The sequence below is a fragment of the Streptomyces sp. NPDC026377 genome, assembly GCF_055567715.1.
The window spans coordinates 1-228,946 of the sequence record NZ_JBVHPV010000008.1 but is presented as its reverse complement, the minus strand read 5'-3'; the positions used below and the strand labels follow the sequence as shown (position 1 = coordinate 228,946).

Here is a 228,946-nt window from a genome sequence, read left to right as displayed (position 1 = left end):
ATGAAGGTGAGGTGGGCGGCGCCGGGGACGGTGAGCCGGTAGCTGGTCGAGGTGCTGAGCTTGAGGACTGTGGTGAGGCGGGGGAGGTAGCGAGGGTCGGTCTCCTTGCCGATGGCTTGGGTGAGCGCGAGTACCGGCTGGTGGAAGGGGAGCGGGTCGGGGTCGCGGGGGTAGCCGTCCAGATCGATGACAGCGGCGAACCGGCGGTCCTGGCGTGCTGCTTGCAGGGCGGCGGCGCCGCCCAAGGAGTGGCCGGTCACCGCGGCCCGGCCGGTGTCGAGATGTCCGGTCAGCGGGCTGTCGATCTCACCTCGGTCCAGGCGGATCAGCTGAGTGAGGACGAAGCTGAGGTCCGCGGCTCGGATCCTCGACGTGTCGACGGCCCGCCGGTCGTCTTCGTCGTCGTCCCCCGTGGATGCGATCTTGGTGTTGACCGTTCGCCCGTCGGCGAGGACGACGGCGGCGGAGTCGTACGGGTGGTCGAGGGCCGCGACCACATAGCCGTTGCTTGCCAACTCCTCGGCCCAGGCGGTGTTCTGTGTACGTACGCCCCCCAGCCCTGGAGAGAACACCACGAGCGGAAACCGAGCCCCATCGCGAGCGACCGGGGCGTTGAACACCGCATGCGTGTGGGCACGCGGGACACCGTCGACCAGGAATCCGGGCAGGCCCGTATAGCGTGCGAGGGCGTCGGAGACGGTGCGTGCCTCCTGTTCCGTGCGGCCGAGGTACTGGGCTCGCCGTGCGCCCGAGGGGCTCTTCTGCGCGGGGTACCAGAGCTGGACCACGACCGTGCGCCGGTCGTCGGTGTCGGTAGTGGCGGTCTCGGGGCGGTGCTGGTCGGTCCACTGCATCACGCGGGTGCCGACAGCGAAACGGCCGGTCGGCTCGGGGAACACGGGGACGGGGAAGGCCCAGGCGGCCACGGGGCCCGTGGCGATGAGGACGAGGCAGGCCACCGAGCCCGGGAGCGCCAGCCACCATCGGGCCCGCCGCATCGGCCGACCGGTACGCCGTCGAATCAACGGAGATACGGCGAACGGCAACGCAAGGGCAGCGCCTGCCAGGACCGGCAGCATCTGCCAGCGCAGCCCCACCACACTGAGTGCGACGGCGGACAGTACGGCACCCGCTCCCGCCGCGATCGTGACAGGTGGCCGGGCGGCGGGGGGAAGCCAGCGGGCCACCACCAGCGCGACGGCGCCCAGCAGGGCAAGGATTTCGAGGGGGGACATGTGCGGTCCCGTGAGGATTTCGGTCACCCGGTCATCCTCGGCGCGGGGGACACGCTGTCACATCGCTCCCGGGTCGCCGTCCTGTGCCACCGGGGTCGCAGTCCCGGCACGTCCCGGGGGCGATCACGGTCGCATCCGGCACCATCGCCTGTGCGACCGGAGTCGCAAGGGAACGTGCCAGTTCAGCGGCGGCTTTGCGACCCCAGGAGGTAGCCGGGCTCATCCTGTGGTCGTACCTCGGCCCGGCGCTGTCAGACACTGGGCTCATGCGCTCGGCCCGGACCGCGGCCTACGGTGACAGCGCTGCGGTATGTGCCGGGCAGCGCCGCGGGCCCCACCCTCCCTGTGCCCGGCCCGGCTCCGGTTGTCGCGGTGGCGGCTCCGGACCGGGGCCGCTGTCACGTTGAGTCGACAGGAACATGTGATGACCGATGCGGCTGCGGAATCCGGCGGTGCCCGCCTCGCGGGCCCCCGGGCCCGGGTGTTGCGGGCGTGGAGGGCCACGCAGCTGACGCGGTATGCCGACCTGGCCGCCGCGCGGGTTGTGCGGCCGATCGGCGCGGCCCGGCGCCGGTGCTCCCGGGTGCCGCCCATGGTGGGGGATTCGGTACTGCCGGCGCTGCTCCTGCTCAACATCATGACCACACTCGTGCCGCCGGAATGGCCAGTGCCGTTGGCCCTCACCGCCGCCCTCGCGCTGCCCCTGGTGTGGCGACGCCGGGCCCCGCTCATGGTGTTCGGTGCCGTGGCGGCCGCGGCCTTCGTCCAGTGGCTGATGGACGTCCAACTGCTGGCAGACGTGACCCTGTTGGTGGCCCTCTACACGGTGGCCGCGAACTCGGGGCGGCGGGGCACGCTTGTCGCCGGCGCCGTGGTGGAGGCAGGAGTCCTGCTGGCCTGCCTGCGCTGGGTGGCGGACGGCGCGTTCCTGACCCCCTTCGTGGCGGTGACCGCGATGGTCGTCGCCGCCTCCGTCCTGGGGGTGAACGTGCGGACCAGGGGCGACTGCCTCGCGGCCGTGGAGGAACGGGCCGCACGCCTGGAACAGGAGCGGGACCAGCAGGCACGGCTCGCCGTCGCCGAGGAGAGGACACGTATCACCCGGGAGATGCACGACATCGTCACCCACAACCTGTCCGTCATGGTCGCGCTCACCGACGCCGCCCTCTACGCGCAGCACCGGTCACCCGACAGGGCCACCACCGCGATGGTCCAGATCTCCGAGACGGGCCGCCAGGCCCTGACCGACATGCGACGCTCCCTGGGGGTCCTGCGGGCCGACGAACCGGACGCGGAGCGCCACCCGCTGCCCGGCATCGCACAACTGACGCTCCTCACGCACCAGATGGACGCCGCCGGACTGCCGACCCGCCTCGAAGTCCACGGAGACCACACCGGCATTCCCGCGAGCGCTCAACTGACCGTCTACCGCCTGGTACAGGAAGCTCTGACCAACACCCTCAAGCACACACCGCCGGGCACTCATGCGAAGGTCCGGGTGCGGTGCTCAGCCGAGACCGTCACCGTCGACGTCACCGACAACGGGCCCTCGCCCCCACGGCCCGGCGCAGCACCGTCCGCCGGCCACGGCATCGCGGGTATGCGCGAGCGCGTGGCCGCGTACGGGGCGCGGTTGCACGCCGGACCGCTGCCGGGAGGCGGCTGGGGAGTGCACACCCGTCTCGGCCTCGGCGCCGGAGAAGAGGCGTCCCCATGACGATTCGCATCCTCGTCGTCGACGACGAAGCGCTGCTCCGTATGGCCTTCGGTACGGTCCTGGAGGCGCAGCCGGACATGGCGCCCGTCGGCGAAGCCGCGGACGGCACCGAGGCCGTACGTCTCGCCCGGGAACTGCGGCCCGACGTCGTCCTCATGGACGTCCGCATGCCCGGGACCGACGGCATCGAAGCGACGCGACAGGTGGTCCGGGCCTCCCCGCAGAGCCGGGTGCTGATCCTCACCACCTTCGACCTCGACACCTACGCCTTCGCAGGGCTCGACGCCGGGGCCTCCGGCTTCCTGCTGAAGAACACCAGGCCCGAAGAGCTGCTCACCGCGATACGCAACGTGGCCGCGGGCGACGCGGTGGTCTCCCCACGGATCACCCGCCTCCTGCTCGACAACCTCGGCCCGCACATCCCCGACGGCGGCCACGTCGTCCCCGACGAGCGGCTGCAACGGCTCAGCCCCCGTGAGCGCGAGGTGCTCGTCCAGGTGGGCCGAGGCCTGTCCAACAGCGAAATCGCGACCACCCTGCACCTCGCGGAGGCCACCGTGAAGTCCCACCTGGGGCGCATCCTGCACAAGCTCGAACTCCGCGACCGGATACAAGCCGTGATCTTCACCTACGAAAGCCGTCTCATCCACCCGGCCTGACGTCGCTGTCCGGGGTTGGGGTCGTCGGGCGGGCAGCCGTGCTCGACGTGCGCGGGATGCGTACCGCTCGTCCCCTCGGTGGAAGGATTACTTCTTGCCCTTCAGCGCGGCCACGTCCTTGGCCAGCCCTGCCACCTGAGTGGTGAGCACTCCGATCTGCTTGGTCAAAACTGCCAGAGCGTCCGTACCGTCAGTGCCGCCGGCGCGGCCGTTCCTGTGGGACGCCCGGCCACGCACTCGGACGGCACCGGAGGGGACCCCGCTGATCTGGATGCCCACCTCGTGCCACGCTGCCAGCACGGCCAACTGTTCGCTGCTGTCGGCGCCGTACAGCTCTGCGGCCTTGTGGTAGGTGGTGTTCGCGAATTCCTGGAACTGGGTCTCGGCGCTGGAAGCCTTGAGGGATTCGTACCAGATGGCTCCGGCCGCCTCCCACGCGAATCCTCCGATACCCGCGGCGGTCAGGTAGAACGCCTTGTTGGGGATGCCGGAGTTGATGTGCACCCCGCCGTTGTCGCCTCTCTCGGAGTTCGGCAGGTGGACGTACCTGCTCATGTGGTCGGGCTGGGGGTCCTTGCCGAACAGGGCGTTGTCGTACGCCTGGCCCGGGGCCTTCATCGACCGCAGGGCGTCGGCTTCGATCCCGGGGGTGAACACGTCGGGACCGATCAGCCAGTCCGCCTCTTCCACCGACTGCTTGAGCGACCACTGTTTCACCAGCGACCCGAAGACGTCCGAGGCGGATTCGTTCAGGGCCCCCGGCTGGTCGTGGTAGGCCAGTCCCGCGGTGTTCTCGGTGACTCCGTGCGTCAGCTCGTGGGCGATGACATCGAGTGATCCGGTGAAGTCGGTGAAGACCTTTCCGTCTCCGTCGCCGAAGACCATCTCCTGCCCGTCCCAGAAAGCGTTGTTGTACTCCACGCTGAAGTGGACGTATCCGTCCAGGCGCATCCCTCGGTCGTCGATCGAATCGCGGTTGAACACCTCGTGGTAGAAGTCGTGCGTCGTGCCGAGGCCGGTGAATGCTCGATCGACCGCGTCGTCCGTCGATGCCGATCCGTCTTCCGTGCGCGCCACGATGGCCGAGGGAAGCAGTTGGCCGTGCCGGCAGTCGAAGACGGTCCGCCGTCCGTTGCCCGGGGTGGTGACGCCGACGAGTCCCGCCCGGATCGATCGCTCACCACGCAGTCCGGCCGTGGTCAGCAAGGTGTCCAACGCTGATCGGTGGACTTCGCTGTCGTCGCTGCGCAGGAGCTTTTCCAGAAGATGCGGAGGGACGATGCAGTTGATGCGGCAGGTCCTGGTCATGGGTGCCTCGTGCGAAGAGGAGCGGACACGGGGGCCGCTCACCGGGTGTTTTTGTTGTGGTTGTTCCGCGTGTTCCAGAGCAACCCGGCCTGCCCGACTGGGGCGGCGGCGGAGATGGTGTGCGGAGCGGTGACAGCCTGCGGTGGGGCGTGCTCCGCCTCGGGCGTCCCACAACCGGGGCGCTGATCCCGGGCGGGACTGCCGGTGATGCCGCGTTCGGACCGTCGCGTCCGGCGCCTGTTTCGAGGGAGGGCGGCGGATGCCTTGCGGCCCGTGGGCTGTGCCACACCGACGGCCCTCGCCTCCGCTGTGTGCATGACCGCAGGGGTGAAGGAGTATCTCCTTCGAGTATCCATTCGTGCGCTGCGACGTGCACTCCGAGCGGGGTGCGTTCTCGAGCGGTTCGCCCCGAACGAGGCAGGCGGCGGCCGCCGCGGAGCGGCAACCTGCCGCTCATCAGCGCCCGGTGCGTCGGCGCCGCCTGCGATCCCCCGGCTTTCGTGCCTGCTAGGCGACCCCGGCGGCTCCGTACCGCAGGCCGTCGAGAAGCAGATCGAGGAGACGGCCCGCCCGTTCACGCTGGTCGGGAGCGCTGGTGATCAGCGCGACGCCGGCCAGGCTGAAGCCGACATCGAGGGGGTCGATGTCGGCGCGCACGAGACCGGCATCCGCGCCGGCGTGCAGGAGGGTGGTGAGCGCCGTGCCGAGCTTGTCGAGGGTCTCGGCGAAGGGATCCGCGCCGGATGCGACGGCGGCCCGCAGGGCGTCCGCCATGCCCTGCTTGGCAGCCACGTAGTCGATGAAGCGGTCCATCCACAGGCGGAGCGCCCGGTCCGGCGCATGTTCGGCGAGCAGCGTCGTGGCGCTGTCGCAGACGCGCGCCAGTTCGTTGCGGTAGGCCGCCTCGACCAGTGCCTCGCGGGTGGGGAAGTGGCGGTAGAGCGTGGCCGAGCCCACCCCGGCGGCCTTGGCGATCGTGTCGATCGCCACGTCGGGGCCCTTCTCGGAGAAGGCGCGCACGGCTGCTTCGAGGATCCGCTCGCGGTTGCGGCGGGCATCGGCGCGCAACACGCCCGGCTTGGTGCTCAAGGTTGTTCCCTTCGTCGGGGTACCAGTCTAACTGGACAACCGGGGAGTCCCCCGTTTACCGTGAGGGCGTAACCGGGGAACTCCCCGGTTACGGGTATCCGCCCGTCGCGTTCCCCGTCGCGTTCCCCCACAAGGAAGACCCTCATGACCTCCTCCCCGAAGACGGTTCTGATCACCGGTACGTCCTCCGGCATCGGCCTGGCCGCCGCCGTCGGCGCTGCCCGGGCGGGCTGGACGGTGATCGCCACCATGCGCGACACCGGCAAGGCCGAGGCCCTGCTCAAGGCCGCCGCCGAGGCGCGTGTGGCGGACCGGATCCAGGTGACGCGCCTCGATGTGACCGACTCCGCCGGTATCACCACCTGCCTGGAGGAGGCCGCGGCCGAGCACGGCCACCTGGACGCTTTGGTCAACAACGCCGGAGCCGCCCAGGTCGGCACCATCGAGCAGAGCAGCCTCGAAGACGTCCGCGCTGCCATGGAGGTCAACTTCTTCGGCGTGGTGGCGGCGACCAGGGCGGCTCTGCCGCACCTGAGGGCGTCCAAGGGCCGGGTGATCACCGTCACCAGCGTCGGCGGCGTCGTGGGCCAGCCCTTCAACGAGGCGTACTGCGCGGCCAAGTTCGCCGTCGAGGGCTTCATGCAGTCCCTCGCGCCGGTCGCCGCCACCGTGGGCGTCGATGTCACCGTGGTCGAGCCCGGCGCGGTGGCCAGCGAGTTCGTCGCCAATCTCGGCCTGGACATCCCGGAGCAACTCGCCGCGGCAGGGCCCTACGGCACGGCGCTGGAGGCCTATCTCAACCGTACCCGCCAGGCGTTCGCCGGTGCCCAGACCCCGGCCGAGGCAGCCGCTCCGATCGTCGAGGCGCTGACCGCTGCCCGCCCGCCCTACCGTGTCCAGACCTCGCCGTGGGCTCGTGACTTCGTCGCCACCACCCTCGCCGACCTCGACGGCTCGGCCGTCCAGAACCTCACCGGTGCCTGGGTGCGCTGAGCGACCCGCCGAAGCGACCCACAGGGCCGGCGGGCGCACCGGCAAGGCTGTACACGGCAGCCGTGCACCCCCCTGCCCACCGCGCAACACCCCCCGACCGCGACCAGCCGACGACGCCCCACCGAGGCGCAGCCCGCGCCGCACCCCCCGTACGGCCCTCCCCTCACACACCGCGGGAAGACCCGCACCAGCAAGGAAGATCATCATGGAACTCCGCACCCTCGGAAGCCAGGGCCTGACCGTCTCCGTCGAAGGACTCGGCTGCATGGGCATGAGTGCCTTCTACGGCCACACCGACGAGGCCGAGTCGCTCGCCACCATCGACCGCGCTCTGGAACTGGGCGTGATCCTGCTGGACACCGCCGAGAGCTACGGCCCGTTCCTCAACGAGCGGCTTCTCGGGAAGGCCCTCGCGGGCCGCCGCGACCAGGCCGTCCTCGCCACCAAGACCGGGATCGAGTTCACCGACGACGGGACGCTCCACGGCCAGAACGGAAACCCTGCCTACATCCGGCACTCCCTGGACCGCTCCTTGCGCCACCTGGGCACCGATCACGTCGACCTCTACTACCTGCACCGCGTCGACCCGCAGGTGCCGATCGAAGAGACCGTCGGAGCCATGGGCGAGCTGGTGGACGCCGGCAAGGTCCGCCACATCGGCCTGTGCGAGGTCGCCCCGCAGACCATTCGCCGTGCCCACGCCGTCCACCCGATCACGGCGGTGCAGACCGAGTACTCACTCTTCGAGCGCGGCATCGAGGACGACGGGGTGATGGCCACCCTGAACGAGCTCGGTATCGGCCTGGTCGCCTACTCGCCGCTCGGACGCGGGTTCCTCTCCGGCGCGATCACCAGCCCGGACGACTTCGCGGCCGACGACTTCCGCCGCACCGACCCGCGTTTCCAGGGGGAGAACTTCGCCCGCAACCTGGCCGTGGTCGAGCAGGTCCGCCGTATCGCCGCCGCCAAGCAGGTCTCGCCGTCCCAGCTGGCCCTTGCCTGGGTGCTGCGCCAGGGCGCGGTCGCCATCCCCGGCACCAAGCGCCGCCGCTACCTGGAGGAGAACGTAGCCGCCACCACCGTGACGATCACCGACGAGGAACTGTCCGCCCTCGACGCGGTCGCCCCGCGCGGCATCGTCTCGGGTGACCGTTACGCCCCCGAGCTGATGCGGAGCCTCAACGGTTAGCCGTGCCGGGGCAGTTGTCGGTGCATCATCCACCGGCTCGCCTCTGGCTCGGCCCCTACCGCGCCCCCTGCTGAACGGGGTCCCGGGATTCCGGCTGGTCCGGGTCCTCGGCCCGGGCGGCGGCACGCAGCGCTGCCTCCACCCGGCGGTTGCTGGTCATGGTCGTCGTGACGGCGGTCATCGCGAGGAGGAGACCGGCGGCGGTGTAGAGCGGGGTGCGCACGTCGTAGGTGGTGGCCAGCCAGCCGCCGAGGAAGGCGCCGAACGGGGCCGCGCACATGGCGAGCATCCGGGAGGTGGAGGCGACCCGGCCCATCAGGTGGGCGGGGACGATCGCCTGTCGCAGGGAGGGGCCGAGCACCATCGTGGCACCCATGCCCGCTCCGCAGACGGCGAGCGCGAGACCGGCGACGTACGCGTTCGGCGCCGCGGCGAGACCCAGGATGGCGAGTCCCTCCACTGCGGCCGTGCAGCTCAGCGCGGTACCGGTGCCGAGCCGTCGCCCGAGGAAGGAGGCGATGGCCGCCCCGAGGAGACCGCCGGTGGCCTCCGCCGTGAGAAGCAGACCGAAACCGAAGGCGCCGACGCCGAGACGGTCGTGCGCGAAGAGGGCGAGCACGGTCTCCACGGCGAGGAAGGCGATGTTCCCGACCGCCGGGCGCAGCGCGAGGCCGAGCAGCAGCTGGTCCCGGAACACGTACGAGGCGCCGGCCCGGGCCTGGCGCAAAAGCGACCCACGAGCCTGCGGCACGGGCGGGGGAGGGGCGGGCAGCGACCGTACGAGCACGGCGGAGAGCGCGAACGACACCGCGTCGGCGAGCAGGGGAACCGGCCGGCCGAGCGCGAGCAGAGCACTGCCCGCAGGTGGCCCCGCGAATCCGGACGCGGCCGTCTGGGCGCCGCGCAGACGGGAGTTGGCGCGCTCCAAGAGGCCGGGATCACGGCCGAGCAGGTCCGGCAGATAGGCCGTGGCGGCCGTGTCGAAGAAGAGTCCACCGAGGCCGAGCAGGAAGGCGACGGCCGCGAGCAGGGCGATACTCAGTACGTCGAGCGCTGCCGCTGCCGCCGGTATCGTGAGCAGCACCGCACGCGCCGCGTCCGTGACCCACATCGTGCGCCGACGGTCCCAGCGATCCACCAGCGCACCGCCGAGCACCCCGAAGAGCAGCCACGGCAGCGTTCCGGCGGCCGTGACCACGGCCAGCGCCATGGGATCGCGTGTCAACGTCAGAGCGAGCAGCGGCAGCGCGGCGTGCGACACCCCGTCCCCGAGCGAGGACACCGTCTGCGCGGTCCACAGCCGACCGAACCCGGCGGGCAACATCCGTTGGGCAGACGTCACTTGGCGCCCCCTTCGGCCTGGGTGCGCTGGGCCGGGTGGAACAGGGCGAAGACGAGTGACGCGTCCGGCAGCGAAGGGTCGGACAGCTCGCGGTACTCGTCCGCCAGTGCCTGCAACCGCGCCCCCAGCTCCGCGAACTGCTCATCGCTGAGCCGCAGATGAGCCATCCGTACGTGCCGCTCGCTCTCCACCGGCGCTGCTTCCAGGTCCGCCACCGCATGCCGCATCAGTACATCCGGTCCTCCTTCACCCGGATCCGGCAGCACGATCGACCGTGCGGCCATGGCGTAGTACCGCTCGGTGACCCCGCGGACCTTCCGCGTTCGTACCACCTTCACCAGGCCGGCGCGCTCCAGCAGCCGTACGTGGTAGCTGGAACTCCCCTTCGCCAGGCCCACTCGTTCGGCGATCTGCGTGATCGTCGCGGGTTCGAAGCGGAGTACGGCCATGATGCGGTGACGGGTGAGATTGGAGACGGCGCGTAGCTGCTCGTCAGTGGTGACGTGGAACGTCTCGGGAAGATCATCGGCAGGCATGGGTCAATGGTCAACGGTTCTTGACCATTGGGCAAGGGAATTTCGCGGAGTCGTTCGCCACTGGTCCGGGAGGCAAGGACGCGCTCGACCGGGTGGCCCCCGGCCGGCGTACGGGCGCCGGGGCTTTGGACGTGCGGATCGGCAGACAGCGCGGCGCACCGGCCCCGCAGAGGCAACGGTGGAACGCTGCGCCTCCAATGCTGCGGGGCCGGTGCGCCCCCTTCCTATGGGCGTTGAGCAGGGGTTAGAAGAAGGTCGGGAAGTGGGTGGAGTCGCTGCGCAGGGGCAGGGGGTGGGCCGCCGCGAAGGGGACCGTGGTGCTGTTGAGGCCGGTGTAATGGGCGGAGCCCGACGCGCCGATGGCGTAGATGTCGGCCACGCCCTTGCTGTTCTTGCCCGCCGGGATGATGTGGGTGTACTTCTGCCAGCCGCCGCCGACCTCGCGACGGGCGGTGAAGGTGCCGTCGCCCTTGCCCAGGTAGAGCCAGAGGACACCGTCCTTGTCGCGGGCGAGGAGGTCGCCGCCGGAGGCGCCGGCGATGTTGCCCGGCGCGGTGAGGAGGTTGTAGTCGCCCCAGCCGCCGCCGACCTTCTGACGGGCCTTGAAGGGGGCCGCGGCGTCGCCGGTGGCGGCGTAGAACCACAGCACGCCGGCCTGGTCGGTGGCGAGGAGATCGCCCCGGCCGTCGCCGTTCAGGTCGGACCCGCCGGTGATGTGGGTGTAGATGTTCCAGCCGCCGCCTATCTTCGTGCGGGGCAGGAGTCCTTGCTTGTCGCTCTGGTGCAGCCACAGCACACCGTCACGGTCCCGGCCGACGATGTCGTCCGCGGCCGAACCCGCCAGGTTCCCCGGGGAGGCCATCAGTGTGTACGTGTTCCATCCGGTGCCCAGCACGTCCGGCTTCGGGTCGCGGACGACCGGCGGGCAGCCCTCGTCATTGCACCCGGGGTCATTGCCCATGGCGCTGAGCTGGCTGAGGTCGTACGCGCCGAGGTTGCCCGAGCTGTCGCGCACGAGGGCGTCCGCCTGGGCGTTGTCGTTGAAGTCGCGCGGCGCGGTGCCTCGGTCGACGGTGGTGGTGCCGGTCTTCACGGCGGCGGGGCCGACGCCGGACGCCGGGTTGGCGGTCATCTTCCATGTGTACTCGCCGTTGTAGGCACCGACCACCCGGTCGAGGTATCCGTTCCAGCGGATGAAGGTGTCGTAGTAACTCCACAGCCGCACCGTGCGTCCGGTGGCCACGTGGGTCAGCTCCAGTGAGACGCCCAGGTCCGGCTGGTTGGCCTCCCAGGTGACGTGCTTGTCGCTGCCGTCGAAGTGGTACACGCTGGGAACGTTCGCCTGCTTCAAGACCATTTCCAGGGAGTTCTGTCCGTCCCCGATCATGGTGGCCGCCGGTGTGCCGCTCGCGTCGAGCGAAATACGGAAGAGACCCTGGCCCTGAGCGAAGGTGCCGCCGGACACCAGGAGGGTGCCGTCGCCGACCGGGGCCACACCGCTTGCGAGGTCGAGGAGCGGGACCTTCCGGCCGTCCTTCAGCGACTTGAGGACGATCGGCTTGTTCGGGTAGGTGACGCCGTCGACGACGACCTTGTCACCGCCCGTTATCGCCAGCCAGTCGCCGCCCAGGGCGATCTGCGCCCGGTAGGGAAGGTTCTCGGCCTGCTTGGTCTTGCGGTCCACCATTCTGGTCTGGCCGTATGCCGGCTCCCAGAGCACGCGGTCGGGCGTGACCTGCGTGAAGCCGCTGTACCGGTCGAGATCGTACGTCTCGACGGTGGCGGCCGAGGCCACGTCGACCAGGGCGAGAATGAAGGCGCCGTCCGGTGCCGAGGTCTGGACGGCGACGGTACCGGGGGCGGAGCCGTTGAACGCCCAGGGCACTCCGGCCGGCATTCCCGTCACCTTGCGGTCGACGACCTCGCCGCCGGGCGCGCGGCTCACGAGGTGGAGCTCATGGGTGGCCGCGTCGACCATCACGAGCGTCGACCCGTTGACCTCGCGCAACTGGTAGGGGACGTCGATGACCACAGGGACGCCGCCCGTGGCCATGTCGTGGACGGTGTGGCGGGTTCCTTCGCTCGCCACGACGATGTCGGCTCCGGCGGCACCTCGGTAGGTGACCGCGGAGCTCTTGGGGAACGTGGTGACGGAGCCGTCCGCGTACCGCGTCCAGGCGACGTCGTCCGTCCGCACGGCGAGGAACCCGTGGGGCCCAGCTGTCGCGAGGACGCTGTTGACGAACGGGAAGACCGCGTCCCCGGCGCTCTGTCGCGCGACCGCGGCCGCACGGGTGGGGGACGGTGTCGCGGCGGTGGCCGGGCTGTTGAGTGTGCCGGCGGCGGTGGCGGCCAGGGCGACGGTCACGGCGGCGGTCAGCCGGAACCGAGGGGTGCGAAAGCGGGCAGGTGACATGGGGTGGGCCTCCTCGAAGGGAACGTGCGGGGCGGGCGGAGAACGCGATACCCAACAAGACCTATGAGGAGACTGGACGGTTGTACGGCTTTTCCGACCAATTATTCCGGAACGGGGGTTTCTGGCGGGGAGTTGAGGCGCCGCTCGAACGCAGCGGGCGTACGCGCTCCCCCGCGCACCCCACCTCTTCCGCTTCCACGCCTGATGCGGGCGCACGGTTGCACTGCAGGCGACTTTCGTGGTTCTCGTGGCGGGGAGAGGTCACGGGACCGCGCGTGTGCGCGGCGCGGCGCGCCCACGAAGGGATCAACCGGGCGGTCTGGCTGTTGCGTGCTGTTCCTCTTACGGCAGGAGGCAATGATCATATGATCAATCGAGAAGGCTGTAACAGATCCCGTGCCAGGCTGCTCAGAGGATTGCTGCGCGGCGCCACAGTGCTGGCGGTGGCAGTCGGCACGGCGTTGCCTTCGGCACAGTGGAGCCAAGCGTCACCCCGCACCCCCGGCCACGTCACGAACCCATCGCCACGTGAAGCCGGGCAAGAAGTCCTCGTCGACGGTGACCGCATCTCGACGGACACCATCCGTCGCGTCCTCGCGGGTGACGACCTGACCTTCACCCTGCCCGCGAGAACTTCCCAGAACCTCACCCGAGCCCGCAAGGGAGCCTTGGCGTACCTCGGCGATGGCAAACACCGGGTTTACGGCTGGAATCAGGCACTGGGCCCGTTGCACCACGCCGCCCTGGACCCGGGGCAGCAGGCCGCGTTCCAGAAGAACGTTCTGCGCTCCCACGCGTCCGGAGTGGGCAGGCCCGTCCCGGAACGGGTGACCCGGCTTGCTCTGCTGCTGAGGGCGAACACCATGGCCCGCGCGCACATGGGGGTACGCCCCGAGTTGGTCCAGCGAATCCTGGGTTTCCTCAATGCGGGGGTCACCCCTGTGATTCCCCGTACCGGCCCGCTGGGCACCGGGGACCTGCAACCCATGGCGGAAGCCGGACTCGTCCTGACCGGGGATCGCACCACCCGGCAGACCCGTGCCTGGCACAACGGGAGGATGATGCTCGCGGGCCGGGCGGTACGGGAAGCGGGCCTGGACCCGGAATTCGCTCTGGAATCGGGTGAAGCCCTGCCGTTGGTCAGCGGGAACAGCGTACTCACCGCCCGCTATGCCCATGACGTCGAGCGTGCCACGGGACTGCTGGACCACACGGAGAAGGCGTTCGCCCTGTTCATGGAAGCGACCCGGGCAGAGGCCGACTCCCTGGACGCCCGTACCCATGCGGAGCGCAGGTTTCCCGAACAGGTCGCCGTGGCCGGGCGCATCAGAGAACTCGTCCGCGGCAGCAGGTGGATGACCGAGGAAGGCCGTCAGGCCTACGAAGCCCACCCCGAGACGCTCGGCAGCCATACGCCGCGGGTCCAGGACGCGGTGTCGGTGCGCGCCGCTCCCCACATCATCGCCACCGCACGGCGGACCGTCAGCGAGGCCTGGGCCATCATCAGGAGCGAGGCCAACGCGTCGACTTCCAACCCCCTGCTCTTCTGCCACGGCTCCTGCGAGTTCGTCATGGGCGGCAACTGGGACGGCACACGTATCGGCCACGCCGTCGACACGCTCAATGCCCAGATCACGGATGTGGCGCTGCTGCTCCACGCGTTGGGGGAGCGGCTGATGGGCAGGGAGTGGAGCTACGGCCTCACCCCCAACCTGGTGGGAGTGTGGAGCGAGGAGGACAAGGCGGGGCTGAACTCCGGGATGGTGCAGGTCGAGACCGTGGCCGCGGCCATCGTTCCGGAGATGCAGACCCGTGCCGCCCCATCGGGGGTGCTCAGCCGTCCCGTGAAGGTCGGGCAGGAGGACCACAACCCCATGTCGGTGGCATCCGTACAGAACCTCGATGACAACCTCGACCGTTTCGAGAAGGTTCTCGCCGTCACCTGGATGATGACCGCGCAAGGCGTCGACATCGTCCGGCACATGAACCCCGCGAAGGGCGGCGATCCGTATATGAAGGGGCTGCCGATGGGGCAGAGGACGGCAGCCATCCAGCGAGAGATCCGTCAGGTGGTACCCCGTGTGACCAAGGACGAGTGGCTGGCCCCGCACCTTGAGAACATGATCGGCTGGGTGCATTCCCATACCGATCCGACGGCTACCGAGGCCGGTTGAATCACCGCAGGCGTCCGCGACCAGTTGCCGGCACGGAGCGCCGAGGAGCACAGCGTCGACGACGTCCCAGACCCCGGCGGATCGCGATCTCCACGGGTGAGTACGCGCCATCGGCCCGCTCCAGTTCGTACGGTGCGGCCGGCAGCAGCGGCGGCTGGGCCATGAAGCGCGGACGTACCCCGTGGTGGGGCTGTGCCGCGTGCACCAGGAACGGATGGCACAGGAAGACGTCGCCCGGGGAACCCGTGGCAAGGGCGAGCGGCCGGTGAGCGGATGCCGCTGCGAGCTCCGGCGCGAGGGCCAGGACGCTCGCGCCCTTCTCCCCGTACGGCTCCAGCACCTTCGGCACGTCCAGGTGAGAGCCGACCCGGATCCGGGTAGGAGCGTCCTCTTCCCCCACTTCGCTGAAGAGAAAGAGCATCAGCAGGGCTCGGCCGTGTGAGCGGAGATTGGTATAGGGCCACGTCTCGCCCTCCACCGCATAGCTGCCCTCGATGTGCCAGCCCGCGTCGTCGGGCTCCTCCTCGTGCGGGAAACGCAGCGGGAACGTGCCGAGCGAGTAACGGGGCTCCCAGCGCCCGGCACCGACCAGCAGGTCGTAAGCCCGGTGCATAGCAGGGGAGTTGGGCGCGGCGGCGAATGGTCCCTGGGCCATCCCGCCGACCCAGTGCACGGGCTGCTTCCACGTCTGCGGGTCGTCCGGATCGCAGCCCGTCTCCCGCCACAGCAGCCGTGCGCAGCTCGCGGCAACCCGGGGCGCGACGGCGCCCTCCAGCTTGACGAAGCCGTCGCGGAGGAAGCGGGATACCAAGGTCGTGTCGTTCATGCCTCCATCGTGCGGCGCCGCCCGACGCGGCCACCCGACACCTTCCGCACCGCTTTTGTCGGATGCGGTGTGCAGGGCCGCGTCTGATTGAATCGATGGCCGGGATCTTGGAGGCGAACGTGTTGGAGCGGCTCAATCAGGCCATGGAAGACATCGAGCGGCAGCTCGACGGCTCCATCGACGTGGGCGAGCTGGCACGGGTCGCGGCCACCTCGGAGTACCACCTGCGGCGGATGTTCTCGGCGCTGGCGGGGATGCCGCTGTCGGAGTACATCAGGCGCCGGCGGCTGACCGTCGCGGGCGCGGAGGTCCTCGCCGGTGAGCGGACGCTGCTGGAGATCGCGGTGCGGTACGGATACGGCTCGGGCGAGGCGTTCGCGCGGGCGTTCCGCGCGGTGCACGGCGTCGGTCCCGGCGAGGCGCGGCGCACCGGCGCGGCGCTCAGCTCCCAGTCACGGATGGCCTTCCGTCTCATCATCGACGGCAGTAGCAACATGCGTTACCGCCTCGTGCACAAGCCGTCGTTCCATCGGGCCCGCGCCGCAGGCGATCCAGGCGCTGTGGCGGGATGTGTTCACCGAGTGGTTCCCGTCGAACCCGTACCGCAGTCGTCCCGGGCCGGAAATGCTTCGTATGCGGATGTCGGCGGACGGCGGTGAGGCGGAGGGTGAGCTGTGGCTGCCGGTGGAACGGGAGACGGACTGAGTCCGGTCCCCCCTGGCCGTGGCGTGGGCAGCTCCGTAGCTGTAGCCGCAGCCCGGCTGGAGGCGCCACAGGCGGGCCGCGGCGCCTCCTGAATCCACGTCAGCCGTACATCGCCACGCGGAAGAGGGCCGCCAGCGCGTCGTCGATGGGGTGGGGCTGCGGCCTGCCGGAGGAGTCGAGCCTGTTCCACCTCTGCATGTTGACCGCGATCGCCATCTGCCGCCCGCCGTCGGCCCGGGTCATGGCCAGTGTTCCGCCACCCCAGACCGTACCGCCGTGGCCCCAGAAGGTGTCCTGGCCGGCGGCCTCCGTCGGGTGCAGGCCGAGGCCGTAGTCGATGGTTTTTCCCTCTTGGGAGACGATCCGGACAGTGCGCTGCATCTGCTCCAGCGAGGACGGGCTCACGATGTCCCCGGCCAGCAGTCTGCCGTAGAAGCGGTTGAGGTCCGAGACGGTCGATATCAGCGAGGCCGACGGCCCCACCCACGACATGTCGTAGACGCTGTAGTCCCGGGGTGGATCGATCATGCCGAACCACGCTTCGTAGAGCAGCGAGTGCGGCCCTTCGACGTACGGCCGGGTGGGGAACCCGGTGTCCCGGAGTCCGGCGCGCTCGATGACGTTCTCGGTGATGTACTGCTCGGCCGGGGTGCCGGTCGCTTGTTCCAGAAGTTGGACGAGGAGCAGGTAGTTGGTGTTGGAGTACACCCCCAGTGTGCCCCCTGGGGTGCCGACGGCAGGTGCGGTGACACCCATCTCGATCAGTTCGGTGGGTTCGAACCGTGTGAGCCGATGGTCGTCCAGGCTCTCGGGCCCGGTGTCGGCGAGGGCGGGGTAGGCCTTGAGGGAGGAGTACGCGTACGGGAGGTATTCGGCCAGGCCGCTGGTGTGGTTGATCAGCATCCGGACCGTGATCGCCTCACCGCGTTCTCCGGGAACCAGCTTCGGAAGGTACTGGCCGATCGGTGTGTCGAGCCCGATCCGCCCGGCCTCGGCCTGCTGGAGCACCGCGGCGGCCGTGAAGGTCTTGGTGACGCTGCCGACACGGTGGCGCATGTCGGCGGTGACCGGGCGGCCGGTGACCACATCGGCGACCCCGGCAGCGCCTCGCCAGACCTGTTCGCCGTCCCGCACCTCGGCGAACAGGCCCGGTATCCCGGCGCGGTGGACGGCTTCCATGGCCGCGTCCAGCGCCGCGCGGTCCAGGTTGTTCCTCATGTCATGCGTCCTTTCGTCTTCCGCGGGCGGGCTCCGCGTCGGTCGCCCGCCTCCGGATATCGGGGCACGAATCGGCACGCCACCTCAGCTGTCGGGCTGCTCGGCATGCTCTTGTCCTCATTATGCACGCGGTGCGTGCAACACCAAGTGCATGGGTTAGGGTGGCATCCGGAGAGAGGAGCACCATGGCAGGCCGCAGGCGTTGGTCGACCGAAGAGATCCTGGACGCGGCGGCGGAGTTGCTGCGCACGAGCGACACGGACTCGTTCAGCGTGCGCAAGCTGGCCGCGACCCTCGGGACGGATTCCTCCAGCCTCTACCGCCACTTCCGCAGCAAGACCGAACTGCTGCGCGCCGTCGCCGACCGGATCCTTCTCGCCGCCGTGGACGGCCATCGCGCCGAGGGCGACTGGAAGCAGCGCATCACCGCCCTGGCGCTGCGCGTCAGGGATGCCTTCGGCCGGCAGCCCCAGCTCGCCGCGGTCTGGGGACGTTACGCGTCGGGCGGCGCCGGTTCCCGGCTCGTCATGGAAGAGGTGCTGCAGGCGCTGCGCGCCTCGGGGCTGAGCGACGAGGAGATCCCGGTGTGCTACCACCGGATCGCGGTCCTCATCGCCGCCCTGGTCACCTCCGAGGCCGGGATGGGCGCGGTCACCCCGGAGGAGCACGAGCAGGGCATGGAGCACTTCCGTGTCGCGGTGCTGGGCGCCGACCCCGAACGCTTCCCCGCTCTGGCGCACTTCGCCCGTGACGTCCGCCCTCTCGGGGCGGACCGCCGCGCCGCCTTCGAGGAGATCCTCGCCGCCCAACTCGCCCAGATCGAGGCCGCGATCAGCCTGCGGTAGGGGTTTTCTCCCGCACCACCGGGAGTGCCGGGCCGGAAGAGATCGCCGCCGAGGGCGCCGGTGACGAGGCGCTGCTCAGGGCGGTGAGCGCCGCGCTGAGCCTTCTGGCGCGCCCGCGGCTCGCTGCGAGGGGCCGCGCTGTCCGTGTCCCGGCCGGTCGGGGATCCGGCGCCCCCGTCAGGACTGGCGGGACGCCGGCGTAGAGGGCTCGGGTTCGTCGTGAATGGTCAGTGTTCCGGCGAGGTCGAGTTCGGCGTTGGTGCCGTGGGCCCCGGCGCGGACGAGCAGCACGGCGCCGAGCGCGGTGCTCCAGAACGTCCTGGCCTCCACGTTGAGCGGTCGGCGGGCTTGCCAGCCGCGCTCGTCGATGAACCGGCTCACGAAGCGCTCGGATTGCCGGAACAGCAGCTGGAGGTGCCGGTCGATCACGGGCGCGAGTTCGGGCTTGGAGATCCCGGTCGCGAGTGCCCGGGCGACCGAGGGGAGCGAGGGCAGAGACAGCACGGCCCGGGCGATGTTACGTCGAAACGCCGCCGCGTCGGAGGCCTGGCGGCCGATGCGCTCAATGCGCCGGGTGTCGTGCAGCAGGCCGAGGAAGGCGGCGTGCACGAGCAGTGAGTCCTTGGAGCCGAAGTGGTAGGTGACCTGGTTGGGGAAGACACCGGCCGCCTTCGCGATCTCCGCGACGCTCACCTCGGCACCGGGCCGCTCCTCGCAGAGCCGGGCAGTGACCTCGATCAGCCGACGCTTCGTCGCGCGACCGCGTTCGAGCGCCCGGGCCGGCGTTGCCTGTGCTCTGGATGACTGCTTCTCCACCCCCGGATTGTATGTGATACAACAAGACCTCGCCCACTTGTATGGCATACAAGAAAGGTTGGAGCGTATGCGAGGGACTGAAGTCGTCGTGACCGGACTCGGCGCGATCACGCCGCTCGGGGGAGACGTGAGGTCCACCTGGGAGGCCCTGCTCGCCGGTGAGTCCGGCATCCGCGGCGATGCCCTGCGCGGCCACGACGACGTCGGCCTCCCCGAAGTCGTCGCCGGGACGATGGCGGTCGATCCCGCCACGTTGCTGGCGCCGGTGCGGGCCAGGCGGCTCGACCGCTCGCAGCAGGCGGCCTTCGCCGCGGCGGCCGAAGCCTGGGCCGACGCGGGCTCCCCGGAAGTGGACCCGGACCGGCTCGCGTCGGCGATCGGCACAGGCATCGGCGGCGTACAGACGCTGTTGAAGGAGGACGACGTACTGGAGGCGAACGGGACTCGGCGCGTCTCGCCCCGCACGGTCCCCATGCTCATGCCCAATGCGGCGGCGGCGCTGATCAGTATCGAATACGGTGCGCGGGCCGGGTCCTACACCCCTGTCTCGGCGTGCTCTTCCGGTGCCGAGGCGATCGCCCTGGCAGCCAGGCTCATCCGTGCGGGCGAGGCGGACGTGGTCATCGCGGGCGGAACGGAGGCCGCGATCACTCCGATCACCGTCGCGGGCTTCGTCCAGGCGCAGGCGCTGTCACGGCACACCGAGGAACCCGCTTCGGCGTCACGGCCGTTCGCCGAGGACCGCTGCGGATTTGTTCTCAGCGAAGGCGCCGCCGTCATGGTGCTCGAAAGCGCCGAGCATGCCCGTGCCCGCAACGCGCGCGTCCACGCGGTACTCGCGGGCGCCGGCATCGCCGCCGACGCGCACCACATCACGGCACCGGCCCCCGACGGCTCCGGACAGGTCTCCGCCATGCGCAAGGCTCTCGCACAAGCCGGTCTGGCTCCCGAGCGGATCAGTCACGTCAACGCCCACGCCACGGGAACCCCGGTCGGCGACGTGGCCGAGGCGAACGCGATCAGGGGGGTCCTGGGGCGCGTGGCCGTGACCGCCCCCAAGGCGTCGCTCGGCCACCTCTTCGGCGCTGCCGGCGCGATCGAAGCGCTCATCGCCGTCCTCAGCGTGGAGCACGGCGTCATACCGCCGACCCGCAACCTCACCGCGGCCGGCGTCGACCCCGACATCGATCTCGATGTCGTCGCGGAGCGACGGGACACCCCCCAAGAGGCCGTGCTCAGCAACTCGTTCGGCTTCGGAGGACAGAACGTCTCCCTCATCTTCACCAGCGCCGACACCGGCACCGACACCGGTCATACGGGGTGAGACCGGCGGACCGTGGCGTGATTGCGGCGGTCGGCTGCCGCTCTGGTCTATGTTCGGTTGTTTCGACATGATCGCCGCGCAGCGGCCGAACAGATGGAGCTGATTGTGGAACCGTCACTGCCCGCCCACGCACCCGACCGGACGGGCAGCACCATAGGTCTCTTCTGGGTCAACGGGGAAAGGGTGTATGTGGGTACGCCTCCCGCAGCGGGGGGACCGGGTGTGCTGCTCTCGCCGGTGGGAGTGCGGATCACCGGCCCCGCTCCGCATGCCTGGCGCTGGTCGGCGGTGCTGGATGTCCAGGTGACAGAAGTACCGATCCGCTCCACGCTCGTGCGATGGGCGGCCCGCGGACTGTCCGTGGCCGCCGCGGCTCTCGACGCCTGGGTGCCCGGCAGCCCGGCCGAGATGACGGTCGCCGTCACCACGACGGAAGGCGAGCGCATCGAGTCGCCGGTGTACTCCGGCGCTGCGATCGCGTACACCCAGCGAGAAGTCGATCTCTCCCTGGGGCTGCTCGCCCGCTTCACGCGCGGTGAGTCCTCGCCCGCAGAGCTGACAACCTGGTGGAATGAAGTCCGGCCCGTGGAAGTCCTGCGCTCCCGGGAGCGCGAGGCCGTGTTGGAGGGCTGGATGAGCATGGCCTGACCCCTACGCGCACGCGCTCCCGCGTACGGCTTTCTGCGGGAGTGCTGTCAGGTGCCGTCGGGGGCCGGCCCAGAGGGAGGGGCTGGTGAGCCGGGACCGGGCGCGTTCGGTGGTCCCGGCGCCGGCCCGCCCCGAGACCCGGCTCCGGCGGCGCGAGGATCATCAGCCACCCGGCATGTTTGCTTCCTGAGCATCGATCAGCTCGTCCCAGTGGTCCCGCGTCCACTCACAGGCCGCGTCCAGCGGGCCCAACAGGCCCAGGCCGAGCGGTGTCAAGGCGTACTCGACACGGCGCTCGGCACCCTCGTACTCCTTCCGTTCGACGAAACCGTCCCGTTCCAGTCTGCGGAGGGACTGCGTCAACGACTTGGCCGTGATGCCCCGCAGCGGCACTCTGAGCTCCGAGAATCGGCGCGGACCGTCCTGCAGGCACCGCAGGATGAGCGGGGCCCACTTGTCGCCCACGCGGAACGGCACCAGCGGGGACGGACAGACAGGGTCGAACATCTCCGGATCCAGCGGCCTCCGGTCGGCCTGCGGCTTTGTCATGATCCACACCGTAGGGCGGTATCCGATCGGAAACCAGCCCCCGGCCTACGCTCCGGCCCATGGAAACGCAGAGCAGCAACATCTTCCTTGGGGTGTGCAGCGGGATCGGCCGGGGGGCCGCAGCGCGGGCCGGACGGCGGGGCCACAAGGCCGTGAACCTTGTCGGCGCACCGCTGGACGACGTCGGGGTCATGGCACCGCGGCGGACACGCGCGGAGGTGGCCGCGGTATGACCGAGATGATCCACGACAACCCGACTCCTTGGATCGCCGACCACATCCGCCGCTTCGAGGAGACCGGCGGCCGCCCCCGCCCCGGGGTCGCCGACCTGCTCCTGACAACCCGTGGCCGCAAGTCCGGCCTATTGCGCCGCACGGCGCTGGCCTACGTCCGGGACGAGGACGCCTATGTCCTGACGGCGTCCAACGCGGGTGCGGACCACCACCCGGCCTGGTACCTGAACCTGTTGGCCACCCCGGAAGTCACCCTTCAGGTCGGCTCGGACGCCTTCCCGGCGACAGCGCGACCGGCCACGGCCGCGGAGTCCGCCCGTTTGTGGCCGGCGGTGATTGCCGCGATGCCTTCGTACGCGGCCTACCGCTCCGGGACGGCTCGGGAGATCCCGCTGGTCCTCGTCACCCGACGGACGCGGGGAATGTGTGTTCGCCGGGCCTCACCGCCTGATCGGGGATGGTGTGGGGCAAGCCGGGCCGGATGCGGCCCGGTCGCCCCACACCCTGCGGGGGAGAGGTCACCTGCCTGGTTTCGGCAGTGAGCAGGTGGCCTGGGCCGTCTTGGCCGGGTCGCTCTCCGAGCGGGCGGTCAGGACGATGGTGCCCTTGCGTTCGGCATCCGGCTTCGCGGTGACGGCGACGTCGACGGGAACGGACGTGGCGGCGGCCGTGGCCGTGAGGCGGGTCGGGAGCCAGGCCGACCAGCCGTGTGCCGAGGTGGTGGCGGTCAGACGGTAGATGTCGGAGGACAGGTGGGGCTGGTTGTCGGGGGCGGGCTGCCCGGTGTTGGTGAGGCGGAAGGTGCACACCGCCCGGCCCGTGGCGGGTTTGTTCTTGACGGAGCCCTTGGTGAGGGCGACCGCTCGGGCCTGCGGGCCGGCTCCGTCCAAGGACTTGATACCGATGTCGTAGGAGAGCACGCCGGTGGCGTCGCGTCGCACGTCGAGGACGTAGAAGTGCAGCCGGTTGGCCTCGTCGATGTACTCGTACGAGCTGCCGGAGTCTGCCCCGGCGTGGAAGAGCGCGTCGCTGAGCTGCCGGTAGTCACCCATCGTGATCTTCTGTGGTGTGCCGTCGGGGCGAATGAAGTCCACCAGGCCGATGTCTTCGGGGTGGGCGTCGACCACCCAGGCGAACGGCGCCCGGTCGGCGTTCTTGGTCTTGCTGAGGAGAACACCGCTGTCGGGGGTGAAGGAGTCCATGCCCATGCGGTCGACGACCTCGACGGTGTAGTTGTCGTAGCCGCCGCCGTCGCACAGCGGGTCGGTCGTCCGGTCGCAGGCCGGTGACAGGTCGCGGGCCATGGTGATGTTGAGGCCGGTCAGCCCTTTGTCTCCGGGCGGGGCGGAGCGGGCGGTGACGCGGGCGACGACGAGGCCGGAGTCCTTCAGGGCGTCGCGGTCCAGGCGCAGGACGTTCTTCTCGTCGACCATGCCGAGTTTGAGCTTGTCGCGCAGGACGTGCTGGGCACCCATGGAACCCCCGGCGGTGGCGGGTATCTGCCACCGGGTGTGCGGGCCGCCGGGTCCGTTGAACGAACCGCGCGAGAGCATGCCCCAGATGCCGGTGTAGGAACGGCTGAGCGGTGTTCCGTAGGGGTTGTTGTAGTTGTCGCCGATGCCCAGGATGTGGCTCAGTTCATGGGCGAAGGTGGCCATGCCGGAGCTCTCGGCCTGCGTGGAGGAGCCGTTCGCCGCGTTGGGCCAGATACGGGCGGCGGCCTGCCACGACGTCCACGGCACATAGCGGGTCCGCGCCGCGTTCTGCCCTGAGGCGATGGGGGAGGGAGGCCCCCACGCGGCCGGTACGTCCTGGGCGGAGGCGAACTTCATCGGCCCGAACTCCTGCCAGGCGGAGGACTCGTCCACTCCCGCGGTGAGGTAGAAGACGAAGTCGAACTCGCCGGCCCTGCCGGCGCCCACGTCGGCGACCCAGGCCCGTTTGCCGTCGGCGCGGATGTCCTTCCCGCAGGTCGCGCCCACGGGGCAGGCGTCCGGATTCATGCCGGGCTCGATACCGTACTGGTAGGACTTGCCCGGCATGCGGTAGGCGCCGAAGGCGGTCAGCCCGACGCCGAAACGGCCGCCGGAATCCTCCATCCAGTACTCGTTGATGGTGTGGCCGTGGTTGAGGGCGCCGGGCTTGTTGAGGAAGTCCTCGTAGAACTTGGGGAGCTGGGAGCGGGGGATGCCGGAGGCGCTGGGCAGCGGATTGCCGAACTTGGCGGCGCCGGCGGCTTTGGTGACCGAGAACTCCTCGTCGGCGTAGTCGAGCAGGACCAGAGCGCCTTTGAACTTGCGGGTGGTGGGACGGCGGTTGGGGTCGGCCCAGTCCGTGCCGGGGACGGAGCGGTATTCGGCCCAGGTCATGTCGTCGGGGTTGCGCCAGTGCTGAGGGTCGACCGGCCGTACCAGGGGCGAGCTCCCCGGTGCGGCATCCGGCGTCGCCCGGGCGGGCCCGGCTGCGACGGCGGCGATGATGCCGAGGAGCAGGAAGACGACACTGAGTTGGCGGGGTCTGCGTGGCCGGTGTGGCCGGCGCAGACCTCTGCGATGTGCGGACATGGCTCACCTCTTGCCTGGAGTCATCAGGTCACGGTGTGCGGGGAATGGCTGGACCGGATATGACCGGGCCATGACAATAACGGTGCGCTGTGGCGGGGTGCGGCCTCCGTGTCACGGTAGAGCCGTGGGCAGCGCGACGCCAGGGTGCCGGGCGCGGCTCCGGCCGCAGGCGCCCCCTTGTGGCCGGAACACCACTTACCGGCCAGGACGCCGGATCGTCGACTCCTGGGGATCGGGCAACCACCAGGGCCCGGCTTCTGACGAGGTGAGTGCCGTAAGCCGTGGCGCACCGCTCTTGGCCGGAACTGTGCGGTGTGGAACTGACGGGTGGTCATCGCGGCTGACCGCCAAGGGTTGGCTGCGTGGCCGGGCGCACGCCTGTGTTCCGTTCCCCGGTGTCTTTCACCTGGCTTCCCGGACGCGGTGTCACTCATATGGCTTTGGACGACAGGGTGACCTGTGGGGGAGTGGTGCGTTGAGGTGGGTGTCCTTGCTGTCCGGCAGGGGCGTGGTTGGTCTTCTTGCGCCCAGGAGTATGCACTGTGTCTTCATTCAAGAAGCTGTCCGCCGCCGTTCTGGCTGCGGGCGCGATGGTTGCTGGTGGTGCCTCTTGGGCTTTCGCCGACGCGGGCGCCCAGGGTGCGGCCCTGAAGTCGCCCGGTGTGATCTCGGGGAACACGATTCAGGTTCCCGTGCACGTGCCCGTCAACGCGTGCGGCAACACCGTCAATGTGATCGGGCTGTTCAACCCCGCCTTCGCGAACACCTGCGTCAACGACTGACCGATCCGGGTGGGAGGGCCTGTCTCAGGAGCTGAGCTCCCGTTCGGGCGTGGACGGGCCGCCATCTGCCGCGCCGGAACGGAGCTCGCGGCGGAGCGGGACCGCGCCTGCCCGCAGGTCGGCCGCCAGCAGAAGGAACCAGAGGCCGACGCACAGTAGATGCAGGCGCTGGGTGACGCCGTGGCCCCCCGGGTGGCCGAACAGGGGGCCGACGGTGGCCAGGGCGGCCGCCATCGAGAAGAGCAGGAGCCATGGGCCCCACTGCCGTATGGGGCCCTGGCTGCCCCCGTGGTGGCGTCGCGTGTCCGCGACGAACAACGCCATCGAGGCGAAGAGCGCGAAATGAACCAACCCGCTGGTCGTGGTGTGCCAGGGGTTGACCGGTTCGCAGCCGCCTCCGAGGGATGGCGCACACCGTATCGGCACCATCACATCCAGGCCTGAGAACCCACCGAACGCCCCGACCGCCACCCACCCTGCCCGGGGGAGCGTCCGCACACTGCGCGGATACATGCAGAGCGCTGCCGAGACCAGCAACGCGGCACAGCTGAGTTCGATGACGCTGAAGAGAGCGCGGTGTGGCTGGTCGGCGGCGAATGCCTCACTGACGTACGAGTTGGCGGGGTCCAGCCCGGTGGGCACCCAGAGCTCCAGGAGCCAGCCGTTGTACGCCACCGAGGCGACGGCCAGGAGGGTGAAGGCGGCCCGCCGCCGTCCAGCGGCGGGACCGGCTGCTGTGTCGGCACCAACGGCCGCAGGCCGACGGGGTCTCCCACGCGGCTGGTCGGACGGTGGCTCACACGTCATGCAAGTGCACTTCCCGCGGCCGGACGTGCCGACACGCTCATCAGCCGAATGGCCAGCTCATACAGCGGGCATGCTCGTGGACCCGAGCTGCGGACCCGTCGTCGGCCAGGACCGGTTCCGCGCGGCGCGCGGTGAGTCCGTTCCAGCGGCGGGAAGTGCCGCCCTCATGCCGCCAGGCGGGTGCCGCGGCACCAGACCGCCTCCACCAGGTACGCCACCGTTTCGCCGCCGAACAGCGAAAGGCGTTCCAGATCCAGTTCGCACAGCTCTTGGCCCGCTACGGGGCTGGCTGATCACCGAACACCCGCAGGGTCCGGTCATCACCGCGGCACCGCTCGTTCAGTCGCGGCCTGCGGCCTGTTTCCTGGACCACGCGGTGGCGTCGGGGCGGCTTCACAGCGTGTGTGACCCAGACCTTGGACTCGACGTAGATGGCCTGGTCGCGTGCGATGTCACAGCGCACCGGGACGAGGGGGCCCGGTACGTCGCTTGGATGGTGTCCTGCAGATGGTGGATGCGTTCGGCCAGGTCGGCTCAGCCGCTGACGAGGGTGATGTCCTGCTGCTGGACGGCGTGGAGGCGGGGAATCGGCAGCATGCCGCTGCTCAGTTCCATCACGGTCGCCTCGACACGGGCCTTACCCGGAACGAAGGTCTTCGGGCGGGTATCGGAGTTGACCCAGCGGTGTTCGGCGCCGTCGCAGAGCGCGGGGGCGCCACCGATGCCGTGGTGCACCCGGGGATCGGCTTGTGACAGGGACGAGGACACGAACACGATTCCTGCGGCCTGGCGGCAGCGGTAGGTACCGGAGAGGGTGACGGCCCCGTCGGGCTTGAGCGTGCCGGTGGAATCGACAGTCACCTGCTCGTCGGACACGGCCGGGATGAGGCCTGGCGGCAGGGCGACTGCGGGCAACGCGCCGAGCAGCAGTGCGGCAGCAGTGGCCGTGCCGGTGATCAACTGGCGCACAGTCATGGGGGTGCCTCCTGGGAAGAGGCTTTCATCATGCAGGGCGCACGCTCTGAGGATGATGACCGACACCACTCGGGCAGAGCGGTTCCGCCTTCCATCGGGCCGTCCACACCGCCTGCGGGCCGTCGGGCGGGGCCATTGAGGGGTGCGGGGTCGGCCGTCGGGTCACCGGGGTCGCTGTGGCTGGGCGGGCGTTCGTGCGACGAGCAGGGCGATGTCGTCGGCGTGGTCGGTGGCCATACCGGCGAGGAGTTCGTCGCAGAAGGTGTCGAGGTCTTCGCGGGCGAGGGCAGCGGCGTGCTGCCGTAGACGGGTGAGCCCGTGGGTGAGGTCCTCGCCGCGGCGTTCGATGAGCCCGTCGGTGTACATGAGCACGATCGAGCGGGCGGGGAGGGTTTCGGTGGCGTCGTGGCGCGGGAGCGTGGGATCGACGCCGAGGAGCAGGCCGCGGCCTCCCTTGAGGTAGCGGGTGTCGCCCTCATGGGTGATCAGCAGGGGCGGGGGGTGCCCGGCGCTGGAGTAGGTGATCGTCCAGCCTTGCTGAGCTTTCTGGTTGAGCAGGGCGTACAGGCAGGTGGCCGTGGCCTGCGGGTAGAGCGATTGGTGAGCCAGGTCGAGGCGGCGCAGGATGTGCCCAGGGGGTTCCTGGCGGTCGCAGCCGATCCCGCGGAGCATGTTGCGCAGCTGGCTCATGGTGATCGCGGCGCGCAGATCGTGACCCGTGACGTCGCCCATGATCATGGTGATGCTGCCGCTGGGCAGCGGGAAACTGTCGTACCAGTCGCCGCCGACTTCGGCGGTGGTTGCGGCGGGCGCGTAGCGGGCGGCCATCTGCAGCGGGCCATTTCGGGGGAGGGTGGGAAGGAGGGAGCGCTGGAGGCGTTCGGCGATGTGCTGGGTCTCGCGGTGCAGCCGGGCGTTGTCGACGCCGAGGGCGATGCGGTGGGTCAGGTCCTCCACCATGTCGAGGTCGTCGTAGGTGAGCGGGGCGCGGTCGGCGGAGCGGCCGATGGTCAGAGCGCCGAGGACTTGGCGGCGGGCACGTACGGGGGCGACGACGGCCGTATCGGTGCCGAGCTGGTCGAACAGTTCGAGCTGACGGGCATGGAGCGGGCCGGTGGCCTGGTCGGGGCTGGGGATGTCGGCTGCGGTCAGCAGCAGGGGACCGGCGCCGTTGAGCACGCGGGCGAGCGGACCGACGGGCTCTTCCGGGACGTCGGGCAGGAGGCCGGTCAGTCCGCCGACCGGCAGTATGGCGGGATCGCGGTGGACGACGCTGACCCTGCGAGGGCGCCCGTCGTCGTTGAGCAGGTCGACCGCGCACCAGTCGGCCAACTGGGGCACAAGGATGCGGCACACCCGGCGGACTGCGGCGTAGGAGTCGAGCGTGCTGGTCATGGCGGTGGTGGTCTCGGCCAGCAGCGTCAGGCGGTCCAGGGCCCGCTGGACCACCTGGTCCACCTCGAAGTCGTTCATTCCCATCCCTTCCGGCCAATCCCACGCCCAACGAGCAGGACCGGGTAGGGCTATGCCTTCCCCGTAAAGTGCCTGACACCTCCCTTCGCGGCCGGCGCTGCGACAACCGGTGGTGCGCCGTGGTGCGGCGCGGTGTCACGTGCGCTCCGGTCGTGTCACGCGGGAGGGCGACCACCGCAGATTCCGAGGGCTCTCACCGTGATGGTGCCTGGTGCTGTTGCTGAGGCCCGGTATTGCCTCTACCGGGACTCCGTAAAACCCGGCGCCCGACACCATCGGCGAGTCGCGAGTGCGCTCCCCAACCGTTCGGAGCCACCGCGATTACTGTGCCGGATGGAAGGCGGTGACGTACGGATTGAGTCCCGAGCACCCACGCGGTGGGCCACCGCGAACAGGCAAGGAGACAGTCGGCAGGACTCTGGTGACCGACCTGGACGGCACCCTGCTCGGCGGCCCGGACACCGATCGCCGCAGGCTCCTGGAAACGCTGGCCGGCCACCCGGAGATCGTGGTGGTGTTCGCCACCGGCCGCAGCGTGGCTTCCGTCGATGAGCTTCTGCGCTGCGACCCTCTCGTTCCCCCACCTCGGTGGATCATCGCCGACGTGGGCGCGAGCGTCGTGGACGGCACTGACCTGAGCCCCTTGCACGACATTCAGGACCAGCTGCGTACCGGCTGGCCCGGGCACGAACACGTACGCGCGTCGCTTCGGCCGTACCACCACCTCCTCTACCAGGAGGGGGTCGTACAGAACGGCCGGTGCTCCTACTTCCTGCACCCCGACCACCTCAGCGACGAGATCATCCGAGCGGTGCAGGCGCTGGGTTGCACCTGGCAGTACTCAGACGACCGCTACTTCGACGTGCTGCCCGCCGCGGTGAGCAAGGGCAGCGCCCTGAGGCTCCTGGCGGGCAAACTGCACTGGTCCCCGGAGCGGACCCTTGTGGCTGGGAACTCCCTCAACGATCTCTCGCTCTTCCAGGAGGACACGCTTGCCGTCCTGATGCCCGACAGTGAGCCGGCCCTTGCCCGGCATGTGGCGCCGGGGCCCCATGTTCACCGACCAGACGTACCGGGGGCGGGTGCCGTCCTCTCGGCGCTGGAGCACTTCGGATGGGTCGGGCGGCAAACCTATGGAACAGTGATCGCCTACCACCGGCCGCCGCTGGAGTGGAAAGGGGGAAGGTGGCAGCCTCCGGTCAGCCCCAACGGGATCCTGCCCACGCTGCAAACGGTCCTCCGCGACCGCACCGTCCTCCCGGACACCGTCTGGGCCACCGCTGTCGTCGACGTTGAACACCCGTGCGCAGCCGAGGACTTGGCGGACGTGACCGGACTGCCGTTGGCCGTCCTGCCCCTCACGCCAACGCGCTGGGCCGGCTACTTCCACCGAGCCTGCAAGGAAGGGCTGTGGCCGGCTCTCGTCTCCCACCCCGAGCACCTCCGCTCCGACGATCCCACAGCGTGGGCGGACTACACGCATGTCAACGCCGCCTTCGCCGAGCACATCAGTGACCACGCCGCCCAAGGCGCCACGGTCTGGCTGCACGACTACAACCTCTGGCTCGTACCGGGCATACTCCGCGCGTCTCGGCCGGACCTGCGCACCGGGCTCTTCCACCACACGCCCTTCCCCGCCGCCCCCGTCTTCGACCTTCTGCCGCGCGCTGCACAGCTCCGGCGTTCCCTGTCGTGCCTGGACTGGGCCGGATTCCACACCGACGACTTCGCCAGGAACTTCCGCGATGCACTTGCGGGCACCGACCGCATACCGCGCACCGGAGTACACCCCCTCGGTATCGACCGTCACGCCGTCGAAGCCCTGGCCCGCGCCCGCGCGCACCCAGCGCGGGACCCGGGCGAAACCGTCGTGCTGTCGGTGGAGCGTCTGGACTATGCCAAGGCACCCGTCCAGAAGGTGCAGGCCCTTGCCGCACTGCTCGCCAAGCGCCCCGCCCTGCGCGGACGGCTTCGCTTCCGCCTGGTCTGCCCGCCGCCCCAGCCGGGCATCCGTACGTACGACGCCACGCGCACCTGCTTGGAGCGTGCCATCGACGCCCTCAACAGCAGGTGGGGCGACACCACCTGGCAGCCGGTGGACTACATCCCCCGGACTCTGCCTTTCGACCAGGTGATTGACCACTACGTCCGGGCCGACGTCTTCTGGGTCACCTCCCTGGCGGACGGCATAAACCTCACGGCCAAGGAATTCATCGCCGCGAAGAGCGCCACCGGCGGCGAGGGGGTGCTGATCCTCTCGCGTTTCGCGGGTGCGGCCGACCAGCTCGGCTCCGCGGCGGTACTGACCGACCCTTCTTCCCTGCCCGATCTGGCTGCCGCTCTTGAGCGTGCCCTCGCGATGACGCCGACACAACGCCGCTCTCACATGGCCGACCTCGCCCGGCTCCTGGGGCGCGAGGACCCCACAGCCTGGGCCCAGGCCATCCTCGCGGAGATCGGCTCAGGACGAACGCGGAGCGACGCCTGAACGCTCGCCCGTCGCCCGTCGCCCGTCAGCCGGTGCGCCGCCCTCACCAAGCCGGGCCGTGCGTGACGGGATCGATGACCAGGGTGCCGCCATCGTTACGGCCCTGCCACCTTGGTCTTCCGACAGCCGCGCGGCATCCCCAGGCGGCTGTCGCGGGCCGCTCAGGTGACATCAGGCTGTGCAGGGAAGCCAGCCACGCTCAGTATCGGCCGACGAAGCTGTGGTCCGCGAAGTGTGGCGAGACGGTCCGTCTTGACGGTGGAGTTCGGGCGAGGCATAGTAAGCGTCAAGCGAGACGGAACGTATCGTCTCGATTTCGGGGAGGAGCACCATCTGTGCGTACGTCAGTCGATAGGTCAGACCGCGTCTGGTTCATCACCGGAGCCAGTCGTGGCCTCGGCCGCGCCTTCGCCGAGGCGGCGCTGGCCGCGGGGGACCGGGTTGCGGCCGCAGCACGCAGCGCCGGGCCCCTGGAGGAGTTGGCGGCCGCGCACCCCGGACAGGTGCTGCCCCTCACGCTGGACGTGACCGATCGGGAGGCCGTGTTCACCGCCGTCGCCGAGGCCGCCGCGTACTTCGGCAGGCTCGACATCGTCGTCAACAACGCGGGGACGCTGTCGATGGGGATGATCGAAGAGTTCACCGAAGCCGAGGCCCGCGCCCAGATGGACACCAACTTCTTCGGCGCGCTGTGGGTGAGCCAGGCGGTGCTGCCCACCTTGCGCGGGCAGGGCTCGGGGCACATCGTCCAGGTCTCCAGCATCGGCTCGCTGGCCGGTTTCCCCAGCACGGGGCTCTACGCCGCCAGCAAGTTCGCACTGGAGGGGATGAGCGAAGCGCTCGCCATGGAAGGGGCAGGTTTTGGTGTGAAGGTGAGCATCGTGCAGCCGGGCGGTTACTGGACCGGTCTCTACAGCGCTATGCACACCACGGACAGCAAGGAGGAGTACGGCCCACTGCGCGCGGAACTGGAGAAGCAGTTCGCCGAGGGGTCCATCGACAGTGACCCGAAACTGGCGGCCGAAGCGTTGCTCAAGCTCGTCGACAGTGACGAGCCGCCGTTGCGGCTGCTGCTGGGAAGCATGGTCTACGACCTCGCCTTCGACATCTCACGCAGGCGCATGGACACCTGGGCAGCATGGGAAGACGTCAGCCGGGCGGCCGAACATGCGATACCCGCGGGCGGTGACGCGGGTCGGTGATCTCGCGCTGGGGCGAGCGCTGCGTTCCCTCCCACTGCCCATGGACCTGCCGTTCGCCGAATGATGGCACACAGCCCTCGGGTACCGGTCGGCCGGTGACGAAAGAGGCGACCAGGGAAGCGACGGTAGCGGGACACTCCATCAGCATCATGTGATCGCAGTCAGGAACCGTCATGAACCGGCTGTCGTCAATGGTTGACGCGAAGGCCTGTTGCCAGGGCGGGGCGTTGACGGTGTCGTGTTCGCCGGCGAACACCAAAGTGGGGACACCCGTCAGGCCGCCGGTGAGGGCGGTGCGGGAGCCGAAGACACGGTCGAGGAGCGCCTGGGCCTGCTGGCGGTGGGCGATTTTCAGCAGCGTCCGCCGGAAGTAGCGCAGGGCCAGTTCGCGGCGATGCACGTACCGGGTCTCGTCCAGACAGAACATCTCCGCGGCGATCTGGTCGACGAACCCCTCGGTGTCGCCGGCCGTCAGTAGTCTGCTGGCTTCTTTGTACCGCGCGAGCTGGTCATCGGTGATGTGGGCGAGGACGCCTCCGAGCAGGAGGCGGGCGCAGCGCTCGGGATGACGCTGGGCGTAGCGGAAGGTGAGGACGGAACCGTAGGAGTAGCCGAAGAGGTTGATGCGTGGTGCGTTCAGGTCCTCGATGACAGCGGCGAGTGCCGCGTCGAGGGTGTCGATGGTGTGCTCGGGTCGCGGCCAGTCCGAGGTGCCCGCGCCGGGCAGGTCGACGGTGACCAGACTCGCGGCATCGGTGAGCGCGTCCTCCAGCTGGGGCCAGTCGTACAGGGACTGGAACGCGCCGCCCAGCACGAGGAGGGGCTCGGCCCGTGGCGCGGCCGCCTGCAACAGCCGGTAGGTGTACGACAGTCCGTCCACGGTCAGGGTGCGGACAGATTCCCGGAGCATGGTTCCCCCCATGTCAGGCCCGGGTGAGGACGAGTACGGCATTGTGTCCGCCGAAGCCGAGTGACGATGTGACCGCCGCTTCCAGCCGTGCGGGGCGGGCGGTCCCGGCCACCACTTCGACCGGCACGCCCGGGTCCTGCACGTCCAGGTTCACCGTCGGGGGCACCAGCTGATCCTCAAGGGCGAGGGCGGTCAGAGCGGCCTCGATGCCGCCGGCGGCGCCCAGGGCGTGGCCGGTCATGGCTTTGGTGGAGGTGACCAGCGGACGGTCGCCGAAGACGCGGTACAGAGCGGCGCTTTCGACGAGGTCGTTCATGACGGTCGAGGTGCCGTGGGCGTTGACATGGCCAATGTCTTGGGCAGCGGTGCCGGCGTCGGCCAGCGCGGCGCGCAGCGCGGCCTCGATGCCTTGGCCCTTCTCGTCAGGAGCGACCGGAGACCGGGCGTCGTTGGACGACCCGTATCCGGCCAGGCACGCTCGGATGGTGGCGCCTCGGGCCTGGGCATGGTCCAGGCGTTCCAGCACCAGCAGCCCCGCCCCTTCGCCGACGACGAAGCCGTCCCGGTCGACGTCGAACGGCCGGCAGGCGGCGGCCGGAGCATGCACGCGGGTGGACAGTGCCCTCATCTGACAGGTACTCGCGAACATCAGCCGGGATCGCAGAGCCTCGGCCCCACCGGCGACAGCGATGTCGCACCGCCCTGCACGCAGCCAGTCCAGAGCGGTGCCGATCGCATCGGTGCCGGAAGCGCAGGCCGTACTCACCGCCATACTCGGCCCACGTGCGCCGAGGATGCGGCAGATGCTGCCGGCGGCGTTGTTGTTCACGCTCAATGGTGCGACCTTCGGCGCGACCCTGCGGGCACCGCGTTCCGCCAGGACGGTCTGCTGTTCGTCGTAGTAATGCAGCCCGCCATGGGCCGTGCCGACGACGACGCCGACGCGCGCGCCGTCCCAGGTGTCGGGGTCGAGGTTGGCGTCGGCCACGGCTTCGCGGGCCGCGATCGCCGCAAACTGGGCGAAGCGGTCCATGAGCAAGGTTTCCCGTCCGAGTTCCGTCTCGATGTCGAGCCCCTCGACCGTGTACATGAAGTCACAGGGCAACCCCTGCAGCACTTCCAGGCTGCGCACTCCTCTGGGGCTCCCGGCAGAAGTGACCTCGCTCCAGGTCCTCTTGGCGTTGTGACCCGCCGCAGTCACCAGGCCGATCCCTGTCACCGCCACCGCGCCGCCTGTCGTGCCCGCAGCCGTCACGCCATCACTACCTTCTCGCACACGGCGTCCACCAGCCGCCCGACCGTGCTGCGGGATGTCAGGTTCACATCCTCCAGATCGATCTGCAGCTCGTCCTCGAGGACCAGACGCAGCTCCTCCAGCGCCAGGGAGTCGATGTGCAGCCGGTGCAGCGGCACTTCGGCCGACACGGACTCCGGCGACAGCCGGAACATCCTTGTCAGCAAGGCGGTTACGTGGTCGGCGGTATCAATCAACTGCTGCTCCCTGCTTGTTCGGCGCGAGCCGAAGGCTTCTCATAGGGCAACGTCCGCCTGCCCGCAAGGTGGCGCGCGCGCGGCAGGGAGAACCCATTCGGAGTAATGACCGACAAGCATTGACACCGGCCGCCCCCGGTCGGAGGGCGGCCGTCAGCACAGCTCCCGCTCGGCACCGGTCACCGGACACCGGCGGGGCCGGGCCCCTTCGGTGGCCAACGCGACCGTCGCGAAAGGGCTTTGACGGGGCAGGGCCGATGGTTTGCGTGATGGGTCACGGCCTGCACTGATGTCATTCCGAGGCTTGAGCGACTCGCGTAAAGGCGTTCTCGACCTGGTCCGTCACTCTTCGAAGGGCGCGGCAAACAGCAGATCCTCCACGGTCGGTACCCGGAAGTCCGCCAGGTGACGGCGACCGACCTCGGCGAAGGGGTGCATGAGTACCGACATCGGCTTGGTCCGGCACAGCGAGAGGATGCTGTCGAGCGCGTTCTGTTTGAACCCGGCCCTGGGGAAGGCGGCAAGAATTTCGGTGAGGGCGTCAGACGGGATCCGCTGGAGGCCGTTCCCCGTGAAGTCGAGCCCCGAACCGACTGCCACAATCCCGATCTCCGGCCTCTTCCGGTTTGCGATCCCTGTGTTGGTGTGCAGGGCGATGGCATCCCAGACGACTTCCACCCGCCCGACCGCCATCCCCTGTTCCCGCAGGAACGTCCGGGCGGCGTCGGCGCCGTCGACCTCGAAGCGCTCGTTGGGGGTCTGATAGGCCTTCACCAGCCCGAGATCGTGCAGGACCGCTGCTACGAAGGCGAGTTCACGGTCGTAGCGGATGCCGCGCCGGTCGAACTGCAGCGAGCCGTAGAGGTATGTCCGCACGACATGGTTGAAGAGGGGCTCGGAGGAGACCCTTCGTGCGAATGCCGTGGCGGCCCGGGCCAGTTCACTGTCCGGGATGCGCACCCCGGCCACGACAGTCGGCAGGGTGGTGCCACCAGGACTCGAGGAGGTGTCCCGCGTCCGCGCGCCCACGGCGGCGGCAGGCGGACTCGACAGCGCGGCGGCGGCGAGTGCGGAGGCTGCGCCGACGGCGGCAATACCGGCACCACGCTCCAGCGCCCTGCGCCGAGTGATGGTGTTCGCCTCATCGACCTTTTCAGACACGGGGTCCGCCCTTCTGCCGGGGTTGGGTGCCAGAAGCGTAGGAACGGTGCTGCCCTTCCCGGCAGTAGCTCGATTGCCGAGAACCTACGGGTTCCTGCCAGGGCCGGGGTCTTCGCGGCAGGCGGTGGGCGGCCGCGCTCGCCCGCCTGCCCGCCGCCCGGAAGGACCGGGGTCCGCTGCTCGCCCGATGGAGAGCGCGGCCCGTCTGCTGGACCGTCTCCCTGCATGATCACCCTCTCGGCCGCCGGGCAGGGTGCCCCTCGACGCACGCGCCGTCCCTCCAGGGCTCACGGTCGTCGGATGAGGGCAATCGTCCCTCTCCATCGCCTTGGCCCGAATTGGCCGCTATGGAGAGGTGAGGGTGCGAGGAGCGTGGGAACTTGGATCACATGAGCGTCGGCCGCGTCCGCATGGACGGTCCGGCGCCCGGCCCGGGGACGGGCCGGTGTGAACGAGTCCTTCAGGGGGCTCCGCGATGACCGTGAACGAATGAAGGCAGGACAGATGAGCGAGAGCACCCCGTCCCAGGCGGAGGGCGAGCGTGACGCGACCGGTGAGGAAGGAAACGGTCCGGCCCGGGACGAGCAGGCCGAGCCGCCCCGCACCACTCCGTCACAGGCCGAGGGGGACGACGACCAGTCCGCGGAGGGCACGGATGACACGGACGGCTGAGCCGGGCCGGGCCGACACGGCGAGTACAGCCCGGCCGCTCCACCAGCCGTCCGGATGACACCCCGTACGCCTGCGCAGCGATACGCAGCCGATACCCATCCAAGCCGAACGCGCGCGTTCGGGCCGAAGGAGTCGACGCAGTGACCGATGTATCGATCAAGGGTCCCGCCCCGGACGACGACCGGGAAACGCTCACCAACCGGCAGGGCCATCCCGTCTACGACAACCAGAACCAGCGCACCATCGGCGCCCGTGGGCCCGCGACGCTGGAGAACTACCAGTTCCTCGAGAAGATCAGCCACTTCGACCGCGAGCGCATCCCCGAGCGTGTCGTCCACGCCCGCGGAGTGACCGCGTACGGCTACTTCGAGGCGTACGGCACCTTCGGCGACGAACCCATCGCCCGTTTCACCCGCGCCAAGCTCTTCCAGGAGCGGGGCAAGCGCACCGACGTCGCCGTGCGTTTCTCCACCGTCATCGGCGGCCGCGACTCCTCCGAGGCCGCCCGCGACCCCCGCGGTTTCGCGGTGAAGTTCTACACCGAGGACGGCAACTGGGATCTGGTCGGCAACAACCTGGGTGTCTTCTTCATCCGCGACGCGATCAAGTTCCCCGACGTCATCCACGCGCTCAAGCCCGACCCCGTGACGTTCGAACAGCAGCCGCGGCGCATCTTCGACTTCATGTCGCAGACACCCGAGTCCATGCACATGCTGGTCAACCTCTTCAGCCCGCGCGGCATCCCCGCCGACTACCGCCACATGCAGGGCTTCGGCGTCAACACCTACAGGTGGGTCAACGAACAGGGCGAGTCCCTGCTGGTCAAGTACCACTGGATGCCCCGGCAGGGCGTACGCAGTATGACCGAGGAGGACGCGGCCAACGTCCAGGCCGACGGCCTCGGGCACGCCACCAAGGATCTGTACGAGGCGGTCGCGCGCGGGGACCACCCCGAGTGGGAACTGCTCGTGCAGGTCATGGAGGACCACGACCACCCCGAGCTGGACTTCGATCCGCTGGACGACACCAAGACCTGGCCCGAACAGGACTTTCCGCCCAAGCCGGTGGGCCGGATGGTGCTGGACCGGATGCCTACGGACTTCTTCGCCGAGAACGAGCAGATCTCCTTCGGCACCGGCGTCCTCGTCGACGGCCTCGACTTCTCCGACGACAAGATGCTGGTAGGCCGCACCTTCTCCTACAGCGACACCCAGCGCTACCGCGTCGGCCCCAATTATCTGCAGCTCCCGGTCAACCAGGCCAAGAACGCGAACGTCCGCACCAACCAGCGTGACGGTCAGATGGCCTACCACGTCGACCGAGGCGGCGAGAACCCCCTCGTCAACTACGAGCCGTCGATCACCGGCGGTCTGCGCGAGGCCCAGTACCCCACCCATGACGAGACGGGCCCGGAGATCCGGGGCCGGCTGACGCGCAAGCGCATCCCGCGCACCAACGACTACCTTCAGGCCGGGCAGCGCTACCTCCTGATGGAGCAGTGGGAGCGCGAGGACCTCGTACGGAATCTGACCGGCATGCTGTCCCAGTGCGACCGGCCGGTCCAGGAGCGGATGGTCTGGCACTTCCTGCTCGTCGAGAACGAACTCGGTCTCAAGATCGGCGAGGGACTCGGCATCGGACCACGGGATGTCGCCCACCTTCAGCCGCTGGCGGGCCAGGACCTGACCGATGAGGACCGCAAACGCCTGGCGAACCTGGGCGAGAACCCGCCGCGCGACGTCGAGGGCCTGACCATGACCCACTGCGTCCCCGACGAGCGGCACGTCGTCACGCGCTGAGAACCGGTTCCGAGCACGAGAGGAATGCGGCGATGGCGTCGGTAGCGGGAACCGGTGACGCGGACCATGGCTCCGCGTAGGAGCTATACGGTGGCGGCCTCCGGGCAGTGGGTGGACGAGGAGGAGGGGCGCCGACGCCTACCGGCAGGTGAGGTGCATGCCTGGGAGCCGGGCCGCAACGAGACCGTATGCGGGCTCTCCCTCAGCCGGTCCCGGCTCACCCGCTTCCCACACGTCACGTGGGCGGACGCCATCCCCGAGTCCGGCGGCGCGGCGGACCGCGTACAGCGGCTCTGTCCGAGGTGCGCTTCCGTCGCCGGGCGCGGGCGGGCGGGAGCCCGGCCGCCTTGGCGGCGCACGAACCCCCGCCCGTGACCGCAGGTCGCGATATCTCAGGTGCGCGGGGCCGGTGGGGTGTCGTACCGTGGACGGGTTCCCGCGCCCGACACATCGGCGCCAGTGTTCGGAATCCCTTTCCGCGATCTTGAGGTGAACTTGTATCCCCAGGCCATGTAGCCGTCCGCGTTTCCCCGCGTTCTGAGTTCTTCGAACGTGTCCGGGGGCGGACGTCGCGCCGGCCTGAGTTGCGTCACCCACCCCCGCGTTTCCCTGCCATTTTCCGGGTGCGGCTCTGCCGACTGCCCCGGGATGCGTGTTCATCGACCCCAGCGCGGCTGACGGCGAGCTCCCCGGTTCCTCGAACTTCCCTGAACCAGGAGCCCCACCGTGGTTTCCCCCGTGCTCGACAACGAGCCCAAGCGCCCGGCCGATCCCTCGGCCGATGCCCCATCGGGTCGGTCGTCAGCGATGCCCCGGACCGCCCGGATCGCCCTCGTGGTCGTTCTGGTCGCCGAGCTCATGGACATCCTCGATCAGTCGGTCGTCCTCACGGCCCTGCCCGCCATCCAGGAGTCGACCGGCGCCGGACCGGCCGCGGTGCAGTGGCTGACCGCCGGATACTCGCTGGCCGTCGCCGTCGGACTGATCATCGGCGGACGGCTCGGTGACATCCATGGCCGGCGCAAGATGCTCCTCCTCGGTACCACCGTGTTCACCCTCGCCTCGCTGCTGTGCGGCCTCGCCACCGGCCCCGGTGTGCTGATCGCCGCCCGCGTACTCCAGGGGGCCGGCGTCGCCGTCATGATCCCGCAGGTCCTGGCCACCCTCCACGTCACCTTCGACGGTGAGAACCGCAGCCGGGCCTTCGGTCTGTACGGGGCCGTCCTGTCGCTGGCCTCCGTACTGGGACCGGTTCTGGGCGGCGTGCTCACCGAGCTGGACCTGTTCGGACTGTCCTGGCGGCCGATCTTCCTGATCAACGTGCCCGTCGGCCTCACCGTGATCATCCTCGGACGGAGGTTCGTCTCCGAGTCGACCGCAGACGATGCCGGCCGCGTGGACCTCGCAGGGATGCTGCTGTCCGCACTGGCCGTGTTCCTGATCATCTTCCCGCTGACCGAGGGCCATGCCCACCACTGGCCGCTGTGGTGCTTCGCCATGCTCGCCGGGGGGCTGCTCGTACTCGGAGTCTTTCTGAGCCATCAGCGTCGCAGGAAGGATGACGCACCGCTCGTGGTGCTGTCCCTCTTCCGGGACAAGCAGTTCTCCGGGGGCCTCTCCGCGCAGCTGGTGCTCGGCCTGGTGTGCGGCCTGTTCTTCACGACCTGGACGTTGTACTTGCAGCGCGGCCTGACCATGAGCGCCCTCCAGGCAGCCGCGGCCTTCGTCCTGCTCGCTCTCGGCGAGCTGGCCGGTGCGATGGTCGCGATGAAGAGCGCCGGCCGGTTCGGGCGGCGTCTGCCCCAGGCCGGAGTCCTGATCGCGGTGGCCTCGATGGCCGCATACGGGCTCCAGGTCAGCAGCCGACAGGCCGATCCGACCCTTCTGGTGATGACGGCCCCTGTCATGCTGCTCGGCTTCGGCCTGGGCATGGTCGGCGGGCCCATCGCCGACATGGCGCTCGCCCGCGTCCCCGATGAGACAGCCGGTTCCGCCTCAGGCCTGTTCAACACCGCCATCCATCTGGGCATAGCCCTCGGCACCGCGTTGACCGCTCTCGTGTTCTTCTCCGTCACCGGTGACTCACACGACAGCGCCGTCAACCGGGAGGCGTTCGCCGGAGTGTTCTGGTGGGTCTGCGGTGCCTTCGCGGTGATGGGAGCGCTGATGTTCTGCCTGCCCAAGCGGGCGGACGGCCAGGCCGACTGAGCCGCCCCGGCCCCCGGCCCCCGGCCCCGCGCCCACGCTTCCGCAACCCGCAACACCGCCGGGGGACGGAAGCCTCGGACACAGGACCCAGCGAGACTCGCGAGCTGTGGATCGTTCGGGAACCGTTCGCGACCGTTCGCAGCGGATGGGTAGGCCGGGGGGCTCGGGCTGCTCAGACAACGGCTACCGTCGCTGCTCCCAATCGGCCCGGAGCAGTTCGTACTCGACCTCGCCATGCTCGGATCCCGGGATCTTCTCGGGCCAGTCCCCGGTGAAGCTCCGGAGGAATGACAGGCCCGCCTTCTCCATCACGCGCCGGGAGCCGGTGTTCACGGCCATCGTGTTCGCGGTGACCCGCTCCACCCCGAGGTCGGTGAAACCTTTGTCGATCAGGGCGCGTGATCCCTGCGTGGCATACCCCTTGCCCCAGGCGGCCTTGTTCAGCCGGTAGCCGAGCTCGACGACAGCGGGGCTGCGGTCGTCGAGGGGGCGGAACTCGAACCAGCCCAGGAAGGTGCCGGTGCTCTTCTCGTCAGCGGCCCAGAATCCACGGTTGGCCATGCATGGATAGTCGTGCAGAAGCCTCGGCAGGGTGTGCGTCCGGATCGCCTCGCGGCTCACCGGCCGGCCGCCGTTGATGAAGCGCATGACGTCAGGGTCGTTGTCCAGGGCGAAAAGGCGGTCGGCGTCGGCGTCGGTGTCGGCGAACGGGCGCAGCACCAGGTGTTCGGTTTCCAGGAAGACAGGCATGCCGCGATCATCACCAACGGTGGCTGTGCTCGCCACCGGATATTGCGGGCAAGCCGACGCTGGGGGAGGCGTTCCACGGGGAACGGCGCCATTCGAAGTCCAGGCCGCAATCACGAGCACCCCGGCCCGACCCGATCCGTCATCGTTCTCCTGCCGTCAGGGCGATGGGTGACGCATGACGTTCGGACGGTCGTCAGGCACAGGCAGCGTGGCAACGATTTCGTCACCGGAGACAGCTGCCGTCGGCTGGAAACCGACGGAGGCGTACAGCCGTGCGGCCACGGTGTTGTCCGGGTGGTACGACAGCCGGAATTCACGGCAGTCCTCCCGTTGCGCCAGCCAGTCCATGAGGGTGCGCACCGCCGCTCTGCCGAGGCCTTTGCCCTGCTCGGTGCCGTCGATCACCATGCCCCCGAGCCAGTACGAGCCGTCTTCGTCACGGCCCCACATGATGTGCCCCACCACGGTGTCGTCGGCGCAGACCGCCAGCGAATGCCAGACACCTTCCCGGGAAGACAGGAGCAGGTAGCGAGCCGCCAACGCGGGCACGTATCGGCGCTGGTCGTCCAGGGGAGCGATGTCCGCGACAGCGCGCCAGTTCTCGTCGTTCACATCGTGCAGGGCGACACGGCGTCCCGCTCGGTCAGACAGCCCAAAGGTGATCATGGAGGCCAGGCTACGAACCACACCGATGATCCGCGAACCATTTGGTGCCGGTGCACATCATGGCTCGTCCTCCTTGTCGGAGGGGGCGACAAGGAGGACGATGGTAAACGGAGGCGGAACGTCCGCATGGATCGGACGTGACTGCCGTACAGCTGTCGGAGCCGTAGGCAACACGACTCTCCTGGCCCAGCACGCCTTTGCGCGGCTGCGGGGCTCCGGTACCTGGACAGTCCGGCCGGACTTGGAGGGCTGCGGACCCGGAGGGCTGTAGTACGCCGGGCCGGTCAACGAGCGGAGGACTCGATGTCCGTCACTGTCGTCATCATCATCGTCGCCGTCGTGCTGGTGCTCATCGCGTGCGCGGTGGCAGCGCGCATGGTCACGGCGCGTCGCCGCAGGCTGCAAGAGCGTTTCGGCCCGGAGTACGAGCGCACCGTAGAGGCGCAGGACAGCCGTAGGGCCGGTGAGCAGGAGCTGCGTGAGCGCGAGGAGCGTCACGACGCGCTGAACATCAAGCCGCTGCCGGCGCCTGCCCGCGAACGCTACTCCCAGGACTGGGCTCGTGTGCAGGAGCAGTTCGTCGACCAGCCCGACGGCGCCGTCCACGACGCCGACCGGCTCGTGACGTCGCTCATGGCCGAGCGCGGTTACCCGACTGAAGGGTATGAGCAGCAGCTCAAGGACCTGTCGGTCGAGCACGGGGAGACCCTGGAGCACTACCGCGCCGCCCATGAAGTCAACGAACGCAGTAGCCGCCATCAGGCCACCACGGAGGAGCTGCGCGGCGCGATGGTGCACTATCGCGCGCTGTTCGAGGAACTGCTTTACAACGGAGACCAGCCAGGCAGGGGCGCGGCATGAGCTCGCGCACGGTGCCAGGTGGGCGCCGGGTTTCGACCCGGACCGGGTTTCGGCCCGGCGGACACCGGTGAGGACGCGGGACCGACGGCGGGACCGCGAGACATACGGATGGACGTGCAGAGATGAGCAACACGGAGATACCCCGACCCGATGACGGTGGCGCTCTGTCCACGGAGGACCTGGCCGGTACCGGACGGCAGGGGAGCGAGAGCGAGGCGACAGGGTCCGCTGACAACCCACCGGCGTACCCCGGAGAGGCCACGGCCGACCGGGACGACCGCCGGGATGATGCCGGGCAGCCATCCGACGTCGGACGCGGGGACTCGGAGCTGTCCGGGGAGGACGAACCACTGCTGGGCGCGGACCAGGAGGAGTTCCGTGCCAGGTGGCAGCAGATCCAGAGCCAGTTCGTCGACGACCCCAAGGATTCCGTCAACGCGGCCGACCAGTTGGTCGCCGAGACGATGCAGGCACTCGCCACCACCTTCTCGGCACACAAGCGCGACCTGGAAAACCAGTGGCACAGCGGTGAGGAGGTGCCAACCGAGGATCTCCGCGTCGCACTTCAGCAGTACCGGTCGTTCTTCAACCGTCTGCTGAGCACGTGACCGCAGCGCGTGCCGGGCGTCAGGAGGATCGCCCACCCGTCTGCCTTGTCCCACAGTCCTCACGCCTGTGGTGAGGGCGAACGCGGCGCCATTTCGGGTGTGCCTCCCGCGCCCGGCGCGGATGCCCCGATGCTGCTGAGTCGCGTGGCGATGGAGCCCGTTCCGCTGGGGCGGGGTGTCGCTGTTTCACCCATTCGGTCTGCCTCTTGACGCGTGTGCACGGCAGGGCTCCTAGCGTCGAAGCGACCCTCTCGGGGATCGTGAGGAGGCTCGTATGGATCGTCGTGCTGCCGCAGCCTGCATAGTGCTGGCTTTCGCTTCCTGTGCCCCATTGTGCGGGACCGCCTACGCGCAGAGAGATCTCGACTGCATTGACTTCCACTTCCAGGAGGAAGCGCAAGCTGTCTTCGACAGGGACCGCAGCGATCCCAACCGGCTGGACGAGGACCAGGGCCCCGACGACGGAATCGCCTGTGAAGCACTGCCCAGGAGGGGCACTGCCGTGACCACGCCTACGCCTGTGAGCCCGAGCGCGATACCTCAGCGCGGCGTCCAGGGCGGGATGGGGAGTACGTCAGGGACCGGCCCCGAGAAGCTTGAGATCGGCGCAGGCGTGGCCTTGGTGACTGCGGCCGCCGGTATCGGTTACACCGTTGTCAGGCGACGGCGCCATGTCTGAGTGAGCCTTGTCGGCGGCGTGTGCCGGGGGGGTACGGGATGGCGAGCCACGCAGTCCTGCCGACGCGCTTCTGCCGTCCTCAGCCGGACGGTGCAATGACCTCGTCGGCTGCCTGAACCCGTCAACGGCTCTGCTTTCGCCGTGACAGTGCGTCGGTTGCCGGGACGGCCCGCACCACGTGCTCGGCTCTCACCGTTGCGAACCGATCCTTCGGATCGGTGACGCCTGCGGTGGGTGAGCGGAAGCTCGTGGCCGGGCGCGTCGCAAGAGGGTGCCCGGCTGAGGGTCAGCGGCCGAAGGTGAGGCGTGGTGCCGCGTTGCGAGCCAGCGTGTGGACCTGGTCGGGCCACCAGGTGCCCGCGGGCGGGTCGACGACGCCGTACTCGGGGTCGATCGTGCCGCCGGTGTTCCGTGTGCAGCTGCCGTCGGACTCGCCGGGGATCTTGATCCACAGGTAGGCGTCGACGAGGGGGACGCCGGTGTTGGCGGTGGGGCGCGGGCCGAGCCCACGGCCGGGGGCGTTGCACCAGGGCTCCGGGTCTCCGCTGTACTTGCCCGGCTCCGGGGCCCAGGCGCCCAGGCCGTTGCGGCCGGTGTCGATGACGAAGTGGCGCAGCTTGTCGGCGGGCGGGGTGCCCACGTTCTGGTCGAACCAGGCGTCGGTCCACCGCCAGGTGGTGGGGTCGGTGGAGGAGACGGAGTTGCCGGGGACGCCGTCGTTGGGGGCGGCGGAGGAGTAGTACTGGCCGGCGCACCAGTCGGTGTGGCCGCGTGCCTGCTCGGGTCCCTCGGTGGCGAACCACATGCACTTCGCCGTCCAGGCGCCGTACCGGGCGTTGTGGTCGGTGGGGTGGTAGTTGGAGACGTTCAGCGCGAAGCCGTCACCGTCGCGGACCCCGGCGTCCAGCAGCCGCTGCGCCATCTCGCCGACAGAACGCCACTGGACGTTCCCCGCGTCCAGGTAGACCGCGGTGCGCGGCTTGGCCTTCAGGGTCCTGACGGCGTATCGGAGGTCGGCGATCCGGGCGGCCGTGCGTTCACCGGTCGGGTCCACGGTGGGCCCGCATTCCCGGGGGAGGAGGGCCGTGCCGTCGGGTTCCACGACGACCACCGCTTTGCTGTCACCGAGGGCGGCGGCGAAGGCGTCGATCCACTGCCGGTAGGCGGCCGAGGATGCGGCGCCGCCGCTGGAGTACTGTGCGCAGTCCCGGCCCGGGATGTTGTAGGCGACCAGGACGGGGGTCCGGTTGACCGCCCGGGCGCGGCGAACGAGCCCGCTCACCTTCGAGCGCACCTCGGCGGGTGTGCCCTCGGTGAACCACTGGGCCTGCGGCCAGCCGGCGAGCTTGGCCATGTTCAGGGCGTTCTCGGTGTCGCCGTTGCGGAAGTCCACGAAGGCCTGCTTCGCGGCCTTGCTGTGCGGGTCCACGTAGAACTTCGTGGCCGGGGTGATCACCTCCCGCGTGGGCGTGGCCTGCGCGTGTGTCGCGGTGAGAGCGGCGCAGACGGTGAGGGCCGCGGCGAGGGCGGCCGCGCGGCGCCGTGGGCTGCGTGGAGTCATGGCTGCTTCCTGGTCGGTGAGCGGGGCGGGGAGCGCCTGGTGTCCCGGCGGACTGCCGATCCGCCCGGGCGGGTGGCGGGAGTCCGGGTCAGTAGCCGTAGATCATCTTGTAGGCGACCTCGGGGAGGTACTGTCCGGCCGTGGAGCCGGCTCCGACGCCGCAGTTGCCGTCCGACTCGCCGGGGGTTTTGATCCACAGCAGCATTTCGGCGCCTCCGCCCGTCCGGGTGGGTGTGCCGATGCGGCGGCCCGAGGGGTTGCACCACTGTCCGTTGGAGCCGTTGCCGTTGCGGCTGGTGTCCACGACGAACGGCTTGGTGTAGCCGTAGCGGGCGCTGAGTTCGCTGTTGACGGCGTTGCCGTAGGCGGTGTTCTCGGCGGTGGTGAAGTAGTTGGAGACGTTGAGCGAGAAGCCGTGGGCCTGACGCAGTCCGGCTTCGTGGAGGCGCCGGGCCATGGTCGCCGCGTCTATCCAGTGCGCGTTGCCGGCGTCCAGATAGACCCAGGTGTTGGGGGCCTGGCGGTGGAACTCGGCGAGGGCGCCGGTGATCATGCCTTCGCGTTCGTCGACCTGCGCCTGTGTCAGGCAGCCGTAGTCCGCGAGGGAGTCCGGTTCGAGGACGACGACGGCCGGACGGGCTGCGATGCCGCCGGCGAACTGGGCGATCCAGGTGGCGTAGGCGGACGGCGAGGAGGCTCCGCCGGCGGAGTGCCCACCGCAGGAGTCGCGGTTGTAGATGTTGTAGGCGACGAGGACGGGCAGCTTGTCCCGGGAGTCCGCCGCTCCGACGTAGGCACCCGTGGCGGTGCCGATGGAGCCGCTCCAGGAGCCGAACCAGCGGGCCATCGGCGTGTTGGCGATGGAGGCGCTGATCGCGGCGGCCCGGCCGTCGCCGGGGTTGGCGGCCACCCATCTCTTCGGGCTGGAGTCGGGGTCCACGTAGAACCCGCTGGTCATGGTGGTCGGGTCGGCCGCGTGGGCGGACGGTGCGGCGGCGAATGCCAGCGGCAGAGCTGAGAGAGCCACGGCCATGGCGCGGAGTCTGCGCATGAGCGAACCTCGTTCTCCTGACGGGGATGCGGCACGCTCGCGTCCCGAGCATGCGGCCTGGGGGAGTGCGGTGACACGGTCATTGGGAGCGCTCCCACTGGGAGCGCTCCCAACAGTGCGGGAAAACCGTTGGGGTTGTGGTCGGTATGGTGTGACGAGGTAGTTGAGCTGTCAAGGGTCAACACGCAGACGCGTGCCTCGACTTGTGCGTATGCTCGGGCGAGCAGCCAACTGGAAGCGCTCCCAAACCGGCCGGCTCTCGCGGGTCGTTGCTGGTCCCCCGCCCGTCCACCCATGGGTGGCAGTGGCGTGGGCCGGGCTGAGAGGCTGCCCATCCGGGTCGAGGGGGGAAGGGCTCGTCGTTCATGGCAGAAAGCACCCCCCGCCGGCAGCCGACGCTCGACGAGGTGGCCGAGCGCGCCGGAGTCTCCCGCTCGGTGGCCTCCCGGGCCCTCAACCGCGCTCCGCACGTCAGCCGCGCCAAGCGGGAGGCGGTCGAACGGGCCGTACGACAGCTCGGATATGTCCCCAATCCGACCGCCCGCGCTCTGGCCACGCGACAGACCGGAGCCGCCGCCCTGGTGATCTCGGGAGAGGATCCGTCGATCTTCGCCGACCCGTTCTTCGCCCAGGTGATCGTGGGGGCGTCGGCCGCCCTGGAGGAGGCCGACCTGCATCTGATGCTGTGTCTGGCCGCTTCCGACCGGGGCCGCAAGCGGGTCGAGGAGCTCCTTCGGTCCAAGGGCGCGGACGGGGTCATGCTCATGGCGCTGCGCGAGGACGATCCGCTCTCCCGTATCGCCGACGAGGCGCAGATGCCCGTCGTGTTCGGTGGACGCCCGGTCGGCCCGGCTCCCCGGTGGTACGTGGACGTCGACAACGTCGGCGGAGCGCGCGAGGCGACCGAGTACCTGCTCGCGCGCGGCCGCAGACGCGTGGCCGCGATCTGCGGGCGTCTGGACACCGAGGCCGGGCGTGCCCGGTACTGCGGCTACCGGGACGCCATGCTGGGTGCCGGCCTCGAACCGCTGCCTCCGTGGGAGGGTGACTTCACCGAGTCCAGCGGAGCCGCAGCCATGGCTGGCCTGCTGGTCTGCCGTCCCGGTGTGGACGGGGTGTTCGCCGCCAACGACAACATGGCGGCGGGCGTGCTGCGCACGTTGCGGGAGGCCGGCCGAAGGGTCCCCGCGGACGTCGCCGTGGTGGGCTTCGACGATCTGGCGATCGCCCGGATCACCGATCCGCCGCTCACCACCGTCCATCAGCCCATAGAGGCCTTGGGGCGGGAGACGGCGCGCATGCTCGTCGCGCTCGTCAACAGGCAGGACCCCACGCCGCTCATCCTTCCGACCCGCTTGGTTGTACGCTCCAGCGCCTGACGGCTCGATCGGGCCTCATGGCCACCGATTCGGCGCTGTGTCAGTGGGTGTGCCGTGCAGAGGCACGTTCGAGATTTGGGTCTCCCTTTCGGAGCGCTGTATTTCTCCGTGATGCGGGGGAGGGGCCGGTCAAATCCCTCCCCGTGCGTGCCCGGGAGAGAAAAAAAGCCTCATTCGCTGTCTGACGTGCACCTCGGTCATCGAAACATTTCGGAGCTACACCCGAATCATGCGAGACGTATTGACGGGAGCCCTCCGCCTCGTATGATCCAGGGTGCTCGATGAGTCGACCGATGTTCGTCATACCGAACGTCGCGGATGTCAATCCACCGGCCCAGGCGCGCCGCGCCCTCGCAGTGAGGTCGACAGATGGTCATGTCATGCGCCGATCAACCGGCGGCCCGTGTGACCACCGCAATGTTCGACGGGCTGGTCCTGCGGACAGCGACGGTCGCCGGCGACATGTCTCGGCGGCGCGGTCCGCGTCCTGCGGTTCGAGCTGTCGACGCCCTGATCCCGTCCCTCCGGCCGTACCGAACAACCCCCCGCACAACCGCAGAGGAGAGCCATGAACAACCCACTGAAACGGCTCGGCCGTCGCCGAGCCTCGGTCTTATCCCTGCTGGCCGTCGCCGCCCTGGTGACGCCCGGGGCCGCGACGGCCGCACCCAACGCCGTCCAGGCCTCCACACTCGGAGCGCAAGCCGCCCAGTCAGGGCGCTACTTCGGAGCGGCGGTAGCGGCCGGAAGGCTCGGCGACGGCACGTACACCTCCATCCTGGACCGCGAGTTCACCTCGGTCACCCCTGAGAACGAGATAAAGTGGGACACCACCGAGCGGTCCCGTGGCTCGTTCAACTTCGGCCCCGGCGACCAGATCGTCAACCGCGCGGCGGCCCACGGCCAGCGCGTGCGCGGCCACACCCTGGTGTGGCACTCCCAGCTGCCCGGCTGGGTCAGCTCCATCACGGACGCGAATACCCTGCGCAGCGTGATGAACAACCACATCACCACCGTGGCGAACCACTACAAGGGCCGTATCCACTCCTGGGACGTGGTCAACGAGGCGTTCGCGGACGGCGGCAGTGGCCAGCACCGCTCCTCGGTGTTCCAGAACCTGCTGGGCAACGGCTTCATCGAGCAGGCCTTCCGCACCGCGCGCTCGGCGGACCCCGCGGCCAAGCTCTGCTACAACGACTACAACATCGAGGACTGGAACGCCGCCAAGACCCAGGGCGTCTACCGCATGGTCCGCGACTTCAAGGCGCGGGGTGTGCCCATCGACTGCGTCGGCTTCCAGTCCCACTTCGGCACCGGCGGCCCGCCGTCGACCTTCCAGACCACGCTGGCCAGCTTCGCCGCCCTCGGCGTCGACGTCCAGCTCACCGAACTGGACATCGCGCAGGCCGCACCGACGGCTTACGCGAACACGGTGCGGTCCTGCATGAACGTCGCGCGCTGCACCGGTATCACCGTCTGGGGGATCCGTGACAGCGACTCCTGGCGCGCGGGTGAGAACCCGCTGCTCTTCGACCGCAACGGCAACAAGAAGCCGGCCTACCCGGCCGTACTGACCGCTCTGGGCGGCAGGGCGGCGGCACCCGTCACCGCACCGGCGCCCGTCACCGCACCGGCGCCGCGATCCGCCGCCGCGCTCCCCTCGTCCTTCCGCTGGAGTTCGACCGGACCGCTGATCACCCCCAAGCCGGACGCCACCCACAACATCGCCGGGATCAAGGACCCGTCGGTCGTCCACTACAACGGCAAGTACCACGTCTTCGCCAGTACGGCGAGCGCCGCCGGGTACAACCTGGTGTACCTGAGCTTCTCCGACTGGTCGCAGGCCGGCTCGGCCACCCACCACTACCTGGACCGCACCGCCATCGGCACCGGGTACCGGGCCGCACCCCAGGTCTTCTACAACGCGCCGCAACGTCTGTGGTATCTCGTCTACCAGACCGGCAACGCGTCGTACTCCACCAACCCCGACATCAGCAACCCCAACGGGTGGAGCGCACCCCGCAACTTCTACTCGTCGATGCCGGACATCATCCGTAGGAACATCGGCAACGGTTACTGGGTCGACATGTGGGTGATCTGCGACAGCGCCAACTGCTACCTGTTCTCCTCCGACGACAACGGGCACCTGTACCGTTCGCAGACCACCGTCGGCCAGTTCCCGAACGGCTTCACGAACACCGTCATCGCCGCCCAGGACTCCAGGAACGCGCTGTTCGAAGCGAGCAACGTGTACAAGGTGCAGGGCACCAACCAGTATCTGCTCCTCGTCGAGGCCATCGGATCCGACGGGCGGCGCTACTTCCGCTCCTGGACCGCCGGTAACCTCGCCGGCTCCTGGACGCCGCTCGCCGCGTCCGAGAGCAACCCCTTCGCCCGGGCGAACAACGTCACCTTCCCCGCGGGCGCCTGGAGCCGGGACATCAGTCACGGCGAGATGATCCGCGCGGGCTACGACCAGACGCTGACGATCCCCTCCTGCCGGCTTCAGTACCTGTACCAGGGACTGAACCCCAATGCGGGCGGCGACTACAACAGCCTGCCGTGGCGGCTGGGCCTGCTCACCCAGACCAACTCGACCTGCTGACCAACCGACTACATGGGCCCCGCCGTTCGTGCGGGGCCCACCCCCTCGGCCCCGGGGAACGAAGCCGGGCGTTGTTTCCCGCGTGCGCCTTCCAGCCACAAGATCCACGCGCTACGTTCCCGGCTCCCCCCCACGGAAGGAGCCGTGCTGTGGCCCCGACAAGACGCGTCATCAGCATCTCTGTACTCGCCCTGTCCCTGGTGGTACCCGTGGCATCCGGTACGGCGCAGGCATCCCCGGCTGCGAGCCACGCCCACCCCGCCTCCAGTACAGTCACCAGCGGGCGGGTGCTGGTGGTGCCGGGCACGGTCAATGCTCGGGACCTCGGTGGCTACCGCACGTACGACGGAAAGACCACTCGCCGGGGCGTGCTGTACCGCGCGGAGACCCTGTCGAAGCTGCCGCCCGAGGGCGTGGGCGCGCTCGCTCGCCTGCGGCTGGGCAGCGTGATCGACTTGCGTACCGGACCCGAAGTGCAGGCCGATGGAGCCGACCGGCTGCCGGCCGACGTGACCCCCATCGCCCAGCCGGTCGACGACACGTCGCTGTTCGCGTTCATCGGCATGGTGGTGCGCAGCAAGGACCCCGACTACCAGCACCAGCAGCTCGGGGGAGGAAAGGCCGAGGCGCGGATGGAAGCGCTGTACCGCGCCTTCGTCACCAACCCGGCCAACCGGGCTGCGCTCGGGGCAGCGATCCGTACGGTGGCGAACGCGAACCAACCTGTGATGTTCCACTGCTCGGCCGGGAAGGACCGCACGGGAGTCCTCGCGGACACGATTCTGCGTGCGGTCGGTGTGCCGGCCTCTGTGTCCGAGGGTGACTACCTCCTGAGCAACGAACTCCGTGCGGCATCGGACGCTGCGCTGAAGAGTCAGATCAAGGCCGCGGGCCTCATGCGGGACCCGGCCCTGCTCGATCCACTGCTTCAGGTGCGCAGCAGCTACCTGGGAGCATTCAGAGCGCAGGCGGTGGCCGACTACGGAAGCTTCGGTGACTTCCTCACCCAAGGGCTCGGTCTCGACACGCTCACCTTGTTCAAGCTGCGCCTCCGCATCGTCGGCTGACCCGTGCAGGACGGCTCCAGCCGGAGTGGCTCGGGGGCACCCCGGCTGGATCCGCCGTCATTACCGAACGACGGTGTCCCTAGACCCCGGGAATCTGCCGGGCCTTGAACGCCGCGCGTACCGCATCCGCCGCGCTCGTCCCGTACATGCGCTGCGCGGTCGCGATCGTCGTCAGGGCCGCGTCCTGGAAGCTCGTGTCCGCGCGGAAGCCGAACTGCGCGTTCACGACGACCCGGTCCGCGGTCCGGGCACCGAGGGCCTTGCGGATGTCGAACAGCGCCCGGGACCAGATCTCACCGTCCGCGTGCACCTCCCCGACCCGGTCGGCGTACACCTTCTGCCCGTCGATGCGGCGCAGGCAGTGCGGAGCCGCGCTGTAGGCGACCGAGTCCCAGTCGGCGACGCAGGCCAGGTCGGTCTTGAGCGGCCAGTTGTACTTGGCGTCGGCGTACGCGCCGACGGTGACGGCCAGATAGTCGCCGAACGCCTCACCGACCGCACCGGCCTCCGGTGACGTGCCGAAGCCGGGGACCTGCGCGTTGTGCACCGCGTGCCCGTACTCGTGGACGATGACCTCGGCGTCCTCGGCGTCGTCCACCCCGCCCTTGCCGAAGCGGATCTCGGCCTTCTTGTCCGTGAAGAAGGAGTTGTCCGCACCCCACTGGTTGATCCGGACGGGCTGCGCGCGGTCGTTGGCGCCGGGCAGTTCACTGCCGAAGCCCAGGCTCTGCAGGTACTCCTGGGCCTCGTTGACCCAGAAGTACGCCATGACCTGTTCGAACTGGTCGTCATTGCGGCTGTACGCCCCCACGTCCGCGAGCCGCGCCGAGGCCCCGGTGTCCGAACGTACGGTCACCCACCTGCCCGAGAGTGAGCCACTGCCGTCCAGGTTGCGCAGCGCGGCCACGGCGTACGCGGAAGCGGGCACGGCGGCGTTGCCGTCCTTGCCGTCGGTGAGCGATTGGTCACCGGAGGACTGGACGGGGTTGACCATGAACAGGCGGGCTTGCGGCAGCGCGCTGCCGACAGGGGTGCTGGTCCCCGCGGGCAGGGCGGAGACCGGGGCGGCCAGGGTGAGGAGCGCCACGGTGGCAGCGGCCGCGGCGACGAGGCCACGGGATGTGCGGCGAGCCATACGGATCCTCCTGTGAGGCAGGGGCGGGGAGGTGGCATGCGGGGTGCGGCGGCGATCCTCGCGTACGCGGCCCCCCTTTGACCAGGCCCAGGACGAGATTGCCGGGGAGGCCCCCGAAGGGACGCTGCCGGAAAGACCGGCCGTTGAACCTGGCCCGTCGGTGTGTGCCCGGCCGGGCCCAGGGCCTCCCGGTGGCGTGATCACTCGTTGTTTCAGCCCGGTTGGCCCTGCCCGTCCGCCTCAAGGTTGGCGCGGAGCGTGGCCAGGGTGGCGGCGAGGCGTTTCAGGTCGGCAGCGGGAACCGTGGCGGTCAGTGAGGCGAGTGCGTTCTCCACCAGCGGCCGGGAGGTCGCCAGCACCTTCTCGCCCTCGGGCGTGAGGCGCAGCACGGAGGAGCGGCGGTCCTGCGGGTGCGCGACACGCGCGCACCACCCCGCGGCCACCAGTCGGTCGACCGCCTTGCTGACCGCCCCCACGGTGATGGCCAGCTCGCCCACGATGTCGAGTACGCGGCACCCATCCACTCGTTCGATGATCTGCGGGAACTCGAACTGGCCCAGCGCCAGGCCGCATTGGGCGCGCGACCGGGCGCCGACCGCGTTGTACAGCCGGGTCTCCACGCGGACGAGATCGAGGAAGACCGGGGTGACGTGACTGAGCGGCAGACCGGGGACGGCTGCTGTACCTCCACGGAGGCGGCTATGCCATCGGCTCACCGGACACCCACACCGGCCCGGCCGGTGAACTCGCCGCCCGCGCCGGACTTCGGGCCACCTCGGTGGACTACCGGCTGGCTCCCGAGCACCCCTTCCCCGCAGCGGTCGACGACGGGCTCGCCGCCTACCGTGAACTCCTGACGACCGGGACCGACCCCCGGGACCTCGTCGTCGCCGGTGACTCGGCCGGCGGGGGCCCTTCCGCACCCGGTCCACTCGCCCACCGCTCCGTAGATCGCCTCGCGCAGCAGGTCGGCGTGGCCGTTGTGACGCGCGTACTCCTCGGTCATGTGGGTGAGCACCTAGCGGAGGGAGATGGTGCGCGGAAGTCGACCATGTCGTCGAGGGAAGAGAAAGGCGAAGCCACGATGCGGGCGGGGGCGCACTCCTCGCGCCATAGTCCGAACGCACGCCTCGCGACGATTGGCCCGGTGGCGCCCGCGTCCCGGCCGTGGCCCGAGGCGGTGCACCATGAAAGCGCGGATCTGCTCCGAGGCGGCCGGTCAACTGCCGCTGCCCGCCCGGTATGTGACCTATCCCGACCCTGAGGAACACTGCAGCCTGTACGTCCGTGACAGCAACCTCGTGGTCCGTGTGGCCCTCGGCGGCGACAAACACCCCGCGTCGACCTGCAAGGCGGAGGCCAAGAAGATCGCCCGCGCCGCGATCGCGGCCATGCCTCGCTGAGGTGGGTGACGGCAGGGGGGGTCCGCGCGAAGCGCATGAGACGCCGTAGCGGGGGCAGCGTGCATGGCGCGCGTGCCCCGAGAGCCGCCGAAGAAACTCATAGTTTATGTGCTTGTAGGAGCGATGTAAGGGCATCCGGTGGCCAGGAGGTTGATAACAATGGTTCCCCTGCTTCTGGTTCTTCTGCTGGCTCTGGTTCTCTTCGGTGCGGGTTTCGCGCTGAAGGCGCTGTGGTGGATCGCGGTGATCGTGCTGGCCGTTTGGCTGCTGGGCTTTGTCGTCCGGGCCGCGGACAGCAGCGGCCGTCGGGGTCGCTGGTACCGCTGGTAGGCGGGTGTTCCTCGGTGTGAGGAGCACTGCTGGTGACGTAGGTTGACGTGGGGCCCGGCCGGGAACGGCCGGGCCCCACGTCGTGCGAGCGGCCGCATTCCGCTCCGACCGGTGGGGACGGATGGGGCGTGTCGGATCTGATGCAGGGTACGTGTACAGCGCACCGGCCCCGCGGAGACCGCAGTGGGACCTGCGCCTCCAGCTCTGCGGGGCCGGTGCGCCGACGACTCGTCAGAACGGCGCCCCTCAGCGCCGGGAGTCGGCGCGGAATTCGCTGGAGGACATTCCGGTGGCCGTGCGGAAGGCGCGGGAGAAGGCGTCGGGCTGCGGATAGCCCCAGCGGGCGGCGAGGGTGTCGATCGTGAGGTGCCGCAGGGCCGGGTCGGCGAAGTCTTGGCGGCAGCGGTCCATAGAGCCGGGTGAACCAGGGCGCGGATCCCCCAGCACGCCCCGCATGGGGTTTGTGCCGCCGCCCTCGGCGAAGTCACCGCCGAGGTCCACGGTGAGACCACGCTGGACCTGAAGCCGGAGATGGGCAACAAACTGACCGTGTCCGTACCCGCGCGCCAGTACGGGTGGGTCACGCTCTCGGAGCTGGCGACCAAGGCCACCGGCACCTGGACGTTCGACACCCAGGGCTTCCCGTGGGACGCCGAGGACACCATCACCGTACCGTTGAAGTACGACCCCAACGGCGGCGCGAGCATCTACAGCGCACGCACCAGGACGACGTTCACCAGCTGCGCGGGAACCGCGTAGCATCCGGCGGCTCGACGGCAGCGACACCCGGCAGCGCTCTGGATGCCGGTGTCGCTGCTGTCGGGCGTCTCCCGGACGACGGCGCAGCGTTCACCGCACCCGCCTGCCGTCCGCTGAGCGGCAGGGCATGCTCATGTAGAGCGCCTGCTCGCCCTCGAAGGCGGTGCCGTCGTAGAGCGAGGTGTCCAGACCGCAAAAAGTGAAGCCCATCTTCCGGTAGGCGCGGATCGCGGGGGCGTTGACGCTGGTGACCTCCAGCCAGATGTGTCCGGCGTCCCGCTCGCGGGCGTACTCCACCGCCATCCCCATCAGCGCCCGGCCGACGCCCCGGCCCCGGTGCGCCGGAGCCACCTCGATGTCCTCGATGACGAGCCGACGATTCCAGGGCGCGTACGAGACGCTGACGAACCCGGCCAGGGCGCCGGCGGTCGCGAGAGCGACAAAAGTGCGGGAGTCCTGGTCGTCCTCGCCGTCCTCCTCACCGCCGTCCGGCTCGTCCTCGGGGAACACTTTGGTCAGGGGCGGGTCCACCGGCACCTCGCGCAGGGTGAAGCCGTCTTCGGTGAGGCTTACCCGGAAGACCGTGTCGGTGGTGAAGGAGCCGTCCAGGGCAGAGATGGCTTCGCTGTCCTCGGGGACGGCGGCGCGGAAGTGGTACACCATGGCGTCAACTGTGGTCATGGCACGACGTTACGTCGATCCGGGGCGACTGTGCCGGTGTGATGTCTCCGGGGCCGTCCGGGCTCTCGGCGGCGGCGGACGGCGGCCGCCCCGTCGAGCGCCCGGCCCGGCGTCCGCTCTCTGCCCGGCGTGCGCTTGCGGTCCGGCGCTCAGCCCCGCAGTGCCCTGGACAGTCGCACCGAAGTCAGCGTCGTCTTGATGCCGCTGTCCACCAGTCGGCCGTGCGCGTCGAAGGCCTCGGGGCCGTCCGTCATGCCGAAGTCGTTGTCGTTGATGAGTGCGAGGGTGTCCGGGCCGGTCAGGGCGATGCCCTCGATCTTGCCGGGGACGCCCGGGACCTTGCCGAAGTCGGCCACCAGCGTCTTGCGCAGAAACGGCGTTCCGGTCGGAGTGGAGTCGTCCAGTTGCTCGTACGAGGGGGAGGTCGCCGGGTTGTCCCAGGTGCTGTCGAGGATGCCGGGGCCGTGCGGGAGCCGCACGCGGTGGACACGGGAAGTCTTGTCCGTGCGCTCCTGCACCAGAAGCGTGTCGCGGCCGATGGCCACGAGGGAGGAGACCTTCAGCTCGGAGGTGTCGTGCTGGCCGGGGTCGACGACGTCCACCGGGTCGAAGCGGTAGGCGTACTCCGCTGTCACCGCGCGCTGCCTCGGGGAGAACCGCAGCAGGCGTATGTTGCGGGAGGCGTTGCCCGTGCCCGCGTCCGGTAGGGACAGGGGACTCTGCATGGCCAGGACCAGGTCGCCGCCGGGGAGTTGGGCCAGGCCCTCGAAGCCCCGGTTGGTCTTGCGCTTGAGGAGGATGGCGGGCAGTGACTCCACGACGGGGTAGTCGGCGCCCTTGAGCCCGAGGCCCTTGGGGACGTACCGCGTGAGGATTCTTCCGCATGCCGACATGTGTACGAGTGAGGGCCCGTACTCGTCGACGAGCCAGAAGGTGCCGTCGGCCGCGCGCACGATCCCCTCGGTGTCCAGGCCGTTCGGGTCGTAACCGAGCGGGGTTCTCGCGTCGTACGTGTACGGCGCCTCGTCCCGCGAGGCCTGGTTGGGGAGTCCGGTGACGGGCTTGCCGGAGCGGGTGGTGAGCGGGATCGCCTGGAGTACCCGGACGTGGGAGCCGGACACGCGGATGCGGACGATCGCGGGGTCGAAGCCGGGGACCGGGAAGGTGCGGCGCTTGGTGCCGGCCACCTTGATCTGACCGTTGGGCCCGCGGTCGGTCACCGTCCAGAACTCCCCTCTGCGACCGGCGGGGTAGATGTCGCTGCCGATGCCGCCGAGGTCGATGCCGCGGTCGTCCGCGACCGAGCCGGGCAGCAGGCGGTTGCTGAACGAGCCGAGCGGAATGTTCCCGAGGGTGGCGGTTGTCACGACGCGCGCACCCCCGGGCGCGCGGCCGTCCGCCGGAGCGGACGCGCCCGTGGCGGTCCCGGCCACGGTGACGGTCGCGAGCAGGGCGAGCGGTACGCCCGCGGCGAGTGAGCGGCGTGCGGTGCGCTGGGTGCGCGCGAGGGATGACATCGGGCCTCCTGGCCGGCGGGGCATGTGACTGCGGCCAAGCTGGTCGTTCGTGGCGAACGCGATGAGTCCGTGGGGTGAATGCCGTCCGACGCACGTCCGACGCCCTGCCGACCCCCTGGGTGGGTCTCGCGTCGGGGGAGGGGGCTCGGACCGTGGCGCCCGAGCCGCGTAAGGGCATGCTGTCCGTATATTCCTTGACACGAATATTTGTAATCAGGAATACTCGTAGCCATGGACGTACTCCTCGCCGCACTGGCCGATCCGGCTCGTTGGCGGCTCGTCAACCTGCTGGCCGAGCGGCCCCGTTCGGTCGGCGTGCTCGCCCAGCTGGCCGAGGCGCGCCAGCCACAGACGACCAAGCACCTGCAGACCCTTGAGCGTGCCGGAATCGTGACCTCCCAGCGCATCGGCCAGCGCCGCGTCTACGCGCTCCGGCCCGGCCCCTTGCGTGAACTGGCGGTCGCGCTCCGCCGTATCGCCGACACCGCGGAGCAGGCCGACGGCCCGCACGCGACGTACGACCGCTACGAGCGGGGCCTCCACGCGGAACGGTTCGCCGCGCAGGAGCCGGGGTGGGCCGACGACCGCTCGTTCACGTTCCACCGTTCGCTCGCGGGGCGCCCTCAGTCGCTCTGGCGCCACCTGACTGAGGCCGCCCTGCTCGCACACTGGTGGACTCCCGATGACCTCCGCGTCTCCGAGCTCGTCTTCGAGGCACAGCCCGGCGGAAGGATCGTCCAGGAGTACCGCGACGCCGAAGACGCCGACGGCTCTGACTCGGTGGTCGGCCGCGCGGAGGGAGTCGTCGACGAGGTACGCCCCGGTGAGCGCCTCGCCTACCGGCTCTCCCCCCTCCTTCCAGACGGCCGCCGCGCCTTCACCGCTCACGTGGACATGAGCCTGGCGCCCACCGAAACCGGCTCGGATCTCGACGTCCGCTGGCGCATCACCGACAGCACGATCGACTCCGCGGACTTCGTCGCCGGCATCGAGATCGGCTTCGGCCAGAGCCTCGACAAGCTCGCGACGATGCTCGCCGCGGGTTCGCACGACACCGATTGCACCGACACGGGAGCATGAAAATGACCGAGCACACCGGCGGCCGCAGAGTCGTCACCAACCTGGCCCTCTCCCTCGACGGCCACTACGCCGCGCCGGACAACCCGTTGGACATGAGCTGGGTGATGCCGTACGCAGTCTCAGACGTCGCCCGGGACCACCTGACAAGCCTGTGGGAGCCGGCCACGACGGCCCTGCTCGGGCGGGTCAACGCCGAGGGGTTCCTCGGCTTCTGGCCCACCGTCATCGATAGCGAGGGCGCCGACCCGCGCGACGTGGGCTTCGCGCGGTGGCTCGTCGAGACCGACAAGGTGGTTCTTTCCTCGACCCTCGACGAGGCGCCGTGGGAACGGACCACGATCGTCGACGGGTCGGCCGCGAAGCTCGTCGGGGAGCTGAAAGCAACCGAAGGCGGCGACATTCTCGTGCTCTCCAGCGCGAGCGTCATCAAGGCGCTGCTGGCGGCCGACAGGGTCGACCGGCTGGCACTTACGATCTTCCCCGTCTTCCTCGGCGGCGGGCCCCGCCTCTTCGACGACGGTCTGCCCGCAGCGCAGTGGACACTCGTCAGCCAGGCTGCGGGCGAGCACGGCACTCTGGCCCTCGTCTACGACCGGGTCCGCTGAACAACGGACCACGTCTGCCGGCGAGAATCCCGCTCGGAAGCCAGAGATCCGCTACGCGATCCGTTCATTCACAGAGCGGGGTCGGGGTTGCGTGGTGGGGGCTGGGGACTGGGGTTGGAGCCTGGGGCGTGTTGCCGTCGAGGAGAAAAGCGCGGTTCGACCGGAGCCAGGTGCGCTCGGCCCTCATCTCGGCAACATCGCCCCGGGTGAGGAACGTCGCCCACGGTTCCTGCCCCAGGCTGCCCAGCCGTTGAATGCGTGCCGTCTCGCGGGCCTGGAGGGCGTCCAGCGCGTCCAGGACGACCTCCGGGGGTGCCCCGTAGGCGGCGCACAGGGCGTCGAGACGGCTGCGCAGCGTATCGTCCCCGGTGATCCTTTCCCTTTGCTGATGTGCAACGGGGCGCAGGGGTACGGCGTACCAGGCGAGTTGAGCGAGGTCGTCGAGGGCGTGACCGGGGGCGGCGAAGTCCCAGTCGATGAAGCCGACCAGGCGGTCACCGTTCCAGATGGAGTTCCACGGACCGAGGTCGCCGTGCCGGATGATCATGCCGGGCCGCCACGCCTCCTCCTGCCCGCGCCAGCGCGCGTCGGCGGGGGGACGGAAGTCGCGGACCGCTGCGTGGTACTCGCGCAGCCAGCGTCCCAGTTCCTGGATGCCTTCGGTCGACCGCAGAGCGGCGGGCCACGGGCTGAACGCCGGTTCGCCGTGCAGCAGTGATACGACCTCGTCGGCACCCTCGGTGCCCAGGGCCCGCGGGGCCCGGCTGAAGCCCGCCGCCTCCAGGTGGGCCAACAGGGCGTGGACGGCCGGTGTCCACTCGCCGGCGGGCCGCCGGATCGTCTCGCCGACGCGCCGCACGGTCGTCACACTGCCCCGGTCGGTGGCGCCGTCCTCGATCATCGGGTCAGCTTAAATGCCCACGATAGGAGGTGCGGCCCGGACCAGCGGTTGTCGACCGTCGTCGACGCCAGTCATGGGTCCGGGCGGGGCGGGACCGACTTACGAGGTGGTCGGCCGGCCGTGGGTACGGGAGCCGAACGGTCCCTGGTACGGGCTCGCCGCCGTGACCCTCACCGCTCCGTGGCCCTCACCGGCCGGCAGGCCCGGCAGGTACGTATCGTCCGCAAACGCGGCTGCCGAAGGCCTTCCCCCGGGCACCGAGTGCGGCGACTCCACTTCCTCGTCATCCCGGGAGCGTTACGCTGTGCGAGGCCAGGGGGAGGACGACGGTGGAGAGCGGCGAAGTGCTCAATGGTCGCTACGAGTTGGTACGGCGTCTTGACAGCCGCGGCCTCGAAGTCTGGGCAGGACGCGACCTGAGCCGTGGGCAGGACGTAGCCATCAAACTGCTGCGCCGCCGCCGGGGGAGCCGAGCGCGCACCGATCTGGCCGCCCGGTTCAAGGACGAGGCCGCTCGGCTGGCGGCCGTGGACGAGTCCCACATTGCCCCGCTGTACGACTACGGGCACGACACCACGAGTGACGGGCCTGTCGAGTACGTGGTGTCGGACCTCGTGCACGGGCGAACCCTGGCCGAGGAGACCAAGGACGCGCTGCCGACCCTGCCGCAGGCGCTGTCGTTCACTGTGCAGATCCTTCTTGCGCTCCGTGCCGCGCACAGCAGAAATGTTGTCCACCGCGACCTCAATCCGGCCAACATCATGATCGAGGATTCCGGCAACGTGAAGGTGCTGGACTTCGGAGTCGCCCTGCTCGATGACGCCCGGGCCGAGGCAGACGTTGATGCTGATGTTCCCCTCTCCGCGGCCCTTGAGCGGGAGGCTTCGCATGCCCACGACCGCAGTGTCGACGTGTATGCGCTCGGCTGTGTGATGTACGAGATGCTGACAGGCGCGGCGCCGTTCGGTCAGGAGGGCGAGCGGGGCGGGCGCTCGCGGAGCGCGATACACGACGAGCCCGCACCGCCCAGCAAGTTCCGGCCCACGGTTCCGGCCGAAGTGGACAAGCTGGTGCTGCGCCTGCTGGCCAAGGACCCCAAGGACCGGCCGGGGAGTGCTGAGGCGGTCCTCGACCTGCTTCGCAGGTTCACGCCGAAAACTCTCCCCGGCCCGGGGTTCAGTCCCGGTGTGGTGGAAGGGGGGCCCGACTTCGCCGTCCTCAAGAACGCGTTGAGGCAAGCCGCCTCGGACGCATACCAGTCGGCGCGCGCCGAGATGCTCCACACGGCGAAGAACCGCGAGGCCGATCCAGTGTCGGGCACCGGGGTCACGCTTGTGCAGGCGAAGCACAGCATGGCGCCCCCGCCTCCACCCCCTGGACCTTATGACGCGGACGAGGACGCGGCCCCGGCCGCCGCGACCCTCGACGAAGCTCTCGCCCGTCTGTTTCTACGGCTGGGGCCGCCGCCTGAGACGGCTGAGAGGGAGATTCAACCAGTGGGGTCCGACGGCGGAGGGGCGCAGGGATGACAACGGGACCGGCCGGCAGCCTCCCGGCGCCCCAGGAAGACCCCCTCATCACCGCGGGGCTGGGGATCGCAGCCAAGTGGGGCGAGGTCCTTGGCGCGGAGAAGCTCGACATCGCGCTGAAGGCCATGGAGCCCCAGCTGAAGCGTGAACACCAGCTGCGAATAAAGCAGTTGGACAATCAGCGGTATCGCGCCGAGCAGGAGGCGGCAAGCCTCGAAGCCGAACGCGAACGAGCAGCTGCTCTGGTGAAGGCAGAGGGGGAGCGGGCCGCGCGGGAAGCGGAGAAGCGCCGCAACCATGTGTTCCGCATGAGCGGCCTGATCACTGGGGCGGTGCTTGCGCTGTCACTCCTGGGCGCCGGAGTGGCGGTGGCGCCGTCCCAGCCCTGGCTTGCCGCGGGCCTGTGTGGTCCGAGCCTCCTGGCCGTCCTCAAGATCGTGGTACTGCGCCGCAGCGATACGGGTGATGTGAAGGCGGCGGAACGAATGGTCCGGCAGGCGGCCGCGTCTCCCACGCCACCTCTGGGTCCCTAGCGCGTCCCTTGTAGGGCGACACGCCGGGCCTGACGGCCGCACTGGCCAGCACCTCGACCCCCTCGACCCCCTCGACAAGAGAGGCAGAGGTGCGGTCGGCCGTTCGCGTTCGGCGGGGCTGCGCGTTGGCTCATGGGGCCGGGCGCCGGCCGAGGCGTCATGGCAGTGCCGCACCGGTTCGGCGACCGGTGCGGCACTGCGTCGTTCACGGGTCAGGCCTTGACGTTGACCCCGGCCCAGGCGGCGTCCACGGCCTTGGCCTCGGCGCTGTTCGCGCCATAGAGGTCGGTGGCCGCCTTCAAGGTGCCCTGACGAGCGCCGTGGTAGTCGGTGGTGGAGGTGAAGTACGTGGTCAGAGCCTTGTACCAGATCTGTACCGCCTTGTCGCGGCCGATGCCCGTGACCGTGGAGCCGTCCACGGTCGGGCTGTCGTAGTGCACGCCGTTGATGTCCTTCGCGCCGCTGCCCTCGGAGAGCAGGTAGAAGAAGTGGTTGGCGACGCCGGAGGAGTGGTGAACGTCGAGATCGCCGACGTTCGAGCTCCAGTAGTCGGCAGAACCGCGGCCGTCCTTGCTCGGCTTGTCCTGGTAGCGCAGCGGCTTGCCGTTGCCGAAGATGTCGATCTTCTCGCCGAGCAGGTAGTCACCCTTGTCCTGGGCGTTGTTCGCGTTCCACTCCACCGCGGTGCCGAAGATGTCCGAGGTGGCCTCGTTCAGGCCGCCGGACTCACCGGAGTACTGCAGGTTCGCGGTGGCGGAGGTGACGCCGTGGCTGAACTCGTGCCCGGCCACGTCGAGCTGGGTCAGCGGGTGCTGGTTGCTCGCGCCGTCGCCGTAGGTGATGGTGAAGGAGTCGTCGTCCCAGAAGGCGTTCTGGTAGGCGCTGCCGTAGTGGACGCGGGAGACGGGGGCCCGCCCGTCGTTCTTGATGCCGTTGCGGTGCAGGACGTTCTTGTAGAAGTCCCAGGTCTGGGCGGCGCCGTAGGCGGCGTCCACGGCGGCTGTCTGGTTGTTGGCGGGGCTGCCGGTGCCCCACTTGTTGTCCGCGTCGGTGAAGACGCTGCCCTTGCCGCTCGTACGGTGCTTGAGGTCGACGGTGCTGGAACCGCCGCGCACGCTGTCGACGAGTGAGTAACCCGTGGACGACTTGGTGGTGTTCAGGTTGACGGTGCCGCTGTACTGGCTGGCGCCGGTGCCGACGGCGCCGACCTGCGAGCCGCCCGGCGTGGCCGCCCGGACGCCGCCCTTGGCGGTGATGCCGCCGGATATGTCGTGGATCAGCTGGATCTCGTACAGCTTCTTGCCGGTGTCGGCGTCGGTGATGACACGCAGGCTGCTCGGCGTTACACCGTCGTGCTGAGTGCCGGTGACTACGGTCTCATAGGCGAGAACGGGCTTGCCGCCGACGGCCCAGACGACCTTGCGGGGGGAATCACCGCCGGTGGCGCCCGTGGTCTTCGCGGCCTTGGCCGCCTTGATCGCGGCGGACGTGGCGGCAGTCGGGGTCAGCTTCGGTGTGAGCGAGGCGAGCTTGATGGGGGCCTTGACGGCCTTGGTGACGTCCTTGACCGCGCCGTCCGCGGCGCGGTGGACGATGAGGTCGCCGCCGAGGACCGGAAGTCCCGCGTAGGTGCGCTCGTAGCGGGTGTGGACCGTGCCGTCGGCATCCTTGATGACGTCCTTGACGACCAACCCCTCCTGGGCTCCTAGGCCGAGCTCCTGGGCGGTGGCCGCGACCGAGGTGGCGCCGGAGTGTTCCGCCGCCGCACCCGCTGATGCGGTGGTGGCACCGGCCGCGAGCAGGGCGCCGGTGAGGACGGCGGCGCCGGAGGTGAGGGCGAGACGGCGCGCCCGGCTGCTGGTGGGGGAGGAAGACATGTGTTTTCTCCAGAGAGTCATGGGGAGTGGGGCGGTTTTGCCGCCCACCCGTCCACCAAGGGGGACTGGGACTGCCTTGATGGGGAGGGACACTCTCAGCCCGTCGCGCATATGTCACGGGCCATAAAAGGGGGTTCGGCAGCTCATGCCGGATTTGCGGCCTGCCGCTTCATGGGAAGGACAAGGCCCTGATACGCGCCGACACGGGGAGCACAGGAGACCGCAACATGCTGGAAAGGTGTCCTGCGCTGGGTACGGGGCCCCTGCGCCACTCAGCTCCTTCGACGGCATACCGTGGCAACCGCCCGTGTCTGTGCACGGACGGTGAGAGTGGCGGTGCCTCTGCGTGCGGCCCTGGGTTCCGTGCTGACGGCGACGTCGACGGGGGACGTGGAATGGGTCGGAGATGTCAGGGGTGTCGGTGGCTCAGGCGGTCACGTCACCGGAACCGGCCGGCCACGGTGTGGAAGGAGCGTTTGGGCTCCCACTGCCCAGTTTCCGCGTAGCCCCGCCGTGTCCCGGCGGGGAAGGTCTTGGCCAGCGCGAAGCTGGCGATGTCCAGGTCGTGGCGGCGCTGAGGGGAATGGGGCGAGTCGGGGGCGATGAAGTTGTAGACGAACGCACCGTGCAGACGCTCGGCCGAGTAGAGGTCCAGCAGTTCCCCGATCTCGTCGGCCTGTTCCTGTTCGTCGCGTACATAGCCGTCCCTGACCAGGGGAGGCTGCCGCTCCCAGTCCACCACGTCGAAGCCCGAACCGCCCCGTTCCCTGGCCCCGGTGAAGGTGCAGCAGCCGAACTCGGTGATGACGACGGGCCTACCGTGCCGTTGCAGGGCTTTCAGCTTCTGGCGGTAGGTGGACCTGTTGTCCGCGTCGCGGTAGAGATTGACTCCCACGACGTCGAAACCGCGCCAGTCGACCTCCTCCCACTCGCCTGAGCTGTAGGTGACCCGCCCCTTGAACAGGGGACGTACCGTTTTGAGCGCCTGGTCCAAAAAGGCGTTCAGGCGCTCCTGGTAGCCGGCCGACTCGGGGCGCCCCAGCGCCTGGGCACGCTCGTTGTAGTCGTTGCCAGGCACCAGACCGGACATGAAGATGGTCAGCTCGGTGCCGACCGAGATACCCACGCCGGCATGGCGGGTGCGCAGCCGCTCGGCAGCGCGTGCCACCGAGCCGAGGAAGGCGAGGGTCTGCTCGGCGTCCTTGTCGAACTGGCGCGGTTCGAACCAGACGAACAGGCCGTGTGCTGCCGCGATCGCGGCAGCCTCGGTGAGCCGGTCAAGGTCGTGGCCGAGCAGCAGGACCGCGTTGCAGTGCAACTGCTGCCTGATGGCCGCGATTTCCCGTCGTACGTACTCCGGCCGCCAGATTTCGCGGTCCGTATCGAAGTTGACGCCCTTGTAGGTGAGCGGGGCAGCCGTCCGTGACGAGGCTGATGGATCGGCGGGCGTGGTACGGGCGTGAGCGTTGCCGGCGATGCAGGTGGTGGACAGTGCCGCAGTGCTCGCGAGCAGGGTCCGGCGGGCGATCGGTGCTGAGGTCATGTTCCCAGCCTGCGCGGAGCTCGGGGGTCGGCACGTCGGCCGAAAGGCTCGTCCCCCGTGACCAAAGTCGCTACCGGGCTCGACCCCGGTGGGCGGGACTGGACCTTCTGTCAGACCTGCCTGCGATGCTCTGAGGATGGAGATGACAATGCAGCTGACGATCGACTGCGCCGATCCGCAGAGAATGGTGGCCTTCTGGGCGGAGGCCCTGGGCTACGTGCCTGAGCCGCCGCCGGGCGGCCATGCCACCTGGCGTGCCTACTGGGCGGCCATGGGGGTGCCCGGGGCAGAGTTGCCGACCGGTGCCGGGGACATCCCGGAATCGATCATCGATCCCGCAGGGCGTGGACCGAGGGTGTGGTTCCAGCAGGTTCCGGAGTCGAAGGGCTCCAAGAACCGGTGGCACTTCGACCTGAAGGTCGGCGGGGGGCGTGACGTACCCCTGGACGTCCGCGTACAGCGGGTCGATGCTGCGGTGGAACGGCTGGTCAAAGCTGGTGCCACCGTGCTGCGGATCAGGGACGAACCGGATATGGGGATGTACGCCGCCGCCATGCAGGACCCCGAGGGCAATGAATTCGACGTGGTCTGATTGACGTGGTCTGAGGGCGGTTGCGGCGGTGTTGGCCACAGACGCTCGTTTCTCCGGCATCGCGAACTGGCCACCGAGGAGCGTGAATCGGCCGGGACGGGTCGCCATCCCTAGTATTCCTATCGAATTACTAGGGAAGTGTTGACGGTGGTCGAGGGGGAGAGTGAGGATGAGGAGGCCGACGCGTCATCGCGGACCGTTGCCCCCCCCACGCCGCCTCGCCGGGCACAGCGTCGTCTTCGGCCCCTTGGAGGAAAACGCCATGAGCCCAGCACCGAGCTGTAGCTGCCGCCCTCGTCGAAGCCGCGGGCACGGTCGTCCCCTGGGAGTGCGGGCATGACGGTGACAGCGGGCGAGGTGATGGACGCCGAAGCCGGACCGGCCGACTGGCTGCACATCGCCCGTGAGATGGCGGACGATCTGGCCACGGACGCGGCCGAGCGCGAACAGGGCGGCAAAGCGCCCTTCGAGGAGGTCGCCCGGCTGCGCGAGTCGGGGCTGCTGACCCTGTTGGCGCCGGCCGAGCACGGGGGAGGGGGCGCGGACTGGCGTACGGCGTACGCGGCCATCAGAACCGTCGCCGCGGCCGACGGGGCCATCGGCCACCTGCTGGGCAGTCACTACTTTCTCTCCTTCAGCGCCCGGTTCTTCGCCGATCCCGGCCATGCCGCCCGTATCGAGCGGGAGGCGACGGAGGGGCGGTGGTGCTGGGGAGGGGGTATGGCCACCCACGAGCCGCCGCTCATCCTGACCCCCAGGGGAGACGGGTATCTGCTGGACGGTTATCAGAGGTTCGCCACGGGTGTCGGGGTCGCCGACAGGCTGGTGGTCCGAGCCGCCAAGTACGGCACCGGCGAGCCGTTGGCCGTCCTCGTCGATCCCACGCGCCCCGGTGTCGTCAGCGGCAGCAGCGGGGACACCTTCGGCCAGCGGCTGGCCGCCGGTGGCGTCGTGGAGTGTGACGCGGTGCTGATCGCGGCGGACGACGTGCTCGGCGCGCTCTCGCCGGACGAGGCCCTCCTGTCACCCTTCGCCTCCCTGGCCGTGCCGACCGCGCGCCTGGTGTCCGTCCAGTACTGTCTCGGCGTCGCCGAGGGACTGCTGGCCGAAGTCCACGAGCACGGAAGGGCCGTGCGCTCACCCTGGCAACCCTTGTCACCCCATCCTTGGCCGGGCGTCCCCCCACAGGACCCGTACGCGTTGACCGTCTACGGCGAACTCGCCGTCGTCGCGCGTGGAGCATCCGCGCTCGCGGGCCAGGCGGTGGATGCTCTGCTCCACGGCCTGGCGCGGGGCGATGAACTCGACGGCGAGGAGTGTGCGGAGATCGCCGTCCTGGCGAGCGTGGCGGAGGCCGCCGCCTCCCGGGCGGTACAGGAGATCACCACCCGGGCCCTGGACGTCATCGGTGCCGACGCCGCCTCCGCGCGCCACGGGTTCGACCGCTTCTGGCGCAACGCCCGTACGCACACCCTCCGCGAGCCGGTCGCCCACAGGCTGCGTGAGATCGGGGACTACTTCCTCAACGGCGCGCACCCGTCCTTCACCTTCCCCGCCTGACGGCGCAGCCGGCGGCGGTTGGCGAAGGCGATGAGGGATAATCGCGGCATGCGGATCTCGGCGCGGGCGGACTATGCGGTGCGGGCGGCGCTGGAACTGGCCGCGGCAGGGGACGGGGTCTCCCTCAAGGCCGAGGCGATCGCGACGGCGCAGGGCATCCCGCACAAATTCCTCGAGGGTATCCTCGGCGACCTGCGCCGGGGCGGCCTCGTCGTCAGCCAGCGGGGTGGCAACGGAGGCTACCGACTGGCCCGTCCGGCGGACGCGATCGCCATCGCGGATGTCATCCGGGTGGCGGACGGCCCCTTGGTGTCGGTACGGGGCGTGCGCCCGCCCGAACTCTCCTACGGCGGGCCGGCGGAGTCCCTGCTGCCGCTGTGGATCGCCGTACGCGCCAACGTCCGCAAGATCCTCGGTGAAGTCACTCTGGCCCATGTGGCCGCGGCCAAACTGCCGGACGAGGTCGTGAGCCTCGCGGAGGACCCTGAAGCGTGGACCAATCCCTGAGCGGCCTCCGATCACGTCGAGCCGCTGCGTCCACGCTGCCCGGCCGACCCGCCTTCAGCCAGGAGGACACGCTCGATCCACGTGGTGCACAGGACGGCCGTGGCTGGCGCGGCCTCGGTACCGGCTGCGGCAGCCACCTCCCGGGGTTGTTCGCGTCCTCGGAGCCGACTGCCGTCACTCGGCGCCGAGTGCGGCGTCCTCGACCCCGTTCCTGCCCTTGGCCTTGAGGACCTTGTTGAGGAGGGTGAGGTCGTAGATGCCCTTGAGGGCGGGCTCACCGAGCCGCGCAACACCGCCTCGACGACGTCGGGGTGCGCCTTGAGGAACTTCTGCGACACGATGATGTTCGTGATCACGAACTCCTTGTCGGCCCACAGGTCGGTGTAGCCACGGGCTACGGGCAAGTGGCTCGGAGTACTGCGCAACCTCAGGTCCGTGGTCCGTGGTCTGGACCGGGCCCGTGCGGTCCACCCCGGCCTGCCCAGTGTTCTGCGCTCCCCTGCCGCTCGTTGTCGAGGGCCCTCTCCCGGACTCGAACCGGAACGGTGGGAAGCGGGCGGGCTCAGGGGGTCGTGGTGTTGAAATGGTTGCCGAGGGCGTTGTCGAGGAGGGTGCGGAGGTAGTCGGCCTCGGGGAGCAGGGCGGCCTCGATCTGGTCGTCGGTGTGGCCCGCCAGGGTGAGTTCCTGGATGCGCCGGAACAGCAGCCGGTCCGCTGCGGCGATGAGGGCGGCGCCGGCCCGGGGAGAGATGGCCGGGGCGGTGTCCGGGAGAGCGGCCGCCAGGGCGTTGGCGAGTGTCTCTTCGCGCTGGTCGTGCAGTTCGCGGAGCCTGGCGGTGAGAGTGGGGCTGTCGGCGACCATACGCGCGAAGGCGGGGCCGGTGAAGCCGACGACGGGGCTGTGTTCCAGCAGGGCGGCGCGGAAGGCCCGTCCCAGGGCGGCGAGCGGTGTGGCGTCGGGGCCGCGCTCGGCGACGATCCGGGCGAGGCCGCCGGTGAACGCCTCGTGGTGGTCCAGGGCCAGGTCTTCCTTGCGCGGGAAGTAGTTGGTCACGGTCTTCTTGGCCACCCGGGCGGCGGCGGCGATCTCGGCAATGGTGGTCTGCTCGAAGCCGTGCTCGATGAAGAGCCTGGTGGCGCAGTCGGAGATCAGCTGCCGGGTCTCCTGCTTCTTGGACTCGCGGAGCCCCATGTCAGTACTCATGGGGGAATCTTACCCTGGTAGTAAAAATACGCTTGACGAACCAAGGGTGTCACCCTAAAGTTACGTCCGTTGCAAAATTACCCCGAGAGAACGGTTCTGGCTTTGCGCAAGCTCACCTACTTCGTCGGTGCCACCATCGACGGCTACATCGCCGCCCCCGACGGCGACTTCGACTTCTTCCTCCCGCACGTCACAGAGGACTTCCTGCCCTTCCTGACCGGCGAGTTCCCCGACACCCTCCCCACGCCCGCCCGCGCCCAACTCGGCATCGCGGACACGCCTGCCGCCCGCTTCGACACGGTGGTGATGGGCCGCGGAACGTACCAGCCGGGCCTGGTCCTGGGGCTCACCAGTCCGTACAGCCATCTGCGGCAGATCGTCCTGTCCCGCTCACTCACCACCAGCCCGGACCCGGCCGTCGAGGTCACCGATGAGGATCCGCTGGCCCTGGTGCGCAAGCTGAAGCAGGAGGACGGGCTCGGAATCTGGCTCTGCGGCGGCGCCGACCTGGCCGGCCAGCTCCTGCCGGAGATCGACGAGTTGGTCGTCAAGCAGTACCCCATCGTGGCCGGCAGCGGCATCCCGCTCTTCCGCGCCGACTTCTCCCCCTGCACCTTCCAGCTCACTGACAGCCGCATCTTCGAACGCGGCAACGTCGTCCTCACCTACACCAGAACGACCCGCTAGAGCACGCGCCGCCCCGCGCCCCGCAGAGCGCCAAATCAGCCGATCCGGCTCGGCCCGGCGCGCCCTTCACCATCCCGACCAGCCAGGAGCTGCCCTGAACGTCACCGCCTCCACCCTCTCCCTCACCGTCGCCGACACCGACGCGTCGCGTGAGTTCTTCTGCACCCACCTCGGCTACCAGGTCGCCATGGCCGCAGACGGCTTCGCCTCCCTCACCCACGCCGACACCAGTGCCGTCGACATCGTGCTGCTGCGCCGCGGCAGCCAGGTGCTCCCGCCCGAACAGCGCGACCAGCAGGCGACCGGCCTCATCTTCGCGCTCACCGTCACCGACATCGAGGCCGAGGAGCAGCGTCTGCGCGACGCCGGTGCCCCGATCACCATGCCGCTGCGCGAAGAGCCCTGGGGCGAGCGCCTGTTCCAGCTGACCGACCCCAACGGCATCGTCATCCAATTCGTGCAATGGGCCCGCCCCGAAGAGTCCGCGCGGGCCGGAGAGGAAGAGGAGCCCGCCCTCCATGTCATCACCCCGGCCGCCGACAACGTCACCCAGTCACCGAACGCCCGCATGACGGGCCTGGCAGCTCCCAGCCGTGGCAGCACGGAACTCAGCACCTGGACAGTTGTCATGGAGACCGGCCAGGCCGGCCCCGAACACGTCATCAGCCGCGAACAGGTCTGGACGGTGACCAGCGGCCGCCTCGACTTCACCTGCCGGGGCCGTACCGAGAAGATCTCCGCCGGACAGACGGTTGTTCTCCCACCCGGCGTGCTCCGCCAAGTCCACGCTCCGCAGGCGGCCGAGGCCCATGTCTCCATGCGTGCCGACGGTGTGGCCTCCGTACCGGGCACCGAGGGCACTCGGCTCTTGCCCTGGGCTCAGTAAGGCGTGGGCTGGCGGGCTTACGGACGGGCGGGCTTGCTGTCCTTCCCCGGACCGGGGAAGGCGCATGCCCCGTCTCGACGCCGCATCTTTGCCGAGGAGCGGCAACCCCCGCCCCCGCCGCACGTCGTACAGGGAAAGGGGCACGCACACCAGCCCCGACCGCACCCCTTGGCGGTGCCCTGGTCAGGCGGGCTCCGCCTCCCGGGCACGCGCAGTACCGAGCCGAGAGAAAGGCAATGATGACAGCCATACGCCGGATCTTCCCGCCCAGGATCACCGCTGCGGGAGTTGTCCTGCTGAGTGCGGCCACGGCCGCCCTGCTGGTGCCGACCGTGGCAGTCGCTGCGGAACCGGAGACCGTCACGACGCATTCCGGGGCCACCACGGAACAACAGCGCCGCCAGATCGACGCCTACTGGACTCCCGACCGCATGAAGTTGGCGGGTGCCCTGATCCCCGAGATCACCCCCGTGCCCGAGGATGACAACACCCCCGACGATTCGCTGCCCCTGCCCGTGAACACCCCTGATTCGGGCGCCACTTGGACGCACGCGGGCGCTGTGGGCCAGAGCGTGGGACGGCTCTTCTTCACCTTTTCCGACGGGTACGACGGCAGCTGCACCGCAACAGTCGTCAACAGCGCGAATCGCAGTGCCGTCATCACAGCGGCTCACTGTCTGAGGAGTGTCGGTGCTCCAGGTGCGGACGGTACCTGGAACCACAACCTCTATTTCGTGCCCGGCTATCGCAACGGTACGAAACCGCTGGGCGGCTTCAGCATCAAGAGCATGGCCACTTCCTCCCGTTGGAACGCCGACCCGTCCAAGACGACCTCCGAGGACGTCGCTGTCGCGGGATACGACACGGGCGTACTCGTCGCCAACCGTTCGGCTGCGGGTCGCCGGATCGCGGACGTCACGGGAAGCCAGAAGATCGCGTTCACCAAGCCCGTCACGGACGAGTTCATCCACACCTTCGGGTACCCGAAGGGCCGCCTCAATGACCCTGCCGACAGGTACGCCGGGTCACGCATGATCCACTGTGCCGGGACCGCCCGACCGGGTCCCAAGGCGCCTCTCTTGTGGGGGGAGTCCTGCGACATGTCGAGCGGAGCGAGCGGCGGGCCCCACTTCGCCCGGTTCGATCCCCAGACCGGCACCGGTACCGTCGTCGGCGTCACGACCACCTCCGATGATCTCGCGGGCGGTCCCGAGCCCACCCTCTACGCCACCCGCCTGGGCGACAGCGCACACCGCCTCTACGACTGGGCGCAGACCCGAGCGATCTGACGCCGGGACGGGTCGTCGCTCATCACGGTCGCTCTCGGTGCCCCAGGACGGGGCACCGAGACTGCTGAGGCCGCCGCGGTGAACGTCCGATGCCGTACGGGATGAGGGGGCCGGTGAGCGGACGACGCACGGGGGTACAAGCGCACTGCGTTGTAGCGTCGTTTCCCGGGGTTGAGGCCCCCGCCGTACGCTCGTAGCGGTGGTGGAGGCGACGGCTGCCGGGCGGCCAGGACATCGTCCTTTCGATCACCCAACGGTGGTGGACGACCAGGTGACGGGCAGGTCGACGGGACCCCGGATCAGGACGTCGGTCTGCCAGTTCATGTCTTGCGAGGGGACCGCGAGCTGCATCGAGGGGAACCTGCCGATCAGGGTGGAGAGCAGGACCTCCGCTTCCATCCGGGCCAGCAGGGGGCCCACACAGGAATGGGGGCCGAACCCGAATGCCAGGTGGGGCGGGCCCTGACGCTCGAAGTGGATGCTCCCCGGGTCGGGGTAGACGGCTTCATCCCAGTTGGCCGCTACGTAGGAGACGTAGACGATCTCTCCTTCGCGGATCAGCACGCCGCCCACTTCCACGTCTTCGGTGGCGATGCGTGGCTGCCCCACGCCGTGCTTGTGGGGGATCCAGCGCAGGAGTTCGCTCACCGCCGGCCCGATCAGATCGCGGGGTTCCCTACGGAGCCGTTCCATCAGGTGCCGCTGGCTCAGCAGCACGTACATCATGTTCGCGGTGTTGTTGCACACCGCGTGCCAGCCGTTCAGCCCCATGAGCGTGGCCAGGGCGAGCAGCTCCTCCTCGTCGATACGCCCTGCGTCGACGGCGGCCACCATGGTGCTCATCACGTCCTCGCCGGGCTGGGCGCGACGCCGGGCCGCCAGTCGGCGGAAGTAGGAGCGGGCCGCTTGCTTGGCTTCTTCGGCCCGCAGCGCTTGGGCGTCGTCGCCGGCCCGTGTCAGGAGGGTCTGCGCCCAGGCCCGGATGAGGGGCCGGTCTTCGGTGGGAATGCCGATCACCTCGCCGATCATGGCCAGGGCGAAGGGTGAGATGACACGGCTGATGAGGTCGGCGGGTGGGCCTGCGGCTTCCAGTTCCAGGCAGAGCTGTTCCATGAGGTGCTGGGCGTGGCGGCGGTGCTGGTCGATGCCGAGTTTCGTGAAGTGAGGGGCGATGACGGAGCGTACCCGGGCGTGGTCGGGCGGGTCGACGAAGCTGACGGCGCGGTCGAGGGGGACGAAGTGTTTGGTCATCTTGGGTACGGAGCGGCTCAGGATGTCCCGGCTGAAGCGCGGGTCGGAGGTGACGAGGCGGACATCCGCGTGCCGGGTGACCAGCCAGCACTCTCCCGTGCCATGGGGGAGGCGGATCCGGGAGACCGGCGCGTTGGACAGGGACTCCCACAGGAAGGGGTCGAAGTCCAAGGCGGGGAGGTCGTGAACGTCGTAGATGCGGGCATCGTCGGTTTCGGACACGTGGGCCTTCCCGAAATGGCGCGTGATGCGAGACCCCTCAAAGACCTTGCGTCGCACGACACAGCAAACGAACGAATTGCCAGTGTCACCCACATACGTCTTTGCGCGCTCTGATATCACTCGGTCGAGTGACAGGCCGGGTTTCTTTCGCTGTCTGCCTGGGGATCTGCGGGAGGCGGTGATGCGCCGGTCGACGACACATTCCGCAGGAACGTCAGGAATGGTGGGCGTCCGGGGCCGCGCGCAGGACCGGGTCGACCATGGCCGGCTGGGCCCCAACCAGCAGATCCGGGTCAGGAAGCGGCCCCGTTCCCTTGTCCTGCTCTGCAAAGCAGTCCTGGCCCAGGCGCCGCAGGAAGTGTCCAGGACGCCGGCTCGGGGTGCCGCTTGCGGCCCCTCGTTGTCACGAGGGGCCGCAAGCGGCCGGGCCGGTGATGCGGGCGCCGCGGGCCCCTGATTCGGGCCGTCAGGCGACGGTGTTGAACTTGGTGCCCTCGCCCGCGTACAGGGTGGTCGTCTGCCGGGCGAACGGGGCCGCCGCCGAGCCGGTGGACTGGTAGACGTATGTGCCGTTGGAACCGTACGCGACCATGTCAGGGCGGCCGTCGCCGGTGACGTCCCCCGCGCCGACGAGGTGGGAGAAGGCGTTCCAGCCGCCGCCGATTCGCACCCGGGAGGCGAAGTTGCCGGTGCCGTCGCCCTGGTAGAGCCACAGCACGCCGGAGGCGTCCCGGGCGACGAGGTCGCCCGCAGCGCCGCCGGCGATGTTGCCGACCGCGGTGATCTGGTTGTAGATCTGCCAGCCTCCGCCGAGCTTGGCGCGGGTGGCGAACGGGGCGGACGCGCTGCCGGTGCCCTTGTAGAGCCACAGCACACCGGAGGTGTCGGTGGCCAGCAGGTCGGGGCGGCCGTCGCCCGTGAGGTCGCTGCCGCCGGTGATCTTGTTGTAGACCTGCCAGCCGGCGCCCACCTGGATACGGGTCGCGAAGTTGCCGTCGCCCTTGCCCAGGTAGAGCCACAGGACACCCGAGGCGTCACGGGCGACGAGGTCGCCGGTCGCAGCTCCCGCGAGGTTTCCAGCCGCCTCGATCTGGTTGTAGACCTGCCACCCCCCGCCGATCTCCGTCCGCTTGGCGGTGGTGACCCGGCCGCCCGACGGCCAGTCGAAGAGATCGTCCCGCCACAGCACACCCGAGGCGTCCCGCGCCAGGACGTCCGTCGAGCCGTTGTCGTTGTAGTCGTGCGGGTTGGCCTGGCGCGAGACCTCGAAGCCCCCCGAGGCGGTCGCCGCGCCGCCGATCCCGTCGGTCGGGGTCGCCGTGATCCGCCAGCTGTAGGCGCCGTTGGGGGCGCTGATGCCGTCCACGACTCCGTCCCAGTCGAAGACGAAGCGGCTGTCGGCGGCCGGCTGCGACAGTCGCTTGGTGAGCTTCATGCCGGTAGCCGTGTGGGTGAGGGTGAGGTCGACGGTGGCGTTCGGACGGGACAGCGTCCACTCCATCGGGACTGTGCCCGCCTGTTCCAGGTTCACGGCGGCGGGTACCTTCGACACGCTCACCGTGATGCCGCGCGAGCGGCCGGTGTCCGCCACGAGCGTGACGGTGGGCTGCCCGCTGCCCCCGTCAGTGATGCGGAACAGCCCGTCCGTCTCGGCCGTGGAGCCGCGCACGAGCAGGCTGCCGTCCGGGGCGTGGGCGACACTGGAGAAGTGCTCCAGGAGCTTGTAGGGGGCGGCGTCGGCGTTGGTGATACTGCGGGCGTAAAGGGGGCTCATGGCCTCGTCGGCGGCCTTCCCCGGGACCCCGTAGAGCAGCTTGTCTCCGGCGACCCCGGCGATGACGGCACTGCTCAGGGAACTGTCCAGGGTGAATATCTTGCGCTGGCCCGTCCCGGCCACGACGAGCTTGGTGCCCGTGGCCGGGTACTCGGTCCACGCCTTGTAAGCGGCGGTGTAGGCACCCGTGGAGTCCTGGCTCCAGGGGCCGACTGCCTCCGCGCCCTCCCAGTCGACAATCGATTGATAGTTGACGTTCGTGAGAGCCTTCCAGTACTCGGTCCGGTAGGTCGAGCCCGAGAACACGCGGCGACTGCCCAGGATGAGCAGATCGTGACCGGTGGAGGCGACGACCTTGTAGTCCACGCCGTAGGAATTGGACGTGAGCTTCGTCTTCTGGTTGACCCCGTTGACCTTGGCGAGCTGCCACAGCTCGTGGTAGTCCCCGGTCGTCGGCACGCTCACGAAGAGGGTCTCGCCCACCACGCCGACGAGCATGGACCCGGGCTTGAACACGGACCCGAGCTCGAAGAAGGTGGACCAGCTGCCCCCGTCCTTCATGCTCCGCAGGAAAACCATGCCGCCGTCGCTGGTGACGACGGTGTCGGAATTGCTGTCATGGGCCATGGTGCCCGTGGTGACAGGTGTTACCGAGCCGTCGGCGTACTTGTGCCACTCGAAGACCGTGGTGTCGGCCTCGTCCTTGCGGGACGTGAGATAGCCGGTGTCGCCCGTGCTGACGATCTCGGCGCCGACAGGCAGCTTCGCCTCATCGGCGGCGGAAGCGTGCACGCCCCCGGCCGCGGCGGCGGGAGCGGCCATGGCCCCGGGCGAGGCCAGGGCACCGGCCCCGACCGTCACGGCGAGAACGGTGGCGGCGCAGGCGCCGAGACGGCGTCGGGTGGTGCGTACGGAAGCCAAGGGAGTCCCTCCTGATGAACCGAGCGGCACGCACATGGGCGCGTGCCGCTCGATCAGACTTGCGAGAAGGGACGGAGGTTGTACGAGTTACTCGTGTTCTTGCTGGGGGAACGGGCGAAAGGCGTCATGCCCCGACGCCCCCCCCAAGCGGGGCCGTCGCGGGCGCAGCCGGAAAGCGTGCCGGCCACGGCGCCCGCACATATCGCGCTGCCTCACCCTTTCGTGTCGGTCCGTCAGCTCCGACTGGTGTCGATGACGCAGAAGCGGTTGCCCTCGGGATCGGCGAGTACGACGAAGTCGGGGTTGTCCGGATAGAGGTCCCAGTCGACGCGTTCCGCGCCCAGGGAAATCAGCCGTTCGACTTCGGCTTCTTGATCGGCGGCGTCGCCGGCAAAGAGGTCGAGGTGGATTCTCGGGTGATCCTGTACGGGTGTCGTGCTGAGGTCGATGGCCAGTGCGGTACCGGAGCCGTCGGCCGGTACCAGGACCACCCAGTCGTCCTTCACCTCGCCATCGCGAGGGACATAACCCAGTGCCCGACTCCAGAACTCCGCGGCCCGCTGCACATCAGCGGCTCCCATCACAACGGTTCCGATGCTCAACATCCGCCGATTCTGGCACGCTCGCGACGCGAGCCGCGTCTCCCATGACGTCCTTCCAGCCGTAGCCGATGTCCGTACAGCAGGTGTTGTGGGACTTGCGCGTGTGGCACCTCAGGTGGCGGGCACCCGTGACGGCATAGCTGGACGAACAGCCCGTAACGAAACAGGGAGGATCGGGATGGGAAAGCGCCGGAGCGCTGCCGCCGTACTGCACAGGGCCGGACCGCGCCCTCGACAGCTCAGGCCGTTGGGTGGAGTTCTCGGTCACCTGATGGGTGGTGATGGACGGTGAGTGGGCACCTGCCGTTGCACAGGACGGAACCCGAGATCAAGCCGGGGTGGCAGGCGGCGGCAGCCTGTGCCGAGTTGGATCCCGAACTGTTCTTCCCTATCGGCGAGCAGGGGCCCGCCCGCAAGGACGCGCAGGCGGCGAAACGCGTCTGCGCTCGCTGCCCCGTGTCGCGTGTCTGCCTCGCCTATGCCCTCCGCTCGGGACAGACGTCAGGGATATGGGGTGGCATGACTGAGCGGGAGAGGGCGGCATTGAAGCGCCGGTAGGGGCGGAGGGCCCCCCGGCCCTGAAAGGGCCAGTCGGCACCGCCGCCGTCAGCGGTGGCTGCAACGCCAGGCATTCACTCGTAACGCAGGCGCAGCGAATCCCTTTCGGCCTCCTCGATCTGGTCGAGGGTCAGGCCCGGCAGGTTGAGCTGGGCCAGCGTCACTTCGGCGCTGGTGGGCTGGGCGTCGGCGGGTATCCACTGCTGCGGTTGCCAGGCGTTGGCGCGCAACAGGGACTTGGGACAGTGCGGATAGGCCTGTTCCACCTGGACGACGAGTGCCGAGACCGGGGGTTTACCGACGGGCGTGAGTTGGGCGAGCAGCTCCGGGCGAGCCGAGATGCAGGCGCGGCCATTGACGCGGAGCGTGGTCGGGCGGCCGGGGACGAGGAAGAGCAGGCCGACGCGTCCGGTCTCCAGCACGTTGTGCATGGTGTCGAGCCGCTTGTTTCCGGTCGCGTCCGGAATCACCAAGGTCCGCTCGTCCAGCACCGAGACGAACCCGGGCGGGCCGCCGCGTGGGGTCACGTCTGCCCGGCCCTCGGCGTCCGCACTGCCGATGAACACCAGTGAGGAGCAGCCGATCAGCGCGCGGGTCTCCTCGGTCAGGTGGCCGATCTCCTTGCGGAGCGCGTGCGGGCTCGGCTGCGGGTAGAGCTCGCGCAGCTGGTCCGGGCTGGTGAGGGCGTCCCCCTGGAGGGAGTCGAAGAGCAAGGGGGTGGTCCCCGTGTCGATCATCACGTGGATGACCTTAGAAGACGACTGGGGCAGACGGGTATGGGCCGGGCCCCTGATGTGGGCCCGATGGCGGCCTCATCGTCGGGTACGGCCCTGGCTGGCTCCGGTGCTGACTATGCTGTCGATCATGACCAGCCGCGTGACTGCAGAGCCTGCCATCCTTGACGCGATGGAGTTGACGTCCGATCCGCAACTGGCGGGCGAGTTCGCGGAGTCGGCGCATCGCATTCTGGTGGATCTGGTCAGTGGGGGTGCCGCGCTGGGCTGGGTCGAATCACCCTCGCGGGCTGAAGTGACGGGACTCGTCCGTAACGTCATCGCTGCGGCGCAGGCCGGGGATGCGGCTCTGCGTGCCGCTTACGTCAACCGTCAGCTGGTCGGGTTGGGCTATTGGCTGCGCTACGCCCGGCCGACCCATCGGCCGCACGCCGATCTGGAGAAGGTCGCAGTAGCTGGTGCTGCCCATGGCCGTGGGATCGGTCGGGCGCTGACGGCTGCCTTGATCGCTGATGCCCGAGAGGCGGGGATCGAGGTTCTTACCCTGGACGCCCGTGGCGACAACGCCCATGCCTTGAACCTCTACCGCTCGCTGGGTTTCACCGAATACGGCCGACTGCCCGGCTTCGTCGCCGTCGGCGAACGCCGCTATGACAAGGTCTTCTACATGCTGGACTTCCGCCGGCAAACCTGATGTCCGTCCCCCATGCAGGCCGGACGACTTGCCGCCGCTGAGCGATGTTCCCCCGCCTGCGGCTCCCCGGGGGTCCGCGCGGGCACGGGGTGGGCGCTGCGGCTTGCTTTTCAGCAGGCAGCGGAGCGGTGGTCGACGAGGACGGGCGCGGCCGTGTTCTTGATGATGTCTTCGACAGAGGCTTGCGGAGCGGTCTCCACCAGCGCCAGGCCGTTCTCCGTCACGTCGAGGACGCCGAGGTTGGTGATGATCCGGTGGACGCACCGCTCGCCGGTGAGGGGAAGCTCGCACGTTTCGAGGATCTTCGGGCTGCCGTCCTTGGCGGTGTGGTCCATGAGGACGATGACGCGGCGGGCGCCGTGGACGAGGTCCATGGCGCCTCCCATGCCTTTGACCATCTTGCCGGGGATCATCCAGTTGGCGAGGTCGCCGCGAGCCGAGACCTGCATCGCGCCGAGGACGGCCGTGTCGATGTGGCCGCCGCGGATCATGCCGAAGGACAGCGCGGAGTCGAAGAAGGCGGCGCCGGGCTGGACGGTGACGGTTTCCTTTCCGGCGTTGATGAGGTCGGGGTCGACCTCGTCCTCGTGCGGGTAAGGGCCGGTGCCCAGGATGCCGTTCTCGGAGTGGAGGACGACGTGCACTCCGGGCGGGAGGTGGCCGGGGATGAGGGTGGGCAGGCCGATGCCGAGGTTGACGTAGGAGCCGTCGGTGAGTTCGGCGGCGGCGCGGGCGGCCATCTGCTCGCGGGTCCAGGTCATCGGGAACGTACCGTCCTCTTCTCGATCGCCTTGTCGGCCGCCTGAGCCCGCGTAAGCGGGAGGACACGTTGGACGAAGACGCCCGGTACGTGGATGTGCTCGGGGTCCAGTTCGCCGGGCTCGACGAGCTCTTCCACTTCGGCGATCGTGACCCGGCCGGCCATGGCCGCGAGCGGGTTGAAGTTGGCGGCGGCCCGCCGGAAGACGAGATTGCCGTGCGTGTCACCGATCCGGGCCCGCACGAGGGCGTAGTCGGTGGTGATGGCGTGCTCCAGGATGTAAGTGTGCCCGGCGAAGACGCGGGTCTCCCGGGGCGGGGAGGCGATGGCGACCTTTCCATCGGGTGCGTACCGCCAGGGCAGGCCGCCGGTGGCGACCTGGGTGCCGACGCCCGCCGGGGTGTAGAAGGCCGGAATGCCGGTGCCGCCGGCCCGTAGTCGCTCGGCGAGCGTTCCTTGGGGCACCAGTTCCACTTCCAGTTCTCCGCTGAGGTATTGGCGGGCGAACTCCTTGTTCTCGCCGACGTAGGAGCCGGTGACGCGGGATATGCGGCCCGATTCCAGCAGGATGCCGAGGCCGTGCCCGTCCACGCCGCAGTTGTTGGAGATGACGGTGAGGCCTTCGGCGCCTTGTGCGTGAAGTGCGTGGATGAGGGTGTTGGGTACGCCGCTGAGGCCGAACCCGCCAACGGCCAGGCTGGCTCCGGCGGGGATGTCGGCCACTGCTCGGGTGGCCGAAGCCATCGTCTTGTTCATGGAGGAGAAGGGCCCTTCGTGTGCCCGCTCGCGGAGGGGCTGCGGGAACGTTTGTTTGGCCGGTCCGCCGTTCAAGGCGCGGAAGTCGACGTCGGCTTGCGTACGGGGCGGGTATCGGCGGGACCGGGCGTCGCCAAGTACGGCGCCCGGCCCCGCTGGTGCGTTTCCTCGCCGAAGCGGAGAGATCAGACGTGTTCGTGCGCGGTGATGAAGGAGCGCATCTTCGCGAGTGCCGTGGTGTTGGAGATGATCGTGAAGTGGCTGGGCGCCATGGGCCCGCTCATGAGGTAGTTCTCGTCGGCGCCGGCCAGTGAAGCGGTGTCGGTCGGTACGGCGTTGAAGTCGCCGGTCGACCTGATCGTGAGGTAGTCCACCCGGTCGTTGGACGGAACCTCGGAGGGGCTGTTCAGCGCCTTGAGGAACGGGGTGTTCGGGGAGGCGAACTGCTGGCAGGACATGTACCACTGGCAGCCGTTGTTGGTGGTGCCGTGCTGAGGTCCGGCGAACCCGATGTACTGGGAGACCTTGTCGGCACCGCCGAGGTTCTTGATGTAGTACCGGGCGGCCAGGGTGGAGGCGGACCAGGTGGCCAGGACGACTTTGTCTGCTCCGGTCTGACTGCGGACCTGGTCGACCTCGGCCGCGAGCTGCTGGGCGGCCTTCGCCAGATCCTGCGTCATCGAGCTGGTGTCGGTCCAGGTGAACAGCCTGTTCGCCGCCCAGCCGTTGGACTGCAGGTTGGACTTCATGGGGTTCATGTTGGACGGTGATCCGGTCATCCCAGGGATCATGATGACGGGATCGTGTCCGGCGGCGGCGGGCGCCGGCGGGACAGCCGCGCTGGACGCCTGGGTGGCCAGGCCCAGCAGGCTCGTGGTGAGGAGTGCCGCGACAGAGGCGCTGAGGAGCCGCCGTGCGTGGGCCGGTAGCCGGTTGCGATGGGGCGTCGATGCCGTCCCGCTGGGCCTCGTGGATACGAACAGCATGGGGGATGCTCCTTACCCGTCGTACGGTCCCCGAGCGCCTGGATGCGGCTCGCACTGACGGGGGACGCCGACGAGGTGGTGGGGTGGTGTGACACCGAGCACGCTAGAACCATCGGTCGCGACGATCAGATGGTCACAGCGCACGTCGTTCGCCCGTCGCAGTGTTCACTCCAACCATTTCGTCCCGGCGGCGCCGGCCGGGATGCGCCGGGACCTGGCGGCGCTCTGCCCATGGGGGCGTAGGTGCGCCGGGTATGCACTCGGCACACGTCGAGTGCTCCGTATATGTGCATCGTTCCTCTCGTAGCGCCAGGTGCGAGCGGCTTACGGTCAGGACGGCGTGGCGGGGCTGCTGCGGCCCCCCGTTTCGCGGGCAAGCGGAGGGGCGCCCAGTCGCGCGACCAGGTGCGACGAATCCGACTTCCGCGCACCTCGCCTCGCGCATCCCCGCGTCCGCAGCACTCCGGCGCGGCGCGGACGCACGTCACCGCCCCCGCACCCCAGGCCATGGAGGACAGGAAATGACTCGGTTCGGAATCATCGGCGGCGGGCTCATGGGGCACGGGATCGCCGTTGCCCTGGCTCAGGCAGGGCACCGTGTCGCGGTGTACGACGCGGACCCCGCGACCCTGGCCTCACTCGACGAGCGTGTCGTGGAGGCACTCGGACGGTGCGGTACGCCGCCGGGTGATGTCGGGCTGGTGACCGCGCGTATCACGGGAGCGAAGTCCCTGCCGGACCTGGTGCCGCGCCTGGAAGTGGTGATCGAAGCCGTCCCGGAGCGCCTCGACGTCAAGCAGCGGGTCCTGGAGGCGCTGGAGGCGAAGATCCCGGCCGATGTGCCGGTGTGGTCGAACACGTCGGTGCTTTCGCTCACCGACGTGGCCAAGGGCATGCGGCACCCGCGGCGGCTGGTGGGAGTGCACTGGTGGAACCCGCCCTATGTCATTCCGCTGGTGGAGGTCGCCCCGGGTGCGGAAACGGACCGCCGGTTCGTGCGGGAGGCGTGCGATCTGCTGGACGGGATGGGCAAGAGGACCGTTCGTCTGCACCGCGACGTCCCGGGGTTCATCGGCAACCGCCTCCAGTTCGCGCTGATACGGGAGGCACTGCATCTGCTGGAGCAGGAGGTGTGTGACCCGGTGACGATCGACACGGTGATGCGGGCGAGTCTGGGCCTGCGCTGGTCGGCCGTGGGCCCCATGGAGAACGCGGATTTCATCGGGCTGGATCTGACGAGGGACATTCTGGAGAGCCTGGCGCCGACCTTGTCGGGCGCGGTCGCCTTTCCCGTACTCGACAAGTACCTCGACGCCGGGCACCTGGGCCGCGCTTCCGGTGGCGGGCTGCTGACCTGGCCGGCCGGGCGGGAGGTGGAGGTGGGGCAGCGCCTGCACAACGGTATCCGCCGTAACCTCGTCGAACCGTAGGCCCGCGCCGTCCGCAGCAGGCGCGTGGGAAGTCGGCGGGCACGGGGGAGCAGGGAGCTCCCGCTCCCTTGCTCCCTTGCGCTGTCTGTGCCGCGGCCACCAAGCGGCGCCATACTTGCCGGGCGCCAAGAGCACGGCTCGACGGAGGACCGATGGCACCCACGTACGGCATGTCGTTCCTGCAACTGCTGCTCCATGACACCGACATCGGCACCTTCGAGGAGGTACTGGCGCGGGCCCGTGCCGCGGGCGAACCCGCCGAGCGGCTCGACCTGCTCATGGAGGAGCGGGACATCGCGCTGCGTCTGCGGGAGAGGCTGCTGCGCCACCGCCGTAACGAGGCCGAGCTCCAACTCCTCAACGACACCGCGAACGACCTGGCCTCTCTGCGGGATCTGGACTCCATTCTCCAGGCGATAGCCGACCGGGCACGGCGGTTGCTGGACTGCGACCTCGCCTACATCAGCCTCAGCGACCGGGGCCGCGGCGACAGTTACATCAAGGCGACCAGCGGCAACATCTCCGGTCTGCTGCGTGAACTGCGGCTGCCCGTCGGGTCAGGCGTGGGAGGGATCGTCGCGCGGACCGGCGAGCCCTACGCCGTCACCAGCTACGTCGCCGACGACTCCTTCACCCATACTCCCGAGATCGACAAGACCGTCGCCGCTGAGCGGATCGAGTCGCTGCTGGGGGTGCCGGTCAAGCTCAATCAGGAGGTGATCGGCGTCCTGCTGGCCGCACACCGCAGCCAGCGGGAGTTCAGCGGCCGGGACATCAGCGTGCTGTTGATGCTCGGCTCGCACGCGGCCGTGGCCATCGAGAACAGCCGTCTGCTCAGTGCCGCCCAGCAGGCCGTCGCGGAGCTGCGGGTCGCCAACGACACGATCAGCTCCCACATGGCGGACTTGGAACGCACGGCGGAGGTCCATGAACGCCTCACACGCCTGGTCATCCAGGGCAAGGGCGTGGACGAAGTCGTCCAGGCGACAGCGGCCGCGGTCGACGGCACGGTGATCGTCCTCGACGAGGAGGGCACCATCGTGGCCCAGTCCCGCACCCAGGACACGGTCGCGGCCGACGAACTGGGCCGCCTCAGCGCGGACGCCTGGCAGGCCGGACACACCGTGATCCGTACGACGCGGTGCGCCGTCCCCCTGATCACCGAGTCCGAGCCGCTCGGCACAATCGTGTTGAGCGCAGCCGCACAGGTCGACACCACCGACCGGCGCATCCTGGAAAGAGCCGCGCTGGTGGCCTCGCTCGTACTCGTCACCCGCAGACGCATGGCGGAGGCCGAGGCACGCGTACGCGGAGAGCTCCTCGGTGACCTGTTGGCCGCGCACAGCAAGGACCATGACCTCCTGCGGCACCGGGCGGCCCTGCTCGGCGTCGATCTCGCCGCCTGCCGCACCGTCGTGGTGGCGCGCTTCCAGGACGAACGACGCGAGCGCGTCCAGGCCGCCGCGGCGGCCATCGCTCGGCGCTCCCACGGCCTGGCAACCTTCCGGGGCAACACCGTCATCCTGCTCCTGCCGGGAGATGACCTCCGGGCGGTGGCGCGGCGCGCCGTAGACGAACTCGCGCGGACCTCACCGCACCCCGTCACCGCCGGGACCGCACAAGCCGTGGACATCACCCGTGTTGCCGCGGCCTTCCACGAGGCGGACAACTGCCTGCACGCCCTGATCGCCCTGGGCAGGGCGGGAGACGTCGCCGACACCCGCGGACTCGGATTCGTCGGAGCACTCTTCAGCGGCGAGCCCGCCACCGCCTCCTTCATCGAATCGGTCATCGGCCCGGTCATCGCGTACGACCGCACGCACCACTCCGACCTGGTCCACACCCTCGACACGTACTGCCGCACCGGCCAGCACGCCCGCAACACCGCGCACCTGTTGCATCTGCACGTCAACACCGTCACCCAGCGCCTCGGCCGGTTGAGCCGGCTTCTGGGCACCACCTGGCGGGACCCCGAACGGCTCCTGGAGATCCAGGTGGCCCTGCGGTTGCTGAAAGTCAGCAAACCCTAGAACAGCCCGCGTCCGTCTGCCCGGGCTGCCCGGGGGCTGGGGCTGCCCGGCAACCTGGTGCGCGGCGCAAAAACCATGTGCGAACCGGTATGGCTGCGACGAGGACATCTACGCGGGATCAATGTCCGCCTCCCACATAACGGTTGACGGGCCGAGGGCCCCACTGTGGAGCACGACCGACGCATCACGTCGCTCCCCCTCCCGAAAGCGGTGCTGCCCATGCCGTCCCCAGCCCCGACCGCGGCCCGGCCCCCGGCCCCCAGAGACCTGAAGAGGATCGTGGTCGCGAGCCTCATCGGCACCACCATCGAGTGGTACGACTTCTTCCTCTACGGCGCCGCCGCCGCACTCGTGTTCAACAAACTCTTCTTCCCCGGCTCCGACCCTCTGGTCGGCACGCTCCTCTCCTTCCTGACATACGCCGTCGGCTTCGCCGCCCGCCCCGTCGGCGCGATCGTCTTCGGGCACTTCGGCGACCGGCTGGGACGCAAGAAACTCCTGGTGTACAGCCTGCTGATGATGGGCGGCGCGACCTTCCTGATCGGTCTGCTCCCCACCCACGCCACCGTCGGCTCCGCAGCCCCGCTCCTGCTCACCGCGCTGCGCCTGGTCCAGGGTTTCGCCCTGGGCGGTGAGTGGGGCGGCGCGGTGCTTTTGGTCGCGGAGCACGGAGACGCCAAACGGCGCGGCTTCTGGGCCTCGTGGCCGCAGACGGGCGCGCCCGCCGGGCAGTTGCTGGCCACCGGCGTCCTCGCCACCCTGACGGCGACCCTGTCGGACGCGGCGTTCGACTCCTGGGGCTGGCGGGTGCCGTTCCTGCTCTCCGGAGCGCTGGTCCTCATCGGACTGTGGATCCGGCTCTCCGTCGACGAATCACCCGTGTTCAAGGCCGCTCTCGCGGCCGCCGAACACCGCAGGAGTCAGCACGGCGCCGACGACCGGCCGCCCGTACTCGCCGTCCTGCGCGACCACTGGCGCGATGTCCTCATCGCCATGGGCACCCGCATGGCGGAGAACATCTCGTACTACGTCGTCACCGCGTTCATCCTCGTATACGCGACCGAACACGCCGACACGAGCAAGCAGACCGCGCTCAACGCCGTCCTGATCGCCTCCGCCGTCCACTTCGTCACGATCCCCTTGTGGGGCGCCCTCTCCGACAGGATCGGACGCCGACCGGTCTACCTCGTCGGAGCCCTCGGTATGGGCCTTTGGATCTATCCGTTCTTCGCTCTCGTCGACCGGCAGTCCTTCCCGGCGATGATCACAGCCGTCACCGTGGCCCTCTTCCTCCACGGCGCGATGTACGCCCCGCAGGCGGCGTTCTTCTCCGAAATGTTCGCCACCCGGATGCGCTACTCCGGGGCATCGATCGGCGCCCAGTTCTCCTCCGTGGCCGCCGGCGCCCCGGCCCCGCTCATCGCCACCGCCCTGCTCGCCAAGTACGACAGCGCCACGCCGATCGTCCTCTACGTGATGGCCGCCGTCGTGCTCACCGTGACCGCCCTCGCGTGCGCCACCGAGACCCGCCACCGGGACCTGGCGGCGACGGATGGGTACGAGAGCGATCCGGCATCGGCGGATGACCAGCCGGTGCGCACCTCATGAAGAGCGGAGACGGTCTGCCTTGGTCACCGTCTATGCCTGCGACGGGGGCACCTGTGCACGGGACTTGAGCCACTCGCGTGCGAGGAGTCCGTAAACGACATCGTCGTCGCGTGACCCATTGGGAAAGATCACCGCTTCGCGCAGCAAGCCTTCCTCGGTGAACCCCAGGCGGCGGGCCACGCTGCGACTGCGCGCGTTGTCGGTGCCGGTCCGCAGTTCGACACGGTCCAGGCCGATGGGGCCGAACGCCTGGTCCAGGACCGCCGTGACGGCTCTGGTGACCAGCCCTCGGCCTTCGAACGCGGGGTCGATCCAATAGCCGACCTCGCCGACCTTCATGGCCATGTCGTACTGCAAACCGACCGCCCCGACCAGCTGCCAGTCCCGGCCCGCCCGCACGGCGATATCGAGGGGCAACTGCCTGCCCTCAAGCCATGCGCGGCCTTGGAGCTCCAGACGTGATCGGGTCTCGTCGAGCGTTGAGGGTTGCTCGGCATCGAAGTCCGGGTCCCACTGTGCGAGGCGCTCGTAGTTGGCCATCAGCAGGGCTTGGTGAGCCTCCGCGATCGCGACCGTACGCGGTATCAGCGCCGCGTCGTCGCCGAGCGGACAGGTGAACATGGCAGGGATGACCGTCGACACTCGTTCTCCCGGGCTGGTAGCGGTGACGCACCAGCCTCGGTGGCCGACCGCGGGGCGGTCAACTGGTTTACGGAGCGAGAGGTGTTATCCCTCTTTTTCCACGTGAGTCCAGAACCGCGCACCGGAACGCGGCTGTTCACCGTGAAGTTCATGGTGTGGCCCCCGCACCCCCTGGCGACTGCACGCCCGCCTCCGCCGTACCGTCAATGCCCGGTCCGGTGGGTGGTGGGCCGTGGAGTGGGTGGTGCGAGGTCGTCGCTGAGATCCACGCCAACGACGACGCGGTGCTGGACGTACTGAGAGAGCCGCTGCTGCGGACCCGGCGGGGATCGCAGTGGGCCGAGGACGAGCTGGCCGGTGGTGCGCTCCCGGCGGGGGAGTGGTGGGTCGTCGACCCCGCCGAGGGCAACATCAACCACGTCCACGGCATGGAGGACTGGTCCGTGACCGCCACCCTGGTCCGCGACAACCAGCCGGTGCTCACCGTCGTCCACCTGCCGCTGACCGGCGACACCTACACCCTGTCGCCGGTGGTGGTGCCCGCCTCACCACCGCCCGCACCGCGGACGTCGTGATCAACGCGACCCCCGGCCGCACCTCCCTGGACCGCTTGGCCGACCTGCGCACCGAGCTCTCCGGAAAAGTCCTCATCGATGTCTCCAACGCCACCCATGACGCCGATGACGGGCTGCCCGGTGACCTGTGCTGTCCCGGCAGCAGCCTCGCCGAGCAACTCCGGGCCCCCCCGACACGCAGGTGGTCAAGACGCTCAACACCATGCTGTTCATGGTCATGACCGCTCCCGGAATTTTGAGCACCCCACCGACCGTCTATCTCTCGGGCGATGACGAGAACGCCAAGAAGACTGTCACCGGCCTGCTCGGCGACCTGGGCCGGCAGCCCGCATGGATCGAGGACCTGGGTTGCATCACCACAGCCCGCGCCACGGAGACCATGATCCTCGTGGTCCCCCCTATCCTGCGCCGACCTGGATTCGAACCCTTCGCCGTCTCCCTCGCCCGCTGACCCGTCAAGGCCGATTTACGCCGCAGCCGGTCCCGCTCCGACACCCGCTCATTCGGCACCACCGGTTCCGTGGGTGCCCCACACGGTGCTCAGCCAGCGTGCCGAAAAGTGGGTTTCATTGTCTGGATTCTGGGTACATCGCTCTGCCTGAGCGCCCGCAGCATGGGCCGGGGGCGGGAGGCGGGGGCCGGGTGCGAGGATGTCCTATATGGACATTCGTGCGAGGAACAATGTGACGGTAGCCGGGCGAGCGGGCGGGCCTGTGCTGATGCTGGCGCACGGATTCGGCTGTGATCAGAACATGTGGCGTCTGGTGGTGCCGACGCTGGCGGAGAAATATCAGCTGGTGCTGTTCGACTACGTCGGATCGGGCGGCTCCGACACGGCCTCCTGGAGTGAGGAACGTTACGGTTCCCTGCACGGCTACGCCCGGGACGTGGTCGAGATATGCGATGAGCTGGATCTGCGGGACGTGGTCTTCGTCGGCCATTCGGTCAGCGCCATGGTGGGAGTGCTCGCCGCCGCGGCTGCCCCGCAGCGGTTCTCCTCCCTCGTCATGGTCGGCCCCTCGCCCTGCTACATCGACGACGACACCTACCGGGGCGGCTTCAGCGCCGACGACATCGAGGAGCTTCTGGAGTCGCTGGAGTCCAACTATCTGGGGTGGTCGGCAGCCATGGCCCCGGTCATCATGGGCAACCCGGAGCGACCCGAACTGGGCGAGGAGCTCACCAACAGCTTCTGCGCCACGGACCCCGACATCGCCCGTGTCTTCGCGCGCACCACTTTTCTCTCCGACAGTCGCGAGGACCTCAAGACGGTGAAGGTGCCGACCCTGGTTCTGGAGTGCAGCCAGGACGTCATCGCACCGCCCGAGGTCGGCGCCTTCGTCCACGCCACGATCCCCGGCAGCCGGCTGGTCACCCTGGACGCGACCGGTCACTGCCCGCAGCTCAGCGCCCCCGAGGCCACCGCTGATGCGATCATCGCGTTCTTGCGGGCTCAACAGTGATGAGCTGCACGGCGCACGGTCCCGAGCAGCCCGACCATCCCGAGCGGTCCGGACGGGACACCGCAGCCACCGACGCGGCCTTCACCGCCCTGCTGGAGGACAGCGTCGAGGAACTGTACGAATCCGCGCCCTGCGGGTACCTGTCCACGCTCATGGACGGCACCATCGCCAAAGTCAACGACACCCTCCTTGGCTGGCTCGGTCTGACCCGCCGGGACGTCGTGGGCCGCAAGCGCTTCGCGGACCTGCTCACCGTCGGCGGCAAGCTCTACCACGAGACCCATTTCATGCCCCTGCTGCGTATGCAGGGAAAGATCAGCGAGATCGCGCTGGAGCTCAAGGCATCCGACGGCAGCCGTCTTCCGGTCCTGGTCACCTCCCTGATGAAGACCACCGAAGGCGGCGAACCGGTACTCATCCGCACCACCGTCTTCGACGCCCGTGAGCGCCGCGCCTACGAGATGGAGCTGCTGCGCCGCCGCCGAGCGGCCGAGGAAGCACAGCAGCAGGCGGAAGCCGACCGGCAGCGGCTCCAGGAGGCGCTCGCCGTGCTCCAGCAGAGCCTGCTGCCCGCCGCTCTGCCCCCAGTGCCGGGCATGGAGGCCGCCTCGTACTACCACACCGCCTCCCCGGACCGGCTCGGCGGCGACTTCTACGACCTGTTCCCCCTCGACGGCCGGCGCTGGGCGTTCTTCCTCGGCGACGTCTGCGGCAAGGGCCCGCAAGCCGCCGCAGTGACCTCCCTGACCCGCTACACCCTGCGGGCCGCGGCCCTCCACGACCCCGAGCCCGCCGCCGCGCTGGCCACACTCAACACCGTGCTCAACGAGCGGTACAACGGCGGCGACCCGCGCTACTGCACCGCCATCTTCGGCGTCCTGGAACCCAAGGGCGACAGCGTCGACGTCCAGCTGGCCTCCGGCGGCCACCCACCAGCCCTCCTGCGGCGCGCGGACGGCGGGACCGAGTACCTGCACACCCCCGGCGGGCTTCTCGTCGGTATCCTGCCCGACCCGCACTTCACCACCGCCCGCACCACCCTGCACCCCGGCGACTCCCTCCTGCTGTACACCGACGGCCTCACCGAAGCCCGTATCGGTCCGGACCGCCGGCTGTACGGCGACACCGCCCTGCGCGACTTCGCCGAAGGCCTGGCCGCCACCGGAACCAATGAGCTGGTCGCGGCCCTCGCCGAGCTGCTCAAGAGCTTCGGCGACGGCCTCGACGACGACACCGCCCTGCTCGCCCTCGGAGTTCCCGCCACCATGTCCCTCCCCGCGACCGAAGACCTGACATGAGCCCGGTGACCATCACCCCCCAAGACGCCCGTACCGGACCCGTACTGCACATCGCGGGCGACCTCGACTACGGCAGCGCCCACCACCTGCGCCAGGCAGTCGAACGACTCCAGCTGGATCCGGACCAGGTACTGGTCCTGGACCTGTCACGCCTTGAGTTCTGCGACTCCAGCGGCATCACCGCGCTCATAGCCGCCCGCAATCACGCGGCCGCCGCGAAGGCGGACATCGCGCTGGCCGCGGTCCCTGTCAACACCGCACGTATTCTCGGCATCGTCGGTCTCGACCAGGTGCTGCGCCTCTACCCCGACGTGCAGACGGCCACCAGCCGCCTCGACGCGGGCCGTTGACCGGTACCCGCCGGTGAGCGGGCCTTCTGGAGGCGCGCTGATTCGTTGTGCCGTGGGGCCGGCCGGGCCTCACGGCATGCGCTCGGGCACCTTCCAGGTGGTACGAGGGGGAGGAGCCGGGCGTATGGGGCACAACGCGGGGTACATGCACAGTGCACCGGCCCCGCGGAGACAGCAGTCGGGAACCTGCGCCTCCAGCTCTGCGGGGCCGGCGCACCCTCGACGGCCCCCGGCCGGAGCGGCGCCGCGCCCCTGCTGAAGGCCCTCCACCTCCCGTACCCGCCGGGATCCTGCCGGCTCACACCCCGGATGCCGCATCCTCCTGGCTCGCCGTCCTGCGGGGGCTCTGCTTGTCCAGTGCGAACACCGTGCCGGTCTGGGCGTACATGTCGCACTGGTTGGCGAACGTCTTTCGGTACTGCACCGGGCGCCCGTTCCATCGACCACGTGCCTGAGCCGTGATGCGGGTGTAGTCCAGGTCGCACGGGATGTCCTGCTGGGGGAGGGGACGGAGGTCACGGATGCGGCCGTCGGCGGCGGTGAGCTGCGCGCACGCTTCAGCCGCCCGGGGATGGTGCTGCTGTGAGGCGGGAGGGCATTGGAGCAGCACGCCCCGGGTGCTGGAGGTGTGGTCGTCACCGGCGGTGGTGGTCAGTTGTAGCCAGTTACCGGGAGGGTCGGCTTGCGCGGGGAGGGGAGACAGCGCGGTAGCGAGTGTGAGGGCGGCCAGGGCGAGAGGCAGCCGGTGCGCGGTCTTCGCGGCAGGAATGCAATGTGTCATGTCTTCGGCGTCGGCAGGAAGCCGCCGGCCCATGAGCCCGCTCATCCGAACGTGCCGCCGACCGCGCAGGCGAGCGATCCGGCGGCGGCCGCCCGCCAGCATGCGACGGGTGTCCGGCTCCGAGGGAATCCGCTAATCACCCTCAGCTCTGCATGGGAGGGAACCGCCTATGAATAGAGATGAAGACAGAAAATGACGTCCACGGGAAAATGGTTGCGACAGGGCGCGGGATCGTAGCCCGTTGAAGCCCCAGGTGCGGGTGTGTGGCGGTCACACACACCCCGGCCAGTCCTTGAGGATCAGAAACGTACAAGCGGGCCGTAGAGATCCTTGATGCAGCTATTGGAGAAGGTTCGAGCCTCATCGATCCGCTGTCCCCGCCATACGCCTTGCAATGTGACGGTGACCGGACGGTAGATGAAGGTGCAGGCCCGCCCAGAAGCGGGCGTGAGAGCGCTGAGACCGCCCTGTGACGACTGCAGCGCGTCGCACGCCGCCGCCGGTGCGGGGTGTGTTCCCGCAGGGGCGTAGGCGCAGGTGAGAGTGACAGCACGTTCGGGCACTGCCGTCTCCACCGACTCACCCTGGCCGACGGTCAGTACCAGGGCCGACGGCGCATACCGTGGGAAGGCAGTCTCGGGGGCGGCGGCTGCGGGAGTCGGCCCCCATGCGAGGGCGGCGGCGACGACCGAGGCCGCCACGAGGACTTGGGCAGTTGCGCCCTTTCCGGTAATCAAGGTTCCTCCTTTGGTCCATGGAGCGGGCGTCGGACTGTGCACGCTGAGTGCCGCAGAAGAGAAGACCGTCCGCGCCTGGCACAGTTGCCCGTCCATCATTTTTCTTGCAATCACCCGTCCTCATAGTGTGAAGAACGCCGCGGGAGAAAGGCAGTATGGAACTCGCCAAGGGTGGGAGACGATACCGCTGCAGCGGTATTCCGCAGATCCTTCGGGGTCAGATTTCGCCAACAAAGTCCGGCTGTTCACGTTGGCAGCCCCTGTCAGCGACCCATGAGGGCGTCGTTTCCGAGGGCGTCGCGCAGGTCCTGCAACCCGGTGACGAGGGCCAGACCGGTCTGGTTGACGGGGGAGAGGCGGTCGATGATGGCGCGGCTGCGGACGGTGTCCTCCGCATTGATGCGCTCCATGATCTGGGCCAAGGTCGACTTCAGCCGGGTCTGGTGTTGCAGATGGTGGTGGTCGACCGCGTCGATCAGGAGCCGGCCCTGGCTCTGGGTGACGCTGTCGAATGCGCTCCGGGCCTGTTTCACCTGTTCGTCGATCATGTCCTTGCGCTCCTGGCGCGCTCGTTGGATCTTGGACTCGCGGTCCTTGAGGACATCGGTGACTTTGGCGATGGCGATGGCGGTGAGGACGGCGGCTCCCGCCGGGACGGCGATGGTCGCGAGACTGAGGCTGGTGGTGAGCCACACGGCGCCGGCGGCGATGGGGCTGGCGACCCCGAGGGTGTTCGCCGCGGCCTGCACTACCCCGTAGGCCGTCAGGGGTTGGCGGCCGTCGGTGCGCATGGGGAAGTGACTCGTGTCCAGTGGTTCGGGAGAGACCAGTTGGGCCCCGGTGTCCACGCCGAGATCCGCCCGGATCAACTGCCGGGCGGTTGCGTCGAGCGCCTGCAGTTCGCCGGCCCACAAGGTGGCCGGACCCGTGGGTGACGTCATCCACTGGCTGAACAACTGGACCTGCAACACTTCGACCTCGTTGGCGTGCTCCGCGCTCAGGCTGCCGCGGTCGATCAAGGGGTCGAGTTGCTGGTGCAGTTCGTCGGCCAAACCGTTGAACGGCGCCCGCGCCGTGCGGATCCTGCGTTGCAGCTCGCGCCCGAGTTCGGTGCGGATACGGTCCAAGGAGCGCTCCGCGCCCCTGATGCGGTGGCGCAGGCTCTCCTGTTGGGCCTCCAGGTCCTCCACGGCCAGCTGGTGGGTGTCGAGCATGTCGGCGAGCTGGCGCTGGCGGCGGCGCACCAGCCAGCGCGCCTCGTCGGCGACCTGGCGCAGGTGCGCGTGTCCGGCGCCGGACTCCATCAGGCTGCGCAGGTGATCGCGCAGGGTTTCCATGCCGCTGAGCCGTGCGAGGGTGCCACCGTCGTCGCCCTGGGCGTTCTTGAACTCGGCCTCGGCTTCCCAGGCGGCTGAGACGGGCAGGAACCCCTCCCCGATGAACTGTCCGCCCGGGGCGCCGAAATGTGTACGGAGGTAGGCGTTGTTCGTGGTCAGCACGCTCTTCCAGGCTGCCTGACCCTGCTCGCGCTGGGTCGCCAGGTCGATTCCCGTCAGGACCCACAACACCTTTTTGTTCGCATTGCTCTGCATGTGGTGGGCGTACAGGTCCCGGATGAGCTGCAACTCGTTCGCGGTGAGGGCTGAGGTCGCGTGACTCACGTAGATGAAGCAGTCGGCTTTGGCCCACGCTTCTCGCATGATGATCTCGTGTTCTTCGATCGGTGACTCCGAGCCCGGCAGGTCGAAGAGCTTGACCGGCAGGCGGGCATGGGAGATGAGTACCTCGATCGACTCCACGCGGCGGTTGATGTGCTCCCGGCGCCGGTTGGTGACATCGCCGTCCACCGCCCCGTACGCGCTGACCACCGCGGGCGGCAGGTCCGTACCGATGTCTTCCGTCGTGCCACCGGTGAACCGCACACGCAGCAGTGCCCGGCCCGGGACGTGGTCGTGGTCGTGGTCGTGGGAATCGTCTGCCACCGGGATGACGGTGCAGGGGCATGCTGTGGTCGGGCGTGCGGAGGAGGGAAGGACGCCCAGGAACTCCGCCGAGGGCATACCGTCCTCGTCGGTGATCGGGATGTACTCCAGGCCGCCCTGCAAGCCGCTGATCAGGAAGCTCTTTCCCGAGGACTGCCGCCCGAGCAGGGCCACGTTGAGCATGGACGACAGAACGCGCGTACGGAGGGCTTCCAGCCGTGCGGCATCGTCGGTCAGTCCGGCGGCATCGGCGAGGAGATCGCGCACCCCTTCCTCGTCGGACAACCAGCGCTCGCAACGGCTCAACAGGTGCTTCAGTTCGTCCCGGGCTTCCTCGACGGGCATCATGCTGCACTTCTACCGCAGGACGCCGCCGCGCATCTGCGAAACCAGTCAATGCAGCACTATCCGGCCGGGGTGGCGATACGGATCTGACGGTCGTGGGCTCTCTGAACGACGGCGACGGCGACGGGACGGCACGGGTCTCGGGCGGATGGTCGTGCGCTGCTCGACCTCCGGCGGCGAGGCTCGGGAGCGGGCGTGACGTCCACCTCGTGGGTGTTCACTCCCGAGGTGTGGCAACGACTGACACGCGTCTGTCTGGGCAGGACCACACACATGCTGCAAGTTTGCCTGAACGGTGCCAGAGTCCGTGCCGAATGCGCTCATCTTCCCGTGACCCCGAGGGAGCTGGCGTCGGCGGCCCAAGCGGCCGTGGCCGCCGGTGCGCAGGACATCCACCTCCATCCCAAGAACCGCGACGGCGAGGACACGTTGGACCCTGCCACCGTCACCGCGGTCCTCACGGCCGTGCGAGCTGCCGTTCCCGGGATCCCCGTCGGCGTCACCACAGGAGCATGGACCGCACCGGACCCCGCGGAGCGGGCCTCACAAGTGCGATCCTGGACCGTGCTCCCGGACCACGCCTCCGTGAACTGGCACGAGGAGGGGGCCGCCACGGTCGCCACCGCCCTGCTGGAGCGCGGCATCGGTATCGAAGCGGGTATCTACTCGGGGACGCAAGCAGCACAGCGCTTCCTCAGCTGGCCAGACTCCCACCGTGCCCTGCGCATCCTGGCCGAGATCACAGACACCAGTCCGCGAACGGCGGTCGGCGCGGCAGGTGAACTTCTCGAAGAACTCAGCTCCGCCACAAAGGCACCGCTCCTTCTGCACGGCGAAGACCATGCCGCCTGGGCCGTTTTGCAGCTCGCCGCGTCCCTGCAGTTGGACACACGGATCGGTCTGGAGGACGTACTGCACCTACCGGACGGTACGACCGCCGCAACCAACGCCGACCTGGTTCACGCCGCACGCAGCATCCTTCGGTAGGTGTTCCTGGCCTTGACCGGCGCCTCCGGCGCCGCGCCACTGTGGCGGCGCAGGGTGCCCAAGGTGACCTGGGGGCGACGGGGGACGGATCCACCTGGAAACGGATCGACAGACTCTCCGTGGTACGCGGTACCGTGCACCGATGGCAGCCATCAAAAAGTTCCAAGTCACCTTTGACTGCGCAGAGCCTGAGCGTCTCGCTCGTTTCTGGTGTGAGGTGTTGGGGTACGTCGTACCGCCGCCACCGGCAGGGTTTGCCACGTGGGAGGACTTCAAGCGTTCGCAGCCGCCTGAGGAGCGGGATTCGTGGTTTGCCTGCATTGACCCCTCGGGAGAGGGCCCTCGGTTGTACTTCCAGCGAGTCCCCGAAGGCAAGGCAGCCAAGAACCGGGTGCATCTGGATGTGCGGGTCGGTACGGGACTCGTGGGTGAAGAGCGCCTTGCCGCACTTGAGGCCGAATGTGCACGACTGGTGCCACTTGGCGCGGTACATGTGCAAACGCTGTACGACGGCACCGACTCGTGCATCCCGATGCTGGACATCGAAGGCAACGAGTTCTGTATCGACTGACCGTGCGCTCATGTGCGGCGCGCTGCGAGCACCTGGTCGGTTCGTACACGATCAGCCGTGCGGATGCCATGCGCCAGCTGCTGTTCTCCCCACCGCCGCCACGGGCGGCCGACCGGCTCGTCCCAGGCTGGGTGTTGGGTTCCCCGGTGGGGTCAGGGTGATTCGGCGGGGACGGGCGAAAGCCGGTAGGCGTCCCCCTCGGTTATGACGCGGCCGGCGGTGGGGGGTGCGAAGTGAGTACCGAGCAGAAGGGTGTTGGTGTCCGCCAGGGAGTCGAGCAGTTTGCGGCGCGAGGTCTCCGACTGGGCCGGATCGATGTCGACGCAAGCACTGATCGTGGGCTGGGCGAGCTGGACCGGGTGGTGGATGCAATCGCCGGTGATGAGTGCCGTCTCGCCCCCGCTGGTCAGTTCGACGGCGATGTGACCGGGGGTGTGGCCGGGCGTGGGGATCAGGCGTAGGCCCGGCACGATCTCGACGCCCCCTCCCGGAGCGTCGACGAGGTCGAGCAGTCCGGCTTCCTCGACCGGGAACACGGAGTCACGGAACATCTGCTGACGCGGCTCCTCCATGTCGTACGTGGCCCAGAACTCCCGCTCTATGCGGGAGGTGAGGTAACGGGCGTTGGAGAAGGTGGGCACCCACTTGCCGTTCGCCTCCCGGGTGTTCCAGCCCACGTGGTCGGCGTGCAGGTGTGTGAGGATCACCAGGTCGACCGAGTCCGGAGAGTAACCGGCGGTGGCAAGGCATGTGAGGAAGTCCGTCCGCAGGTCGTGCCAGGCGGGGTTGGCGCGTTCCTTGCCGTTGCCGATACCGGTGTCGACCAGGACGCGCAGCCCGCCCACGGCGAACGCGAAGCTGTGGCTGTCGAGGTGCAGGGTGCCGTCGTGGTCGGCGAAGCCGGGGCGCAGCCAGTCGTGTGGAGAGATCACGTCCGGGGTGGCGCCGGGCAACAGCCAGGGTCCGGTGGCCGCCGGCAGCGGGGTCTCGTCGATGCGGTGGACGGTGATGTCGCCCACGGTCCAAGAGGGAGCGGCGGGGGAGGGCGGGGTTTGCATGGTCTCTTCTCTCCTTCACGCTAAACGCAACTCATTTGCTTTAGGTGACTGTAGGTTCTACCGTCACCTAAAGCAAACCCTTAGCTTTTGCTGTGTTGCGGGCTTCCCGTCACCCCGACCGATCAGGAGGCAGATCCGTTGTCCGCCGATGAACTCACTCCGCCGCAGGCGGCTCACTGGGCCGCTCGCACCGGATTCCCGTTGCCCGCCGACCGCCACGACGTGGTCGCGGCCACCGTCAACCACATCCATTCCGTCGTCGCGGTCCTGCGAGAGCTCGACTTCGGCGAGACCCCGCCCGCCTTCGCCTACCGCGCGGGAGAGGAGAAGTGCTGTGCAGCCGTTCGAACTGTCGCTGACCGCAGCCGCTGACGCGATCCGGGCACGGCAACTGTCCCCCGTCGAACTGGTGGACTCTGTCCTGGACCGCATCGAGATGGTGGAACCGCACCTCCATGCCTACGCCACCGTCACCGCTGAGCGGGCCCGGCGAGAAGCGCGCGCTGCCGCGAAGGATGCCGCGGCCGGTCGCCTCCGGAGTCCACTGCACGGCATCCCCATGGGGCTGAAGGACTTGATTGACGTGGCCGGTGTGGCAACGTCAGCCAGCTCCAGGGTTCGCGCGGGCCACCGCGCGGAGGCCGACAGCACCGTCGCCGCACGCCTGTCGTCAGCCGGTGCGGTGATGTTGGGCAAGGCCCACACCCATGAGTTCGCGTACGGTCTGATCACCCCGCAGACCAACAACGCCTGGAATCGCGACCGGGTCGCGGGCGGCTCCAGCGGCGGTTCCGCCGTAGCCGTCGCCGCGGGCGCCGCGACCTTCAGTGTGGGCACCGATACCGGCGGATCCATCCGCGTACCTGCCGCGCTCAATGGGGCCGTCGGCCTCAAGCCGACCTACGGCCTCGTCCCCCGCACGGGCATCACGCCGTTGTCCTGGTCGCTGGACCACGTCGGCCCGATCACCCGGACCGTGGCGGACGCGGCCCTGGTCCTGCCCGTCCTCGCCGGTCACGACCCCCGCGATCCCGCCTCGCTGGTCGCGCCCCAGGCGGACTACCTGCCGGGTGCGGGTGCGGGTGCGGGTGCGGGTGCGGACCTGGCCGGGCTGTGCGTCGGCGTGCCGCGCAACTACTACTTCGACCACGTCGACGCAGAGGTGGAAGCCGCCGTGCGGCGTGCCATCGAACAGTTGCAGACCCTCGGCGCGCGGCTCATCGAGGTGGAGATTCCGATGACGCGCTACATCCAGCCCACCCAGTGGGGCCTGATGGTGCCGGAGGCCACCGCCTACCACGAGCGGACCCTGCGTACGGTTCCCGAGCTCTACCAGGCGGACGTGCGCATCCTCCTTGAGGCCGGTCACCTCATGCCCGCCGGAGATTACTTGCGCGCCCAGCGCGCCCGCACCCTCATGCGGCAAGCCTGGGCCCGCCTGCTGGAGGAGGTCGACGTCATCGCGGCCCCCACGGTCCCGGCCACCGCGGCGGCGGCCGGCCAGGAGCTGATCACCTGGCCCGACGGCACAGTCGAGAGCGTCTCCGACGCTTACGTACGCCTCTCGTCCCCGGCCAACATCACCGGCGTACCGTCCCTGTCCATCCCGGTCGGCACCGATGCGGCGGGCATGCCGGTAGGCATGCAACTGCTCGGCCGCCCCTTCGAAGAAAGCGTGCTGCTGAGGGTCGGTCACTCCTACGAGCAGACCCAACCGGCCCGTGAACTGGCGCCGGTGGCCTGGGAAGGAGGGTAGGCCTGGCGAGCGATCCGCCAGCCCCGCCCTCCGGCTGGGGCCGGTCCCGCTCGCGGCCGCATTTTTACGACGGGCCCGGGGGCCCAGCCCTCGCCAACCGCACCGCCGCCGAGGAATGCGACGGCGGCCTCACGTGACGGGAACGGTGTCGGCCACGAGTCGAGCCATCCGCCGATCTCGGCCCGCACATCCGGGTTCGGTCCGCCGAGGCCGGCTTCGACCAGGACGAGCGCGCGCGGGAGGTGGGGGTGTGCGGCGGCCGTGAGCATGGCGGTGCGGCCGCCCAGGGGCTGCCCCACCTGAACGGGAAGGTGCGGGTCGAGCTGTTCGAGGACGGCGACGACATCGGCGACGTACGCGGCACGGCCCACCTCACGCGGGAGGCGCTCGCTGGAGCCGTGGCCGCGCTGGTCGACGGCGACGACCCGGTAGCGGGGGTTCAGGGCCCGGGCGAGGGCGTCCCATTCGCCCGCATGGCCCGGCGAGTCCGTGCAAGAGGGCGACGGGCGGCCCTGAACCGCCCCGGTCGCGGCAGGACAGGCGCACCCGTCGCGTTCCACTGTGCGTTCGGACCAGGTCATCACGCGCCCTCTTTCTCGTTCTGGAAGATACCGCCACCGAGCGAGATGCCTGCTGGGACCTGCGGCCACCCTCTCATCGTCGGTTCACACACCTCACGGTGAGCAACGATGGCCGTACCTGGCCCCGCACCGGTCCCCGCACCCACCCTGACCAGCAAGATCACGATCTACAGCTGAAGCAGCAGACGCAATATGTTTGCTTTAGGCTGGTGTCATGAGTCGCCAGATGGCGCGCCCCGGCGGGCGCAGCGCCCGAGTGCAGGCGTCGGTGCACGCCGCCGTCCGCGAACTCACCGCGGAGGTGGGTCGGGACGCCCTGACCGTACCGATGATCGCCCAGCGCGCGGGCGTAACGCCGTCGACCATCTACCGTCGTTGGGGAGATCTACAGGAACTGATGTCGGACGTGGCGGTCGAGCGTCTGCGCCCCGACACCGCGCCCAGGGACCTCGGCGACCTGGCCTCCGACCTGACCGCCTGGGCCGAGCAGTTCTTCGACGAGATGGCTTCCCCCGCAGGCCGCGCCTACATCCGCGACGCCCTGCTCGGCGACCCGGACGGCAGCAACGCCGGCCGGTGCTCCGCGTACGCCGCCGAGCAGATCGACGTCATCCTCGCCCGCGCAGCCGAACGCGACGAGAACCCACCCGACACCGAAACGGTCATGGACCACGTCGTCGCCCCCCTGATGTACCGCATCCTCTTCCGCCCGGACGGGCTGGATGCCGCCTACGCCCGCCGACTCGTGGCAACCGTCGTGACCCCGTCACTCATGGACCCACCGGGCGTTACCGCGGAGTGGTGTCGTCGGGCTTGAACGGGCTTCCGTGGCCAGGCACGATCAGGTCCGCGACGGTCAGGACGCGGAGCCGGGAGGCGCGCAGCACCTCGCGGTCCGGGGCCACCGGGTCGTCTTCAGGGCCCTGGGAGTGCCACCACAGGTCGCCGGCGAAGGCCACTGTGCCCGCGTCCGTGCCCGCCAGCAGGGTGATGTCCTCGGGGCTGTGCCCCGGCGTACGGATCAGGCGCAGTGAGGGAGTGAGTTCGTAGCCCTCCGCGTCGCGGTTCTTCCACTGGTCATTCAGGTACTCCACCTTGTGGTCGTGGACCCGGGCGTGAGGGAAGAGGCCCACGTTCATGGTGTTGTCCGGGTGGTGGTGGCTGAGCACCACGTCGGTGATGTCCTCGGGGCCGAGCCCCAGCTTTGCGAGGGGGGCGAGGATGTGGTCCCGGCTTGCCACCATGCCCGGGTCGAAGATCACGTGGCGTCCCGCGTCGGCGACGTAGGAGACGGTCGCGGCGACCCCGGGGCCGGTGGAGCCCACATAGCCGGTGGTCAGGACCTGGTACACGGCGCTGCGGCCGAGCGGTGTGTCTGTCATGTCCTCAATCCTTGTGGGTGGGACGGCCATTCAACGAGTGGCAAAGGTGCCCCCTACCGCAGGATTTCTGCCACCCATATGCCAGACTCCGTCCATGCCGCCTTTCACGACCGTCGCCGCGTACGTCCCTCCAGGCGTCGGCATGCTTGCTGTCGGCATCGTCACCGAGGTGTTCGGCCCCCATGGAACGGGCCTGCCAGGGTTCGACTTCGCACTGTGCGCGGACCGGCCGGGGCCGGTGCCCACGGACCACGGCGTACCGCTCTCGATCGCGCACGGGCTCGACCGACTGGCCGACGCCGACCTGCTCATCGCCCTGCCCGGAACCGAATTTCGCACCACACCCGACCGTGCCGTGCTCGACGCGCTGAGGGCCGCACACGGGCGCGGCTCGGTCGTCGCGGCGCACTGCGTCGGGACGTTCGCGCTCGCCGCCGCCGGGCTGCTCAACGGCCGGCGGGCGACCACCCACTGGCGGTTCGCCGAGCTGCTCGCCGGCCGCCACCCGGAGGTCACCGTGGACCCCGACGCGCTCTACATCGATGAGGGGGACATCGTCACGGGCGCGGGAGCGGCCGCCGGGTTTGACCTCTGCCTGCACCTGCTGAGACGGGAGCACGGCGCCGCGCTGGCCAACACCGTCGCCCGGGACGTGGTGTTGCCCTCACACCGCGACGGGGGACAGGCCCAGTACCTCGCCGCGCCCGTCCCCTCGGACGGCCAGGACGAACGGCTCGCGGCGGTCCTCGCCTGGGCCCGCGAGCACCTTGACGCGCCGCAGCCCGTCACGGAACTGGCCCGCCGCGCCATGATGAGCAAACGCACCTTCGCCCGCCGCTTCACCGCCGCGACAGGCACCACCCCGCACGCCTGGCTGCGTCACCTCCGGCTGAGCCGGGCCGAAGAACTCCTGGAAACCACTGACCTCGCCATTGAGGAGATCGCCCGCCAAGTCGGCTACGGCAGTGCGGCCGTACTGCGCGAACAGTTCGTACGACGCCGGGGAGTCCCACCCCAGGTGTACCGGCGCTCCTTCACCAGCCTTTCGTAGCGCACCGGGAAAGCGGGGGGCCTACGGGGCCCCTGCCCGGTAGGAGGCACCGGCCACTCTTCGCAGCATGGTTGGCGCGGCGATCACCACAGGATCGGCCATGTTTCTAGACCGTTGGCCGCCTGCCGTGGCAAGAAGATGTGGTGGCCGATCGTCATCGCCTCGGCTCCCACGGCCGCTGTGGCCCGCTGGGCGACGGCAACTTCCTGCTCGCGGCCGTCGGCTTCACCGCGTACTGCCTGGTGCACGACTTCGCCGCGTTCCTCGCGGTCGCCTGCGCCATCGCGGTCCTGGAGACCTCGGCGGGCGCGCTCCGGGCGTCGCTCACCGGCACGCTGTGGGCGAGGGGGAGCGGGTCGGGGTGAGCGCGCAGATGCGTAACCTGTTCAGCCTGGGCTTCCTCGGCGGCGCCGCGCCGGCCGGAGCCGCCATCGCGCCCGGCACCTCGACCGGGGCGCGCGCACCCCGGCGGGAGCGGCACGTATGCTGCGGTGGGCGGGGTGGGCCCTGGGGGCCCTGCCTGGTCTTCCCGGTGAACGGGGGCATGGCGCGCTCCTGGACAGGGCGGCCCTGCCGGGCGGCGCGCTGGTGCTCGTCCTGGGCGAGCTGTACCAGGCCCCGACGAGTTGGGGCCTGTCCTTCGGGCTCGCCCCGGCGGGTCGGCAGGGGGAGCACCAGGCGGTGTTCTCCCTGGGGCGCGGGCTCCAGCAGTCCGCCGGGCGGTGGCTGATGACCTCCCTGGTCGTCGGCCTCCCGGGCGCTCCGGCGTCCGGGAACACCCGGTAGGGGCGGCGGCGACCGGCTGGCTGGTCCTCGCGGCGTTCTCCGCCCTGCTCGGGCTCGCCGCGCCGCCGTTGGTGCGCGGCCTGGAGAGGGCCCGCGCACGGACGGAACCGGAGTCGCGCCGGTCTGAGCGGACTGGCCGACGCCCCCGGATTACCTGTGTCACACCCGTACGACCGAAACAAGTGAGCGAGCACCATGACCCTCCAGCGACGACACGACCCGGACGAGCGCGGCTTCGCCAGCGACAACTACGCGGGCGCGCACCCCGAAGTCCTTGCGGCGATCGCCCTGGCCAACGGCGGCCACCAGGCCAGCTACGGCGCCGACGTCTACACCGAGCGCCTCCAGGAAGTGATACGCGGCCACTTCGGCCCCACCGCGCACGCATACCCGGTCTTCAACGGCACCGGCGCGAACGTGTTCGCGCTCCAGGCCATGCTCGACCGCTGGGAGGCCGTGGTCTGCGCCGAGTCCGCCCACATCAACGTCGACGAGGGTGGGGCGCCCGAGAAGGTCGCCGGAATCAAGCTCCTGACGGTGCCCACGTGGGACGGCAAGCTCACCCCCGAGCTGATCGACCGTCAGGCATGGGGTTTCGAGGACGAGCACCGGGCCCGGCCCAAGGTCGTCTCTATCGCCCAGTCCACCGAGCTCGGCACCTGCTACACGCCGGACGAGATCCGTGCGATCTGTGACCACGCACACGACCTCGGCATGCTCGTCTACCTGGACGGCGCCCGGCTGGCCAACGCCGCCGCGACCCTCGGCGTATCCCTGCGCGAGATGACCACCGACGCCGGGGTGGACGTCCTCTCGTTCGGCGGCACCAAGAACGGGCTGCTCTTCGGCGAGGCGGTGATCGTGCTCAACGAGGACGCGGTGCGCGGCATGGCCCACCTTCGCAAGACGAGCATGCAGCTCGGCTCCAAGATGCGTTTCATGTCGGTGCAGTTCGAGGCACTGCTCGGCGGCGACCTCTGGCTGCGCTCGGCGGCCCGCTCCAACGCGATGACCCAGCGGCTGTACGAGGCGGTGCGCGAACTGCCGGGCCTGGAGATTGCCCGCCCCGTGCAGGCCAACCAGATCTTCGCCGTGCTCCCGCCGGCCGTCACCGAGCGCCTGCAGAAGCGTTTCCGCTTCTATACGTGGGACGAGCAGGCCGGTGAGGTCCGCTGGATGACCTCCTTCGACACCACCGAGGACGACGTGGACGCGTTCGCGGCGGCGATCGCGGAGGAGCTGGCGGCGGAGCGTGGCGAAGGGCCGGCGGGCGCGCTGACCACTGCCGAGCGCGCGGAACTGGTGGAACTGCGCCGTAGGGTCCGCGAGATGGAAGAGACGCTCCAAGCGCTGGGGAAAGGGCCTGACTTGTCAGCGAGCCGTACGACGAAGTAGTGGGCGGCGGAGGCCCGGCAGGTCGGGGGAGTGCCCTGGCCTCCGGGCAGGCGAAGCACGAGGGGGTCCTCGATTTGAGGTCCTGCTGCTCGGCAGGACCCTCGGTGATTACGTGAGGCGGCTGCTTCGCCGCTGCCGCTGTCTCTACCGCTGCCAGCGACGCTGACGTACGACCGAGGGGCAGCCTCAAAGAGACCGCCGCTCATACCCAGGGCCTTGACCCACTGGTCCAGGCCCGGCCCGCTTGCTGGTGCGAGCTACGCCACGGACGGAAACGTCCCACGTCCCACTCGCCCCCGGAACCGGCAAGCCGACCCATTGCACCAACGCCGCTGAGAGCCCGTATGGACTGGCCAGCTCTGGAGTTGCTGGAGCACGGATCTGTCCGGTCCTGCGTGGTCGTAGACTCATGACGTGGCATTCATGAGCGTTCCGCACTGCTGCTTCCTGTGATCGGAAGCTGTTGAGGGCGATGCCGGACGGCGTCGCCCTCCTCGGTGTGCCTGCTGCGTGAGCCACCCTCCCGGCGTTGCCCGTCTTTCTGAGGCAGTGACGGTCTGAGCGCACGTGCGGGCACGGTCTCTTCCCTTCACCTTGCCAGGAGTGCCTTGTGCCCGTGTCGCTTCCCCCTGCCCTCGAAATGTCCCTCGACCTGCTGCGTTGCCCCACGTGCAGTACGCGCCGCCTGCATCCCGACCGCAACGCACTGCGCTGCCCGCTGGGCCATACCTTCGACATCGCCCGGCACGGCTATGCCAGTCTGCTGACCGGCACGCGCGCCATCAGCGGCGACGACACCGCCATGGTCCAGGCCCGGGAACGATTCCTGGCCACCGGCGCCTACGCGCCCATCCGCGACGTCGCGGCGCGCCTGACCACCGACACCGTGTCCGAGCAGGCCACGGTGCTGGATGTGGGATGTGGCACCGGCTACTACCTGGCCGGTGTACTCGACCAGCTACCCGGCTCCCGCGGTCTGGGTATGGACACGTCGGTGCGTGCGCTGCGCTCGGCGGCCCGCGCCCACGACCGAGCCGCCGCAGCGGCCTGGGACGCCTTCCGTCCCTTCCCGCTGGCCGACGAGGCGGTCGATGTCGTGCTGAACGTGTTCGCCCCGCGCAACCCGGCCGAGTTCCACCGAGTGCTGCGCCCGACCGGCCGGTTGATCGTGATCCGTCCCACCGGGCGCCATCTGGCCGAGCTGCGCGACCGGTTGCCTGCGATGGTCACGGTCGACCCGGCCAAGGAGCGGCGCCTGCACCGTTCCCTGGACCCATTCTTCGAGGCCGCCGTCACCGAAGAGGTGGAGTATCGCGTGGTGTTGACCAGGGTGGATGCCCTGGACTTGATAGGGATGACACCGAGTGCGCGCCATGTGAGCCGTGCAGATCTGAACAAGGACGGATTCCTGCCCGATGATGTCACCGTCTCCGTGCTGGCCACCGCCTACCAGCCTCGCTAGCCACGAACGGACGCATGCACCTGCCTACCGACAAACCGTGGGCGAGCCTTGTGCCTTGTCTTGCCCTGGGTAGCTCAGCGTCCACCGCGCTCAGCGGCCCTGCGGAATCGGCATGCTGCTGCCTATTCCGCAGGGCGTCGGATCATTGCCATCCGGTGACAGCAACTGCGTGGCACTCCCGGTGGCCGCGGGGTGGGGTGGGTGGGTCATGTGCCAGTACAGGGACTTCCCACGGTCCATCGATCCGCCACGGCCGGGTTCAGACGGGGGTGTGATGGTCTCCGCCACGGTCAGGCTGGGCCCTTCGTGGGCGGCTCGTCTGAGTCCATTCCGCGAACCACCAGGCGCCGGTGACCACGGTTGCCCACAGCAGTCCGCCGCGCAGCGCCGCCCGCCACGGCGCGTCCTCGCCCCACCTCTCGACCCCCGTCAACACCACCCAGCTCACCAGGAGAACAACAACTGTACGTACACGCCGGTGCCTGAACATGTGCCTCGCCTACCCCCGAAGCGCTCCCCAAACGGAGGCCTTGAGGAGCCGGCCGCTTGGCCTGACGGCTGGGGGTAGGTCCTACGGTCGTCACACGCTGTCAGCCATGCCGTGGCCGACAGCATCCGGCCCGACCCTCACACGCGCGAAATGTCGGTCAGCACCACCTGGCGCATGGCGGTTGTGACCACGCCGCCTACGAGCCAAGCAGGGGCTGGCCAGGCTGTGCCGAATCGACGTCCCCGACCTGGGCGTACTTCGGGCCAGGTTCTGCTATTTGGAAGGGTGAGCGCATGGAGGTGGCTCTAGACACGAAGGGTGGGTGGGCCCGGTTCGAGGCGCCGTTCGAAGTCAGTCAGGCAGCGCTACGGTCAGATCCACCTCGACGAGCTGTCCGGGAAAGCCCAGTTGCGCGACGCCCAAGAGGGTGCTGGCGGTGGTGAACGCAGGACCCAGGGCGGACTGGGTGAGCCGACGCCATGCGGCCGAGAGCACGCCCCTCTCGTCGCTCCGCACGTAGATCACTGAACGCACCACGTGGTCCGGCTCAGCGCTCGCCGCTGCCAGGGCAGTGAGCGCGTTCGCCACCACCTGGTCGACCTGACCTTCGAGGGAACCGGCACCGACGAGGTCACCGTTCCGATCAAGCGGGCACTGTCCCGACAGATAGGCCGTACGGCCTGCCTCTACCACGGTGATGTGGTGGTAGCCGGGCGTCTCGTGCAGCTGCTCGGGGTTGATGCGGGTAATTTTCTCCATCATGTCCGTGAGTCTGCCTGGCGCGGTGTCCGCAGGCACCGGATTTCTCTGAAGCGGCCGTCGTGACCGGTGGTGCAGCTCGATAGCACGCTCCGTCGCCGATCGTGGCCCACACCGCATCATTGGCTCGCCGCCAACCTCCACCTGACGTACAACCTCGACGGCCCCGACCGGTACACCTATGTCTCGGCATTCCCTCGGCCTTCATACGGCAGCCGTACGGCAGCGGGATAGGTTCGCCGCCATGGACGAAATGGACTTGCTCAAACGCTCCAGCGGTCCCGTGACCCGAAACCGGATATGCCGTGACCTGGCGGCGCTCGGCCTTGAAGACGGCGACGTTGTCATGTTTCACACTCGGATGTCCGCCATCGGCTACGTGGCCGGCGGACCGCAGATCATCATCGAAGCCCTCCACGATGTCGTCGGAACGCAGGGGACCCTCATGGTGACCTGCGGCTGGAACGACGCACCCCCCTATGACTTCGTCACCTGGCCACAGGAGTGGCAGGTGCCCTGCGCGCGGAACAGCCCGCTTACGACCCGGCCCTCAGCGAGGCCGACCACAACAACGGCCGTCTTCCAGAAGCGCTGCGACGCTGGCCCGGAGCTGTCCGCAGTCGTCATCCGGATGTCAGCTTCGCAGCCCTGGGAGCGGCAGCAACCGAGCTGATGGCCGACCACCCCTGGGACGATCCGCATGGCTCCGACAGCCCCCTGGCACGGCTGGCCGCCTGCGGCGGACGGGTCCTGCTGCTCGGTGCTCCCCTGGACACCGTGACGCTGTTGCACCACGCCGAGGCGCTCGCCAAGGCTCCCGGCAAACGGTTCGTGGACTATGAACAGCCCATCCTCGTTCGGGGTCAACGCGTCTGGCGCCGCTTCCACGACATCGACTCGGAAGACGGAGCTTTCGATCACTCGGCCGTGGTGCCCGAAGGGAAAGAACCCTTCGAAGTCATCGCCCAAGACATGCTCGCGGCGGGGATCGGTCGACAGGGCAGAGTCGGCGCCGCCACCAGCCATCTGTTCGAGGCCGTGGCAGTCATCGACTTCGCCACCACCTGGATCGAGAGCAAACTGAGCAGGTAAGCGCGCAGCAGAGGCATCCGCCCGCCTCGGGCCCGGAGCGACGAAGAGACACAGGAATGTTCGGCTCGTCGGTCCCCATAGGGGGAGGGCGGCCAAGGAAGTGGAGCTTCACTGGACGCCCGATGGAGTCCGTGCGCTACGGGTGCACAAAGGTCCAGGCCTGTGCCAGCATCCCTTTGCCGTCGGACAACCGACCGCCTGACGGGCTCCGGCATGCCCGGGGCTCCCTCAGCAGGTGATTGTCTTCAAGGAACTGGGGGAGCGGCGTGCGTTTGCGTCATGCTGCCATTTCGGTGTTATCGCTCTTTCTCGTGGTCGCTTCGGCGGATGCCGCAGTGTCGGCGCCCGCCGAGCGGCCTCCGGTCGCGCCGGACACGGCCCGAGGGGCACGGGACGCCCAAGCCGGTTTGGTAGGACAGGAGTTGACGGGGGGCCAGTACATCCCCGCACGGGCACGGGTCTTCGACAACGTCGAGGTCGAGGCGGGTGGCTCCGCCACCGTGAAGGTCGCCGGGGTGTCCTCGCTGCCGGCCTCGGGTCTCGACTCCATCGCGGTCAACGTGTCCGCGAAGGGCAACAGCGACAGCGGCTCACTCGTGCTCTACCCGTCGGGCGAGGGTGAGCCCGACTCGGTCGCCCTCAGCTACGACAGAGCGCACTACGGTTCGTCGATGCTCGTGGCCAAGGTCGGTGCGGACGGCCAGGTGAAGGTCGTCAACCAGGGTACGGCCACTGCCCGTGTCTACTTGGACGTGCTGGGCTACACACTGCGCCAGGCCAATGGCCAGGGAGCGGCGTACGTGGCCCTGGACCCCCAGCGCGTACTGGCGCCCACCAGTGTGGGCGGCGGCGGCAACTTCGAGCTCCAGCCGCTGGGCAAGGCGGGCGTGCCCGCCACGGGCGTGCAGTCCGTGGCGCTGGCGGTCACCGCCAAGAGCACCAACAACACCGGCACCGTCCGGGTGTACCCCTCCGGGGAAGCCTGGCCCGCCGACGCCACCATCGACTACCTCAAGGACGTCCCCCAGCAGAACTTCGTCATCGCGAAGGTCGGCAGCGGCGGCAAGGTGAACATCCACAACCTCGGCTGGGGCGGTGTCGACGTGACGGCCGACGTGGTCGGCTACTTCACCACCGACTCCACCACCGCGCGACGCGCGGTCCTGCGGTCCATCGCGCCCACGCGCATCGCCGAGAAGCTGGTGATCCCCGCGGGCGGCGACAAGACGGTCGACCCGCGCGGCCTGGGTGGCGTGCCGGTCCTCAACACCACCGCGGTCGGCCTGAGCGTCACGGCGTTCGGCTCCGGTGAGGGCTCCGTGCAGATCCACCCCGGCGGCACCGCGGTCCCCGTCGGTCCGGCCATCGGTTACGCCCCCGATACCGAGGCCAGCGGCTTCACGCTGGCCCGGCTGGGCGCCGACGGCAAGGTCGCCCTCCACAACTCCGGGACCAGCCCGGTGACCGTATGGGCCGACGTGTTCTCGTACACGGAATCGGTCCAGCGGGTCTTTCCTGCGCCTGCCTCGGCGGGCGAGGCCATCGAGAACCTCACCGGTACCGCCGACCTGAGCACCGAGGCGAACGCCGACACCGAGAACATCGCGACCACCACGCGCACGGACGACTCCGGCACCACCACCGTGAAGGTGGCCCGCGACCCGCAGCAGGGCGTCACCGTCACCAGCGACGCCGGGACCACCAACCTCAAGCTCCCCGCGGTCGGCAGTGCCACCCGTACCCCGGCGGGCACCGTCGTGTACGCGGGGGCCACGCCCCACTACTCCGTCGGTGTCCAGCCCACCACGGACGGCGGCTTCCGCACCTTCGCCCACCTCGCCGACGCGAGCGCACCCACCAGCTACTCCTTCCCGATGACGCTGCCCGACGGCGCGCACCTGGCCATCGACGAACTCGACGGCAGCGCTCTGATCGTCAAGGAGCACACCACGAGCACCGAGGACGCCGTGCTCATCGAGGAGGTCACCCGTATCCAGAAGCCGTGGGCCAAGGACGCCACCGGGCGCAGCTGGCCCACCAGCTACACCGTGGACGGCAACACGCTGAGGCTCGCCATCGACCTCACGCCGGCCACCGACACCGGGGGCAACACCGTCACCCCCGCCTATCCCGTGGTCGCGGACCCGTGGGTGAAGCGGAACTGCGGGATCATCACTTGCTCCTGGTACTTCAGCAAGTCCGCCACCCGCTGGATCAAGTCCAAGTTCGACAACTACGGCTGGACCGTCGCCACGGCCTCCGGCGTGATCTGCGGCAACCTCCCGCACCCCATCGCCAAGGGGGCCTGCTCGATCGCCGTCGCGTACTACTACAACAGTGCCTTCAACAACACCCGTTCCGCCTACAACCGGGGCGGCTGCCTGGTCGTCCGCGTCAACGTCTTCTTCGGCGCGACACCGGCCACCGCGTGGCGGACCGTCCGCTTCGACAACGTCCCGCTGAGCAACCGCTACTGCTACATCCAGTGAGGCCGTCCGCGGTCCGGGCGTGCCCGGGAGACCGCGGCGGCCGGTGAGCCGGTGGCTCGGACCCATAGCGGGTGCCCGGGCCACCGGCACTTCATGGACGCGAGTCCGTGCTGTGGTGCTCGCGGTCAGGCGTGCCACGTTTGGTGGAGTGCCCCAGCGGTTGAGGCCACCTTCCCAGCGCCCCCATTGCTCTACCGCGAGCTGGGGCGTGAAACGTCCTCACACCCCCATCTTTGGACGTGAGGAGTTGCTCTGCTCCGTGTGAAGCGTGAGCGCAGGTGTTCAGGCCACTGGCCGGATCGGGTCGCCGGTCCGGTGGCAGAGTGCGGCTTCGAGCCGGTCACGGGCCTGGGTCTGCGCGGCGATGCGTTCGTTGAGTACGTTCAGCCGCTCCCGCGCAACCCGCAGCCCCTTGTCCGACGGCGGTGCGCCGGCCACGTCGCCGTCCAGACACGGCAGGAACACCTGGATGTCGTCCAGGGTGAGCCCGGCATTCAGCAGGTAGCGGATGTTGCGTACCCGCACCGCCGCCCCCTCGTCGTAGACACGGTAGCCATTGGGGGCCCGCTCGGAAAAGAGCAGCCCTGCCTGCTCGTAGTGCCGCAGCGCACGAGCGGTCGTCCCGGTCGCTCGCGCCAGCTCGCCGATCTGCACCCCTGTCACCTCCCGGCATACTCCTATCACGCCACGACCGCCCCACCGTCGACCGGGAGCACCACGCCCGTGACGAACGAGGCCGCTGGTGCGGCAAGTTGGGTGATCGCCCACGCCACCTCCTCGGGGCGGCCGATCCGGCCCAGCGGCGTATGGGTCAGCTGCCACTGCCGCACCGCGGCCATCCGCTCCCGTGTCAGGCCCTGATGTTCGCCGATGGGGGTGTCGATCGCACCGGGGGCGACAGCCACCACCCGGATGCCGCGGGGCGCCAGCTCGACCGCCCAACTGCGGGTCAGCAGTTCGACGGCGGTCTTGGTCGCGGCATAGACCGAGCTGCCCGGCCAGGCCCGCTGCCCCACCGACGTACTGACATTGACGATGACCCCACGCGAGACCTCCAGGAGCGGCAGTGCGGCCTGGGCCAGCAGGATGGGGGCGAGGAGGTTGGTCGCGAGCTGAGTCGTGATGGTCTCCGGCGTCAGCGTGCCGAGGGCGCCGCTGCGTACGATGCCGGCGTTGTTGACCAGCACGTCCAGTCGGCCGTGCGCCTCCAGGACGGCTTGGACGATCCGTTCGGGTCCGTCCTCGGCGGTGATGTCGGCGGCCAGCGGTGTGATCCGATCACGCCCGGCGGCGGTCTCCTCAAGCGGTTCGGTACGCCGTCCGATCGCGATCACCTGGGCACCGTCGGCGGCGAAGGCGCGGGCGGTGGCCCGGCCGATCCCGGTGCCCGCCCCGGTGATGGCGACAACCCTGCTGCTCTGCGATGTGGTGCTGTTCATGGCGGTCATCGTCCAACCCTGCCGCCAGTGGCAAGGTCAAGGAGCGGGGCGTCGGGCGCGCAGTCTGCTGTGGTCGCGTACCGCCGACGTGGTCGAGTGGCGGCGGGTGCGGCTGGGAGCTCTTGTGACCGAAGTGGTTCCCTCCTACGCGGTGCCCAGGACGACCGGCAGGCAGTGGACGCCGTAAATGGACATGGTGTCGCGCATCTGGATCTTCTCCGCCGGCTGTGCGAGCCGGAGGCCGGGGAAACGCCGGAACAGTTCCTTGAGGCCGATGTGCATCTCCAGACGCGCGAGCTGCTGGCCGGTGCACTGGTGGATGCCGAAGCCGAAGCCCAACTGCCCCTGGGCCGCGGGATTGGCGATGTCGAGGGTGTCCGGGTCGGGGAAGCGGGCGGCGTCGCGGTTGGCCGCGACCAGGGACACCGTCACGGCCTCACCGGCCTTGATCACCTCTCCGGCCAGCTCGATGTCCTCCAGGGCGGCCCGGGTGGGGCCCGCGTGGATGATGGTCTGGTGCCGCATGAGCTCTTCCACGGCCTGTTCGGCGAGCGAGGGGTCGGCCAGGAGCCGGGCCAGCTGGTCGGGGTGTTCGAGGAGGGTGAAGACGCCGAGGGAGAGCATGTTGGCGGTCGTCTCGTGACCGGCGACGAGCAGTGTGATCCCCATGAAGGTCACTTCGTCGTCGGTGAGATCGCAGCCCGTGAGGTAACTGAGCAGATCGTCGGCGGGGGCGGTGCGCTTGCTGAGGACCAGTCGGCGCAGACGGTCGTACAGGGAGCCCCAGGCGAGGCTGGAGGCGCCGACTTCCGCCGTCAGGTCGAACAGAGTCGCACTGTCCCTCTGGAAGCTCTCGTGGTCCTCGTACGGGACGCCGAGGAGATCGCAGATGACCCGTGAGGGCAGCGGCAGCGCGAACGTCCCGACCAGGTCGACGGGCGTCCCCTGAACGGCCATGTGGTCCAGCAACTGGCCCACGGTCTCGGTGATGCGGGGTTCCAGTTCCCGCATGCGCCGTACGTTGAAGTACGGGGCCAGCAGTCGCCGGTAGCGGGTGTGGTCGGGCGGGTCCATCCGGCTGAACATCCCCGGCGGGGTGCGGGACGCCTTCGCCTCGGCGCGGGGCAGGGGGATGGGGTAGTGGCGCAGGTCGTTGCGGTTGCTGAAGCGCAGGTCGCCCAGTACGGCCTTGGCCAGGTCGTAACTGGTCACCAGCCAGCCCTCGTGGCCGTCCGGATAGGTCATCCGGCTCAGCGGGCGCTGCTCCCGCAGCCGGGCGAGTTCGGTGGGGGGCGCGAACGGGGACTCGCGTTCCAGCGGGAGCCCGCGCGGCCGAGCCGGTGTCTCCGTCATGTCTTCCACCGTCCTTGGGATCTGAGCGGGTCGCCCGGGGCGGTGCGGTGTCGGTGCGGCTCAGCACGGCGGGCGACCTGCGGCAGGGGTGTTCGGCGTCTTGAGGGCTTCGGGGCTGCCCTACGGCTCGGTGACCTCCACCCCGAGCCTCTCCCCGTTGCTCCGGCGCTGGGTGCAGACCTCCTCGCGCAGGGACTCCATCTGCCGCAGGGCGTCCTTGCGCTGCCGCTTGTCGAGCCGGTCCAGATACAGGCGGCCGTTGAGGTGGTCGGTCTCGTGCTCCAGGCACCGTGCGAAGTACCCGGTGCCCTGGATGACCAGCGGGTTGCCGTCGATGTCCGAGCCGGACACGACGACGCGCTCGGGGCGCAGCACGTTCGCGCGGGCGCCGGGCACCGAGAGGCAGCCCTCGACCTCGTCCAGCAAGCGGCGGCCGCCGGGCGTCTCCTCGGAGATGACCGGGTTCACGAGGTGGCCGACGTGCCGCAGCCCGTTGTCGTCGGGGCAGTCGTAGACGAACAGCCGCAGATCGACACCGACTTGGTTGGCCGCCAGACCGGCGCCTTCGGCGATGTACATCGTGGTGAACATGTCGTCGACGAGGGTGCGCAGTTCATCGGTGCCGAATTCCTGAACGGTGCGGCAGGGTTTGCTCAGGACCTCTTCGCCCACCACGGTGATACGCCGGTATTTTCCGCGCTTCGATTCGGGGGCGAGGTCGGGATACGCGTCTACCGGAGTTCCCTGGAGCCGGACCCTGCGGTCCGTGGCGGAGGTTGCCTCTGTGGACACCGTTCATCACCTTTCCTCGCGGCGGCACGGGTATTTCGCGCGGTCGAACCGGGCCAAGCCTATCGTCTGCGTCCGAGGTCGCGGGGGTCCCGGCCGCGATTGCGCCACCCGGGCCGCCTGTTCCGCCAGGGCGCCTGCTCCGACCGTACGGGGTGGCGCGACGGTACACGCCGGGCCCGGCCGGACAAGGTGGCCCGTGGCCCTCCGGATCGAGTACCTGTCCCTCACAAACATGGACGAGGTGATGGGAGCCCGCGCCAACTGGACGTGCGCGCAAGGGAGATGGGACGACCTTCGTGGACAACCCCGGGGGCGGTCTGCGAAGCTGGCACCTCGTTGGGCCCTTCCGGCCCCGCCAGCAGGAGTGACGCGTCCAACAGATGCCCCTTGGGAAGGTTGCGTTCCGTGCCGATATCCGATTCTGCCGTCGCCGCCGTCAGTGAGACCGTTACCAGGGTCATCTCCGAGGTGCTCAAACAACCGGTCGCCCTGACGGACAATCTGCTGGAGCTTGGCGTCGACTCGCTCGTCGGTACCCGTATCGTCGTCAATCTCCGCTCCGAACTCGGCGCCGACGTCCCTCTTCTCCTGCTTTTCGAGAACCCGGTGCTCTCCGACTTCGTGGACGTGGTGACGGAACTCGTGGACGACCAGCAGAGCTGACCGCCCCTCTATCGTCACGACAGGGGAGACGAGATGTGGGGGAGCAGCACTGCCGCGCCGCTGACGATGGCCCAGGAGTCGATCTGGCTGGAGCAGCTCCGGCACCCCGATCGGCTCAACGCGGGGTTCTTCTTCGTCACCATCAGTGGCGCCGTGGAGGCCGAGAGCGTGGCGGCGGCCTGTGCCGCCGTCTGCCGTCGCCATCCGGAGCTCCGCGGCACGGTCGTGGACCGGGACCAGCGCTACTGGTTCCAGATCAACGACATCGGTGACGTCTTCGAGTTCGAGTCGGCCGACCTGCCGTGCCCGGCGCTCGCCGAGCAGGAGGCCGTGCGTGCCTGGTACCTCGCCCGGCGTCCGCTGGAATGGGACCTGACGTCCCGGGCCCCGATCCGGTTCGTCCTGCTCGATCACGGCGGGGAGCGGCGGACACTGGTCGTCGTCGTCCACCACATCGCGTTCGACGGCCGGTCCAAGTTCGTCTTCGCCCGGCACTTCAGCCAGGCCCTGTGCGAAGTACGGGAACACGGCGGCCGGGCCGCCCCGGACCGGGAGCCCACCACGCCGCTCGCCGACGCGGACGGCCCGGACGAGGCGACGCTCGCGGCAGCCACACGGTACTGGCAGGACCGTGATCTGCCGGCCTTCCCCAGCCTGGTGCTGCCCCGGCCGGACCAGACGCCCCCGGCACCGGGAATCGCCGCTACACCGCGGTTCGAGCTGCCTGACGCGTTGTTCGACCGGCTCGGCGCGGTCACGGCCAAGGCGGGCACCTCCTTCTTCTCCGGGCTGCTCGCCGCGACAGCGGCCCATCTCGGGCACTACGGCAACGACCGCATGGCGCTGTGCATCCCGGCCGACACCAGTACCCGGGCCACCCGCGAGCGCATCGCCATGCAGGTCAGCATGGTTCCGTGCACGATCACCCTGGAGCCGGGCGCCACCTTCCGGGACGTGGTCGCGGACGCGGGGCGGGCGCTCTCCGACGTCGACCGGTTCCGGCGCGTCCCCTTCCACCTGCTGATGCGCGAACTGCGCAAAAGCTACGGAATGGATGTCGGCGCGGGCGTCTTCGACCGGCTCGGCGTGTCCTATCCACGGGTCGCCGCCGATGTCGGACGGGTGCCGGGCCTGCGTCTGGAGTGGGAGTTCTTCGCGCCGAACTCCTCGCAGTCCTTCCAGACCACGCTTCAGCTCCGCAAGACCCAGAACGCCGTCTTCGGACGCCTGGACTACACGGTCCCCGTCTTCGACGCCGAGACCGCCCAGGGGTTCATCGACGACTGGCGCCGGACCCTGGAGCGGGTGCTCGCCGACCCGGACGCACCGGTCGTACGGCGTGCGGTCGCCGGACCCGGGTTCCAGGCGTCCGGCCAGGCCGTGCCGGTGCCGGTGCCGGGGAACGGCACGGCGGTGGTGGCGGTGGAGCGGTTCCTGCCCACCGAGGACAGACACGGCTACGTGAAGGCGGGGGGCCGGGTGGTGCTGGTGCTGCGCCACGCCCGGGCGGGAACGGTCGCCTGGGGCGTGTGGCGGCCGGATTCCGCGACCTTTGACTCCGCCCTGCTCCTGGACCACATCGCGCCGCGGTGGCGTCCCGTCGTCGTCGCGCACGACGGCCGCGAGCTGCCCGTACGTACCCCGGGCCGACTCGTCCTCCGCCCGGCCGACGGGGGAGCCGATCTGGCGACCGGTATCCGGGCCCGCACAGACGGACAGGGACGTCTGTGTTATCTGGGGTCCGCCGATCAGGCCGCCGACTTCGGCGGGCGGCTCCTCGAAGGCGGACAGGCCGAGCGCCGGATCGCCGCGCTGCCAGGGGTGCGGGACGTCGCCGTCGTACCGGGGGAGGACCCCGGCCATCCGACACCGGGCGTCCTCCTCGTCCCCGTGACCCCTCCCGACTCCGAGGCCGTACGCAAGTGGCGCCGGCAGGTGCTGCGGGTGTGGCCCCCGGAATCACCCCGGCCCACGCACGTCGCGTTCGCCGAGGAGCTGCCACGGGACGGGGCGGGGAGGCTGGACCTCGCACAAGTCCGTGCGCTCTGCCGTGACACGGCCAAGGCACCGGCCCGGCCCCCGGCCCCTGGTGCTCCGTCCGTCCACTGAACCCTCCGGCCGGGCTCCGTGCCCCCTCGCTCTTCCTCCAGGAGTCATTGTGTGCGGTATTGGCGGCATCATCTCCTTCACCACGGACCTCTCCGGGCGCGACCGGACCGCCGACGCGTTCGCGGCCGCGCTGCACGACCGGGGCCCCGAGTCCGGCGGCCGCTGGCTGGGGCGGCACGCGATGCTGGTGTTCACCCGGCTCGCGGTGATTGACCCGGTGGGCGGCGGCCAGCCGATGCTGGGCCGGAGCCCCGCGGACGGCGGCGACCGCGCGGAGCCGGTCGTCCTGGCCTACACCGGCGAGATCTTCAACTTCCGAGACCTGCGAGCGGAGTTGACCCGCCGCGGCCACCGCTTCTCGACCGACAGCGACACCGAGGTCGTACTGCGCGCCTTCGAGGAGTGGGGACCGGCGTGCGCCGAGCGTCTGCGCGGGATGTTCGCGTTCGCGGTCTGGGACGCGGCCGCCGAACAACTCCACCTCATCCGTGACCGGTTCGGGATCTACCCCCTGCACTACACGCTCACCGACGAGGGATTCGCCTTCGCGTCCGAGCCCAAGGCGCTCTTCCGGGCCGGTCAGGCCCGGCCGGTGGTCGACCGCGACGGGTTGCGCGAACTCCTCGGCTACACGCCCACCCCCGGCCTCACCGTCTTCCGGGACGTACGGGAAGTGGTACCGGGCGAGATCGTGACGTTCGGGCGCAACGGTGTGGCGCGCCGGCGCTACTGGAACCTGACGGCGCGTACCCACGCCGACAGCCTGTCCGAGACGGTCGCCACCGTGCGCGAGATCCTGCACGACAGCGTGCGGCGCCAGGTGGTCTCCGATGTCCCGCTCGGCGTGATGCTCTCCGGCGGCCTCGACTCCAGCATCGTCTCCGCGCTGGCGGACCGTGAGGTGGGCGCCGCGGCGGGCGGCGAACGCCTGCGCACCTTCTCCATGGAGTACGCCTACAACCTGGCCCACTTCCGCAGTGACGAGATGCACGAGTCCCCGGACAGCCCCCATGTGACCACGATGGTCGAGCGTCTGGGCGCGGACCACCGCGAGCTGCTGGTGACCACCGACGACCTGATGGACCCGGCGCAGCAACTGGCCGTGGTCAACGGCATGGACCGCCCCATCATCGGCCTGGAGACGCATGTGGCCTTCCGCCGGCTCGCGGCCCAGATGCAGCCGACCGCGACCGTCGCCCTGTGCGGGGACGGCGCCGACGAGCTCTTCGGGGGCTACATCTGGTTCCAGGACCCCTGGTACGTCAAGGCCGCCACATTCCCCTGGATCGGTCCTTTCCACGGCATGGAGATGCACTCCGGACTCATCGACCGCCGGCTCTACAAGGAGCTGGACGTGCCCGGCTACATCGACCAGCGCTACCGGGAGGCCGTGGCCGAGACCCCGCTGACCGGGGAGGAGAGTGCGCAGGACCGCCGTATGCGGGAGATCACGTATCTCAACCTCACCCGTTATCTGCGTACCGTCCTGGACCGCCGCGACCGCATGGGACAGGCAGGGCCCCTGGAGGGCCGGGTGCCCTTCGTCGACCATGTGCTGGTGGAGTACGTCTACAGCGTTCCCTGGGCCATGAAGAACCTGGACGGCAAGGAGAAGGGGCTGCTGCGGGCCGCCATGGGCGACCTGCTGCCGGAGAGCATCGTCCGACGGGGCAAGTCACCCTTCCCGACGGCGCAGGATCCGGCCTACCGCCAGATGCTGAGCAAGCAGTTGCAGGAGATCAGCGGGGAGATGGTGGGCGGCCTCGCCCCCCTGCTGGACGCGGGCCGCGTCAAGGCGGTGCTGTCCGATCCGTCCCAGGGCCTGGGCGCCGGTGTGAACCGGCCCAGCATCGAGGCCGCCGTGCAACTGCACTACTGGGTGAGCGAGTGCGGCGTGGAGTTCGACCTGTGACGCTCTCCCACGCGCAGGAGCAGATGTGGTTCCTGCACCAGCTGGAACCCTCGCCCGCCTACACGGTACCGGTCGCCTACGACATCACCGGGCCGCTGGACGTGGAGGTGCTGCGCGCCGCCCTGCAGCGGGTGGTCGACCGGCACGAGATCCTGCGCACCGAGTTCGTCGAGGTCGACGGCCGCCCCACGGCCCGGGTGCATCCGCCGACGCCGCTGCCCTGCCCCCTCGTGGAGCTGGTCTCGGGCGAGCCGGAGCTGCGCGAGGCCCTGACGGCGGCGTGCGCCCGGCCGCTCGCGCTGGACGGGCCGCACCGCATGTCCGCCTACGTCTACCGGCTCGGCGCCGAGCACCACGTGCTGTTCCTGATGTTCCACCACATCACGGTGGACGGAATGTCGGTGCAACTGCTCCTGGACGAGGTGCAACTGCACTGCGCCACCGGAGGCACGGGCGCCCCGCTCCCGCCCGCACCGCAGTTCGCCGACCACGTCAAGGCCGAGCGGGCGGCGGACGGCGGCCAGGCTGGGGATGAGGCGCACCTGGCGTACTGGCGCACGCGGCTGGCCGGGCTGGAGGACGTCACCCTGCCCGCGGACCGGCCGCGCCCGGCCGGGACGGCGACGCACAGCGGCCGGCTGCTGCGCCACGACCTGCCGCCCGGCTTCATGGCCGCGGTGGAGGGCCTGGCGGTACGCGAACGGGTCACGCCCTTCATGGTGCTGCTCACCGCATTCGCCTGGACGCTTGGCCGCACGACCGGCAGCGGCGACATCCCGATCGGCGTGGCGACCTCCAGCCGGGCCAGCGCCGAGTCGTTCGAAACCCTCGGCCTGTTCGTGAACATGCTGACTGTCCGCAGCCGGATCGACCCCGCTCTCACCTTCCGCGCCTTCCTCCAGCGGACGCGACAGGACCTCCTGGCCGACCTGGAGCACCGCGAGGTCCCCTTCAGCCAGGTGGTGCGGGCCGTCCGGCCACCCCGCCGCCGGGGGGCGAACCCGCTGTTCAACGTGGCGATGGGCTACGAGCGGCGACGAGCGTTCCAGGAGCTCGCGCCGGGGGTGGGGCTGCGGCCCCGGGACGTGCGCGAGGTGGCGACCGGACGCGTCAAGTTCGACCTCGACGTCCACATCTCGGCGGCCGGGGACGATTCGGTGCTCTACGTCGAGTACTCCAGCGATCTGTTCGACCAGTGGCGGATCGAACAGCTGCTGCACCACTTCGAGCACGTGACCGCGACGGCCGTGGCCGATCCCACGGTGGTGCTGGAGCAGATCCAGCTGACCGACCGGCAAACCCGCGACAGCCTCGTCGAGCGGCTGACCGGACCCGAACGGCCGACGCCCACCGCCCTGCTGCACGAACTGTTCGAGGAGCAGGTGCGCCTCGCCCCGGCACGCGTGGCCGCCCAGTGCCCCGACGGCACGGTGACCTATGGCGAGCTGAACACCCGGGCCGACGCCGTTGCCGAGGAGCTGCGGCGCGCCGGGATGCTGCCCGGGGAGCGGGTCGCGGTCCGGTGCCGGCGCGGGGTGGGCCTGCCTGCCGCGGTGCTGGGCGTACTCAAGGCCGGTGGCGCCTATCTGCCGGTGGACCCGCAGGCACCACCGCTGCGGGTGGAGCGGCAGTTCGCCGACTCGGCGGTACGGCTCGTCGTGGACGACCGGGGTGTGCACATCCAGGAGGCGGCCGGCGCGCGCACACCGCCCGAGTCGCGGCGCCGCCCGGCCTATGTGCTCTACACCTCGGGGTCGACCGGCAGCCCCAAGGGTGTGGTGGTACCCCACAGCGCCGCCGTGGACTTCGTCACCCAGTTCGGCGATCGCTTCGCCATCGGCGCCGGAAGCAGAGTGCTGCAGTTCTCGAACCTCACCTTCGACGTCGCGGTCCTGGAGATCTTCACGGCCCTGTGCCGCGGTGGAACGGTGTGCATGCCGCCGGTCGACACCGTCCGCGCGCCGGACGCACTCCTGGCCTATCTGCGCGAGGCACGCGTGGAAGTGGCCGCGCTGCCGCCGACGGTGGTCGACCTCATGCCGCCCGACCCCGGCCTGCCGCTGCGCGTGCTGTCCATCGGCGGCGAAGCCGTCCCGGCGGCACTGGCCGCCCGGTGGTGCGCGCCGGGGCGCGAGGTGCTGAACTCCTACGGCCCCACCGAGACCACCGTCATCGTCGCGTCGCACCGGTGCGCACCGGACCAGGGAGAACCGGTGCCCTTCGGACGCCCGCGCGCCAACACCTACGCCTATGTGGTCGACGCCTTCGGCGGCTTGGCACCGCTCGGCGTCCCCGGAGACCTGTGGATCGGGGGAGCGGGCGTCGCCGACGGCTACGAGAACGCGCCCGACGCCACCGAGGAGGCCTTCGTACCGGACCCGTTCGTCCCGGGCCGGGGCACGGTGTACCGCACGGGCGACCGCTGCTCCCTGGGCCGCGACGGCGAGTTGACCTTCCACGGCCGGCTCGACGGGCAGGTCAAGGTCCGGGGCTTCCGGGTGGAACTCGGCGAGGTGGAGGAGACCCTCGCGGAGCACGACGACGTACGGCAGGCCGCGGCCCGCGTCATCGGGTCGGACGCGGGCGCCCGGCTGGCGGCCTGGGTGGTGCCCGCGTCGGACCGCTGCGACAGCGGTGAGCTGCGGCGGTGGCTCGGCCGGCGCGTTCCCCCGTACATGGTGCCGAACTCCATCGAGACGATCGCCGCGCTCCCTCTCACCCCGCACGGCAAGGTCGACCGCGCCGCGCTCCCGCAGCCGCGGCCCGTCCTGGGCGACCGGGTGGCCCAGCAGGCGCGGACGCCGCAGGAGGAGGCCGTCGCCGCGGCGTTCGCAGCGACTCTGGGCGTTGAGCGGGTCGGGATCCAGGACGGCTTCTTCGACCTCGGCGGCACCTCGCTGCAGATCATGCGTGTCCTGGCCGAGATCAGGCAACGGCTGGGCGTCTCGCTGCCCGTCGGTGACGTCTACGCCGCTCCGAGCGTGGCGGCACTCGCGGAGCGGGTCGCGCACGCCCCCGGGGAGACGCTGCCCGCCCAGTTGTCCGTCCTGACCGGCGGTACCAGGCCCCGCGGCGAAGCCGTACCGCTCTTCCTCGTCCATCCGAGCGCGGGGTCGGCGCTGTGCTACGCACCGCTCGCCCAGCTGGTCGGCGAGGAACTGCGCTGCTGGGGCGTGGCGGCGCAGGCCCTGCACGGGGGGCCGCTCCCGGCGTCCGTGGCCGCCATGGCCGAGCAGTACGCCGACCTGATCGCGGATGCCTGCCCAGGCGGGCCGGTGTATGTGGCGGGCTGGTCGTTCGGCGGGATCCTCGCCCACGCGGTGGCCCACCGGCTGCGGCGGCGCGGTGACCGGGCGGTCGCGGGCCTCGTGCTGATCGACGCGGTCCTGCCCGAAGGCACGCCTCCCAACGGCCCGCGGCTCGCCGAGAGCTTCCGCGCCGAGGTGGGACTGACGCTGAGGGACTCCGCCCCGGCAACCGGGGAGGGCGAGGTGCTGCCGGAACTGCGTGACCGCTTCCCGGTCTACTCCGCGATCGTGGATGCGGTGTACCGCCACCGGCCCGCCCCACTCGATGTGCCCACCCTCGTGGTGTCCGCCGCCCAGACCGGCCCCTCGGGGAAGTCGTGGGGGGAGTTCCTGACCGGGCCCGTGCGGGAGGAGGTGGTGACGACCGACCACTTCGGCCTGATCGGCCAGCCCTCGGTCGCCGAACTCGCCCGGATGGTGACGGACTTCGTCACTCGGCCCCGGTGACGCCGAGCCGGATCGCGCCCATGGGGCAGGTGTAGACGGCCTCCCGCACCGCCTCGTGCCACTGGGCGTCCGGCTCGGGCGTCTTCACGACGACCGTGCCGTCGTCCTCCCGCTGGGTGAACACCTCGGGGACGGACATGGCGCACACGCCCGTACCCATGCAGACGCCGCTGTCCGCCTCGACCGTCAGACGCTCAGCCATCCCAGGCCACCGCGAGCGACTTCACGCCCCACACACCCATGTCGTCACGCATGGTGATCTCCTCGCGCGGTACGGCCGTACGCAGACCGGGCAGCCGCTTGAACAGGGCCGCGTAGCTGATCCGCAGTTCGGCCCGCGCCAGGTGCTGGCCCGGGCACTGGTGGACGCCGTGGCCGAAGCCCAGATGGCCGGTGGTCGTACGGCGCAGGTCCATCCGGTCGGGGTCGTCGAACCGTTGCGGGTCACGGTTGGCGGCGGGGAGCGAGACCAGGACCACGTCGCCGCGCCTGATGTGCTGACCCGCCAGCTCGACGTCCTCCAGCGCCCCTCGGAAGGGGCCCATGTGGAAGACGGTCTGGTGCCGGACCAGCTCCTCGATGGCGTTCTCCAGCAAGCTCATGTCGCTCAGGAGCAGGGCCAGTTGCTCGGGATGCTCCAGCAGGGCGTAGACGCCCAGTGCGATCATGTTCGCCGTCGACTCCATGCCGGCGACGAGCAGGGTGACACCGACCCCGGTCAGCTCCTCGTCGGTCAGGTCGCTCTCGGTCAGGCCGCCGAGCAGATCGTCGCTGGGGTGGGCGCGCTTGTGGACGATGAGCTTGCCGATGTAGTCGTAGAGGTACGCCCACGCCCGGGCGGAGTCGACGGTGGAGGTCTTCATGTCGACGAGTACCTGCGTACGTTGCAAGAACGCCTCCCGGTCCCGTACCGGCACGCCCAGTAGCTCGCAGATCATCTGGGCGGGGATCGGCACGGCGAAGTCCCGCATGAGGTCCGCGGGCGGCCCGGTACGGATCATCTCGTCCAGGCAGCTGTCGGCGATCTCGGCGATCCTCGGCTCCAGCGTCGCCATCCGCCGCACGGTGAACTGCCCCGCGAGCAGCCGGCGGTAGCGTGTGTACTCCGGAGGGTCCAGGCGGCTGAACATGCCCGGCAGCGTCGGCATGTGCCGGGTGGTCACCCTGGCGCGCTCCACCGGCCAGCGCCGGTACTCGTTGCGGTTGCTGAACCGGTTGTCCGCGAGGACGGCCCGGGCCAGCGCGTGGCCGGTGACGAGCCATCCGCGGTGGCCGTCGGGGAACACCAGCCGGGAGAGCGGAGCCTGTTCTCTCAGACGGCCCAGCTCATCCGGTGGATCGAACGGGCAGGAGCGGGCCATCGGGAGACCGTGGGTCTCCGGCGTGATCTCCACCATGCGGCCCAAGATAGTTCGTCATCCCCGGCCTCGCCAAGAGGAAAGCCACGGTGCGCATTCGCTGATGGAACGTCACATGGTCGCCTGCGGAGTCCACTTGGCCATGAGCAGGTCCGTGGCGGGCTCGCCGTTGGCGGCGAGGAACTCCTCACGGCTGCGGCGGTTGTGCTCGCGTACCGCCGTGGACCAGCCCGCCTCCCTTCGTGCCGACGGTTCGACCAGCGCCCACTTGGGCTCGATGGCCATACCGCGCAGGACCTTCGCGTGCAGCGCGTTCACCCCGAAGTCCATGGTCGTCGCCCCGCGCCGCAGTGCGTGCTCGATGGGCAGGTAGTAACCCAGGTTGAAGTAAAGGGCCGAGCGGCGCGCCACTTCGTAGTCGAGCCCCAGCCACGGCACGACCCAGCGTGTGCCGTGCGCGAATCCGCTCACCACGCCGACCAGGCGTCCTCGGTCCCGGCAGACCAGCACCAGGCTGTCCTCGCCGAAGAAGCGCGTCTGCGCCTCCAGGTTCTCCCGGATGCCCGCGGGATCGACCGGCGGATAGCCGTGGTGCTCGTAGGTGGCCGCGATGAGCCGGGCGATCTCGTCGAAGTCGTCGGGCACCGCGGCGGGCGCCCAGGACAGGCCGCTGTCGGCGAACACGCGGCGCTCGCGGCGGATCTCCGAGCGCCGGCGGGCCGGAAGCGTCCTGAGGTAGTCGTCGAAGGCGGGACCGGGGAGGTCGAGGGTCGCCACGGTGCTGAGCAGGGCGACCGAGGAGTGGCCGTAGCCGGCGTCGGTGAGCTCGGTGAGCCGGGGCTGGGGCACGCACAGGAACGCCGTGTGGTCGGCCTGGAGCGAGCGGGCATAGGAGCGGAACTCGCCGACCATGGCCTTGGCGAGCGCCGCTCGCCGCGCGGGCAGCACGTCGGGCCGGATGAGCAGGCCGTCGTTGTGGTAGCCGTACGCCGCCCCGCCCAGGACGCAGTACCCCTCGGGCACCTGGGCCTCGGCGTGGATCACCTGACTGAGCGTGAAGGGCCTCGGCATCACCTCGGGACCGCCGGCATACGTCGGCAGCGCCGCGACCAGACGTCCTGCGCCGTCGTGCCACAGCAGATACCGGATGTCGGCCTTCAGCCGCTCTTCGAGGAACCGCTGCCAGTTGTGGCAGGCGAAGAACGACGAGCCGGCGGCCACGGCGTCCCAGTCGCCGGGCGCGATCTCGTCGACCGAGGCGGCCGCGCCGCACGCCGCGTCCAGGTCGGCGGACGTCTCGGTGTTCAGGTCCACGAACCCACCCTTCCCGCATTTCGGCCTCTAAGGCCGTTCAGGGTACGCCAGTTGGCGTATACCGATGGGCTAGAGTGCCATCCTATGGCGGCTCGGAACATCACTGAAGCCTCGCAGGACGAGTCCGACGCACACCGCAGCAGAAATCTGGCTCTGTGGCTGTCGGGTGTCAGCCTCTCGCTCTTCGGTGACTGCGCACTCTGGCTGGTCGCGGGGCTCTGGGTGAAGACGTTGACGGGCAGTGACGGCGCGGCCGGCCTGACCTTCCTCGCCTATCTCGCGCCTGGCATGATCGCCCCTGTTCTCGGTGTGGTGGTCGACCGGGTGCGGCGCCGGCGTCTGCTGATCACGATCAATCTGGTGATGGCTCCCGCGATGTGCCTGGCGCTGCTCGCCCATACGCGGGGGGACGTCTGGCTCATCTACACGGTCCTGCTGCTGTCCGGACTCGGCTCCAGCCTGCATGCGGCGGCCGGCAGCGCGATGCTGCCGAGAATCGCAGGGATGGAGGGTGTCGGGCGGGCCAACGCCAAGCTGCGCACTCTGAAGGAGGGCAGCCGGCTGTGCGCGCCGGTCGCCGGTACCGCACTGTTCTCCGCCTGGGGGGCCACACCGGTCGTGGTGATCGACGCGGTGACGTACCTGATCGCGGCGGTGTGCGTCTGGCTGGTGACCGTGGAGGACCCCAAGCCGCAGTACGAGCGGGGCGAGCCGCTGGGGCGTCAGCTGAGCACGGGCGTGCGCTTCATGTGGCAGTGCCTCCCGCTGCGGCAGGCGGCCCTGACCCTGACCGGTGTGCTCGCGGTCTTCGGTCTGATCCAGCCGACGGTGTTCGCCCTCGTCTCCCACGGACTGCACCTGTCCGTCTCGTTCGTGGGCGTCCTGAGCACCTGCCAGGCCGTGGGCGCCATCGCGGGCGGGATCGTCACCGTCCGGCTGGTGGACCGGCTCGGTGCCCAACGGCTGCTGCTGTGGGGCCTGCTGCTGTACGTCGTGGGATTCGCCGTCCTGATCGTTCCGTCGCCGGTCAGCGCGATCGCCGGGTTCGTCCTGATCGGCGGCGGCGTCGCCCCGGTCATCGTGGGCTTCTACACCCAGGTGCAGCGCCTGTCTCCCGACGCGATGCTCGGCCGGGTCTCCTCCGTGGCCGACTCACTCATCAGCCTGCCCCAGACCGCGTTCATCGCGCTCGGATCCGCCACGATCACCGTGGTCGGCTACCAGCCGATGCTGATCGTCATGGTGGCGGTGCTGGCCCTGTCGACCTGGTACTACGCCGGCCGTCTCCGGGCGACACCGACCCCGGACATCCTCGGTCCACGGCCCCTGAAGAGCGCCGGCCAGCCCTAGGGGGCGACCCGGGTCCGAGCGGGCGCTCGTGTCAAAAAGATCGTAACTGCCGTGCCGCCGTGTGGATTTGGCCGTTGCCCCCAGCATCGGTCTTCGGCAGGATGGGGCACCACGGGGGACGGAAGTCCGTGCACCACCTTCCTTCCCGCGCCGGTGACCGGTTCGCGAACGAGGGGGTAAGCGCACGTGTCGGCGTCCACATTCCGCTCCGCTTGCGCAGTGCGGATGTCCCACGGACCTGCCGGGCGGGTGCGGCCGGGGCCGGTGTCCGCGCAGCCCGGTCCCTCTTTCTGATCCGCTCGTTCATGTCCGGAACGGGTGCACGGCACGAGCGCATGGGGCACCGGCCTTCCGGCCCGGGGCGCTGCGACTCCCTCGAAACCATGGAGGTACCACCGATGGCAGGCGAGTCAGCGCCCGGTGAACTGACGGCGGACGTGGTGGGCATCGGCTTCGGTCCTGCCAATATGGCGCTCGCCATCGCCCTGGAGGAACGGGCCGGTGCCGGTGCCGTGCGGGCCCGCTTCTTCGAGAAGCAGCGGGAGTTCGGCTGGCACCGGGGCATGCTGATCGACGGCGCCACGATGCAGGTGCCCTTCCTCAAGGACCTGGCCACCCCGCGCGACCCCACGAGCAGGTTCGGATTCCTGTCCTACCTGCACGCCAAGAACCGGATGATGGATTTCCTCAACAGGAAGTCCTTCTACCCGTTGCGCACCGAGTTCCACGACTACCTGTCCTGGGCGGCGGAGCAGCTTGCCGACCGGGTGGCCTACGGAAGCGAGGTGATCGCCCTGCGGCCGGTGAAGGACGAGCGGGGTGTCACCCGCTTCGTGGACGTGGACGTCCGGTGCCAGGGCACACTGTCGACGGTGCGTACGCGGGCGGTCGTCCTGGCCTCCGGTCTGGAACCGGTCCTGCCCGAGGGAGTCACGGCCACCGACCGGGTCTGGCACAGCGCGGACCTGCTCTACCAGACGGAGAAGACAGCGACCGGTGACCCCCGGACGTTCGTCGTGGTCGGAGCCGGGCAGAGTGCCGCGGAATCCGTCGGGTTCCTGCACGAGCGCTTCCCCCAGGCCGAGGTGCACGCCGTCTTCGCGCGGTACGGCTTCAGTGTCGCGGACGACAGCTCCTTCGCCAACCAGATCTTCGACCCGATCGCCCGCGATGAGTACTTCGGCGCCCCGGCGCGGGTGAAGGAGATGCTGTCCGACTACCACGCCAACACCAACTACTCCGTCGTCGACGACGACCTCATCCGTGACCTGTACGACCGGGTGTACCGCGAGAACCTGAGCGGAACCCGGCGCCTGCACCTGCACAAGGTCTCCCGCGTACGGGAACAGACCGCCGGCCCCGACGACGTGCGCGTCGAGATCGAGTTCCTGCCCACGGGCGACCTCACGGACGTACGGGCCGACGCCGTCATCTACGCCACCGGCTACCGCCCCGGCGACCCGCTGACGCTCCTCGGTGACCTCGGCGGTGCCTGCCTGCGCGACGAACGCGGACACCTTCACGTCGACCGCGACTACCGCATACGGACCGCCGACGACATCGAGGCCGCCATCTTCCTGCAAGGTTCCACCGAGCACAGCCACGGCATATCCTCCAGCCTGCTGTCCAACACCGCAGTGCGCGCCGGGGAGATCGCCGAGGCACTGGAGGCATGTCTGTGACCGGCCGCACCCCGCACCTCGCACGACTCGACGCCGTCCGCCCCCGTCACACCGCCGCGACGCGGCACTGAAGGGCGGCCCCGTGTTTGTCCCCAAGATCTACCAGGTCGACGGCGACGAGTGGCCGCGCCGCATCATCGGTGAACACGCGCTGGCGACACTCACCACCAACGGTGAGCCCTTCCCGTACGCCACTCATCTGCCGGCCCTGCTCGCCCCCGACACACCGCCGGACGCGCCGCTGATCGGCTCGCACCTGTGGGGCCACATGAACAGGGCCAACCCTCACTGGCGCTCCCTCAGCGACGGGCTGTCCGCCCTGCTGGTCTTCCAGGGGCCGGGCGGCTATGTGACCCCGGCCGCCTACGAAGTCGACCCGGCGGCACCCACCTGGGACTTCGTCTCCGTGCACGTACGCGGACGGCTGAGGCCGGTGGGGGACCGGGAAGAGACCCTGGAGGTCATTCTGGCGACCGTACGGCACCTGGAGGGTTCGCTGGGCGACGCATGGGATCACACCTCGTCCCTGGACTACTTCCGCCAAATCCTGCCGGGGGTCGGGGCGTTCCGGCTGGAGATCGAAGAGGTGGACGCGATGTTCAAGCTCAGCCAGGAGAAGGACGACGCGGTGCGGGAGCGGGTGGCCCACCGCTTCGAGAACGGCCGGGGTCATCACCGGCAACTGGCCCAGCTGATCCGCTGCCACGGCGGCGGCACGAGCGGAGAGGAGGAGGTGTGAGCACCACTTCGCTGTGGGGCGGCGAGTCGAATCCTCCCTGCCTGTTCACCGTCCTGCTGAAGACCGTCGCCGAGCAGCCGGACGCCGTCGCGGTCGTCGACGCTGACCAGGACATCACGTACACCGCTCTGCTGCGCTGGGCCCGCGGCATCGCCCAGGTGCTCGACGAGCGGGGCGTGGCGCCCGGGGATCCGGTCGCCGTCACGGGGGAGCGCAGCGCCGCGGTCGTCGCGGCAATGCTGGGAGTCACCCTGCTCGGCGCGGTCTACGTACCACTGGATCCCGAATACCCCGCACCGCGGCTGCGGTACATGCTCCAGGACAGCGGGGCCAGGGTGCTGCTGCACCACGGGCCCGCCCCCGCACTGGACAGCGCGGCCGCGCCGCTCGCGATCCCCGCCGCCGACGCACCGGCGCACGGTGAGGACGAGCTCGTCGCACGCGAACCCCTCGCCTGTCACCCCGACACGGCGTTCTACTCCATCTACACCTCGGGCAGCACCGGCTGGCCCAAGGGCGTCGCGATCCCGCACAGCTGCCTGGACAACATGGCGCAGTGGCAGGCCGCCCACTCACCCCGCCCCGACCTGCGCACCGCACAGTTCGCCCCGCTCAACTTCGACGTCTTCTTCCAGGAAGTCCTCGGCACCCTGTGCGGTGGCGGCACCGTGGTCATCGTGCCCGAGCGGCTGCGCCGGGACCCCGTGGGTCTGCTGGACTGGCTCGTCGAGCAGCGGATCGAACGGCTTTTCCTGCCCTTCGTGGCCCTGCAGATGCTCGCCACCGTGGCGGAGGCGACCCCCGACCTCGGCGGTGTCCGGCTGGTGGAAGTCAACACCGCCGGTGAGCAGTTGGTGGCCACCGAGCAGATCCGCGCGCTGTTCCGGCGGCTGCCGCACGCCCGGCTCGTCAACCACTACGGCCAGAGCGAGTCCGCCATGGTCTCCTCGCACGTCCTGCCGCAGAACCCCGGGACATGGCCCGCGCTGCCGCCCATCGGTGTCCCGCTCCCGGGCTGTGAGCTGCTGGTCGATCCGGAGGACGAGGGCGACCCCGCCGTGGGAGAACTCCTGGTGGCCGGCTTGCCCGTCTCCCTCGGCTATACACACCGGCCCGAACTCACCGCGGAGCGGTACCGCCCTGTCGATCCGACACCGCACGGCCACACACGGGTCTTCCGCACCGGCGACCTGGTACGCCTCCAGGACGGCGTCGTGCAGTTCCTGTCCCGCATCGACGACGACGTCAAGATCCGCGGCTACCGGGTGAACCTGACCGAGGTCGAGGTACACCTGCTGAGCCGGCCCGGCGTCCAGGCCGCGGCGTGTGTCGCCGTGGAGACCGGCACGGGCACACGGAACCTGCGTGCGGCCGTGACCGCCGGGGCCGAGGGCCCGCCTCCCGATGTTCCCGCCGTACTGGAGCACCTGCGCCGGATCCTGCCCGAGGCATCGGTGCCGCTGTCGCTGAGCGTACTGCCCGACCTCCCGCGCACACCGAGCGGGAAGACCGATCGTGACGCCGTGGCCGCACTGATCGCCACGGACATCCGTAACCGCCGAGAGGGAATGGGGTCAGCATGGACGCGCTCGCCGAAGCCGTAGTCAACGGCGTGTCCGGGAGCGAGCTCGCACGCCTGCCGCTGCCCGCCGAATACCTGGCCGTGCACACCCGCGCCGAAGACGCCGACATGTTCAAGGGCGTCGACGACAAGGACGTACGGCGCTCGCTGCGAGTCGGCCCGGTGCCGATGCCCGAGCTGGCACCGGACGAGGCCCTGATCGCGGTGATGGCCAGCGGCATCAACTACAACACCGTGTGGTCCGCCACCTTCGATCCCGTGCCGAGCTTCGCGTTCCTGAAGTACTTCGGACGCCAGGGCGGCGACGCGGCCCGCCACGACCAGCCGTTCCACGTACTGGGCTCGGACGCGGCCGGCGTGGTGGTGCGCACCGGCGCCGGTGTGCGCCGCTGGTCGGTCGGCGACCACGTCGTGGTGGCCACGGCACACGTCGACCACGAGGAGCCCGCCACCCACGGCGACGCCATGCTCGGGGGAGAGCAGCGCGCCTGGGGCTTCGAGACCAACTTCGGCGGCCTCGCGCACTACGCGGTCGTCCGGGCGAGCCAGCTGCTGCCCAAACCCGCGCACCTGGCGTGGGAGGAGGCCGCGGCCAGCCCGCTGTGCGCCGGTACCGCCTACCGCATGCTGGTCAGCGACCAGGGGGCCCGGATGAAGCAGGGCGACGTCGTCCTGATCTGGGGGGCGACCGGCGGCCTCGGCGCGTACGCGGCGCAGTTCGTGCGCAACGGAGGCGGCATCGCGGTCGGTGTGGTCAGCTCCGAGGAGAAGGTGGACAGCGCCCGGCGGATGGGCTGCGACCACGTCATCGACCGGCGGGAACTGGACCTCGAAGGCGACCCCGCGGCAGCGGGCAAGCGGCTCGGCAAACGCATCCGGCAAGCCGTCGGCGAGGACCCCCACATCGTCTTCGAGCACGTCGGCAGGGCCACCTTCGGCATCTCGGTCTTCGTCGCCCGGCGCGGCGGCACCGTCGTCACCTGCGGCTCCAGCACCGGCTACCACCACGAATTCGACAACCGCTATCTGTGGATGCGGCTGAAGCGGATCATCGGCAGCCACGGCGCCAACCTCGAAGAGCAGGCGGAAGTCAACCGGCTCATCGCCCTGGGCCGGATCCGGCCCGCGCTCTCGGTGACCTATCCGCTCGCCGAGGCGCCGGAGGCGGCGCGCCTGGTGCAGAACAACCACCACATCGGCAAGGTCGGCGTGCTGGCCCTGGCCCCCAAGGAAGGGCTCGGCGTCACCGACACGACGCTGCGCGACCAGCTGGGCGGGGCGGCCATCACTCCGCTGCGGGTCTGAGAGGAGCGCCACCATGGCACGGCCCGGAGAATATCCGTACGACGCGGGAATCCACCCCACCGGCTACACCACCAAGGTGTGGACCATGCGGCAGCTCGCGGGCCTGGCCAGCGCGGCTTCCACCAACGAGCGCTTCCACTATCTGCTGGACCTGGGGGAGACCGGGCTGTCGCTCGCCTTCGACCTGCCCACACAGCTCGGTCTCGATCCGGACGACCCCAGGAGCGACGGCGAGGTCGGCCGTACCGGGGTCTCGATCGCCACGGTCGACGACCTCGCCGCCGTCTTCAAGGGCATCCCGCTCGACCAGGTGTCGGTGGCGATGACCGTCAACGCCACCGCGCCGATGCTGCTGGCCATGTGGGTCGTGGTGGCCGAGGAGTCCGGGGTCGACCCGGCCCGGCTGCGCGGGACCCTGCAGAACGAGATGCTGAAGGAGTTTCTCGCGCGCAAGGCCTGCGTCTTCGACCTAGACACCAGCATGCGCTACTCCCTGGACGTGCTGGAGCACTGCATGCTCCATCTGCCCCGGGTGAACCCCGTGTCGCTGTCCGGCGGTCACGCACGCGAGGCGGGAGCCAGCCGCCCGCTGGAGATCGCGTGCGGGCTCGCCGACGCCGAGACCTACCTCCAGGGCATGCTCGACCGGGGCATGAAGGCGGACGACGTGGCCCGCCGCTTCACCTTCATCTTCGGCGCGCACATGGAACTGTTCGCGGAGGCCGCCAAGTTCCGCGTCGCCCGCCTCCTCTACGCGCGCCGGCTGCGCGAACGCTGGGGCGTCACCGACGAACGCGCGATGAAGATGCGCATCCAGGTCAACACCTTCGGCTCCGCACTCGCCCACCAGGAACCGCTCAACAACGTCGTCAGGACGACGCTCCAGGCGCTGGCGGCGGTGCTGGGCGGGGTGCAGTCGCTGCACGTGTGCAGTTTCGACGAGGCCTACCAGACACCGGGGGAGCTGGGCGCCCGTATCGCCCTGCGCACCCACCAGATCCTGGCGGAAGAAACCGACGTCGCCCGGTACGTCGACCCCCTCGGCGGCTCGGAGACCGTCGACCGGCTGGTAACCGGGCTGACGGCGGAGGCCGAGGACTGGCTCCAGCAGATCGAAGACCACGGCGGGATGCTGGGGAGCATCCGCAGCGGCTGGCTGGAGTCCGAGATCGCCGAGATGGCCTACAACGACCCCGGCCCCCGGGTCGGTGTGCGGGACCGGCTGCCGTCCGAGACCGAGCGGGAGATCCTGCGACGCGAACGGCACGAGGTCCCGGAGTCGGTGCAGCGCGTCGTCGAGCGCCGCCCCTGCACGGCCGAACTGGCGGCGGTACGCGAAGCGGCACTGACCGGCGCCAACGTCCTGCCCACCCTGATCGAGGCGGCCCGGGCCCGCGCGACGATCGGGCAGATGTGCAGGGCGATGGACCCGCAGGCCAAGTGACTCGTCGTTGCCGCCGTCGCCGTCGTACGTGCAGAGGGCTGAGCCCGGAAGATTCCCGGGACGGTCCCCTTCCTTCCGCCGGGGCCGTTCCGCCGATTCGCGGCAGGTGCGGCCGACCCCCGCGCTTCGCCCGCGCCGGGGCTACACCGAACAGACGAGTTCGGCGTGGACCACGACAACCTCGCATGTGTCGCTCTTGCTCGATTCGTGCTCGACATCCCCGGTCCTCGCTCGCGGCCGGCAGGGCCGCCGGGCCGCTGTCGGGGCACTCTTCGACGTCCTCACCCACGGCCGGGAGCCGCCTGCCAGGTCGCCCGCGCCGTAGAACTCCTGGGCTGCCTGAACCCGCTCTCGACCAGCCTCGGCTTGCGCGTCTCGGTCACGCCCATTCCCTGCCTCTGCACGGGAACTGACATCCCGTCTCCCGACAGCGGCAAGCACCTCATTCCGATCCCAGCCCTTGACAGCGACCTCCTGTTGCGCCGCCGCGCCTTCTTCCTCTTACCGCACGACCGCCGTGTATGCCTGATCCGGGCAGCGCGTCCACGTGTCTGTTGAGCCAGTGGCTCGTTGCCAATGCATGCGTACGTGCATGGCAGTGCGGGTGACGGTGACGCCGGTGGTGACGGTGGGGGTAGCGGCCCCGGCCAACGCGGCCGGGGCCGACGGCGGCCGCAGGGGCATTCAGGCTGACCGTGACCTGGGCCTCTGCCCGTCAGTCGTGATGCGTGCCACCCGCGCTCACGCGGTTCAGCTGCTGCCCGACGCGCCATGCTGCCGCACGCCACCGTGACCGTGGACGCCTGCCCATTCGGAGACCCCCCATCCCCAGGACGCGTTGTCGCGGGATGGCGGGGCCTCCCTCCATCGGAAGGACTCCCCTCATGCGTCTGAAGCGCACCGCAGCCCTGACCACCGCCACCGCGCTCGCCCTGCTGCTGCCCGCCACGAGCGCCCACGCCGCCGCCGTCGCCTGCGGCGGCTCCGTCTCCACCCAGGGCATCGCCGCCAACGGCTGCATCAGCGCCGAAAAGGGCAAGGAGGGACGCATCTACACCCGCGATATCAAAGCCCACGTCGTCCTGACCAACACCCGCCGCCACGCCGCTTACGTCGACTACGAAGCCTTCTTCCGCGTCGTCACCGGCGGGCACTGGGTCAAAATCGGCAATGGACGCACCCTCGTTCCGCGCCGCACCACCACCGGCCCCGTGGAAATCGGCAGCACCACCCGCGTCTGCTTCGTCGTCAACGCCAAGGTCGAGATCCGCGTCCACGTCAAACCCGCAGGAGGCGCCTGGAGCAACTGGACCGGCGCCGCGACGTCCCAGTGCCAGACCTGACCGCCATGGCGCCCTGCGCACGCGCCGCGACCGCAGCTGGGTAGGGCGGGCAGGAGGTGACGGTCACCCTCGAGACGATGCCCGGGCCCGACCGGAGCGACCTTCTGCACGCTGCTCTGGACCTGTGGCCCGGGCACCGCGACGCGGTGTCCACGCTCCTGACGCTCACGCGCCATCCTGACCGATTCCGAGGCTCTGCCAACGGGGCGTCAGTGCCGCGCCGCTCCCGCCAGGTCTCTCCCAGGAATGCCGGAGATCGGCGGCCTGCGGCCGGGCGAGAGTAGGAGTCTGTCGCAACGAGAGGTGCGTGCACCAGTACGTGGCCGCCGGCAACAGCCGGTTCCACGACACCGACTCAGATGCCGACCTGTACACCAACAGCAGCGGTACCTCAACCAGCAGGTTCCTCGGTTCCCAGCAGTCCGTGCTTGAGCCTCACGTCGACGCCTGGGTGAGTTTGGCGGCCACGGCGTCCAGGACCCAGTCCAGGCCGGTGGCGAAGGACGTTTCGGCGTCCACGTCCGTGCCGTCGTACACGGCCTTGGCCAGCGCCGGAAAGCGGCCCGTGGCCAGCAATTTCGTCAAGTGCGGACCGGAGGCGCGCTGCCAGTCGTGCTTGGACAGGCCAGTGGCGCGCTCGGCCCGCAGGTTCGTGACCTCGCGTCTGATCGCGCCGGTGAAGTAGGCGCTGACAGTCTCCACGGCTCGCATGACGGTGTCGATGTCGGCGAGGCCATCGAGGGCGGAAAGCGTGGCCTCGGCCACGGCGAGGCCGTTGGGGCCCATGGCCGGGCGGCGGCCGAGCAGGTCGGCCAGCCACTCGTGACGGTGTGCGGCCTGCCTGGTGCGGTGGGCGAGGAGGCGTAGCGCCTCCCGCCAGTCACCCGGCTCGTCCTCGGGGAGGATCTCGGCGTAGACCTCGTCCACCATGAGGTCGAACAGCTCCTCCTTGGTGGAGATGTATCCGTACAGCCGCATCGGGCCGGCATTCAGCCGGCCGGCGACCTTGCGCAACGACACCGCCTCCAGCCCGCCTTCGTCGGCCAGTGCGATGGCGGCGGCCACGATCCGCTCCCGGTCGAGCGGCACAGGGCGAGCAGGCGGCTCCGGTCGGTCCCACACAGTCATGCGCACATCGTACTGTTGCGATACAGCGCATTGGAGCAATACAGTGTATCGCCATGACGTACCGCATCGCTGTGGTCGGGGGCGGCCCTGCCGGCCTCGTCTTCGCCCGTGTCCTGCACCGCCACAACCACCCGGTCACTGTTCTCGAACGCGATCCCGCCCCCGATGCCCGCCCCCCGGGCGGCACACTGGACCTGCACGAAGGACTGGGCCAACTCGCGCTGGACAAGGCAGGACTGCTGGCGGAGTTCCAGGCGCTGTCCCGCCCGGAGGGCCAGGCCATGCGCATCCTGGACACGGACGGAACCGTCCTGCGCGACTGGCGGCCCCGGCCGGATGAGCGGGCCAACCCCGAGATCGACCGCGGGCAACTCCGTGACCTGTTGCTCGGCCCTCTCGACGTCCAGTGGGACCGGAGCGTGACGCAGGTGGTGCCGGGGGCCCGGGACGGGGTGCGGGTCCATTTCGCGGACGGGCGCCAAGAGACGTTCGACCTCGTAGTCGGCGCGGACGGCGCCTGGTCCCGGGTCCGGCCGTCCGTCTCGCCGGTGACACCGCACTACACCGGCGTCACCTCGGTCGAGACCTCCCTCGACGACGTCGACACCCGGCACCCGGGCCTAGCCCGGTTGATCGGTGATGGTTCCATCGCTGTGTACGGCGTGAACCGAGCCCTCGTCGCCCAGCGCAACAGCGGCGGCCACGTCAAGGTGTACGCCCGTTTCCGCGCACCGCTGGACTGGCACACTCACCTGGACCTGGCCGACGCCGAGGCCGTGCGCTCGGGTCTGCTGGCCCTGTTCGACGGCTGGGCCGCCCCCGTCCTCGACCTCCTCCGCCACGGCACCGCGTTCGTCCATCGCCCCCTCCACGTCCTGCCCGTGTCCCACACCTGGACCCACGTCCCCGGGGTGACGCTGCTGGGCGACGCCGCCCACCTGATGCCTCCCTTGGGGGCGGGTGCGAACCTCGCGATGCTGGATGGCGCCGAACTCGCCGAGTCCATCGCCGCCGGCCCCAGGGACCTGGACGAGGCCGTCCGTGCCTTCGAGGAACAGATGGGGGAGCGGGCCGGCATGTGGGCGAAGATCACGACGGCCGGTCTGGAACGCCTCGTGAGCCCGGACCCTGCCGAAGCCCTCGCCCTTTTCGACGAAGTCCAACCATCCTGACCTGCAACGTCACAAGAGGCAGCCAGACCCTCCGGTGGCTGCCCGTAGACCACCAACGGCTGCCCGGGGGATGGCCCGGCGTAGGGACCGACCCCTGTCTCTCTGCTGCTCCCTGCCCAGCAGGAGATCCAGTCCCGTGGCACCAACGTCATTCGCCTCGGGTGGGGGTGAACCCTCGGCCGCCGGGCCGGGCTGCTGTCCCTCGACGGGCCCTCACATGGGGAGCGAGAACAGCCGCACTGGCTCCGTGGGCCAACGGGCGTCCTCGTGCAGGGGCGTCACCATCGTCCGCAGTGGCATGGTCACCAGGCGGTGTTCGGGTTGTTCGACGAGTACCTCCTGGTCGAGCGGGTGCCATCCGAGGCGCTGGTAGAGCGGCACGAGGGGAGGGCGGCAGAACAGGAGGGCGTGCTGAGGGCCCATCGTTCGGGCGTGCTCCAGTGCAGCCGCAAGGACGATCCGCGCCAATCCCTGGCCCTGCATGCCGGGTGCGACGGCTACTCCGCCGACACCCACCACCTCTGTCGCGGTGTCACCGATCGCGACACGCAGTCGCAGCAGGCCGGCGTGTGCCACGAGTCGGCCGTCGTGTCTGATGCCGAAGTGGTCCTCTTTCGGAAGCCAGGTCAAACCGGTCCAGGCGACACCGAAGGGGTCATCGCTGGTGCCAAGTATCTTCTCCTGGTCCACCGTTGTGTACTGGGCAAGGCGCACCGCGGTCGGTGCCACAGAGGATGGGTTCGCAGACATTCCCTCATGATGATCTCTTCGCCAAGCACGGGCCAAGCGAATCCTCAGCCGGTCTGCGCAGACTCCGGCACGTCGGCCTCGCCCAGTCCTCGTTGGGCGGAGGGGCGGCGAGCTGTGAAGCGACGAGTCCTCTCTCGTAGGGGAGCGCCTGCGTCGGGAATGGACCTACGAGGAGAGTGCGACGGCGTCACACAGCACACGGCGGAGACGGACGCGATCACCTTATGCTGACGGCATGATCGATGTGCCGATATCAGCGCTGGAAGTCGCGGTGGTCGAATCAGGGACCCGTGGCGTCAAGACCCTGCGGGACACCGCCACCTTCGCTCGCAGGCTCGAACTGCTGGGGTACCACCGGCTCTGGTACGCCGAGCACCATCATTCGCCCGCGATCGGCGCGTTCCCGCCCGCGGTGCTCATCGCTCACGCGGCGGCGTCGACCTCATCGATTCGGCTCGGGTCGGGCGGAGTGCTGGCGCCCAACCATGCGCCCATCATGCTGGCGGAGCAGTTCGGAACACTGGCCGCGTTGCACGAGGACCGCATCGACCTTGGTATCGGCCGGGGCCCCGGCACCTTCGACGAGACCACCGCGCGCGCATTGCGCCGCGGAGCCGGGCCGACAACGGACGCGCAGTACCACGATGACATCGCCGCGATCCTGTCCTTCCTGGTCGACGAAGTGGCACTCGGCCCGCTGCCGGAGCCCTGGCTGTTGTGCTCCAGTACCGCAGGCGCCGCCCTCGCCGCACGGCTCGGCCTGCCGATCGCCGTCGCCCACCACATCCGGCCCGACAGCACTTTCGCCGTGCTGGAGCGCTATCGTGCCGAGTTCATCCCGTCCCGTTGGTGTGAGCAGCCCCGGGTAGTGGTGTGCGTTGAGGCGATATGCGCTGAGACGGAGCAGGAAGCGGCGTGGCGGGCCGGGCCCATGGACGTCGTCAAGGCCGGGCTGCTCAAGGGCCTGAGCGACATTCCCTTCCCCACGCCCGCAGATGCCGCCACCCATCCCTTCACGGCGGAAGAACGGCGGGCGCTTGCCGGATTCCGTGCACAGCAGGCATGCGGGACGCCCGAGGTCGTCGTCCGCCGACTGGCGCAACTGGTCGCCGAGACCGGAGCAGACGAACTCATGCTGACCACACCTGTCTACGATCTCGACGCCCGCGTCCGCTCCTACGAGCTCATCAAGAAGCACTGCGAGGACATGAAAGCCCCATGACAGCCGCGCGGCACTGAACCCTCCTGGCCGCCCTACGAGCGGGGCCCTGGCTGAAGCGGTCTGACCAGGGTGGAAGCCCCCTCCGGGGCTGCAAAGCACGTGAAGCAGCGGAGATCTCGCTGCGGGCCTCACCCGCCTTGATTCCGGCGTGCGAGGCAGATCCGATGGGGATCAGCGGATCAGGGTACGAGTACGACGCGCCCGCGCAGGCCGCGGGGGGCGTAGGGGGGCGTGGCCCGCCGGGGCTTGCGAGAATGGCATCGTCCGGCCCACCCACAGGGTGAGGCCGCCGACTGACCGACGCCTCGAATGGGTCCGTGGCGGAGGCGGGCCTCACCTGTCGGTGAACGACATCTCGCCCGGCGGGGAGGGCATGACGCTGTCTGCGTTGGGGGCGGCCATGAGCGCCGACATCCGGCCCGAGGACGACCTGGCTGCGGAGACCGAGGTGCTCGTGGAACGCGGCTGGCTGACTTGGGGCGCGGAGGACCGGCTGTGGCTGACCGGGGAGGGGGAACGAGCCCGCGTCGAACTCGCGCGTAACGCCCCCGCGATCCGAGCCGCCCTCCATAAGGGGATCGACGACGCGGACTACGTCACCACGGTGAAGGTGCTCCAGCAACTGATCCGCAATGCGGGCGGGACGGCCGCCTGACAGTCCGAGGGGGCACCGGGATGCCCGGCCCCTGGTGAGGTCGTGGCAGGTCAGTCGGCGCGGTTGTCCATCGGAGCCATGCGATTGTCCACTCTTTCCCGATACGGCCAGCAATGCCGGAGCACATCTCAACGCGCCTTGAACTGGACCACGTTCGCGCACAGGTTGCGGGTGACCCGCGGCCACGGTCTCAAAGCGCGTCGGCGGGGACTCCGCGTGCTGCGCCTCGCTCTCGTTCGCCGTATCGGCGGATGTGTCGTGCCACCTACTCGTTCGGCCTGCCGGTGATTTCCTCCTGCCTGTCCGTCAGTCGGTCCTCCTTGCTGACTGTCAGCCAGCCTCGACGCCGACGTGCATGCGGTGGTGCCGTGGATCGTCGATCTCGTCGAGCAACGCGATCGCGAAGTCGGCGTATGAGATGCGGCTGGTCGCCTCGGCCGGGGTCGTCCGGTATCTGCCAGTGCGAGCAGCGCCGTGGTCGAAGTCGCCCGCCGGGCTGAGGACCAGCCAGTCCAGCCCGAGGGGTGCGGTGCGCAGCACGTCCGTTCCCGCCGCGTGTCCCAGGTAGAAGGCACGGTAGTCCTGGGGGTAGCCAGGTGTGTCCATGAGCAGGGCTCCGGAGGCGGTCTCCAGCGCCGAGGCGAGGCCGACTCCCACCAGCCGGTTCACGCCGGCCCGCGCCAGGCCGTCGAGGAGGGCGCGGGATGCGCTGGTGAAGAAGGTTCCGGGCTGTGCGGCGGCATCGTAGACCGCACTGATCGCGGCATCGTGTCCGGTGGACAGCCGGGCGACACTGCCGGCGTGGGTGACATCACCCGCGACGGTCCGTACGCCGTCCAGGGCCGAGAGATCGGTGTACTTGGCCGGGTCACGCACGACTGCGGTCACCTGGTGACCACGGCTGCGAGCCTCTTCGACGGCGGCCCGGCCTGCCCTGCCGCCGGCACCGAAGACAATGATCTGACTCATGGCTCCCCCTCTGATCTGCGGCCGGGCCCGAACGCCGACCGCTTCCCCGAACGATAGGGAAGGCCCTGGTTACCAAGGAGATACCGCCTGCCGTGGGGCACTGATTGAGCCGCTGGATCCCCACAAGTTCGGCCCTGCCTGCCCCTCCGCTCTCTCCCTGATCCACCTCGGCGACAAATAGGCGGGGCGGTCATCCGCTGCCTTGGACAAGGACCTCGGCGGTTCTCGGAGTAGTGGATCCCGCTCCACTTGAACTCGGTGGCGCGGTGGCGGGACGCTGGGCATCAGTGACGGACCACGGCAGGATCTTCGGTCCAGGACAACTCGCAAACAACCAACGGCGAATCTCCGGCTCGGCCGCTGGATCAGATGCTTTCTGAAGCCGGGGCGCGCGGCCGTGGGGGAGCGGGCGTGAGTTATGTAAGCCCCGTTACTCGGCGGTGCCCCCGCAGCGTGCGCCGCTGGTTGGAAACCCTGCGGGGCACCAACCCACCCCTTCCACTGCCTACCCGAGGCCGTTGGTCGCTGGTGGTGCCGTCGAGCCGACTCTGCGGTTTCCCGGGGACGAGCGACACCGTGACCCGCTCGGTCTGGGAGGACCACGTCATGGTCCAGCACGTCGCCACGAGCTTCTACAAAATGGTGTAGTCGGCCATCAAAGGGCCCCGATCACCGACTGGGGCCGCCGCCGTCGCGGGTCGGGTACCGCCGGGCGATGAACTGGCACATCGGTGCTGGCCGGTGGCGGTAGCGCTGCACAACGGCCGCCGCTGTCATGTGGCGCATCGGGACTGTAGACATGAGGCGGGCACCCCCAGGGCATGTCCGGTTGCTCCTCCCGGACTTCCGTCGAGTCGGACGCGGGTCACGGACCACCCGGGTCGTCGGGCTCGACCACGCGGAAGCGTTCCGCAACGACGAGAGTGTCGTCATCAATGACCGGGGTGCGTCCCAGGTACTCGCTCACGCCGTCGCTGGTGAAGAACTCTTCGTGCGCTGCCCGCCACTCCGCCACGTCGGAGTAGCCGCGTCCCTCTGCTCGCGCGAAGTCGTCGTCGATCTCCTTCATGGGAACGACGCGGACGTCGACGAGCTCGATCGTGGCGGCCGGACGACCCTCGGAATCAAGCACCCAGAATCGCTGTCCAGGCACCGGTACTGCCTAGCCGGCGTGTTCGTAGATCTCCAGGAGACCCGTGAGTGCGGTCTTCTGGCCGCTCAGGATCGCCGCAACACCACGGTCACGTTCCGGCCCCGGGAAGGCGAGTTCAAGAGTCGGAAGGTCGTCATGTCCCATCGAGCGAGGGTATGCAGCCCGGCCGCGTTGATCAAGGGCCACCGCTCCGCTCGCCCCCGAACGCACAGCAAGCACTTTTACAACACGCCCTGGTGCCGGTGATGGTCGGAGAGGGCCGCCGCGGTGGCGCGGGCGAAGCCTTCCGGGTTGTCGAGCATGATGTTGTGTCCGCAGTCCGGGATCGAGACCACGGCCACCCCGGCTTCGATGAGCGCATCGGTGCCCGGGAGCGGGCCATCGGCCTCGGGTATCAGGTAGGTGCGGGGGATGTTCAGGTTCAGCAGATGCTCACGCATGGTGGGGGTGGTGCCGCGGGTGAGGTGGACCGCGCTGCGGTGCAGGGCTTCCCGGCCTGCCAGGCGCATCGTGGACCACCAGTGGGAGCCAGCCAGATCTCGGATCTTCTCCCAGCCGCCCGCGAGGAACTCCTCCTCGGAGTACGCGGCGATGCCGCTGCTGCCGGCGGAGCCGGGTGTGGGCGGGATCGGGTCAAGGTTGGCGTCGACCAGGACCAAGCGGGAGACCAGTTGGGGGTGCCGGGCGGCCAGGATGATAGCCACTGAGCCACCCATGCTGTGCGCGATCAGCTCGGCGCCCGTGACGCCTGCGCTGGTCAGTGCTGCGCCGAGGGCGTCGGCGTGGGATTCCAGGGTGTAGTCGAAGTCCGTCGGCCGGTCGCTGATGCCATGTCCGAGCAAGTCGATCAACAGCGATCGACGACCGGCGAGCAGGGGATGAACAGCCACCTCCGCGAAGTAGGGCGACGATGTGGCGCCCAGACCATGGACGTAGACGCGGGACGGCTCCTGTCCCGGCAACTCAACCCAGCGGATCTGGCCACCCCCGGGTGTCACGGCGGCGCTGCGCACAGTGTGCTTCCCTTCGCTGCGGATCGACAAAGAGATGAGAGTAGCCACCGGCCTCGGTGCGCCGCTACCGCCCCAGCGCGGCGCTGCGCGGGCACCGGAAGCCTTGGGCAGCCGCCGTGCGGGCAAGTGGCGGCGGCTCGTTGTCAGGTGGCAGTAGCACCGTCAACTGCTGGGGTGCGTGCGGCCCGTGCTCAAGAGCGGGACGAAGCTGGTGGGTTGCGTCTCTGGTTGGTGTCGGTGGCCGCGGGCCACTTTTCGCCGTCAGAGGTTCAGGGCGGCTGGGACGGTGGCGAAGGCGTCGTGCAGGCGGTCGGTCAGGGCGGCACGGCCGCCGGCGCCGTGGTCGCGGACCCAGGTGCGGGCGGCCATGCTCCAGGCGGTGGTGGCCAGTTCGGCGAGGATGCGCGGCCGCAGGTCTTCGGGGTCGAGGCCGAGCTTTCCGGTGAGGCAGAGCGTGGTCTGGGCTTCGACTTGGGAGCGGTGGTACTCGACGTGGCCGAGCAGTGCGGGCGCGGTGAGGATCAGGCGGCGGGTGGCGATGTAACGCCGGTCCCAGTCCGGCGGCAGGGTGTGGAGGGTGTCGGCGAGGGTGTCGCGTAGCGCATTCAGCGCCGGTCCGGACAGTTCTCGGTCCGCGAGCGCGGCCAGGTATTCCGACCAAAGCTCGGTCTCGGCCTCGGCGGCTACTGCTTCCTTGGTGGCGAACGCGCGGAAGAACGTGCTGCGCGAGACCTCTGCCTCGTCAACGATTTCCTCCACGGTGGTGGCGTCGAAGCCCTTGTCGGTGAACAGCTTCAGGGCGACGTCGGCGAGGGCGCGGCGGGTACGCAGCCGCTTGCGTTCACGCAGGGGCAGGGAGCGGTCGTCGGGAACCATACGGGGATCCTAACCCGGGCGAACCTGAGTAGCGAAAGCCATCATGACTCATCTGAGACTTGTGCCTTTCTGGAACTGAGTGTCATTGTTCGGGTCGTCAAAGACGAGCAGCAACCAGGAGACCGACATGAGCATCACCGATGTCACCCTGAGCCCGGCGATCATCGGCCAGGCCGAGAAGCACCACACCGCCCTCCTGGCCCGGGCGCTGGCGGGTACGACGGTCGATGAGAAGCAGTGGATCACTCTGAACCAGGCTCTGGCCGCCGGCGCCCCACTCCGGCGCGAGCCGCATGTGACCCGCGTCGCCGGTCTGACCCAGTGGACGCCCGGCGATGTCGAATCCGCCCTGACGGCGCTGATCGAGGGCGGCCTGGTACAGACGCTGCCCGACGGACTGATCGAGGTCACCGGCGAAGGCCGGGCACTGGCCGCGAGGGTCCGCACCGAAACCGGCGCGATCCTGGAGCGGGCCTACGGCTCCGTCCCGGCCCAGGACCTGGCCGCCGCCGCCCGCGCACTGGCCACCATCACCGCCCGGATGGCCCAGGAACTCGCCCACACCTGACAGCCGACTGCCTCTTCACCTTGGATGACGTTCACCTTGGATAACCCCGGGCGAGAGTAGGCGTGGTGCACCAGCCTGGTTGGCTGCGAGGGGTTCTGGCCCGGTCAGCAGGCGTCAGCGAGGGCGGCGGCTGGTCTTCCCGTGGCGTCCAGGTGTGACCTTCGCCGCCGTACCACTCCAGGAAGCGATGGTCAGTAGCGGGACCATCTGCACCTCGCACACGGCGCAGTACCGGGGGTAGGGGGCGGTGCGGCCCCACGGGGCCCAGCCATCGAACTTCCAGCCGGGGTGCGTTGCCCAGGTGACTGGAATGGAACTCCTGCGGATGCTCCGCGTACGAGCTGTGCACGTCGGAGCCGGCCGCCTGCCACCTGCTCCAGTCGCGTGCCAGAGCCGTGCGCGCTGCCCCCCGACTCGCTGGTTCCTCAGCGCTCTGACGTGTCCTCGACCAGGCGTCCGGGAAGACCGAACTCCCGTGGCGGTCGCGCGTTCACCGGCGCGTACATCGGGCTGACGGCCAGCTTCAGCACGGCTTCGGCGACCGGGTACGAGTAGCGGGGCGCGGAGGTGACGCGCCGGGGCAGCAGCATGCCGTACGCGCCTCGCTCATGCAGCAGTGCGGCGTGGCGGGTAGGGCCGGGCACGGTGACATCATGGCCCGCCGCCGTCAGGCCGACGTACAAGCCCGTGCAGGAGGCCATGCCTCCGGTCGTACCCCAGGTTGCCAGAAGCACCCGCGACGCTGCGGCTTGCGCGGGCGTCTCTCGTGACGGCATTCGGCGGCTCCTCGCGAAGGGGGTCGACGATGCAGTTCGGGACGTCGCCGAGGGCGGCGCCGGACATGAAGCGGGAGATGAGCGCGGCAAATTCCGCGTCGCGCTCCAGGTGCATGAAGTGGTCGACGTCCTTCATCACGACGAAGGTCGCCGCATCGATCGTGGCAGCGACAGCCCGACCTTCGGCCGCCGTGGTCACGGAGTCCAGCTCGCCCGCCCCGACCAGTGCGGGGACGCCCCGCAGCCCGCCCGCCGGGAGGGCGTCACGGAGAAGGAGGCTGCCCCGGTCGGCTACATACCGAACGAGGGGGTCCTGCCGCGATGCCGTGAGCTGGTTGAGCACGACGCGTGCCGCGGCCCGCATCGGAAGGATATGCCGCGCCGCGTGGGTGTTGGTCAGCACCTCGATCAGCCTCTCGGCGGACTTCCGGTGCGCGTCGCGGTCGGGTGGGACGTCCCTCGCCGTGTGGACGGCTTCCCGGCTCAGCCCCTCGTGAATGAGTTCTGTGAGTGCCGGACCCGGCGAGGGGGTAGCCCCGAAGATCAGGAGACGTGTGACGCGGCCAGGCTGCGTCTGGGCCAGCCGATACGCGATGGGGTAACCGGACGATACGCCGAGCACCGCGAAGCGCTCGATGCCGAGCCGGTCCGGGACGCACAGGGCGGCTTCGGTGAGGTCCTCCCAGGACAGGGTGTCGGGGGCCGGACCCGGTGTGCGCGCCGCGGGCAACTCGGGAATCAGCAGGGGGTGACGGCCCGCCAGGTGGCGTTCCAACCGGGACCAGGAGTGGCGGCCCTGTAGTGCGCCACCGAGGATCAGCAGAGCTTCGGTGGCTGGTGTGCAGACGGGGGTGACAACGCGGCAGGGGTAGTGAGTCCGGCGCCAGGCGATGTCGTGGTCTTGTACCCGGGCAGCGGCCCCGGGGTGGTGGGCGTGCGCGTCCACGCTCACGAACTGGCCGTCCGCTGCTGTTCGATGAAGACGGCGAGTTCGGAGATGGTGGATGTCGCCGACAGGATTGTCAGGTCTGTCTCGGCAATGACCAGTCCGTAGTCGTCCTCCAGGACCATCGAGAGCACCGCGATGGCCATGGAGTCCACGCCGGCGTCCGCGAGGGTGGCTGTTGGGGTGACGGGGCCTGCGGGCAGGGCGGCCTTCTGGGTAAGGATGTGGATGACGTCGTCGAGCATGGCGGCGGTCCTTTCCAGCCTAGTCGCACGGGGTGATGTCGCTCGGCCAAGTGGCCGTCGTGGCGGCCCAGGTGAGGCCACTCCCAAAAGCCACCATCAAGACGCGTTGACCGACCTTGATTGTTCCCTCCGCGCTCGCATGAGTCAGGAGGAGTGGCACGGACGCCGCGGAGGTGTTGCCCACATGCGAGATGTTCGCGGGCATGCGTTCGAGCGGGAAGGCAAGGGCTGCGGCTAGGGCGGAGCTGATCGCAGCGTTGGCCTGGTGTGCAATCAGGACGTCGACGTCATCCAGACTCCATCCGGCCGCTTCCGCCGCCGCCCGTACCGCTGTACTCATGCGCCGCACCGCGTGGCGGAAGACCTCGGTGCCCTTCATACGGAGGAACAGATCCCTGTCACCGCTTCCGGGGGCCGGCCTGCGCAGCCTGCTGCCTCCGGCTGGGATGGTGAGGAAATCCGCCGAGGTGCCGTCGCTGCCCCACACCGTCGGGCCGAAGGTCGGGGCATCACGGGCGGTCGCGGCCCGCAGAACGGCCGCGCCGGCGCCGTCCCCGAAGAGCGGGCCGGTGGTGCGGTCGGCATGGTCGACGACCGCCGAGGTGGCCTCCGCGCCGATGACCAGGACGCTCGCCGCGGTGACAGAGGCGATCAAACCCCTGGCGACCTCACAGGCGTAGAGGAAGCCCGAGCACCCGGCGTTGACGTCGAACGCCGGGATGCCCGTCATGCCCAGCCTGCTGGCGACCTCGGGTGCGCCCGCGGGACACAGCCTGTCCGGAGTCGTTGTGGCCAGGATCAGTGCATCGACGCCCTCGGTCCGCGCCGAGGCCATCGCTCTGGCGCCTGCCTCGACGGCTAGGTCCACCGTGGCCATGCCGGGGCCGACCCGGCGACGACTCGTGATACCGATCCGCTCCCGGACGAAGGTATCCACCCTGGCGTTCATGAGATCGCTGTTGGGCACCACGATGGGGGGCAGCCAGCACCCCAGGCCGGCCAGAACCGCTTGCGTCACGCTGTCACTACCTTTCTGCAGCGGGTCAGGACTCAGGACGTGCAGCGCATGCCGCAGGCGACCGCGTCTCTGCTGAGGGACCAGAGGGGTCGTCCAGGAGGTAATCGAGACCGTTGACCGGTTGTCCGGTGAGGAATCGCATCACCAAGTCGCTTGCCTCGTCCCGCCGTTGCATGAACACCCAGTGGTCCGCCTCCGCGATGGTGGCGAAACTGCTCTCGTCGATCGTGGCCGCGAAGGCACGCTGTGTCTCCCGCGAGCTGACGACATCGTGCTCGCCGCAGAAGACGAGGGTCGGTACGCCCCTGAGACCGCCCGTGGGCTCAAGGTTTTCCAGCACCGAACGCTCCATGGTCGAGAACCGGTGTGCCGCCCCGGTGATCTGGCGCAACGTCATTCTTTTCACCAGTTGACGAACGACGTCCCCGTTCCTGATGACCGCCCCTGGTTCCTGGCACAGGAACATCTGGGCCAGCACATCCACGAAACCTCGTGGGTCTCCTTCTCTCATGCACCCGGCTCCGCGGTGCCACAGGGACAGGAGACGTTCCCCGATGCGCACGGGAACGCCGCCGAGGGCCATCCGGATGACGCGCTCGGGGCACCGCTGCGCCCAGCGGAAGGCGACACAGGAGCCGAAGGAATAGCCGAGGAGGTGGAAACGGTCGATGCCAAGGTCGTCGACGACCGCCTCCGCTGCCCGGTACATCACCTCCATGCCCTGGTCCGGGCGAAGGGGGGTGGAGTCACCTGCTCCTGGAAGGTCGACCGAGATCAAGCCGGTGTGGGGCAGGACGTGCCGCTCCATGAAAGACCACTCGCGCATTCCCTGCAGCACGCCACCGATGACGAAAACAGGTTCGATGCATTCCCCGTCGTTATCATTCTGGACCAGCCGGTACGAGAAGGACAGCCCATCCAATGAGAGGTTACGAATGGTCTCCTTGGCCACAAGTCACCGCCACAGCGTCGAAGAAGAAGAAATGAAGTGGTGTGGAGATGGCACGCCTCGAACGTTACGGGGCTACGCGCCCGACGAGCCACCATCATAACCGCGAAGAACGATATCACCGGGCGGAAAGGAAACCGCCACGGCAGAGGTTTGGAAAACGTATGACCTTGCACAACGAGATTTCCTCCGTGAGGACACGGGTCCCGTATAGCCCAGTGGCTCGACAATCTCGGGCATCCAATCGCACCTTGTTCCGGTTCGTTTGTTCGATGCTTACTCGCCTGCTCGAATCCCCAGCCGGCGGTACCCCGGCCTGCTTGATTGAAAGGCGCAGACTCGGTAGTGCGGGAAGTCGGCAATCACATTTTCACTGCGCCACCACCGGCTTGCACACGCCTCGACTCGAAGCTCAATCGCGCGGGCCCGCTCCCGAGCGGCCTGCAATGTAAATGAACGTTCCCCCTTGGCGTCAGGGCTACTGCCGGCAGTGATTGCCGCTCCGAGGCTGGTGGGATTTTCTGCTCATGATCACCGGGAACGGAGGCGTGCCCCTGTCCGCACTGCGGATCAGGGGCACGAGGGTTGGGCCCACCGGGCGGTGAGTCCGGCGCGCGCTTACGGTTGCGGTGCCTGCGTCACTCGGCTCGGCTGGCAGGACCGGTTGTCAGGGTGTTGGCCTCACGATCTCGACCTCGGGCCCGACGCCGCCGTCGGATTTGGTGGTCGTGCGCCAGAGCGTGCCGTCGTTGCGCCGGGTGATCAGTTCAGGGTTGCCGTCGCCGTCCATGTCGGGGCTGGCGATGAGCAAGTCGACCGCACCCCAGCTGCTGCTGATTGTGCGAGGTGCCCGGAAGAACAGCTCGGTGGCGTCGCCCGGGGAGAAGCGGAGGCTGCCGGTGTTGTCGATGGCGTACAGGTCCTCGTCGCCGTCCTTGTCGACGTCTCCAGCGCGATGATGTGACGCATGCCGGTCCAGCCGGCGCCGACCTTGCATGGGTCGGCCGCAATCTTGCCGTCGCTGCGTCCGAAGTGCCGCCAGAGGTCGCCGGAGGCGTCACGGCGCAGCATGTCAGTCTTGCCGTCGTTGGGGTTGTTGCAGTGGGAGAACGTCGCGGCACCGCGGTGGGGGTGGTGTCGCGAGTCTTCACGGACTGAATCGCGGCCTCGACGCAGGCCGCATACCAGTTCTCCGGCGCCGTGAACTTGCGCGTCTCGGAGGTGTCCGGGTCCATCGTTACCTCATTGGCGATCGGACCTTTGGCGAAGACGGCGATTCCGTAGGCGCCATCGCCTCCCTCCATCGTGCAGAGTCCGGTCCGCTTGGTGGCGTCGTGACGAACGAGCCGTTGTAACCGTGGGTGGAGAGGTCCCCAGCCATGGCGTTGTACTGCTGGTGGCAGACTTCCTGTAGGAAGACCAGATCCGCTCTCAACGCGAGGGCCTCGCCCACAACCTTCTTTTGCCGCTTGGGTATCTCGCGGGTGGCCGAACAGACCCTCGTGTCCTCGCTGTTACCGCAGATGTTGTAGCTCAAGAACCGGGCTACCGGTGTGGTGCTCGGTGACGGCTCGTCGGCGCCAGCCGGCTGCATTACCCCCAGAGCGACCAGCAGTGCCAGCAAGATGGCGAACGCCTTGCGTCTGCGCATGGCGCGGCCTCCCTCCTCCTTCAGGCTGCTCAGAGTCGAACCATTACCGCCGGGTGTCTCCCTGTTGAGCTCGAGCGGAAATCAACAAAATCAGCAGACGATAGAGCTGGCCTGCACTGGGCCGGGCCAATGTCCCCCGCCGAGGTGGACGACCGGCTGGGTGCTCCCTACCGGCTCTACCGGCTCTATCGGGCTGTCCGATCCTTCAGGACCTGTCCGACGGGTCGGTCGGGCGGTCCGCCGTGACCAGCCACGACGTGCTGAGCAGCCGGACTGTGCCGTCCGCCACCTCTTGGGCGCGCAGGTGGTCCGTGAGGGTGTGGCGGGCGCGTGAGCGCGTCGCCGCGTCGGCCTGTTCCATCAGGTGGCGGCCGGGGCCGGTGCCGAGCAGGAACGTCGCGGCGTCCTCGGCTCCGTGCCCCCATGTCCCATACGCCTGCGCCCGGTTGACGCTGGTACCGGTGAATCCGGCTGCGGTGAGCACTTCGCGGATGCGGTCCGGGGCGGCGAGGGAGAACATGCCGGGCAGACCCGGCCGTCCGAAGTCGCCGACGGGCAGGATGCCGCGCAGTGACGTCATCGCCGTGACCCAGCCGTTGAGCGTGGCATCGGCCGGGCAGACGAACGCCAGGCGGCCGCCGGGCCGCAGTGCCCGGGCGACGTTACCGAAGGCCGCTACCGGGTCGGAGAAGAACATGACGCCGTAGCGACTGACCGCCGCGTCGAACGAGCCCTCTTTGAAGGGGTACGCCTGGGCGTCGCCCTGCACGAAGGAGGCGTTCGTGATGTCCTCCCGCTCGGCTCGGGTCCGCGCCTCGGCCAGCATCGGGCCGGACAGATCGAGGCCGAGCGCGTGCCCTTGGGGCGCTCTGCGCGCGGCGAGGCGGGTGGTCTGCCCGGAGCCGCAACCAAGGTCGAGGACCCGGTGGTCCCCGGTGATCCCGGCGGCATCGAGCAGTGGCTGGTTGAAGGCCTCGTTCACGGCGTTCCAACGGTCCTGGTGGCGGGCCCAGTGGGAGCCTTCCGGCCCGTTCCACGCCTGTGCCTGCTCGGTGTTGACAACGTCCGGCACGGGGGCCTCCTGTGGTGAGCGATGGAATGGGCGTGCGCCCAAACAGTATGGGCGCACGCCCAAACTGGCAATCCCCGCTACTCTCCAGGAGTTGTGCCCCTCGAGGGCGGCGGCACCAGAACGGAAGAGAGGCCCATGTCACCGCGTGGAGTGGCGACGCCGGACGTACGCGAGCGGCTGTTCGCGGCGGCCGAGCGCGTCGTCGAGAGGGATGGGCCCGGCGCGCTCACCAGCCGGGCCATCACCACCGAGGCGGGCTGCGCCAAGGGGCTGCTGCACGCGCACTTCGCGGGGCTCGACGAGTTCGTGGCCGAGCTCTGCCTTGACCGGTTCGCACGGACTGCGGCGAAGGCGCAGGCGCTGTCGCGGCTCACCGGGCAGGGCACGGTGGCGCGGAACCTCAATGCCGTCGCCCTCGTGCTGTTCGAATCCGCCGGCCCGTCTCTCTCGGGCCTGGCCATGAGCCGACCCGCCACCATGCATCGAATCCGCGAGGCCCTGGAAGGCGGGGCACCCGGCCTCTTCGCGATCGAGGAGGCCATCAGCACCTACCTGGCGGCCGAACAGAGGCTCGGCAGGGTGGCGGAGACCGTCGACCCGAGCACCGTGGCCCTCGCCATCGTGGGCACCGCCCACCATCTCCTGATGACCGGCTGGCCGGGCACACCTGACCCACGGCCCGCCATGACGCGCCTGGTGGCCACACTGGTGGACGGCTGAGGACTGCCGGGTTGGTCCTCATCGGGGCCATAGCCGGATCGCGGCGAGGCGAGGGTGCCCAAGCAGGACATGCGCTCGCTTCCGTCCCACCGGGCGAACTCGGGTTGGTGAACCTGCCGGACGGCGGTCGGCTACCGGATGACTGGAATCATGAGGTTCACCCCGGGAATGGGGATAAGCCGAAGGAGCTTGCCACCCTGGCCATCAGATACCTACCGGGGGTATGGTGGAGGCGGCGGCGTCACGCAGGCGCGCCCCAGGTGACATGGAAGGGAACCAGTGGTGGCAGGCACTGGACAGGCGCCCAGGCGGGACATCGCCCGGCTGCTGGCGCTTTGCGCGGTCCTGCTCGGTCTGTTCCTCATGCACGGCTCACCGGCCACCGCCGCAGAAGGCTGCCACGGTGCGATGTCCACCGCCGCTCCCATGCCCGAGGGCCATGACTCCGCCGCGATGGCCTCCATGCTCCCTGAACTGGCGACGTCTGCGACTTCAGAGATGGCTCGGCATCCCGGCGCGGAGCACATGTCCGGGACGTCGGCCATGGACGGGACGATGTGCGTCTCGACCCCCGCGCGGCACCGCATGCCGCTGCCGTTGGGTGGCCTGATGGTCGCCGCCGCGGTGCTGGCGGCCAGTTTGCTCACGGGTGGGTCCGTGACGCTGGGCCGGGCGGGGCGGCGCGGGCCGCCGCCACCGGGCGGGCGGATTCTGCTGCTGCGGGTGTGCATCGCGCGGACGTGACAGGACCGTGCTGGACCCGGACACCGGGACTGGCGACGTCGTCCTGCTCCTACCCGCGCCACGGACGTGGTGCGCCCACCGGAAAGACCACCTTCATGTTCACTCCTCGTACCACCATCCGCCGTCGTGCCCTCGCGGCGGCCGGCACCGTGGCCGCGCTCGCGCTGACCCTGGCCGCCTGCGGTTCCTCGGGCGACTCCTCGATGCCGGGCATGGACCACGGCGCCAAGCCGTCCGCGTCCGCCTCCGCCTCCGCCTCCGCGAGCACCTCACCCTCGATGGCCGACATGCCTGGCATGGATCACATGGCCGACGGCAACGGCCTGTCCGACACCAAGGACGGCTACCGGCTCACCAGCCAGGACGCCACCCTCCCCGCAGCCAAGCAGGCCGCCTACCGGTTCGCGGTGACCGGACCGGACGGCAAGCCCGTCACCGGCTTCGCCGTCGACCAGACCAAGCGCATGCACTTCTACGCCATCCGCTCGGACCTGACCGGCTTCCAGCACATCCACCCGGCCATGGCCGCCGACGGAACCTGGACCGCCGCCCTGGCCGCCCTCACTCCCGGCTCGTGGCGCATGTTCGCCTCCTTCACCCCCGACAGCGGGTCCGGAAAAGGCAACGATTTCGTCCTCAGCCGCACCCTCACTGTCCCCGGCACGGCGACGAACACCCCGCTGCCGGCAGCAGCTTCCTCCGTCGACGTCGACGGATACACCGTCACCCTCAAGGGCAAGCCGATGGCCGGAATGGCACACCCGCTGACCGTCACCGTCACCAAGGACGGCAAGCCCGTCACCGACCTCCAGCCCTACCTGGACACCTACGCCCACCTCACCGCCTTCCACGAAGGCGACACCGCCTTCGCCCACCTGCACCCCACCACGAAGGTCAACGGTGACCACGGCGGCCCCGACCTGTCCTTCCACGCCGAACTGCCCACGTCCGGGAACTGGCGGCTGTTCCTGCAGTTCCAGACCGGCGGCAAGCTCCACACCGCCGCGCTGACGTTGAACGTCGGCTGAACCCCCTGCGGGGCGCCGCCCACCCGACGGCGCCCCGCGCTCGCCCGCCATGAGTCGCCCCGGTGTATGGCGTTGGGCCGGGTGTCGGCGATGAGCCGCCGGGCGGCGGCTTCGGAGGGGAGGACGGGCCTCGACCGCCGGCGCCTGGTGGGCTCCTGCACGGTGGGGGAGGGGCGGGTGCCCACGGGCGGCGGCCAGGGGCGGGCCGCTCACCGCGTCGGCCGTCGTTTTCCGGCGTAGTTGCCTGAGCGAGGTGCACCGCCTCTGCCCACCTCGGCCTGCCCGTGGGGCCTGCGGGCCTCCTTCAGGCGGGGCGGGGTATCAGGAGACGGTCCGTTCAGGGTTCTGCCGACAGGGTTTGAGGGCGCTTATGGTCTTACCGCCGGTCATCTGGCGGGTCACGGTGGGGGCACGGGCGACGCGATTGACCCCGGGCCGGCCGAACCCTCCGGTGCCGCCGTTGTGGCGCAGGGCGCTGGGAGCGATAACCGACACGACCGGAACCACCGGATCAGCGGCCTGGGCCCAATCGGCGGTACGAGGTCTTCGAGGAAGTGTCGGGCGCTCTCGCGTGCGCCGGCCACGGATGTTGAGGAGGGGGCGGGGTTGCGGCGGTGACGCTCATCGTGTCCAACAGGTCACCACCCTGGCCCCGATCGTCGCTGCCCGACCCTGTCTGCTTGGCGCTTGTGCCCCGGCCTGCGTCGGTCAACCGGCGATGACCGCCTTGCGCCCTGCCCGCGTCGCTGCTCGAGTTCGATTTCCTCACTACCGAACACGCGAAAATCTACCTCGACCACAGTAGACATTGGCTGGTGGTGTGGTTATGGTTTCTCTCGTAACCCAGAAGGACAGCAGGGCCCGGCAGAGACGAACTGCCGGGCAGCAGTACCGCAGTACCAGTAGTTGCAGTGTGTAGGGCGGTGCGGTGGTGGAGTTCCGAAGCCATGGCGGTTGCAGGACGGCGACGGGGCTGACGACCGGACCGGGTGGCCCGCAGTGATCAGGGGCCGCCGCGAGCAGTACCGCAGTACACGCAGTGGCAGTACCCGCAGTAAGTGCAGTTCGCAGTACCCAGCAGTGAAGTCAGTGAGCAGTGCCTCGGTGAAGGCGTCGGCTGCGGGCGCGCGCACCGGGAGGTTCGGCAGTGGGGTTCTAAGCCAAGAGCAGATGCGGGATGGGCGACGGGGCTGGCTGCCGGAGCGTGGCGCTTGGGTGAGGCCACGAGCAGCACAAAGCAGTTCGCAGTACCAGCAGTACGAGTGTCCCGTTTGGTAGGTAGTTGAACACCGAGGGAAGAACGGAGGAATTGGGCGCCATCAGGATCGCCCGGGCCGGCAGTACGGCGCCCGGGTACCGCAGGACATCGATAGTGAGGTGGTCTCCGGTCACGCATACGCGATCCCCGCACCCCCGACAGCATTCAGGTCGGGCCTGCGGACAGAGAAGGCCGGCGCAGTACCAGGGCCGGCAGATGGTGTAGCAGTTCCTTCGGGGCCCTGGTGCCATTGGCACCAGGGCCCCTCCGCGTGCTCCAGAAAGAGGTGCGATGACCGCAGACGACTCGTTCGGCCGTCTCGACGATGATGATTACCCCGCCTACACGATGGGCCGGGCCGCCGAGATACTCGGCACCACCCAGGGCTTCCTCCGTGCCATCGGAGAAGCACACCTGATCACACCGCTCCGCTCACCGGGCGGACACCGCCGCTACTCCCGCTACCAGCTTCGGATCGCCGCCCGCGCCCGCGAACTCGTAGACCAGGGCATCCCTATTGAGGCCGCCTGTCGGATCGTCATCCTTGAGGACCAGCTAGGGGAAGCGCAGCGCCTCAACGCCGAATACCGCCGCGCCGCCGAACCGGTGAACCCCACGGTCGCGGCTTGAGTCGGGGCGCGCCCGCCGGTCCTCGGCGGGCGCGCGCACTGGTCCAAGGCGTGACGTGTGCTCGTTTCCTCTGAGGGCCCCCGAGGGCGGGCAGCGCGTGGTCAACGTCTGGGGCCTGCCCGGCGACAGACACGACTACTCCGCACGGACCGTCGGCCAAGATCACTGGCGCGAAGCGCCGTCCAAACTGGTGACCTATCGCCCCGGAGCCCTGCGGCGAGGAACGACTTGGGCAGGTGACACGTCGTCTGAAGCGTCCGGGTCGCGAAGAACCGTGAGCGGCGTCGGCGTGCGGTCCGCGCGATGGCAGGCCGCCGCCATGCGGCGCTTTGAGGTCAGGGGAGGCGGGGCCGTAAAGGGGGTTTCGGTGAACCGCCCTGGAACGCGAGCGCGTCCTCCTGCCCGCCCACCGGCATAAGAAAAACATAAAAATGGCTGCATGAGTGGGGGATGTGCGGGCAGACGGTGCTTCGGAGGTTGATAACTATGGTTCCCCTGCTTCTTGTTCTTCTGCTCGCTCTGATCCTCTTCGGTGCCGGTTTCGCGGTGAAGGTCCTCTGGTGGGTCGCGATCGCCGTGCTGGTGCTGTGGCTGATCGGTTTCGTCGCCCGCCCCAAGGGTGGCAGTGGCCGCTGGTATCGCTGGTAGCCGCCTGGCACAACCCAGCCGTGATGCTGGATGACGGTGGCCTGCCGCCCCAGATGTGGGGCCGCAGGCCACCGTCACGTCACGTGTCCTGTCGCCGATACCTATCGGGTATCGGGCGGAAACGAGTATGCGGGGATATCCGGGCCGGCCAGCAACCGGGACGGCCGCTGTGACGAAGCAGGGAACTTGCCCACCTTCGGCGATCGACGGCCGTCCCGGCGGACTACTCAAACCCGGGAAGGTCCACGAGTTCGTGGGAACTGAAGGTTCCTCAGCCTGAACCCGAGGGTGGGCTGACCTGATTCTGGGGATGGCCCTCGTGGGTTCGCGCTCAACCCACGCGGCGGCTTCGGCGGCTTGCTCCCGGACCCGCCCGCAAAGTCGACCTCCTTCACGATCCTTGAACCACCCGTAACGGCGATGGCGTCAACGTGGCGGGGGCGAGAGTCATGGACCGGGTACGGGCGACTCCGCAGCCATACCCCGGTCGTAGTCCATGCGGGCGGTCTGGACTTCCTCGATATGACACTCGGCCCATGCCTTGATCGAGGCCATAACCGGCAGCAGGCTGCGGCCGAGTGGGGTGAGCTGGTAGTCCACCCGGACTGGCACCGAGGGAGTCACCGTGCGGGTCAGCAGCCCGTCACGTTCCAGGGTGCGCAGCGTCTGGGTCAGCATCTTCTGGCTGACCCCGGCGATGATCCGGTTCAAGTCGCGGTACCGCAGCGGCCCGTCGGCCAATGCATTCAGTACCAAACTCACCCACTTGTCGCTGATCCGGTCCAGCAGCTGCCGGGCCGGGCAGGTAGCCAGGTAGGCGTCGTAGGCGGCGCGCTCGTCGGCGCGGCGCTGGGCGGCGGTGCGGGTGGCCATGGCACTTCCAGGTGGGGTAGGCACTCCGAAGTGTGTACTTCCCGGTGGAGAGTAACACCCCGTAGGTTCGTGGACATGAAAGCTGTGATCGTTCGTTCCTTCGGTGGCCCGGAAGTCCTCGAGGTGGCGGAGGTACCGGTGCCGGAACCGGGTTCCGGCCAGATCCGGATCCGGGTCGCCGCCGCGGCTGTCAACCCGGTGGACCTACAGACCCGCTCCGGCGCGCTCACCTCGGGCGGCCTGCTTCCCGAGCGGGAGGTCATCGGCATCGGCTGGGATGTCGCTGGCACCGTCGAGGCGCTCGGGCCCGAGGTCGTCGGCTTTCAACCGGGCGACGCAGTGATCGGGTTGTCCGACCGGCTGGCGCTGTCGCTCAAGACGCAGGCCGAGCACGTGGTGCTGGATGCGGACGCGGTCGCCGCGGTGCCGGCCGGCACCGACCTGGTAGCTGCGGCGACCCTGCCCTTGGGCGGGCTCACCGCTGCTCAGGCACTCGATATCACCGGGGCCAAGCCCGGCGACACGCTGCTGGTCACCGGAGCGGCCGGGGCGGTGGGCGGTTACACGGTGCAGCTCGCCGCGCTGGCCGGTGTGCGGGTGGTTGCAGTCGCGGGCGCCGGCGACGAGGAGTTGGTGCGCGATCTCGGAGCGGATCTCTTTGTGCCACGGACTGCGGATTTGCCCGCCGCGGTGCGCGACCTGGTGCCCGGCGGCGTGCACGCCGCGGTCGACGCGGCGTCCGTAGGCATGCTGGCGCTGGACGCGGTGCGCGGCGGGGGTTCGCTGGTCAGCGTGCTGGGCAATACACCGACGCCGCTGCGCGGCATCCGGGTGGGCAACGTGTGGATCCGTGCGGACGGCCCCCGCCTCGCCAGGTTGGCCGCCGCCGGGCTGCGTCTGCGGGTCGCGGACGTCCTGCCGCTGGGCAAGGTCGCCGAGGCGCATCGCAGGTTGGCGGCGGGTGGGCTGCGCGGTCGCCTGGTGCTGGTGCCTTGATGTGAAACCCCCTCTGTGCAGGTCAGGCGGCGTTCGCTGGTTGGAGGTCCGCTTGGCTTCCCGTAGCTATGGCCGCGGAAACAACGACAACGCGGATCACGAAGTCGCGAGAAGCGGTCGGGCGCGGCGCGTCGGCAGGCCAGTGCCCAGTGAATGCGTCGAAGAATTCCGCCGACGCTACTGGACGGCGGGTGCGCTGCCCTGATTCTGGGATTGGACCTGTGGGTTCGCCGTCAACTCACGGTGCGGCTTCGGCGGCCTGTTGCGGTAGCGCCCGTGCGGAGTCCGCGTAGCGCATGGTGAGTTAACACTGGGCCGGAGAGGTGTATTGGGTGGAGCGGGCGCATGCGCCCGCTGTCCGATGAGCAGTGGGTACGCTTGGCGCCTTGTCTTCTCCGCAGTATGGGGAAGACAAGGCGTCCGTTCGCCGACCACCGTCGCATCATCGAATGACGACGAACTTGCGTTCGTCCACCGCTCCGCAGCTGTGTTGGCGGCGGTCATCGCTTGGTGACGAGCCGACTCCAGGCCCTGGCCGAGGTGAAGGGCGTGGTTGCGCGCGGAACCTGAATGTCGACTCCACGGTCTGCCGCGCCCACCAACCATGCGGCCGGGCCCCGAAGGCAGGGCGACGACGGCAGAAGGAGCCGCCGGGCAGCATCTTCGCCGAGCTCCCTGACTAGGGCCTGTCCGACGGGTCGTGTGACTGGTGAGTAGTCGGATCGTTCCGGTTGGTATGGGACGGGGTGATCTTTCAGACGCACAGTGGGCCCGGCTGGAGCCGCATCTTCCGACGAACGCGGGGCGAGGTGGGCGGTGGAAGTGCCATCGCAGGGTGATCAACGGCATTCTCTTCCCTCAGCGCACAGGCCTCCCTTGGCGGGATCTGCCGACGCGCTTCGGGAAGTGGGAAGACTTGTCACGACCGGCATCGACGCTGGTCGGCGGATGGCACCTGGGAGAGAGTCCTGCGTGGCGTACAGGCCGACGCAGACGCGGAGGGCCGCGTCGACTGGAGCATGGTCGGTATTGACTCGACTACCTGCCGGGCACATCAGCATGCCGCCGGGACTCGAAGGCGTCCGCCCCGGAGCCCGAAGAAACGTATCCGGTCAGCTCAGCACGACCCCGACGAGGCCCTTGGCCGCTCCAGGGGCGGCCTGACCACGTAGATTCATCTGGCTGCAGACGGCGGCTGCCGGCCTCTGGCAGTGCTGGTCACGCCCGGGCAGTGGGGCGATGCACCTCAGATGATTCCGGTCCTGGAGCGCGTTCGCGTGCCACGGCCGGGCGGCAGTCACCCGCACACCCGGCCTGATCACGTCAGCGGCGACAAGGCGTACTCATCCTGTCGTAACCGCCGCTACCTACGCAGGCGCCAGATCAAGCACACCATCACCGAACCGAAGAATCAGCGGGCTAACCGGCGGCGCCGCGGTAGGCGAGGCGGTCGACCCACAGGCTTCGACAGGTCGCTCCACAAGCGCAGGAACGAAGTCGAGCGAACCATGAATGCCCTCAAGGCGTCGCGGGCTGTGGCGACCAGGCACGACAAGAGAGCGTACGTCTCCACGGCACGGTCACCCTCGCTGCGATCCGGCTCTGGCTGCATTCCTGAGTAGCGGGCACCCTCACTCGCCGGGATGGCCGTGACGCCCGAGCAGACCGAGTGCCGTCAGCACCGTGACGCAGAGCGTCATCCAGCCGATGAACGCGCCGCCGCCGTACAGCACCGCACCAGCTATGGGTGCCCCAGCCTCATGCGACAGTACCCCCGCCACCACCGCTACCAGCAGCGACGATATGCAGGACAGAAGTGCGAGAAGTACCTGAACGGTAAAGGTCAGCCTCACCAGTCGATCCCTTTCACGAAGGTGATCGACCAGTCGGCGGGCAGCCTCAGCTCGACCACCGCTTGCGGATGGCCTGCTGAGGCTCTGCGACGATTAGAGACTCATCGTGCTCATTGCCTGTCGAGATTGAAGCACTGTCCCCCATCGGACACGTCGCCAGTGCTTGTGACTCTCGAATGAGCAACCTGGATCCTAGTCGCAAGCGTCGAAGATCGCCAGTAATCAAGCCTGGAAGGTGGGCGGTCCCACACCCACCGGACACGCCCTAGGGGCCGGGACGCGCGCGGCCAGTTCACTCCAAGGGGTCCCGCACGGGTTGTCGCGGTTGAGGAGACCGAACGATTCGACGATGCTTCGGTCGCCTCGAAAGGCTCTGGCCCCGGTGCCTCCGCCCCGGTCTGCTCGCTGACGCGCCCTACTCCGTACCGTAGGCTGCCCACCGCCCGAGGGTGAACCCCCCGCCCTCTTGTCGGACTTCCACGGCACCCGCACCGCCGAAGTGGGCGGGGACAACCAACTCGCGTTCGGTGGCGGCTCGTTCGAGGATGCGACGGCGGCTGGCCACTGCTTGTTCCGCATCCATGCAGAAGCAACTGTTGCAGGAGGGTGTGAGGATCTGCACCGGGCTGTGCAGAAGATCGCCGACGAAGACCGCCCGGTCGCTCCCGGATGCGAGCCGCAGTACGGATGAGCCGGGCGTGTGGCCTGGCGCGGACTCCAGAGTGAGGTTTTCATCGATGCGGTGGGTACCGTCCCACAGGACGGTCTGCCCGGCGCGGTGGACGGGTGCGATGCTGTCCTCGTAGATCAGCCGGTCATCCTCTTGGTGACCGTTCCCGTAGGCGTTGTCCGGTCCGAAGTGGAAGTCGTCAGCGGCCGGGATGAGGTACTGGGCGTTGGGGAACGTGGGCTCCCACCCTCCGTCCACACCGACGGTGTTCCAACCGACGTGATCACCGTGAACGTGGGTGTTGACGACGGTGTCGACGTCCTCCGGCCGAACTCCGGCCCGCGCCAGACCACCCAGGAAATCGCCCTGCCAGTGGTGGAACTGCGCCGAGCCGGGCCGCTCGCGGCCGTTCCCTACCCCGGTGTCGACCAGGACGGTCCTTCCGCGGCTGCGCAGCACCCAGGTCTGGAGCGCCACCACCGCCCTGTCGCTGTCCGGTTCCCAGTGATCCGGCGCCAACCAGCCCTCGTTACCCTTCCACACCTCGGCGCCGGACTCCGGAACCAGGCCGCGTGCGGGCGCGAACGCCCCTTGCCACTCGACGACTCGGATGACCTCGACATCGCCGAGCACGATGCTCTCCATGCTCTCGCTCTTCATGCCATCGACTCTAGGAAGGGCAGATGAGCCTCTCAATGCGTGTCTGGCTCATTCAGATACGCATCCGTCTCACCGCTGATGCTCTTGATATCGTCACCCGGTGGATGTGGTGAGTGACGCAGTCTCGACAGTACGCATCGGGCGTCCTTCCTCAGACCGAGTGCGGGTGAGTGGGAACTGGTGCACGCGGCTCGCCCCGTACGACGGTGCGGGCTTTCACGTGGTGCTGGAGGGCAGCTGCTGGCTGCTGCCCGACGGCGGCTCTCCAGTCTCACTCGGCACGGGTGACGTGGTGCTGCTGCCGCACGGCACGGGGCACGTGATCGCCGACGCCCCCGTCGATGCGGCGACCGTGGAACGGGCGGTGCCGTTCGAGCGATGGTTCGAAGAGAGGGGGTCGCGCCGGCCCCCAGCCACCTCCGGCGAGGTGCAGATGCTGTGCGGCAAGTACCGGCTCGACCGCAGTCGCATGCACCCGCTCATGGCGGAACTGCCGCAGGTCGTCCACCTGCCGAACCGAGTGGGCACCCATCCCGAACTGCGCGCCGCCGTCGACCTGCTGGGCCACGAGCTGGGCGCACAAGGACCCGGCGCCTGCATCGCGGTGCCCAGCCTGCTCGACCTCCTCCTCGTCTATATGATCCGCTCCTGGGCAGCCCAGGGCGCGAGCGGCACCTGGCCGACCGTACTGGGCGACCCGGTGACGGCCGCCGCCCTACGGGCACTGCACTCGGACCCGGCCGCCCCGTGGACCATCGACCGCTTGGCGGCCGAGGCAAGCGTGTCCCGCGCCACCCTCGCTCGCCGCTTCACGACGCTGGTCGGCCGCCCGCCGATGGCGTACCTCACCTGGTGGCGCCTGACCTTCGCCGCCACTCTGCTCCGTGACACCCCGGACCCTCTGGCCACCATCGCCCGCCGCGTCGGCTACGGCACCCCGTACGCCCTCTCCCATGCCTTCAGCCGGGAGTTCGGTACTACCCCGGGGCAGTACCGGGCAGAGACAGCGGCCGATCGGCCTCCACGTGAGAGTCCTTGATGAAACCTCCTGTTCGCGCAAGCCCGCCAAAAGACGAAGAGTGCGGACGGTGAAACCCAACCAACGGGATCCCCAGGTGACTTGGGGAACGAGGCCACCTCCCACCCTGGGAGGCCACCAGGTCAGCGGTGGCGACACGCTGGAGGCAGTCGGGGTCTGGTTGCCCGGACCACCGTGCACGTTCCCTGCGGCGGACCCACGTAGTGCCAGGGCGGTGGGTTCATCTTCGGGCGTAGGGCTGCTCCGCGCAGTCGGCGTGCCGGGGCGGGTGACGGGGTGTCAAAAGGAATCTCGGCAGGCACGTAGGCACGGGCGGGACTGGCGGCTCCGAGGTTGGGGCTGCTCCGGGCCCAGCTCGCCGCCCCTGCGGCTGTCCCGTATACAGTGGCAAGATCCCGTATTCCACCCGGGATACGGGGGCAACAGATCCATCACGTGGGGGGCCTGACATGGCACTGTTCGGAAACGCGCACACCGTCGACCCGGCGAAGGCGCAGAGCGAGTACGGGCGGCTGCTCGGCCAAGGTGAGCAGGTGTACGCGGCGTACACGCTGATACGCGACACCATGCTGTTCACCGACCGTCGACTGATCATGGTCGACAAGCAGGGGATCACCGGCAAGAAGGTCGAGTACCACTCGGTGCCGTACCGCAGCATCACCCACTTCGCCGTGGAGACGGCCGGGCATTTCGACCTTGACGCGGAGCTGAAGATCTGGATCTCCGGCAACCCGACGCCGCTGCAGAAGACGTTCACGAAGGGGGTCGACATCTACGAGGTGCAGGCGATCCTCACCCAGTTCGTGGCCCGCTGACGGCCCTCGGCGGGAGCAACGCCCCGTTCGGCGACGCGCGGCCTGGCGGTGCAGGTGGTACGGGCTGACGTGTGCGTTTTACGCCGGTGGCTGGATCGGCGGCCTTTCAGCGTAGGCGCGCGACCGGGTACGTCTGGGGTCACCGTGCTCCGGCCCGGGCTCCTTCAGACCAGCAGGGAGGCCACAGCGATGACCACAGTCGGCATGACGAGCTTCGAGGATGTCTACACCCTCCCCGACCCCCGCGGCTACTTCGCCGCCCTCCAGCCGTACGAGTATCAGACCCCCGGTCACGCCCAGCCGGTTTTCCGCTTGCTCGCCGCCGAACTGCGACCGGAACGGCCTGCCGTCCTCGATGTGTGCTGCTCCTACGGGATAAACGCCGCTCTCCTCAACCATCACGTCACCCTCGACGAACTCTTCGACCACTACACCTCGGCCACGGTGACCGAACTGACCGCCGCCGAACTCGCCGAACGCGACCGCGACTTCTACGCGGCCCGCCGTCGCCCCGACGCCGTACGGGTCGTCGGGATTGACGTCTCGCGGCCCGCCCTGGACTACGCGGTGGCCGTCGGGCTGCTCGACGAGGGGCACTGTGTGGACTTGGAGCGCACGGAGCCGGGGGAGCGGCTGTGTGGCTCGCTGGCAGGGACAGGCCTGATCACCATTACCGGCGGCACCAGCTTCCTCACCGAGCAGACCTTCGACCGGCTGTTCACCGCCATCGGCCACCCCGTGCCGGTGGCGGCCTTCGTCCTGCGTACCCACGACTACGGACCGATCACCGCCTGTCTGCAGTCGTACGGCCTCACCGTGGAGCGGGCCCGCAGCACCCAGAGACAGCGGCGCTTCACGGATCCCCAAGAGCAGCGGCGCGCGGTGGCCACGGTCACCGCGCTCGGTGAGGACCGGGCGGGCAAGGAGTCGGAAGGCTACTTCCACACCCGGTTGCACCTGGCCCGCTGAGCCTCCAAGGGCGTGTTGTTCGGCGCTGTCACAAAGGGCCATGGTGGGCACCCAGCCCTCATACAGCCAGCGAACCATCAGACGCCCAACAGGACGAGATCCCCTAACAAAACGCGTACACGGTCTGCAGTGTGGCCCTACCGATGTCGGGTTGACCGCGCCCTGCGGGAGAGCGCTGCCGAGCGCCTGGGTGGAACAGTCCCGCAGGGCCGCGGTGTCGGACGGTACCCGGCATCAGACTTGGCCGCGCCAGGAGCCGGTCTCGGCGCCGCGGTCTTCGATGAAGTGTTTGAACCGCTCCAGGTCGCCCTTGACCTGCCGGTCGATGAAGCCGAATTTGTCGCCGATGCTCTCGGCCATCCCGTCCGGGTCGAAGTCCATGCGCAGGGTGACATGCGTGCGGGCGGGGTCGATCGGGCGGAAGGTGACCAGCCCGGACTGCTCGGTCTCTCCGCCCACGGTGACCCAGGCGACCTTGGTGTCCGGGACCTGCTCGGTGATCTCCGCGTCGAACTCACGCTTCACGCCCGCGATCTTCGTCACCCAGTGAGTGAGCGTGTCGGTGCGCTGCTCGATGCGTTCCACCCCGTTCATGAATTGGGGGAACGACTCGAACTGGGTCCATTGGTTGTAAGCCGTGCTGATGGGAACATCGACCTCGATGGATTCTTCGACCTGCGACACGGGCGTCGTTCCTTCCCTCGGGACCGGCTCGGCTGGAATGCCGGCTACGGCCGTATGCCTGCCCCAGGGGCTCCGCCTTCAGTAGTCCGCCAGCAGGGTTGCCACCCTTGCGTGGGACAGTCCGCTGGCACCCGGCCCAGTGGGAATCGGACAGCCGAAGGCCGGCCACGCAGCTCTCCGCCTGCGCCCGCGACGACGGCCCCAGGGCCTTTCTGGCCCATCATCATCTGGCGCGTTCGCGGACGCGAGCAGACAACTGCCGCAAAGAGGCGGACAGTTGGGCACTGCACATCAGCTGCGGGCGGCGGGCTGCCCGAGCTGGACGCCCCGGGTGGGCGGCAGGGTACGGTGCTGGACGCCCGGAGGACGAGCGGCGGGGGGTGACGGGCATCGGGGCGTCACGGCCGTGGGCTCGGCCTGGACCTGGAACGCCCGGGCGGCGGACTGCTCGCGTACGCCTTCGACGCCGCCGCCGTCCGGGGGCTCCGCTGCATGTCTGGCATGCTTGGGCTGCCCCCCTGGTGCCGTGCGTGGACGCGGAGGACCCGGTGGCGAAGAAGCCCCGCGCCCTGGTGGCGGCGCTCGCGCCCTATGACTGAGACCCCTGCCTCCCGGGAAACGGCCGCTACATACCGCGGAGACTCGTACAGCCGGTCCTTCCGCGGAGGCCCGGCTTCCTTGTCCTGGCGCTGTCGGGGCTCTCCGCTTGCGAGTAGCGTGGCGTGCCGCGCACCACCTGAACGACCGCCGTTGGCCTCACATGACACTCGGGGGTGCTTTCCCCCGGGAACCATGACGACCCGGAAGGAACGGTCAGTGGTCCTCGAACGAGAAACCCGGAACAGACCCGGTTCCCGGCGGCGCGGGCTGCTCGCGCTCGTCACCGCCGTACTGTCGGTCCTGGTGATCGGCCTGACCGGTTCACCCGCGCAGGCCGCGGGCTTCACCCCGATCAACGTGTGGAACTCGAGCCACTGCCTCGACAATGCCACCCAGAACGCCGCGCGACTCCAGATGTGGTCGTGCAGCGGTGCGACCGAGCAGAAGTGGCTGGAGGGCTTCAACACCCAGACAGGTCTGTTCACCTTCACCAACCAGCGCACGGGCCGGTGCATCACGGCGCCGACGTGGGGGCCGGGGACGGCCACCACGGCGTTCTGCAACGCGGCCGACCCCAGCCAGCAGTGGCGGGTCTTCTACGCGGACAACCCCGACGGGCCGCCCTCGGGCTGGTACGACGTCTGGCAGAACGCGTCGAGCGGCTACTGCCTGTCCACGCCCAGCGTGGGGAACGGCACCCTCGTGCAGACGATCACGTGCGACGCCTCCGTCAGGTACGAGAGGTGGCACACCCAGTAGTGGCGTGGTCGCCTCGACCAGGAACGTGCTGCCGCTACCGCCGTCCGCACACCGCCGAGGAAGCGCAGCAGGGCAGGACGGGAGCGCGGGAGCATGCTGGCGGGGGCTGTCTCGGACATGGCGACGGCCCTCCTTTCGAGGCGGGCACCGGTCTTCACCATCGCGTTTCCGAAGACGGGCCGGGGGGACCCGACGGGTCCCGGACCGGGACCGACCGGCCCATGTGCGCGATGCGGCAGTCGGGACAGTCCGGCGCTGCCGCCCTGGACGCGAGACAGGAAGAAGGCCGATGTCATGAAGGCACTCGTCTTCCACGGGCCGGGTCAGACCGCCGTGTCGCCCGGCCGCACGTTCCCGTTGAGCACGCCGCCCTCGTACGAGGTGGGAACATCCGTGGTGGTCGGGGCGGGACCGATCGGCCTCGCGGCCACCGCCATCGCCGGCCTGTACAGTCCCGGACGGGTCGTCGCCGTCGACTTGGCCGAGTCGCGTCTGGCCGCCGCCCGTGCGCTGGGCGCGGACACGACCGCCAGTGCGGCCGAGCAGCCGGAACAGCTGGTCTCCGACCTCATGGACGGGCTCGGCGCGGACGTGGTCGGGCAGATGGAGGAGGCGTACGCCGTGTTGTCCCGCGCCGCGGACACGGGTGCGCTCAAGGTGGTGCTGGGCGGACCACAGCAGGACGTGATCACCACGCCGGCCCCGGCGTGAGGCAGAGAGGACGATGCTCATGGACAGCACATCGGGATCCGCTTCCACGGGGGCGGCCGCCGGCGGTACCGATTTGGGCCGGCGGCTGGCCGAACGCCGACAGGAGCTGGGCCTCACCCGGAAAGAGGTGGGCGAGCGCTCCGGGGCCGAGGCCGACTACATCGCCTACCTGGAAGAATACGTAGCCTCACCGCCGATCGACACCCTCGTCCGCATCGCCGACGCGCTGGGGACGACCGTGGCGGAACTGGCCGGCGCCACGACCGAGTCTCCGCCCGGCCGCGGCACGGCGCTGCGGGGCGCGGAACTGATCTCGCTGACCGAGGACGAATGCCGGCGCCTGCTGTCCACGCACGGTATCGGCAGGGTCGCGCTCTTCACCTCCGAAGGGCCCGCGATCTTCCCCGTGAACTACGTGGTGGCCGACGACGGGATCGCCTTCCGCACGTCCGCGGAGGCGCTCCTCGCCAGGGCCGCCGGGACGGAAGTGGCTTTCGAGGTCGACCACATCGACGACGCCATGAGACAGGGGTGGAGTGTCATGGCCGTGGGAGAGGCGGAAGGCGTCACCGATGAGGTGGCCGTGCGGCGGCTCGATGACCTGGCTCGCTCCCTGCCCTGGGCCGGAGACGACCGTACGCATTGGATGCAGGTGGCACCGGGCCGGATCACCGGGCGGCGCGTGGTGCACCCCTGAGCGTGAGCCTCCGCAAGGCCGAGAAGTGGCCGAGATCATCCTCGGTCCGCTGGTACCCCCCCGAGGGGACCGGGCGTACGAAGCCCTGGTGGCGCGAACGCGGTGGCTTCCTGTCGGTGCGTCCTTGCTCGGTTGCTTGGGTGGGATCACCGCGCAGCGGCCGAAGAGATATGGCTGAACACGGAACCGTCATCGGCGGTGGCGGATGGGCGCCGGGTGCTGGCGGCTGTGAGGTGCTCATGGTCGGTGGTCAGGTGCGGGCGTCCAGTCTCCCGTATCGTCGACGTCCGCCGCGCCCAGTGGCGGCAATCGGCGCACCTGGTCATCCACTTCCAGTGCGCGTCCCTGCCGGAACACGGCGGCGAACGTGTCCGGCCCCAGGGCCGCGCCCGCACGCTCGGTCGCGCGGTCGACGTCGCCGCGTTCGGCAGGGGGAAGCGGTGAGCCGACCGATTCGCGCAGCGCGGCGGACGTGCCGAGCAGGCGGGCGGCAGAGGTGGGGTCGGCGTCCGCGTACGCGCCGGCCAGCCCTTCGAGGGCGAGCGCCACCGCTCGCGGGTCGCCGGTCCGGCGCGCCGCGTCCAGTCCTTGTAGGTGCAGCCTCTGCGCCTGAGGTAGGTTGCCGCGCTGCTCGGCGACGAAACCGAGTTCCGCCAGGATGAGGGCCATCCCGGAATCCACGCCCTTCTCGCGGTTCCACTCCAGCCAGGGAAGCAGATACGCCTCGGCTTTTTCGAGGTCGCCCTGCCGGCGTGCCCCCAGGGCGAGTCCGGTTACGGCGAACTGCTCGGCGGGCCGGTGCAGTTGTTCCGCCGCCAGACGTCTGGCCCGCTCGTGGTACGTGGCCGCGGCGGTGTAGTCGCCGGTGAGCAGCGCGATCCTGCCGAGCCTGGACCATCCGAACGAGACGTCCGTCCACAGGTGGAGTTCCTCGGCGATGCGCACGCCGTCGCGGTGGAGACGGGCGGCCTCGGCGTAGTCACCGCCGATCTCGGCCAGTACGCCCAGCTGTTCACCCGCCCGCAGTTTCCCCCATCCCTCGTCGAGCTCGTCGAAGCGTGCCGCGCTGTCCACCGCGTACCGCTGCAGACCCGCGAGGTCGCCCCGGTACAGGGCCTGGGTCGCACGGGTGCTCTGCGTCGCGGCCATGCCCCAGCGGTCGTCCGTGGCCCGGAACGCGGCCAGGAGGTCCACGGTGCTGTCCTCATCGGGCGCGGCGCCGGAAGGGTCGCCGAACCCGCATCGTGCGAGCGCCAGGAACAAGCGGGCCCGGGCGTCCGCCCCGTCGTACTCCGTCTCCTCGTCCTCCGCGTCACTGGTGTGCTGCGGGCGTGTGCTGTCCCCGGCCAGCAGCGCGAACGCGGCCTGGCGCGCCTGCGCGCTGCGCCGTGCCGCATGCGCACTGTTGGTGCTGGTGCCACTGCTGTCGCGGGCGTAACGGACCTCGCGGGTCTCGCGGGCGGGTCCGTGGTCGTCGGGGGCACCAGGACCCAGCGCCATGGCGAACGACCGCCGGGCCTCGTCCAGGCGGCCGCGCAGGAACCAGTACCAGGCCAACGCGTTCACCCCGCGTACCGCCAGGCCGGGGTCGGGGTCGGGGGTGGCAGTCGGCCGACCGTCCGCGTCGTCACCGTGTGCCCTGGTCGCCAGGCCCGTGGAGGTCACTGTGTTCGCTGTACTCGGCCTGGCCATTGAGGTCGCCGGATCCGTCGGGGTACCTGCCGCGCAGGCGAGCGCGGAGCGCAGATTGGCGCTGTCGCTGTCGAGGCGTCGCAGCCAAAGGCGCTGTTCGGGGCCGTACAGGAACGGCTCTGCCCGCTCCGCCAGCCGGACGTAGTGGAGCCGGTGCAGGCGACGGGCGAGCCGCTCCTCACCGGCCTCCTCCAGCCGTTCGAGGCTGTAGGCGGCGACCGACTCCAGCATCCGGTACCGGAGGCCGTCCTCCCCCTCCACCACGGTGACCAGCGAGCGGTCCACCAGGCGGGTGATCACGTCGAGGACGGTGTCGGCGGGTACGTCCGGCTGGGCGCAGACCTCCTCGGCGGCGTCCAGTGTGCAACCGCCGGCGAAGACGGCCAGCCGGCGCAGGACGGCGCGCTCCGGGCCGCTCAGCAGCTCCCAGCTCCAGTCGATCACCGCGCGTAGGGTCCGCTGGCGGGCGGGGGCGTCCCGGCGCCCCGCGTTCAGCAGGCGGAACCGGTCGCCCAGGCGCTCGGCCAGTTCGTGCACACCCAGCGCCCGTACCCGCGCGGCGGCGAGCTCCAGCGCGAGGGGGATGCCGTCGAGCCGTTCGCATACGCGGGCCACGGCGTCGGCGTTGGCGGGCCCGAGGCGGAAGCCGGGAGAGGCCGCTGCCGCCCGCGCCGCGAAGAGCAGCACCGCGTCGGACTCCGCCAGCGGCTCGACCGCGTACAGCCTCTCACCGGAGATCGCCAGCGGCTCCCGGCTGGTGGCCAGGATGCGCAGCCCGGGAGCCTGGCGCAGGAGGTGTTCGGCCAGTTCGGACACGGGCTGGATCAGGTGCTCGCAGTTGTCCAGGACGAGCAGCAGGCGTCGGGGGCCGAGCGCCTGGGCGAGCCGGTCCACGGCGCGCCCGGGCGGGAGGGGAGCGGAGCCCGCGTGGTCGCGGATGCCGAGCGTGTCGGCCACCGCCGACGCCACGGCGGACGCCACGGTGGTGGCATCGGTGCTGCTCGCGGCGTCACCGGGCGGGGCGCCGGGACCGGCTCCGGGCCAGGGAACGGCGCCGGTACGGATACCGGCGCTGCTGGTCTCGGCGGCGAGTTCGACCAGCCAGATCCCGTCGGGGAAGGCATCGGCGTCGGGGAAGACATCGGAGCGGGGGAGTGCCCCGGTGTCAGGGAATGCCTGGGTGGCGGGCGGGACATGGGGGGCGGGCGAGGCACCGGCGTCGGACGAGGCATCGTGTTCGGGCGGGGTGTCGACAAGTGAGGCGGCCTCCAGTGCCAGCCGGGTCTTGCCGACACCGCCGGGGCCAATGAGCGTCACCAGCCGACCCGACCTGAGCGATGCCCGTATCTCCGCGACCTCTCGGCGGCGCCCGATGAGATCGGTGAGCCGAGCAGGCAGGTTGGTACGGAACGCGGCCACGGCAGGCGTCACGGCAGCGGCCACGGCAGCTGCGGCGGGCGGCGGAGCGTTGGGAGCGGTGGCAGCGGTCGGGCCGAAAGGCCGGGCGGGTTTCAGTGCCGGGTCCTGGCGCAGGATCGCTTGGTGGAGCGCGACCAGCTCGGGCCCGGGGTCCAGCCCCAGCTCCTCCGCCAGACGCTCCGTCAACTCCCGGTAGCTCTCCAGCGCCTCGGCCTGTCGCCCGGACAGGTAGAGCGACCGCATGTGTACGGCGCGCAGCCTGTCGCGCAGCGGGTGCAGCCGTACCAGATCGCTCAACTCATCTGCCAGTACACGGTGTTCGCCGCGCTCAAGGCGTACTCCGGCGAGTTCCTCCACTACCGTCAGCCGCTGTTCTTCCAGCCCGTTCGCGGCGGCCTGGACGAAGGCGTGGTCGCGGAACTCGGCGAAGGCCGCACCGCGCCAGAGCTCAAGAGCCTGCGACAGCAGTGGCACGCGGACGCCCGGATCCTCGCTGCGGCGGGCTTGTGCTGTCAGCGCCGCGAACCGGCCGGAGTCCACCGCCTGTGCCGGTAGGCCCAGTAGGTATCCGGCCGGAAGACGGACGACCAGTTCCCGACCGCCGGGCTCGGCACTCTCCAGCGCCCGGCGCAGCTGCGAGACCTTGGTCTGGAGCGTGTTGAGCGCGTTCTTGGGCGTCGCCGCGCCCCACAGATCATCGACCAGACGGTCCGTGGAGACCGGCTGTCCGTGATGGGCCAGCAAATCGGCCAGCAGAGCGCGGACCTTCGGCTCACGGACGGTGACCGGGGCGCCCTCGTCGGTTTGGATCAGCAACGGGCCCAGCACGTGGAAACGCATGGCGCAACGCTAACTCCCGGCTCCGCAGCGCCTTTACGTGGCCCGGCCCCGTACCGGGTTCCTCCCGAATTTCTCTCGGGCCCCTCTCGTGCGTGTCCCGTGCGCGGCCGTGGGCGTCCGTGCGTGGGCCGTCAGCGGTTCGTGCGCGGTCCTCGGCACAGTGGTCCCCGTGAACGAGAACGGCACCGCCGAGAACGCCACCAGCAAGAACGCCACCACCGACCAGAACAGGAAGCCCACGATGTCGAACCTGCCGAACACGACGGACCTGACCGACGTGACGACGCCGCAGACCCAGACGAACGGGACGCACACCACTACGACCAGCGCCACCGCCCCCTCAGTCCCCGTCTCCCGTGAGATCCGGCTCGCCTCGCGCCCGGTCGGGGAGCCCGGCGCGAACAACTTCGAGTTGGTACGCGCCGGTGTACCGGACCCGGCCGAAGGCGAGATAGTCGTCCGCAACACCTGGATGTCGGTGGACCCGTACATGCGAGGCCGCATGAACGACGCCCCGTCCTACATCCCGCCCTTCCCCCTCGGTGCGCCGTTGGAAGGCAGCGCGGTCGGTGTGGTGGTGAGTTCGCGCTCCGCCGCCGTGCCGGTCGGCGCCACCGTGTCCCACTTCTTGGGCTGGCGCGAGTACGCCGTACTGGACGCCGCCGCCGCTACCGTCATCGACACCGGCATCGCCCCGCCGCAGGCGTACCTCGGCGCCCTGGGCACCACGGGCCTGACCGCGTACGCCGCCCTGACGGAGGTCGCACCCGTCCGAGAAGGTGATGTCGTCTTCATCTCCGCCGCCGCCGGAGCCGTGGGCAGCGTCGCCGGACAGCTGGCCCGCAAGCTCGGGGCGTCCCGGGTCATCGGCTCGGCCGGCGGGCCGGAGAAGGTGGGAAAGCTGGTGACGGACTTCGGATACGACGCCGCCATCGACTACCGGGCGGGCTCGCTGGAGGAGCAACTGGCCCAGGCCGCGCCCGAAGGCATCGACGTCTACCTCGACAGCGTGGGCGGCGGCCATCTGCGCGCGGCGATCGGCGCGATGCGCACCGGTGGCCGGATCGCGCTGGTCGGCGCCATCGGTGACTACAACGCCACCACACCGCCCCCGGGCCCGGACAACCTCTTCCAGGCGGCGGCCAAGGAGCTGAACCTGCGCGGCATGCTGGTCAGCAGCTACTTCCACCTCTTCCCCGAGTGGATCGAGCGCGCCGCGGGCTGGCTCGCCGACGGCACACTGCGTACACAGGAGACGGTGTTCGAAGGCATCGAGCAGGCTCCGGCCGCCTTCCTCGGCGTGATGCGCGGCGCCAACACCGGCAAGATGCTCGTCCGGCTGGGCGGGTGAAGACCGTGGCACAGCACGCCCTTGTGGTCCTCGCCCACCCGCGCACCGACTCCCTCACCGCGCAGATCGCCCAACGCGCCAGGGAACGCCTGACCGGGGACGGATACACCGTCGACCTGCTCGACCTGTACGCCGAGGACTTCGACCCCCGCACCGGCCCCGAGGACGAGCCGGACTGGGGGAACCGGGACAAGGAGTACTCCGCCGAGGTGCGGTCCCACATGCGGCGCATCGACCGCGCCGACGTCATCGTCGTGGTCTTCCCCGTCTGGTGGTTCGGACTCCCCGCCATCCTCAAGGGGTGGATCGACCGGGTGTGGAACTACGGCTTCGCGTATGGCCGGAGCCGCCCGCGCCTGAGCACCAAGCGGATGCTGTGGCTGGGACTCTCCAGCTACCCGCGCGAACGGTTCGCCGAGCTCGGCTGGGACACGACGATCGAGCGCCAGCTCCGGGTGGGAATATCGGAGTTCTGCGGCATCGAGGACACCACGGTGGAGCTCGTGTACGACTCCCTGAGCGCCGGCCCACGCGGAGTGGCCGCAGCGCAGACGGCACTCGCGGCGTTCCTGGACGCGTCTGCCGGACGCATCGTGCCGGGTGTCCCGGCTGACGGGGACGCGCCGCAGTTGCCCCGGTGACCTCACCGTCAAGGCGGTCTCCCGCCGACAGCAGGAGCAGCAGGCTGGTGAGGAGGGCGGGCGGGCAGGACGACGCCCACACCGGTGGGCGTGGGCAGTGGACTCGCTGATCCCGAATCCCGCGGCGATCTTCGGGAGAGTGGTGTGTCAGCGCAGGTACACCAGTGCCCGCCATCGCGCGCTGGGACGGGCGGAGCTTGCAGCGCCGGCCGCCCTCGCGAGTGACGCTCAACAGGGTGACCCGCTACACGAGTGCAGGCGGCTGGCCGAGTGCGTCAGTATGGGAGAACAACGAGGACAACGAGGCCCCCGAGCGATGTGATGGAGACGTCAGACATCACAATCAACAGCTCGGGGCCTCGCTCGTTGCGCTTCACGGCCCTTCCCCGAGCAGTGGCCGACTCGAACAAGCTCATTGAGCTCAGTCGACTCCCCGCATCCGCTGCGTACAAGTACGGCAGCGGTGCAACGTCTTGCCGTCCGCACACCGCACCAAGTACACCTACGACGCCTCGCCAGGCTGCCTGTCCGGGTTTCTGGCCCAGGTGCGGATGGGCGAGTCGGGGGCGGTGTCGGTCGTCGGCCCAGCCTGGGCGCCGTTACGCCTCCGGCCGCTCCACGATCACCAACGTGCCCCGGCTTCCGGGACGGACCGCGTGTGCAACTCCCTCCGCCACCATGAAGAGTTCCCCCGCCCGCACCGATACCGGCATTCCATCCACCTCCAGCTCCAGCCGGCCATCGAGGACCATCAGCGCCTCGGCGGTACTGTGGCTTTCCCTCTCCACCGGCAGCTCGTCCATGCGCAGTACCTTCACGCAGGCAGCCCCCACCATGCCCAGCCTGCGAGAGCTCCACGCCTCCGGCAGACCGGCCGCCGTCTCCGCAAGGTTGACCGCATTCATGGCACACCCCTTCTCATGGACCCGGTCGGTCATGCCGAAGGGGCCCGCACAAAGATCATTGGATGCCCTGAAAGCTACCCGGGATGGCAAAACGAGTGGTAGACCGTTTGGCAAAACCCGCCGTTGGTTCCAGACCAAAGCCCACTCCCGGCCCGCCCCCAGTCCACCTACGGGACGTGCGTGAGCACTGGGCAGCCGCGTCGGCGGAAGAGCTGATGTGGGTGTAGTGGCTCGTCTCTCATCGTGGCCAGGCGACGGTTGAGCCCGTCGAGACAGAGCGCACCGAACCCCCCCGGGCCAGCAGGCCAGGGACTCAGCGAGGCGCAGAAGAACTCACGGGATGCCGCACAGTAGGCGGCGCCCACCGGAGCTCCGGGTTCGCCCGGTGCTGTCGGTGCTGTTCACGGTCGGTGAGCCGCCGCGAGCCAGTCCTGATAACGGGGGGCGGCCAGACGGGCGCCGGGGCCCGGAGTGAGGGCGTCGCCGGGGACGACTGCGAACAGGCCGGCCCGGTCGTCGACGAGGACGGGGCGCCGGCCCCCACGGGCGGCCAGCGTGAGGCGGCCTACTGAACGAGATCGACGTCGAACCCTCCAATCTCTCCCAGCATCTCGCCGTCCTGTGCCGCTCCGGCATCGTGGTGTCCGTGCGGGATGGTGCCCCCGTCAGCTACTCCCTGGCCGGCGATGACGTTGACGACTGAAAGCAAAGTAGAGGGAGAGCCGGGGAAGGCAGGTCAGTCAGAAGGGGTTTGACCGCTGGGATGGGAGTTGCCGCTCTGTCACGGCGGCGCAAGACCGGATTTCCGCGCGTTATGTCCTTTTCGGGGCAGCGATTTGCTTCCAGGCCGGTGTCGGGGACGTCCGGGGCTGTTCCGTCCGCTCAGGAAGATTGCGAAGGCAGCCAGCCGTGCTGGACGGCCCGGACCCCCGCTTCGAAGCGGCTGCGTGCGCCGAGGCGGTCCATCAGCTCGGTCGCTGTGCGCCGGGCCGTGCGTTGGGAGACGCCGAGCCGTTTGGCGATGGCCTCATCGGTGTGGCCCTGTGCCAGGAGGTGGAGGGTGGTGGACTCCTGTGGGCTGAGCCCATGGGGGTCCTTGGGTGCGGCTCGGCCGAGCGGCTGGGCAGTGGCCCAGACGCTCTCGAAGAGGGCGCAGAGCGCGGTGAGGGTGCCCTGGCCGGTCAGAACGACAGCGCCGGCGGCTGTGTCGTCACTGCTGACCGGGATGATCGCGACGGAGCTGTCCGTGATGATCAACCGCGTGGGCAGTGCCGGAACGGTGCGGACGTGGCCACCGCGTTGGGTGAGCCAGTCGGCGTACTCGACGGTGGGCTGGTCGTTGCGGACGCTGCTGAGGTAGACGGTGCGCATCCGCACACCGCGGCCCAGGAGCTGCTCGTCCAGCGGCCGTGATGCCTGCATCTGGGCCTCGGGCTGGGCGCCGCCGGGCGCGAAGGACATCACTTCGGTGGTGACGTCGCGGGTGAGCCGGGCGAGGCGGTCGCGGATCTGGTCGATGCCGATGAGCTGCTCGACGCCCGGACTGGCGGCGGCCGGTCGCAGGTCGGCGTACTCGGCGATGAGCTGGGCTGCCACGGCCCGGGACGCTTCTAGGCGGTGCTGCTGTGCCGCCAGTTGCGCCTGCTGACGGGCCATGAGGATTTCCATGCCGAGGTCGGGTGAAACCGCTCGCAGACCCTCGCGCTCGGCTGAGGGCCGCACCAGGGCGAGCTCGCTCAGGACGTCCAGGGCGTCGCGTACCTCGTGCTCGGGCAGGCCCAGCCGGGTGATGAGTTCGGCCACGCCGCCCGTCGGGTCGGCGAGCATGGCGCGGTAGACGGATTCCGCCGCCGCGTCGAGTCCCAGTTCCGTCAGCATCGGGCGACCCCCCTCAAACCTGTGACACAACCCCCCCGGGTCAGTAGGGATCATGCCATACCGGGTCTGTGACGCAGGTGTTGCGGAGTGGTAGGTCGTCGGCTGGACGGAAGCGGCCATGGACCGAAGCGCTCATCGCCCGCGGCTGTGACGCGAGTTGGCGATCTGAAAGAGTCCGGTTCATGTATCTCGTCCACGCCCGCCTGCGCGGGCCGCTCGGCGCCCGCCTCCCCGGTGACATGCGGTCCCTCGTCTATGCCCAGGTCCGGGAGGGCGACGGGATCGAGCATGTCGCCGTCCACGCCGCCGCGCTGCCCCATTCCGTGCTGGGCCTGTACGTACGCGCGGACAGCCTGGCCGCCGCCGAGGAACGGGCGGCCGATGTCTGCCGACGGGTGCTGCGCTGCCCCGAGTTCGTCGGCTGGTCACTGCTGTCTGCGCAGGCCCCCCTGGTCGCGCCGTTCTACGAGTCGCTGCTGTCCGCTTCCGGCCCCGCGTTGCCGGGGGCGGACAGAACCGTCCATGGCCGTTTGGGGCCACCCGAAACCCCTTCCACCGGGCCTGACCAGCAGCGAAAGTAGTTCTCGCCAGCAGGGAACACCACCCGGCAGGCGGAACCGGACAGCGTCACCGCGGGATGCGAACCGGTTCCAGACACCGCTACCACGTCACAGAAAGAGGCTCCTGCCATGCTCCGCACCATCCTCGCCCAGGCCGCCGCGGTCACTGCCCTGCTCACTGGTGTTCTGTGTCTCTCCGGCTCCTTCTCCACCGCCCCGGCGCACGCCGCGTCGGCCGAGGCCCCCGCCGCCGTCACGGAGCAGACCATGGGCTGGTCCTGATCTCCGGGGCCACAGCCCCTGTCACGTCTTCGAGCCTTCTGTCGCACGGCTTGTGAGCGTCGCGCCAGCTGCTCCTGCAGGGCAGCTGTAGTAGCCGCCAAGCCGGGTCTGCGAGCCCGCGGTCTGCGACCGCCGTCCTCACACCTCCTGCCGCGCCGCCCGCGCAGGCAGCCTTGCACCGCCCGCGCCTGTGCGGCACCCGGTGCTGCCGCCCGGTGTCGCCCCGTCGTCCTCTCCTCCTCACCCGTTGAAGGTCCCGCCATGCCCACAGCACCCTGCACCCCCTCCCGTACGGCTGCGAAGACCGCCGCCACCGCAGTCCTGGCTCTTGCCGGGATGAGCCTCTCCCTCGCCTCCGCCGGCACCGCGAACGCCGCCTCTGTCAGCACCTGGGACAAGGTCGCACAGTGCGAGTCCACCGGGAACTGGCAGATCAACACCGGCAACGGTTTCTTCGGCGGTCTGCAGATAATGCTGTCGACTTGGAACGCGTTCGGCGGACGCCAGTACGCCACCTATCCGCATCAGGCCACCAAACAGCAGCAGATCCTCATCGCCGAGAAGATCCTGGCAGGGCAGGGCGCGATCGCCTGGGGAGGCTGCGGCGCGGACGCCGGACTCGGCAGCGACCACGCCACTCCGTATCCGAGCACACCGCCAGCGCCCGTCGGCATGGTCCAGCTCACGGCCGCCGACTTCACCGGTGACGGCAAAGCCGACCTGGTGGGCGTCGAGTCCGCCACCGGCAGCCTCTACCTCTACCCGGGCAACGGCGCCGGCACACTCGGCGACCGCGTCCGGATCGGCTCCGGCTGGGACACGATGAGCAAGCTCGCGGCCGCCGACTTCAGCGGCGACGGCAGGGCGGACCTGGCCGCCGTCGACAACGCCACCGGCAGCTTCTACCTCTATCCGGGCAGTGGCAGCGCCGACGGGATGAGCACCCTGGGCAGCCGCATCCAGATCGGGGCGGGCTGGAACACCATGCGGGACCTGACCGCGCTGGACGTCAACAAGGACGGCAAGGCCGATCTGCTGACCATCGACGCCGGCGGTGCGCTCTGGGCCTACCCGGGCAGCGGCAGTGCCGGCGGGATGAACACCTTGGGCAACCGTGTCCAGATCGGCAGCGGCTGGAACACCATGGCCGAGCTCGCCAGTCCCGGTGACCTGAATGCCGACGGCACACCCGAGCTCGTCGCCGTCGACCCGAGTGGCACGCTGTGGAAGTACCCCGCCACCGGCTCCCTGAACGGCATCAACACCCTGGGCAGCCGCACCCAGATCGGCACTGGCTGGACCACCATGCGCCAGCTCGTCGGCGCGGACTTCAACAACGACGGCAAGGGAGACCTCGACGCCGTCCAGGCGCCCACCGGTTCCACCGGAAGTTTCTACTTCTACCCCGGTAACGGCAGGGGCGGGTTCGCCGACCGCACCGAGATCGGCACCGGCTGGTAGCCACCGGCGGTCCGCCCGCCCGGCATCACCACGTACTTCACCGCATCCGGTGGCGAGACGGCCCATCCGCCCTCCTGCCGGCCCACACAAACCACCGCACCACTCAAGCACAGACCTTCCATTTCCCGGCGCCGTGCGCCGGTTCCATCCCAGGAGATCCCACGATGTCGAAGCTCTCGGCCACGCTGAAGAAGTCCGCCCTGTCCACCCTGGTCGCCGCCGCCGCGGTCACCGGCCTCACCGTCGCCCCGGCGCACGCCGACTCCGTGTCCGCCATGGCCTCCCGTGCCACCGGGGAGATCGGCAAGGGGCCCTGCGGGGTCAGCGGCGGGTACTGGAGCCACAACAACAGCCAGAGCAGCAGCTGCGCCGGTTCGGGCGGGGGGCAGTCCCACGCCTGGTGCGCCGACTTCGTCGGCTGGGTGTGGTCGCACTACGACGTCGCCCACATGGGCTCGCTCACGGACGGCGCCGCCAGCTTCTACTCGTACGGCAAGGCGTACGGGACGCTGCACAGCACTCCGAAGGCGGGCGACGCGGTCGTCTACAATTACAGCAGCGGCTACGCCGACCACGTCGCCATGGTCACCGCCTTCGACGGCACCACGATGACGGTGGTCGGAGGCAACGAGGGCCACAGCAGCGGGTACTCGCAGGGCATCGTGCAGAAGGAGTCGACCAAGTCCTGGGCCGTTGGCGCTGCCCCGTGGGGCCAGACCATCAGCGGTTACATCTCGCCGGTCCTGAACAGCGACTCCTCCGTCTCCCCGACCGACGCCGGTATGACCCACCTGGCGGGCGGCGACCTGGACGGCAACGGCAAGCGGGACGTACTCGCCACCGAGGTCACCACCGGCGACCTCTACCTGTACCCGGGCAGCGGAGCCATCAACGGCACCGGCACACTGGGCGACCGCATCAAGGTCGGCAGCGGCTGGAACAGCATGACCAACGTGACCATCGGTGACTACACCGGTGACGGCAAGACCGACGTCCTGGCCACCGACACAGCCGCAGGCGACCTGTACCTCTACCCGGGCACCGGCTCCGCCAACGGCATGAACACCCTGGGCACCAGGGTGAAGATCGGCAGTGGCTGGTCCGGCATGCACGACGTGGCCCGCATCGACCTCGACAAGGACGGCAAGGCCGACGTCGTCGCCGTCGAGACTGCCACCGGCGACCTGTACGCCTATCCCGGCACCGGCACGCTGAACGGTATGACCACCCTCGGTTCCCGGGTGAAGATCGGCTCCGGCTGGAACTCGATGAGCCAGTTGGTCACGCCGGGCGACCTCAACAGCGACGGCCTCGACGACTTGGTGGGCCGCGACGACAGCGGAAACCTCTTCGCCTACCCCGGCACCGGCTCCCTCAACGGCACGAGCACCCTCGGCAACCGCACCCAGATCGGCTCCGGCTGGAACAGCATGACCAATGTGGTCGGCGCCGACCTCAACAGCGACGGCAAGGGAGACATCGCCGCCGTCCAGGCCGCACCCGGCTCCGCCGGCACCTTCTTCGCCTACCCCGGCACCGGTTCCCTCAACGGCATGAGCACCCTCGCCAACCGCACCCAGATCGGCTCCAACTGGTAAACCGCGTCCCCTGCTCCCTTCCCGGGCCGCCGCAGCCACCCCTGCGGCGGCCCCCCCGCTTTCAGGAAGGAACCACACCGCCATGAGCACCCCAGTGCGCAGAATCCGAGTCCCGGCACGTGGGGCCGTTGCGGCCGTCGCGGCGCTGTCCTCACTGCTCGTGGGGGCCGCGAGCGAGAGCCCGGCCGTCGCGTCCCCCGTTACCGTCCCCAACGGGGCGGTCGCCACGTACAACACGATCACCCACGTCGGCACCGATGGCATGGGCATGCGGGACACGGGTGCGCAGGCCCGCTGGGCTGCCGCCTTCGAGTCCTCTCACCCCGGCCTCAAGCGCACCACCATCAACGGCGTCCTCGCCGGCACCTCGCAGAGGGCAGCCCGACCCCTGTGCCACCCCTCCAACACCGCGGGCGCGCAGGGTTTTTGCTGGTCCGCCGAAGACGACGCGACGAGCGCCTGGATCCCGCAGGGCCTGACCGGCTCCGGCGAGTCGCCCCAGTCACAGACCCTGGTCAACGGCCGCAAGGTCCTGCTCACCAGCTGGTACGGCACCAGCTCGCCGAGCGGCATGGAGCGGATCACCTTCGCCGATGTCACTGACCCGGCCCATGTGACGTACAGCCATGTCCAGTTGGTGGCGTCGTCCGGCGATGGGAGCAACTACGTCCCCATCGTCGAAGGGCACGCGCACGGCATCGTCTGGTCGGGCTCGAAGCTGTACGTGGCGAGCACGGGCAGCGCCCTGGACGTCTTCGACCTGAACGATATCTGGCAGATGGATGTCACCTCCGACACCTCGGTCGGGGTGGACGCGAACGGCAAGACGCACGGTGGCGGCCACGACTACATCCTGCCGCGCCAGGGGACGTACGAGTACACCGGCGCGGGCACCGGCTGCGGCACCTACCCCGGGGCGGATGTGCCCCAGCGCCCGTGCGTCACCGCGGCCTCGCTCGACCTCACCGGCGCCCAGCCGGCCCTGGTCACCGCGGAGGGCGACGGGTCCGGGGTGGAGGGCAACTTCGGCAAGGTCGCGGCCCGGATCGTCCGCTGGCCCCTCGACACCGCCACCGGCCGTCTGAAGGCCGACGCCATGGGCCGCGTCCAGGCTGCCGAGGCGTTCGCGTCTCCGATGGGCGGGGTTCAGGGCATCGCCATGAACAAGGGCCGTTTCGCCCTGTCTGGCCCCTGCCCGGAGTTCGTTCCCGCCGAGCACGGTGGCGTCAACATCCCCAGTTGTCTCTACCACGCATGGCCCGACGAGCCGGTGCGCCTGGTCACCCGCACCGGCATCAACCTGGAGAACCTCTCGTACTGGCCCGGCACCGACGAGCTCTGGATGGTCAACGAGAACCCCGGCAACCGCATCGTCGTACGCACGTCGTGGTCGAAGGACTCCGCTCCGGCGGGCATGACCGACCTGGCCGCCGCCGACTTCACGGGCGACGGCAAGAAGGACCTGGTCGGCGTGGAGACGGCCACGGGGAAGCTGTTCCTGTACCCGGGAGGCGGCAACGGCACCTTCGGTGACCGTGTCCAGATCGGGACCGGGTGGAGCACCATGGGCAAGCTCGCTGCCGCCGACTACACCGGCGACGGGAGGGCCGACGTCGCCGCCGTGGAGAAGGCCACCGGTAATCTGTATGTCTACCCCGGCGCCGGCAGCTCCGGCGGCGCCGCCCTTGGCAGCCGCGTCCTGATCGGCACGGGCTGGAACAGCATGCGCGAGCTGACCGCGCTGGACGCGAACGGCAACGGCAAGGCGGACCTGCTGGCCCTGGACGTGCGCGGCGCGCTCTGGGCCTACCCCGGCAGCGGCTCGCTGAACGGCACGGGCACCCTGGGCGACCGCACCCAGATCGCCTCGGGCTGGGACACCATGACCGAGCTCACCTCTCCGGGCGACCTCAACGCCGACGGCAGGGACGACCTGGTGGCGGCGGACAGGACCGGTGAGCTGTGGGCCTACCCCGGCACCGGCTCCCTCAACGCAATGAGCACCCTCGGCTCGCGTGCCAAGATCGGCAGCGGCTGGGACAGTATGCGCCGGCTCGTCGGCGCGGACTTCAACAACGACGGCAAGGGGGACATCGACGCCGTCCAGGCCCCCACCGGCGTCACCGGCCCGCTCTACTTCTACCCCGGCACCGGCGCCACTGCCTTGGGAGACCGCACCCAGATCGGCACCGGCTGGTGACCTGCCCATACGCCTGAAAAGTCGTAGATGCCTCGGGCGTAGCCGTCGGATGAACCTCCCGCGCCCTCGTAACTCCTCAGCAGGGTGCTGCCATCATGATCGTCTCTGGCGGCACGCTTCTTTGCGCGAACGGTGGAACACCGGTCATGAACCTACGCCGCGGCCGAAGGGGCGGGGGCGGGGACGGCTGGTGCTGGGCGGACAAATGTCCCGGGGTTATGGGGACAGAAGTCTCTGTCGTCGCCGGGGGCCGGTCCACCAGGCTGTTCGGTGCCGTGAAGGCCGCGGCACCGGACAGAACAGGGGACAACCACTCATGGACGAGCCGCTCACGGATGATCCGCCGAGCCGCGAGCCGCTCATGGACCAGTCACTCGTGGAATGCGTGCTGGACTGGCTGAGCGCGGGGCTGGCCGGGGACACGGCAGGGCTGGATGCCGTCTGCGCCCCGGCGTTCGAGAGCATCCGGTGTGACGCGGCGGGCTGGGTGGTGAGGCTGACGAGGGAGCAGTTCCTGTCCGGCCTGTACGCCTCGGGGGGACGGGCGGGGGAGCGGATGGGCGAGATCAGCTTCCTGGTCACGAGCGAGTACGACGGTCATGGCACGGTCCTCGTGCGCCGCGTCCAGCGGGGTACGGCGGTGCTGCACGCCTTCGTATGGCGCAGGGAGCAGGGGCAGTGGCGGACACTGTTGCGGGAGTTCACGTACGGCGAGGGGGCCGTGGACAGGAGTCGAGCTCAATGATGCATTGCGTGGGGGCTGCGAGGGAGCACGGGCAGTCGGCCTCCCGCCTCGCCGTCTGCCTGATCACCCACCGCCACGTCCAACGCCCTTGTTAGGGCCAGTAACTGCACTGGAACACCGTCGACGCCTACTTCTGCCAGGAGTACGGCGTCTTGGGCCACCTCAACAGCCTTCTCCGTCGTCAAGCCCGCAGGAAGGAAGGCAGGAAGGCCGCAAGGAGGGGACGACGCGCGTGTCAGCGACTCCCAAATCATCAAGTTCTCCACCGATGTTCCTGCCCGCAGGCAGGGTTTCGGCGTCGGCAAGAAGCTCCTCGGACGCAAGTGGAGCGTCGTTATCGACATCGTCGGACTTCCCCTCGGTGTGCCGGTCACCGCCGTGAGTGGTAGGGACTTGATCGCGGGCCAGCCCCTGAAGGAAGAGGTGACCGTCGAACATCCCAGCGTCCGCACAGCTGGGCCGACGGCGGCTACCACCAGCGCCTCTTCGAACACGCCGCCGCTCTCGGCATTGACATGCATTCCGGCTTGGATACGAGGAGGGCTTGCCTTGGCGCCAACCGGACGTTGGTGTAAGAGCCACTTGCTGGGTACGTGACTTACGGGGAGGCAAGGAGTAAGGTTCCGGGCTGTGTTGAGGTCATTACCAGCAGATGATGCGCCACTGGTTCGGGAGGGCATGATGCTTGCGGACACGGTCAGGACATGGGCGGTGGGCTGGGCCATATCCCGGCGCACGCCCCCGCCGGCCGAGCGGCCCTGGGGGCTCTACATCGAGGTGGACGGCAACCCCGCCGAAGTAGGGCGCCATGTCCTGCCCGTGGCCACTGAGTCGTTGGTCCGCAGCGCGGCAGGTTCGGTGACGGCGCCACGAACCTGGATGAAGATGCCTGCGGAGCCCGGGGACGTCGAACACTGGCTTTCGCCGGGGTGGGTGGTGGCCTGGGAAGAGACTGGCCACCTGATGTGCACCGACCTGACAGCCACCAGCCTGCTTGCACCCGAGGGATACACCACCACCGTTCAGGCTGTCGACGGCGTCGTGTACGTCCGCGTACTGGATGTGGTGGGAGAGGTCGCGGCTCAGGGGCAGATGGCGGTGATCGGTGAGACCGCGGTGGTGGACCGGGTGATGACGGCAGAGAGCCATCGACGTAGGGGACTGGGCGGCTTCGTGATGCGCTCCCTCGCCAACCGGGCTGTGGAACACGGTGCGGATATGGGCGTTCTTGGCGCGACAGACGCCGGACGCGCGCTGTACGAGACCCTGGGCTGGAAGAAGCACTCAACGATCGCGGAATGCATCTACCGGCCCTGACGCCAGAAGTAGGGGCGAATGGGAAAGGTTGGCGTACAGGTCAACGCCGCTGCCCAGGCCCGTCGGATGTCCGAGCCCCATGCGCTCCGAACGGCAAGCACCCGCACCCCCTTGCCTCCAGAGGAGCGACATACATCAGAGGTCTTCGGGGAGAGGCCTGGTGGGGGGCGTTGCGCGCCGGGGCCTGCCGTGGCTGGAAGGCCCTGCCCGGGGCCGAAGCCCGGTGTTCCTTGTGGTCGGCGAGTGCCCAGCCTGCCTGCCAGGCGCCGTGACGCGAGATCGATCACGGTCGCGAAATAACGGACCTTTTCGCCGTTGACGCTCAAGTACGTGATGTCGCCGCCGCTGTATTTGGTGTCCACCGTCTCGGCCGTGAAGCCGCGGCCGAGGCGGTCGGGGGCCTTCTCGGCGGCCGGGCCCGGGACGGTGGTGCGGTGCCTGCGGTGCCTGCGGGGCAGGCGGGCGCCGGCCAGGCCGATCGTGCGCATGTCGCGCGCGATGCGCTCATTGTATTGATCACGAGCGTTGTTAACAGGGCGGGGTCTTGATCATGGCGAAGACCTCCGGCGGGGTGGAGGTGCCGAGTCTTCACCGCGCGGAGGCCTTCGTGTCCCACCGAAATGCCTGCCTGACCGTCAACGGCAGGCGGCTCCGGGGCGAACGTGGCCGGTCCGGCCGTCCGGTCGCACATGTGGCGGCCGAGATGGGCGTATCGCGGCCCACCGTTCACACGTGAGTCCGCCGTTGGAAGGCCGAGGGCGACGCGGGCCCGGCCGACCGCCCCAGCACACCGGCCACGACCCCCGCACCTGACACCGGCCTGCATGGAAGAACAGGTCTTTTATGGCACGACCGTGTCATAAGAGAGAGGTTGTCTTACGTGAACGGTTGGGTCATCGCGGCGATTGTCGTCCTCTTGATCGCCCTCATCGTCAAGAGACTGCTCGGCGAACCGCTCAACGCCCGAGACCTGTGGGCTGCGCCCATCATCCTCACGGCCATTGGCGTCTGGACAGTGGCCAAGACCGACGGAATCACCGGCACCGACATCGGCTGGGCCACGGGCAGTTGCGTCCTCGGCTTCGCTTTGGGCGCCCTGCGTGGCTCTGCGGTGACGGTCTTCGAGAAGGGAGGCGTCTTGTGGCAGCGCTACATGGGCAAAACATTCCTCTACGTCATCGGCGCCCTCGCCATCGTGGGCGGCGTCAGCGTCCTGGCGCAGGAGATGGGTATGCACGCAGAGGCCCGCCCTGTCCAACTGGCAATCGGCATAAGCTTCCTGGGCGAGTCGGCAGTCGTCGGTTTGCGGGCACTCAAGACTGGAGTGCCCTTCGCACCCGAGCAACGACGCGTCGGACTGCGCCGCTGACGCACAACGACCCTCGAACGACTCAGAGATGACGGTTCGGGGCGGCGGTCGCCTCCCCGAACCGCCCATCGGCGTTTTCCCGCGCCCCCGGCGCACGGCACCGGGCAGCACGATTCGGCCGCACTCTCGGCGCGATGAACCGCCACGTGCGACACTTCGTATTCGACGGGAGTGAACTCTTCGACCTCCAGCGGCGCAGCCGGCGCCACGCCGTCGCCCCGGCGGAGCAGCCCACGGTTTCTGTAGGGACATCGCGCCGCACGACACCGGTCCGCAGCACGCACAGGACGCCCGCGAGCGCCAGTCGGTCGGGAACACGCAGCCGCCCGGGACGGCGACGGCCGGTCGGGAGGTGGGGGCAGCAGCGGGGCCACCCACTCCCACAGATCGTCAGGAACAAGTTCAGCACGGCCCGGGCACCCTGTTGACCAAGATCGACGAGTGCAAGGCCCGCGGCTGAACTCATTCTGAAGCGATCAGTAGGAAACGATCAAGGTTGGTGCGCTCGGGCCAGGCGGTGAAGCCGCCACCCGTGGACGGTGTCAGCCCGGGACCCGAGGCGCCGACTCACCCCGTCACCACCCTTGCGATCATTCTGCGCGAACCGGGTCTCCGCCCCGGATCGGATGCGGCTCCGGCACCCGCCGATCAGTACCCTCGTTGCCCGATCTCGGTGAGGAGTGGTGCGAAGTACCCGCCGTTTCCTTCGGCGAAGGCGCTGAGCATGGCAGCGGCATTGGCGCGGTCGGTCACGTCGGGTTCGTCTGCGGCCAGCTCGTTCTCCAGCACCCACATTTCGAGCATGATGGAGTAGCCGACGAGCACGTCGGGGCCGCCCGCCGTGTCCAGCGCTGATGTGGCAATGCTACGGACCACGGCCTGCAGTGGTGCGCGTTCGTCGGGGTCGCCGGGGCCGAAGGCCATCTTGATGATCTCGTTGAGGTCGATCGCTATGGGCGCGACGACGGCGAACTCAAAGTCGAGCAACGCGACGACTTGACCCTCGTGCCACAGGGTGTTCGGCGTACAGAAGTCGCCGTGGTTCAGTGCCGTGGCCGCCTTGGGCAGGGCGGCCCAGAAGCGGTCGAGTGACCAGCCAAGTCCCTTGGCGTGGGTTGTGGTGAGTTCTCCTGCTGTGACAAGCCGTTCGAGGCCGGCCGATGCTTCCGCCTGGCTTTGAGGGAAGAACGGCGATCGAGGGCGGGCGTGCGGTGCGGCGGCGGCCACGTCGACGCGGTGGATGTGACGGGCTCGTTCCCACATCTGCCCGACGGCGCGTGACCGGGCCGTGGGGTCCAGCGAGGGCCAGACCTCCTCCAGGTTCCGCCCGGTCACCCGTCGGGTCAGCACCCACTCATGACCTTGCCAGACGCCCGAGTCGATGATGGACGGGTAGCCGACCTCCGCGGGAAGCAGCCTCACCAGCTGTACTTCACGGAGCAAGTCCGTCGTTCCCGGCCTGGTCGCAACACGCACGACAAGCTCATCGGTCAGCCACGTGGCATTGGTCCAGCCCCGGCCGCGCTCGGCGCTGCCGAGGTCTGCTCCATGTGCTCGCAAGATCATCTCGGCCACGCGCTCGGGAACAGCGGTGCTGAAGCTGCCGTGTGTCACAGCAACACCCTAACAAGACCCCGAATCGGCGAACGAATCATTATCTGAGCCCGCCGAAGACGGTTCCGCGGCGCTGCTGCGGACGCGATACTTCTCCGCTTGGGTGCCGATCTCCGAGAGCACGACGGCCCTCACCTGAGGAAAGCCGAACGGTCGACCACCCACGGTGGAGGGACCGTTGACGCTGTTGCCGTTGCCTGCGGAGTCGGGGACGTCGAAATGGGTGCCGTCCAACGCGAGCAGCCGGAGCCCGCGCCACCATGCCCCGGAGGTGCCTGGACCTGTCGGCAGCCCGGCAATCTGTCGGCCAGGGTCGCCAGCACCTCCTCGCCGGGCCGTGCTCTGGCCTGGAACAACGAAGACCGGTTGACCCGGGCCAGAGCATGGCAATGGGGCCCGCCGAACCGACTGTGCTTCGTCACCTGGGGCGGCTCATTTCGGCGTACCTCCAGGTTGCGGGGGGGGGCTCCCCGAATCCTCTGTGTCATACCTCGGTGGCAGACTGCGGGACAACGCAGTTTCGGAAGGGCAGGGCGTTACGGCAGGGGTCACCCGTCGAGTGCCGGTGCTCGGGGGTGGCTGGTGCCACGGGGGGAGATGTGCGGCTGTGATCTTCGACAGTCTTGATGTGTCGTATGGCGAGATGTGGGGTTCCTATCGGGGAATGACCCATCCGGACCCGATGTCACGCGCGCTCGCGGCACGCAAGCATGCTGCCGGGATGGATTACGCGGTTCTGCTGTCCGCTCGGGAGCGGCCGCTGGCACTGGTCGAATACTGGCCGCGCCGGATGTGGCGTCTGTATCTGTTCGACGACAGGTCCTGGTGCATGCAGATGATCGACCTCAAGCCGCACAGTACGGGGATGCTGTTCGCTCACCGGAACACCCGATGGCAGTTTTCCAACGAGCAGGAGTACTCGTACGGGAAGTGGGACGTCCAGGAGACCACGGTCGTCTCGGCCGACGGGCAGGTCGAGGTGACGTCCGAGTTTGCCGGACCGCGGGGAGCGTCGACGGAGTCACTGCACGGTCGAGCATCCGGCCCGTCGAGCATCCCCGTGCGGCGGTTCGCAGCGCCCGTCGAGGACTTCCTCTGTCCCGCACCGGAATTCGGCGACTGGCAGGTGTTCGCGCCCTTCCTCGCCCAGCAGGGACACGAGCCCGCCACGACCGTGGTCCTGTACGACGCGTCGGTGGACGAAGGGTCGGGACCGCTGCGCGCCACCGGAATTGAGCAACTGTTCAAACCGGGCGCGTGTGACACTCCGAGCGGGCCGGCCGTCGTCGAACCCGTCGACGCCGGACTGCTGCGGATCACGTCAGGGCAGCTGGCGGTCTCGGACCCCGGCTTCATCAGAGACCCGCGGACCGTCGCTGTGCCGCTGGGCGAGTTCCCGGTCACGCTGTCGCTTTTGCGCACGACACGCGGGGCCGGTGTCGCCGCGGCCAGGGTGACGTTCCTGGACATCCCGCCCCGCGAATGGGAAATGGCCCTCCGGCCCGACGAGGATCTGGGGCTGCTCGGCGAGGGCCAGTTCTACGGCGTTGGCGTGGATACCGGTACAGCGGCTTTCATGGATGCGACGCGGACGGTGATCGAAGACCAGCTGGACGAGGACCTTTTCCTACCCCTCGACAGCGACGGCCATTTCAGCGTGGAACTGCCCGGCACCGAGCCCGAGCCGAACCTCATCGCCTTCCGTGCCGGCCAGGGCGACGGGGCCTACCCCGTCTGGATCGGCCGCACCGATGACGGACAGGTTGGTTGCGTCGTCGTCGACTTCCAGCTCCATTCCGCCGACGGGGGAGAGTAAGGACCGCCGACCATCGGCGCGAGGCCGCCCGACACGAGACTGAGACCACGACGAACCTCCAGAGCGCGGAAGGCGCTTGAGAAGCTCGACAACTCGATCACCGACTTCGGCCTGGTGGATGCCTTGCCGAAGGACGTCAGGGCTCGCCAGCGGTACTACGCATCGACGTCGCCGTGCCCTGCAACGGCTCCCTGGTCGTCTGCGGCCCGTATCTGGACCTGGCCCATGCCTCACCCCGGCACGGCAGCCCCTTCCTCCTGGAGAGTGCGCGGGCCCGGTCCGGCACGGGTGACCAGGTCCAGATCAAGGCGGCGGTTCATATCCAGCTCCAACGGGCTGCCCCGCTTCGCGCAGGCGCCGCTCTCGGGCATTCGGCCGGTGCGGTGGTGACGGAGCGCCAGGCCGGGGGACATCCGGCTCCAGTAAAGCCATTGTCCGTGGACAATGGCTTTGTCCGCGTCTCCATCTGCGAATTATACGGCGCACGGGGAGGCTGCGGGGAGGTGTACGCCATCATGAAGAACTTGTCGAGCTCCACCGCGGCGATTGTTGATGCCATTCGACCGTCAACAGTCTGCGACTGTGGCGCCGACTGGCCGCGCAGTAGGTATCGGATCCGGCAGGTGCAATTCCGACCGACATCCTGGTTGTAGCGCCTCTCAGCTCTCACGGTTGTCGTTGCTCATCTGCCAATTCGGCAGGGGAGCTGCACATATGTGCCGGGGTACTGACCTCGTCATCCCTTATCGGGCCTCGCGGCCCGGCTTGAGCGGGGCGAGCGGGAAGGACCCGTTTCTCTGAGTACAGCGGGCGGCTGCTGTGGGCCGGGCGTTTCACACGACCTCCCAGTGAATGAGTCACCCACCTCCCTACTTTGTCCGACAACCGCTCGCAGACAGCGACGTCACCTGCTCTGCTGAGGTGTCGGTTTGAGGGGAGCGCGCCGGGAGAGCGCGCCCGTGGATGCAGAGGTGGGTCCGACGATGGGCAGGGCGGGACGGCTGCAAGGGGATCCGAGAGGGGAGACGGCCGAGGCGAACGCGCTGGCTGTCTTCCTGCGCGACATCACGAAGGGGCGCACGGTCAGGGAGCTGGCGCGGTGTTACGGAAGCGGCAAGACGAGCTGGAGTGACTACCGCTCAGGGGTGAAGATCATTCCATGGGCCGTACTGGAGCGGGTGGTGTCCAGCCGGGTCCGCGACGAGCGAGGGCGTACCGAACTGCTCGCCCGAGCCCAACGACTGCACGTCGCCGCCTGCGCGGCGGAAGGGGGTGCTGGACGTCCGGTCAGTCTTGGTCCCGAGGACAGTGAGCCGGTGGAGCTGGTACGCGCCGCTCAGCGCAGAGCTGATGCGCAGCTGGCTGAATCGGAAGGCGTGGTGCGCAGGCTGCTGGGATTGACCGCGCGGCTTCAGAGCGAGTTGGACGACGCTTTGCGGCGGGCTGAAGACCATACGGTGAGGGAGACAGCACCCTCCGCCGGGACGGCGCCCCTCACAGGCCTGGAGCCCAGCCGATTCGACACCAGCCTCGACGAGGCCGGACGGCAGCTTGGGGAGCACGCTGTCGTTTCGCCGCAACCGGGCGCCCCCGCAGATGAGCCGACGGGGACACGGCGAGAACCGCTCGACACCGAGAGCGAGGCACGCAAAGGGGCGCCGGCGGGCGCGATCGTCCTTCGCAGTCTGCATCACCCCAAGCCCCGCCACGACAGCAACGTCCCCATGCGGATCGGCGCTGAAGTCGAGGTCCGACGGGTACATCTGCCACAGCTCCCCACCGAGGCCGCACAGCCCCGACTGCCCGAGGCGAGGGTTGTCCGCGGACAGGTGGTTCGGCGGGCGGGCCGCGCCTCCGGCGGCGGTGGTCTGGCGGTCGTACGGCAGCGCCCGCTCGCTCGTGCCCCCTTGAGCCCGGGGTGGCTGAGGCGCGTCCTGCTGATCGTCTGCGTCATCCTGGCCTTCGGGGTGACAGCGACGGGAGCAGACCACGCTCCGTGGCCGCGCCCCGGATCCGCGGCGCCCTCCCCGCCCGGCCCTGTCACGGAAGCGGCTCCGCCTGCGCTCGCCCCCACGCCCATACCCCAGATCCGCGTTCCGGAAGCGAGCAGCGAGCCGCCGCGGTCCAGCCCGTCGCCGCGCCTGCCCGCCGCCGTGTCCACGCTCGCGCCGAGTACGTCCACCCCCCCTGCCACGAAACCACCGGCGGAGCGTCGGCCTGCCCAGGTGCCGTCGTCGGTGGACAGCGGCGTGTACGCCATCGCGGCCGACGGCCGTGCGGTGATGCAGTGGAGTGGGAGGGACACGGCCTGGGTGACGATCGGCGGCCCGGCGAAGGAGCTGTACGCCGGTCGCGCCGGAGTATTCGCCACCGACGCGCGGTCGGGCGAACTGCGTGTCTACGGCGGTGCCCCCGGAGACTGGGAGACGGTCAGTGAACCCGGCGCCGCCTTCGCGATCAGCGGCACCGACCTGTACCGCCTGGCACAGGACCACAGCGCCGTCCACCGGTGGGACAGGGACGGCAGAACCTGGACCCGGGTGGGCGGACCGGCGGCCCGGCTCTACGGCGGCGGGGCCGGGCTGTTCGCCACCGACCCCGTCGACGGCCGGATCTTCGCCTATACGGGCAAGGGTGATACCTGGTTGTACGCCGGCGGCGCCGGTGCGGACTTCGCCGTGAGCGACGACCATCTGTACGGGCTCAACCCCGAACGCAGTGCGGTGTTCCGCTGGACCGGCGAGCCGGGTGTGTGGAGCGCGGTCGGCGGCCCGGCCGGTGCTGTCTATGCGAGCCCCTCGGACCTGTATGCAAGCAACGAGGCCGACGGTGGCCTGTGGCGCTACCGGGCAGGCGGATGGACGCGGATCGGCGAGGCTGGAGCGGGGTTCGGCGCCCAGGGAGACCGTATCTACCGGTTGGACAAGGGTCGCGCGGCGGTGTGGGAGTGGGCGGGAGCGGACTGGCGACGCATCGGAGGCCCTGTCCGCACGCTCGTAGTGGCCAATTGACCCCGATCGGTCGCAGGCCGCAGCCGATTGAAGACGCCGCAGCGTATGCCATCGGTCTCCGGCGGTCCCTGTTGTCCGCGGACAACGGGGATTGTCCGCCCCCGAACTGGGCTTTCGACGACTTTGGTTGACGGACAATCAGTGGCGATCCAGCGTGAGGCTGCCGACAGTCGCCTGGGGCCGACGGGGAGCGCAGATCGGGTGGCGGGTTGCCCGCCCACCCCGGAGGGCCCCCGGGCAGTGGCCCACCCGGGACATCGACACGGTCGGCACTGTCGATCCGATCGGAGTGAATGTGCTCAAGCACAGGTTCGTTTCCCTCGCCATCGCGGCCGCAGCCCTCATCGGGTGCTCCGTCGCCGCCTCACCGGCCGCCTATGCCGCTTCCTGCTACGGCAGCACCTGCTCCAACAAGGGGCCGAAGGGGAGCGGCTGCGACGCCAACGCCTTCAACCTGCGGAACTACGTACTGAAGGGCGGATACTACGAGCTGCGGTGGTCCAACGCGTGCCATGCCGCATGGGTACGCGCCTCCGGTGCCGGCGCCGCAGGTGCCAGCGCGGTGATCCAGCGCGTTCTCTTGGACGGGGGCGGCGGTGTCGACGTCCAGGAGGAGCGCGCCGTCGCGGTGAACAAGGGCGAGCTGGACTGGTCCAACATGGTGGGTACCAACTACGGCTCCTACTACAGGGTCTGCGGCACGTACTTCGGGTTCCCCGACAGCACCCTGGATTGCAGCCCTCTGGTGTACAAGGACTGACGGGCGGCCGTCGGTGCCCTCCCCGGCAGGCTCAGTGGGGTGGGCCGACGGCACCCGTGAATGCCCATCAGGATCTGAGCACCAAAGCGCAGTTCACGTGCGGACGATTGACGTCGATCGCCGGAAAAGGCTCCGCAGGCGAAACGGGCGGTGTCCGTTGTCCGTAGGTGCGCCGGGCCTTTGGGCATGTCGTAGCCGGACAATTTCGGTTGCCCCCAAGACGGCGCCGACGCGCCGGTTGTGGAGCCGCCGGCGGCAGCAAAACTCCGGACACACCAGGGAGACTGAATGAGGAACAAGCTGACCCGGGGCGCGGCCGCTGCCGCGATCGCGGCCCTGTCCCTTCTCGCGACTCCGCTGATCGCGCCCCAGTCCGCAGCGGCAGCCACCGTCCTCGCGGACTGTGGGCTGACCCCCGACGACATCGATGGCAGCGGCTGGTACGCGACGGCGAGACAGGCCACCAACATGCGTACCGGCGCGAGCATTTCGTGCGGCATTCGCGGTGTGACCTATAGCGGTCAGGCGCTGGACTATCACTGTTTCGATTTCCCGCTGGCTGATGACGACTACTCATGGACGTATGCCCGCAATGTCGTCACGGGTGTGGAGGGGTGGATTCGCAATGACCTCCTCAGCGATCGCGGCAGCCGGGTGAGGTGCGCGGGGTAGGAAGCGCGCAGGTCACCGAGCCGAACCGTTCTCGGCGGCGCGCACCGCACCGTCGCCCGACTGCCCGACGGAGTTTCCCGGACGGCTCCGCGGGGCCGTCACGTCGGCCACCCTTCACGCAGAGGAGCTCATGAACGTGAAATCCAGAAGAGGGCAGAGACCCTTCGGCAGGCGGCTCACCGTGTTGGCGGCGTCGGTCGCCGTCCTTGCTTCCATGGGCGCCACCTCAGGCGCCGCTCCGCGTCCGGCCTCCACGCCACTCGCCCCCGTCTCACCCCGGTCCTCGGCTGAGCCGACCGTGTCGGCGCCCGTAGAGTCGACCGCCGTCGCCCCGGAACGTCGCACGGAGTTGCTGGGCAAGGGCTGGAAGACCTCGGGCGACCGTGCCTGGACGACCATGGGCGACGCGGACGGGTTCCATGTGACGTCAGCGGACTCCGCCGACGGCTATGCCTGGCGTACCGCGGCCTCTCTCTCCGAGCCCGGCTTCGACGCCGACCAATGGGTGGGCAACGCCTGTCTGACCGCCTCCGGTCGCCGGGCCGTCGTCGTGTACGCCCCGCGCTCGTTCCTCAACGAACCAGAGCTGTTCGACCGTGGTGGCTTCGCCGCTGTCGTCGACCTCGACACCGGGCACACCACCAAGCTCCCCGCCCAGGCATCCCTCGCCTACTACAGTCCCGGCTGCGGTACGGGTGAGACCGCGGTCCTGACCCAGCACGGCGGCGGCAGCGGCAGCAACGTCGAGACCAGACTGATCACAGTGGATGCCGTCCGGGGTACCCTGTCCAACCCCGTCGCGGTCCCGGGCCAGCTCACTTCCGCCGTTCCCTACGGGGGTGGGATCGCGGCGGCGGACAACGGCCGTCTGGTGCGGATATCGGCGGACGGCGCTCGGCGCACGCTGTCTCCGGCACGGGGGGTCCCCTTCCAGGTCAGGGCGGCGGGCGGCGGCGGCCTCATCTTCATGGACAAAAAGGGCGACCGGGGGTTCGTGCGTTGGGTGCCGGCAGCCGTCGGCCCCGCACTCGGCCCCGTCGACGCGGTGACGCTGGCCGACGGGCCGCTCACGGCGATGAGCATCGTCGCGGGCGGGGGCGGGCGGGTCTATCTCACCGGGAAGCCCGAGAGGGTTGGGGAACTCCCGGCTCCGGTGCGCCGGCTCAGGGTGGCGAAGGACGCCCCCGTCTCCACGCTCGGGCTGACCACGGCCGTGCTCTCGGCGCCTTCACGGCCGACCGGCACGGCAACGGACCCGGAGCGCGCGACGCCCGCACGTCCCGGCCGGATCGACATGGGCTTCCTGACGACGGGCAAGCACCTCTCCCTCGCGTTCAGCCCCAGGACCTCACCCCCCGCGGACGCCGCGTCCGCGACCGCGATCCATCCGAAGCTCGCCGGTTCCCGAAAACCGGCGCGCGGGGTGGCGGCCGACCCTGCGCACGGTGGTGACGCCACCAACCCGGTCGAGGAGGAACGCACCTGCTCGGTTCCGCGCAACGACCCGCGGAACCAGGCCATGCAGCCCAAACCGCGTCAGGTGGAGTGGGCTGCCGATCAGGCGGTGCGCGGGGTACTGAACGTGCAGCGTCCGGCGAACTGGAAGAATCTGGGCATGCCGGCGTACTCCCCGCAGGGGCTCTTCCCGCCGGTCCCGCTGGAAGGGGGCGGCAATGTGCCCGCCCAGGTCCTGCTCGGGGTCGCCGCCCAGGAGTCCAACATGTGGCAGGCGTCGCGCATCGCGGTGCCCGGTGTGACCAGCAGCCCGCTAATCGGTAACTACTACGGCCGGAAGATCTACGACCCGAACACGTCCGACGACTGGGACATCCACTGGGACGAGGCCGACTGCGGTTACGGCATCACCCAGGTCACCGACGGAATGCGAATGGCCGGGCACGAGAAGCCCGGCGAGACGGCCCTCCCGTATCAGACCCAGCGGGCCGTGGCCTTGGACTTCGCGGCCAACATCGCGGCCGGTCTGCGGATCCTGCAGGACAAGTGGAACCAGACGACCCGGGCGGGCATGCGGATCAACAACGGCGATCCGTCGAAGATCGAGAACTGGTTCTACGCACTGTGGGCCTACAACTCCGGCTTCTATCCGAAGGACGGCACCGATACGCAGTCACCGCCGTGGGGCCTCGGCTGGGCCAACAACCCGGCCAACCCGAGCTATCCCGCCAATCGGAGCGCCTTCCTGGAGGTCAGCTACGCCGATGCGGCCAAACCGCAGAACTGGCCCTACCCGGAGAAGGTCCTCGGCTGGGCGGGCCACCCGGTGGAGATCCTGGAATCCCCGGGCAACCTCGTCTCCGGCTTCCGGGCGGCGTGGTGGAATGGCACATCCACCACATCGGTACTCAACCGGCAGGCCGTGAAGCCCCCCGTCAACCAGTTCTGCGACGCGTCCAACAACTGCGACCCGGACGGCACCTACAAACCCAACGCTCCCGGTGTCGAGAACGCGCCGGCAGGCCCCTGCGCACACACCAACACGGCCGGGCAATACGACCTCAAGTGCTGGTACCACAACTCCAACGAGTGGAAGAAGGACTGCAGTTACAGCTGCGGCAACGAGCTGCTGCGCTTCAGCCCCGGATACGCCTATCAGGACGACGGTGTCGCCTATCCGCCGAACTGCGTCGAGACGGGACTGCCGGCCAACGCGATGGTTATCGACGACGTGGCGGACGATGTCCCTTCGGTCCGCCCGGGTTGCGGACGGCCGTGGTCGAACACGGGGACCTTCAAGCTGACGTTCGCGCCGGACTCGGCGGGGGACTTCCCCTCCAAGGTCGACTTCCATCAACTCGGTGCGGGCTTCGGGGGGCACTTCTGGTTCGCGCACACCCGTAAGGCCTCCGACAAGATGAAGGTCACCGGCACCTGGACGCTCAGTCACGAGATGGACACCGCTGCCCGCGTCTTCGTCCATCTGCCGGACCACGGCGCGCAGACGACAAAGGCGAAGTACGAGATCCATACCGCGCGGGGCGTACGGACCAGGATCGTGTCGCAGCCGAGCGGGAAGAACCGCTGGGTGCCGCTGGGCACCTACATGTTCAAGGGCGCGCCCAAGGTGTCACTCACCAGTGTCACCTCGGACGGCGCCGGCGAGGACGACATCGCGTTCGACGCCGTCGCCATCGAGGCGGTCACCGGCACCTACGTCGAGCACACCCTCGACTCCGTCGCGATGTTCGACGAGGACCAGGATCTCGATCCGTCGTCCGTCACCGCGTGGATCAGCGGTGCCATGTCCAGCCGCCAGTCGTTGTACAAGTGGGGCAAGGACCTGTCCGGTGACATCGTCGCCATGCCCACATGCGCCGGGCAACCGGATCCCGCCTGCGTCATGCCACGGACGAAGGCCGCCATGGAGAGGTGGCACGAGAACGTGCTGGACGCCGGTACCGATCCGGTGAAGCATCCGCCGGGCAAGAGCATTGCCCAGTGGATGCACTTCAGCAACCCGTCCCGCTACCGGCCGACCGTGCCGGCCATGCCGTCCTGGTTCGAGACGGACGAGGATTCGTACAAGATCAAGGCCAGGACGACGGTCGGTTTCATCAAGGACCGCGACGGCAGGGTGATTCCGGGCAGCGAGTCCGTCACCTACGACAACCGCACCAGCAACACGCATCTGCCCGACTTCGTCATGGACGCCTTCCGCGCTCTGGAGGCCGATTACGGGGTCGCTCGTCCCGATCTCACCCTCTCGCTGAAGGATGCCAACCATCACGACGGCCGGGTGACGACCTCGAACACCAATGACACGGGCGTACTGCTCGCACGGGCCTACGCCTACGCGGGCAAGGCCCCGGTGATCACCAACGGCCATCCCGAAGGCAGCACGGCACCGGCCGACGACGGGACCTGTGTCGCCACCCTCCAGGTGTCCGGTGGTGTCATCGGCTATCGCACGATGCTGGGCGACGACCATGTGCCCGACCGTGTGGCCACCTGGCGGGAGACCCTTCTCAAAGACGCCCGGCTGGCCAGGCCGGTGGTAGCGCTGGGATCGGAGATCTACTCCATGTTCTTCAACAACAAGGGTGGTGTCATCAGCAGCTCGCTCTTCGCCCAGGCGCCGCCGATCTGGGAGGAACTCAACTTCCAGGCGTGCGGCGACGGTTCGATCCGGAGGATCGGCGGTATGCCTCTGCTGCGTGCCAGCCACATGCCGGATCACTACCTGTTCCACAACGGAGTGTCGGTCGACATGGACGGTCACCCGCAGGCGTACGCCAAGCCCGTGCTGAAGGGCAACTTCGTCAACTTCAGCCGGCTGCCCGATCCCAATGTCGACTACCCCCTCTGGGAGAACCCGTACGGCCCGTGCGTCCCGGTCGCCTCCAGCGCGCGATCGGGGAATCCCTGGGACATCACCGCGATCCCGCCGCAGAGCTCCGGGGTCAACCCCCGGAAGGCGCACTTCTGCATCGGTGACGTTCCGGCGGACTCGGAGTACAGCAGCGACTGAGGCGGCCCGGTGCGGTGGCGTCCGGGACGAGCCGGGAAGCCCGGCCGCCCGGGCGACGGGGCAGCCCGCATCCCGAACCCGTGAAGTGAGAGACGCAATCTGCCATCGGACAACCGCCGTTCCGGTTCGTGGAAAGCCGGATCCCCGGCCAACGGGCAGGTCCGGTTCGAAGGGCGGTCCGAGGAAACGGGCTGGTCGACAGGCCAGTACCGCGCGCCTAGGGCCGCCCCTGCTACCGCGACCAGCACGGACACCACCGGCGGGCAAGAGCGATCTGCCGTCCCGGAGGTGTTCACGGCGCCGGTGCTGTGGCTCGGAGCGGCCCGCCGGTCCGGTCGTCGGCAACGCCTGCGCGGCCCCGTGAGGGTCAACTTTTCCTCATCGCAGGTGGTTTGAGCGTCATGTAATTTCGCATCCCGACTTCTCCTGATTAGCCCTCGTAGTCGCTGGTGAAGGCCACCCAGGCCGCCAAGCCCGCCCGCGCGCCGCCCTGAACTACCAGCCCAGCACCAGACCTTGCGACGCCAGGTTCTTTTGCATGGATGGGATCTGTCCGGATTCGCCGACCAGTGATGGCCCGGCCGAGAGCCTTGACCTGGCGGGAGAAGTCACGCGCGGCACGGCGGACAGCGCGGGCGACGTCGCGGTGACCGTCCTGGCAGTGGATGCCGACGGCTAGGTTGCGCTCGGAAGCTATCGCGCGAAGCAGGGCTCCGGTGCGGAGGTGGAGAACGGCCGCCCAATGGAAGAGGTGTCACGTTAACCCCAAGAGCCGAGAAATCCCCGGGATGATCGCCAGCGGGCAATATCGCGCAGGACGCGCATGTCTTCATGGCATGCCCGCGTAACGAGAACACCCGAAGCGCCACAACGCCCCTTTTCCCCTCGAGTCATTCAACCGGAAGCCCGCCTCTATGGGCATCCCTTGGGCGACAGCGTCGTTTTACGTTGAAGGAGCGACCTCTTTGAATTGAGGGTTGCTGATTGCCTGGCGGGTGCTGCGGGAAGAAAGCCCCTACCCCCATGGGCGATCTTCACGACTCCTCCACATTTTGGCGCACAACCTTCTCCCGAAGTGGCGAGCGTCATAGCAACAGGGGGTTTCTCGCCCCATATCATCCGATTCACCCCGTGGACAAGACGTGTTGAGTGGCGCTTCCATGGGGCGACCTGAGCTCATGTTTCAGCCCCGAGGTTCATGCTTTTGGGCCATAGTGACGCTTCGTCAGTGAATGACGAGGAGCGAAGTCTCTTCACTCTCCTGCCTTCGGATAAGCCTCCGGGCCACCTTTTGCGGGGCAGGTAGAACCACTCTCTCTTTTGAGTAAGCTCCAGGTAAAGCCCGCTCAAACAAGGGAGTAGGACGTTGAATTCCGGAATGCGAGCCGCGCCGAGATGGCGTGGCCTCGTGGCGATGTTGATAGCCCTGGTGGTGACACTGGGCATCGATGTGCGTCCGGCCACGGCTGTCAGCGAAACCGTGCAGTACAGCAGAGCCGATGTCGTGGATGCCTGGAAGTACGGCGGCCCGGCGGTGAGGAAGGCTGCTGAGGCAGCCCTCTTGGGTTCGGCGGCGGAGGCCAACGCCTTCATGGCCCAGGAGTTGCCGAAACGTGAGGACGACGACCTGCGCACGCGGGTTGCCGAACTCATGGCCAAGGGCGGTCCGGGCGTGCGTGCGGCCGCTACCGCTGCCCTGGGCGGCACCACTGAGCAGCTTCAGGATTTCCTACAGGACGGCTTCGTCACCGCCTACGAGGAAGACCTGCGGGTCGACGTGGGCCGTGTCATGGCCTTCGGCGGTCCGGGGGTGAAGCGCGCGGCTGACACCGCTCTGAATGGCACGCCGGATGCCCAGGTCCAGTTCTTGCAGAAGGGACAGTTCCGCACCCGGGAAGATGACAACCGCGTCCGGGTCGGACGGCTGCTGGCCACGGGTGGCCCCAACATCAAGCTGATGGCGGGCCAGGCCCTGGATGGATCACCCGAGGAGATTCAGGAGTTCCTGGACCACGGCTGGGAGGTAGCGGCCGCGCGTGACCAGGAAGCTCTCACGGTCACCCAACTCGCCGAACTCGCCGACAAGGCGCAGAAGCAGGCCAGCGAGTTGACGGAAACCGCCAAGGAAGAGGCCGCCAAGGCAGAGAAGGCCGCGGCGGCAGCCAAGGAAGCAGCACTGCTGGCCGCCAAGGAGGCAGGGGAAGCCAAGGCATCGGCCGGCAAGGCGGCAGCGGCGGCTTCCCGCGCTGCGGCGGCTGCCGACCGGGCGGCCCAGGCTGCCCGAACCGCCGTATCCGCGGCCGCGGCCGCGAACGCGACGGCGCGCGTCGCCGCGACTGCGGCGGCGCAGGCTGCCTATGCCGCAGGCCGGGCCGGCAAGGCGGCTTCCTCGGCGCAAGCGGCGGCTGCCGCCGCAGCCGGTGACGCCACCCAAGCCAGGAAGGCTCGTGAGGCCGCGCAAGAGGCCAATGCCGCCGCCAGCGGTGCAAGCAAGGCCGCAGACGCAGCCGACCAGGCCGGCATCGCCGCGGACAAGGCAGCCGACGCGGCCCGCGCGGCTTCCAGTGCGGGCAAGAATGCCGCTGCGGCGGCCGCCGCAGCCGTGAGCGCGGGCAACTGGGCCGGCATGGCCGGCGGAAAGGCCGACGAGGCGAAGGCCGCCGCGGCCCGCACCCAGAGGCTCGCCGATCAGGCAACGCGCGCGGCCGAGGTCGCAGGTGCCAACGCCAGGGAAGCGGCCACGGCCGCCCGCCAGTCACGTGACGCGGCGAGGGACGCGGCGCGGCATGCCGCGGCGGCGGCCGCGGCAGCGAACAAGGCCGCGGACGAGGCTGGTAAGGCGTCAGATGCCGCAGCGGCGGCCACCACGGCGGCGAATGCGGCGACCGACGCCGCCAACCAAGCGCTGAGCGCGGCCGACAAGGCATCCGCCGTGGTCGAAGCGGCCCGCAAGGCAGACGCCGAGCGTCTGCAGCAGCAACAGGACGAAGAGGTACTCAAGGCTGAGGAGGCCCGGCGGGCGTACGACGGGCGCGTCGCGGTGGCCGCCTACCAGGTCGGCCGGCTCCAGCAGCTCAACGTCCAGACGAAGCAGTTGGTCGACGAGGCAGGGGCGGCGTCCGATCCGACGGTGACAGTGGCCAAGGGACGGCAGGCCGCGGTCAACCTGCTCGGCACCGGTGGTACATGGGTTCAGGACGCCGCCGAATTCGCGCTGGCGGGTACCGACGCGGACGTGGTCCAGTTCGTACGTGGTGGGCTGGCAACGGCGCTGGAGCACGACGATCGCGCCAGTGTGTCCCACATCGCCGTGACCTCCATGGTCCCTGCGCAGCGCCAAGCCGCTGCGGACGTGCTGGACAAGCCGATTGACCAGGTACGCGAGTTCCTGCGCACGCGTGCTTACCCGGGCAAGGAGCAGGACGACCGGATCACCATCGGCAAGATCTCCGCCGTTGGCGGAGCGGGGCTGAAGAAGGCGGCCAGCAAGGCCCTCGACGGCACTGCCGCCGACATGGCGCAGTTCCTGGACAGCGGGCAGTACAAGGCCCGTGAGGATGACGACCGCGTGGCGATTGGCACCGCCATGGCCAATGGCGGTCCTGAGGTCAAGGCCGCTGCCCAGGCTGCCCTGACGGGGCCGCCCGACGGATTGCGCACCTTCCTCGAGGTGGGCCTGTACAGGGCCCGCCAGCGGGACGCGAACGCCGCGACACACACCGCTCAGGTCAACGGTCTGCTGCAGTCCGCGTACAAGTCGGCTCAGCTCGCGCTGAAGGACGCCTCGGACGCGCAGGCAGCTGCGGCGAACGCCCGCAAGGACTCCGTCAAGGCGGGCGAGTGGGCGGACAAGGCCCAGGTCTCCGCAGGCGAGGCCAACAAATACGCGAAGCAGGCCGACGCGTCCGCGGATGCGGCAGCCGCTTCTGCACGCCGTGCCGCCGAGTCGGCGAAGACGGCCAGGAGCGCCGCTGCCTCGGCCCAGCAAGCCGCCCAGTCGGCAGCCCGCTCGGCCGAACGCGCCGAGCATTCCGCGACGGTGGCCTCCGGGTATGCCGCAAAGGCGTGGACGTCCGCAGCTCAGGCCAAGGCATCGTCCGAAGCCGCGGGCAGGGACTCCGACGAGGCGGCGAAGGCATCCTCGGCGGCCATGAAGACCGCGGCTGACAAGCTCGTCGCGGAGCTGAAGGCCCAGATCCAGGAGGAGGCCCGGCAGTCTCCGGACGTCAGCAAGCCGCTTTCCGACAAGGAGCTCCAGGCCGCCCTCGAAAAACGTCTGACCAAATACAAGTGGGAGGCCCTGGGCAACGGAGAGCTGAAGCCGGGTGAGACGCTGCTCGTCTGCGGCAGCGACGGAGCCGGCGGCATGGGCTGCATCAGCAGCACCTATCTCGACCGCCTGATCGCCTGGTACGTGGGCGCGGACGAGATCGAGGCATGCATGCAGGGCAAGTCGCCCCGATGCCTCGACGACCTCGCGCTGTCGGCCCTGCGGCTGAAGGTGCTCAAGAGGACGCCGTGCAACAGCTTCGTTCCGGGCACGCCCGTCCTGATGGCAGACCGCCGTACCAAGGCGATAGAGGAAGTCCGGGTCGGCGACCTGGTGCTTGCCACTGATCCGTTTACCGGGCGCACGAAGGCCGAGCCCGTTGACGCGACCATCGCTGGCCAGGGTTCGAAGAACCTGGTCAAGATTGCCGTCGATGGGGGCGGTACCAACGGCAGGGGCTCGGTGATCGCCACCGACGGACACCCGTTCTGGGTGGCAGGCGCCCGGAAGGCCTGGAAGACGGCCGCGGATGTCAAGGTCGGCATGACGCTGCGGACGGCCGCAGGGACTGAGGTGCCCGTCACCTCGACCCGGGCATGGGCCGTCCCCGACCAGCGGGTCTACAACCTGACGGTTCGTGAGTTCCACACGTACTACGTAACCGCTGGGACCGTGCCGGTATTGGTCCACAACGCGGGGGGCCCCCGTGCCAAGCTCTGTGGAGCCGATGCCGATGCAATGCAGCATTGGGCCGGCACGAACATGAGTGTCGAAGAGAGCGCCGTATATCATCTCGACAAGCACGGCAAGGGCCGGACTTTTGCCGAGTACACGGCCGAAGCGCAGGACCTTTGGAAGAAGTCGAAGCCAGCAGATCGTGTCCGGACCAAGCTCAAGGATGGTTCATGGGGATGGACGATCGACGGAGGTCTCTTCGGCGGCAAGGGAATCTATACCAATGATGGAAAAATCGTCACCTGGTGGGACTGACATGCGAGGATTCCGGGAAGCTTTCGCAGCATTCAGGGATCTCCCCTTTCCAGGGCGCCCCGCAATGAAGGCGCTCAGCGACTGGGGTTCTTCACTGCTCGCCGTCGACGGCTATATCGCCGGTTACGCCATCCGGGTCGCGAGCGGCTCGCTGGATCCTCGGGAGATCACGGACATCGATCCTTTGGTTCTGGAAGTAGAGGCCTTGCGCAGCAGCCTGCAAGACCTCCACCCTGAGAACAAGGACGATGCAGCCGCGCTCGAGGAATTCAAGGGCTACATCATGGCGCTCGAAGCCCTGGTTCACGAGCTGGCCTTGCTCGTTCACGGATCCGTCGGTCCGACCCCGTCCTGACCGCAAGGGCGATCACATTGATCCGTCGGGCCCTGCTTGGGGTTGAAACACCTCCGCCAGGGCCCGACCCGCTTACATGCCTGCCAGGTTGCCTTTGAGTTCGCAGAATCACGAAGAGGATCTCCGATCGCTGAGTCCGAAAAGGGTAGGCGAATTGGACAATATTCGATTCTCCGGAACCAATGAGAGGGTAGCGGCCGCGCCCGTATGCCCAATGTTTGAGCCGACGGATCTCCGGCTCTGAATTCTGCGCCTGCCCCCTCTGTGCCGATCTCGGCCCAGAAAGTCGATACGAAACACCTATTCAAGGAATCCAATGAAGGCACGTACCTCGCACACCCGGCTGAAGCGAAAGAAGTTCCTGGCACGCGCCTTCGGGGCAGCGGCCACCGCTGGCGCCCTCACCTGGGCCGTCCTGTCGGGAGCGGGAGCGGCGTCCTCCCCGGTCGCGGTGGCCCCCGTCGCGGACGAGGGCCCGGGATACGCCATCGAGGACTTCAACTACCCGTACGCGGATAAGATCCTGGCGGAAAGAAACATCGTCCTCAAGCGTGGGGACGGCAACATCACCCTCGTTGACTGCGCCGATGGCACCGGCTTCCTCGAAGTCTGGGCCCGCGACAAATCCAAGGTCTGTTTCAAGGTCACCGGCAAGTCCGGCTGGCTGACCATGGAGATCCCGTCGGTCCACCTCATCAGGGGCAACGACTACACCACCAAGGTCGACATGACCATCGGCAACGAAGAGAAATCCTTCGACATCGCCAAGAACGCCTGGACCTCGGTCGGCGAGACCGTGGACCCGGAAGGTCGCGAGCACGTACTCGTCGAGATCCGGTCCACCAAGTAGCTCCCGGTGCACACCCGTGCCCACCGGCTCAGTCTCCTCGCGCCCCAGCGTTCCACAGCCCACTTCTGCTCAAAGGATTATCCCTGTATGTCCGTTCTTCCTTCCCGTGTGACGCGAATGAGCGGCCTGGTGGTGACCGCGACTGCGCTCACCGCCAGTCTGATCACCGTCGGTACCGCCCAGGCGTCCACCGGCCCCGAAGCCACGTCCGGCCAGCTCGCCTCTGCCGTCAAGCTGAACATCGGCGACGAAGCCACCAGCCGCGGTTGCAGTGCGACGCTCATCGACTCCTCGTGGATCCTGAGTGCCGCGAGCTGCTTCGCCACGACTCCCGGCTCCAGTGTCCCGGGCGGGCGACCGACGCTGCCGACGAAGGCAACTCTGAGCGACGGCAAGACCGTTGAGGTCATCGATGTCGTCCCACGCGACGACCGCGACGTGGCTCTGGGCCGCCTTGCCGTGCCGACCACCGACATACCGGTCGCTCCTCGCGCCGCCTCCGCGCCTGCCGCAGGTGCCGACCTGAGTGCAGTCGGGTTCGGACGCACCAAGACGGAATGGGTGCCCGGCAAGCCTCATGCCGGCTCCTTCACCGTCAACACCGTGGACGCGACAACCCTGGCCATCACCGGCAAGGGCACCGACGCCGTATGTAAGGGCGACACCGGAGGGCCCCTCTTCAACGCCGCAGGTGAGATTGTCGGTGTCAACAGCCGTTCCTGGCAGGGCGGATGCTACGGCACCAACACGGCCGAGAAGCGCACCGGCGCCGTGGCAGCCCGCACCGACGGCCTTGCCGAGTGGATCGCCTCCGCCAAGCAGCGCCCCGTCGTCCTCAAGGCCGGGATGACCCTGCGGTCCGGCGAGGCGCTGATCTCCGAATACGGCAAGCTCGCCATGCAAGCCGACGGCAACCTGGTCATTTACCACACCACCGGCGGCGAGGGTAAGGGTGGCGCCCTGTGGGCGTCCGGCACCGGTGGCAACTCCGGCGCGTTCGCCACGATGCAGGCCGACGGCAACTTCGTCGTCTACAAGAAGGACGGCGGCGCTTCCGTCGCCGACTCCGCGCTGTGGTCGACGAAGACCTGGGGCCATGCCGGGGCCCGCCTGGCCCTGCAGGCCGACGCCAACCTCGTGCTGTCCGAGACCGTAACCAACGGCAGCGTTAGTATGGTCAAGCGCCTGTGGCAGAGCGACACAGGCCCGCGGGGTGACAAGCTCGCCTCCGACACCAGGCTCATGCCCGGTTCGTGGCTGACCAACGGCAAGACCGTGCTGCTCATGGACGTCCAGGGCAACGTCCACATCCGGGAGATCGCCACCGGTCGCGAGCTGTGGAGCAAGGTTACCTGGGACTGGTACGCGTACCTGCACATGCAGAACGACGGTAACCTCGTCCTTTACAAGAAGGACGGCGGGCAGGACAAGGGCGGAGCCCTGTGGTCCACCCAGACGTGGAGCGGTGCCGGCTCGTACGCCACGCTGGAGGCCAACGGAACGCTGTCAGTGCGCTGGCAGTCCGGCGGTGAGCGTTGGGCCACCAGCACCTTCCGCGGCCAGCAGTCCGGACGCTGCCTCGACAGCTACAACGGCAGCGACAGTGTCATCTGGGACTGCTGGGGCGGCGCCAACCAGCAGTGGGACCACACTGCCGCCAAGGAACTGCGCCAGGGCGACAAGTGCCTGAGCGCGGAGGCCGGTGCCAACCAGGGCTCGCACCTCAAGACCCTGCCCTGCGACGGGCGCGGCGAGCAGAAGTGGAACGTCAACAGCACCACGGCCACGATCACCAGCGCCATCAAGCCCGACCAGTGCGTCAACGTCTTCAGCGAGAACACCGCCAACGGTTCCATCGTTGGTCTGTGGCAGTGCGGCAACGGCACCAACGCCCAGTGGGCGCGACCCTGACCTGACCACTCCGGCACAAGTGCACTGATCAGTGCGCCACTTGGCCGTAACAGCACCACGTGCGGGGTCCGGCCGGTACTACGGCCGGACCCCGCTCGCGTACGCGCTTATGACGGGTGCGCTGCGGCGGATTCGGCGAAGACCCGGACGATCGCGATCCGGAACGGACGCGATCCCTACCCCAGAACATGGAGGAAACCGCTCGGCTGAGCCGGGCTTGCTCCCGGTAGGCCTGCCCACCGCTGTCGGCATGCCAAAGGCGCAGTCGCCGTCGGGCGGGTGTGTCCAATCAACGGCTGATCTTGGTTGTTGAGGTTCAGTCAGCTTCTTGAGCGTTGTCGCTCCAGGGGCCTGTGCTTGATGCCGCTGGTCAGCCACGGTCCGGCGCCCTGGTAGGCGAGACCGGCCGGGATCGGGACGCCTTGGCGCTCACAGATCCGGATGATCCGATGGGTACGGGCGGCGGTCAGTTCGTGGGTGCGGCTTGGCAGGGCGGGCGAGATCCACCTTGTGTTCGCGCGGCGTCTTGAGTGGACCCGGTGCACGTTCGGCGAGCAGGTCGACGGCCGCGCTGGTGTAGGCATGAGCGGTGGACTCGCTGATCCCGAACCCGGGCTTGCAGGGTCGGTCGCCCTCACGGGTGACGATCAGCATGGTGACCCATTCCGCGCGTGCGTACGGCAGGTCGAGTGCGGCAGGATGGATGGCCAACGAGGCCCCCGAGCAACGTGATTGAGACGTCAGACATCTCGATAAACAGCCCGGGAGCCTCGCTTGTTGCGCTTCACGACCCATCCCCCGATCGGTGGCCAACTCGAAGAAGCTCAATGTGCCCGGACGAAAGTGCCGGCCAGGACCGAGGGCCGCGCGAGCCGCTGGGGTCACGAATGGCCGGACGGACGCCGGGCCTTGGGCACCAGCATGCGAGCCACGTACCCAAGGCTCCCGGCCACCCGATCAGGATCTCTGCTCGGCCCGCCTTCCGGCTGTGGACGCATGAAGGAAGGGCCTCTTGTAACTCGGGGGCGAGCACTGTCAGGAGGCCCTGTTGCCGTCGTTGTACGCGCTTGTGCCCGTCGATTTCAACTCGGTCGCCCGGTCGTCCGGTGCCGACGGTCCGGCGATCAACCCGAAATTTTCCTGCGCGATTGCAGACGACATGCATGAGGTCTATAATTTCCCGCCAAAGGCGCGTGATCGTACACATCGAAAACTCTAGTATTCGGCCATCTCGGTTCAAGCCGGTAAAGACGAGCAGTCGACACAATGCGTCGCCTCACCCGGTCCCACCTGCCCGGTGCTGTGTGTCGCATCTCATCGGTCATGGGTGCCGGGCGCTCGGACGCACCCTTCAGCTGCCGCAAACTGCCCAAGTCCGCAGCTCAGCGCCTACGCGCTCACCAGAAATTCCAGAAATGACTACATCGCGTTGATATTTGGTGGTTGAATCAGTGGATATTGGCTAAACCGGTAAAGTCGAGGGAGTTTGCCTACCGCAGGTGATGTACCGTCCTGTCGGGCAAATATTGACGGAGATCGCACGTCCTATGCAGTTGTAAATATCTGGACATGCGTATCATATGGAAGCAGCGCGGAATTTCTCGAACTGCCTCACCGCATGCGCGGAAATCCGTTCGAGGGAAATTTTTCCTTTCCTGGTGCCGCACCTGGCTCGATTTCGCGCTTCGGATCGACCCTCGCTTCACCTGACAGAGGAACCCTGTGAACAGGAAACAGAACACCGCTCTCCTCGCCCTTCCCACCCTCTTCGCCGGGGCTGCAATTTTCCTCGGCGCTCCCGCCGGTGCCTCGGCCCTGGCCTGCACCGCGGGCACCGCGGGCGTCGCGGGCGCCAACGGCACCACAGCCCACCCCGCCGGCTTCCCCGGGACCGCCGGCGGCGCCGCGACCGGAACCGGGAACTGCGCCGGCGGTGCGGGTGGTCCCGGCGGTAACGGTGTGCTGGGCGGGGTCGGTGGGGCGGGCGGCAACGGCGGGCTCGGCCTGGGCGGCGGCTCCGGCGGTGCGGGTGCTGTCGGCGGAATGGGTGGCCCCAACGGTGCGGCGGGCGGTAACGGTGGCACCGGTGCCACCGGCGGCCTCAACGGTGCGGGCGGTGCGGGCGGGTCTGGCGGTGCCGGCACCCAGGCCGCTGCCGGCGGCATAGGTGGTGCCGGCGGTAACTCCGGTGCCAGCGCCGGAGCCGGCGGTATGGGTGGTCTGGGCGGTGTTGGCGGGTCCGCCGGTGGTGCGGGCGGCAACGCGGGCAAGGGCGGTATCGGGCACGGCGGCGGCACGGGCGGGAACGGCGGCGCCGGTGGCATCAATGCCTCCGGCAACGGCGGCAAGGGCGGTAACGCCGGAAGCGGCGGCAACGGCAGCGCGGGCGGTGCATACCCGGGTGGGGCCGCAGGCATAGGCGGTGCCGGCGGTGTGAGCTCCGGGGGCCTCGCCAACTCGGGCGGAAACGGTGGCATCGGCGGCAATGGCGGCGTCAAATCAGGTGCCAGCGCTGACGGCACCTGCGGCATCGGCGGCGCCGGCGGCAACGCCACCGGGGGCGTGCTCTTCCATGGCGGTATCGGCGGCGCCGGCGGAACCTTCGGGGCCGGCAGCCCCTGTGCGAGCGGAGCCAACGGAACACCGTGACCACCACTCCAGGTGCTCCATGCCATCGCACCGCAAGGCCACCTGGTGACCATTCCGAATGGAAGAAGCCGAATCTCAACCGATCTTGGGGTGTGGGGGTCGAACAGGGGCCCTGATCGGCTGGCCTTCCGGCTGTGTACGCATGAAGGCAGGGCCTCTTGGTAGCTCGGGGAGGGGCGAACCCATCCGAGCACTGCCAGGAGGCCCCGTTGTCGTTCCTGTACGCTCTTGCGCCCGTCGGCTTCGGTAGCGCGTGCCACAGGGGTGCGGGGAGGTCCTGGCCGAAGCCCCGCCCCCGTCGTACCGTGCGCCGCGCCGTCCGGTCGTGGACGAGATCAAGGCAGCACTTCACGTTGACTGAGCCGGCCCGGATCCCCCAAGTCCCGTTGTGGCGTGCCGGACCAGACACGTCGCAGAGCCACAGGTGATCACCTATAGCCTCATCCCCGTAACTTTGCCGGATGCTCATGATCGACATATGTGTGCAGAACGCGTGAGGAGCCAAAAGGGTGAGACGAATACGGTTCGCGGTGGCGGCTCTGCTGTCCGCGATGGCCGCCGTGGTGGCGCTGGCCGCGCCACCGGCGGTGGCTGCGGAGGTGCCCCAGGGGTCGGCCGGGCAGCGGTGGGCGCTGAAGGTCGACCACCTGTACGTGACGGTGGACGCCGGTGCCGCCGGGGACATGAAGCTGAGGGCCAAAAGCACCACGGCTGCCGGGTGGGAGAAGTTCACCCTGCACACCGACTACGTATCCGGCTCCGGGTTCGGAGCGTCAGTCATTTTCCGCTCGGAAGCCACGGGCCGGTACGTAACGGCGGAGGACGATGCCAGCGGCAATCTGCTGCGCACCCGAGTCGAGAACACGGGCTCCTGGCAGCGGTTCTCACTCGTGCCCCTGACGACCGGCGAGTACGGACTGAAGGCCCACAACGGCAAGTTCGTGGCCGCTGACCTGGGTACTTCCCCCGACCGCGGCCTGCTGCGCGCGCGGACCGACAAACCCGCTTCCGAACTCGGCGCCAGGGAACGTTTCACGCTTGAGCCGATCAGCGCGCCGGAGTCGGACCCCGCCCACATGCCCGCACCCTCCACACCGGCGGTCAAGGCTCGCAACGTGGTGTCGTGGAACATCTGCGCCAACAACAACACCGACTGCCCTCTCAAGTACGCCCCGCCGGCGACGATGGCGCCGAAGGTTGCAACCGCGCTGTTCAACGCCATGGGCACACGGCGGCCGGACGCGATCTTCTTCCAGGAGATCTGCGAGAAGCAGGCCAAGCCGTTGGAGCTGGCACTCGAGGACAAGTGGCCGGGACTGGACGTACGGTTCATGCCGACGTACTACAAGGTCACGGGCACGAACATCCTGGCGCAGAAGAATTGCTCAGACGGCACCGACAAAGCCGACCGGGGTGCTTTCGGCATTGCTCTCGCCGTCCCCGACAGCAACACCTGGTATCAGGGCACGGTCCTGCCCTCACCTGACAAGCCTGTACCCGACAAGAAGGAGCAGCGGCCGATGCTCTGCGCGGTCGTCCCCGACGAGGGTTCCGCGTATTGTAATGCCCACTTCAGTAGCGGTCCCTACGTCAACTCCGACGGCAAGCTTGTCGGCGACGACAGCGACCCGAACAATCTGTTCCGGCCCAAGCAAGCCGCAGAGATGCGCAGTCAGGTGGGCAGCTATACGGCCGCTGGCTACACCACCTACTACGGCGGCGACCTCAACACCACCACGGCCGACGTCACCTACCTCGACCCCCTCTACTCCAGCGGGCAGGAGTGCGGGCAGACGGACCCGACCAAACCGCACACGGGCGACCCGACCGACGGACACAACAAGATCGACTACGTCTTCGGCCCGCAGGGGCTCACGTACACCTGCCGCGTGACCGATCCGGCACTCTCCGACCACCGGATCATCGAAGCAGAGACATCCTGAATGCCGTTGTTCTGACTGCGGGTTTCCCGCACTCCTGAAAGGCATCCCGTAACAGCAGAAGATGGGGCGTCCGGCCGCACGGCCGGACGCCCCTCGTGCGCTGGTATTGGTGCATCGTCAAGGACGCGCGGGCCGACCGAACTTGCTGAGGCGCGGTCGGACACCTCTGACAGGGATCTTCGGATTCCCCCCAAACACCCACAGAACTAGCGAGTAACTCAGTAGAGCGTGTTGCGCATAGCTGTGATCGGGCGGGGGAGGGGCCCTCTGGCCCGCGTTCAAGCGACACCTTCCTGGTGCGCGGGATGTGCTGTCGGTGGACGATTTGCAGCGCCTGGCCGACGTCCCGCGGGTACGTCTCGGGCGCCCCGCACCTGCCGGCATGCGGTTGCGGCCCGGGCTGGTCGAGGTCCTCCACCGCCTGCGCCAGGAGTACCTGGGCGCTATCGATGACGCCGACTTTTCCGACGTCCTCGCGGAGCTGCGCACCGCTGTCCCTGAGGTCGATCCCCCCTCGGTCTCGCGGCCGCCTTCGAGCTGAATCCGGATGGCACCCCCAGGGACGGCAGGCAGGTGTTTCAACTCGGCGACGTGGCGGCGGCGGTAAATGATCACCGTCCCGCCGCCTCCTCGGCAGCCGAGGTCAGTGGCTCGTGTTGAGTCGGTTGATCAGCTGCCGGTCGGCCGCGTGCGCCGCCATGAGTTCTTCGTCGCGCTCCTCCAGTTGACCGGTCAGGGTGACCACCTCCTGTTCGAGGTCGGCCGGGACTCCCGGCGGGTGTCGACCGCCAGCCCATGGTGCTGCTCAGGCGGGAGGGCATGCGGCTCAGCGACGTCGAGCGCTTCCGGGTCGATGCTCTCGCCGAGCTGGGATACGCAGCGCCGGCCTTCGACCTTCACGCGGAAGCTACTTGGGTGACCCCGAGGAGATGCTGGCCCGTTGCATACCAATGCTCACCACTGCTCTCTGATCCGGCCCCGTTCTCGTATAGCTACGGCCAACGGACCTGTAGGGCTGCGTAATGCCGGTAAGAACCGCGTCACCAGCCGCAGACGGCGGTGATCAGTCCTTGGATGGTGATCTTCCTGGGCTGGGCGGCTCGTACACTGACGAAAATGGAGGACCACACGGCCACCGAGATCGGTGCACGTCCGGCGCCCGTCTTGCGGCAGTACGTCAACTCGTATGTCGGCTTCGACCTCCGCGGACTCCCGACGGGGGTGCACTGCGGCCCGCCGAGCCGCGCGCTCACTGCGGTGATCAGCCTGTCAGACCCTTTGGAGGTGGCGGCGGGCGTTGACGACGAGTCACCGGTCACCCGATTCGGCAGCGTGGCCGGTGGTCTGATGTGCCGGTCCGTCGCGATTCACCACGACGGACGCCAGCAGGGTGTTCAGGTATCGCTGACACCGCTCGGGGCCCGGGCGATCTACGGCGTGCCCGCCGCCGAACTCGCCCACCGACTGGTCCCACTTGATGAGCTTCTCGGAGCGCTTGCCGTCGAGCTGGTCGACCGGCTCCGATCGGCGACAACATGGGCGGCGCGGTTCACCGCGCTGGACGAATTGCTCCTCCGAGCTGTCGGCCGTGGCGCCTGCGGCGACCATGGGCGCGAGGTGCGCCCGGAGGTAGCCGAGGCGTGGCGCCGCCTGGTAGCCGCGCGGGGTTGTGTCCAGGTTGGTGCGGTCGCCGCGGAACTCGGCTGGAGCCGTCGGTACCTCACCGAGCGGTTTCGCGGTGAGATGGGCCTGTCGCCGAAGACCTTTGCCCGAGTCTTGCGCTTCGAGCACGCGCACGAACTGGCGGCGGCGCAGGAGCCGCTCCCGTGGGGCGATGTGGCAACCGTCTCTGGCTACGCCGACCAAGCCCATCTCGTTCGGGACTGGCGCGAGTTCACGGGCCGGACGCCGACGGCCTGGCGCCGCGGCGAAGTCCTCCTCGGAGCCGGGTAGCCGCCAACTTTGCACTCGTCGCGTCGGTTTCTCTTCCCTTTTCTTCAAGACCGCCCGATCGCTGTCGTGGACGATCGTCGGCATGAGACTCGTAAACCACGAACACGATGCCGTGAACCTGCGGACCACCCCCGTGCACCTCGGACTGGGATCGAGAGCGAACCCCGTCGAGGGCTTCACCTGGGACCCGGAGGTGCTCCAGGCCTACAGCGCCGCGGTCGCGGCAGACGGCGCTGAGGGCCGGATGGTGATGATCTTCGACGGCGACGGACTCGGTGACCATTGGGAGAGCCACCCCGCAGGCGACGAACTGGTCGTTTGCCTCAGCGGGTCCGTGACGGTCACCCGCGACGTGGACGGGGTGCCCGACCGCGTTCTGCTCGGGCCGGGCGAGGCCACCATCAACCGGGCCGGGGTATGGCACGTGGTCGACATGGAGGGGCCGACGTCCATCCTGGCCATCACTGCGACCCTCGGCACCGACCACCGTCCTCGGACCGACACCCGCCCGACCGAACACGTCGGCACGCCCAGCCCGGAGGGAACGCCGTGACGACACGCATCGCGTGCCTCGGCGACAGCCTCACCCGCGCGCAGTTCAGCGTCGACTACCTGGATCTTCTGGGACGCCGCCGCCCTCCCGGTGACGTGCAGCTTGCCCGTTTCGGCGCCAACGGCGACTTCGCCTACAACCTCTTGCAGCGCCTCGATGCTGTCGTCACGAACCCACCCGATGTGATCACCGTGTTGATCGGGACCAACGACGCCCGAGCGAGTCTTGCCGGCTACCCCGTCGAGCAGGCCATGAAGCGCAAACAGCTCCCCGATCGCCCGTCGGCCGGATGGTTCCAAGAGTGCCTGGGAGCCGTCGTCACACGGCTGCGAGCGGAGACCGACGCGACGATCGGTCTGCTGTCGCTACCGGTACTCGGCCAACAACTCGACGGAGCAGCGGCACAGGCGTCGCAGGCGTACAGCCGGATGATCGCCGAGGTCGCCACCACCAACGAGGTGGCCCATTTGCCGCTCCACGAACGTCAGGTCGAGGAACTGCGCCAAGCGGACCCGCCGCCGATTTCATACCGGGAGGTGACGCCCGCGGCGGTCGTCGGCGTCCTCGTCCAGCACGCGGTGCTGCGCCGCAGCCTCGACACGATCTCGCGGCGGCGAGGTCTCGTGCTCACGACCGACCACATCCACCAGAACAGCCGCGGCGCCACCCTTATCGCTGAGGTCATCGACGCCGGTCTGCTGCCCCAGAGCGCGTAGTTGGTTCCCGGGGCCGGCCAGTCGGATGCCATCTACCGCGCGGAGGTGGCATCCGATCCAAGCGGTCAACGCCTACGGCATCCGGCTCGTTCGGCTGCGTGACCACCAGGCCATGGCCCTGATCAGCTCACACAACTCATCGGACTGCCCCCAGGCCGATGGCAACGGCGGAGGGCGCACCAGGTCGACCGCCACGCCCTGCCCCGATACAGCCTCCGGCTGCTCAGCCGCGGGCACCGTTGTGAGGAAGGCGCAGATCCGCTCGTGATCGGCGGGCGCGTATGCCTCTGCTGTTCTGTACGCCGGGCCGCGCCCCGCCATCGGCCCGCTCGCCGCTGTCGGCGGGTTGCTCGTGGCGGGCTGTGCCGTGCTGACCCGTCTCACGGCGGCCCTCGAGGCCCGGCAGTCCTGCCCGGACACCACGGCGGCGCCGCTGCTGCGGCTGGGGCGCCCGCGACCCTGTTGCGTGGCTCGCGGCGCTGCGGGCGGGCGCGCTGACGGCTGCCTTCGCCCCGCTGACCTGGACCATCACGGAGCCGGCGGCGCTCCCGCCCGCCCGTTGAAAAAAATGTGCGAGAAAAGGCCCGAGGAGCGATGAGTTCGGTGCCGGTCCGCCGTCTAACCCTCCGTACGGCACACGCGCACAGCACACAACTCCCCTGGAGAGACACCCATGTACCAGCAGATGATCTTCGTGAACCTCGCCGTGGACGACGTCGCGGCGTCGAAGAAGTTCTTCACCGGCCTCGGCTACAGCCTCAATCCGCAGTTCTCCGGGGACGAGAGCGCGTGCGTGGTCATCAGCGACACCATCGCCGTGATGATGCTGAGCAAGCAGCACTACGCGCAGTTCACGCAGAAGGAGATCGCGGACTCCGCCAAGACCAGCGAGACGATGCTGTGTCTCAGCGCCGAAAGCCGCGAGAAGGTCGACGAGATCCTCGACAAGGCGATCGCCGCCGGTGCCACGCCCGGCAAGGTCCAGGATTACGGCACGATGTACGGCCGTGCCTTCGACGACCTGGACGGCCACACCTGGGAGTTCATGTGGATGGACCCCGCCCAGGTCCAGGGCTGACCAGCAGCCCACACGCGGCGCCGGCTCCGTCTCCCGGGCCGGGCGCCGGCGGTCAGCAGGGGAAGTGACCGTAGATGTCGTGCCCGCCGCCGGACCGGTGTGGATGCGGACGAGGTCTGCGACCACGGACGCGAACAGCAGTCCCCTGTCTCCTCTGGCCCGGGGGCGGCGGACGGCGGCCCGCGAACGGGTCGGTCCTCGCCCGCGTCCACTCGAGCCGGGCAGAGCCAAGGGCTAGGTGCCGCAAGTTCCATGCGGCCCCGGCCCCTTGGCGGCGCGGGCCAGCCGTGCGCGAGTTCGTCTACCGGACCCGCGGGGAGCTCCATGACCAGCGTGCGCCATCAGTGATCATGAGCGGAATCGCCTGTTGGGTCCTGAGGGGTCGTCACTACTGGTAGGCGGTCTGGGGTCCGAGGCCGTGAGAGGGATGCCGTGGCCATGTTCTCCACGTGAGGCTCGGGGACGGGCCGAGGCTTCAAGGGTCGTCACGATTACCGGTTGGGCAAACCGGTGACCATCGGCTATGTGGCGGCGCCACATCCCCCCTCGTCCCCTGTGATGGCATGTTGTGCTGCCTCCACCGCGGCTTCGCTCATGTCTGAACCGTGCGTTTCAGTCCTTGTATGTGGCTGCTCATCGACTGTGGCCGTGCTCGGTACGGGCAGATGCGTAACGTCCCACCTTGGTCCGGGCCCGTGCTGGGTCCGGCAGGCAGAGGGTTGGGGCGCACATGGCTGATGGGGACACGACTCCCGACCAGCGGCTGGAGCGGTTGCCGGGTCTGCTGCTGGGCACCCGGCGCGATACGCGCGCGGCGCGGAGCCTGGTGCGGTACGACAAGGGCGGTGTGCCGTCCGGCGCCATGCTGCACGCGGCGGACCGGCTGCGGCAGGGGAGGACGGGAGGCGGTCCAGAAGCTGGGGACCTTGGACGTGGTCCCGGACGCCATCACCACCCGGCCGGCGACCTCCGGTTACAGCTACACAAAGGCGACGGACGCGATGTCTGGGCGGATATGGGGCGAAAGGTGTCGAGCACCAGCCGTGCCCACATGGTGGGCGAGAGGGTGTGAGCTCGGGCAGGTCATGCTGGTCCGGGGCCGGCGTCGCTCGCGGGTGGTTCGGGCAGCCAGTCGTGGGTCGGGTCGTACTCCAGCCACCGCCGGCGCCCCGCTTCTTCCGCGCAGGCGGCGGTGAGGCTTTTCAGCCCCGGGTGCCCGTTTCCCGTACGCCACAGGAGGGACCAGGCATACAGCGGTGTGGGCTCGGTCAGGGGGACGGAGCGCAGGCCGAGGACTTCCGGTAGGTGCACATCGGCGGGCACCAGTGAAAAGCGCAGCGGATCTTCCGCCACCTCGGAAAGGAAATGGCCGAGCCCGAGGTTGACGCTCGTCGCCGTGTTGCGGATGCCGAACCGGTCGGCGAACTGGTGGAGGAAGTCGAGCCGGCTCAGCGGCCCGGGCGCCCACAGTACGCTGCTGCCCAACTGGTCGGGCCGCAGTGCCGATTGGGTCGCGAGCGGATGGTCCTCACTCAGTACGGCGTCTACCGGCTCGAGGCGGACGAGACGGTGGGCAAGACCGGAGGGCAGCGGCGGGTGGACCCGGCCGAAGGCCGCGTCGATGTCCCCACGCAGCAGCGCCGCCGTCACCGACGGCAGATCGCGCCCATGTCCCAGCGTCAGCTCTCCGGCCTGTCGGGCGACTTGGGCCAGCGTCCGCATCGGCGCGTACAGGTGACCCCAGACGTCCACACACAACGGATCGTCCGCGGCGGCCACTGCCGCGACGGCGGCGTCGGCGGCCGCTACGGCCTGCCGGGCCGGTGAAAGGAAACGCTGTCCCGCCTCGGTGAGGCGCACACCGTTGCCGCCGCGCCGGAAGAGTTCGGTGCCGAGCAGGAATTCAAGCCGCGCGATCCTCTTGGACAGTGCCTGCTGGGAGATGGCGAGGTGGTCGGCTGCGCGTCCGAAGTGCAGTTCCTCGGCGGTGCGTACGAAGGCTCGTACCTGCGCCACGTCGAGATCCATGGCTCCCACCATAGATGACAACCAATGGTTGTCGGCTGTGCTTGTTCGTTGTTGGATCATGGGGCGGCCGCGGAGGTTCCATCGGCCTCATGCAGAGACTGATACCCACGGGAGTAGCGGCGTGCCCGGTCACCTTCGCCGAGGTGCCGCAGGCAGAGCCGGAGCCCGATGAGGCACTGATCAAAGTCGAGGCGTTCGCCCTGAACCGGGGCGAGACGTTCCTTCTCGAACGCCCTTGGCCGGGGCCGCTGCCGGGCAAGGACATCGCCGGGCTCGTCGTCCAGGCGGCGGCCGACGGTTCGGGCCCCGGCATCGGCGCCCGCGTGGTCGGGCACCCGGCGCTGGGCGGCTGGGCGGAGTACGCCGCGGTGCCCACGCACTCGCTCGCGGTGCTCCCCGACAGCGTCGACAGCGTACGGGCGGCAGCCCTGCCTCTCGCCGGGATCACGGCCTTGCGGCTGCTGCGTACGGCCGGCTCCCTCACGGGCCGGCGGGTGCTGCTGACCGGCGCCTCGGGCGGTGTCGGCCACTACGTCACCGAGCTGGCGGTCAACGCGGGAGCCGACCTGACCGCGGTGACGGCCACGCCGGAGCGCGGAGAGCGGCTCGCGGAGCTGGGCGCGCGGGTGGTTCACGGGGTCGCGGCGGCCCAGGGACCGTTCGATGTCGTGCTGGAGTCCACGGGCGGGCCGGATCTGACCCTGGCCCTGTCGAAGGTGCGCCCGGGCGGCACGCTCGTCTGGTTCGGTCAGGCGAGCCGTACCTCGGTGACCCTGGACTTCTTCCAGCTCCTCGGTGGGCCGGAGCGAGTCACCATCCAGCACTTCCACTACGCCGGCGCGCCGTACGACGGCGACCTCTCGGCACTGGTGCGCCTGGTGGAACAGGGGCGGCTGCACCCCGAAATCGGTCGCGTCAGCGACTGGAGGCAGACCGCCGACACCCTGGTCGACCTGCGAGAGCGCCGGATACGCGGCAAGGCCGTCCTGCTGATCGGCGGTGCACGATGAGCGTCGATGAGTTCGTCGCCGCGCAGTGGACCCGCGCCCTCGGTGCTGGGGTGGACCCGCACGAGTACCAGCGGGTCACCGCCGCCCTCACCTCCGTCACCGAGTGGGGGCCGTCCTTCGCGCGCATGGGGCACCGCTACCTCCAGCGCGCGGAGCACGCGAAGTCGCCGCTCTCCGTGGGTGAATACCTGCTGATGGCGGCCCGGTGGTTCCACCTGGCCACCTTGGCACCGTACGCGCAGTCACCACGGGCCGCCGCCGAGGCGGATCGCGCGTTGAGCCGGGCGCTCGCCGTGCTGGAGCCCGGTGCGCGGCGGGTGAGCGGCGAAGGGTTCACCGGCTGGCTGCGCGGCCCCGCCGACGCGCGGGGGACCGTGGTGGTGGTCCCCGGCCTCGACTCCGCCAAGGAGGAATTCCTCGACGTGGTGTCCGCGCTGCTGGCCAGGGGACTCGCAGTGTTCGCGATGGACGGCCCCGGGCAGGGCGTGCTGGCGGCCACCACGACCTTCGTGCCGGACTACGAGCGGGTCGTGGGCCGGGTCGTCGACGCGCTCGGCGTCGCCCGCATCGGGCTCGTCGGACTGAGTCTGGGCGGCTATTTCGCGGCCAGGGCCGCAGCACTGGAGGCGCGTGTGGCGGCGGTCGCCACAGTCAGCGGCCCGTTCCGTCTCGACTGGGAAGAACTCCCCGGGACGGTACGGGACCTCATGGCTCAGCGCGCGGGAGGAGCGGGCGCCGCCCGCGAGTTCGTACGGCAGGTGGACCTTGCGGCGTCGGCGCCCCGCATCGCGGTCCCGCTGCTGGTGGTGGACGGCGGCCAGGACGTCATCCCCGGTGTGACGAACGGCGAGCCCCTGGCCCGCCTGGCACCGCGCGGCAGCTACTTGTCCGTCCCCCACGGCGACCATCTCCTCGGTAACGCGCGGCCCGACTGGCTGCCGCACCTCAGCGACCACCTCACGCACACCCTGACAGAGGGCTGAACACCCACGGTACGTCGCGCCCGGGCCTTCCTCGGCTGCCCGGTGCCCCTCCAGGCAGCCGCACGGCCGCTCTCGGACCGCGCCTTGACGCCCCGCGTCGTCGTGCACCGGACGGATCGGGGAGGGGGCGGGGGCCGGGAACTGTCGATCCTCGGAGGTACGTCGAGCGTGGTGCGGTGCCTGCGGTGCCTGCGAGGCCGCGACGGGCCGACGGACCCATCCCAGGGACCGCTGCACTCCCGTCGTGCCAGGGCTCCCGCGGTGCTCCCGGCCGCGGTGACTGGCGGCCGAGCGGGCTGGGGGCCGGTGTCCGACGGTTCACCGCAACCAGCGCCGCTCACCGACGAAGGGCAGCCGTTCCCACAGGCGACCCAGTCCCCAGACCCGTCCGGCACCGGCGACGGCCAGGGCGATCAGGACGGCGGCGTACACCACGTGGTAGTCGATCAGCGGGTTGGTGGAGGCACTGAGGGAGCTTTCGGACAGGTGCTTGGCGGGCGGCCATCCGGCCGTCCACATCAGCGCCATCAGTGCGGTGCCCCCGCCACGGCGGCGAGCCGTAGGGCGATTCCGCAGGCCAGGGCGAGGCCGATACCGAGCAGGCCGAGCATGAACAGCCAGTCGGCGCAGGTGTCTCCGGCCCAGTACCAATGTGGCGCCGGACGCGGCCGTTGTGGTGAGGGCGTTCGGGCCGGGGGCGCGGAGGCACGTGCGCTCGCGGACGTCGTGGAGCCGTGGCGGGCCAAGTACCCCTCGATGCTCATCGAGACGCAGTGCGTCGCGGACCGGCACGACGGGCGGGAGTGTCGCTCCCGAGACGGGCGGTCACCCCATCCCATCGCTCGGCATGGGGTAGACCGTGCGCAGGTAGTCAGCGGCCGGACCACGGGTGAGGGGCAGCAACTGGATGCCGGTGGCACCGTTGAGTCGCCTGGTATCCGGTCCGATACCGGTTAGGGCGGCGCGTGCCGGGCGAGAGGCACCCGCGCCCCGGACGCCGCAACTACCTACAGCGAGACCTGGGGCCGTCGCATCACCCAGACCGACCGCGGTCTCCTGGAGGAACACCAGGCAGGGACATGGGTGCACATGCCTGCGCCCACAAGGGAGCCGGCGCGAGAATCAACAAAAGTATGAATTTTGGGTCGGCTACAAGAGCGTCGCCATGTGGACTCGCTCATCATGCAGGGCTACGGTCGGCGCGCGGTATTCCTCTACGCTTCGGCGGGATGGCACGTAACGCGGTTGCCGGGGAAAATGGAGGGAAGTCATCCGCTTCCGTTTGGGTCACGAGGCATTGGCTGCAGGCCGAGTTCTCCACGGATGGCGTTCAAAAATAACTGCTCCGCTTCCCATAGACTCCGGAACAAGTCCGACGGCAGATCGGCCGCACTGCATGTTGCGCGCGCCGCCGCCAACTGGCGCGCATCTGTGACCATTTGCACCGCCGTGCCGACCGTCTCGGGACTCAGCGCCACAAGCCGCATCGCTGTGAACCCCGCTTCCAGCATTTCCTTGTACGGCCGCCCCGCCTCATCGAAGAACGGCATCAGACGTCCCGGCGACCGGGGATGCGGCGTCGCGGTGATCTGGGCAGTTGGCTCGAGAATGAACGCTACATACTTCCGGTGCGCTGCCAGGAAGTCGTTGTAGAAACGCAGCCGGACATCCCGCCACTGCCGCTCGTGTTCACGCTGCGCCATACGGTCCTGGTTTCGCATGGAGAGCCAGCCGCCCAGGATGACACCAGCCAGGCCCGCGAACCCGGCGACAAATGTACCGATCATGCCGCGCCCCCTCCACACGGATCCTTGCTCTACGGACTCCGGCTCCCATGGGGCAGCCGAGAACGGGTCAACCGGGGCGAAGGGCCGGACGTCGGGCCACAAGAGCGTTCAGGCCCCGGAAGCAGATAGCCGCGCCTTGATCAAGCGCTGCAACCGAGGCCACATGTTCTTCATCTGCGTCAGGACAACCGCCAGGATTTTCGGCCACTTCGCCGACTTCTGCTGACGGATCCACGACGCCGGCAGCTAGTTGGTGTGTCGCCTCACCCAGGAGATGAAGTCGCTTTCTGACGAGAACGTATGGTTGCGCTCCCTCGTGGTCCCGTTGTTGTCATCGACAGTGGCGTTCGTCAAGCTGCCGTCCGCCTGGAGCTGTCCCGTCGCCTTCCAGTGACTGCTCGGGTCGATCCACATCTTTGTCGCCATTGCTGCCTCCACCGTCTTCGTATGAATCTCGGGAGTACTCGTGAGGCTAACTGGTATGCCTGGAGGTTGTCCTGCAGTCTGCCGAACCGGAAACGTGGGCCATGCATTGATCAGCGCGCCAATATGAACTACTTCACCGCTCCTCCCACACCTGCCCCTGTGAACCCTTCACCACATCCCGCCTGGACACGCTGGCGCCACAGACGACAACTCCAAGCCCCCCGGCCTCTGCCTTCCCCTGCCACGTGCGGCCCGGACCGCCCCGCACTCGACCACAGCACCGGGAGCAGCCGAGGGCCAGGTGCCCCGGCCCGGTACCTGCCCGCGGCTGCTCCCGCCCGCCGCCGAACCCGCACCTGCCCGCGCGGCGCCTACGACGTACGGGCCTCGATCCTGGCGCGCGCATCAGGGCAACCAGGACCCGTCCCTGCCTGGAGGAGGCGACGATGCCCATGCGGGTCGCGCGAGGCGCCGTCTGCTCACCGGATCGCCCTCGCCCGCGCTGGAAACGCAGCGGCGGTCTCCCGGAGCGGCGCGGTACTGGCGGGTACTGATGCGGCCCGAAGGCTCAGCTCATTGAAGGCACGCGCATCCGCACCTGTCGGCGGAACCTCGAAGCGGCTGCCTTCCCCGATCCCGACTGAGAAGAGGAGTTCGACGACAGGGTAGAAATTCGAATACAGACATGGCCGGCACCACGCTCCCAGCCCGACATCATCAACCGAGGGACACGGCCAGACGCCCAGACCGCGCGTGCCCCACGAGCGTGGGGACCGGGCCGCCGTCCAGCCGTCCGGTGGCCACGATAGGCGCGCTGGCCGCCCCACTTCTCGCGGGCCCCTGCCCTGGCAGCTCTTGGTCGGCGACCGCGATCGCGGCACGCCGGACGTGGAGTCGGCGCCTCGCCGCCTGTACGTCCACCATCTCCGCCTGCACGCCTTTGGCACGCTCCGCCACGGCGTCGGCAAGAGCCGCATACCGCCGGGTTTCTCCGGCAGATCCCACCGCAGTCTCTCCTCCACCGCCGCGAGCGTGGAATAGGTGGGCTCGCGCAGAGAAGGCCAGCACGGCAGGCGGCAGCAGCTCTTCATTGGCCGTCTCACGGATCACCTCGAAGAATGGCTCTATGGTGCCGTCCGTTTTGGGTAGGTGCGTGTCTGCGGAGACCAAGTCCTCGGGGACGAGTGTGATCCGCCGGATCCGTGCGGGCCGGAGCGGGTACCCGTCCATGATCATGTAGGCGGCGGAACGCAAATCCTCAGTGTGCCCGGTCGGCGCAGTCAGTCGGCGCTGGGGGCGCACGAAATCGGCCCGGTCGGCCATACGCAACGCGAGCGTGAAACCGCGGGCGGCCTGGCGGCGCTGGCGCAGCCGCGTGCCCAAGGTGGTGGTGAGGCGGGCCAGTACGGCGCGTACGGCGGGGGAGTCGAGCATGTCGCGCTCGAAGTCGAACCGGACGCTCGTCGACTCGGGCATCCGCCCCGGAGTGATCACGCGCCGGTCGGTACCGCGGGCCCGCTCGTGGACCAGGCGCCCCGCCCGGCTCTCAGGATCCGCATTACTGTGCCCTCCGGAGGGCCGCGGCCAGGAGACCTATGGTGGTGAGTCCGTAGGTGCTCAGGGCCTGCGCCTGACTGCGACGGATGCCGTAGAGCGCTCCGACCGGCAGCGGCCGAGGAAGGCCGTCTGCGAGGGCGGAATGTAGCGGATGCCGCTGGCTTCGGTGTGGGCGGACCATCGCGGCCTCGGTTTACGGAAGACTCTGCACAGCAGGAGTGATGCGTGCGATCACGGTCACCAGTCGGCCCAGCGTCGCCTGGCCGCCGGACACACCCAGCCGCAGGCGGCAGATCGTTGCCGCATCCGCCCCAGAGCCGGTCCGCATCGCCGTCATCGCGCTGCCTCTCCTCTCCACTACCCTACCGAACACGCATCTTGTGATCTTGGGGCCATCCCTTTGATCACCTGTGACTGAGCGCGCTAGGTGGCGCTTGAGCAGGCTAGTTGGCGATTGCGATGGACAGTCGGCGGAGTGCCGGGGCTCCTTATGGGCAGGTGGGAGGGTGGGGTAGCGCGGACCGGCCCTCGGAGCGGAAGGGGTGTTTCGTGTTCGAGGAATTCGTCAGCAGGACGGTGCGCACCAGTGAGGCGTCCGTCTTCGTTCGGTACGGGGGCGAGGGCCCGCCTCTCCTGTTGTTGCATGGCCACCCGCGCACGTCGGCGACTTGGCACCGGGTCGCGCCCGTCCTGGTGCGGCGCGGTTTCAGCGTCGTCTGCCCCGACCTGCGGGGGTACGGGCGCTCCCGCGGCCCGGCGCCCGCTTCGGATCATGTCCCGCACTCCAAGCGCGCCGTGGCCAAGGACATGGTCGAGGTCATGCAGACGCTCGGGCACCAGCGCTTCGGTCTCGTCGGCCACGACCGGGGGGCTGCCGTGGCGCTCCGCCTGGTGCTGGACCACCCCTCCGCGGTGACCCGGGTGGCTTTCCTGGACGGCCTGCCCCTGAGTGAGCATCTGACCCGTGCGGATGCCCGGTTCGCCACCGCGTGGTGGCACTGGTTCTTCTTCGCCCAGCCGGAGATCCCCGAACGCGTCATCAACGCCGATCCCGACGCCTGGTACCGCGGCGACCCCAAAACCATGGGGCAGGAGAATCACGACGAGTGGCGGACCGCCACCCGCAATCCAGATGTCGTCCGCGCCATGCTGGAGGACTACCGCGCCGGGCTCACCGTGGACCGTCAACACGAGGAGGCGGACCGCGCCCGGGGCGCTCGCATCGGCTGCCCCGTCCTGGTCCTGTGGTCGCTACGAGATGACCTGGAGGACCTGTACGGCGACCCGCGCACCATCTGGCGCGACTGGGCCGACGACGTCCGGGGCCATGGCATCGACGCCGGCCACCATGTGGCCGAGGAAGCCCCCGGCCCACTCTCCGCCACCCTGGGCGACTTCTTCAACGGCTGACGCCGCCCCGCTCCGCCGCCGGGGAGGTATGCGTCCCCCATGGCCGAGGAACTGTCCGGGAACCTTCATGGTCGACGGTGGATTTGAGCACCACAGCCGGCAAAAGCTGCCGGCTGTGGTGCTCAGGCAGACCCAGATCGAGTCCCAGGGGTGGCCACTGAGCGCTTCATCTGGCCACTCTCGCGCTCAGCGCACCGTCCGCCTACGAGAACCGAGCACCGAGCCTGACGAGGGAACGGCGCTCGGTCTGGTCACCTCGTTCCGGTTGCCCGCATGGCCCTGTACCTCCTTACCCCAATGCTTCAAGGAGTTCGCGCTCGCGCTCGATGCTGAGGCCGGCCCGGCGGGGGCGGTCCAGACCCTCTTCCCGCTCCCAGCGCAGGGCGTCCGCCAGCAGCTCCGCGCGGGGCCGGTGCCGTAGGCCGGCTGCGCTGGCCGCAGAACCGTTGCGGGCGCTGAAGCCGGCCCAGTCCGGGTCGGTCATCCACATCGCGAGCGAATCCGGGCCCATGAACTGACCCACCTTCTGCCCGAGCAGCCAGTCGGCGTCGGCCTCCACCACCGGCCCGGTGTGCCCGCCGATCTCCCGCGACAGTGCGACCCACTCCCCGAAGGGCATGACCGGGCCGACCGCGTTGTACGTTCCGGTGGTCCCCCTCTCCGCACAGTCGAGCAGCCATGCCGCAAGGTCTCGCGCGTCGACCACCTGCGTCGGGATGCCCGGGGACGCCGGCACCAACAGCGGGGCCAGCGGCTCGCGGGCCGAGCGGCCGACCCAGTACCCGGTGCGGCCGCTGTGGTCACCGGGGCCGCCGATCAGTCCCGCCCGCGCGATGAGGAGCCGGTCGCCCACCGCGGCCGTCGCGGCCTCCTCACAGGCCACCTTGGCCTCCCCGTACTCCTCGCGGTCGACCTCGTCCCGCTCGGCCGCCGGGAGCAGTTCCGCCGACTCGTCCGCATCCGGCTGCGCATGCGAGGCATACGCGCTGACCGACGACACGTACGACCAGTGGCCCGCCCGCTCGCCGAGCGCCGCCAGTGCCCCGCGGACGAAGCCTGGCTGCCACGACACCTCGACCACGGCGTCCCAATCCCGTCCCGCCAGGCTCTCGTACGCCGCCGGGTCGCGCCGGTCCGCGGCAACCAGCACCGCGCCCTCAGCCGTGTCGCCGCTCTCCCCGCGGGCCAGGCAGGTCACCCCATGCCCGCGTTCCAAAGCCTGCCGCGAGACCTCGCGGCCCACCCACGCCGTTCCGCCCAATACCAAGATCTCCATCAGCTCACTCAAACACGGACTCTGAGCCTGTGTGCCCCTTCTTCGCCGAGGGCGTAGCGGTCCGCAACGACCACCAGAGCATCCTTTCCGACCGTTTCACTTGTCAGACGCTGTGGCCAACTGTGATGCACAACTGGCCGCCTGAGGTGCTCAATCACAGACCGGTGCACGCACGCAGAGAAATGCCCAGGCGCGGCAGGCCGGTGGGGGACGCTGGGCACGTGCGCTGCCTCGTGACCTCTTTGCCCCTGCTCGTCCTGGTCGGTGGACAGGGAATTGGTGGTGGAGGACGAAGCGGGGCGGCTCGCATTCGAGCGCCTCCAGGGCCGCCCGCAGCGGCGAGGCGTCGGCGCGGCCCGCCTCGCGGCAGTTGCACCCGTGCGCGCTGAGCAGCCGGAGCAGAGCGTGGGCATGTTCTGGCCGGTAGGGCCTGACTGTCCCCTGTGCTACCGGACTGCTCTGTCCCGGCCGCAGCCGTGCACAGCCTGCGGCCGACAGCGCGTTCTTGTCCTCCTGCAAACGTCGCGCGAAGGTCTTTGTCTGTCGCCACCGCCGCTCGCATATCGTGACCCGGCGTCAACACCGTGCCCGGATGGAGATTTAGGTGGTTTCACCATGAGAGGGGCCTGTAATGGCTAATTTGATGCCCCTCACGTTCTAGTCTACGAAGTAAGTGGGGGGTGACCCATCCGACCTGCACCGGCGAATCGTCTACGCCGACACGCAGAGTGACACCCCTCACGCGGACACGCTGGAAGAGTTGTGCCAGTTGACGAGGCCGAGGAAGGGATTGGCATCATCCTTCGGTCAGGCGCTGGATGGCCTTGAGCGCCTGACCGGCTCCGTTCTCGGTTACGAGATGTTGCGCCGCTTTTGCGGCGGCTCGCCTGTGTGCCTGCTGTCCCACTACTTGGTGGAGTGAGTCGGCAAGCCGTTCGGCGGTGAGGGATCGGAGGGGGATGGGGGCGGTGGCGGCACCGATGGCGGCAAGTCGCCTCGCCCAGAACGGCTGGTCCGCGGTCACCGGTACGGTGACCGCGGGCACTCCAGCGCGCAACGCGGCGGCCGAGGTGCCGGCCCCGCCATGGTGGACCACGGCAGCGAGCCGTGGAAACAGCAAGGAGTGCGGTACGTCCCCGATCGTGAGCACGTCGTCCCCGTCGGCGGCAAGCCCGGCACTGCCCGCTTGGAGGATGCCGCGCAGCCCGGCGCGGCGCAGGGCTCGCACAGCGATCTCGCTCAGCCGCTCCCCGTCACCGGCCGCCATGCTTCCGAAGCCGATGAGGACGGGCCGTGGTCCGGCACGCAGGAAGTCCTCAAGATCAGCAGGCAGCCGTTCGGCCGCATCGTGATGGGGCCACCAGTTGCCCACGACCTCCAGGCCAGAGCGCCAGTCGGAGGGGCGAGGCACCAGCGCCGTACTGAAGCCGTGCAAGATGGGCCAATTCGCCTGTTCCTGTCGTCGACGCATCTCGGAAGGTGAAGCCGGGGGCAGCTGGAGGCGGTGGCGCAGCTTTGCGACAGCCTGTTCGTAGACGCGGTCGGCCATCCGCAGTGCGAGGCGTCCGGTTGCCAGGTTGGCGAGACGGCCCAGCGATCGGGAGCCGGTAACGGCGGGAAGGAAGTCTGCGGTGGGTGCGGTGGGCTGGAGGTACACGCCGAGGCTCGGTGTGCCGGTGGCCTCGGCGAGGTGCCAGCCGAGCGGAGCTGTGGTGGTCGACAGCAGGAGCAGGTCCGTGCCATCGTCCATCACGTCGGCGAAGCCCTGACCCAGTTCGGTGATGAACGCGCCGGCGGCGCGCATGAGTTGACGTTTGCCTGTGACGCCGCCACGCATCTGTGTGTCGGCGGTGAGGCTGTGAAATTCCAGCCCCGCGTCGCGTACGAGGGGGGCGAAGGTGTCTGTGGTGGCGAGGACAACGTCGTATCCGGCCCGGCACAATTCGCCGCCCAGACCCGTGTAGGGCGCGACGTCGCCGCGCGATCCGGCCGCAGCGATCAGGATCCTCATTGGTCCTCCTCGGTATCGGTACGGTTAGCTGCGTGGCGGGCCGAGTTGGCGTGAACCGCCCTGCGCGTATAGGCGGCCAGGCCCGGGCGTTGCTGCGACGGTGGTATGACCAGAGCGAATGCGCGCGGGTCGGCGACGAAGTCGTCCGCGATGCGCCGGTGCATGTCGGGCGGGCAGAAGGTGAACCATCGTGTGATGTGCAAGCGGTGCTCCTCGGCGAGATCCATGGCCCGCTCGCCGTTGCTCAGCTCCCCCTCGTCGAAGGCCGCGAGCAGCTCCGTGCGCCAGACGGCGGCCTCGCCCATGAGCTGACGCCAATCCTCTTTGGTATGAGCTGCCGCGCGCGCCATCGCCTCGCGCTGTCCCTCCGAGTGAGCCCACTTCAGTTCTGCCTCGGTGGCATAACTCAGGTCAGAGGTGATCCCACCGAAGACCTCGAAGCGTTCCTGAGGCGTCAGGGAGACCCCGGTCTTCTGGACCTCTATCGCCCGTTCCGCCACCTCGGCGAGCCGCTGCAGTCTGGTGATCTCCTCACTCAGCTGCCGCTGCCGGGCCTCGAGCCGCTCCAAGGGGTTCACCTGCGGATCCTTGAAGATCGCGGCGATCTCGTCGAGAGGGAAGCCGAGTTCACGGTAGAAGAGGATCTGCTGGAGACGGACCAGGTCAGCCTCACTGTAGAGCCGGTAGCCGACGGGGCTGCGGTCACTGGGCGAGAGCAGCCCCGTCTTGTCGTAGTGATGGAGTGTCCGCACCGTCACCCCGGCGAAGGCCGAGACCTGCCCCACGGAGTAGCTCATCCACCTGCCCTTTCGTCGGTACACAGCCTCAAGCCTGACGTAAGGGGAGGGTCAACTCGCGCTCGTTGGGCGTCGGAGGTGAAGACGTGGACACGCGGGCACTGCTCGAAGTGCTGGATGTCCGCCGGGTCTGGGCATTCGACCTGGCGGTCGACACGGTGCCCCGCGCGAACAGACGCGACGACGCGGTGCCGGGCAGACTGGCTGACGGGCAGGCACAACGAGGGCGCCCTCGTAGGACCCGGAGAGGAGGACGGAACCTCATGCGTATACCGAAACGGATTCCGGGTGCTCCACCTAGGCACTGTTTCTCGGATCTCCTGACAGAGGTGGGGTGTTGAGGCCAGGCTGTCTGTATGGGCCGTGGGGATCTGACGAACGCGGAGTGGGACAGGCTGGAGTCGTTCTTGCCGGCTGGCGGGACTCGTGGGGGCCGGTGGAGTGATCATCGGCGTGTGATCAACGGAGTTCTGTACCGGGTCCGGACGGGGGTGCAGTGGAGGGATCTGCCGGAGCGGTTCGGGCCCTGGGAGACGGTCTATAAACGCCATCGCCGCTGGTC

General features: G+C 69.2%; 190 protein-coding genes and 19 pseudogenes (1 of these 209 cut by a window edge). 121 read left to right on the top strand and 88 right to left on the bottom strand.

The features are described 5' to 3' along the window. Window positions 1–1,262: the 5' portion of an alpha/beta hydrolase family protein gene (locus ACZ4MU_RS19155; protein WP_467877707.1), read on the bottom strand. The gene continues 193 nt to the left of window position 1, outside the view; 1,262 of the gene's 1,455 nt are visible here — the first part of the coding sequence; the start codon lies at window positions 1,260–1,262; its stop codon lies beyond the left edge, outside the window. Window positions 1,263–1,659: 397 nt separating this feature from the next. Here ACZ4MU_RS19155 and ACZ4MU_RS19150 point away from each other — a divergent pair, with 397 nt between their 5' ends. Both ACZ4MU_RS19150 and ACZ4MU_RS19145 read left to right on the top strand, forming a co-directional pair. Beyond that, a complete protein-coding gene (locus ACZ4MU_RS19150; RefSeq protein WP_467877705.1) occupies window positions 1,660–2,952 on the top strand; it encodes a sensor histidine kinase in 1,293 nt (430 codons plus the stop codon). After that, window positions 2,949–3,611 (top strand): response regulator, encoded by a 663-nt coding sequence (locus tag ACZ4MU_RS19145; RefSeq protein WP_467877702.1) that lies wholly within the window; start codon window positions 2,949–2,951, stop codon window positions 3,609–3,611. Before ACZ4MU_RS19150 ends, ACZ4MU_RS19145 begins: the two co-directional genes overlap by 4 nt. 87 nt (window positions 3,612–3,698) lie before the next feature. Here the strand turns inward: ACZ4MU_RS19145 and ACZ4MU_RS19140 are convergent, their stop codons facing one another. Together ACZ4MU_RS19140 and ACZ4MU_RS19135 are read right to left on the bottom strand one after the other, a co-directional pair. Next, window positions 3,699–4,919 carry a M4 family metallopeptidase gene (locus tag ACZ4MU_RS19140; RefSeq protein WP_467877699.1) on the bottom strand — a complete coding sequence of 407 codons (1,221 nt, stop codon included), beginning with the start codon at window positions 4,917–4,919 and terminating at the stop codon, window positions 3,699–3,701. 507 nt (window positions 4,920–5,426) lie between these two features. Further along, window positions 5,427–6,008, bottom strand: a complete 582-nt coding sequence (locus ACZ4MU_RS19135) for a TetR/AcrR family transcriptional regulator (RefSeq protein WP_467877697.1) — start codon at window positions 6,006–6,008, stop codon at window positions 5,427–5,429. Between the two features lie 144 nt (window positions 6,009–6,152). Between ACZ4MU_RS19135 and ACZ4MU_RS19130 the strand changes: the two genes are divergently transcribed. Then, on the top strand, window positions 6,153–7,001 hold the full coding sequence (locus ACZ4MU_RS19130; protein WP_467877695.1) for an SDR family NAD(P)-dependent oxidoreductase: 849 nt from the start codon (window positions 6,153–6,155) through the stop codon (window positions 6,999–7,001). 205 nt (window positions 7,002–7,206) lie between these two features. Continuing rightward, a complete protein-coding gene (locus tag ACZ4MU_RS19125; RefSeq protein WP_467877693.1) occupies window positions 7,207–8,190 on the top strand; it encodes an aldo/keto reductase in 984 nt (327 codons plus the stop codon). A 55-nt stretch (window positions 8,191–8,245) separates the two neighbouring features. Here ACZ4MU_RS19125 and ACZ4MU_RS19120 read toward each other — a convergent pair whose 3' ends face one another. From ACZ4MU_RS19120 to ACZ4MU_RS19110, 3 genes are all read right to left on the bottom strand, one after another. Next, window positions 8,246–9,532 carry an MFS transporter gene (locus tag ACZ4MU_RS19120; protein WP_467877690.1) on the bottom strand — a complete coding sequence of 429 codons (1,287 nt, stop codon included), beginning with the start codon at window positions 9,530–9,532 and terminating at the stop codon, window positions 8,246–8,248. Then, a complete protein-coding gene (locus tag ACZ4MU_RS19115) occupies window positions 9,529–10,068 on the bottom strand; it encodes an ArsR/SmtB family transcription factor (RefSeq protein ID WP_467877687.1) in 540 nt (179 codons plus the stop codon). The genes ACZ4MU_RS19120 and ACZ4MU_RS19115 overlap by 4 nt, the downstream gene beginning before the upstream one ends. 244 nt (window positions 10,069–10,312) lie before the next feature. Beyond that, on the bottom strand, window positions 10,313–12,484 hold the full coding sequence (locus tag ACZ4MU_RS19110; RefSeq protein ID WP_467877685.1) for a hypothetical protein: 2,172 nt from the start codon (window positions 12,482–12,484) through the stop codon (window positions 10,313–10,315). A 365-nt stretch (window positions 12,485–12,849) separates the two neighbouring features. On the opposite strand from ACZ4MU_RS19110, the gene ACZ4MU_RS19105 reads away from it, so the two are divergent. Then, window positions 12,850–14,658: an HAL/PAL/TAL family ammonia-lyase gene (locus ACZ4MU_RS19105; protein ID WP_467877681.1), complete on the top strand. Its 1,809-nt coding sequence runs from the start codon at window positions 12,850–12,852 to the stop codon at window positions 14,656–14,658. Between the two features lies 1 nt (window position 14,659). Here the strand turns inward: ACZ4MU_RS19105 and ACZ4MU_RS19100 are convergent, their stop codons facing one another. Next, complete coding sequence (locus ACZ4MU_RS19100) at window positions 14,660–15,484, bottom strand: phytanoyl-CoA dioxygenase family protein (RefSeq protein WP_467877679.1); 825 nt, start codon at window positions 15,482–15,484, stop codon at window positions 14,660–14,662. 119 nt (window positions 15,485–15,603) lie between these two features. Here ACZ4MU_RS19100 and ACZ4MU_RS19095 point away from each other — a divergent pair. After that, a pseudogene (locus tag ACZ4MU_RS19095) lies at window positions 15,604–16,189 on the top strand (AraC family transcriptional regulator). Between the two features lie 99 nt (window positions 16,190–16,288). Here the strand turns inward: ACZ4MU_RS19095 and ACZ4MU_RS19090 are convergent. Further along, on the bottom strand, window positions 16,289–17,407 hold the full coding sequence (locus ACZ4MU_RS19090) for a serine hydrolase domain-containing protein (RefSeq protein WP_467877676.1): 1,119 nt from the start codon (window positions 17,405–17,407) through the stop codon (window positions 16,289–16,291). 185 nt (window positions 17,408–17,592) lie between these two features. Between ACZ4MU_RS19090 and ACZ4MU_RS19085 the strand changes: the two genes are divergently transcribed. Next, the gene (locus ACZ4MU_RS19085) at window positions 17,593–18,252 is read left to right on the top strand and encodes a TetR/AcrR family transcriptional regulator (protein WP_467877674.1); all 660 of its coding nucleotides are present in this window, start codon (window positions 17,593–17,595) and stop codon (window positions 18,250–18,252) included. A 177-nt stretch (window positions 18,253–18,429) separates the two neighbouring features. On the opposite strand, the gene ACZ4MU_RS19080 is transcribed toward ACZ4MU_RS19085, so the two are convergent. Then, entirely contained in the window at window positions 18,430–19,068 is a 639-nt protein-coding gene (locus ACZ4MU_RS19080; RefSeq protein ID WP_467877672.1) for a TetR/AcrR family transcriptional regulator, read from the bottom strand. A gap of 67 nt (window positions 19,069–19,135) precedes the next feature. Here ACZ4MU_RS19080 and ACZ4MU_RS19075 point away from each other — a divergent pair, with 67 nt between their 5' ends. Further along, entirely contained in the window at window positions 19,136–20,392 is a 1,257-nt protein-coding gene (locus tag ACZ4MU_RS19075) for a beta-ketoacyl-[acyl-carrier-protein] synthase family protein (protein ID WP_467877669.1), read from the top strand. A gap of 222 nt (window positions 20,393–20,614) precedes the next feature. Next, on the top strand, window positions 20,615–21,040 hold the full coding sequence (locus ACZ4MU_RS19070; RefSeq protein WP_467877667.1) for a hypothetical protein: 426 nt from the start codon (window positions 20,615–20,617) through the stop codon (window positions 21,038–21,040). Window positions 21,041–21,202: 162 nt separating this feature from the next. On the opposite strand, the gene ACZ4MU_RS19065 is transcribed toward ACZ4MU_RS19070, so the two are convergent. After that, entirely contained in the window at window positions 21,203–21,589 is a 387-nt protein-coding gene (locus ACZ4MU_RS19065; protein ID WP_467877664.1) for a winged helix-turn-helix transcriptional regulator, read from the bottom strand. Between the two features lie 229 nt (window positions 21,590–21,818). Between ACZ4MU_RS19065 and ACZ4MU_RS19060 the strand changes: the two genes are divergently transcribed. Further along, window positions 21,819–22,364 carry a nitroreductase/quinone reductase family protein gene (locus tag ACZ4MU_RS19060; protein WP_467877661.1) on the top strand — a complete coding sequence of 182 codons (546 nt, stop codon included), beginning with the start codon at window positions 21,819–21,821 and terminating at the stop codon, window positions 22,362–22,364. Here ACZ4MU_RS19060 and ACZ4MU_RS19055 read toward each other — a convergent pair. Continuing rightward, window positions 22,341–24,386 (bottom strand): M6 family metalloprotease domain-containing protein, encoded by a 2,046-nt coding sequence (locus ACZ4MU_RS19055; RefSeq protein WP_467877659.1) that lies wholly within the window; start codon window positions 24,384–24,386, stop codon window positions 22,341–22,343. The two genes, ACZ4MU_RS19060 and ACZ4MU_RS19055, sit on opposite strands and share 24 nt — an antisense overlap. A gap of 590 nt (window positions 24,387–24,976) precedes the next feature. On the opposite strand from ACZ4MU_RS19055, the gene ACZ4MU_RS19050 reads away from it, so the two are divergent. Then, the gene (locus ACZ4MU_RS19050) at window positions 24,977–25,168 is read left to right on the top strand and encodes a chaplin (protein ID WP_467877972.1); all 192 of its coding nucleotides are present in this window, start codon (window positions 24,977–24,979) and stop codon (window positions 25,166–25,168) included. 24 nt (window positions 25,169–25,192) lie between these two features. Here ACZ4MU_RS19050 and ACZ4MU_RS19045 read toward each other — a convergent pair whose 3' ends face one another. The 3 genes from ACZ4MU_RS19045 to ACZ4MU_RS19035 all read right to left on the bottom strand — a co-directional run bounded on the left by ACZ4MU_RS19045 (window position 25,193) and on the right by ACZ4MU_RS19035 (window position 28,423). Continuing rightward, complete coding sequence (locus tag ACZ4MU_RS19045) at window positions 25,193–25,843, bottom strand: DUF998 domain-containing protein (protein WP_467877656.1); 651 nt, start codon at window positions 25,841–25,843, stop codon at window positions 25,193–25,195. Between the two features lie 666 nt (window positions 25,844–26,509). Next, window positions 26,510–26,950, bottom strand: a complete 441-nt coding sequence (locus ACZ4MU_RS19040; protein WP_467877653.1) for a DUF6299 family protein — start codon at window positions 26,948–26,950, stop codon at window positions 26,510–26,512. Window positions 26,951–27,112: 162 nt separating this feature from the next. Further along, entirely contained in the window at window positions 27,113–28,423 is a 1,311-nt protein-coding gene (locus ACZ4MU_RS19035; protein WP_467877650.1) for a PP2C family protein-serine/threonine phosphatase, read from the bottom strand. Between the two features lie 421 nt (window positions 28,424–28,844). Here ACZ4MU_RS19035 and ACZ4MU_RS19030 point away from each other — a divergent pair, with 421 nt between their 5' ends. Beyond that, window positions 28,845–30,911 (top strand): trehalose-6-phosphate synthase, encoded by a 2,067-nt coding sequence (locus ACZ4MU_RS19030; protein ID WP_467877648.1) that lies wholly within the window; start codon window positions 28,845–28,847, stop codon window positions 30,909–30,911. Between the two features lie 335 nt (window positions 30,912–31,246). After that, window positions 31,247–32,113, top strand: coding sequence for an SDR family NAD(P)-dependent oxidoreductase (locus ACZ4MU_RS19025; protein WP_467877645.1), 867 nt, complete (start codon window positions 31,247–31,249; stop codon window positions 32,111–32,113). Here ACZ4MU_RS19025 and ACZ4MU_RS19020 read toward each other — a convergent pair. The 4 genes from ACZ4MU_RS19020 to ACZ4MU_RS19005 all read right to left on the bottom strand — a co-directional run bounded on the left by ACZ4MU_RS19020 (window position 32,061) and on the right by ACZ4MU_RS19005 (window position 35,675). After that, window positions 32,061–33,023, bottom strand: coding sequence for an alpha/beta fold hydrolase (locus ACZ4MU_RS19020; protein WP_467877642.1), 963 nt, complete (start codon window positions 33,021–33,023; stop codon window positions 32,061–32,063). The genes ACZ4MU_RS19025 and ACZ4MU_RS19020 overlap by 53 nt on opposite strands. A gap of 13 nt (window positions 33,024–33,036) precedes the next feature. Beyond that, window positions 33,037–34,278 (bottom strand): beta-ketoacyl-[acyl-carrier-protein] synthase family protein, encoded by a 1,242-nt coding sequence (locus tag ACZ4MU_RS19015; protein ID WP_467877639.1) that lies wholly within the window; start codon window positions 34,276–34,278, stop codon window positions 33,037–33,039. Continuing rightward, on the bottom strand, window positions 34,275–34,472 hold the full coding sequence (locus tag ACZ4MU_RS19010) for an acyl carrier protein (protein WP_467877969.1): 198 nt from the start codon (window positions 34,470–34,472) through the stop codon (window positions 34,275–34,277). Before ACZ4MU_RS19010 ends, ACZ4MU_RS19015 begins: the two co-directional genes overlap by 4 nt. A 384-nt stretch (window positions 34,473–34,856) precedes the next feature. After that, complete coding sequence (locus ACZ4MU_RS19005) at window positions 34,857–35,675, bottom strand: HD domain-containing protein (RefSeq protein ID WP_467877636.1); 819 nt, start codon at window positions 35,673–35,675, stop codon at window positions 34,857–34,859. Window positions 35,676–36,179: 504 nt separating this feature from the next. On the opposite strand from ACZ4MU_RS19005, the gene ACZ4MU_RS19000 reads away from it, so the two are divergent. The 4 genes from ACZ4MU_RS19000 to ACZ4MU_RS18985 all read left to right on the top strand — a co-directional run bounded on the left by ACZ4MU_RS19000 (window position 36,180) and on the right by ACZ4MU_RS18985 (window position 40,354). Further along, on the top strand, window positions 36,180–36,347 hold the full coding sequence (locus tag ACZ4MU_RS19000; RefSeq protein ID WP_467877634.1) for a hypothetical protein: 168 nt from the start codon (window positions 36,180–36,182) through the stop codon (window positions 36,345–36,347). Window positions 36,348–36,487: 140 nt separating this feature from the next. Then, window positions 36,488–38,146, top strand: a complete 1,659-nt coding sequence (locus tag ACZ4MU_RS18995) for a catalase (protein ID WP_467877631.1) — start codon at window positions 36,488–36,490, stop codon at window positions 38,144–38,146. A gap of 66 nt (window positions 38,147–38,212) precedes the next feature. Then, window positions 38,213–38,521: a hypothetical protein gene (locus ACZ4MU_RS18990; RefSeq protein WP_467877628.1), complete on the top strand. Its 309-nt coding sequence runs from the start codon at window positions 38,213–38,215 to the stop codon at window positions 38,519–38,521. 351 nt (window positions 38,522–38,872) lie between these two features. Further along, window positions 38,873–40,354, top strand: coding sequence for an MFS transporter (locus ACZ4MU_RS18985; RefSeq protein ID WP_467877626.1), 1,482 nt, complete (start codon window positions 38,873–38,875; stop codon window positions 40,352–40,354). A gap of 183 nt (window positions 40,355–40,537) precedes the next feature. Here ACZ4MU_RS18985 and ACZ4MU_RS18980 read toward each other — a convergent pair whose 3' ends face one another. Both ACZ4MU_RS18980 and ACZ4MU_RS18975 read right to left on the bottom strand, forming a co-directional pair. Beyond that, window positions 40,538–41,104 (bottom strand): GNAT family N-acetyltransferase, encoded by a 567-nt coding sequence (locus ACZ4MU_RS18980; RefSeq protein WP_467877966.1) that lies wholly within the window; start codon window positions 41,102–41,104, stop codon window positions 40,538–40,540. Between the two features lie 156 nt (window positions 41,105–41,260). After that, entirely contained in the window at window positions 41,261–41,770 is a 510-nt protein-coding gene (locus tag ACZ4MU_RS18975; protein WP_467877624.1) for a GNAT family N-acetyltransferase, read from the bottom strand. 303 nt (window positions 41,771–42,073) lie between these two features. Between ACZ4MU_RS18975 and ACZ4MU_RS18970 the strand changes: the two genes are divergently transcribed. Further along, a complete protein-coding gene (locus tag ACZ4MU_RS18970) occupies window positions 42,074–42,631 on the top strand; it encodes a hypothetical protein (RefSeq protein WP_467877621.1) in 558 nt (185 codons plus the stop codon). Window positions 42,632–42,753: 122 nt separating this feature from the next. After that, window positions 42,754–43,239 carry a hypothetical protein gene (locus ACZ4MU_RS18965; protein ID WP_467877619.1) on the top strand — a complete coding sequence of 162 codons (486 nt, stop codon included), beginning with the start codon at window positions 42,754–42,756 and terminating at the stop codon, window positions 43,237–43,239. Between the two features lie 965 nt (window positions 43,240–44,204). On the opposite strand, the gene ACZ4MU_RS18960 is transcribed toward ACZ4MU_RS18965, so the two are convergent. After that, window positions 44,205–45,479 carry a glycoside hydrolase family 6 protein gene (locus ACZ4MU_RS18960; RefSeq protein WP_467877616.1) on the bottom strand — a complete coding sequence of 425 codons (1,275 nt, stop codon included), beginning with the start codon at window positions 45,477–45,479 and terminating at the stop codon, window positions 44,205–44,207. Window positions 45,480–45,567: 88 nt separating this feature from the next. Next, window positions 45,568–46,512: a glycoside hydrolase family 6 protein gene (locus tag ACZ4MU_RS18955; RefSeq protein WP_467877614.1), complete on the bottom strand. Its 945-nt coding sequence runs from the start codon at window positions 46,510–46,512 to the stop codon at window positions 45,568–45,570. Window positions 46,513–46,895: 383 nt separating this feature from the next. Between ACZ4MU_RS18955 and ACZ4MU_RS18950 the strand changes: the two genes are divergently transcribed. The 3 genes from ACZ4MU_RS18950 (at window position 46,896) to ACZ4MU_RS18940 (ending at window position 51,581) form a co-directional block, all read left to right on the top strand. After that, the gene (locus ACZ4MU_RS18950; protein ID WP_467877611.1) at window positions 46,896–47,909 is read left to right on the top strand and encodes a LacI family DNA-binding transcriptional regulator; all 1,014 of its coding nucleotides are present in this window, start codon (window positions 46,896–46,898) and stop codon (window positions 47,907–47,909) included. Window positions 47,910–48,477: 568 nt separating this feature from the next. Further along, window positions 48,478–50,514, top strand: a complete 2,037-nt coding sequence (locus ACZ4MU_RS18945; RefSeq protein ID WP_467877608.1) for a glycoside hydrolase — start codon at window positions 48,478–48,480, stop codon at window positions 50,512–50,514. 287 nt (window positions 50,515–50,801) lie between these two features. Next, window positions 50,802–51,581: a tyrosine-protein phosphatase gene (locus tag ACZ4MU_RS18940; RefSeq protein ID WP_467877605.1), complete on the top strand. Its 780-nt coding sequence runs from the start codon at window positions 50,802–50,804 to the stop codon at window positions 51,579–51,581. Between the two features lie 79 nt (window positions 51,582–51,660). Here the strand turns inward: ACZ4MU_RS18940 and ACZ4MU_RS18935 are convergent, their stop codons facing one another. Together ACZ4MU_RS18935 and ACZ4MU_RS18930 are read right to left on the bottom strand one after the other, a co-directional pair. Beyond that, complete coding sequence (locus ACZ4MU_RS18935) at window positions 51,661–52,716, bottom strand: M4 family metallopeptidase (RefSeq protein WP_467877603.1); 1,056 nt, start codon at window positions 52,714–52,716, stop codon at window positions 51,661–51,663. Window positions 52,717–52,928: 212 nt separating this feature from the next. Next, a complete protein-coding gene (locus ACZ4MU_RS18930; RefSeq protein ID WP_467877600.1) occupies window positions 52,929–53,432 on the bottom strand; it encodes a MarR family winged helix-turn-helix transcriptional regulator in 504 nt (167 codons plus the stop codon). On the opposite strand from ACZ4MU_RS18930, the pseudogene ACZ4MU_RS18925 reads away from it, so the two are divergent. After that, a pseudogene (locus tag ACZ4MU_RS18925) lies at window positions 53,393–53,575 on the top strand (alpha/beta hydrolase fold domain-containing protein); the annotation flags it as partial. The gene ACZ4MU_RS18930 and the pseudogene ACZ4MU_RS18925 overlap by 40 nt on opposite strands. Before the next feature lie 72 nt (window positions 53,576–53,647). On the opposite strand, the pseudogene ACZ4MU_RS18920 reads toward ACZ4MU_RS18925, so the two are convergent. Next, window positions 53,648–53,734: pseudogene (locus ACZ4MU_RS18920) on the bottom strand (mycothiol transferase); the annotation flags it as partial. 169 nt (window positions 53,735–53,903) lie between these two features. Here ACZ4MU_RS18920 and ACZ4MU_RS18915 point away from each other — a divergent pair. Together ACZ4MU_RS18915 and ACZ4MU_RS18910 are read left to right on the top strand one after the other, a co-directional pair. Continuing rightward, a complete protein-coding gene (locus tag ACZ4MU_RS18915; RefSeq protein WP_467877597.1) occupies window positions 53,904–54,119 on the top strand; it encodes a hypothetical protein in 216 nt (71 codons plus the stop codon). A gap of 159 nt (window positions 54,120–54,278) precedes the next feature. Then, window positions 54,279–54,449, top strand: a complete 171-nt coding sequence (locus tag ACZ4MU_RS18910) for a hydrophobic protein (protein ID WP_344077859.1) — start codon at window positions 54,279–54,281, stop codon at window positions 54,447–54,449. A 246-nt stretch (window positions 54,450–54,695) separates the two neighbouring features. Here ACZ4MU_RS18910 and ACZ4MU_RS18905 read toward each other — a convergent pair whose 3' ends face one another. Next, complete coding sequence (locus tag ACZ4MU_RS18905; protein ID WP_467877594.1) at window positions 54,696–54,950, bottom strand: helix-turn-helix domain-containing protein; 255 nt, start codon at window positions 54,948–54,950, stop codon at window positions 54,696–54,698. Between the two features lie 48 nt (window positions 54,951–54,998). On the opposite strand from ACZ4MU_RS18905, the gene ACZ4MU_RS18900 reads away from it, so the two are divergent. After that, window positions 54,999–55,208, top strand: a complete 210-nt coding sequence (locus ACZ4MU_RS18900) for a hypothetical protein (RefSeq protein WP_467877591.1) — start codon at window positions 54,999–55,001, stop codon at window positions 55,206–55,208. Window positions 55,209–55,298: 90 nt separating this feature from the next. Here ACZ4MU_RS18900 and ACZ4MU_RS18895 read toward each other — a convergent pair whose 3' ends face one another. Further along, the gene (locus tag ACZ4MU_RS18895) at window positions 55,299–55,889 is read right to left on the bottom strand and encodes a GNAT family N-acetyltransferase (protein WP_467877588.1); all 591 of its coding nucleotides are present in this window, start codon (window positions 55,887–55,889) and stop codon (window positions 55,299–55,301) included. 149 nt (window positions 55,890–56,038) lie between these two features. Beyond that, the gene (locus tag ACZ4MU_RS18890) at window positions 56,039–57,406 is read right to left on the bottom strand and encodes an esterase-like activity of phytase family protein (RefSeq protein WP_467877585.1); all 1,368 of its coding nucleotides are present in this window, start codon (window positions 57,404–57,406) and stop codon (window positions 56,039–56,041) included. A 231-nt stretch (window positions 57,407–57,637) separates the two neighbouring features. On the opposite strand from ACZ4MU_RS18890, the gene ACZ4MU_RS18885 reads away from it, so the two are divergent. Together ACZ4MU_RS18885 and ACZ4MU_RS18880 are read left to right on the top strand one after the other, a co-directional pair. After that, the gene (locus tag ACZ4MU_RS18885; protein WP_467877582.1) at window positions 57,638–58,486 is read left to right on the top strand and encodes a metalloregulator ArsR/SmtB family transcription factor; all 849 of its coding nucleotides are present in this window, start codon (window positions 57,638–57,640) and stop codon (window positions 58,484–58,486) included. A gap of 2 nt (window positions 58,487–58,488) precedes the next feature. Then, entirely contained in the window at window positions 58,489–59,091 is a 603-nt protein-coding gene (locus ACZ4MU_RS18880) for a dihydrofolate reductase family protein (protein WP_467877580.1), read from the top strand. A gap of 64 nt (window positions 59,092–59,155) precedes the next feature. Here the strand turns inward: ACZ4MU_RS18880 and ACZ4MU_RS18875 are convergent, their stop codons facing one another. Continuing rightward, on the bottom strand, window positions 59,156–59,992 hold the full coding sequence (locus tag ACZ4MU_RS18875; RefSeq protein WP_467877577.1) for a phosphotransferase: 837 nt from the start codon (window positions 59,990–59,992) through the stop codon (window positions 59,156–59,158). A gap of 329 nt (window positions 59,993–60,321) precedes the next feature. On the opposite strand from ACZ4MU_RS18875, the gene ACZ4MU_RS18870 reads away from it, so the two are divergent. Then, complete coding sequence (locus ACZ4MU_RS18870; RefSeq protein WP_467877574.1) at window positions 60,322–61,521, top strand: serine/threonine-protein kinase; 1,200 nt, start codon at window positions 60,322–60,324, stop codon at window positions 61,519–61,521. Further along, entirely contained in the window at window positions 61,518–62,054 is a 537-nt protein-coding gene (locus ACZ4MU_RS18865; protein ID WP_467877571.1) for a hypothetical protein, read from the top strand. Before ACZ4MU_RS18870 ends, ACZ4MU_RS18865 begins: the two co-directional genes overlap by 4 nt. Before the next feature lie 212 nt (window positions 62,055–62,266). On the opposite strand, the gene ACZ4MU_RS18860 is transcribed toward ACZ4MU_RS18865, so the two are convergent. Both ACZ4MU_RS18860 and ACZ4MU_RS18855 read right to left on the bottom strand, forming a co-directional pair. Continuing rightward, window positions 62,267–63,931 (bottom strand): M4 family metallopeptidase, encoded by a 1,665-nt coding sequence (locus ACZ4MU_RS18860; protein ID WP_467877569.1) that lies wholly within the window; start codon window positions 63,929–63,931, stop codon window positions 62,267–62,269. A gap of 439 nt (window positions 63,932–64,370) precedes the next feature. Further along, a complete protein-coding gene (locus tag ACZ4MU_RS18855; RefSeq protein WP_467877566.1) occupies window positions 64,371–65,474 on the bottom strand; it encodes an abortive infection protein in 1,104 nt (367 codons plus the stop codon). Window positions 65,475–65,610: 136 nt separating this feature from the next. Between ACZ4MU_RS18855 and ACZ4MU_RS18850 the strand changes: the two genes are divergently transcribed. The 3 genes from ACZ4MU_RS18850 (at window position 65,611) to ACZ4MU_RS18840 (ending at window position 68,133) form a co-directional block, all read left to right on the top strand. Then, window positions 65,611–66,066 carry a VOC family protein gene (locus ACZ4MU_RS18850; protein WP_467877563.1) on the top strand — a complete coding sequence of 152 codons (456 nt, stop codon included), beginning with the start codon at window positions 65,611–65,613 and terminating at the stop codon, window positions 66,064–66,066. A 336-nt stretch (window positions 66,067–66,402) separates the two neighbouring features. Continuing rightward, complete coding sequence (locus ACZ4MU_RS18845; RefSeq protein WP_467877560.1) at window positions 66,403–67,626, top strand: acyl-CoA dehydrogenase family protein; 1,224 nt, start codon at window positions 66,403–66,405, stop codon at window positions 67,624–67,626. A gap of 48 nt (window positions 67,627–67,674) precedes the next feature. Further along, entirely contained in the window at window positions 67,675–68,133 is a 459-nt protein-coding gene (locus ACZ4MU_RS18840; RefSeq protein ID WP_467877558.1) for an RrF2 family transcriptional regulator, read from the top strand. 174 nt (window positions 68,134–68,307) lie between these two features. Here ACZ4MU_RS18840 and ACZ4MU_RS18835 read toward each other — a convergent pair. After that, window positions 68,308–68,513 (bottom strand): annotated as a pseudogene (locus ACZ4MU_RS18835) (sulfate ABC transporter substrate-binding protein); the annotation flags it as partial. Window positions 68,514–68,695: 182 nt separating this feature from the next. Continuing rightward, on the bottom strand, window positions 68,696–69,325 hold the full coding sequence (locus tag ACZ4MU_RS18830; protein ID WP_467877963.1) for a TetR/AcrR family transcriptional regulator: 630 nt from the start codon (window positions 69,323–69,325) through the stop codon (window positions 68,696–68,698). 114 nt (window positions 69,326–69,439) lie between these two features. Here ACZ4MU_RS18830 and ACZ4MU_RS18825 point away from each other — a divergent pair, with 114 nt between their 5' ends. From ACZ4MU_RS18825 to ACZ4MU_RS18815, 3 genes are all read left to right on the top strand, one after another. Next, window positions 69,440–70,024: a dihydrofolate reductase family protein gene (locus ACZ4MU_RS18825; protein ID WP_467877555.1), complete on the top strand. Its 585-nt coding sequence runs from the start codon at window positions 69,440–69,442 to the stop codon at window positions 70,022–70,024. A 34-nt stretch (window positions 70,025–70,058) separates the two neighbouring features. Beyond that, on the top strand, window positions 70,059–70,910 hold the full coding sequence (locus ACZ4MU_RS18820) for a VOC family protein (protein WP_467877961.1): 852 nt from the start codon (window positions 70,059–70,061) through the stop codon (window positions 70,908–70,910). Between the two features lie 236 nt (window positions 70,911–71,146). Then, on the top strand, window positions 71,147–72,199 hold the full coding sequence (locus ACZ4MU_RS18815; protein WP_467877552.1) for a trypsin-like serine peptidase: 1,053 nt from the start codon (window positions 71,147–71,149) through the stop codon (window positions 72,197–72,199). A gap of 246 nt (window positions 72,200–72,445) precedes the next feature. Here the strand turns inward: ACZ4MU_RS18815 and ACZ4MU_RS18810 are convergent, their stop codons facing one another. From ACZ4MU_RS18810 to ACZ4MU_RS18800, 3 genes are all read right to left on the bottom strand, one after another. After that, window positions 72,446–73,672 (bottom strand): cytochrome P450, encoded by a 1,227-nt coding sequence (locus ACZ4MU_RS18810; protein ID WP_467877550.1) that lies wholly within the window; start codon window positions 73,670–73,672, stop codon window positions 72,446–72,448. Window positions 73,673–74,138: 466 nt separating this feature from the next. Continuing rightward, entirely contained in the window at window positions 74,139–76,367 is a 2,229-nt protein-coding gene (locus ACZ4MU_RS18805) for an FG-GAP repeat domain-containing protein (RefSeq protein WP_467877547.1), read from the bottom strand. A gap of 233 nt (window positions 76,368–76,600) precedes the next feature. Next, a complete protein-coding gene (locus ACZ4MU_RS18800) occupies window positions 76,601–76,972 on the bottom strand; it encodes a VOC family protein (protein WP_467877545.1) in 372 nt (123 codons plus the stop codon). A gap of 285 nt (window positions 76,973–77,257) precedes the next feature. On the opposite strand from ACZ4MU_RS18800, the gene ACZ4MU_RS18795 reads away from it, so the two are divergent. Then, window positions 77,258–77,527 (top strand): WhiB family transcriptional regulator, encoded by a 270-nt coding sequence (locus ACZ4MU_RS18795; protein ID WP_467877542.1) that lies wholly within the window; start codon window positions 77,258–77,260, stop codon window positions 77,525–77,527. Between the two features lie 74 nt (window positions 77,528–77,601). On the opposite strand, the gene ACZ4MU_RS18790 is transcribed toward ACZ4MU_RS18795, so the two are convergent. Continuing rightward, window positions 77,602–78,264, bottom strand: coding sequence for an MSMEG_1061 family FMN-dependent PPOX-type flavoprotein (locus tag ACZ4MU_RS18790; protein ID WP_467877958.1), 663 nt, complete (start codon window positions 78,262–78,264; stop codon window positions 77,602–77,604). Window positions 78,265–78,391: 127 nt separating this feature from the next. Here ACZ4MU_RS18790 and ACZ4MU_RS18785 point away from each other — a divergent pair, with 127 nt between their 5' ends. After that, window positions 78,392–78,955: a GNAT family N-acetyltransferase gene (locus ACZ4MU_RS18785; RefSeq protein ID WP_467877540.1), complete on the top strand. Its 564-nt coding sequence runs from the start codon at window positions 78,392–78,394 to the stop codon at window positions 78,953–78,955. A 110-nt stretch (window positions 78,956–79,065) separates the two neighbouring features. On the opposite strand, the gene ACZ4MU_RS18780 is transcribed toward ACZ4MU_RS18785, so the two are convergent. The 3 genes from ACZ4MU_RS18780 to ACZ4MU_RS18770 all read right to left on the bottom strand — a co-directional run bounded on the left by ACZ4MU_RS18780 (window position 79,066) and on the right by ACZ4MU_RS18770 (window position 81,457). After that, window positions 79,066–79,716: a CoA transferase subunit B gene (locus ACZ4MU_RS18780; protein ID WP_467877537.1), complete on the bottom strand. Its 651-nt coding sequence runs from the start codon at window positions 79,714–79,716 to the stop codon at window positions 79,066–79,068. After that, window positions 79,713–80,471, bottom strand: a complete 759-nt coding sequence (locus ACZ4MU_RS18775) for a CoA transferase subunit A (protein ID WP_467877534.1) — start codon at window positions 80,469–80,471, stop codon at window positions 79,713–79,715. Before ACZ4MU_RS18775 ends, ACZ4MU_RS18780 begins: the two co-directional genes overlap by 4 nt. A 185-nt stretch (window positions 80,472–80,656) precedes the next feature. After that, on the bottom strand, window positions 80,657–81,457 hold the full coding sequence (locus ACZ4MU_RS18770) for an esterase/lipase family protein (protein ID WP_467877532.1): 801 nt from the start codon (window positions 81,455–81,457) through the stop codon (window positions 80,657–80,659). Window positions 81,458–81,978: 521 nt separating this feature from the next. On the opposite strand from ACZ4MU_RS18770, the gene ACZ4MU_RS18765 reads away from it, so the two are divergent. From ACZ4MU_RS18765 to ACZ4MU_RS18755, 3 genes are all read left to right on the top strand, one after another. Further along, window positions 81,979–82,887 (top strand): 3-hydroxyacyl-CoA dehydrogenase family protein, encoded by a 909-nt coding sequence (locus tag ACZ4MU_RS18765; protein ID WP_467877529.1) that lies wholly within the window; start codon window positions 81,979–81,981, stop codon window positions 82,885–82,887. Between the two features lie 152 nt (window positions 82,888–83,039). Further along, entirely contained in the window at window positions 83,040–84,917 is a 1,878-nt protein-coding gene (locus ACZ4MU_RS18760; protein WP_467877526.1) for a helix-turn-helix domain-containing protein, read from the top strand. Between the two features lie 219 nt (window positions 84,918–85,136). Further along, window positions 85,137–86,525 (top strand): MFS transporter, encoded by a 1,389-nt coding sequence (locus tag ACZ4MU_RS18755; RefSeq protein ID WP_467877524.1) that lies wholly within the window; start codon window positions 85,137–85,139, stop codon window positions 86,523–86,525. Window positions 86,526–86,555: 30 nt separating this feature from the next. Here the strand turns inward: ACZ4MU_RS18755 and ACZ4MU_RS18750 are convergent, their stop codons facing one another. Further along, the gene (locus tag ACZ4MU_RS18750; RefSeq protein ID WP_467877522.1) at window positions 86,556–87,167 is read right to left on the bottom strand and encodes a GNAT family N-acetyltransferase; all 612 of its coding nucleotides are present in this window, start codon (window positions 87,165–87,167) and stop codon (window positions 86,556–86,558) included. Window positions 87,168–87,415: 248 nt separating this feature from the next. Here ACZ4MU_RS18750 and ACZ4MU_RS18745 point away from each other — a divergent pair. From ACZ4MU_RS18745 to ACZ4MU_RS18725, 5 genes and pseudogenes are all read left to right on the top strand, one after another. Next, a pseudogene (locus ACZ4MU_RS18745) lies at window positions 87,416–87,714 on the top strand (inositol monophosphatase family protein); the annotation flags it as partial. Next, a pseudogene (locus ACZ4MU_RS18740) lies at window positions 87,703–88,193 on the top strand (NADPH-dependent F420 reductase); the annotation flags it as partial. The pseudogenes ACZ4MU_RS18745 and ACZ4MU_RS18740, both read left to right, overlap by 12 nt. Window positions 88,194–88,401: 208 nt before the next feature. Beyond that, the gene (locus ACZ4MU_RS18735) at window positions 88,402–89,205 is read left to right on the top strand and encodes an alpha/beta fold hydrolase (protein WP_467877520.1); all 804 of its coding nucleotides are present in this window, start codon (window positions 88,402–88,404) and stop codon (window positions 89,203–89,205) included. Beyond that, complete coding sequence (locus ACZ4MU_RS18730) at window positions 89,205–90,503, top strand: PP2C family protein-serine/threonine phosphatase (protein WP_467877517.1); 1,299 nt, start codon at window positions 89,205–89,207, stop codon at window positions 90,501–90,503. The genes ACZ4MU_RS18735 and ACZ4MU_RS18730 overlap by 1 nt, the downstream gene beginning before the upstream one ends. Continuing rightward, window positions 90,500–90,853, top strand: a complete 354-nt coding sequence (locus ACZ4MU_RS18725) for an STAS domain-containing protein (protein ID WP_467877515.1) — start codon at window positions 90,500–90,502, stop codon at window positions 90,851–90,853. Before ACZ4MU_RS18730 ends, ACZ4MU_RS18725 begins: the two co-directional genes overlap by 4 nt. Before the next feature lie 298 nt (window positions 90,854–91,151). Here the strand turns inward: ACZ4MU_RS18725 and ACZ4MU_RS18720 are convergent, their stop codons facing one another. The 3 genes from ACZ4MU_RS18720 to ACZ4MU_RS18710 form a co-directional block, all read right to left on the bottom strand. Continuing rightward, a complete protein-coding gene (locus ACZ4MU_RS18720) occupies window positions 91,152–91,634 on the bottom strand; it encodes an SSI family serine proteinase inhibitor (RefSeq protein WP_467877513.1) in 483 nt (160 codons plus the stop codon). Between the two features lie 299 nt (window positions 91,635–91,933). Continuing rightward, window positions 91,934–92,371, bottom strand: coding sequence for a subtilase-type protease inhibitor (locus ACZ4MU_RS18715; protein WP_467877511.1), 438 nt, complete (start codon window positions 92,369–92,371; stop codon window positions 91,934–91,936). Between the two features lie 263 nt (window positions 92,372–92,634). After that, window positions 92,635–94,701, bottom strand: coding sequence for a hypothetical protein (locus ACZ4MU_RS18710; protein ID WP_467877508.1), 2,067 nt, complete (start codon window positions 94,699–94,701; stop codon window positions 92,635–92,637). A gap of 270 nt (window positions 94,702–94,971) precedes the next feature. On the opposite strand from ACZ4MU_RS18710, the gene ACZ4MU_RS18705 reads away from it, so the two are divergent. Both ACZ4MU_RS18705 and ACZ4MU_RS18700 read left to right on the top strand, forming a co-directional pair. Next, the gene (locus ACZ4MU_RS18705) at window positions 94,972–95,685 is read left to right on the top strand and encodes a 3-keto-5-aminohexanoate cleavage protein (protein WP_467877956.1); all 714 of its coding nucleotides are present in this window, start codon (window positions 94,972–94,974) and stop codon (window positions 95,683–95,685) included. Window positions 95,686–95,827: 142 nt separating this feature from the next. Next, the gene (locus ACZ4MU_RS18700; RefSeq protein WP_467877505.1) at window positions 95,828–96,256 is read left to right on the top strand and encodes a VOC family protein; all 429 of its coding nucleotides are present in this window, start codon (window positions 95,828–95,830) and stop codon (window positions 96,254–96,256) included. 152 nt (window positions 96,257–96,408) lie between these two features. On the opposite strand, the gene ACZ4MU_RS18695 is transcribed toward ACZ4MU_RS18700, so the two are convergent. Continuing rightward, window positions 96,409–97,314 carry an MBL fold metallo-hydrolase gene (locus ACZ4MU_RS18695; protein ID WP_467877502.1) on the bottom strand — a complete coding sequence of 302 codons (906 nt, stop codon included), beginning with the start codon at window positions 97,312–97,314 and terminating at the stop codon, window positions 96,409–96,411. Window positions 97,315–97,452: 138 nt separating this feature from the next. Between ACZ4MU_RS18695 and ACZ4MU_RS18690 the strand changes: the two genes are divergently transcribed. Both ACZ4MU_RS18690 and ACZ4MU_RS18685 read left to right on the top strand, forming a co-directional pair. Beyond that, window positions 97,453–97,686, top strand: a complete 234-nt coding sequence (locus tag ACZ4MU_RS18690; protein WP_467877500.1) for a hypothetical protein — start codon at window positions 97,453–97,455, stop codon at window positions 97,684–97,686. Next, window positions 97,649–99,070, top strand: a complete 1,422-nt coding sequence (locus ACZ4MU_RS18685) for an amidase (protein ID WP_467877497.1) — start codon at window positions 97,649–97,651, stop codon at window positions 99,068–99,070. The genes ACZ4MU_RS18690 and ACZ4MU_RS18685 overlap by 38 nt, the downstream gene beginning before the upstream one ends. A gap of 50 nt (window positions 99,071–99,120) precedes the next feature. Here ACZ4MU_RS18685 and ACZ4MU_RS18680 read toward each other — a convergent pair. After that, window positions 99,121–99,651, bottom strand: a pseudogene (locus tag ACZ4MU_RS18680) (alpha/beta fold hydrolase); the annotation flags it as partial. 214 nt (window positions 99,652–99,865) lie between these two features. On the opposite strand from ACZ4MU_RS18680, the gene ACZ4MU_RS18675 reads away from it, so the two are divergent. Beyond that, the gene (locus ACZ4MU_RS18675) at window positions 99,866–100,468 is read left to right on the top strand and encodes a TetR/AcrR family transcriptional regulator (protein WP_467877495.1); all 603 of its coding nucleotides are present in this window, start codon (window positions 99,866–99,868) and stop codon (window positions 100,466–100,468) included. Here ACZ4MU_RS18675 and ACZ4MU_RS18670 read toward each other — a convergent pair. Further along, window positions 100,440–101,033: an MBL fold metallo-hydrolase gene (locus tag ACZ4MU_RS18670; protein WP_467877492.1), complete on the bottom strand. Its 594-nt coding sequence runs from the start codon at window positions 101,031–101,033 to the stop codon at window positions 100,440–100,442. The genes ACZ4MU_RS18675 and ACZ4MU_RS18670 overlap by 29 nt on opposite strands. A 94-nt stretch (window positions 101,034–101,127) precedes the next feature. Between ACZ4MU_RS18670 and ACZ4MU_RS18665 the strand changes: the two genes are divergently transcribed. Further along, window positions 101,128–102,084: a GlxA family transcriptional regulator gene (locus ACZ4MU_RS18665; RefSeq protein ID WP_467877488.1), complete on the top strand. Its 957-nt coding sequence runs from the start codon at window positions 101,128–101,130 to the stop codon at window positions 102,082–102,084. 83 nt (window positions 102,085–102,167) lie between these two features. Here ACZ4MU_RS18665 and ACZ4MU_RS18660 read toward each other — a convergent pair whose 3' ends face one another. Next, window positions 102,168–102,257, bottom strand: coding sequence for a hypothetical protein (locus ACZ4MU_RS18660; RefSeq protein WP_467877485.1), 90 nt, complete (start codon window positions 102,255–102,257; stop codon window positions 102,168–102,170). Here ACZ4MU_RS18660 and ACZ4MU_RS18655 point away from each other — a divergent pair. The 4 genes from ACZ4MU_RS18655 to ACZ4MU_RS18640 all read left to right on the top strand — a co-directional run bounded on the left by ACZ4MU_RS18655 (window position 102,228) and on the right by ACZ4MU_RS18640 (window position 105,727). Next, window positions 102,228–102,449 (top strand): hypothetical protein, encoded by a 222-nt coding sequence (locus ACZ4MU_RS18655; RefSeq protein WP_467877483.1) that lies wholly within the window; start codon window positions 102,228–102,230, stop codon window positions 102,447–102,449. The two genes, ACZ4MU_RS18660 and ACZ4MU_RS18655, sit on opposite strands and share 30 nt — an antisense overlap. 118 nt (window positions 102,450–102,567) lie before the next feature. Then, a complete protein-coding gene (locus ACZ4MU_RS18650) occupies window positions 102,568–102,870 on the top strand; it encodes a hypothetical protein (RefSeq protein WP_467877480.1) in 303 nt (100 codons plus the stop codon). 195 nt (window positions 102,871–103,065) lie between these two features. Then, window positions 103,066–104,265: a threonine aldolase family protein gene (locus ACZ4MU_RS18645; protein ID WP_467877477.1), complete on the top strand. Its 1,200-nt coding sequence runs from the start codon at window positions 103,066–103,068 to the stop codon at window positions 104,263–104,265. A 610-nt stretch (window positions 104,266–104,875) separates the two neighbouring features. Next, entirely contained in the window at window positions 104,876–105,727 is an 852-nt protein-coding gene (locus tag ACZ4MU_RS18640; RefSeq protein WP_467877474.1) for a methyltransferase domain-containing protein, read from the top strand. Between the two features lie 841 nt (window positions 105,728–106,568). Here ACZ4MU_RS18640 and ACZ4MU_RS18635 read toward each other — a convergent pair. After that, window positions 106,569–106,979 carry a RidA family protein gene (locus ACZ4MU_RS18635; protein ID WP_467877472.1) on the bottom strand — a complete coding sequence of 137 codons (411 nt, stop codon included), beginning with the start codon at window positions 106,977–106,979 and terminating at the stop codon, window positions 106,569–106,571. Window positions 106,980–107,157: 178 nt separating this feature from the next. On the opposite strand from ACZ4MU_RS18635, the pseudogene aac(3) reads away from it, so the two are divergent. Both aac(3) and ACZ4MU_RS18625 read left to right on the top strand, forming a co-directional pair. Next, window positions 107,158–108,068 (top strand): annotated as a pseudogene (gene aac(3), locus ACZ4MU_RS18630) (aminoglycoside 3-N-acetyltransferase). A 422-nt stretch (window positions 108,069–108,490) separates the two neighbouring features. Then, window positions 108,491–110,557 (top strand): hypothetical protein, encoded by a 2,067-nt coding sequence (locus ACZ4MU_RS18625; RefSeq protein WP_467877469.1) that lies wholly within the window; start codon window positions 108,491–108,493, stop codon window positions 110,555–110,557. A 282-nt stretch (window positions 110,558–110,839) separates the two neighbouring features. Here ACZ4MU_RS18625 and ACZ4MU_RS18620 read toward each other — a convergent pair whose 3' ends face one another. The 4 genes from ACZ4MU_RS18620 to def form a co-directional block, all read right to left on the bottom strand. After that, window positions 110,840–111,211, bottom strand: coding sequence for a MerR family transcriptional regulator (locus ACZ4MU_RS18620; RefSeq protein ID WP_467877467.1), 372 nt, complete (start codon window positions 111,209–111,211; stop codon window positions 110,840–110,842). A 26-nt stretch (window positions 111,212–111,237) separates the two neighbouring features. After that, the gene (locus ACZ4MU_RS18615) at window positions 111,238–112,005 is read right to left on the bottom strand and encodes an SDR family NAD(P)-dependent oxidoreductase (protein WP_467877465.1); all 768 of its coding nucleotides are present in this window, start codon (window positions 112,003–112,005) and stop codon (window positions 111,238–111,240) included. 135 nt (window positions 112,006–112,140) lie between these two features. Continuing rightward, window positions 112,141–113,349, bottom strand: coding sequence for a cytochrome P450 (locus ACZ4MU_RS18610; protein WP_467877462.1), 1,209 nt, complete (start codon window positions 113,347–113,349; stop codon window positions 112,141–112,143). Between the two features lie 120 nt (window positions 113,350–113,469). Further along, window positions 113,470–114,141, bottom strand: a complete 672-nt coding sequence (def, locus tag ACZ4MU_RS18605) for a peptide deformylase (protein WP_467877460.1) — start codon at window positions 114,139–114,141, stop codon at window positions 113,470–113,472. A gap of 405 nt (window positions 114,142–114,546) precedes the next feature. On the opposite strand from def, the gene ACZ4MU_RS18600 reads away from it, so the two are divergent. The 4 genes from ACZ4MU_RS18600 to ACZ4MU_RS18585 are packed head-to-tail and all read left to right on the top strand — an operon-like array spanning window position 114,547 to window position 122,580. Then, complete coding sequence (locus ACZ4MU_RS18600) at window positions 114,547–114,804, top strand: phosphopantetheine-binding protein (protein WP_467877457.1); 258 nt, start codon at window positions 114,547–114,549, stop codon at window positions 114,802–114,804. Window positions 114,805–114,837: 33 nt separating this feature from the next. Beyond that, window positions 114,838–116,913: a condensation domain-containing protein gene (locus tag ACZ4MU_RS18595; RefSeq protein WP_467877455.1), complete on the top strand. Its 2,076-nt coding sequence runs from the start codon at window positions 114,838–114,840 to the stop codon at window positions 116,911–116,913. Between the two features lie 49 nt (window positions 116,914–116,962). Then, window positions 116,963–118,825, top strand: a complete 1,863-nt coding sequence (asnB, locus tag ACZ4MU_RS18590) for an asparagine synthase (glutamine-hydrolyzing) (protein ID WP_467877452.1) — start codon at window positions 116,963–116,965, stop codon at window positions 118,823–118,825. After that, window positions 118,822–122,580 (top strand): non-ribosomal peptide synthetase, encoded by a 3,759-nt coding sequence (locus ACZ4MU_RS18585; protein ID WP_467877450.1) that lies wholly within the window; start codon window positions 118,822–118,824, stop codon window positions 122,578–122,580. Before asnB ends, ACZ4MU_RS18585 begins: the two co-directional genes overlap by 4 nt. Here ACZ4MU_RS18585 and ACZ4MU_RS18580 read toward each other — a convergent pair. The 3 genes from ACZ4MU_RS18580 to ACZ4MU_RS18570 all read right to left on the bottom strand — a co-directional run bounded on the left by ACZ4MU_RS18580 (window position 122,564) and on the right by ACZ4MU_RS18570 (window position 125,252). Further along, complete coding sequence (locus ACZ4MU_RS18580) at window positions 122,564–122,782, bottom strand: ferredoxin (RefSeq protein ID WP_467877447.1); 219 nt, start codon at window positions 122,780–122,782, stop codon at window positions 122,564–122,566. The two genes, ACZ4MU_RS18585 and ACZ4MU_RS18580, sit on opposite strands and share 17 nt — an antisense overlap. After that, window positions 122,775–123,977: a cytochrome P450 gene (locus ACZ4MU_RS18575; protein WP_467877444.1), complete on the bottom strand. Its 1,203-nt coding sequence runs from the start codon at window positions 123,975–123,977 to the stop codon at window positions 122,775–122,777. Before ACZ4MU_RS18575 ends, ACZ4MU_RS18580 begins: the two co-directional genes overlap by 8 nt. 72 nt (window positions 123,978–124,049) lie before the next feature. Next, window positions 124,050–125,252 (bottom strand): GNAT family N-acetyltransferase, encoded by a 1,203-nt coding sequence (locus tag ACZ4MU_RS18570; RefSeq protein ID WP_467877442.1) that lies wholly within the window; start codon window positions 125,250–125,252, stop codon window positions 124,050–124,052. Window positions 125,253–125,336: 84 nt separating this feature from the next. Here ACZ4MU_RS18570 and ACZ4MU_RS18565 point away from each other — a divergent pair, with 84 nt between their 5' ends. From ACZ4MU_RS18565 to ACZ4MU_RS18535, 7 genes are all read left to right on the top strand, one after another. After that, window positions 125,337–126,602 (top strand): MFS transporter, encoded by a 1,266-nt coding sequence (locus ACZ4MU_RS18565; RefSeq protein WP_467877440.1) that lies wholly within the window; start codon window positions 125,337–125,339, stop codon window positions 126,600–126,602. A gap of 398 nt (window positions 126,603–127,000) precedes the next feature. Next, window positions 127,001–128,284: a lysine N(6)-hydroxylase/L-ornithine N(5)-oxygenase family protein gene (locus ACZ4MU_RS18560; protein WP_467877438.1), complete on the top strand. Its 1,284-nt coding sequence runs from the start codon at window positions 127,001–127,003 to the stop codon at window positions 128,282–128,284. Window positions 128,285–128,366: 82 nt separating this feature from the next. Next, window positions 128,367–129,023: an FMN-binding negative transcriptional regulator gene (locus ACZ4MU_RS18555; RefSeq protein ID WP_467877435.1), complete on the top strand. Its 657-nt coding sequence runs from the start codon at window positions 128,367–128,369 to the stop codon at window positions 129,021–129,023. Next, entirely contained in the window at window positions 129,020–130,627 is a 1,608-nt protein-coding gene (locus ACZ4MU_RS18550; protein WP_467877433.1) for an amino acid adenylation domain-containing protein, read from the top strand. Before ACZ4MU_RS18555 ends, ACZ4MU_RS18550 begins: the two co-directional genes overlap by 4 nt. Then, entirely contained in the window at window positions 130,603–131,910 is a 1,308-nt protein-coding gene (ccrA, locus tag ACZ4MU_RS18545) for a crotonyl-CoA carboxylase/reductase (protein ID WP_467877430.1), read from the top strand. Before ACZ4MU_RS18550 ends, ccrA begins: the two co-directional genes overlap by 25 nt. A 13-nt stretch (window positions 131,911–131,923) precedes the next feature. Further along, window positions 131,924–133,354 (top strand): methylmalonyl-CoA mutase family protein, encoded by a 1,431-nt coding sequence (locus ACZ4MU_RS18540; protein ID WP_467877427.1) that lies wholly within the window; start codon window positions 131,924–131,926, stop codon window positions 133,352–133,354. 884 nt (window positions 133,355–134,238) lie between these two features. Continuing rightward, entirely contained in the window at window positions 134,239–134,697 is a 459-nt protein-coding gene (locus tag ACZ4MU_RS18535; protein ID WP_467877425.1) for a hypothetical protein, read from the top strand. Between the two features lie 435 nt (window positions 134,698–135,132). Here the strand turns inward: ACZ4MU_RS18535 and ACZ4MU_RS18530 are convergent, their stop codons facing one another. After that, on the bottom strand, window positions 135,133–135,825 hold the full coding sequence (locus ACZ4MU_RS18530; RefSeq protein WP_467877422.1) for a TetR/AcrR family transcriptional regulator: 693 nt from the start codon (window positions 135,823–135,825) through the stop codon (window positions 135,133–135,135). 53 nt (window positions 135,826–135,878) lie between these two features. Between ACZ4MU_RS18530 and ACZ4MU_RS18525 the strand changes: the two genes are divergently transcribed. Beyond that, the gene (locus ACZ4MU_RS18525) at window positions 135,879–136,997 is read left to right on the top strand and encodes an FAD-dependent oxidoreductase (protein ID WP_467877419.1); all 1,119 of its coding nucleotides are present in this window, start codon (window positions 135,879–135,881) and stop codon (window positions 136,995–136,997) included. A gap of 213 nt (window positions 136,998–137,210) precedes the next feature. Here the strand turns inward: ACZ4MU_RS18525 and ACZ4MU_RS18520 are convergent, their stop codons facing one another. Beyond that, a complete protein-coding gene (locus ACZ4MU_RS18520) occupies window positions 137,211–137,747 on the bottom strand; it encodes a GNAT family N-acetyltransferase (RefSeq protein ID WP_467877416.1) in 537 nt (178 codons plus the stop codon). A gap of 235 nt (window positions 137,748–137,982) precedes the next feature. Between ACZ4MU_RS18520 and ACZ4MU_RS18515 the strand changes: the two genes are divergently transcribed. Then, window positions 137,983–138,969: an MsnO8 family LLM class oxidoreductase gene (locus tag ACZ4MU_RS18515; protein ID WP_467877413.1), complete on the top strand. Its 987-nt coding sequence runs from the start codon at window positions 137,983–137,985 to the stop codon at window positions 138,967–138,969. Between the two features lie 334 nt (window positions 138,970–139,303). After that, window positions 139,304–139,624: pseudogene (locus tag ACZ4MU_RS18510) on the top strand (MarR family transcriptional regulator); the annotation flags it as partial. 330 nt (window positions 139,625–139,954) lie between these two features. Here the strand turns inward: ACZ4MU_RS18510 and ACZ4MU_RS18505 are convergent. The 4 genes and pseudogenes from ACZ4MU_RS18505 to ACZ4MU_RS18490 form a co-directional block, all read right to left on the bottom strand. Then, window positions 139,955–140,593 carry an NAD(P)-dependent oxidoreductase gene (locus ACZ4MU_RS18505; RefSeq protein WP_467877411.1) on the bottom strand — a complete coding sequence of 213 codons (639 nt, stop codon included), beginning with the start codon at window positions 140,591–140,593 and terminating at the stop codon, window positions 139,955–139,957. A gap of 865 nt (window positions 140,594–141,458) precedes the next feature. Continuing rightward, a pseudogene (locus tag ACZ4MU_RS18500) lies at window positions 141,459–141,890 on the bottom strand (ASCH domain-containing protein). A 77-nt stretch (window positions 141,891–141,967) separates the two neighbouring features. After that, window positions 141,968–142,759: an alpha/beta fold hydrolase gene (locus ACZ4MU_RS18495; RefSeq protein WP_467877954.1), complete on the bottom strand. Its 792-nt coding sequence runs from the start codon at window positions 142,757–142,759 to the stop codon at window positions 141,968–141,970. 261 nt (window positions 142,760–143,020) lie between these two features. After that, entirely contained in the window at window positions 143,021–143,635 is a 615-nt protein-coding gene (locus ACZ4MU_RS18490) for a TetR family transcriptional regulator (protein ID WP_467877408.1), read from the bottom strand. A 127-nt stretch (window positions 143,636–143,762) separates the two neighbouring features. Between ACZ4MU_RS18490 and ACZ4MU_RS18485 the strand changes: the two genes are divergently transcribed. Continuing rightward, window positions 143,763–144,203 carry a hypothetical protein gene (locus ACZ4MU_RS18485; protein WP_467877405.1) on the top strand — a complete coding sequence of 147 codons (441 nt, stop codon included), beginning with the start codon at window positions 143,763–143,765 and terminating at the stop codon, window positions 144,201–144,203. A gap of 425 nt (window positions 144,204–144,628) precedes the next feature. On the opposite strand, the gene ACZ4MU_RS18480 is transcribed toward ACZ4MU_RS18485, so the two are convergent. The 8 genes from ACZ4MU_RS18480 to ACZ4MU_RS18445 all read right to left on the bottom strand — a co-directional run bounded on the left by ACZ4MU_RS18480 (window position 144,629) and on the right by ACZ4MU_RS18445 (window position 150,860). After that, the gene (locus tag ACZ4MU_RS18480; RefSeq protein WP_467877403.1) at window positions 144,629–144,847 is read right to left on the bottom strand and encodes a hypothetical protein; all 219 of its coding nucleotides are present in this window, start codon (window positions 144,845–144,847) and stop codon (window positions 144,629–144,631) included. 7 nt (window positions 144,848–144,854) lie between these two features. Further along, window positions 144,855–145,931: an alpha/beta fold hydrolase gene (locus ACZ4MU_RS18475; RefSeq protein WP_467877401.1), complete on the bottom strand. Its 1,077-nt coding sequence runs from the start codon at window positions 145,929–145,931 to the stop codon at window positions 144,855–144,857. Beyond that, window positions 145,928–146,170, bottom strand: a complete 243-nt coding sequence (locus tag ACZ4MU_RS18470; RefSeq protein ID WP_467877399.1) for an acyl carrier protein — start codon at window positions 146,168–146,170, stop codon at window positions 145,928–145,930. Before ACZ4MU_RS18470 ends, ACZ4MU_RS18475 begins: the two co-directional genes overlap by 4 nt. Before the next feature lie 19 nt (window positions 146,171–146,189). Further along, window positions 146,190–147,188, bottom strand: coding sequence for a beta-ketoacyl-ACP synthase 3 (locus ACZ4MU_RS18465; RefSeq protein WP_467877397.1), 999 nt, complete (start codon window positions 147,186–147,188; stop codon window positions 146,190–146,192). Between the two features lie 25 nt (window positions 147,189–147,213). Then, on the bottom strand, window positions 147,214–148,140 hold the full coding sequence (locus ACZ4MU_RS18460) for an alpha/beta fold hydrolase (protein ID WP_467877394.1): 927 nt from the start codon (window positions 148,138–148,140) through the stop codon (window positions 147,214–147,216). A gap of 664 nt (window positions 148,141–148,804) precedes the next feature. Next, on the bottom strand, window positions 148,805–149,134 hold the full coding sequence (locus ACZ4MU_RS18455) for an FG-GAP repeat domain-containing protein (RefSeq protein ID WP_467877391.1): 330 nt from the start codon (window positions 149,132–149,134) through the stop codon (window positions 148,805–148,807). A gap of 240 nt (window positions 149,135–149,374) precedes the next feature. Beyond that, on the bottom strand, window positions 149,375–149,788 hold the full coding sequence (locus tag ACZ4MU_RS18450; protein WP_467877388.1) for a hypothetical protein: 414 nt from the start codon (window positions 149,786–149,788) through the stop codon (window positions 149,375–149,377). A 205-nt stretch (window positions 149,789–149,993) separates the two neighbouring features. Continuing rightward, entirely contained in the window at window positions 149,994–150,860 is an 867-nt protein-coding gene (locus tag ACZ4MU_RS18445) for a class I SAM-dependent methyltransferase (protein WP_467877386.1), read from the bottom strand. A gap of 135 nt (window positions 150,861–150,995) precedes the next feature. Between ACZ4MU_RS18445 and ACZ4MU_RS18440 the strand changes: the two genes are divergently transcribed. The 5 genes from ACZ4MU_RS18440 (at window position 150,996) to ACZ4MU_RS18420 (ending at window position 155,888) form a co-directional block, all read left to right on the top strand. Next, window positions 150,996–151,580 carry a TetR/AcrR family transcriptional regulator gene (locus tag ACZ4MU_RS18440; protein ID WP_467877383.1) on the top strand — a complete coding sequence of 195 codons (585 nt, stop codon included), beginning with the start codon at window positions 150,996–150,998 and terminating at the stop codon, window positions 151,578–151,580. A gap of 282 nt (window positions 151,581–151,862) precedes the next feature. After that, a complete protein-coding gene (locus ACZ4MU_RS18435) occupies window positions 151,863–152,324 on the top strand; it encodes a hypothetical protein (RefSeq protein WP_467877380.1) in 462 nt (153 codons plus the stop codon). A 95-nt stretch (window positions 152,325–152,419) separates the two neighbouring features. Beyond that, complete coding sequence (locus ACZ4MU_RS18430) at window positions 152,420–153,352, top strand: hypothetical protein (RefSeq protein WP_467877377.1); 933 nt, start codon at window positions 152,420–152,422, stop codon at window positions 153,350–153,352. 1,549 nt (window positions 153,353–154,901) lie between these two features. After that, window positions 154,902–155,240, top strand: coding sequence for a MerR family transcriptional regulator (locus ACZ4MU_RS18425; RefSeq protein WP_467877375.1), 339 nt, complete (start codon window positions 154,902–154,904; stop codon window positions 155,238–155,240). A gap of 486 nt (window positions 155,241–155,726) precedes the next feature. After that, window positions 155,727–155,888, top strand: coding sequence for a hypothetical protein (locus ACZ4MU_RS18420; RefSeq protein ID WP_046495796.1), 162 nt, complete (start codon window positions 155,727–155,729; stop codon window positions 155,886–155,888). Window positions 155,889–156,335: 447 nt separating this feature from the next. On the opposite strand, the gene ACZ4MU_RS18415 is transcribed toward ACZ4MU_RS18420, so the two are convergent. After that, entirely contained in the window at window positions 156,336–156,761 is a 426-nt protein-coding gene (locus tag ACZ4MU_RS18415) for a winged helix-turn-helix transcriptional regulator (protein ID WP_467877372.1), read from the bottom strand. 75 nt (window positions 156,762–156,836) lie between these two features. Here ACZ4MU_RS18415 and ACZ4MU_RS18410 point away from each other — a divergent pair, with 75 nt between their 5' ends. The 3 genes and pseudogenes from ACZ4MU_RS18410 to ACZ4MU_RS18400 all read left to right on the top strand — a co-directional run bounded on the left by ACZ4MU_RS18410 (window position 156,837) and on the right by ACZ4MU_RS18400 (window position 159,375). After that, window positions 156,837–157,757, top strand: coding sequence for an NADP-dependent oxidoreductase (locus ACZ4MU_RS18410; protein ID WP_467877369.1), 921 nt, complete (start codon window positions 156,837–156,839; stop codon window positions 157,755–157,757). A gap of 345 nt (window positions 157,758–158,102) precedes the next feature. Further along, a pseudogene (locus ACZ4MU_RS18405) lies at window positions 158,103–158,207 on the top strand (IS5/IS1182 family transposase); the annotation flags it as partial. 286 nt (window positions 158,208–158,493) lie between these two features. After that, window positions 158,494–159,375 (top strand): annotated as a pseudogene (locus ACZ4MU_RS18400) (IS5 family transposase). A 13-nt stretch (window positions 159,376–159,388) separates the two neighbouring features. Here ACZ4MU_RS18400 and ACZ4MU_RS18395 read toward each other — a convergent pair. Together ACZ4MU_RS18395 and ACZ4MU_RS18390 are read right to left on the bottom strand one after the other, a co-directional pair. Further along, entirely contained in the window at window positions 159,389–159,610 is a 222-nt protein-coding gene (locus ACZ4MU_RS18395; protein ID WP_467877366.1) for a hypothetical protein, read from the bottom strand. Between the two features lie 415 nt (window positions 159,611–160,025). Then, a complete protein-coding gene (locus ACZ4MU_RS18390) occupies window positions 160,026–160,940 on the bottom strand; it encodes an MBL fold metallo-hydrolase (RefSeq protein WP_467877363.1) in 915 nt (304 codons plus the stop codon). A 100-nt stretch (window positions 160,941–161,040) separates the two neighbouring features. Between ACZ4MU_RS18390 and ACZ4MU_RS18385 the strand changes: the two genes are divergently transcribed. The 3 genes from ACZ4MU_RS18385 (at window position 161,041) to ACZ4MU_RS18375 (ending at window position 163,763) form a co-directional block, all read left to right on the top strand. Beyond that, window positions 161,041–161,979 carry an AraC family transcriptional regulator gene (locus ACZ4MU_RS18385; protein WP_467877361.1) on the top strand — a complete coding sequence of 313 codons (939 nt, stop codon included), beginning with the start codon at window positions 161,041–161,043 and terminating at the stop codon, window positions 161,977–161,979. Between the two features lie 449 nt (window positions 161,980–162,428). Beyond that, a complete protein-coding gene (locus ACZ4MU_RS18380; RefSeq protein ID WP_467877358.1) occupies window positions 162,429–162,794 on the top strand; it encodes a PH domain-containing protein in 366 nt (121 codons plus the stop codon). Window positions 162,795–162,983: 189 nt separating this feature from the next. Next, window positions 162,984–163,763: a hypothetical protein gene (locus tag ACZ4MU_RS18375; RefSeq protein ID WP_467877355.1), complete on the top strand. Its 780-nt coding sequence runs from the start codon at window positions 162,984–162,986 to the stop codon at window positions 163,761–163,763. A 234-nt stretch (window positions 163,764–163,997) separates the two neighbouring features. On the opposite strand, the gene ACZ4MU_RS18370 is transcribed toward ACZ4MU_RS18375, so the two are convergent. After that, complete coding sequence (locus ACZ4MU_RS18370) at window positions 163,998–164,447, bottom strand: SRPBCC family protein (RefSeq protein WP_467877353.1); 450 nt, start codon at window positions 164,445–164,447, stop codon at window positions 163,998–164,000. 792 nt (window positions 164,448–165,239) lie between these two features. Here ACZ4MU_RS18370 and ACZ4MU_RS18365 point away from each other — a divergent pair. The 3 genes and pseudogenes from ACZ4MU_RS18365 (at window position 165,240) to ACZ4MU_RS18355 (ending at window position 167,214) form a co-directional block, all read left to right on the top strand. Beyond that, the gene (locus ACZ4MU_RS18365; RefSeq protein ID WP_467877350.1) at window positions 165,240–165,806 is read left to right on the top strand and encodes an RICIN domain-containing protein; all 567 of its coding nucleotides are present in this window, start codon (window positions 165,240–165,242) and stop codon (window positions 165,804–165,806) included. A gap of 366 nt (window positions 165,807–166,172) precedes the next feature. Continuing rightward, window positions 166,173–166,517, top strand: a pseudogene (locus ACZ4MU_RS18360) (zinc-binding dehydrogenase); the annotation flags it as partial. Between the two features lie 19 nt (window positions 166,518–166,536). Then, on the top strand, window positions 166,537–167,214 hold the full coding sequence (locus tag ACZ4MU_RS18355; protein ID WP_467877348.1) for a helix-turn-helix domain-containing protein: 678 nt from the start codon (window positions 166,537–166,539) through the stop codon (window positions 167,212–167,214). Between the two features lie 237 nt (window positions 167,215–167,451). Here ACZ4MU_RS18355 and ACZ4MU_RS18350 read toward each other — a convergent pair whose 3' ends face one another. Continuing rightward, window positions 167,452–171,165: an AfsR/SARP family transcriptional regulator gene (locus tag ACZ4MU_RS18350; RefSeq protein ID WP_467877345.1), complete on the bottom strand. Its 3,714-nt coding sequence runs from the start codon at window positions 171,163–171,165 to the stop codon at window positions 167,452–167,454. Window positions 171,166–171,334: 169 nt separating this feature from the next. Here ACZ4MU_RS18350 and ACZ4MU_RS18345 point away from each other — a divergent pair, with 169 nt between their 5' ends. Together ACZ4MU_RS18345 and ACZ4MU_RS18340 are read left to right on the top strand one after the other, a co-directional pair. Continuing rightward, window positions 171,335–172,516: an NADP-dependent oxidoreductase gene (locus ACZ4MU_RS18345; RefSeq protein ID WP_467877342.1), complete on the top strand. Its 1,182-nt coding sequence runs from the start codon at window positions 171,335–171,337 to the stop codon at window positions 172,514–172,516. Window positions 172,517–172,521: 5 nt separating this feature from the next. Next, complete coding sequence (locus ACZ4MU_RS18340; RefSeq protein ID WP_467877340.1) at window positions 172,522–173,157, top strand: NAD(P)H oxidoreductase; 636 nt, start codon at window positions 172,522–172,524, stop codon at window positions 173,155–173,157. A gap of 84 nt (window positions 173,158–173,241) precedes the next feature. On the opposite strand, the pseudogene ACZ4MU_RS18335 reads toward ACZ4MU_RS18340, so the two are convergent. Beyond that, a pseudogene (locus ACZ4MU_RS18335) lies at window positions 173,242–173,392 on the bottom strand (helix-turn-helix domain-containing protein); the annotation flags it as partial. A gap of 364 nt (window positions 173,393–173,756) precedes the next feature. Continuing rightward, window positions 173,757–174,062: a cupin domain-containing protein gene (locus ACZ4MU_RS18330; RefSeq protein ID WP_467877337.1), complete on the bottom strand. Its 306-nt coding sequence runs from the start codon at window positions 174,060–174,062 to the stop codon at window positions 173,757–173,759. A gap of 565 nt (window positions 174,063–174,627) precedes the next feature. On the opposite strand from ACZ4MU_RS18330, the pseudogene ACZ4MU_RS18325 reads away from it, so the two are divergent. Next, window positions 174,628–174,756 (top strand): annotated as a pseudogene (locus ACZ4MU_RS18325) (helix-turn-helix domain-containing protein); the annotation flags it as partial. A gap of 188 nt (window positions 174,757–174,944) precedes the next feature. Here the strand turns inward: ACZ4MU_RS18325 and ACZ4MU_RS18320 are convergent. Further along, on the bottom strand, window positions 174,945–175,940 hold the full coding sequence (locus tag ACZ4MU_RS18320) for a helix-turn-helix transcriptional regulator (protein ID WP_467877335.1): 996 nt from the start codon (window positions 175,938–175,940) through the stop codon (window positions 174,945–174,947). Window positions 175,941–176,122: 182 nt separating this feature from the next. Here ACZ4MU_RS18320 and ACZ4MU_RS18315 point away from each other — a divergent pair, with 182 nt between their 5' ends. From ACZ4MU_RS18315 to ACZ4MU_RS18275, 9 genes and pseudogenes are all read left to right on the top strand, one after another. Then, complete coding sequence (locus ACZ4MU_RS18315) at window positions 176,123–176,521, top strand: hypothetical protein (RefSeq protein ID WP_467877332.1); 399 nt, start codon at window positions 176,123–176,125, stop codon at window positions 176,519–176,521. A gap of 108 nt (window positions 176,522–176,629) precedes the next feature. Further along, a complete protein-coding gene (locus ACZ4MU_RS18310) occupies window positions 176,630–176,782 on the top strand; it encodes a hypothetical protein (RefSeq protein ID WP_467877329.1) in 153 nt (50 codons plus the stop codon). A gap of 261 nt (window positions 176,783–177,043) precedes the next feature. Next, window positions 177,044–178,243 carry an FG-GAP-like repeat-containing protein gene (locus tag ACZ4MU_RS18305; RefSeq protein WP_467877326.1) on the top strand — a complete coding sequence of 400 codons (1,200 nt, stop codon included), beginning with the start codon at window positions 177,044–177,046 and terminating at the stop codon, window positions 178,241–178,243. Between the two features lie 164 nt (window positions 178,244–178,407). Next, window positions 178,408–179,841 carry an FG-GAP-like repeat-containing protein gene (locus ACZ4MU_RS18300; protein WP_467877325.1) on the top strand — a complete coding sequence of 478 codons (1,434 nt, stop codon included), beginning with the start codon at window positions 178,408–178,410 and terminating at the stop codon, window positions 179,839–179,841. 82 nt (window positions 179,842–179,923) lie between these two features. Next, window positions 179,924–182,041 (top strand): FG-GAP repeat domain-containing protein, encoded by a 2,118-nt coding sequence (locus ACZ4MU_RS18295; protein WP_467877322.1) that lies wholly within the window; start codon window positions 179,924–179,926, stop codon window positions 182,039–182,041. 316 nt (window positions 182,042–182,357) lie between these two features. After that, complete coding sequence (locus tag ACZ4MU_RS18290) at window positions 182,358–182,786, top strand: hypothetical protein (protein WP_467877320.1); 429 nt, start codon at window positions 182,358–182,360, stop codon at window positions 182,784–182,786. A 678-nt stretch (window positions 182,787–183,464) separates the two neighbouring features. Next, window positions 183,465–184,103, top strand: coding sequence for a GNAT family N-acetyltransferase (locus tag ACZ4MU_RS18285; RefSeq protein WP_467877317.1), 639 nt, complete (start codon window positions 183,465–183,467; stop codon window positions 184,101–184,103). 607 nt (window positions 184,104–184,710) lie between these two features. Next, window positions 184,711–184,942, top strand: a pseudogene (locus ACZ4MU_RS18280) (helix-turn-helix domain-containing protein); the annotation flags it as partial. 41 nt (window positions 184,943–184,983) lie between these two features. Then, the gene (locus ACZ4MU_RS18275) at window positions 184,984–185,472 is read left to right on the top strand and encodes a DUF1453 domain-containing protein (protein ID WP_467877314.1); all 489 of its coding nucleotides are present in this window, start codon (window positions 184,984–184,986) and stop codon (window positions 185,470–185,472) included. A gap of 22 nt (window positions 185,473–185,494) precedes the next feature. Here the strand turns inward: ACZ4MU_RS18275 and ACZ4MU_RS18270 are convergent, their stop codons facing one another. Together ACZ4MU_RS18270 and ACZ4MU_RS18265 are read right to left on the bottom strand one after the other, a co-directional pair. Further along, window positions 185,495–185,938 carry a transposase gene (locus tag ACZ4MU_RS18270; protein WP_467877311.1) on the bottom strand — a complete coding sequence of 148 codons (444 nt, stop codon included), beginning with the start codon at window positions 185,936–185,938 and terminating at the stop codon, window positions 185,495–185,497. A gap of 182 nt (window positions 185,939–186,120) precedes the next feature. Further along, window positions 186,121–187,086 (bottom strand): phosphotransferase family protein, encoded by a 966-nt coding sequence (locus ACZ4MU_RS18265; RefSeq protein ID WP_467877308.1) that lies wholly within the window; start codon window positions 187,084–187,086, stop codon window positions 186,121–186,123. Window positions 187,087–187,693: 607 nt separating this feature from the next. Here ACZ4MU_RS18265 and ACZ4MU_RS18260 point away from each other — a divergent pair. From ACZ4MU_RS18260 to ACZ4MU_RS18215, 10 genes are all read left to right on the top strand, one after another. Next, the gene (locus ACZ4MU_RS18260; RefSeq protein ID WP_467877305.1) at window positions 187,694–188,902 is read left to right on the top strand and encodes a DUF4241 domain-containing protein; all 1,209 of its coding nucleotides are present in this window, start codon (window positions 187,694–187,696) and stop codon (window positions 188,900–188,902) included. A 2,237-nt stretch (window positions 188,903–191,139) separates the two neighbouring features. Next, on the top strand, window positions 191,140–191,913 hold the full coding sequence (locus ACZ4MU_RS18255; RefSeq protein ID WP_467877303.1) for a hypothetical protein: 774 nt from the start codon (window positions 191,140–191,142) through the stop codon (window positions 191,911–191,913). A 295-nt stretch (window positions 191,914–192,208) separates the two neighbouring features. Then, on the top strand, window positions 192,209–192,673 hold the full coding sequence (locus tag ACZ4MU_RS18250) for a DUF2690 domain-containing protein (RefSeq protein ID WP_467877300.1): 465 nt from the start codon (window positions 192,209–192,211) through the stop codon (window positions 192,671–192,673). A 288-nt stretch (window positions 192,674–192,961) separates the two neighbouring features. Continuing rightward, window positions 192,962–193,345, top strand: a complete 384-nt coding sequence (locus ACZ4MU_RS18245; RefSeq protein WP_467877297.1) for a hypothetical protein — start codon at window positions 192,962–192,964, stop codon at window positions 193,343–193,345. A 298-nt stretch (window positions 193,346–193,643) separates the two neighbouring features. Then, complete coding sequence (locus ACZ4MU_RS18240; RefSeq protein WP_467877294.1) at window positions 193,644–197,831, top strand: golvesin C-terminal-like domain-containing protein; 4,188 nt, start codon at window positions 193,644–193,646, stop codon at window positions 197,829–197,831. A 538-nt stretch (window positions 197,832–198,369) separates the two neighbouring features. Next, window positions 198,370–198,510, top strand: coding sequence for a hypothetical protein (locus tag ACZ4MU_RS18235; protein ID WP_467877291.1), 141 nt, complete (start codon window positions 198,370–198,372; stop codon window positions 198,508–198,510). Window positions 198,511–199,245: 735 nt separating this feature from the next. Next, a complete protein-coding gene (locus ACZ4MU_RS18230; RefSeq protein ID WP_467877952.1) occupies window positions 199,246–203,091 on the top strand; it encodes a polymorphic toxin-type HINT domain-containing protein in 3,846 nt (1,281 codons plus the stop codon). 64 nt (window positions 203,092–203,155) lie between these two features. Further along, window positions 203,156–203,446: a hypothetical protein gene (locus ACZ4MU_RS18225; protein ID WP_467877288.1), complete on the top strand. Its 291-nt coding sequence runs from the start codon at window positions 203,156–203,158 to the stop codon at window positions 203,444–203,446. A gap of 316 nt (window positions 203,447–203,762) precedes the next feature. Beyond that, window positions 203,763–204,296, top strand: coding sequence for a hypothetical protein (locus tag ACZ4MU_RS18220; protein WP_467877285.1), 534 nt, complete (start codon window positions 203,763–203,765; stop codon window positions 204,294–204,296). 117 nt (window positions 204,297–204,413) lie between these two features. After that, on the top strand, window positions 204,414–206,207 hold the full coding sequence (locus tag ACZ4MU_RS18215; protein WP_467877951.1) for a trypsin-like serine protease: 1,794 nt from the start codon (window positions 204,414–204,416) through the stop codon (window positions 206,205–206,207). A 341-nt stretch (window positions 206,208–206,548) separates the two neighbouring features. Here the strand turns inward: ACZ4MU_RS18215 and ACZ4MU_RS18210 are convergent. After that, a pseudogene (locus ACZ4MU_RS18210) lies at window positions 206,549–206,918 on the bottom strand (helix-turn-helix domain-containing protein); the annotation flags it as partial. A gap of 1,011 nt (window positions 206,919–207,929) precedes the next feature. Here ACZ4MU_RS18210 and ACZ4MU_RS18205 point away from each other — a divergent pair. From ACZ4MU_RS18205 to ACZ4MU_RS18170, 8 genes and pseudogenes are all read left to right on the top strand, one after another. Then, on the top strand, window positions 207,930–208,856 hold the full coding sequence (locus tag ACZ4MU_RS18205; protein ID WP_467877282.1) for a hypothetical protein: 927 nt from the start codon (window positions 207,930–207,932) through the stop codon (window positions 208,854–208,856). A gap of 509 nt (window positions 208,857–209,365) precedes the next feature. Then, the gene (locus ACZ4MU_RS18200; protein WP_467877279.1) at window positions 209,366–210,799 is read left to right on the top strand and encodes an endonuclease/exonuclease/phosphatase family protein; all 1,434 of its coding nucleotides are present in this window, start codon (window positions 209,366–209,368) and stop codon (window positions 210,797–210,799) included. A gap of 316 nt (window positions 210,800–211,115) precedes the next feature. Next, on the top strand, window positions 211,116–211,340 hold the full coding sequence (locus ACZ4MU_RS18195; protein WP_467877276.1) for a hypothetical protein: 225 nt from the start codon (window positions 211,116–211,118) through the stop codon (window positions 211,338–211,340). A gap of 254 nt (window positions 211,341–211,594) precedes the next feature. Next, window positions 211,595–211,755, top strand: a pseudogene (locus ACZ4MU_RS18190) (dienelactone hydrolase family protein); the annotation flags it as partial. Window positions 211,756–211,915: 160 nt separating this feature from the next. Beyond that, complete coding sequence (locus ACZ4MU_RS18185; RefSeq protein WP_467877273.1) at window positions 211,916–212,752, top strand: AraC family transcriptional regulator; 837 nt, start codon at window positions 211,916–211,918, stop codon at window positions 212,750–212,752. Between the two features lie 82 nt (window positions 212,753–212,834). Further along, window positions 212,835–213,305 carry a cupin domain-containing protein gene (locus ACZ4MU_RS18180; RefSeq protein ID WP_467877271.1) on the top strand — a complete coding sequence of 157 codons (471 nt, stop codon included), beginning with the start codon at window positions 212,835–212,837 and terminating at the stop codon, window positions 213,303–213,305. Beyond that, a complete protein-coding gene (locus tag ACZ4MU_RS18175; RefSeq protein WP_467877268.1) occupies window positions 213,302–214,021 on the top strand; it encodes an SGNH/GDSL hydrolase family protein in 720 nt (239 codons plus the stop codon). Before ACZ4MU_RS18180 ends, ACZ4MU_RS18175 begins: the two co-directional genes overlap by 4 nt. Window positions 214,022–214,694: 673 nt before the next feature. Beyond that, window positions 214,695–215,099 carry a VOC family protein gene (locus tag ACZ4MU_RS18170; protein ID WP_467877265.1) on the top strand — a complete coding sequence of 135 codons (405 nt, stop codon included), beginning with the start codon at window positions 214,695–214,697 and terminating at the stop codon, window positions 215,097–215,099. A gap of 1,083 nt (window positions 215,100–216,182) precedes the next feature. Here ACZ4MU_RS18170 and ACZ4MU_RS18165 read toward each other — a convergent pair. Beyond that, on the bottom strand, window positions 216,183–217,127 hold the full coding sequence (locus ACZ4MU_RS18165; RefSeq protein ID WP_467877262.1) for a LysR family transcriptional regulator: 945 nt from the start codon (window positions 217,125–217,127) through the stop codon (window positions 216,183–216,185). Window positions 217,128–217,216: 89 nt separating this feature from the next. Between ACZ4MU_RS18165 and ACZ4MU_RS18160 the strand changes: the two genes are divergently transcribed. Together ACZ4MU_RS18160 and ACZ4MU_RS18155 are read left to right on the top strand one after the other, a co-directional pair. After that, window positions 217,217–218,137 carry a zinc-binding dehydrogenase gene (locus ACZ4MU_RS18160; protein WP_467877259.1) on the top strand — a complete coding sequence of 307 codons (921 nt, stop codon included), beginning with the start codon at window positions 217,217–217,219 and terminating at the stop codon, window positions 218,135–218,137. Further along, window positions 218,134–219,120, top strand: a complete 987-nt coding sequence (locus ACZ4MU_RS18155) for an alpha/beta fold hydrolase (protein WP_467877256.1) — start codon at window positions 218,134–218,136, stop codon at window positions 219,118–219,120. Before ACZ4MU_RS18160 ends, ACZ4MU_RS18155 begins: the two co-directional genes overlap by 4 nt. A gap of 318 nt (window positions 219,121–219,438) precedes the next feature. Here ACZ4MU_RS18155 and ACZ4MU_RS18150 read toward each other — a convergent pair. The 3 genes and pseudogenes from ACZ4MU_RS18150 to ACZ4MU_RS18140 all read right to left on the bottom strand — a co-directional run. Beyond that, window positions 219,439–219,764: pseudogene (locus tag ACZ4MU_RS18150) on the bottom strand (hypothetical protein); the annotation flags it as partial. Window positions 219,765–220,388: 624 nt separating this feature from the next. Continuing rightward, window positions 220,389–220,907: a hypothetical protein gene (locus tag ACZ4MU_RS18145; RefSeq protein WP_467877253.1), complete on the bottom strand. Its 519-nt coding sequence runs from the start codon at window positions 220,905–220,907 to the stop codon at window positions 220,389–220,391. Window positions 220,908–222,050: 1,143 nt separating this feature from the next. Next, on the bottom strand, window positions 222,051–222,827 hold the full coding sequence (locus ACZ4MU_RS18140) for a DinB/UmuC family translesion DNA polymerase (protein ID WP_467877250.1): 777 nt from the start codon (window positions 222,825–222,827) through the stop codon (window positions 222,051–222,053). 612 nt (window positions 222,828–223,439) lie between these two features. Here ACZ4MU_RS18140 and ACZ4MU_RS18135 point away from each other — a divergent pair. Continuing rightward, entirely contained in the window at window positions 223,440–224,300 is an 861-nt protein-coding gene (locus ACZ4MU_RS18135) for an alpha/beta fold hydrolase (RefSeq protein ID WP_467877247.1), read from the top strand. A gap of 289 nt (window positions 224,301–224,589) precedes the next feature. Here the strand turns inward: ACZ4MU_RS18135 and ACZ4MU_RS18130 are convergent, their stop codons facing one another. From ACZ4MU_RS18130 to ACZ4MU_RS18120, 3 genes are all read right to left on the bottom strand, one after another. Continuing rightward, entirely contained in the window at window positions 224,590–225,576 is a 987-nt protein-coding gene (locus tag ACZ4MU_RS18130; RefSeq protein WP_467877244.1) for an NAD-dependent epimerase/dehydratase family protein, read from the bottom strand. A gap of 796 nt (window positions 225,577–226,372) precedes the next feature. Further along, a complete protein-coding gene (locus tag ACZ4MU_RS18125; protein ID WP_467877241.1) occupies window positions 226,373–227,587 on the bottom strand; it encodes a glycosyltransferase in 1,215 nt (404 codons plus the stop codon). Beyond that, a complete protein-coding gene (locus ACZ4MU_RS18120) occupies window positions 227,584–228,384 on the bottom strand; it encodes a MerR family transcriptional regulator (protein ID WP_467877238.1) in 801 nt (266 codons plus the stop codon). The genes ACZ4MU_RS18125 and ACZ4MU_RS18120 overlap by 4 nt, the downstream gene beginning before the upstream one ends. A 356-nt stretch (window positions 228,385–228,740) precedes the next feature. Here ACZ4MU_RS18120 and ACZ4MU_RS18115 point away from each other — a divergent pair. Further along, on the top strand, window positions 228,741–228,946 hold a 206-nt coding region (locus ACZ4MU_RS18115; protein ID WP_467877236.1), incomplete at its 3' end, for a transposase.

Coding starts and splice junctions, on each gene's coding strand:
- ACZ4MU_RS19090 (WP_467877676.1), bottom strand. CDS start 17,407: ATGAGGAACAACCTGGACCGCGCGGCGCTGGACGCGGCCATGGAAGCC.
- ACZ4MU_RS18765 (WP_467877529.1), top strand. CDS start 81,979: ATGACTCGGTTCGGAATCATCGGCGGCGGGCTCATGGGGCACGGGATC.
- ACZ4MU_RS18725 (WP_467877515.1), top strand. CDS start 90,500: ATGAGCCCGGTGACCATCACCCCCCAAGACGCCCGTACCGGACCCGTA.
- ACZ4MU_RS18910 (WP_344077859.1), top strand. CDS start 54,279: ATGGTTCCCCTGCTTCTGGTTCTTCTGCTGGCTCTGGTTCTCTTCGGT.
- ACZ4MU_RS19100 (WP_467877679.1), bottom strand. CDS start 15,484: ATGAACGACACGACCTTGGTATCCCGCTTCCTCCGCGACGGCTTCGTC.
- ACZ4MU_RS18895 (WP_467877588.1), bottom strand. CDS start 55,889: ATGACCACAGTTGACGCCATGGTGTACCACTTCCGCGCCGCCGTCCCC.
- ACZ4MU_RS18130 (WP_467877244.1), bottom strand. CDS start 225,576: ATGGAGATCTTGGTATTGGGCGGAACGGCGTGGGTGGGCCGCGAGGTC.
- ACZ4MU_RS18180 (WP_467877271.1), top strand. CDS start 212,835: ATGAGACTCGTAAACCACGAACACGATGCCGTGAACCTGCGGACCACC.
- ACZ4MU_RS18610 (WP_467877462.1), bottom strand. CDS start 113,349: ATGACGGAGACACCGGCTCGGCCGCGCGGGCTCCCGCTGGAACGCGAG.
- ACZ4MU_RS18650 (WP_467877480.1), top strand. CDS start 102,568: ATGCTGCGGTGGGCGGGGTGGGCCCTGGGGGCCCTGCCTGGTCTTCCC.
- ACZ4MU_RS19110 (WP_467877685.1), bottom strand. CDS start 12,484: ATGTCACCTGCCCGCTTTCGCACCCCTCGGTTCCGGCTGACCGCCGCC.
- ACZ4MU_RS18915 (WP_467877597.1), top strand. CDS start 53,904: ATGAAAGCGCGGATCTGCTCCGAGGCGGCCGGTCAACTGCCGCTGCCC.
- ACZ4MU_RS18540 (WP_467877427.1), top strand. CDS start 131,924: ATGGCACGGCCCGGAGAATATCCGTACGACGCGGGAATCCACCCCACC.
- ACZ4MU_RS19035 (WP_467877650.1), bottom strand. CDS start 28,423: ATGAACGACTTCGAGGTGGACCAGGTGGTCCAGCGGGCCCTGGACCGC.
- ACZ4MU_RS18850 (WP_467877563.1), top strand. CDS start 65,611: ATGGAGATGACAATGCAGCTGACGATCGACTGCGCCGATCCGCAGAGA.
- ACZ4MU_RS18380 (WP_467877358.1), top strand. CDS start 162,429: ATGGCACTGTTCGGAAACGCGCACACCGTCGACCCGGCGAAGGCGCAG.
- ACZ4MU_RS18755 (WP_467877524.1), top strand. CDS start 85,137: ATGCCGTCCCCAGCCCCGACCGCGGCCCGGCCCCCGGCCCCCAGAGAC.
- ACZ4MU_RS18935 (WP_467877603.1), bottom strand. CDS start 52,716: ATGGCTCGCCGCACATCCCGTGGCCTCGTCGCCGCGGCCGCTGCCACC.
- ACZ4MU_RS18775 (WP_467877534.1), bottom strand. CDS start 80,471: ATGAACAAGACGATGGCTTCGGCCACCCGAGCAGTGGCCGACATCCCC.
- ACZ4MU_RS18960 (WP_467877616.1), bottom strand. CDS start 45,479: ATGACTCCACGCAGCCCACGGCGCCGCGCGGCCGCCCTCGCCGCGGCC.
- ACZ4MU_RS18770 (WP_467877532.1), bottom strand. CDS start 81,457: ATGCTGTTCGTATCCACGAGGCCCAGCGGGACGGCATCGACGCCCCAT.
- ACZ4MU_RS18120 (WP_467877238.1), bottom strand. CDS start 228,384: ATGAGCTACTCCGTGGGGCAGGTCTCGGCCTTCGCCGGGGTGACGGTG.
- ACZ4MU_RS18990 (WP_467877628.1), top strand. CDS start 38,213: ATGGCTCCGCGTAGGAGCTATACGGTGGCGGCCTCCGGGCAGTGGGTG.
- ACZ4MU_RS18720 (WP_467877513.1), bottom strand. CDS start 91,634: ATGACACATTGCATTCCTGCCGCGAAGACCGCGCACCGGCTGCCTCTC.
- ACZ4MU_RS18760 (WP_467877526.1), top strand. CDS start 83,040: ATGGCACCCACGTACGGCATGTCGTTCCTGCAACTGCTGCTCCATGAC.
- ACZ4MU_RS18410 (WP_467877369.1), top strand. CDS start 156,837: ATGAAAGCTGTGATCGTTCGTTCCTTCGGTGGCCCGGAAGTCCTCGAG.
- ACZ4MU_RS18980 (WP_467877966.1), bottom strand. CDS start 41,104: ATGCCTGTCTTCCTGGAAACCGAACACCTGGTGCTGCGCCCGTTCGCC.
- ACZ4MU_RS18425 (WP_467877375.1), top strand. CDS start 154,902: ATGACCGCAGACGACTCGTTCGGCCGTCTCGACGATGATGATTACCCC.
- ACZ4MU_RS18520 (WP_467877416.1), bottom strand. CDS start 137,747: ATGTCTGCGAACCCATCCTCTGTGGCACCGACCGCGGTGCGCCTTGCC.
- ACZ4MU_RS18645 (WP_467877477.1), top strand. CDS start 103,066: ATGACCCTCCAGCGACGACACGACCCGGACGAGCGCGGCTTCGCCAGC.
- ACZ4MU_RS19055 (WP_467877659.1), bottom strand. CDS start 24,386: ATGTCCGCACATCGCAGAGGTCTGCGCCGGCCACACCGGCCACGCAGA.
- ACZ4MU_RS18290 (WP_467877320.1), top strand. CDS start 182,358: ATGGACGAGCCGCTCACGGATGATCCGCCGAGCCGCGAGCCGCTCATG.
- ACZ4MU_RS18710 (WP_467877508.1), bottom strand. CDS start 94,701: ATGATGCCCGTCGAGGAAGCCCGGGACGAACTGAAGCACCTGTTGAGC.
- ACZ4MU_RS18815 (WP_467877552.1), top strand. CDS start 71,147: ATGATGACAGCCATACGCCGGATCTTCCCGCCCAGGATCACCGCTGCG.
- ACZ4MU_RS18300 (WP_467877325.1), top strand. CDS start 178,408: ATGTCGAAGCTCTCGGCCACGCTGAAGAAGTCCGCCCTGTCCACCCTG.
- ACZ4MU_RS18945 (WP_467877608.1), top strand. CDS start 48,478: ATGAACAACCCACTGAAACGGCTCGGCCGTCGCCGAGCCTCGGTCTTA.
- ACZ4MU_RS18700 (WP_467877505.1), top strand. CDS start 95,828: ATGGCAGCCATCAAAAAGTTCCAAGTCACCTTTGACTGCGCAGAGCCT.
- ACZ4MU_RS18155 (WP_467877256.1), top strand. CDS start 218,134: ATGAGCGTCGATGAGTTCGTCGCCGCGCAGTGGACCCGCGCCCTCGGT.
- ACZ4MU_RS18470 (WP_467877399.1), bottom strand. CDS start 146,170: ATGCTCGACGACGTCATCCACATCCTTACCCAGAAGGCCGCCCTGCCC.
- ACZ4MU_RS19125 (WP_467877693.1), top strand. CDS start 7,207: ATGGAACTCCGCACCCTCGGAAGCCAGGGCCTGACCGTCTCCGTCGAA.
- ACZ4MU_RS18845 (WP_467877560.1), top strand. CDS start 66,403: ATGACGGTGACAGCGGGCGAGGTGATGGACGCCGAAGCCGGACCGGCC.
- ACZ4MU_RS18285 (WP_467877317.1), top strand. CDS start 183,465: ATGATGCTTGCGGACACGGTCAGGACATGGGCGGTGGGCTGGGCCATA.
- ACZ4MU_RS18165 (WP_467877262.1), bottom strand. CDS start 217,127: ATGGATCTCGACGTGGCGCAGGTACGAGCCTTCGTACGCACCGCCGAG.
- ACZ4MU_RS18830 (WP_467877963.1), bottom strand. CDS start 69,325: ATGGGGCTCCGCGAGTCCAAGAAGCAGGAGACCCGGCAGCTGATCTCC.
- ACZ4MU_RS18705 (WP_467877956.1), top strand. CDS start 94,972: ATGCTGCAAGTTTGCCTGAACGGTGCCAGAGTCCGTGCCGAATGCGCT.
- ACZ4MU_RS18840 (WP_467877558.1), top strand. CDS start 67,675: ATGCGGATCTCGGCGCGGGCGGACTATGCGGTGCGGGCGGCGCTGGAA.
- ACZ4MU_RS18695 (WP_467877502.1), bottom strand. CDS start 97,314: ATGCAAACCCCGCCCTCCCCCGCCGCTCCCTCTTGGACCGTGGGCGAC.
- ACZ4MU_RS18350 (WP_467877345.1), bottom strand. CDS start 171,165: ATGCGTTTCCACGTGCTGGGCCCGTTGCTGATCCAAACCGACGAGGGC.
- ACZ4MU_RS18420 (WP_046495796.1), top strand. CDS start 155,727: ATGGTTCCCCTGCTTCTTGTTCTTCTGCTCGCTCTGATCCTCTTCGGT.
- ACZ4MU_RS19040 (WP_467877653.1), bottom strand. CDS start 26,950: ATGACTGTGCGCCAGTTGATCACCGGCACGGCCACTGCTGCCGCACTG.
- ACZ4MU_RS18560 (WP_467877438.1), top strand. CDS start 127,001: ATGGCAGGCGAGTCAGCGCCCGGTGAACTGACGGCGGACGTGGTGGGC.
- ACZ4MU_RS18440 (WP_467877383.1), top strand. CDS start 150,996: ATGTCACCGCGTGGAGTGGCGACGCCGGACGTACGCGAGCGGCTGTTC.
- ACZ4MU_RS18485 (WP_467877405.1), top strand. CDS start 143,763: ATGAGCATCACCGATGTCACCCTGAGCCCGGCGATCATCGGCCAGGCC.
- ACZ4MU_RS18670 (WP_467877492.1), bottom strand. CDS start 101,033: ATGACAGACACACCGCTCGGCCGCAGCGCCGTGTACCAGGTCCTGACC.
- ACZ4MU_RS18220 (WP_467877285.1), top strand. CDS start 203,763: ATGAAGGCACGTACCTCGCACACCCGGCTGAAGCGAAAGAAGTTCCTG.
- ACZ4MU_RS18295 (WP_467877322.1), top strand. CDS start 179,924: ATGAGCACCCCAGTGCGCAGAATCCGAGTCCCGGCACGTGGGGCCGTT.
- ACZ4MU_RS18450 (WP_467877388.1), bottom strand. CDS start 149,788: ATGCGCAGACGCAAGGCGTTCGCCATCTTGCTGGCACTGCTGGTCGCT.
- ACZ4MU_RS18970 (WP_467877621.1), top strand. CDS start 42,074: ATGTCCGTCACTGTCGTCATCATCATCGTCGCCGTCGTGCTGGTGCTC.
- ACZ4MU_RS18865 (WP_467877571.1), top strand. CDS start 61,518: ATGACAACGGGACCGGCCGGCAGCCTCCCGGCGCCCCAGGAAGACCCC.
- ACZ4MU_RS18505 (WP_467877411.1), bottom strand. CDS start 140,593: ATGAGTCAGATCATTGTCTTCGGTGCCGGCGGCAGGGCAGGCCGGGCC.
- ACZ4MU_RS19115 (WP_467877687.1), bottom strand. CDS start 10,068: ATGCCTGCCGATGATCTTCCCGAGACGTTCCACGTCACCACTGACGAG.
- ACZ4MU_RS18855 (WP_467877566.1), bottom strand. CDS start 65,474: ATGACCTCAGCACCGATCGCCCGCCGGACCCTGCTCGCGAGCACTGCG.
- ACZ4MU_RS19150 (WP_467877705.1), top strand. CDS start 1,660: ATGACCGATGCGGCTGCGGAATCCGGCGGTGCCCGCCTCGCGGGCCCC.
- ACZ4MU_RS19010 (WP_467877969.1), bottom strand. CDS start 34,472: ATGTTCCGGCTGTCGCCGGAGTCCGTGTCGGCCGAAGTGCCGCTGCAC.
- ACZ4MU_RS18730 (WP_467877517.1), top strand. CDS start 89,205: ATGAGCTGCACGGCGCACGGTCCCGAGCAGCCCGACCATCCCGAGCGG.
- ACZ4MU_RS18790 (WP_467877958.1), bottom strand. CDS start 78,264: ATGATCGACACGGGGACCACCCCCTTGCTCTTCGACTCCCTCCAGGGG.
- ACZ4MU_RS18875 (WP_467877577.1), bottom strand. CDS start 59,992: ATGATCGAGGACGGCGCCACCGACCGGGGCAGTGTGACGACCGTGCGG.
- ACZ4MU_RS19105 (WP_467877681.1), top strand. CDS start 12,850: ATGATCAATCGAGAAGGCTGTAACAGATCCCGTGCCAGGCTGCTCAGA.
- ACZ4MU_RS18245 (WP_467877297.1), top strand. CDS start 192,962: ATGAGGAACAAGCTGACCCGGGGCGCGGCCGCTGCCGCGATCGCGGCC.
- ACZ4MU_RS18595 (WP_467877455.1), top strand. CDS start 114,838: ATGTGGGGGAGCAGCACTGCCGCGCCGCTGACGATGGCCCAGGAGTCG.
- ACZ4MU_RS18390 (WP_467877363.1), bottom strand. CDS start 160,940: ATGAAGAGCGAGAGCATGGAGAGCATCGTGCTCGGCGATGTCGAGGTC.
- ACZ4MU_RS18525 (WP_467877419.1), top strand. CDS start 135,879: ATGACGTACCGCATCGCTGTGGTCGGGGGCGGCCCTGCCGGCCTCGTC.
- ACZ4MU_RS18185 (WP_467877273.1), top strand. CDS start 211,916: ATGGAGGACCACACGGCCACCGAGATCGGTGCACGTCCGGCGCCCGTC.
- ACZ4MU_RS18780 (WP_467877537.1), bottom strand. CDS start 79,716: ATGACCTGGACCCGCGAGCAGATGGCCGCCCGCGCCGCCGCCGAACTC.
- ACZ4MU_RS18665 (WP_467877488.1), top strand. CDS start 101,128: ATGCCGCCTTTCACGACCGTCGCCGCGTACGTCCCTCCAGGCGTCGGC.
- ACZ4MU_RS18580 (WP_467877447.1), bottom strand. CDS start 122,782: ATGGCTGAGCGTCTGACGGTCGAGGCGGACAGCGGCGTCTGCATGGGT.
- ACZ4MU_RS18160 (WP_467877259.1), top strand. CDS start 217,217: ATGCAGAGACTGATACCCACGGGAGTAGCGGCGTGCCCGGTCACCTTC.
- ACZ4MU_RS18170 (WP_467877265.1), top strand. CDS start 214,695: ATGTACCAGCAGATGATCTTCGTGAACCTCGCCGTGGACGACGTCGCG.
- ACZ4MU_RS18490 (WP_467877408.1), bottom strand. CDS start 143,635: ATGGTTCCCGACGACCGCTCCCTGCCCCTGCGTGAACGCAAGCGGCTG.
- ACZ4MU_RS18310 (WP_467877329.1), top strand. CDS start 176,630: ATGCTCCGCACCATCCTCGCCCAGGCCGCCGCGGTCACTGCCCTGCTC.
- ACZ4MU_RS19130 (WP_467877695.1), top strand. CDS start 6,153: ATGACCTCCTCCCCGAAGACGGTTCTGATCACCGGTACGTCCTCCGGC.
- ACZ4MU_RS19050 (WP_467877972.1), top strand. CDS start 24,977: ATGGTTGCTGGTGGTGCCTCTTGGGCTTTCGCCGACGCGGGCGCCCAG.
- ACZ4MU_RS18305 (WP_467877326.1), top strand. CDS start 177,044: ATGCCCACAGCACCCTGCACCCCCTCCCGTACGGCTGCGAAGACCGCC.
- ACZ4MU_RS18215 (WP_467877951.1), top strand. CDS start 204,414: ATGAGCGGCCTGGTGGTGACCGCGACTGCGCTCACCGCCAGTCTGATC.
- ACZ4MU_RS18330 (WP_467877337.1), bottom strand. CDS start 174,062: ATGAATGCGGTCAACCTTGCGGAGACGGCGGCCGGTCTGCCGGAGGCG.
- ACZ4MU_RS18535 (WP_467877425.1), top strand. CDS start 134,239: ATGCGTCTGAAGCGCACCGCAGCCCTGACCACCGCCACCGCGCTCGCC.
- ACZ4MU_RS18785 (WP_467877540.1), top strand. CDS start 78,392: ATGACCAGCCGCGTGACTGCAGAGCCTGCCATCCTTGACGCGATGGAG.
- ACZ4MU_RS18890 (WP_467877585.1), bottom strand. CDS start 57,406: ATGTCATCCCTCGCGCGCACCCAGCGCACCGCACGCCGCTCACTCGCC.
- ACZ4MU_RS18615 (WP_467877465.1), bottom strand. CDS start 112,005: ATGACCGCCATGAACAGCACCACATCGCAGAGCAGCAGGGTTGTCGCC.
- ACZ4MU_RS18965 (WP_467877619.1), top strand. CDS start 42,754: ATGAGCAACACGGAGATACCCCGACCCGATGACGGTGGCGCTCTGTCC.
- ACZ4MU_RS18430 (WP_467877377.1), top strand. CDS start 152,420: ATGTTCACTCCTCGTACCACCATCCGCCGTCGTGCCCTCGCGGCGGCC.
- ACZ4MU_RS18955 (WP_467877614.1), bottom strand. CDS start 46,512: ATGGCCGTGGCTCTCTCAGCTCTGCCGCTGGCATTCGCCGCCGCACCG.
- ACZ4MU_RS18235 (WP_467877291.1), top strand. CDS start 198,370: ATGGATGGGATCTGTCCGGATTCGCCGACCAGTGATGGCCCGGCCGAG.
- ACZ4MU_RS18635 (WP_467877472.1), bottom strand. CDS start 106,979: ATGATGGAGAAAATTACCCGCATCAACCCCGAGCAGCTGCACGAGACG.
- ACZ4MU_RS18125 (WP_467877241.1), bottom strand. CDS start 227,587: ATGAGGATCCTGATCGCTGCGGCCGGATCGCGCGGCGACGTCGCGCCC.
- ACZ4MU_RS18675 (WP_467877495.1), top strand. CDS start 99,866: ATGAGTCGCCAGATGGCGCGCCCCGGCGGGCGCAGCGCCCGAGTGCAG.
- ACZ4MU_RS18375 (WP_467877355.1), top strand. CDS start 162,984: ATGACCACAGTCGGCATGACGAGCTTCGAGGATGTCTACACCCTCCCC.
- ACZ4MU_RS18320 (WP_467877335.1), bottom strand. CDS start 175,940: ATGCTGACGGAACTGGGACTCGACGCGGCGGCGGAATCCGTCTACCGC.
- ACZ4MU_RS18735 (WP_467877520.1), top strand. CDS start 88,402: ATGGACATTCGTGCGAGGAACAATGTGACGGTAGCCGGGCGAGCGGGC.
- ACZ4MU_RS18565 (WP_467877440.1), top strand. CDS start 125,337: ATGGCGGCTCGGAACATCACTGAAGCCTCGCAGGACGAGTCCGACGCA.
- ACZ4MU_RS18530 (WP_467877422.1), bottom strand. CDS start 135,825: ATGACTGTGTGGGACCGACCGGAGCCGCCTGCTCGCCCTGTGCCGCTC.
- ACZ4MU_RS18800 (WP_467877545.1), bottom strand. CDS start 76,972: ATGTTGAGCATCGGAACCGTTGTGATGGGAGCCGCTGATGTGCAGCGG.
- ACZ4MU_RS19085 (WP_467877674.1), top strand. CDS start 17,593: ATGGCAGGCCGCAGGCGTTGGTCGACCGAAGAGATCCTGGACGCGGCG.
- ACZ4MU_RS18145 (WP_467877253.1), bottom strand. CDS start 220,907: ATGATCGGTACATTTGTCGCCGGGTTCGCGGGCCTGGCTGGTGTCATC.
- ACZ4MU_RS18575 (WP_467877444.1), bottom strand. CDS start 123,977: ATGGTGGAGATCACGCCGGAGACCCACGGTCTCCCGATGGCCCGCTCC.
- ACZ4MU_RS19000 (WP_467877634.1), top strand. CDS start 36,180: ATGAGCGAGAGCACCCCGTCCCAGGCGGAGGGCGAGCGTGACGCGACC.
- ACZ4MU_RS19065 (WP_467877664.1), bottom strand. CDS start 21,589: ATGACAAAGCCGCAGGCCGACCGGAGGCCGCTGGATCCGGAGATGTTC.
- ccrA (WP_467877430.1), top strand. CDS start 130,603: ATGGACGCGCTCGCCGAAGCCGTAGTCAACGGCGTGTCCGGGAGCGAG.
- ACZ4MU_RS19075 (WP_467877669.1), top strand. CDS start 19,136: ATGCGAGGGACTGAAGTCGTCGTGACCGGACTCGGCGCGATCACGCCG.
- ACZ4MU_RS18860 (WP_467877569.1), bottom strand. CDS start 63,931: ATGTCTTCCTCCCCCACCAGCAGCCGGGCGCGCCGTCTCGCCCTCACC.
- ACZ4MU_RS18975 (WP_467877624.1), bottom strand. CDS start 41,770: ATGATCACCTTTGGGCTGTCTGACCGAGCGGGACGCCGTGTCGCCCTG.
- ACZ4MU_RS18225 (WP_467877288.1), top strand. CDS start 203,156: ATGAAGGCGCTCAGCGACTGGGGTTCTTCACTGCTCGCCGTCGACGGC.
- ACZ4MU_RS19020 (WP_467877642.1), bottom strand. CDS start 33,023: ATGCTCCGGGAATCTGTCCGCACCCTGACCGTGGACGGACTGTCGTAC.
- ACZ4MU_RS18270 (WP_467877311.1), bottom strand. CDS start 185,938: ATGAGTTCAGCCGCGGGCCTTGCACTCGTCGATCTTGGTCAACAGGGT.
- ACZ4MU_RS18415 (WP_467877372.1), bottom strand. CDS start 156,761: ATGGCCACCCGCACCGCCGCCCAGCGCCGCGCCGACGAGCGCGCCGCC.
- ACZ4MU_RS19140 (WP_467877699.1), bottom strand. CDS start 4,919: ATGACCAGGACCTGCCGCATCAACTGCATCGTCCCTCCGCATCTTCTG.
- ACZ4MU_RS18315 (WP_467877332.1), top strand. CDS start 176,123: ATGTATCTCGTCCACGCCCGCCTGCGCGGGCCGCTCGGCGCCCGCCTC.
- ACZ4MU_RS18885 (WP_467877582.1), top strand. CDS start 57,638: ATGGACGTACTCCTCGCCGCACTGGCCGATCCGGCTCGTTGGCGGCTC.
- ACZ4MU_RS18455 (WP_467877391.1), bottom strand. CDS start 149,134: ATGCAAGGTCGGCGCCGGCTGGACCGGCATGCGTCACATCATCGCGCT.
- ACZ4MU_RS18355 (WP_467877348.1), top strand. CDS start 166,537: ATGGACAGCACATCGGGATCCGCTTCCACGGGGGCGGCCGCCGGCGGT.
- ACZ4MU_RS19145 (WP_467877702.1), top strand. CDS start 2,949: ATGACGATTCGCATCCTCGTCGTCGACGACGAAGCGCTGCTCCGTATG.
- ACZ4MU_RS18230 (WP_467877952.1), top strand. CDS start 199,246: ATGTTGATAGCCCTGGTGGTGACACTGGGCATCGATGTGCGTCCGGCC.
- ACZ4MU_RS18950 (WP_467877611.1), top strand. CDS start 46,896: ATGGCAGAAAGCACCCCCCGCCGGCAGCCGACGCTCGACGAGGTGGCC.
- ACZ4MU_RS18515 (WP_467877413.1), top strand. CDS start 137,983: ATGATCGATGTGCCGATATCAGCGCTGGAAGTCGCGGTGGTCGAATCA.
- ACZ4MU_RS18365 (WP_467877350.1), top strand. CDS start 165,240: ATGACGACCCGGAAGGAACGGTCAGTGGTCCTCGAACGAGAAACCCGG.
- ACZ4MU_RS19060 (WP_467877661.1), top strand. CDS start 21,819: ATGACCGAGATGATCCACGACAACCCGACTCCTTGGATCGCCGACCAC.
- ACZ4MU_RS18880 (WP_467877580.1), top strand. CDS start 58,489: ATGACCGAGCACACCGGCGGCCGCAGAGTCGTCACCAACCTGGCCCTC.